Source organism: Massilia sp. Se16.2.3 (assembly GCF_014171595.1).
In the GTDB taxonomy this organism is placed as follows: domain Bacteria; phylum Pseudomonadota; class Gammaproteobacteria; order Burkholderiales; family Burkholderiaceae_D; genus Telluria.
Map to the genome: position 1 here is coordinate 2,108,999 of NZ_CP050451.1, position 230,686 is coordinate 2,339,684.

The window sequence follows — 230,686 nt, forward strand, 5'->3', positions numbered from 1 at the left end:
GCTTCGGCGACCTACGGCTCGGACGCGATCGCCGGCGTGGTCAACATCAAGCTGAAGAAAAACCTGACGGGTACCCGAGTGAGCGCCGAAGTCGGCACCACCCAGCATGGCGGTGGCCAGACCAAGCGTGCCTCGGCCAGCACCGGCATCGGCGACCTCGACACTGACGGCTACAACGCCTTCATCACCGCCGAATGGCGCAAGCAGAACCCGATCATGGTGGCCGATCGCGACCAGTTCGGCTGGGCCAACCGCGACTGGCGTTCGCGCGGCGGCAACAACCTGACCCTGGGCGTGCCGACCAACTTGAACAATGGCCTGGTGGCAGCGAACAGCCCCTTCCTGTTCAATACCCAGGGCGCCGGCGGCGCGACCAACCCGGCGAACTTCCAGTTCCTGGACCCGAAGTGTAACTACACCCTGTACCGCGCCGGCGGCTGCGCCATCCGCGACGAAGTCACCTTCATCCAGCCGCCGACCGAAAACGTCAACGTCATGATCGGCATGACGAAAAAGCTGAGCGACGACTGGCAAATCGCCTTCAAGGGGTCGCTGTTCAAGCGCGACAGCCTGAACAACCGTGGCGTGCCGCTGACCTACTCGCCGAACTCGTTCAACGGCAACACCACCCTGATCAACGGTGTGTTGACCGGCGGCGTCAACGCCATCCCGAACACCCGCTTCGCACCAGGTGCCCCCGTCGGCGCCAACGTAATCAACAGCACCGGTGGCGAAGCCTCGCTGTACGGCTACATTCCGGGCATCGCTACGGAACGTACCTCGGACAACACCAGCACCTCCACCCGCTTCGCCGTCGACCTGAAGGGCCGTGCCCTCGGCTGGGACATCGACGCTGGCATCGGCGCTACCCGCGTCAAGACCGAGGTCGAATACCTTGGCTATGTCAACCGTCCGGCACTGTACAACGCCATCAACAATGGCACCTGGAACGTCCTGGGCAATAACTCGCCGGCCCTGATCGCGCAAGTGTCGCCGAACTTCAGCAACACGCTGACCTCGACCCTCAACTACGCCGACCTGATCGGTACGCGCGAACTGATGCAATTGGGCGCAGGTCCTCTGGCCATCGCGGCAGGTGTCCACTGGCACGAGCGCAAGCAGAACGCGCCGCCGTCGAGCCTGACCGCCAACGGTCTGGTCGCCAGTACCTCGCCGTTCACGATTGGCGACGAGACCAACTCGGCGGTGTTCGCGCAGCTGCAAGCGAACCCGATCAAGAACCTCGAAGTCACCGCCTCGGGCCGCTACGACCATTTCGATACCTACGGCAATTCGTTCACGCCGTCGGCAGGTTTCAAGTGGAGCCCGCTGCAGCAGATCGGTGTGCGCGGCACCTTCGCCCGTGGCTTCCGTGCGCCGAATCCAGCTGAAGTCGGCAATGCCGGTTCGTTCTTCACCTTCAACAATATCGACGATCCGATCCTGTGCGCCGACGGCACTGGCACCCGCCCTGGCGACGTCCCACTGCAGTGCGACATCAACCCGCCTTACGTCCAGACCACCAGCCAGAACCTGGAGCCTGAAAAGTCGAAGTCGTACACCCTGGGCCTGATCCTCGAGCCGGTCCGCGGCCTCAACATGTCGCTGGACTATTACAACATCGAGGTGAAGAACCTGATCGTGACCCGTGCCGGTAACGACCCGACCTTCGTTCCGACCTGGATCCGTGGTGCAGCTGTTCCGACCCAGGTAGCAACCGGCAACGGCGACGAGACCGTGCTTGGCACGCCGGCCGTCGGCCCGATCCTGTATGCAGCGTCGCCATACATCAACGCGGGCAGCACCAAGACCCACGGTATCGAAGCGGACGTGCGCTACAAGTGGCGCCTGGCCAACGACATGGGTACCCTGTCGGCCAACCTGACCGCGGCCCATACCTTCGGCTACGAGAGCGAAGTGGCCGGCACCACCTTCCAGCTGGCGGGCACCCAGGGCCCGTCGGTGGTCGGCGGCGCAACGGGTAATCCGAAGAACCGTGCCCAGTTCACCCTCGGCTGGAACCGCGGCCCACTGGACGTGACCACCACCGTGAACTACACGAGCGGCTTCTCGACCCTGGATCCGTCGGTGGGCGGCACCAGCTGCTCGTCGAGCGCAGGCGACGTCGGTGGCCGTAGCTACTTCGCACGTATTCCAGGCGGCCAGCCGCTGGGCTTCTGCGATGTGGCCTCGTTCACCACGACCAACCTGAACGTGCAGTACAAGCTCAGCGACAACCTGACCTTGCGCGCTGCCGTGCTGAACCTGTTCGACCGCGAGCCACCGTATGACGTCGCCACCTACGGCAACGCCAATGCGCAAACCTCGTACAACGCTTCGCTGCACCAGGCAGGCGCTGTCGGTCGCTTCTTCAGCCTGGGCCTGGCTTACCAGTTCTAAACAGTCGATGCGCACAGCGGCAGCAATGCCGCTGGTTCAAAAAAGCCCCGGGCGGAGCCTTCCGTCCCGGGGCTTTTTACGTCCTTGCGCCGGCTCTGCCTACATCGCCCCCCAGGCGCCACCCAGCACCGCCATCGCCGCCAGCGCCGCCGTTTCCGTGCGCAGCACGCGCGGACCATCGACAAGGCCAGCGCCCCGGCCGCCAGCGCCGCGTCTTCTTCCTCCCGCGTAAAACCGCCTTCGGGGCCGACCAGCAGGGTCAGGTCCCGCGGCGCGTTCGATTGCGCCCATCCCGCCAGCGACTGCGTCGCCCGCGGGCTGAGCAGGATGCGCGGCGAAGTGGAGGCCGTCGCCAGCCAGGGTTTCAGGTCGGCGACCGGCGACAGCTGCGCCAGGCGGTTGCGCCCGCTCTGCTCGGCGGCGGCGACGATCACGCCCTGCCAGTGCAGGTGGCGCTTTTCCGCGCGCTCGCCGGACAGGCGCACCACGCTGCGCTGGGGCCGCCAGCGGCTGCACCGCGGCCACGCCGAGTTCCACCGCTTTTTCGATGATCCAGTCCATCTTGCTTCCCTCCGGCAGGCCCTGGGCCAGGGTGAGGGAATAGGGGAGTTCGACCTCGACCGGTTCGTGTTCCTTGATTAGGGCACTGGCGCGGCGCTTGCCGATCTCGCTGAGACTGGCCACGTACTGGCCGCCGCGGCCGTCGAACAGGGTCAGCGCATCGCCCGGCTGCATCCGCACCACGTGCAAGTGATGGGCAACCGATTCCGGCAGGTCGACGGTGGCGCCGCTGGCGAGCGGCTGGGGACAGTAAAAGCGGGGCATGCGGCTCCTGATAACGAAATGCAAATAAACTGCGAACGCGAAAACTGCATTTTAATTCGGCAGCATGTCACTCTGGTAAAATAACGGGCTACGGCCAGCCGTACCGCCTGTCGCTTTCCAATCCAGACTCCTGCACCCATGAAATCTACGCAAACCACCACCTTGATGGCCAACGCGATCCGCGCGCTGGCGATGGACGCTGTCCAAAAAGCCAACTCGGGTCACCCTGGCATGCCAATGGGCATGGCGGAGATCGGCGTCGCGCTGTGGGACAAGCATTACCGCCACAACCCCGCCAATCCGGGATGGTTCAACCGCGACCGCTTCCTGCTGTCGAACGGCCACGGTTCGATGCTGCACTATGCGATGCTGCACCTGGCCGGTTACGCGCTGACCATGGACGACCTGCGCGACTTCCGCCAGCTGCACTCGAAGACCGCGGGCCACCCGGAAGTGGGCATCACCCCGGGCGTGGAAACGACCACCGGCCCGCTGGGACAGGGCATCGCCAACTCGGTGGGCATGGCGCTGGCCGAATGGCTGCTGGGCTATGAATTCAACCGTCCGGGCTACGACGTGGTGGACCACTACACCTACGCCTTCCTCGGCGACGGCTGCCTGATGGAAGGCATCTCGCACGAAGTGGCCTCGCTGGCCGGTACCCTGCGCCTGAACAAGCTGATCTGGCTGTACGACGACAACGGCATCTCGATCGACGGCCGCGTCGAAGGCTGGTTTACCGACGACACCCAGAAGCGCTTCGAAGCCTATGGCTGGAACGTGATCCCGAAGGTCGACGGCCACAATGTCGCCGCCGTCTCCGCCGCCATCGCGCAGGCGAAAGAGTCGGACCGTCCAACCCTGATCTGCTGCAAGACCATTATCGGCAAGGGCGCCCCGAACCTGGAAGGCGGCGATAAAGTCCACGGCGCGCCGCTGGGCGACAAGGAAATCGCGGCCGTGCGCCAGCACCTGGTGTGGGACGCGATCCCGTTCGACATTCCTGGCGAAATCTACGAAGCCTGGGACGCGAAGGCACGCGGTGCGGAGTATGAAGGCGAATGGAACACGATGTTCGCCGAGTACGCAGCCAAGCATCCGGAACTGGCTTCCGAACTGACGCGCCGCATGAAGGGCGAACTGCCGGGTAACTTCCAGCAGACGCTGGACGCGGCGATTGCCACTTGCATCGACAAAAAGGAAACCATCGCCACCCGCAAGGCCTCGCAGAACGCGATCCAGGCGCTGGCGCCGATCCTGCCGGAATTCCTGGGCGGCTCGGCCGACCTGACCGGCTCGAACTTGACCAACTGGAAAGAGTGCGTGGCCGTGCGTTCGGGCATCCCGGGTAACCACATCAACTATGGCGTGCGCGAATTCGGCATGGCCGCGATCCAGAATGGCGTCGCCCTGCACGGCGGTTTCATCCCGTTCGGCGCGACCTTCCTCACCTTCTCGGACTACAGCCGCAACGCCCTGCGCATGGCCGCCCTGATGAAGATCCGCTCGCTCTTCGTATTCACCCACGACTCGATCGGCCTGGGCGAAGACGGCCCGACCCACCAGTCGGTCGAGCACGTGTCCTCGCTGCGCCTGATCCCGAACCTGGACAACTGGCGTCCATGCGACACGGTCGAATCGCAAGTGGCCTGGGGCGCGGCTGTTGCGCGCAAGGACGGCCCGTCGACCCTGATCTTCTCGCGCCAGAACCTGCCGTTCATGGAACGCGACGCCGCTACCGTGGCCAACGTTGCCAAGGGCGGCTACGTGCTGCGCGATGCCGCTGACGCAAAAGTCATCCTGATCGCCACCGGTTCCGAAGTCGAACTGGCGATGAAGGCGGCCGATGCGCTGGCCGGCGAAGGCGTGGCCGCGCGCGTGGTCTCGATGCCGTCGACCGACGTCTTCGAGCGCCAGGAGGCGAGCTACAAAGCGCAAGTGTTGACCCGCGGCGTACCGCGTGTTGCCATCGAGGCTGGCGTCACCGACTTCTGGTACAAGTACGTCGGCCTGGAAGGCGCCGTCGTCGGCATCGACACCTTCGGCGAGTCGGCACCGGCACCGGTGTTGTTCAAGCACTTCGGCTTCACCGTCGAGAACGTCGTGGCCAAGGCCAAGGCTGTGATCGCGGGCTAAAAATATACGACGTAGGATAGGCGGGTCCCCCGCCTATGCGTCCAACGATCGCATGCACCGTGTCACCGCTTGCCTTTGGATGCACCTACCTGCTAACGGTTTTTTTTAATCAGGAGCAAAAAGTATGACCATCAAGGTTGCCATCAACGGCTACGGCCGCATCGGCCGCAACATCCTGCGTGCTTTCTACGAAGGCGGCAAGAAGCAGGACATCCAGATCGTCGCGATCAACGACCTCGGCAATGCCGAATCGAACGCCCACCTGACCCGTTACGACACCGCCCACGGCAAGTTCCCGGGCACCGTGACCGTCGAAGGCGACAACATGATCGTCAACGGCGACCCGATCCGCGTGTTCGCGCAGCGCAACCCTGCAGAGATCCCATGGGGCGAGCTCGGCGTGGACGTCGTGCTGGAATGCACCGGCTTCTTCACCACCAAGGAAAAGGCCTCGGCCCACCTGAAGGGCGGCGCCAAGAAGGTCATCATCTCGGCACCAGGCGGCAAGGATGTCGACGCAACCATCGTCTACGGCGTCAACCAGGACGTCCTGAAGGCCAGCGACACCGTCATCTCGAACGCTTCCTGCACCACCAACTGCCTGGCCCCGCTGGTCAAGCCGCTGAACGAAGCCATCGGCCTGGAAACCGGCCTGATGACCACGGTGCACGCCTACACCAACGACCAGGTGCTGACCGACGTGATGCACGAAGACCTGCGCCGCGCCCGTTCGGCCACCCAGTCGATGATCCCGACCAAGACCGGCGCCGCTGCAGCCGTCGGCCTGGTGCTGCCTGAGCTGAACGGCAAGCTCGACGGCTTCGCCATCCGCGTCCCGACCATCAACGTCTCGATCGTCGACCTGACCTTCATCGCCAAGCGCGACACCACGGTCGATGAAGTCAACCAGATCATGAAGGCTGCATCGGAAGGCGCACTGAAAGGCGTGCTGACCTATCAAACCGAACCGCTGGTCTCGGTCGACTTCAACCACAACCCGGCGTCGTCGAACTTCGATTCGACCCTGACGAAAGTCTCGGGCCGCCTGGTGAAAGTCTCGTCGTGGTACGACAACGAGTGGGGCTTCTCGAACCGCATGCTCGATACCACTGTGGCGCTGATGAACGCGAAGTAATCACAGCACTTCGTCAAAAAAGCCGTTTAGCGTGAGCTGAACGGCTTTTTTTTACCTGCGCAATGCTGGGGTCAGGTCTGACATTCGGACACGACCTCGGCTTTGGCGTTCAGCTTTGCACCGTACGGAGCAGCAGATCAACTCTAAAGGTTGAAGACAAGTTGCAACGTCGGCCCTTCTGCGTTCGATATCGAAATCACAGCAAAGGCTGAGCCTGTGTCCGAATGTCAGACCTGACCCCATTGTCCCTTGTCCTGACCCCATTGTCCCCTCGAAATACCAAAGCCAAATCATGAATAGTGCACACAACTCTGATGTCACGCGCCGACTAGTTGGACAGCAGCTTACTTCTGTTCTCGTTGCAATTGACTGTATTTCGTTGAAATTCGTTAAATATCCATTATCGGAAAAAGGCGAGTTTTCTGACAGTGCAAATGTTGACATAGAGGAAGGCTATGAGGCCGCAGGGGAGTGGGGAGCCCTTACAATCCGAAAAGATAATGATTTAAATGGATTTCGAATCGGTGCGATACATCTAATCGCGCTCATAGGCCAATGCATTGAGGATGTAAAGCCCGATAAGAATGGCGGGTTGGAGCTATATTTTGACTCCAATACAAGTGTACGCCTGCTAGTTAGTGAGCAGGGCTTTGACTCTTTCGACCTGACCTTCAAGAGGTGATGGTTCAAACATTGAAGGGAAGAAAGTTCAGGAACGGTCAAAAAATATCCAGACAGTCACGTGCGTAGCGGTATCACGGCACGCGACGGTGCCACGACACTTAACGGTGTTGGGTCTGACATTTGTACGCGGGCTCTGCCGCACAGAGCGGTTTCATATCTGATCGACGATCGAATCGGCAACGCACCCGCCAGTAGTCGGTTATACGAAATGGTGGAGCGATAACATTGGGAAGCCACTAAACAGAACGTTCGCTGACGGCCCATTGTCCAAGACTTCGCAAACAATCATTCTTCACGAAAAAATTGGAGGGACGAGGAAATGATGAATATTGCTCGCATGGGGCTATTTATTTGTTCACTTTGTTTCCTTCTCGTCTCATGCGGGAATAGGCCGACTGAAGAAAAGCAGCTATTAGGTAGCTGGAGTATGCAAGGCAGGGAATCGGCGTGCAAAGCGAATACAAGTGTGTCTCTTGCAAAGTTGATTTTGGAAAAAAACGGTCTATTCAAAGCGGTGAACCTCCCCGCTGAGATACTGCCCCCTGTCCATCCAGCTTTGGAAGCAGGTGTCGACGGAACTGGAAACTGGAAGTTGAGCAAGTCGACAAACGGACTCGAGGTTGTCGATTTCGTTTTCGAGAAGAGCGTGCAATTAAAGGGTTCGTTGCCCTACGCAATACGCATGTTCTTGTTGGTCGAAGGAGAATCGAAATCACTTGCCTTCTATTGCGGCGACCCTGACACAGACCCACGTATCGACTTTGTAAAGGATTCGCGTTAGGGTAAGCCGTTGTCAGGTCTGACATTCGGACACAGGCTCTGCCGTTTTTTTGACATCGCGGCAGGTCTGGGGTCCGGACTTAGCGTGTTGTCATGGGTCTGAGGATTCGAAGTCCGTCCATCTTCAACTGTCTCGGCCGCAAACAAAAAATCCGTCCGGGCCAGCCAGCCCGGACGGATTTTTTTCGCCTGGTGAGGACGTGCGAAGAAATTACTTCTTCTTCGCCACCGCCTCCGGCCCGATATGCCGGTCGATAAAACTCATCATCGCCTCACCGAACTTGATGCGGTTGCTTTCCTTGGCCCAGCCGTGGCCTTCGCCCGTCATGACCATCCACTCGACTTCGTTGCCCTTCTTGCGCAGCAGGTCGCGCATGCGTTCGCCGTGGACCAGGGGCACGCGCACGTCTTCGCTGCCGTAGGCCATCAGCACCGGCGCCTTGATCTTGCCGACGTTTTCCAGCGCCGAGCGTTCCTTCATGTAGGCCTGATCAAGCTTCGGATCGCCGTGCATGCGTACGCCCAGGTCGTCCATGACCGGCGAGTTGCTGGTGTCCGAATAGCTGACCGAGAACAGCAGGCTGATGTCGGTCACGCCCACCCAGTTCACGCCGCACTTGTACAGGTCAGGGTCTTTCGCCAGGCCGTACATGGTGGCATAGCCGCCGTAGCTGGCGCCGATGATGCAGACCCGGTTGGGGTCGACGATGCCCTGCTTGACCAGCGCGGCCACGCCATCGGTGATGTCGTCCTGCATCGCCATGCCCCACTGTTTCCAGCCGGCCGTGAAGTGCTTCCAGCCGAAGCCGGTCGACATGCGGAACTGCGGCTGCAGCACGGCATAGCCGCGCGAGGCCAGCATCTGCGTCGTCGGGTCGAAGCCGGCGTGGTCGCGCGCATGCGGGCCGCCGTGGATGTAGGCGACCAGCGGCAACCCCTTGGCTGCCTGGCCCTGCGGCAGGGTCAGGTAGGCCGGGATGTTGAGCCCGTCGCGTGCCGCGTAGTTGATCACGGTCTGCGCCGCCAGTGTCTTGTTATCGAACTGGGGCATCATGCTGAACACCGGCTCGAGTACTTTTTTCGCGGTATCGAAGAAGTAGATCTGGCCGGGCTGGGCGGCGCTGTACGCCACCGCCACCACGTGGTCGCCGCGCCAGGAGAAGCTGACCTGCTGTCCAGGCAGGCTGGCGTCGAGCGTGGCCTGCATCTTCGCGTAGTCCGCGTCGAAATAATACTTCTCCTGGATCATGCTCTCGAAGCCGATGCCGATGATTTTCTTGCGCGGCTCGTCATACAGCAGCTCGCCGGTGATGTCGACGGTCGGATGCTCGGCTACCAGTTCGCCGGGCTTGCCGTTGGCGAAATCCCAGACGTACACCGCCGACTTGTCGCGCCCGTCGAAACGGCCGGCCACCAGCATCGTCTTGTTGTCGAAATCGAAGCCCAGCACGGACATGTCCTTGCCTTCGTTGACGTAGGCAGTATGGATAGGCTTCCAGGCCGACTTGTCGCCATCGCGGTAGAACACGGTCTGGATGAGGCGCTTGGTGCCCGCTTCGACGGTCAGCGCCGTGCCCACGCGTACCACGTTGGCATGGTCGAGCACCCATTCGTTCACATTGCCGGGATTGTCGAAGGTGAGCAGGCTGCGGCGGCCGGTGCCGGTGTCGAGACGGAACAGGTCGGTGGCGCCGACCGCGGCATCGCGGCCGCGCGCATTGTCGACGACGAAGAGGTCGTTGCTGTCGCCGCCCGCGCGCTGGAGCACGCTGACCGGCTTGAACGGCACGTTGGCGGCGCGCGCTTCCTGCAGGCTGGCGCTCAGCTTGCGGAAGTGGCTGCCGTCGCGGTCGACGGCGTAGAGGCCGCCGCCGCCGTCGTTGTTCTCCATCGTTTCGTCGCTGCCCTTGCTGATGCCGAAGACCAGGCGGTTGTTGTTGACCCACATGGGCGAGCTGATGTTCCAGTCCGGGTCGGACGCGACCACCTTCGGCTGGCGCGTCGCCAGGTCGATCACGGCGAGCACGAAGCGGCCGTTACGCGGGGTCAGCACGGCCATGTTCTTGCCGTCCGGCGACAGGATAGGCTGGCCGCCGAACTGGGGTTTCTTGAAGAAATCGGCGATCGGGATCTGGCGCGCGCCGTTGACGTGCACGGTCGGGACTGGCGTGTCGGCATCGGCTGCCAGGACGCCCAGGGCCGGCCCGAACAGGCTTGCGGCCAGCAGCGTGCGGATGAGGTTATTTTTCGAAATCAAAATGCGTTCTCGCAAACGTTCAGCATGGATGAAAAAAGAAGCGTCATCACCCGGGGGTGCGACGCTTCTTGTCCTTCAACTACTTGTCAGCCAGTGCGATTACTTGAAGCTGTAATCCGCGCTGAGCTGGAAGTAACGGCCCATCGGGTTATGCAGGGTCTGGTAGAAGCCCAGGCCGCTCGATGGATTGAACGGTGGCTTGCGGTCGAATGCGTTCTGGATCGCGAAGCCCAGCTTCAGGTCCTTCATGCCGAACAGACCCTTGTAGCTGCCGCCCAGGTTGAACACGGTGAACGAAGGAATCTTGCGTTCGCACAGTTCGCCATAGCCTTCGGTCTCGTACACGCAGTCGACGGTGTAGTCGCCCACCGGTGCCATCTTGCCGACATAGACCGCGTCAGCCGACAGCTGCCATGCGGCTTTCTTCCATGCCAGGCCGAAGGTGCCCTGCACGCGTGGCGTGCCACGGGTGCCGATGTACTCGATTTGCGCGTCTTCCAGCGACGGCGCGTACTTGTACGAGTGCATGTAAGCCAGCTGCAGGCGTGGTTCCAGGCGGCCCCATTCGCCGAAGTTGAACTTGCCGCGCAGGTCGATGTCGACACCCTTGACGTCGGTCACGGCCACGTTGGTCAGCAGCAACTTGATCAGCGAGATCTCACCGGCGGTTGCGCCAGCTGCCTGGTCTTCCGGGGTCAGCGGGTCACGCACGACCACGGCTGCCGGGTCGTTTGCGTAACGGGCCGGATCTTCCAGCACGCGGGTCAGGTCATAGGTACCGATTTCGTTGTCGCGGCGGATGCGGAAGTAGTCGACCGTGGCGACCAGCCACGAGGTCGGCTCCATTGCCAGGCCCAGGGTGTAGCTCTTCGACGTTTCCGGTGCCAGCGACGGGTTGGCGCCGCTATCGTAGGCGCTGTTCCAGCTGCAACCGTCCGTGAACTGGTCGTTGCAACGTGCCGGGTCGCGGAAGCCGTTCAGGAAGGCGTGGCGCACGTCGGTCGAGTTTTCTACCAGCGTCGGCGCACGGAAGCCCTCGGCATAGGTACCACGCAGGATGTAGCGTGGCGTGATGCTCCACTTCAGGCCGACTTTCGGCGTGGTCGAGCTACCGTAGTCCGAGTAGCGGTCGTGACGCACGGCGACCTGACCTTCGAGGCTCTTCAGGAACGGGATCGTCGTCTCGGCGTAGACCGACTTGATGGTGCGGCCATTGCTGAAGCCTGGAGGGCTTTGTGCCTGGTGGTACAGCTCGCCTTCGACCGACAGCGGATCCGGCGAGGTCACCAGTTTTTCGCGGCGTGCCTCGACACCGGCAGCGATGCCGACGGCGCCTGCTGGCAGGTTGAACAGTTCGCCCGACACCTTGGCATCGACCTGGTACAGCGACGACTTGAAGCCGCTGACCGAGTCGGTCATGATCGATTTCAGCAGGTCGGCATTGCCGGCGCTGTTGCCGAAGATGAACTTGCCGCTGTTGTAAGCCTGGGTGAACGGGGTCGTCAGCAGGCCGCTCGTGTTGTGCGACTCGACCTTGCTGGTGCTGCCGAATGCGGCGGTTTCCCAGTCCCAGTTGCCGAACGTGCCCTTGACGCCGGCGAGGTAGCGGGCGAAGTCCGTCGTGTTTTCCTGGCCCTGGCCTGGCAGGTCCTTCAGGCTGGCGCGCACGCGCACGGTGCCGTTGCCGCCGGCAAGGGTCTTGCCATCAGGCCCGATCAGGTCTTGCGGATACTGTGGCGAGGTGATCGGCAGTGCGCCGGTAGGCTGGCCGTTCTGGCCTGCGACCCAGTGGTACAGGCCGGTGACACGTGCCTTGTTCTGGTGCGCGATCACTTCGGCAAACGCCGTCGTGTTGGCGTTGATCTGCCAGGTTGCGCGGCTGGTCAGGCCGAGACGGTCGGTCTTGCCGCCCGAGTTGACGTCGCCGTCGGCGAGATCGTCGAACACGCAGGCGGTGCCGGTCGAGGTGGCGGACAGGACCTGGCTGGCTGGGACCAGGCGGTCGGCCGGGCAGTTGCCGTCCAGGGTACGCGACACGAACACGCCGGTGGCCTTGTCGGTCCAGTAGATGTTGCCCGGGTAGGTGTACAGGCTACGGTTGTCCTTGTAGCCCCACTGGCGCCAGTCCTGGGTACCGATGTAGTCGTCACGCTTGCTCAGGAACATCGGCTTGCGCTGGCGCACGTCGAGGGTTGCATAGACGTTGAAGTGGTTGTCGACCAGGCTGCCGAAACCGGCGGAGACGGTGCTGCGCACCTGGCGTCCGTCGCCGCGCGAGGATTCGCCCAGCGAGCCGCTGATCTCGACGCCTTCGAAGCTGTCGCGCATGATGATGTTCACCACGCCGGCAATCGCTTCCGAGCCGTAGATCGCCGAAGCGCCGTCTTTCAGCACTTCGATGCGCTCGACGGCGCCGATCGGCACCGAGTTCAGGTCGACGAAGGTGGTCTGGAATTCAGGCTGGGCATAGGGCGCCAGGCGGCGGCCGTTGATCAGCATCAGGGTAGCCTGGCTGCCGATGCCGCGCAGGTTCAGGCTCGAGGCGCCGGCGGTGAAGCCGCCGGTGCGGTCTTCGCTGATGCCGCCCACGTTCGACGAAATACCCTTGAGTACTTCGGTCAGCGAGGTTGCGCCGCCGCGGACCATCTCGTCGCGGGTGATGACCTGGACCGGGGAAGCGGTTTCGGCATTGATGCGGCGAATGTTCGAACCGGTCACGAAGACCTTGGTGACGGGCTGGCCATCCGCGCTGGTGGCGGTGGTCGAGCTCGTGGTCGAGGTCGTAGTCGTGGTCGCGGCTGGCGCTTGCTGTGCGTAAGCGCTGGTCGAGACGAAGCTCGAACCGGCAGCGATGGTCATCGCAACCGCGATGACGCTTTGTTTGAGTGCTAAGGGTTGTTTCAAAATATCTCCGTCAATGTTACGGCTAACGTTTCTTGTTTTCCTACCTCCACTATTCAAAGTGGATGAGTTTAGTCTCGCAGAGATTTGTCTTGCGTCAAAGCAAACATAGATGGAAATATGCACAAGTACATATCTTGTTGTTTTTAGGCATCAATGTACATACGAAATGTGAAGGCTTGTTACTTGATGTTACATAGTGGCCCCTGTCGCGCAATAAAGATGTCGTATGACAGGGCGTTGCCATCGTTTGTACGGAAATGACGGCCGTCGGATGTGCCGGACAATAAAAAAGGCGGGCATGGGCGCCCGCCTTGTGTTATTGCAAAACCGGTCAGCCTGGGCGGACCGGCAATCGGTTCGATCAGAAGCGGTATTCCGCCGTCAGGCGCAGGCTGCGGCCCTGCACGTCCTCGTAGTTCTGCGGAATGACGCCGCCGCCACTGCTGGCGAAGGAACGCAGGTCCACCGGTGGCCGGTGGTTGAAGAGGTTGCGCACGAAGGCGGTCAGGGTCCAGCCCTTGAAGCCACGGTAGGCCATCGTGTAGTCCCAGCGCACGTAGGAGCCGACACGGCACTCGTTCTCGGCCCAGCCGCGCTCCGCGCAGCCTTCGCTGGTGAAGCTCTCGTCGAAGAAGTCGCCGCGCAGCTGGGTGTGGCGGTTGAAGTTGACGCGCAGCGCGTTCGAGAAATTGCCGGTTTCGAGCGCGACCGTCGTATTGGCCACCACTTTCGGCGCGCCGTAGCGGCCAGCCAGGTTGTCGCCATAGCCGCCCAGCGTGGTGCTGAAGTAGCGCAGGTCGAGCAGGTAGGTGGCGTTGGCGTCCACGGTCACGCGGCCATACGGCGTGCGGATGCGCGCCGAGCCGGTCAGGTCGATGCCGCTGGTCTTGGTTTTCGCGACGTTCTCGAACATGCCCGAGGTGCCGATCAGCGGACCGGTCGTCACGCCGTATTGCACTTGTTCAGCAGGGGTGAAGGTCTTGTCGCTCGCCAGCGAACCACGCTCGATCACGCCGGCAGGCTGGTCGTTTTCCGCCGCCAGCAGGTCGGACGTACTCTTCAGGCCGATCTCGTCCTTGCGTTCGATGCGCCAGTAGTCGAGCGCGACGTTATAACCCCTGAACGGTTCCACCACGAAGCCGATGGTGGCGCTGCGCGAGGTTTCCGGTTCCAGGTCCGGGTTGTTGCGCACGTTGCTGAACACGCCGGCGGCGCATTCGTTGCCCTCGACGCTGTCGGCGCGGGCGTTGAGGATGGCGCTGTTCGGATCGCTGCTGGGGAGGCCGGCGGCCTGGTTGCGCAGGTTCTGGGCCAGGGCAAGTGCCTGCGGGCAGCGGCGTGGGTCGACCACGCCGTTATCGAAAGCGAACTTGCTCGACTGGGCGCTCTCGGTCAGGTTCGGTGCCCGGAATCCGCCTTCCCAGGTGCCGCGCAGCAGGAAGCTGCTGTTCGGCGCCCAGCGGAAGGCCAGCTTCGGCGAGACGTGGGCATCGAAGTCCTCGTACTTGTCGAGGCGGGCGGCGCCGGTCAGCGTCAGGGTGGAGGTCACCGGGGCTTCTATCTCGGCGAAGGCCGCGCCTGTCATGCGCTTGGCGTTCGCAGTGGCGGAACCGTTGCCGACGATGTCGCCTGCGAGCAGGTTGGCGGTCGGGTTGATCTCGAATTTTTCGTGGCGCACTTCGCCGCCGACGGCCAGGCCGACGCCGCGCCCGCCGATCTTCGCAATTTCACCGCTGATCTTACCGTCGAGGAAGGTCTGGGTGATCTTGCCGTCGTACCCCTGTTCCGGGAACAGGGTATTCAAGACCTCGGCCGAATTCGGCTGGCCGATCTTGTAGCCTTTGTTGAAGAAGGTGGGGTCCGTCGGGGTGAAGTCGGCATCAAATTGCGTGTAGTCACCGATGACCTGTTTGAAGCCGCTGGCACTGAAGGCGCCGCGCCCGCGCATCTTGGTCTTGCCACCCGTGACGCCGGCAGCGGTTTCCCAGTCATAGTCGTTCCAGCTGCCCTTCAGGCCGACCAGCGCCCGGTACTGCGAGCTCGTGACGGTCGTGTTGCCGCCGGCATCGGCGAAGCGGTAGCGCAATGCCGCGGGTTCACCCAGCCCGTTGAGCGGGTGCTCGGCTGGGAGAGACAGGTAGGTGAAGTTCAGGCGCTCGCCCGTGACCGGGTTGCCCCACACGACATCCGACGCGGTCGAGTCGTAGGTCGGGAAGGCGCCCTGGTACTTCGTTTCGGTGCGCGAGTAGATCGCTTCAGCGAAGGCATCGAGCTTCTCGTTGATGCGCAGCTTGCCGGACACCATCCCATTGACGCGGTCCGCTTCGGGAATGGCCTGGAAGCGCGAGAAGCGGTCGTACTGGCACAGGCCGGCCGCCACGGTGGTGCAGCCTTCGATCGGACCGCCGCCGCCGCCGTAGCCGAGGATGTTGCCCGGGTAGCTGAACGAGGAGGGCGTGCCGCGGTTGCCGAACATGCGTCCGCTGCCCGGGGCGACGGTGGTGAACTTCTGGCCATAGGCCGGATTGATGTCCTCGACGATATCGCGCCACATTACCGGGTCGCGCTGGAAGACTTCGACATTGGCCAGGACGTTGTAGCCGTCGCTGGCGATATCGCCGATGCCGCCGGTGATGCTGGCGTTGCGGGTGCCGAATTCGCTGTTCTTGAGCGACTCGTCCATGCTCGCCTTGAGCTGCACGCCCTTGAAGTCGCCGCGGGTGATGATGTTGATGACGCCAGCGACGGCGTCGGAACCGTAGAGGGCCGAGCCGCCGCTACGCAGCACCTCGACACGTTCGATCGCGTCCAGCGGCAGCGAGTCGAGGTTGGTGAAGACCTCGTTGTAGTCGGCCAGCGCATAGGGCGCCACGCGGCGCGAGTTCAGCAGGATCAGGGTCGACTGCTTGCCCAGGTTGCGCAGCGAAGCCGACGAGGCGCCGCCGGCGAACGAGTTGCTGCCGCCGATGTCGGTCAGGCTGCCGGTCGAGGCGGTGAGGGTGTTGAGCAGTTCGGTGACTGAATTGGCACCGGTGCGCACGATGTCTTCGCGGCGCATGACGGTCACGGGCGTGGCCGTTTCGGCGGCGATCTTGGCGATGTTCGAGCCGGTCACGTAGACCTTCTGTACCGGCGCGGCGGTATCGGCAGCGGCGTCGGCGGTGGCATCGCGCTGGGCCCATGCCGTTTGCGAGTACGCCAGCGTCAATGCAATGGCCAGCGCACTCTTCTTGTAAACAGTAACTTGTTTCAAAATTTCCCCCAATGGTTGAACGGCTCATCCTGGTCGCTGGCGATCCAGTTGCCTTGAGAGACAATTTGATTAAATAAATATCTACGGTCAAGTCACACTTCTCCCGAGCGCCGGGAAAAGCCTTAAGTGTATGAAATTAGCAACTTTTCATTTCCAGCCATCATTTATTCGTTGCCATTATCAAGACACCTTTCTTTCATCGGTGTAACACGTCAATACCCATCGCAACGGTTGGGTTTGCTCAAGGGGAGGGCGAATGAAAAAAGGCCGTCCACTGGAAGCGGACGGCCTTTCGAAGCGCTTGCGCGCGATCAGCGCGTCTGGGGCCAGGGCGTCAGGATCTCGAAGCCATTGCTCGTTACCGCGATCATGTGTTCCCACTGGGCCGACAGGGAACCGTCACGCGTGATGACGGTCCAGCCGTCGTCCAGCTGGGCCACTTCGTCGTCGCCGGCATTGATCATCGGCTCGACCGTGAAGGTCATGCCTTCCTTGAGCAGGAGGCCGGTGTCGGGGCGGCCGTAGTGCAGCACCTGCGGGTCTTCGTGGTAGACGCGGCCGATGCCGTGGCCGCAGTAGTCGCGCACCACCGAGTAGCCGGCGCCTTCGGCCAGCTTCTGGATCGCATGGCCGACGTCGCCCAGGCGCGCGCCGGGACGCACCGCGCGGATGCCCGCCATCATGCATTCATAGGTGGTATCGACCAGGCGCTTGGCCTCTGGGCTCGGGGTGCCGGCGTAGTACATGCGGCTGGTGTCGCCGTGCCAGCCGTCCTTGATGACGGTTACGTCGATGTTGACGATGTCGCCGTCCTTGAGGATCTCGGTCTCGCTCGGGATGCCGTGGCAGACCACGCCGTTGACCGACGTGCACAGGGTCTTCGGGAAGCCGTGGTAGCCGACATTGGCCGGCGTTGCCTTCTGCACCTTGCGGATGTATTCGTTGCAGCGCCGGTCGAGCTCCTCGGTGGAGACGCCGGGCACGACGTATTCCTTGATCATCTCCAGCACCTCGGCGGCCAGGCGGCCGGCGACGCGCATCTTGGCGATGTCCTTGTCGTTCTTGAGTTTGATTGCCATGGTCGATTCAGATGGGCGCGGCCGGGCCGCGCGAAACCAGCATGATACCCCGAGCGCGCCCATGCGCGCGAACCGGCTGCCGGAGAACGAAACAAACGGCCCGCGGAGGCGCCTGCGGACCGTTGACTTTCCTGTTTCCAGGAGCCGGGGCATCGCCTACGTACTCGACCGAAAATAAATGGGAATTTTGCCAAACAGAACCGGACGTGCCGGTTCGGATGCGGTGCAAGGCGGCGAGCGCGCCGCAGTGCAAGCGCGACCCGACGCGGCAACACGCTGGCTCCGGCGCCCAAAAACACATGTATTTCTGGGTGAGTACTTAGCCGCGCAGCGCCTGCACGGCCCGATCGAGCTCGCCAGGCGCAAAGTGTTCGATCGCGCTGATCAGCTCGACGACATGCCGCGTCGCGATGCGCTCGGCCGGGGTCAGGTGCGGGTTCCAGCAGTCCATCAGGAGGATGACGCGCGCTTGTCCGGAACGGTTCCAGGCTTCGTGCTCGAAGGTGTCGTCGAACATCATCGGCTCGCGTTCGCGCCACGCGTGTTCGCCGCCGCCACGCACATTCAGTGCGCAGCCGGACGGCACCAGCAGTGGCAGGTGCAGGACCAGCCGGGTATTGGTGGCACCGTAGTGCGGCATGATGTGGGTGCCGGGCTGCAGCACCGAGAAACAGATCTCGGGTGCCTGGCCAGCCACCTCGCACAGTTCGATGCCGTCGAGCAGCTTCGAGGTGGCGGGGCAGCGTGCATGGTTGTCGTCGTAGCGCTGGCCGTGGCGATAGAAGAAGAATGCATCCCAGGACGGCTTGCTGCCGCTGCCGCCGAGATAGCCGTCGCGGCTCTGGCCCGGCGCGAACTCCAGGAATTCCTGGAGGCCGGCCTGGGCGTCGAGCACCGCCAGCGCCTCGGCGCGGATGGTGTCGAAGGCGTCGACCAGGCCCGCCGTCCACGGATGCAGGTAGGGATCGTGGTAGGGGCCTTCGGGCAGGCCCGCGAAGTAGAGGAATTTCGGCCGCTGGTGGGGATTCGGCGGCACTTCCCTGCGCACCCCGGTGTAGCTCGACAGCGCGCGCCCGAGCCGGGCCAGGTCGGCGGCGCCGAACTGCGCGCGCATGCGCTCGAACCCCTCCACGGCCGGTGCATAGAGATGGGCGTTGACGCGGGCGATGATCTGCTGGATATGGGGACGGAAGGCCGGCGGCGTGCTGGCCATGCCCATCAGATGACGTGACGCCTGGCCATGGCGCAAGCCTTGCGACCAGGCGCGCAAGGCCAGTTGCGTCTGGCCCGCCAGGTCGAACACCTGGCCCAGCAGCAACCAGGCGACATACTGTTTCGGCTGGCGCGCGAGCAGGGCCGCCAGGGTGTCGGCGGCGTCGGCCAGTTCGCCGGCGGCCAGCAGCAGCTGCCCGCGCTGCAGGGCGACCGCGGCCACCTCGGGCGCGTGCCGCGCGGCCGCGTCGACGCACTTGCGCGCCCGAGGGAGGTCGCCGCGTGCGCCTGCCAGCTCGGACAGGAGCAGCCAGGCTTCGATACAGTCCGGCGCTTCCTCGACGACGGCGCGCAGGTCCCGCCCGCCGCCGACATATTGTTGCCGGCCAGGTAATGCTGGGCGCGCGCAAGGGCGGCCTGGACGGCAGCCGCGGTCGTTGCCGCGGCGCTTGGAGCGAATGCGTTCACTTGCCGGCCTTGATTGCGGTCTCGTCTTCTTCGCGGAAGCGGCGGTCGCCGCATTCGGAGGCCCACTTGCGGCGCGCGTCGAGCAGCGCCTGTTCCGCCGCCGCGAGCTGCTCGTTGCGCTTGTTCCAGTCGCTGTTGCGGTCGCCACCCTGGGCCGCCTTGTCGTTCGCTTCCTTCACCGCCGCCTCGTAGGCAGCGATTTTCGTCTTGCGCTCGCCCTGGAGCCGCTCCTCGGTGGCCTTCAGTGCCAGCTGCTCCTTCACAAGCGCCTCGTGCGTGCGTTCCGGGTTGCGCATCGTGCTCGAGTTGGCCTGGAACTCGGCCATGCGGGCATTCCAGTCCTGGATGGCCTTGGCGTGGACGGCATAGGTGGCGTCGACTTCCTTCGCCGCCGCCAGCTTGTCCGCCACCGCCGCATGCAAGGCGGCGCCTGAATCGGGCGCATTGGCGAGTTCGGCGCGTTCCTTGTCGAGCGCGGCGCGGCGACGTTCGGTCTCGACCCGGTTGCGATCGTTCCTGTCCTTCAGGCTCATGCAGGCACGCAGCTCGTCCTTGGTCATGATGCGGTCGCCCTTGCCGCGGCGCTTGCCGGCATCGGTCGATGGCAGGGGCCTTGGCGGCCTTCTCCGACGTGCTGGCGCCCGCGGCCTTGCCCGCTTGCGATTGCGCCAGGACCTGGGTAGCGCCCAGCGACAGCGCCGAGGCGACGGCCAGCATTGCGTAACGGTGCAGCTTGGTATTCATGGCTTTCCTTGATCTGGTAAGGGCAGCGGTGCGTATTTACACCGTCGAGTTCGCCAGTGTACTGCAGGTTCCTGTTCTTGCAACGCTCGGCAAGCCCGGCAGTTGCGAGCAGGGCGATCGGGCGCCGCCCGGTCATTTCGATGTTGACCAGTAACAACAGGGAAGGGATACTGAAAGGCGGTGTGGTGTAGGTTTGAAGTTGGTTGTTTCAATTCACTTTTCGTCATGAAGGCAGTAAATGGAAACTCAGGTTGAGGTGCGTAAGGCGGTCTGGAGCCGCTACTGGTCCCACGGCGTTGCGCATTCATGCGGCGGCAGCTACGGAAATCGCTACGACGGTGCGCTCGCGCACTTCTGGCGCAGCCATTTCGACAGCATGTCCCCAGGTGCGCGCATGCTCGACATCGCAACCGGCAACGGCGCGGTGCCTCAGCTGATGCTCGACAGCGCGCCCGCCACGGTCGCCTGCGACGCCATCGACCTGGCCCTGCCCGAGCCCGCATGGCTCGCGGACCTCGCGCCGAACAGGCGCAGGCAAGTCCGTTTCCATGGACAGCAGGCAGCGGAGTCGCTTCCTTTTGCCGATGCCTCCTTCGACCTCGTTACCAGCCAATATGGTCTCGAGTACACCGACCTGGCGCGCAGCGTGCCGGAAGTCCTGCGCGTGTTGCGCCCCGGGGGCAAGGTATGCCTGCTCACCCACCATGCCGATGCCCGGCCCGTGCAGCTCGCGCGGTCCGAGCTGGGGCATCTGGCCTGGCTGCAGGGACCTTCAGGCCTGCTCGAGACGGGATTCGGCATGATCGAGCCGATGGCCCGCGCGCGCACCGAAGCAGGGCGTGCGTCGCTGGACCGGCGATGCGGCAGCGAACGCGTTGCGCGCCCGCTTCAATGCCCTGCAAACGGAAGCCACGCGCCTGGCGGCGGCCAGCGATTGTCCCGATGTGCTGGGCGAGGTGCGCATGGCGCTGGCGGATGTGCTGAACCTGGCGAACGCGCAGGGCGCCACTCCTGCCGCGACGGCTTTTGCGGCACTGGAGCAGCAGCTGGACGATTCGCGCGTGCGCCTGCAGGAGCTGTGCGATTTCGCGCTGGACGAAACGGGCGCGCGCCAGCTCGGGACCATGCTGGGCAAAGGGGCGTCGCCATCCTTGCACCCGGTGGTCGACAATGCGGTGCTGATGGGGTGGGGCATCGAAATCAGCCCGCTCTATTAATAGGCCACAGGAAGCGAGGCGGGCGCCTTGTTGTTCGTTGCGCCGCCATGGGCATCCACACCCTGATTGTGTCTTCCAGAAATTGTCAAGCACAAGGGCCGCTTTTGCCGCGGTCCGGTTCCCGCTATCGCAGCGCACCACACCGGAAAAGCGCGGCCGTGCATCCAATTGCACTTCATGCATGTCATTACATGCGCTCTACGTTTCGCAATCAAAGCCGCTTTCGCCGCTTGGCGACAAAACTTTGTGCGGTGCACAACCGGGTTTATTCGTACTTGCTCAAGTGCATGCCTTGTTGCTTCTTTTGCAGGCGAAGATAAAAGTAGAAAATTGTCAAGGGCCACACTCCTATATCTTTTGTTGGGTTTGGCTGCAAAAACGCAACAGTTGAGCATGGTTTCTTCTTGCGATTTGTCAATATCGCATGCAATACTGCACCGTCGTTTTGTTAGCCTTTTCCAACTTTCCGTAGTTATACAGTACGAATGTGGGGTCTTCGGGCCTTGTAAATGGAATGTATCTGCTGGAGCGAGGAGATTGAGCAGGACGCAAGAAATTACTGGAGCCAAACCCGTCGCGTAGCAATGGCGGGTGAATCCGGGCGAAAGACCCTATCAACAAGGAGATCTATGTTTAAGAAGTCGCAAGTCTGCACGGCAATCGCTCTGGCGTTTGGCGGCAGCGTAGGCCTGATCGCCATGCCAGCAATGGCGCAAGAACAACTGCAAACGACCCCGCAGCCACAGGCGACCACGCCTGCAGCAGCACAGAAGGTCGAGCGCGTTGAAGTCACCGGTACCCGCATCAAGCGTGCGGACGCCGAAGGCGCCCTGCCAGTTACCGTGATTAAGCGCGAAGAACTGGAAGCCTCCGGTTCGACCACCGTCGCTGAATTCATGCGTACCTCGACCTTCTCGTCGGCTGGTAACTTCCGCCCGCAATCCGGTAGCTCGGCCCAGTCCTTCGCCGGCATCGACCTGCGCGGCCTCGGTTCGCAGCGTACCCTGGTCCTGCTGGACGGCCGTCGCCTGCCGAAGGCACCGAACGTCGGCGATTCCGCTGACCTGAACACCGTGCCGATGGCAGCGGTCGAGCGCATCGAGATCCTGACCGACGGCGCGTCGGCAGTCTACGGCTCGGATGCAATCGGCGGCGTGGTCAACATCATCACCCGCAAGGACTTCGAAGGCGTCGCTGGCGTCATCGGCTACACCAAGCCGGAAAACGAAGGCGGCGCACGTAAGGAAGCGTCGGTCCTGGTTGGCGTGAACGGCGAAAAAGGCCGCCTGATCATGGGCGCGTCGAAGACCGGCCGTGGCATGGTGTACACCAAGGACCGTCCATGGGGCCAGACCCGCGGCGTGACCTCGTACGGCAACAACTACGACGACGGCGAGAAGCTGACCTCGATCGGCAACCTGCGCGGTGACCCAAACCTGGGCTGTACCGACCCTAACTTCTACCTGGCAGCAAACGGCGCTTGCTCGTACAACTTCAACGCTGTTGCAGCGGACGAAGCGCAGATCGACAGCCAGGCCTTCTTCGCCCGCGGCGAGAGCCAGATCAGCGACAACTGGAAGTTCTACGCCAACGCGTCGACCACCAACACCACCAGCTTTGGCCGCTACGCGCCGACTCCGGCGGCGTTCACCATCGCTGCCAACACGCCGAACAACCCGACCGATGCGCCGATCGACGTGTACCACCGTACCGCCGCTGCCGGCAACCGCGACACCAACACCGACGCATGGCTGTCGAACGTCGCCGCTGGTTTCCAGGGCAAGCTGGCCAACAACATCGACCTCGATGTCGGCGCCGCCTACACCCGTTCGACCTACAAGGAACTGGGCCGCAACTACATCGTGCGTCCGATCCTGGAACAGTACGCCAACTCGGGCCTCTACGACCTGTACAACCCGAACGCGAACTCGCCGGAAGTGCTGGGCGCGATCAAGGCCACGGTCGGCCGCGACGGCCTGTTCAAGCAGACCGACGTCTATGCGATCGGCACCTTCTATGACCTGTTCCAACTGCCAGGCGGCGGCGTTTCGCTGCTGGCTTCGGTGGAAAGCCGCGAAGAAGTCTTCGCCGATATCTACGATTCGCTGTCGGAAGCCGGCGTGATCGAAGGTTCGGCTGGTAACTCGGCTTCGGGCAAGCGTCGCGTCAGCGGTGCCGCACTCGAAATGGTGTTCCCGATCACCAAGACGCTGGAAGCCAGCGCCGCTGGCCGCTTCGACAAGTACAGCGACTACGGCAACGATTTCTCGCCGAAAATCTCGCTGCGCTGGCAGCCAATGAAGAACCTGACCCTGCGTACCTCGTACGGCGAAGGCTTCCGCGCGCCAAGCCTGCCACAGCTGAACCAGAAGGAAACCTTCTCGGCTGAGTCGGTGTTCGATCCGGCAACCTGCCTCGCATTCGGTGGCGGCACCGGTGGCGGCCTGCCTGACGAAGACGACTGCAACATCGGCAAGACTGTCCAGGTGGACACCTACACCGGCGCCAACTCGGCACTGCAGTCGGAGCAGTCGAAGCAGTTCTCGATCGGTGCTGTCTGGGACGTCATCCCGGCAGTCAGCGTCAAGGTTGACTACGCCCGCATCGAAATCGACAACAAGCTGACCCTGATCGGCGCACAGGACCTGATCGACCGTTCGAACGGCACCGATCCACGTGCGATCCCGGCCGGCCTGGCAGTCGTGCGCAATGCACAAGGCCGCATCACCCGCATCCAGCAGGGCTATGCAAACGAAGGCACGCTGAAGGGCGAATACCTGGACGTGAGCGTCACTGGCCGTTGGAAGAACGCAATGGTCGGCAACTTCGACCACGAACTGCGTTATTCGAACACGCTGAGCTACGACGACGACGGCAGCGAGATGACCGGCACGCTGGGCCTGCCACGCTATCGCGCAACGCTGATGAACAACTGGAGGCGTGGTCCGTTCGGCGCGTCGTACAACATCAACGTGACCGGCAAGAACGCCGACAGCGCAACCCGTGCAGTCCCGACCTACGTGACGCATGACGTGCAGGCGACCTACACGATGCCTTGGAACACCAAGCTGATCGCTGGTGTGGTCAACGCGGGTGGCAAGATGCCAAAGCTGGTGTCGTATGACGGCCGTAACTTCAACTTCTACCTGTACGACGGCTACGGCCGCCAGGCATACGTGCGCCTCGAGCACAAGTTCTAAATCAACGTTTTCTAGTTGATTAGCAAAAGAGGGGGTCTCGTACCCCCTCTTTTTTTTGACTGATCGCAATGTGTGGAGTCGCGGAGCCGCCTAGGCTGCAAGCTATTTCCACTTGTAAAGGTTATTCGAATAAATGAACAAGAATTCTCCCCTGTTGGGTAAATTGGCCGCACTGCTGCTGGCAGCCGGCATTGGCCTGAACGCATCGGCCGCGGGCACTGCCGCTCCGGCGACGACCGGCACACCGCTGCCTGTGCAAGCCTTTTTCAAGAAGCCGGTGCTGGGCTCGCCCACGCTGTCGCCTTCCGGCAAGAAAATCGCGATGCTGGTGTCGAACGCAGAGGGCCGCATCGGCCTGGCCGTTGCCGACATCGCCACGCCGAACAAATTCAAGGGCGTCGCCCAGTTCCCGGACGCCGACATTCGCAGCGTCAGCTGGGTGAACGACGAACGCCTCGTCTTCGACCTGACCGACCGCCAGGCCGCGCTCGGGATGCAGCTCGGCAGCGGCCTGTACGCAGTCAATGCCGACGGCAGCGACTTCCTCTGGCTCATCGAGCGCACCGGCAACTACCGCGTCAGCGGCAATTCGCTGCGCCGCCCTCTGCCTGAGCGCTATGTCTTCATGGGAACGCTCAACGACGGCACGGACGACGTCATGGTCCAGCGCTACATCCCGACCGGCCAGGGCCACCCGGCGACGACCATGATGATGCGCCTGAACACGCGCACGATGGGCACGCGCAGCATTTTCAACGAGGCCGTGCCCGATGGTGTCCAGGCCTGGCTGCTCGACCGCGATAAGCAGCCGCGCGCCGTGGTCACGACCGACGGCAAGCGCAAGGGGGCCGTCCATTGGCGCGACCCGGGCACGCCTGGCTGGACCGAACTGTACCGCTTCGACCCGACCGAGGGCGAGGACGCGATCACCCCGGTGGCCATCGACCGCGACGGCCAGCTCTACGTACGCGCCCTGAACACCGAGGCGAAGGACGGAACGTCCGCGCTGTACCGCTATGACGTCAAGGCGCGCAAGCTGGAAGACAAGCCCATGCTCAGCCTGCCGGGCTTCGATTTCGCCGGCGGCATGCTGTTCGACGCCGGCAGCAAGGCCTTGCTGGGGGTGAGCTACATGCAGGAAGCCGAGGGCGTGACCTGGTTCGATCCGAAAATGCGTAGTCTGCAGGAAGCTGTCGACAAGCTGCTGCCGTCGACCAACAACGAGATTTCGTGCAGCCGCTGCGTAGAGGCACGCCATGTCATCGTGACCGCTTCCTCCGATATCCAGGCGCCTGTACATTTCCTGTTCGACAACCAAACCGGCAAGCTGCAGCTGCTGGGCGCGTCGCGTCCATGGCTGGATTCGGCAGCGATGGCCGGCACCCAGGACTTCCAGCGCGTCAAGACGCGTGACGGCTTCGACATTCCCGTGTACGTCACCAAGCCAAAAGGCAAGGGACCGTTCCCGACGGTCGTGATGGTGCACGGCGGCCCGTATGTGCGCGGTGTCGAGTGGGGCTTCAACCCGGCCAACCAGTTCCTCGCTTCGCGTGGCTACCTGGTGGTCGAGCCGGAATTCCGCGGCAGCACCGGCTATGGCAGCAAGCTGTTCAAGGCCGGCTGGAAGCAGTGGGGTCTGGCAATGCAGGACGACATCACCGATGCGACGCGCTGGGCTATCGCCCAGGGTCTCGCCGATCCGAAACGCGTCGCCATCGTCGGCGGTAGCTATGGCGGCTACGCGACGATGATGGGACTGGTGAAGGAACCGGAGCTGTACAAGGCGGGCGTGAACATCGTCGGTGTCACCGACATCGAACTGATGTACAGCATCGGCTGGAGCGACTTCATGGATGCCGACAATCCATGGGTGCGCTACGGCATGCCGCGCATGATCGGCGACCCGAGCAAGGACGCGGCACAGCTGGCGGCCACGTCCCCGCTGAAGCAGGCCGCACGCATCAAGCAGCCGGTGCTGATGGCCTACGGGGAAGAAGATTATCGCGTACCGCTGCCGCACGGCACCAAGATGCGCGATGCCCTCATCGCCGCCGGCAACAGGAATGTCGAGTGGGTGCAATACGCGGAAGAAGGCCACGGCTTCAACCTGGAGAAGAATAACGTCGACTTCTGGACCCGCGTCGAACGCTTCCTCGACAAGCACGTGAAATAAGGCATCGTACCGTTCCGCCGAGGGCGTGCCCGAGGTCGCGAACGGTCTATCGCCGAGGCAGGGCTCTGGCGGCCCGGTCGACTTGTCGGCCGGGCCGTTGTCCGTTCAGGGAAGCTGCCCGGCTCAGTGCGCGAAACAGGCTTCCCACAGGCGCACCACCTGCTGTGCGTGATGCGTGACCAGCCCGGCATCGACCCGCGCCTCGCGCCCCTGCAGGCGCGACTGGTGCTGCAGCTTGCGCATCGCGCGGTAGGCGTCGGCGCAGGCTGCCGCCAGGCCCGGGTCGATCAGGCCGAGTTCGCCGCTGCGGCGGAGCAGGGCGATGTTGCCGGCGTTGGCAGTCAGTTGCGGATGCTGGGCGGCGTGGCGCAGCACCCGGGTACTGGACGATGAACTCGATGTCGATCATCCCGCCCGTGTCCTGCTTCAGGTCGAACAAAACGGTGCGGTTCGGTGCAGCCTCGTGCATGCGCCGGCGCATCTTGACGACTTCCGCCTTCAGCGTATCGGCCTGCGCGCTCCTGTCGCGCCGCAGCACATCCTCGCGGATCGCCTCGAAGCGCGCGCCGATGGCCGCGTCGCCGGCGCAGAAGCGGGCGCGCGTCAGGGCCTGGTGTTCCCAGACCCAGGCCGACTGGTGCTGGTAGCGCTCGAACGCGGCCACCGAGCTCACCAGCATGCCGCTGGCGCCGTCCGGGCGCAGCGCGGTGTCGATGTCGAACAGGATCCCTGCCGGCGTGTGCGCCGTCATCCGTGATGAAGCGCTGGGCCAGCTTGGCGTAGTTCGAGGGCGCCATGTCGTCCTCGTCGTCGAACAGGAAGATCACGTCGAGGTCGGACACGTAGCCCAGCTCCTTGCCGCCGAGCTTGCCATAGGCGATGACGGCGAAGCGCGGCACTTCGCGGTGGCGCGTGGCCACCGTTTGCCAGGCCCAGCGCAGGGTCGCGGCCACCACCACGTCGGCCAGCGCCGACGGGTGGTCGGCCAGGCGCTCGACCGACAGTTCGCCGGCCAGGTCCAGCGCCAGCAGCCGGAACAGCTGGGCATGATGGGTTTCGCGCAGGATGTCGAGCTGGCGTTCGGTGTCACCCAGCGCCTCGCCGAGGCTGGCGTCGAGCCTGGCTGCCAGCTCGGCCATGTCGTCGATGCCGCCGCGGTCGTCCAGCAGTTCGTCGAGCAGGATCGGGTGCTGGGTCAGGAAGGTGGCCGCCCAGCCGCTCGCGTGCATCATGCGGATCACGCGTTCGAGGGTGTGCGGGTATTCGGTCAGCAGCGACAGGTAGGCCGAACGGCGCGCAATCGCTTCCGGGAAGTCGAGCAGGCGTCCCGGGGTGGCATTGGCGCTGCCGACGCCGGCCTCGCGCACGATGGCCGCCACCTGCGGCAGCGCCAGGTTGACCGGGGCCAGCAGGCGCGTGCGGCTGGCGTCGGGCAGGCCCTGCAGGCGGGGGGCGTTCCGGTGGCCGCCAGGCGCCGGGCCGCGCCCGCCGGGTCGTCGTAGCCTAGCGTGGCCACGTGGGCTTCGATGGCGGCGATCGCCTCGGGGTCGCCGCCGATCGCGTCCAGCTCCGCGCGCTCTTCGCTGGCCGGCGCCGTCTTGTCGGCGAACATCTCGTCGAAGTGCAGGGCAACGAAGGCGCGCTGCTCCTCGATGCGCTCGAGCAGCGCCGGCACATCCGCCAGTCCCATCATCCGCGCCACGACCAGGCGGTCGGCCTCCAGCGCCGGCAGGGTATGGGTCTGGGCATCCTCCGGTATTGCAGGCGGTGCTCCAGGTTGCGCAGGAACGCGTAGGCCTGCAGGAGGCGTTCGACGATGTCGGGGCGATCAAGCCACGCTCGCCCAGGAGGCGCAGCGTCTGGCGCGTGGACCGCTCGCGCAGGGCCGGATCGCGTCCGCCGCGGATCAGCTGGAATACCTGCGCCAAGAATTCGATCTCGCGGATGCCGCCGCGGCCCAGCTTGACGTTGTTGCTGCGCTCCGGGTGCAGCCGCTCCTGGCGTTTCACTTCGGCGCGGATCTGGGCGTGCATGTTGCGCAGCGCGTCGATCACGCCGAAATCAAGGTAGCGCCGGAAGACGAAGGGGCGGACGATGGCGTCGAGCGCGGCGATGTCTTCCTCCATCCCGGTGACGGCGCGCGCCTTGACCCAGGCATAGCGTTCCCACTCGCGGCCCTGGACGATCAGGTATTCCTCGACCATGTTGAGGCTCGCCGCCAGCGGTCCGGAATTGCCGTTCGGGCGCAGTGCCATGTCGACCCGGAAGGTGAAGCCATCTTCGGTGATCTCCGACAGTGCACCGATCAGGCGGCGTCCGAGGCGGACGAAAAACTCGTGGTTCGACAGCTGGCGCTGCCCGGGCCCGGCTGCCGTCTCGCCGTCTTCCGGGTAGACGAAGATCAGGTCGATGTCGGACGAGACATTGAGTTCGCCACCGCCCTGCTTGCCCATCGCCAGCACCATCATTTCCTGCGGACGGCCCGATTCGGCGCCGACCGGCATGCCGTGGGCGCCGACCAGTTCGGCCATCAGGTCGGCCAGGTGGGTGCGGATGGCGAAGTCGGCCAGGCCGGTCATGGCGCTGACGACTTCATCGAGGTCGGCGAGTCCCCCCAGGTCGCGCTCGATAATGGCGGCAAGCAACAGATTGCGCAGGCGCCGCATGGCGCGCGGCAGGGGCAGGCCGCTTGCCAGCTCGTGCTCCAACAACGCGCCGAAATCCGGGCAAGCCAGCGATAATCGGGCCAGGTCGGCGACACGTTCGGCACGTCCGGGTGCGGCGGCGATCCAGCGTTGGTAGAAGCGCGACGCGCCAGGGAGGCAAGGGGGTGTCATCGAGGAGCCATCGGGTCGTTCCAGCACAGGGATAAAAGCGGGTCCGGCCAGGCCGCTTGCGGTAGAATTGCCCGCCGTGCCTCCGGTCAGCACGATGGTAAGGTAGACGCCGCATTCCTAGCAAGCGCTCCTCTTTCAAAGAATTACATTTACGGCGAGCCTTTTTATTAGCACCTTGATGCACAATCCGGAACCGCAGGCGAGCGCAGCGCACGTGCCGCTGGCCGAGCGCTGGCGGCGCCTGCGCGCCGCCTACCGCTACGCAAACCTCGCTTCGCACCACGTACTCGGATTCACCGTCAAGCTGGCGCTGCTCGTGTATTTCGGTTTCGGCCTGCTGTTCCTGGCACTGCGCTACGCCATTCTCCCGAATATCGACCTGTACAAGGACGACATCGAACGCGCCGCCAGCCGTGCGCTGGGCAACCAGGTCGCGATCGCCCGCATCTATGCATCCTGGAGCGGCCTGAATCCTTCGCTGTTCCTGGGCGACGTCACCCTGACCGACAAGGCCGGCCGCAGGCTGCTGGCGCTGCCCTCGGTGTCGGCGACGTTCTCCGGTGGAGCGTGGTCGCGGCCGAACCGCGCTTCGAGACGCTCGAGCTGATCCGCCCCCAGCTGGACGTGCGGCGCGGCCCCGATGGCGCCCTGCACGTGGCCGGCATGCGCATCGACACGAAGGAAGACAAGGGCGGACCGGGCGGCGACTGGGTGTTCCGCCAGCGCGAGATCGTCATTCGCGAAGGGCGCATCGACTGGACCGACGGCCTGCGCGCCGCGCCGCCGCTAGCCCTGCGCGACGTCACCACGGTGCTGCAGAACCGCTGGACCACGCACCGCTTCGCCCTGAAGGCGACGCCCCCAAGCGCGCTGGCGCAGCCGCTGGACGTGCGCGCGCGCTTCGCCCATCCGCGCTTCGGCGGGCGCGTCTCCGACATGTCGCGTTGGAAGGGCGAACTGTATGCCGACCTGCGCGCGGCCGACCTGGCGGCCTGGAAGCAATACCTCGACTATCCCTTCCAGCTGAGCCAGGGACGCGGTTCGCTGCGCACCTGGATCACGCTCGACAACGCGCGCCTGGCCGGCTTTACCGCCGACCTGGCACTGGCCGACGTCGCCGCCCGCGTCAAGCCCGACCTGCCGCCGCTGGCGCTGGCACGCGTGTCGGGCCGCCTGTCGGCCAGCGAAGCCCCGGTGCCGGGCGTGGCCGACGGCAAGCCCACTTTCGGCGCCAACGGCCATACCATCAGCCTGGACAATTTCCGCGTCGTCACAGGCGACGGCCGTGCGCTGCCGCCGGCCACCCTGACCGAAGTCTTCACGCCGGCGCGCGCGGGCAAGCCGCAGCGGGTGCAGGTGCAGGCACGCCAGGTCGACCTGGCCGCGCTGGCGGAACTGGCGGCGCAGTTGCCGCTGTCGGCGCTGCAGCGGCGCGCCCTGGCCGACTTCGCGCCGCGCGGCCAGCTGCTCGATTTTTCCGCTTCACGGGATGGCCAGTACCCGCGCCTGGCGGGCTATCGCGTCAAGGGCCGCGTTGCCGGCCTGAGCCTGCAGCCGCAGGCGGCGCGTCCGGCCGTCGCCGCGACCCCGGGGACGCCGGCACAGGCGGCCTTCCCGGCCTTGCCCGGCTTTAGCAACCTGTCGGGCGCCATCGACGCCACCGACGCCGGCGGCAGCATCACGCTCGATTCAAGCGCGCTGGCCCTGCACCTGCCGGCCTGGTTCGCCGACCCGACCCTGCCGCTCGACCACCTCGGGCTGCAGGCGCGCTGGCGCTACCAGCCCGGCCGCCAGTTGCTGGTCGAGCTCGACAAGCTCGAATTCGTCCGGGGCAAGCTGCACGGCAGCCTGTCGGGTAATCACCAACTGCCGCTCGAGCCCGGGCACGGTCCGGGCGTGGCCGACTTCGAAGGCACGCTCGGCGGCTTCCAGATCGCCCAGGTCGGGCGCTACCTGCCGCTGGCCACGCCGGAAGGCTTGCGCGGCTGGCTGTCGGCGGCGCTGCAGGGGGGCACCCTCGACGACGTGCGCCTGCGCCTGCGCGGCGACCTGTCGCGCTTCCCCTTCCGTGCAGACAACCCGGCCGAACGCGGGCGCGGCGAATTCCGCGTGGCCGGCCGCCTGAACAATGCGGTGCTGGAATACGCGCCGGGGCACCGTACGCCTGAGAACAAGGTGCTGTGGCCGCTGGCCGAAGCGATCAACGGCAGCATCGTGTTCGAGCGCGACCGCATGGAAATCCGCGGCGAGACGCTGCGCACGCTCGGCCTGAACCTGTCGAACGTGCGCGCGACGCTGCCCAGGCTCGGCACGCACGACATGGTGCTCGACATCGACGGCGAGGCAGCCGGCCCGCTGCAGGAATTCCTCGGCTACGTCGCGGCCAGCCCGGTGCTGGGCTGGATCGGCCACTTCACCGAGGATGCGCGCGGCAGCGGCGACGCCCGCCTCGGGCTGAAACTGCAGATGCCGCTGGCGAACCTGCGCGAAACCAAAGTGCAGGGCGGCTTGCAGCTGCAGAACAACGACGTGAGCCTGTTTCCCGACCTGCCGCCGCTGCAAGCGGCCCTCGGCAAGGTCGAGTTCAACGAGCGCGGCGTCAACCTGAACGGGGTCGCTGCCAATTTCCTCGGCGGGCCGCTGGCGCTGTCGGGCGGCACCCAGAAAGACGGTGCGATCGCGATCCGGCTTGCCGGCACCTTCTCGAGCGAAGGCATGCGCCGTACCGCACCGGCACCGGCAATGGCGCGCCTGGCGGGCAAGCTGTCGGGCAGCACCCGTTATGCCGGCCTGATCGGTTATCGCGACCACCAGCTGAACGTCACGCTCGATTCGACCCTGGCCGGACTCGGCCTGGAATTCCCGGCGCCGCTCAACAAGCCGCAGGGCGACAGCTTGCCGCTGCACTTCGTCCTGAACGGCGCGCCGACGGTCGACGGCGTCGGGCGCGACGAATTGCGCTTGACGCTGGGCAATTCGGTCGCGGCGCGCTACCTGCGCAGCCGCCAGCCGCGCGGTGCCTGGACGGTCGAACGCGGCGGCATCGGGGTCAACGTGCCGGCGCCCGAGCCGGACGACGGCATGATGATCAACGTCGACATGAAGTCGGTGAACGTCGATGCCTGGCTGGCGACCGGGCGGGCGATCGCCGGCGACGAGCACGAAGGTGCTGCCGCGGGCTCGAGCCCCGGGCCGAACTTCGCCCAGTACGTGGTGCCGACGACGATCGCGGCGCGCGCGACCGAACTCTTCGTGGGCGAACGCCGCATGGCCGACGTGGTCGTCGGCGCCAGCCACCGCGGCAATACCCGGCAGGCGAACCTGCAATCGCGCCAGGCCTCGGGCCACATCGCCTGGAGCGAAGGGCAGGGACAGGGCGTCGGCAAGGTCACCGCGCGCCTGGCCTCGCTCGTGATTCCGGAATCGCAGGCCGCCGAAGTCAAAGACCTGCTCGAATCGAACAAGGGTGCCAGTGCCTCCATTCCGGCGCTCGACATCGTTGCCGAACGCTTCGAGCTGTTCAACAAGCAGTTCGGCCGCCTCGACCTGCAAGCGAGCAACGTGCAAGCGCTGGCCGGCAAGGAGTGGCGCATCGACCGCCTGTCGCTCACGAATCCCGACGGCCAGCTGAAGGCGACCGGACGCTGGCTGACCAAGGACGGCAAGAGCAATACCGGCATGAACTTTACGCTCGACATCCTTGACGCCGGACGCCTGCTCGACCGCCTGGGCTTTCCCGATACTTTGCGCCGTGGCAAGGGCAAGCTCTCGGGCGATCTGTCCTGGAACGGCCTGCCGTATGCGCTCGACATCCCGACGCTGTCGGGCCAGATCGAACTGAACGTCGGGGGCGGCCAGTTCCTGAAAAAAGACCCGGGCGCGGCCAAGCTGCTCGGCGTGCTCAGCCTGCAGATGCTGCCGCGCCTCCTCAAGCTCGACTTCCATGACGTGTTTTCCGAAGGGCTGGCTTTCGATGGCATCAGCGCCAATGCCATGGTCAACCGCGGCGTGGTCAAGACCGACAACCTCAAGATGCATGGCGTGGCCGCCACGGTACTGATGGCAGGCACGGCCGACATCGCCAACGAATCGACCAACCTGCGCGTGGTGGTGATTCCCGAGTTCAACCTCGGCACCGGGCCGCTGGTCTACGGGCTGGCCGTCAACCCCGTCATCGGCCTCGGCTCTTACCTGGCCCAGCTGTTCCTGCGGGCACCGGTGATGAAGGCGCTGACCTACCAGATGCAGATTACGGGACCGTGGAAATCGCCTACCATTACCAAACTCGACAACCCGCCGGACGCCCCCGTGCCGGCCAAAGCGAACAAGGAGTGACCCGATGACCCGCGTAGCTGCGATCCAGATGGTGTCCACCCCCGAGGTGGACGGAAACCTCGCCACCGCGCGCCGCCTGGTCGGCGAAGCGGCCGCCGCCGGCGCGACGCTGGTGGCCTTGCCGGAATACTGGCCGATCATGGGCATGCAGGATCTTGATAAGGTCGGCCATGCCGAGCAGCTTGGCAGCGGTCCGATCCAGGACTGCATGGCTGCGCTGGCCCGCGAGCACGGCATCTGGCTAATTGGCGGCACGCTGCCCCTGGTGTCCGGCGAGCCGGGCCGCGTGCTCAACACGACACTGGTGTACGACCCGCAAGGCGCGCTCGTCACGCGCTACGACAAGATTCACCTGTTCGGCTTCAACAAGGGCGAGGAATCCTACGACGAGGCGCGCACCATCGTACCGGGTACGTCGGTCGGCGTTGTCGACGCGCCATTCGGCCGCGTCGGCCTGTCGGTGTGCTACGACCTGCGCTTCCCCGAACTCTACCGGGCAATGGGCGAGTGCGCGCTGATCGTGGTGCCCGCCGCCTTTACCCACACCACCGGCCGCGCCCACTGGGAAGTCCTGCTGCGTGCGCGCGCCATCGAGAACCAGTGCTACGTGCTGGCTGCGGCCCGGGCGGCGTGCACGCCAATGGCCGCCGCACTTTCGGGCACAGCATGCTGGTCGACCCCGGGGCGAGGTGCAGGCCGTGCTGCCGGAAGGCGAGGGCGTGGTCACGGGCCAGCTCGACGCGGCTTATCTCGCCGGCGTCCGCGAGAGCCTGCCGGCCTTGCGTCATCGGAAGATGTAAATCGGCAACGAGAGTGCGGCCTGCGGATGGCCGATTTCGCGGGCACTCCCGTGTCCGCCTTCCGGGGGCGATGCGATCCGGACGGATATGGCACAATGCCCGCATCCACACGAGACACGAACGCAAAATGACTCCATTCGAACCCAACCTTTCTTCCCTGGCCGTCGCCCGTGACGTGCTGTTGACGCCGTTCGGCCTTGACGAAGGCAAGTTGCTGCGCACGCTGGGAACGATGTTCACCCACAAGGTCGACTATGCCGACCTGTACTTCCAGTTCACCAAGAGCGAAGGCTGGAGCCTGGAAGAGGGCATCGTCAAGACCGGGAGCTTCTCGATCGACCAGGGTGTGGGCGTGCGCGCCATCTCCGGGGAGAAGACGGCATTTGCGTATTCGGACGAGATTTCCGAGATCGCCCTGCTCGACGCGGCCGCGGCCACGCGCACGATCGCGCGCGCTGGCAGCGGCCGCGTGAAGGTGGCGGCGAGCACCACGCCCACCGGCGGACGTTCGCTCTACCTGCCGAACGATCCGCTTGCCTCGCTCGACGCCACCGCCAAGGTGCGCCTGCTCGAGCGCGTGGAAAAGATAGCACGTGCCAAGGACCCGCGCGTGGTGCAGGTGATGGCGGGCCTGGCCGGCGAATACGACGTGGTGCTCGTGGTGCGCAGCGACGGCGTACTGGCGGCCGACATCCGCCCGCTGGTGCGCGTCTCGGTGACCGTCATTGCCGAACAGAACGGACGCCGCGAGACCGGTTCCTCGGGCGGCGGCGGACGCTACGACTACGGCTACTTCAGCGACGAGCTGCTCGAGCGTTATGCCGAGGAAGCCGTCAAGTCGGCCGTCGTCAATCTGGACGCCCGTCCGGCCCCGGCCGGTCCGATGACCATCGTGCTCGGACCTGGCTGGCCCGGCGTGCTGCTGCATGAAGCCGTCGGCCATGGCCTGGAGGGCGACTTCAACCGCAAGGGCTCGTCGGCCTATGCCGGCATGATCGGCCAGCGCGTCGCTGCCAAGGGCGTCACCGTGGTCGACGATGGCACCCTGCAGGACCGCCGCGGTTCGCTCAACATGGACGACGAGGGCAATCCTACCCAGTGCACGACGCTGATCGAAGACGGCATCCTGAAGGGCTATATCCAGGACACGATGAATGCGCGCCTGATGAAGATGCCGGTGACGGGCAACGCCCGCCGCGAATCGTTCGCCCACCTGCCGATGCCGCGCATGACGAATACCTACATGCTGGCCGGCGACAAGGACCCGGCGGAAATCCTGGCATCGGTGAAGAACGGGCTGTACGCGGTCAATTTCGGCGGCGGCCAGGTCGACATCACCAACGGCAAGTTCGTGTTCTCGGCCAGCGAAGCCTACATGATCGAGGACGGCAAGATCACCTATCCGGTGAAGGGCGCGACCCTGATCGGCAATGGCCCGGAGGTGATGAACCGCATCTCGATGATCGGCAACGACATGGCGCTCGACTCGGGTGTCGGCGTGTGCGGCAAGGAAGGCCAGAGCGTGCCGGTGGGCGTCGGCCAGCCGACCCTGCGTATCGATGGGGTGACGGTGGGCGGGACGGCCTGAGCTTTTGCCCTTGTCGCGTTGATGACATGCCCGGCATTGCCGGGCATTTTTTTTGCCTGTCCTCGGTAGGGTGGGCGCCCCGAGCCCACGCGCAAGCCTGCACCTGTTAACTCGTTTGAACGCGCAGCGTCGATGCAGCCGCTGGCGGTTACCATTGCGTGCCCGCCTACGCATCGTTCCGCGTGGGCAGTTGAGATGGTCGGGGGACGATCTCAACAAAGTGCCCACCCTACGGCGGTGCGCCCGACGATCTTCAGTTCCGCAAGATACCGACAGCCTGTTGAACGCGTGGGCGGGGGACCCGCCCACCCTACGTCTCAGAACTTGTAGGTCAGGCGCGCATACACTGTCCTCCCCAGTGGATCCGTGTAGCGCGGATCGTAGCCGAGCTGGAAATTCGTCACCTGGTTGGTGAACGGCGGCTCCTCGTCGAACAGGTTCTTGATGCCGGCCGTCAGCTCGAACTGCTTGTTGCCCGTGAAAGTCGTCGACAGCGCCCAGGTCGAGTAGTGCCCGACATTGTTGGCGAACTCGGGCGCGACGGCCGTGTTCTGGTCCTGGTAGTGCGACATGTAGCGGTTCGAGAGGTTGAAGGTGTAGTCGCCCCGGACGAGCGTTACGAGCAGGTTGTGGCGCCAGCGGAACACGGGCGTGGCGTCGGCATAGCGTCCGGCGTTCTCGGTGTAAGGACCGCCGCGCTCGTTCTGGTAGTCGTACTTGTTGACGTAGGTGCCGTCGATCGAGAGGCTGAGGTTGCCGATCGGGCTGCGCGGCAGCCGGTACAGCAGCGACAGGTCGAGCCCGCGCGTGCGCACTTCCCCGAGGTTGCTGGTGATATCGAGCACGTAGTTCAGGCGCGTGCCGCTGGCGTCGTAGACGAACAGGTTCTGGTATTTCGGAAAGTTGCCGAAAATGGTCTGTTCCGCCAGCGCGCTGATCTGGTCCTTCAGGCGGATGTTCCAGTAGTCGGCCGATAGCGTCAGCGAGGGAATCGGTTCCAGCACGATCCCGGCACTCCAGGTGCGCGACCGTTCCGGCTGCAGGTTGGGATTGCCGCCGCCGCGGATGTTCTGCTGCTGCTCGCAGACGATGTTCGGATTGGCGCCGGGTATCGGCGTGCCGCCGGGACACAGTACCGGATCGTTGTAGGTGTCCGAACTGTTGGTGGTCGTCTGCGGGCCGAACAGGTCGAACAGGGTGGGGGCCCGGAAGCCCTTGTTGAACGAACTGCGCACCAGCAGTTGGCGGGTCGGCTGGTAACGCAGGGACACTTTCGGATTGAAGCTGCCGCCGACGTCGCTGTAGTGGTCGTAACGTGCGGCGAAGTTCAGTTCCAGGTCGCGGATGACGGGCACGTTCAGTTCGCTGAACAGGGCGCCGATGCTGCGCTGGCCCGACTGGTCCTGGGCATCGGCCGAGCCCGAGCTCGAGGCTTGCGAGGCCAGTGCCCGGTTGACGAAGTACTTGGCGCGGTCGCGGCGGAACTCGGCACCGATGGCGAATCCGAGCGGACCGCCCGGAAGGGTCATCAGGTCGCGGCTGGCGCGGGCGTCGACGGCGCTGCTGTTGATGCGCGCGTGCAGGTATTCGCCCAGCAGCAGCGAGTTTTGCAGGTAGTCCGCGCCCGCAGCGCTTTGCGGCCCGAACGGGTTCAGGATGCCGGCGGCCACACCTTCGATGACGCGCTGGTCGATCACGTAGCCGCCATCGAAAATGCTGCGCGCCCGGCCCAGCGAGTGCGAGATCGAGGCGTTGTAGTCCCAGCCGGCGAGTGTCCCTTCCAGGCTGGCGAGCAGGCGCGCGGTGCTGCTGCTGTCCTTGTTGAGCCGGCCGCCGGTTTCGGTGGGACGCCAGCTGATGTCGAGGTTTTCGCCCGTCAGACCCGGGAAGGCAGGGACAATGCCGTTGCCCGGATAATAGGGACTGGCCGACGTCATGGTGACGCCGATGTTCGACAGCGGTGGTGGCGCCACCCGTGCCTCGTTGGTGCTGCGGCCCCAGACGAATTCCAGGCTGGCAAGGTGGTTCGGCGTGAGCTGCCGGTTGATCCTGCCCATGGCGCTGTACTGGCGCGTTTCCGGGATGTTGTCGACGTACTGGGTGTAGTCGAATTCGCAGACCGGTTCGTCGGTGGCGGGCGCGGTGTCCGAGCGGGTCCGCGATGCCGCACCCGGCGGCTGGCAAGCGCTGGCAAAATATGGGTTGCCGGCAATGCCGAGGTCGGAAAAGAAGTTCGCCGGGAAGGTGGTGCGGCTGATTTCGTTCATGCCACGTTCCGGACGCACGCCGGTCCGCGAAAAGCTGCGGTCGGTCGCGCGCAGGGCGCTTTGCTGGTGGTAGTCGAGCACGCCGAACATGCTGTAGCCATCCCGGTTCAGGTCGCCCCAGCCGCCGGACAGATTGATGCGCTGTTCGTTGCCGCCGCCGCGGCGCAGCGGCTCGTAGCCTTCCACCGTGAGGGCACTCCCCTTGACCGTGCGCTTGGTGATGAAGTTGATCACGCCGCCGATGGCGTCGGTACCGTAGATGGCCGAGGCGCCGTCGCGCAAGACCTCGACGCGCTCGAGCGCGGCGATCGGGATGATGTTCAGGTCGACGGTGTCGGCGAAATACGGGTGGTTCGCGAGGCGCCGGCCATTGAGCAGCACCAGGGTCTTGTCGCCACCCAGAACCGCGCAGGTCGGCCACGGCGCGCCCGCCGGTGCCGGCGCCGACGGATGAGGAGCCGACGGTCGAGGTCTGATTCATCGGGATGGTATTGAGCACGTCCTGTGCGGTCGTCAGGCCCTGCTTGGCGAAGTCCGCCGCACGGATGGTCGTGATGGGCAGCGAGGTTTCGGCCGCGATCCGCTTGATCGAGGAACCCGTCACTTCGACGCGCTGGATCGGCTGGTCGCCAGCCATTTCCTGTGCCATGGCGAACGGGCCCGCAAGCAGGCTCAGGCCAGCCGCCGCGCCGAACAGCCGGCGCAGGGAACGGGACAAGATGGTTTCATTCATTTCCGGCTCCTGGTATCGGTTATGTGTGCTTGCCTTGATCGGTAATGCGTGCTTTCCTTGTGCCCGCTCGCCATGGTCGTGCGCGGAGTGACCAACGACAGAGACGTGCATCGGCGCTGCGGGTGACGAAACGAGTCTTGCATCGCGACCCATGATTCGGGTGACTTCACACAAAAAAGAGCGGGTTTTGTCGAAGCAGTGCGGCGCGACAGGCGATGCATGGGGGAAGACGTCACATGCGCGCCACAAATCCTTGTGGGCCTGAGGCAGGTGGGTGACCGGGAGCGCGGCAGTAGGTCCGGCATTGCCGCTGCCGGCGCTTCGCCCGGCGCAACGATGACGTGGGCGGCAACTGCGTACCGCGGCGGCTGACCGTCGCCCGCAGCGACGGCCGCGACCCGCCGCCCGCCGCAGCAGCCCATTACCGCAGTCGCAGCCACCACAGGGGCCCACCACTGCGGCCCACCACAGAGGTCCACCACTGGGGCTTACCACCGCGGCCCCGACTTCGGCCCGGCTTCTGGCCGGACTTCGGGCCCGACTTCGGCCCGCCACCATGGCCCACCACCGCGACCGATCATCGCGGCCCGAACGACTTGCACGGGCCGCTTGCCGCACTCAGAAGGTGTAGCGGGCGCCCACCATGAAGGTGCGTCCGACCGCGCCCAGGTAGTCGAGCGGGTTATAGGCCTGCGCGCCATAGGTCAGCGGATCGAGCGGCGCTACCTTGTCGAACAGGTTCTCGATCGTGCCGAACACTTCCCAGCCCGGCCGCGGCTTCCAGCGCAGTACCAGGTCGAAGGTGGTAAAGGAGGGCAGTTCGCAGCCGCTCGGCGCATCCTGGCCGTTGGCGAAGTGGCTGGCGCAGCCGTCCGGGTCGCCCTTGAACAGGACGTTGTCGATCGGCCCGCGGTAGTTGGCGTTGAGCGCCACGCGCCAGTCGCCACGGTCCCAGGCTGCCCGCAGGTTGATGCGGTGGTCGGGCGTGCCGATGCAGTTGGTGACGTCGCAATTGCCATGGGTACCGGCGAAGTCGCGCTCGCTGCCGTCCTGTTCGGTGCGCAGCCACTTGTCGAGGAAGGTCCATTTTCCGTCGAGCAGGAGGTTGCCCCAGTCGCCAGGCAGGCGCAACGTGTGGCGGGCGTCGAGGTCGATGCCGCGCACCTTGGTCGAGGCCGAGTTCACGTAGTTCGCCAGCACGGCCGTGATGGCGCCGGGGTCGCCCGGGATGCCTGCCTGGGCCGTGCTGGGATCGCGTGCGACCTGGCCGCGGGCAATGGCGACATCGGTCAGTTCTGGTTGATCTCGTTCTTGCGCTTGATCTGCCAGAAGTCGACCGAAATGCTGGTACGCGGCAGTGGATCCCAGATGATGCCGAAGTTCAGGCTGCGCGAACGCTCCGGTTCCAGTGCCGGGTTGGGCGAGGTGATGACGGCGATCGCCGCCGGATCGCAGGCCGTTTCCACGCCCGGGTTGCAGCGCAGCGGATCCTCGGCGGTGGAAAACGCCGCCAGGCCGCCGACGCCGTTTTCGGCCGCACTCGGCGCACGGAAGCCGCGCGCAAACGTGCTGCGCAGGGCCAGTTGGCGCATCGGCTGCCATTTGACGCCGACTTTCGGCGTCCGGAATTGCCGACATCGGTGAAATGATCCCAGCGCAATGCGCCGGTCACTTCCAGGCCCGGCAGCACGGGCGCCAGCGCCTCGCCGTACAGCGCGAAGACGTTGCGCGAACCGCGATAGGCGGGTAGCCCAGGCCGATCACGTTGCCGCGCTCGGTGCCAGTGGTGGGTTGCAACTCGGTTTCCTCGCGCCGCCATTCGGCGCCCACCGCGACGCCGATGGCGCCGCCGGCCAGCTTGCCGAACTCGCGCGTGGCCTTGACGTCGCCCTGGACGATCTTGGTCTGGGCGTCGTTCGAGATCATCGGCGAGAGCGCCGCGTACAGGGCCGGGCTGTTGAGGCCGGCGTTTTCGCCGATACGCCAGACGCTACCTATCGGCAGCGCGGCGTAGGCCGGACTGGTGGCCAGCGCCGCCGCGATGTTGGCGGCACTGGGGTCGAGCAGGGCGAAAGCGACGTCGCGCTGCAGTTGGCCATAGCGTTCGTTGGAGACGGTGTTGCGCGAGAACAGGAGAGAAGTGTCGTACTCCCAGCCGGCGACGCTTCCCTTGACTCCGGCCAGCGCACGTACGAAGAAGGCGTCGATGTTCGAGACGCGCGGGCCGACGTCGCCGGACCAGGTAGCGCAGCCGCGCGGCCGTGCCGAAGTAGGGGTTGTCGGGATGGTTGGGACCGAGGCGCACGCCGGCGTTGCTGACTGGCCCGCCGGGATAGCCGACGTTGGCGCTGACGGTGCTCGGGGTGGTCGAGGACGAGGACTGGCTGCTGTACAGGTTCAGCTCGGCGTAGCCTTCGATGGCGGGCGTGATGCGCCAGGTGCCGCGCCCGAACAGGCTGTAGTTTTCCTGCTCGGGCTGGATCTGGTTGTAGGCCAGCGTCGAGTCGATCAGGCAGCCGCCGCCGGGGTCGCCCTGCGGGTGGCTGGTGAAGTTCGCGCAGGCGGCGCCGGGGAAGGTGCGGGTGAAGCCGGATGCCGGGTCGAGGCTGCCGCGGTTGAAGTAATCGAGGGTGGCCGGGTTGCGCACGTTGCCGTTGATGGCGCTGCCGGCGGCATTGTTGCCGGTGATCGCCCCGGTGCCGCCGAGCGCTTCCACGGGCCGAGTAGCCCCACTGGCGCAGGTCGATGCGGCCGATGTAGCGGCGGTCCGAGCGGTCGCGCAGCCAGATGTCGTTCAGGCGCTTGAACTCGAAATTGAGCAGCACGTTGTAGCGGTCGGCATCGAGGTCGCCGAAGCCATGGGTGATGGCCAGGTTCTGTTCCTCGCCGTCCCACTCCTGGGTGATGCCGAGGGCGCCGCGCACCGTGGTGCCCTTGAAGTCGCGCCGCAGGATGATATTGACGACGCCGGCAATGGCATCGGAACCGTAGATGGCGGAGGCGCCGTCCTTCAGGATTTCGATGCGGTCGACGGCGTCGGTGGGGATGACGTTCAGGTCGGTGAAGACTTTCTGGCCGTCGTCGGCCAGGCCATACGGCGCCATGCGGCGGCCGTTGAGCAGCACCAGGGTGGACGCGGTACCCAGGCCGCGCAGCGAGATGCCCGAGGCGCCGGCGGCGAAGCCGTTGCCGAAGGTGGTCGGCACCGAGCCCCGGTTGTCCACCGCCGGGGTCTGCAGCAATTCGGAGACGGTGCTCTTGCCCGAGCGCTCGATGTCGGCACGGTTGACGGTCAGCACCGACGAGGCGGTTTCGGCTTCGGCGCGGCGGATATTACTGCCGGTAACGACCACGCGCGCGACCGGCCGCTCGGCCGCTTCCTGGACCTGCGCGCCGGGAGTGGCGATCAGCGCCAGGCCGATCGCGCCGCTGCCGGCGAACAGGCGGCGGACCGATCGGGATAACAGTGTTTCAATCATGTCAGGACTCCAGGTCAAATGAAAATCCCGGTCCTGGGCCGCGGTTGATGCATCTCATGTGCTAGACGAAAAGAAATTGATTGCACACAAGAAGAACGCTTGCCGGACGGGGGCTTGTCCTGACTTTTGCATTACTGATAATGGCCTGTCTGATATCTCTCAATCGTCGGTCAGCCGTCGGGAGGACTGTCGGTTTAACGCAACCGCTTGCCGGCAACAGGGGCGGGGACGGTGAAATCCGCGGTGCAGCCGCCCGGCGGGCCGTGGACAAAAAGCCTTGCCAATGCTCACGACTTGGCGGTATAGTCGTTTTGACCTTTTTCGGATCCGTCCATGCGCCACGCTGCCTTCTTTACCTGCTATTTTTGGTTTCGCCATTCCGGCCCCCAGGCGGTGGAATAGCGGCAGGTTCACGCAACAAAGAGACCCGACCGAACAACCAGAAACCGCCAGCGATGGCGGTTTTTTTATTTCAGACCCATCCACGGAGTGACCGCATGCCCCGCACCGACGACCTACGCATCCGCGAAATGAAGGAACTCACGCCGCCCTCGCACCTCATCCGCGAGTTTCCGGTGACCGCCGCGGCAGAGGAGACCGCGAGCGCGTCGCGCGTGGCCCTGCACCGCATCCTGCACGGCCAGGACGACCGCCTGATGGTCGTGATCGGCCCGTGCTCGATCCACGACCCGCAAGCGGCGCTCGAGTATGCGCGGCGCCTGGCCGAACAGCGCCGGCGCTTTGCAGGCGAACTCGAGATCGTGATGCGGGTCTATTTCGAGAAGCCGCGCACGACGGTGGGCTGGAAGGGCATGATCAACGACCCCTACATGGACAACAGCTTCCGCATCAACGACGGCCTGCGCATGGCACGCGAGCTGCTGCGCGCGGTCAACGAGATGGGCCTGCCCGCCGGCACAGAATTCCTCGACGTGATCAGCCCGCAGTACATCGCCGACCTGATCAGCTGGGGCGCAATCGGCGCGCGCACCACCGAGTCGCAGGTGCACCGCGAGCTGGCGTCCGGCCTGTCCTGTCCGGTCGGCTTCAAGAACGGTACCGACGGCAACATCAAGATCGCGGCCGACGCCATGAAGGCGGCCTCGCAGCCGCACCATTTCCTGTCGGTGACGAAAGGGGGCCATTCGGCCATCGTCTCGACCGCCGGCAACGAGGATTGCCACATCATCCTGCGCGGCGGCAAGACGCCGAACTACGATGCCGCCAGCGTCGAGGAGGCCTGCCGCCAGCTGGCCGCGAACGGGCTGGCCAGCCGCCTGATGATCGACGCCTCGCACGCCAACAGCAGCAAGAATCCGCAGAACCAGGTGCCGGTGTGTGCCGATATCGCGCGCCAGGTTGCCGGCGGCGAGGGGCGCATCGTCGGCGTGATGGTCGAGTCGCACCTGCTGGCGGGACGCCAGGACCTGGTGCCGGGGCAGGAACTGACTTACGGCCAGTCGGTCACCGACGGCTGCATCGACTGGGATACCAGCGTCGGGGTGCTGGAAGGGCTGGCAGCCGCGGTACGCCAGCGCCGCCTGCGCGGGGATGCCGAGTAAGCGAAACGGACAGACATGAAAGACGGCGGATCGCCCGGCCGCAGCCTCGCGTTCGCCTTCCTGCATTTGCGTTATCGTTACGCCTTTTGACCAAAGCCGGGCGGGCAGGGCCCGTGGCACAGGACGGCTTCATGTTGGCTTACATACTAAGGCGGCTGTGGCAGATGCTGCCGACCATGGCGGGCGTGATCGTGCTCGTCTTCGTGCTGTTCAACTGGGTGGGCGGCGACCCGGCCTATCTGCTGGCCGGGAAGATGGCCGATGCCCAGGCGATCGCCAACATCCGCGCCCAGCTCGGCATTGACCAGCCGGCCTGGGTGCAGCTGGGGATTTTCCTGAAGCAGATCGTGACCTTTGATTTCGGCAACGCCTGGAGCACGGGCGAGCCGGTGGCGGACATCATCGCGAGCCGCCTTGGCCCGTCGCTGACGGTGCTGGTGCCGCTGACCGTGCTCGAAACCCTGTTCGGGATCGCGCTGGCCCTGGCCATCGCCTTCGTGCGCGGCTCGCTGACCGACCGCGCGGTGATGGTAGCGTGCACGGTGGGAATGTCGATCTCGATCCTGGTCTACATCATCGTGTTCCAGTATTTCTTCGCCTACAAGCTTGGACTGTTCCCGGTGCAGGGCTGGGGCGCCAGCCTGGGTGAAAACCTGCTGCACTATGCGCTGCTGCCGATCATCATTGGCCTGGCGGTATCGATCGCGCCCACCTTGCGCCTGTACCGCAGCTTCGTGCTCGATGAAGCGAACCAGGATTATGTGCGCACGGCGCGCGCCAAGGGTCTGAGCGAGCGCCGCATCGTCTGGGTGCACGTGCTGCGCAACGCCGCCATTCCCATCATCACGCACGTGATGGCGAATCTGCCGGCGCTCCTGATCGGGGCCTTTCTCCTCGAGCGTTTCTTTGGCATTCCCGGCATCGGCCGCGAAGTGATCCTGGCCGTCGAACGCAGCGATTTTCCGGTGATCAAAGCCATCACCGTGTATGTCGCGGCCGCAACGATGGTATTCAATCTGCTGGCCGACCTGCTCTACGGGGCGGTCGATCCACGGGTGCAGCTGAAATGATGGGCGCCATGCAGCAGCACGCCGTGTCGCCCGGCCTGTGGGCACTTGCCTGGCGCCGCTTGCGCGCCGACAGATTGGCGCTGGCCGCGCTGGCAGTGGTCGTCCTGTTCCTGCTGACGCTGGCGCTGTCTGCTGCCGGCATGGTCGCCGCCGATTGGGAAGAGGAGGTGGCGGTGAACTACGCGCCGCCGACGTTTGTGGGCGCCGATCCCGCCACCGTGGCGCTGGCCCGGCCGCCGGAGCCCGTGCCGCCGAACGCCTTCGACCCGCTGGCGGCCGAACTGGAGGCGCTCAAGGCGCAGGTGCGGCGCACGCACCCGCCGCGCCCGAAAGCCTTGACGCTGACCTTCGGCGCCGACAAATGGGGCCACGATATCCTCAAGAAAACGGTCAAGGGCGGCGAGACCTCGATCGTGGTCGGCCTGGTGGCGGCTTTCCTGGCGGTGGCGCTGGGCACGCTGTTCGGCGCGCTGTCCGGATTCCATGGCGGCCTGGTCGACGATTTCTTCAACTGGTTCTACAGCATTTTTACCTCGATTCCCTCGATCCTGATGATCCTCACGGTGGCGGCCGTGCTGCAGCAGAAGGGCGTGACGACGATCGTGCTGATCCTGGGCCTGACCGGCTGGACCGGACCCTACCGCCTGATGCGCGCCGAATACATCAAGCACAAGGCACGCGAATACGTGCTGGCGGCGGATGCGATCGGCGCTTCGAACTGGCGCAAGATGTTTTCGCACATTTTCCCGAACGTCTCGCACGTGGCCCTGGTGCAGGTGTCGATCCTGGTGGTGGGCTTCATCAAGGCCGAGGTGATCCTGTCCTTCCTCGGCTTCGGCGTGCCGGTCGGTACCGTGTCCTGGGGCAGCATGCTCAACGAGGCGCAGAATGAGTTAATCCTCGGCAAGTGGTGGCAGCTGACGGCCGCCGCCGGTGCGATGGCGCTGCTGGTGACGGCGTTTTCGCTGTTCACCGACGCGCTGCGCGATGCGCTCGATCCCAAACTGAAATGAGCGCGATGACCATGCCAACCCCGCCGCTGCTGCAGGTACGCGACCTGCGCATTGCCTTCCGTGTCGACAAGAAGAATACGGTCGAGGCCATCAAGGGCGTTTCGTTTGATGTGCCGCTTGACGCCACCGTGGCCCTGGTAGGCGAATCGGGCAGCGGCAAATCGGTCAGTTCGCTCGCGGTGATGGGTTTGCTGCCGGCGGAGACGACGATCGTCGACCCCGGTTCGAGCGTGCGTTTCGATGGTCGCGAACTGATCGGGCTGCCGACAGCCGAACGGCGCCGCCTGTGCGGCAAGGACATCGCGATGATTTTCCAGGAGCCGATGTCCTCGCTCAACCCGGTGTTCACGGTCGGCTTCCAGATCGGCGAAGTGCTGCGCCTGCACATGGGCATGGGAAGGCGCCAGGCACGGGCGCGCACCCTTGAACTGCTGGAAGAGGTCGGGATTCCCGATCCGTCCAACAAGATCGGCGCCTACCCGAACCAGATGTCGGGCGGGCAGCAGCAGCGCGTCATGATCGCGATGGCCATTGCCTGCGAGCCCAAGCTCTTGATCGCGGACGAGCCGACCACGGCGCTCGACGTGACGATCCAGAAGCAGATCATGGACTTGATCGCCAGCCTGCAAAAGAAGCACCGCATGGCGGTGCTGTTCATCACCCACGACCTCGGTCTGGTGGCGCAGATCGCCGACCGCGTGATCGTCATGCGCCACGGCGAAGTGCGCGAAGAGGGCACGGCTGCCCAGGTTTTCAGGCAGCCGCGCGACGCCTACACGCGCGCCTTGCTGCATTGCCGCCCGAAGCTGGACGCGCGGCCGCTGCGCCTGCCGACCATCGACGACTTCCTGGGCGGGCATGGCGGGACAGGGATCGCGTTACCGGAGCGCACGCGCGGGTATGCGCCGGACGACGAGAACGTACTGATAGTAAAAAACCTGCAGAAAAGCTTCTGGCTGCGCGAGGGCCTGTTCGGCAAGCGCGAATTCCAGGCGGTGAAGGATGTGTCGTTCACGCTGCCCCGCGGAAAAACGCTGGGCGTGGTCGGCGAGTCGGGCTCGGGCAAGACCACGGTCGGCCTGACCCTGCTGCGGCTGCATCGTGCCACCGGCGGCAGCGCGCTCTTCGATGGGCGCGACCTGGTATCGATGTCGGACCGCGATTTCCAGGCCTATAAACGGCGCATTCAGATCGTGTTCCAGAATCCATATGCCTCGCTCAATCCGCGCTTCACGGTTGGCCAGATCCTGCTGGAACCGATGCGCATCCACGGCATCGGTGCCGACGACGGCGAACGCATGCGGATGGCGCATGCGCTGCTCGAACGCGTCGGCTTGCCCGCCGCGGCCCACGGGCGCTACCCGCACGAGTTTTCCGGCGGCCAGCGCCAGCGCATCGCAATTGCCCGCTGCCTGACGATGAAGCCGGAAATCCTCGTCTGCGACGAGTCCGTCTCGGCGCTGGATGTGTCGGTGCAGGCCCAGGTGCTCAATCTCCTGCAGGACCTGCAGGACGAGTACAAGATGAGCTACATCTTCATTTCCCACGATTTGTCGGTGGTGCGCTACATCGCCGACCGGGTCATGGTGATGCACCACGGCAGCGTGGTGGAAATGGCCGATTCGGACGCGCTATACCGCAATCCGCAGCATCCCTACACCCAGTCCCTGCTGGCGGCCATTCCTCGCAGCGCCTAGTCAGTGCGGGCGAAACCGTTGCGTAAAAGGGGCAGTGCCCAGCCGGGGAAAGGGAATTGGGCTACCATGAACGGATGTCCCAGCTTTCCCTCCTGATCCAGCAATACGGCGTCCTGATCGTCTTCGGCACGGTGCTGCTGGAACAGTTCGGCCTGCCGATCCCGGCCTTTCCCGTCCTGGTCGTGGCCGGCGCGCTGGCGGTCGATGGCGGCGGCAACTGGCAACTGTCGCTGCTGGCGGTGCTGCTGGCCTGCCTGATCTGCGACTATTTCTGGTTCCGCGCCGGGCGCTATTACGGCAAGCGCGTGCTGCGCCTGCTGTGCCGCATCTCGCTCTCGCCCGACTCCTGCGTCAACCAGACCGAGGACCGTTTCAGGCGCTACGGCGCCAAGTCGCTGCTTGTATCGAAATTCGTCCCCGGCTTCAATACGATTGCCGCGCCGATGTCGGGCGCGCTCGGCACGGGCACGCGCAGCTTCCTCGGCTTTTCCGCGACCGGCGCGCTGCTGTGGGGCGGCAGCGGTATTGCCGTCGGCGCCGTGTTCCACGACAGCGTCGACCGCGTGCTGGCCAGCCTGGAAACGATGGGCAGTACCGCGCTGATGGTGCTGGGCGGTTTGCTGGCGCTCTTCGTTGCCTATAAATATGTCGAGCGCCGCCGCCATCACGCGGCGCTGGGCATCGCCCGCATTGGGGTTGCCGAGCTGATGGACCTGATCGCGGCCGGGCACGATCCGCTCATCATCGATGCCCGCAGCGCGACGGCCCAGGCACTCGACGCCGCCATTCCCGGCGCGCTCCTGTACAAAGCCTGCCCGCCGGGGCAATGGATGGCGACGCTCGACCGTGAGCGCCATATCGTCGTCTACTGCAGCTGTCCGGACGACGTCAGCGCCGCCCAGGTCGCGAAGGAATTCCTGGCCAACGGGTTTCACCGGGCGCGGCCGCTGCAGGGTGGGCTGGATGCGTGGAATGCGCATCGCCAGGCTCAGGGCGAGGTGAGGGTGGCGTAGGGTAGGCGCGGCCGGCGAGGCGGCTCGACCCGGCGAGCTGCATCAACGCGGCTTCTTTGCCGCCTACGCGTTCAAACCGCGTACGCGCTCATGCGGCGCAGGGTGCACGCATTTCTCTTTCCTTTCTTGATGTGCGCGGGCCATGCTGGCTTGGATTGAACGCGTGGGCGGCGCTCACTTTGCCGAAGTGCACATGCTCGGGTGGAGCCGCCCACCCTACGCGTAGCTGTACTACTTGCGGTTCCAGCGTGGTTGTCGTGTATGTGCAGCTGGGCTTGTACCTAAACTACAAAATTTCCTTGTAAGTGAGCAAAGAAATCCAGTAAGCTTGGGCATCCCCCGAATTTTTGCCGCAATGACTGCTTCCCTGCCCGTAACCACTGCCCGCGACGCCGGCGTCTTCGATACTCCCCGCCTGCTGGCCGACATCGGCGGCACCAATGCGCGCTTTGCCATCGAGCGCCAGGCTGGGTGTGTCGAAGCGGTACGGGTGCTCGGCTGTGCCGACCATGCGTCGCTGGCGGACGCGATGCGCGCTTACCTGGCCGCTCCCGAGGTGGCGGCCTTGGGGGAGGTGCAGCATGCAGCCGTTGCGATCGCCAATCCGGTCGATGGCGATCAGGTGCGCATGACCAACCATCACTGGCAGTTCTCGATCGATGCGCTGCGCCAGGAGCTCGGCCTGGCAACCCTGCTGGTGGTGAACGATTTCACGGCGCTGGCGCGCTCCTTGCCGCACCTGCGCGATGGCGACAAGGTGCAGGTTGGCGGCGGCGCTCCCCGCGCCAGTGCGCCGCTGGGCCTGCTCGGCGCTGGTACCGGCCTGGGCGTTTCAGGGCTGGTGCCTGCCGGCGCCAGCTGGACCGCCTTGTGCAGCGAAGGCGGCCACGTTACCTTCGCGCCCGCCAATCCCCTTTGAAGTGGCCATCTTGCAATACGCCTGGACCGAATTCGCGCACGTCTCGGCGGAACGCTTCCTGTCCGGTGCCGGTGTCGAACTGATCTACCGCGCGCTGGCCAATGTGCAGGGCCTTCCGGCCGCCTCGTTGGCGGCACCGGAGATCTCGCGCCGCGCCCTGGCCGGCGAATGCGCGCTCTCGGGCCAGGTGCTCGACGTCTTCTGCGGGATGCTCGGCACCGTGGCGGGCAACCTGGCCGTCACGCTCGGCGCCCGGGCGGCGTGTACATCGGCGGCGGCATCGTGCCTCGCCTCGGCGAGCGCTTCGCGCAGTCGCCGTTCCGCGCGCGCTTCGAACAGAAGGGCCGCTTCTCTTCCTGGCTGGCAGCGGTGCCGACCTACGTGATCACGGCAGAATATCCGGCATTTCTTGGGGTATCGGCGATTCTGGCGGAAAAACTGTCGTCTTGACGTCTCGGCCCGAGGCCAATTCCGGCTGCGCCCCTTGCGCAAATGGCCGTTCCCGTGTTTTATCGGTTACAATGGTTTGCAGTTGGAAGAAACGATGTCGATTGCCGCCATGGTGCGCCCACGAGCCACGCCTCGAAGCCGCATGCCCGGCCCGCGTTTCGCTTGACTTTCACAACGGTTGTCCGCCTGGCACGCAGGCAGCCACGTGGCCGGGTCCTGTCCCGCCACGGTATTGTCGCCCGGCGCGTCCAAGCGCGGGCCACGAATTCCTGTTTCAACCAGTCGTGGCGTGAGCCGTACCGCGAATCGCGTTCAGATCGCGAGGCCTGCGCCATTGGCGTAGCCGGCGCCGTCCAGGCGTCCGCCGACCGTCCGCCGGGCGGATAGTTTTATTGAGCTTTTCTTTGGCATCGAGCTGACGACATCGAGAATGAAGACTGATGAGGCCAAGCGCGTCCTCGAGACCGCCTTGCTATGCGCGCGCGAGCCGATGACCCTGCACGGCATGAAAAAGCTGTTTGCCGATGTCGATGCGAATGGCCGCCAGCTCGGCGCCGGTGTCGGCTTCGATACCCTCAAGCTGCTTCTCGAGGAATTGCGGCACGACTGGCAGGACCGCGGCATCGAGATCGTCAGCCTGGCGTCGGGCTGGCGTTTCCAGAGCCGGCCCGAGATGAAACCGTATCTCGACCGTATCTCGCCCGAAAAGCCGCCGAAATATTCGCGGGCCACGCTCGAGACGCTGGCGATCATCGCCTACCGCCAGCCCGTCACGCGCGGTGACATCGAGGAAATCCGCGGCGTCGCAGTGAACTCGCAGACCATCAAGCTGCTCGAAGACCGTGGCTGGATCGATGTCGTCGGCCACCGCGAAGTGGTCGGCAGGCCCGCCCTGCTGGGCACGACGAAGCAATTCCTGGACGACCTCGGTCTTGCGTCGCTCGGGCAATTGCCGCCGCTCGACAGCATTGCCGATGCCCAGGACGGACGCAGCCTGGAGGCGCTGGAAGCGGCGCTGCAACAGAATTTTGAGAAGGCGGATGCCAGCGCGGCCGCCGATGACGAACACCTTACTTCACCCGTTGAAGTTCCGATTCATGACCCTCAACCGGACTCAAGCTCGGTACCCGGTCAGCACAACAACGAAACGAATGATGAATCCAACTGACACCACCGAGACCAACCCTGCCGCTGCGGGCCCGGAGGACGCGGCCAAGCCGAAGCGCCGCACCCGTGCGGCCTCCGCGGTCAAGGACGCCGCACCTGCTGTCGCTGCCGATGCTGCACCGGCCGAGAAGCCGAAGCGCCGCAGCAAGGCCGCCGCTGCCGTGAGCGAAGTCCCTGACGCCGCGCCAGCTGCCGAGCCGGCCGCGCCGGCGCGCAAAGCCGCGCGCGAGCAAAGGCCAGGGCCGTCGCTGCGGTCGATAGCCCGGCCGCAGCGCCGGCCCCGGCCACTGCGCCCGCAGCCGAGGCGGGTGAAGCCGGCGAGGCGCCGCGCCGGGATGCGAGCCAGCGCAAGCCGCGCGGCCCGCGCCAGATGCGCGAGCAGCGTGCCGGGCGCGAAGCGCGCCAGCCGCAGCCTGTGGCCGCAGCCGACGCTGTTGCCGAAGCGGCCCCCGAGTCGATCGAGGCAGCCGGCCAGCCGCAGGACGCGCGCCGCGAGCCGCGTCAGGGCAAGGGCACAGGGAAGAATCAGAAGGGTGGCCAGAAGAATGCTGCGGGTGCGGGCCAGCAGGGCCAGCAGGGCCAGCAGGGTAACCGCGGCCAACAGGGGCAGGCTGGCGGCAAGGCCGGCAAGGGCGGCGACCGGGCACAGAACGGCAAAACGCGGCCAGGCAAGGCGAACGACGCCGATGCCGTGTTCTCCTTTGTCACCTCCGATGCCTTCGATGCCAACGACGGCGGCCGGGGCCAGCAGAAGGCCAGGCCGGCCCGCCGCGACCTGACCGCGGACGACGACGCGCCCAAGCTGCACAAGGTGCTGGCCGAAGCCGGTCTCGGTTCGCGCCGCGACATGGAAGAACTGATAGTCGCCGGCCGCGTGTCGGTGAACGGCGAGCCGGCCCATATCGGCCAGCGCATCCTGCCGACCGATGCCGTGCGCATCAACGGCAAGCTGATCCAGCGCAAGGTGAACAACAACAAGCCGCCGCGCGTGCTGGTGTACCACAAGCCGGCCGGCGAGATCGTCAGCCATGACGATCCGGAAGGCCGCCCGTCGGTGTTCGACCGCCTGCCGACCATGAAGACCGGCAAATGGCTGGCCGTTGGCCGCCTCGACTTCAATACCGAGGGCCTGCTGCTGTTCACCACCTCGGGTGACCTGGCGAACCGCCTGATGCACCCGCGCTACAACATCGACCGCGAATACGCCGTGCGCACGCTGGGCGAGCTGGAAGAGGGCATGCGCCAGAAGCTGCTGGCCGGTGTCGATCTCGACGACGGCAAGGCGGCCTTCACCAAGATCGTCGATGGCGGTGGCGAAGGCATCAACAAGTGGTATCGCGTGGTCATCGGCGAAGGCCGCAACCGCGAAGTGCGCCGCATGTTCGAAGCGGTGGGCCTGACGGTGTCACGCCTGATCCGTACCCGCTATGGCGCGATGACGCTGCCTTCCGGCCTGAAGCGCGGCCGTTGGGAAGAGCTGGAAGAAAACGACGTGCGCAACTTCATGACGGCCTTCGGCATCGAGAAGAAGGGCGGCGACGCGGGCCAGGGCGCAGGCAAGGGCAAGGGCGCCAAGGGGCAGGGCAAGGGGCAGGATGATGCGCGCCGCTCCGACGGCAACCGCATCGACCGCGCCGACGCCAACCGCAACGTCGATCCATACGGCCCGCCGGTGGCACGCGTCGGTGCGCCGCCGCGTGCCGGTGCGGCGCCTGCCGGCCGTCCGACGGGCGGCAAGGGCCGTGGCGCCAATGCCGGCGGCTTCGGCGGCGCTGCATCCGGCCGTCCGGGTAGCGGTGGCAATGGCGGCAGCAGCCGTCCGCGCCAGCCCGATCCGCTGCAGACCACGTTCGGCTTTGCCGGCACCGGTGGCGGTGGACGTCGTGGCGGCCAGGGTCCGCGCGGTTCGGAGCATGGCCTGCCACGTCGCGGACGTCGGGGTTAAGCATCTGCCTTGGCTTCGCGTAGGGTGGGCACCTGTGCCCACGCGGTCACCCGGCGTGCACCGTCGCTGGTGCTCGAATGGATGACAGCGTGGGCATGAATGCCCACCCTACGTTTGTCGCGTTTGCTGCTTGAAGTTCGGAGAAGCAGCCTCATTTGGGATTGCCTGGCCACAGTGCGTGTCCGTGCTGATGACGGTTCCGCAGATCGAAGGGTGATGCCGCGTGGAGTCGGGACTCCACCCTACGGTTTCCGGGCCAGTTCAGTGGGTGTTGCCGGCTCTACCATGCTCCCCGCATACCTGCCACACCGTTGCCGCCATGCCATCGTGCGCGCCTGTTGTTTGCGCGTTTATATAATGGTATGGCGATTGCAGCATGCCCCGGAACAGGATATAATTTGCAGCCTAATCAAAGTTCTTCCCAATGTGTGTCTTGGTGCAAGTGCTTTCATCTGGTTGGGTTGTGAATACAAAAAGATGGGCAGATGCCCATTTTTTTTTTGGTAAAACGTTTTAAAGCCCTGGAGAAGTATCGTGCAGCAGTTTGATTTGATCGCCAGAACAGTCGGTGGCCTTGGCTACGACCTCGTCGATGTCGAACGAGGCGAGCGCGGGATCCTGCGCGTGTTTATCGATTTTCCGGCTGATGTTGCGGACGAAAAGGGGCCGATCACGGTCGAGGACTGCGCAAAGGTGAGTCACCAGTTGTCGCACGTGCTGACGGTGGAAAACGTCGATTACGAACGTTTGGAAATTTCGTCGCCCGGGCTCGACCGCCCGGTGCGTACCCTGGCCGATTTCGAGCGCTTCGCCGGCCACGAATGCACGGTGAAGCTGCGTGTCGCCATGCCTGGCAGCGCGAACCGGAAGACCTATACGGGCATCCTGGTTGCGCCGGAAGGCGACAAGATCGGGCTGGAATTTGAAAGTAAAGATGGGCCGGCGTTGTTGGAATTTACGCTGGCCGAATTGGACAAGGCACGTTTGGTGCCGCAGGTGGATTTTAGGAGTCGCAAAGCATGAGTCGCGAAATTTTGTTACTGGTTGATGCGCTCGCGCGCGAAAAAAACGTCGATAAGGAAGTGGTGTTCGGGGCGCTCGAGTTCGCCCTGGCCCAGGCCACCAAAAAGCGCTATGAAGGCGAGGTCGACATCCGCGTGAGCATTGACCGCGACAACGGCGAATTCGAAACCTTCCGCCGCTGGCACGTGGTGCCGGACGAGGCGGGCCTGCAGCTGCCTGACCAGGAAATCCTGCACTTCGAAGCCAAGGAACAGATTTCCGACATCGAAGTCGATGAGTACATCGAAGAGCCGGTGGAATCGGTCGACTTCGGCCGCCGCTTCGCCCAGGACACGAAACAGGTCGTGCTGCAGCGCGTGCGCGATGCCGAGCGCGAGCAGATCCTGCAGGATTTCCTCGAGCGTGGCGATTCGCTCGTCACCGGCACCATCAAGCGCATGGAACGCGGCGATGCGATCGTCGAGTCGGGCAAGATCGAAGCACGCCTGCCGCGCGACCAGATGATCCCGAAGGAAAACCTGCGTATCGGCGACCGCGTCCGTGCCTTCATCCTGCGCGTCGACCGCAACATGCGCGGCCCGCAGGTGATCCTGTCGCGTACGGCGCCGGAATTCATCATGAAGCTGTTCGAACTGGAAGTGCCGGAAATCGAGCAGGGCCTGCTGGAAATCAAATCGGCTGCCCGTGATGCCGGCGTGCGCGCCAAGATCGCCGTGTACACGGGTGACAAGCGCATCGACCCGATCGGTACCTGCGTCGGCATGCGCGGTTCGCGCGTGCAGGCCGTGACCGGCGAGCTCGGCGGCGAGCGCGTCGACATCGTGCTGTGGTCGGACGATCCGGCCCAGTTCGTCATCGGCGCGCTGGCGCCTGCAAACGTCTCGTCGATCATGGTCGACGAAGAAAAGCATGCGATGGACGTCGTCGTCGACGAAGAGAACCTGGCCATTGCGATCGGCCGTTCGGGCCAGAACGTGCGCCTGGCCTCGGAACTGACGGGCTGGAAGATCAACATCATGACGGCCGAGGAATCGGCCAACAAGGTGGCCCAGGAAACGGCGGCAATCCGTACGCTGTTCATGGAAAAGCTCGATGTCGACCAGGAAGTGGCGGACATCCTCGTCGAGGAAGGTTTCTCGAGCCTTGAAGAAATCGCGTACGTCCCGATTTCCGAAATGCTGGAAATCGAATCGTTCGACGAAGAAACCGTCAACGAACTGCGCACCCGTGCCCGCGACGCCCTGGTAACGGAAGCCATCGCTTCCGAAGAAGGCCTCGAAGGCATGGAAGAGGAACTGGTCACCCTCGAAGGCATGGACCGTACGACGGCCGGCAAGCTTGGCCTGGCCGGCATCAAGACGGTGGAAGCATTCGCGGGTCTCGCTTACGACGAATTCGGCGCCATCCTGGCCCTGTCGTCGGACCGTGCCCGTGAACTGATCAAGAACGAATTTAATGATGTGACCGACGATGAGATGAAGCTGGTCGACAGTAAATATGATGACCGCGCCAAGGCGCTGCAGGCGAAAGCCTGGAGCCTGGTGGAAACGGCAAAGGCATAATTTGCAAATCTTTATCATCTCCGCGACACATAGAAAAGAGGACTGAATGGCGAGTAACAACGTAGCCCAATTTGCCACCGAACTGAAGATGCCTGCAGATTTGCTGCTGACGCAGCTGCGTTCTGCCGGCGTCGAGAAAAGCTCGACGTCAGATCCCTTGTCAAAGGATGATAAGGACAAGCTGCTGAATCACCTGCGCCGTACCCACGGTGCCGGCGAAGGGACCGAGAAAAAGAAAATCACGGTCACCCGCAAGGAAACGAGCGAGATCAAGCAGGCTGACGCAAGCGGCAAATCGCGCACGATCCAGGTCGAAGTGCGCAAGAAGCGTACCTTCGTACAACGTGACGACGTCGTCACCACCCCGGCCGCCCCTGCGGCGCCGGTCGTCGACGCCGCTGAAGTGGCACGCCGCGAGGAAGAGGCACGCCGTCACGCCGAACTCGTCGCGCGCCGGGAAGCGGACCTGCGTGAAAAGCAGGAACGCCTGGCCAAGCTCGAATCCGAGCGTGCCGAGCAGGCCAAGGCTGCGGAAGAGCAGGCCAGGCGCGACGCCGCGGAAGTGGCCAAGCGCGACGCCGCTGCCGCTGCCGCCGCCAGTTCGGCCGCAGGCGAGCAGGCCAAGCAGGCCGCTGCCGACGAAGCCAAGGCGAAAGCCCGGGAAGCTGCCAAGGAAGCCGCCGAACGCGCTGCCGCCACCGAGCGTGCACGCAAGGCCGTGGCCGACGAAGTGGCCCAGATCAAGCTGATGATGGCGCAACCACGCCGCGTGATCAAGGCACCGGAACCGGTGCCTGCGCCCGTGGTCGCAAAGCCGGCCGCACCTGCCGGCACGCTGCACAAGCCTGCCGACAAGAAGCCGGCCGACGGTACCGCCGCCAAGCCGGGCGACAAGAAGCCGGGCGACAAGAAGTCGATCAAGTCGGCGAATGTCTCCTCGACCTGGTCGGACGACGCCAAGAAACGTGGCGCCCCGGGCGGTGCCAAGACCGTGGCGCCCCGAGCGCGCCAAGCGGACGCGACGGCTGGCGTGCCGGTGGCCGCAGCGGTGGCCGCCGTCATTCGAACGACGACCGCGAAACCAACTTCCAGGCGCCGACCGAGGCGATCGTCAAGGACGTCCACGTTCCCGAAACGATCACCGTGGCCGAACTCGCCCACAAGATGTCGGTGAAAGCGTCGGAAGTCATCAAGCAGCTGATGAAGCTGGGCCAGATGTGCACCATCAACCAGGTGCTGGACCAGGAAACGGCGATGATCGTGGTGGAAGAGATGGGCCATAAAGCCTTCGCTGCCGCCGAGGACGATCCGGAAGCGCTGCTGGCTGACCAGGGCGAGCACGCCGAGTTCGAGTCGACCTCGCGCGCACCGGTGGTCACCGTCATGGGTCACGTCGACCACGGCAAGACCTCGCTGCTGGACTACATCCGCCGTGCGAAAGTGGCAGCTGGCGAAGCCGGCGGCATTACCCAGCACATCGGTGCATACCACGTGGATACCCCGCGCGGCATGATCACCTTCCTCGACACCCCGGGTCACGAGGCGTTCACCGCCATGCGTGCACGTGGTGCCAAGGCAACCGACATCGTCATTCTGGTGGTGGCGGCGGACGACGGCGTGATGCCGCAAACGAAAGAGGCAATTGCTCACGCAAAAGCCGCTGGCGTGCCGCTGGTTGTCGCGATCAACAAGATCGACAAGCCGGGTGCGAACACCGACCGCGTGACCCAGGAACTGGTCGCCGAAGGCGTGGTGCCGGAAGAATACGGTGGCGATTCGCCATTCGTGCCGGTGTCGGCCAAGATCGGTACCGGTATCGACGACCTGCTCGAGCAAGTGCTGCTGCAGGCCGAAGTGCTGGAACTGAAAGCACCGGTCGGCGCCCCGGCCCGTGGCCTGGTCGTCGAGTCCCGCCTGGACAAGGGCCGTGGCCCGGTCGCGACGATCCTGGTGCAATCGGGTACCCTGCGCCGCGGCGACGTGGTGCTGGCTGGTTCCGCTTATGGCCGCGTTCGTGCAATGCTCGACGAAAACGGCAAGGCGATTGCCACCGCCGGTCCATCGATCCCGGTCGAGATCCAGGGCCTGACCGAAGTGCCGGCTGCCGGCGAAGAAGTCATGGTCATGGCCGACGAGCGCAAGGCGCGTGAAATCGGTCTGTTCCGTCAAGGTAAGTTCCGCGACGTGAAACTGGCCAAGCAGCAGGCGGCGAAGCTGGAAAACATGTTCGACCAGATGGGCGAGGGCGAGGTGAAGAACCTGCCTTTGATCATCAAGACGGACGTGCAGGGTTCGCAGGAAGCACTGGTCGGTTCGTTGCAGAAGCTGTCGACCTCGGAAGTGCGCGTGCAGGTCGTCCATGCAGCGGTCGGCGGCATCACCGAGTCGGACGTCAACCTGGCAACCGCCTCGAAGGCAGTCATCATCGGCTTCAACGCCCGTGCCGACGCCCAGGCGCGCAAGGTGGCCGAAGCCAATGGCGTGGATATTCGTTACTACAGCATCATTTACGATGCGATCGACGAAATCCGCACGGCACTGTCGGGCATGCTGGCACCGGAGAAGCGCGAGACCATCACCGGTCAGGTCGAGATTCGCCAGGTCATCCTGGTCTCGAAAGTCGGCGCGATTGCCGGCTGCCTGGTCACCGATGGCGTCGTTCGCCGTTCGTCCTCGGTTCGCCTGCTGCGCAACAACATCGTCATCTGGACCGGCGAGATCGACTCGCTCAAGCGCTTCAAGGACGATGCGAAGGAAGTGCGCGCCGGTCTCGAGTGCGGCCTGTCGCTGAAGAACATGAACGAAATCCAGGTCGGCGACGTGCTGGAAGTGTTCGAAGTGACCGAAGTGGCGCGTACGCTGTAATTCGCGTCGCGGCCTAGAAAGCGCCATCTGCCGGGCCCAGCCCAGCCGATGGCGTTTTTTTTGTAGGGTAGGCGGGTTCCCCGCCTATGCGTTCACACAAGGCCTGACATGTCTGCGCGGATGATCTTGGCACCGTTTAAACAACGGTTCACATACCTGTGCCTGTGATCTCGCCCGGATTGAACGCGTGGGCGGGAAACCCGCCCACCCTACGGTCCTCCGCTTTACCGAATGGCTGTTCGTGGCGCCGGCCACCACCCGATAGATGTACCATCGTTAGAAAAAAAGCTTACATATCACCATGGCAAAACACAGCAAAACCATTCCCCAGCGCGGCCTGCGCGTGGCCGACCAGATCCAGAAGGACTTGTCGGAACTGATCGCCTTCGAACTGAAGGATCCGCGCGTCGGCATGGTGACGCTCACCGAAGTGCAGCTCACGCCCGACTACGCGCACGCCAAGATCTACTTCACCCTGCTCAAAGACAGCAAGGAAGAGGTCAAGCAGACCCTCGAAGGTTTGTCGAAAGCGGCGGGCTACCTGCGCAACATGCTGGGCAAGCGCCTGCACATCCACACGCTGCCCCAGCTGCACTTCGTGCACGACACCTCCACTTCGCGCGGCCTGCAGATGTCGGCCCTGATCGACCAGGCGAACGCCGTGCGCGCGGCCGATTTCGAGGCGGATGAAGCGGGCGCAGGCGGAAGCGCGAAGGAGAACGTCGACACGGACGCAGCCGCCAAGGCGAAATCAGAGTGAACGCTCGCCCGCCCAGAAAGCCGCGCGACCTCGTCGACGGCGTGCTCCTGCTCGACAAGCCGGTGGGCCTGTCCTCGAACGATGCGCTCATCAAGGCCAAGCGCGTGATGAACGCGAAGAAGGCAGGGCATACCGGCACGCTGGACCCGTTTGCCACCGGCCTGTTGCCGCTGTGCTTTGGCGAGGCGACCAAGTTCTCGCAAGACCTGCTGGAAGCGGACAAGACCTACGAGGCCACGGTCCACCTCGGCATCATGACGAACACGGGCGACACCGAAGGCGAAGCCATCGAGACGCGCGAGGTCGAGGTGACGGTCGAGCAGATCGAGGCGGCGCTGGCACGCTTTCGCGGTCCCATCCTGCAGGTGCCGCCGATGTACTCGGCCCTGAAGCGCGACGGCAAGGCCTATTACGAATACGCCCGCGAAGGCATCACGCTCGAACGCGAAGCACGGCCGGTCACCATCCACGGCCTCGAGCTGATCGATTACGCGGCGCCGATGCTGAAGATCCGCGTTACCTGCAGCAAGGGGACCTATGTGCGCGTGCTGGGCGAAGACATCGGCGCGGCCCTCGGTTGCGGTGCGCACCTGAACGCGCTGCGCCGCATCCAGGTTGGCGCGCTGACCACGGAGCGCATGATCACGCTGGAAGAGCTGCAGGCGCATGCCGCTCCGCTATCGCTGCTGGCACCGGTGGACGCCTTGCTGTCCACCTTCCCGTCGGTGGAGCTGAGCCCGGAACTGGCGAAGCGCTTCCTGAACGGCCAGCGCCTGGCGCTGGGCAAGGAAGCAGTACAGGTGCCTGCCGAGCTCGGCCGCGTGCGCGTGTACGCCGACGGAAAACTGCTGGGCACGGCGAACTTGCAGGAATATGCCATCCTGGCGCCGGAACGGCTGATCGCCGCTTCGTAGGGTAGGGCCGCCCAGGCCCTACCCTGCGTCCTGCTGCAAACGTTCCGAAGACCCTGGTCAAAAACCGCCGAAACCGGCACAAAACCGTTAGAAGCTCAGCAAGCCATTGAAAATGCGGGCCTTTTCCATAAAAGCGCGCATTAACCTGCTATACTAGTCGGTTTCCGAAATTGGCAGCATCGGACACATCCGCGAGTTCATCCGCACATCACGCAAATCACGCTGAAAATACATGTCAAATACCAAACGCGCAATTCGTAATATTGCAATCATCGCCCACGTTGACCACGGCAAGACCACCCTGGTCGACCAGCTGCTCCGTCAGTCGGGAACCTTCCGTGAAAACCAGGCGGTGGATACCCGCGTGATGGACTCGAACGACCTCGAAAAAGAACGCGGCATTACGATTCTGTCGAAGAATTGCGCGGTCGAGTACGAAGGCACCCACATCAACATCGTCGATACCCCCGGCCACGCCGACTTCGGCGGTGAGGTCGAGCGCGTGCTGTCGATGGTCGACTCGGTGCTGCTGCTGGTCGATGCGCAGGAAGGCCCGATGCCGCAGACCCGTTTCGTGACCCGCAAGGCGCTGGCCCTGGGCCTGAAGCCCATCGTCGTCGTCAACAAGGTCGACCGTCCGGGCGCGCGCGCCGACTGGGCCATCAACCAGACCTTCGAACTGTTCGACAAGCTCGGCGCCAACGACGAGCAGCTGGACTTCCCGATCGTCTACGCCTCGGGCCTGAACGGCTACGCCGGCCTGACCGAAGACGTGCGCGACGGCGACATGAAGCCGCTGTTCGACGCCATCCTGCAACACGTGCCGGTCCGTGACGACAATCCGGAAGGCCCGCTGCAGATGCAGATCACCTCGCTGGACTACTCGTCCTACGTCGGCAAGATCGGCATTGGCCGCGTCAACCGCGGTACCGTCAAGACCGGCCAGGACGTCATCGTCATGAACGGCCCGGACGGCACCCCGATCAAGGGCCGCATCAACCAGGTGCTGAACTTCAAGGGCCTGGAGCGCGTGCTGGTCGACTCGGCCGTCGCCGGCGACATCTGCCTGATCAACGGTATCGAAGAAATCGGCATCGGTTCGACCATCTGCGCACCGGACACCCCGGAAGCGCTGCCGATGCTGACTGTCGACGAACCGACCCTGACCATGAACTTCATGGTCAACAACTCGCCGCTGGCCGGCCGCGAAGGCAAGTTCGTCACCAGCCGCCAGCTGCGCGAACGCCTCGAGCGCGAACTGAAAGCCAACGTCGCGCTGCGTGTCTCGCCGACCGACGACGACACCACCTTCGAAGTCTCGGGCCGCGGCGAGCTGCACCTGACGATTTTGCTGGAAAACATGCGTCGCGAAGGCTTCGAGCTGGCCGTGTCGCGTCCGCGCGTGGTCTACAAGATGGTCGATGGCGTGCGCCATGAGCCGTACGAAAACCTGACCGTCGACGTCGAGGAAGTCAACCAGGGCGGCGTGATGGAAGAACTGGGCCGCCGCCGTGGCGACCTGCAGAACATGGAATCGGACGGCAAGGGCCGCGTGCGCCTCGAATACCTGATCCCGGCCCGTGGCCTGATCGGCTTCCAGGGCGAGTTCATGACCCTGACCCGCGGCACCGGCCTGATGAGCCACGTGTTCCACGAGTACGCACCGGTGGACAACAGCCGTGGCGAAATGGCCGGCCGTCGCAACGGCGTGCTGATCTCGCAGGATGACGGCGCCGCCGTTGCCTACGCGATCTGGAAGCTGCAGGACCGCGGCCGCATGTTCGTGTCGCACAACGACCCGGTGTACGAAGGCATGATCATCGGCATCCACTCGCGCGACAACGACCTGGTCGTCAACCCGATCAAGGGCAAGCAGCTGACCAACGTGCGCTCGTCGGGTACCGACGAAGCCGTGCGCCTGGTGCCGCCGATCCAGATGTCGCTGGAATACGCCGTCGAGTTCATCGAGGACGACGAACTGGTCGAGATCACGCCGAAGTCGATCCGCCTGCGCAAGCGTTACCTGAAAGAGCACGAGCGCAAGAAGGCTTCGCGCGAAGCGTAATGCACTGCGGGATGTTACGTCCCGCGTGTTGAAAAGCCGCTGTCACCGCATGCGAATGCGGGGCAGCGGTTTTTTTATGTTAGCGGCGGTGCACTGTAGGGTGGGCTTCGCATTGAAGCCCTCGGCTTCAATGCCCCACGCGGTAGAGCGTTCATGCACCCCCAGCAGCATTTTGACGTAGCGGTATGCATGAGTACAACCGCGTGGGCACGGAGTGCCCGCCCTACGACGTGTGCGCCGTTCTGGCCGAGCTTGCTAAGATTGGCTCATGCGTATCCTCTGGACTTACCTGAAACCCCACTGGCGCCTTGGCCTGCTGGCCCTGCTGTTTGCCGGCCTGGCCCAGGTGCTGGCCCTGGTCGACCCGATCATCTTCGGCACCATCATCGATCATGTAACGAAGCCGCACGCGGCCCAGGCCGATCTGATGGCGCCGGTGATGCGCCTGCTCGGCCTGGCCGTGCTGGTGGCCGTGCTGTCGCGCCTGGCGAAGGCCTTGCAGGAATACGTGACGCGCCTGGTGGTGCAAAAGCTGGGCGTGGCCATCTTCAACGACGGCCTGCGGCATTTGCTGCGCCTGCGCTTCCAGGAGTTCGAGGACCTGCGCAGCGGCGAGATGTTGTCGCTGCTGCAGAAGGTGAGGGCGGATAGCGAGCGCCTCATCAACACGTTTATTAACACGGCGTTTGCCGCGCTGGTGGGGGTGAGTTTTCTCGCCTGGTATGCGGTGACGAAGCACTGGCTGCTGGTACCGGTATTCCTGGTCGGGGTATTGGTGCTGGGCGGGCTGACGGGGCTGCTCAGCCGCGAGATCAAGACCCAGCAGCGCTCGATCGTGCGCGAAACGAACCGCAATTCCGGCTTCATCAGCGAGTCCTTGCGCAATATCGAGCTCATTAAAAGCCTGGGCCTGACTTTTCCCGAAATCCGCCGCCTGCGCAGCCAGACCGACGCCATCTTCGCGCTCGAGATGGAAAAGGTGAAGCGGGTGCGGCTGCTGTCCTTCCTGCAGGGCTCGACGCTGTCGCTGTTGAAGCTCGCGATCCTGTTTGCGCTCCTGTGGCTGATTTTTCGCGACGTGCTGTCCACCGGAGAGCTGATCGCGATGCAGTTCATCTCCGTGTCGATCTTCGCGCCGCTGCAGGAGCTGGGCAACATCATCCTGGCGCACCGCGAAGCCGAGGCCTCGCTGCTGAACCTCAAGACGCTGATGGACAAGCCGGTCGAGCGGCGCCCGCCCGACCCGGTGGAGATCGGGCCGCTCACCGAACTGCGCTTCGCGGACGTGCGCTTTCGCCACAAGGGGGCGCCTGAGGACGCGCTGCAGGGCGTGTCTTTCGAGGCAAAGCTCGGCCAGACGATTGCCTTTGTCGGGCCCTCGGGCTCAGGCAAGTCGACGCTGGTCAAGCTGCTGGTCGGCCTGTACACGCCAAACGGCGGGCAGGTTTCGTACAACGGCGTACCGACGACTGACCTGCGTTTCAACCGCGTGCGTCGCCAGATCGGCTTTGTTACCCAGGAAACCTATCTGTTTGCGGGCACCATCCGCGACAACATCCGCTTTGTACAGCCCGAGGCCAGCGACGGGGAGATCGTGGCGGCGATGCGCCAGGCTGCCTGCGCTTACCTGCTGGAGCGTTCGCCCGAGGGGCTCGATACCGTGATAGGCGAGCGCGGCATGAAGCTGTCGGGCGGGGAAAAGCAGCGGCTGTCGATCGCACGGGCGCTGGTGCGGCAGCCGGCGCTGCTGATTTTCGACGAAGCGACCTCGGCGCTCGATTCGATTACCGAGGAGCAGATCACGAACACGGTGAGGGAGATATCGCGGCGGGCGGCGCAGGTGACGATCCTGATCGCGCACCGCCTGTCGACGGTGATGCATGCGGACACGATCTACGTTCTGGAGAAGGGGCAGATCGTCGAGAGCGGGTCGCACGCGGCGCTGCTGGAGGGGAGGGGCTTGTATTACGCGATGTGGCGCCAGCAGATCGGGGAGCGGCCGGGAGCTCCCACAGGAACCATGTAAATGTCGGGGGCGACGCCCACCCTACGGTGCGTGGTATTTCCATAGGCGGGACTTCGGTAGCAAAGCGTGCGCCGATGTTCCCGTAGGGTGGGCTCCGCCCACGCGGTCTCACCGCCAGAACAGCGGCGACGGGGTGGGGACCGCTAACGCATCCCCAGCAAGGCCAGCACCCGCTCGCGGCTCACGCCCACCAGGGCCGAGGTAATCGCCAGCAGCGACTCGTAATCGTGGCTGGCGGCCGTCGCGGCGAAATCCTGGGCCGTGATGGCCGGGGCCTCCGGACTGATCTCCGGCTCGACGGCGCGCAGGCTGGCTGCGCTGAGGGCGGCGCTGGCGGCGGCTTGCGAGCGGCGCACCCGTTCGAGCGCCTGCACCACGTCGCGCAGGTTCTGGCGCAGAGCCTCGGCATTGCCCTTGTTCAGATCCTGCAACTGCAGGTCAGGCGCGACGGCTTCCGTGCCGACACGACCGCGTCCGGAAATGGCGATGCTGTCGCGCACGGCCGGCCAGTTTGCTTCGGCGGTGGAAAATTCGATACGGCCATCGCGGCCCAGGCCTGCGCGCACGTTCAGCGGTGCCAGCGTGCGGTCCAGGCGCGCAGCGATCTGTTCGGCGCTCATCTCGGGCTCGAAGCTGGCCGACAGTTGCGGGCCGCCGGCGCCGCCGATCGAGAACGACAGCGACAGGGGGCGCGGCCGCCTGCAGGCTGGCCGCGTCCAGGCCGCCGATGCGGAAACGCTGCTGTGCCGGTGCGCCGATCGAAAAGTCGAGCGCCGCGTCGACCGAGCCGCCGGCCTGGCTGGCGCGGGCGGCGAGCGTCGCGCTGAGCTGGCGTGCGCGTGCTTCGAGGTCGCGCGCGCCGCTCTTCATGCCGGCGATCCTGGCGCTCAGGGCCGCCTTGACCGATTCGAGCTGGCTGGCGACGCGATCGAGGTAGTCGCGGGCTTGCTGGGCACTGGCGACGTCGCCCTGCAGGCGGGTATCGAAATGGGGCTGGCTGCGGCGTGCGGGGGGCATGCGCGACCAGGCGTTCGGCCGCCTGGAGGGCCGCGGTTTCGGTGGCGTCAGGGACCGGCTGGGCAGGAACAGGCGCCGGCGCGGCTTGGGTTCCGATGCGGCTGCCGGTCGTCGTGGCGCTATTGAGCGCCGGGCTGGTGACGGTGGGACGAAGCGAAGTTTCCATCGATTACAGGGCAGAGAACAGGGACAGCGATCCGATCCGGCCATAGGCCTTGTAGGTCGACTGCAGGGCGGTCGAGTAGCCGTTGAGTTCGGTGGCAGCCACGCCCATGTCCAGTTGGCCGATGTCGGTAATCGCCATCTGGTTCGACAGGCTGACGTTGCTGTGGTTGGCCGCCAGGGTGTCGAGGATGTTCTGCTTGCCGCCGAGGACTGCGATTTTACCGGAAACCAGGTCGAGCGCGTCGTCGAAGCCGTCGAGGTTGGCCTGGAGTGTCGCGCGGGTGGCCGGGTCATTGACGTCCAGGTTGCCGCTGCCGAGCGAGGCGATCGTCGCATCCATGCGGTTGAGCAGCTGTTCGATGCCCTTCAGGTTATCGTTGGCCGCCTGGGTCAGGCCGTTGCCGACGACCACGCGCTGTTCGTTCGTATTGCCGCCAAAGGTGTAACGCGCGCCGGGCGCGGCGCTGGCATCGTAGACCATGGCCGGGGTCGAGGTCATCGTGCCCGAAAACACGTAGCGGCCTTCCTGGTCGACGGTATTCGCGCTGTAGTACAGGCTGTCGCGCAGCGCTTCGAGCGGATTGATCATCGCTTTCAGGTCGTCCGGCGTATTGCCGCCGTCGAGCGCCCAGACGATCTGGTCGCGGCCGGAAGTGATGTCGTTGACCATGTTGCCGAGGTAGCCTTCGGTCTTGGTCAGGCGAATCTTGATCGAGGCGATGTTGTCGCGGTACTGGCCGATGGCCGCTTCCTCGCGCTGCAGGCGCGACAGGCGGACGCTGTCGACCGGATCGTCCGAGGGCACGAGGATGCGCTTGCCCGTGGCCATCTGTTCGGTCAGCTTGCTGATGCGCTCCTGGTTCAGCTGGAGCGATTTGTTCATGTTCGACTGGTACTGGGCGGTGGCGATGCGCATGATGCTTCCTTAACCCATCATCGCCAGCGTGGCGTCGAACAGGGCGTTAGCGACCGACATGACTTTCATGTTGGCCTGGTACATGTTCTGGTATTCGACGAGGTTGACGGCCTCTTCGTCCTGGTTGACGCCGCTCGTGGTCTGCCAGTCGTCCACCGCGTGGGTACGCATGGTCTGGGCAGTCACGAGGTCGGCCTGGTTCTGCTGGCTGAGCACGCCCAGCTTGCCGACCAATTGGGTGTCCGCGTCGGAGAGCAGCACGGTGCCGAGGCCCGTCACGTTGATCGTCTGGCTGTTGATCTGCACCAGTTTCTGCAGGTTGCCGGTGTCGCCTTCGGTACCGTCGCTCGAAAACGCGAGGCCTGTGGGCTCGAGGCCGGCGGTCACTTGCAGCATGTTGGTGGTGCCAGGCGTGAACACGAACAGGGGTTTGCCCGGCGTGCCGTCCATGGCAAAGCCGGCCGCCATTTGGGTGTTGACCTTCTCGGCCAGCTGGCGCGCGACGTCGGCCACGCCTTGCTGCATCGGCCGCAGGGTGTCCTTTTCGTAGACGGTCAGGCCGCCCAGCTGGCCGCCCAAGCGGGTGGCGTCGAGCGCGAAGGTGGTCGAGGCGAACTCCAGCGTGAAGCCCCTGGTCGACGATGCCGCCGGTGGCGTGCAGCTTGCCGGCGACGCTGCCGATCACCAGCGCCTGGCCGGTTTTCAGCGAGATGTCGCGCACGCCGCCCGGCTGCTCGGACACTTCCAGCGCCACCTGGCCAGCCAGTTCGTCGATTGCCAGGTCGCGCGCGTCGATCAGGCTCGAGGTCGGCGCGCCGACGGCGTTCGCTTGCGAGATGCGCGTGTTCAGCGCGGCGATCTTGTCGATGTTGGCATTGGCCGAGTCGACGATGGCGCTGCGCTGCTGGCTGACCGATTGCAGCTGGGCGTTGAAGACGTTGTTCAGGCTATTGAAGCGCTGGGCCAGCAGGCTCGAGGAGGTAAGCACCTGCTGGCGCAGCGGGGTCGAGGTGGCGTTGTCGCCGGCAACCGCGTTGAGCGAGGCGAAGAAACCGTCGACCGCCACCGACAGGCTGGCGCTATCGTCGCCCATCACGCGCTCGAGCTGGGTCAGGTAAGGCTGGGTCTGCGAAAACTGGCCGGTCTCGGCATTCGCGCGCCACATCTGCTGGCTTTTATAACCATCGGAAAAACGGATCAGCGAGCTGACCTGCACACCATTGCCCACGGCCTTGCCGCTGGCATCGGCACCCACGGCCGACAGCATCGCCGCCTGGCGGGTGTAGCCCTTGGTCTGCAGGTTGGCGATGTTCTGGCTCGTTGCCGACAGCGCCAGCTGCGAAGCCAGCGCGCCCGACAGCGCGTTGTTCATGATGGTCATGGCGGAGGTCTTTCTGGAGAATCAGGGGTCTACCTGTAAATAGGCGACCGACTGCTTCAGATTATTAAGTGTTGCCGGGGGTATTTGTTTTCGGCACGAGCTGGCGCAGGATGGCATCGGCCACGCCGAAGGCGCGCTGGCCGGCCATCTGCTTCGAGAGGATGCCATCGGCCATGTCCTGCATGTCCTGGTTGACGCGGTCCTTGAAGACGCTGTCCTCGTCGGCCATTTCGCGCGTGGTCGCGCGCATGTCCTTGAGCATCTGCGAAATGAAGAAGCTTTCGAATTCGACCGCGGCCTTGGTGGCTTTCGCCAGGTAGACCGGATCGGGCGCGCCCTCGGCGGCCGGGGCGACGGCCTCGGTGTTGAGCACGCCGGCGCGCGGCAGCTGCGGATTGAGCTTGTTTTCAAACTGCATCAGATCACCACCAGTTCGCCTTCGATGGCGCCGGCCTGGTCGAGTGCCTGCAGGATGGCCATGATGTCGTCCGGCGAAGCGCCGAGGCTGTTGACCACGTCGATGATGGTCTGCAGCTTCGCGCCCGGTGGCCACTTGAACATCTGGCCCGAACCCTGGTCCACCGACACCTGCGACTGCGGCGTGACCGCGGTCTGGCCGCGCGAGAACGGGCCCGGCTGGCTGACCTTCGCGCTTTCGGAAATCACGACTTTCAGCGAACCATGGGTGACGGCGGCCGACTTCACGCGCAGGCCGTCGGCGATGACGACGGTGCCGGTGCGCGAGTTGAACACGACCTTCGGCACTTCCACGCCCGATTCCACCGACAGGTTCGACAGCTTGGCCACGAATGCCACGCGCGCGGTCGGGTCGCTTGGTGCCACGACCTCGACGCTGGTACCGTCGGCGGTGGTGGCGACCTGGCCAAACTTTCGGTTGATCGCTTCGACGACGTTGGTGGCCGTTTCGAAATGCGGGTGGCGCAGGCGCAGCAGCACTTGCGGGCGGGTGGCGAAATCGGTGGCGATTTCGCGTTCGATCATGGCGCCGTTCGGGACGCGGCCGGTGGTCGGGGTGTTCACCGTCACCGAGGAGCCGCTCTTGCCGGAGGCCGACAGGCCGCCGACGACCAGGTTGCCCGGGCCAGCGCATAGACTTCGTTGTCGGCCGCGCGCAGTTGCGTCAGCAGCAGGGTGCCGCCGCGCAGGCTTTTTCGCGTCGCCCAGCGAGGACACCGTGATGTCGATCGCCTGGCCGCGGCGGTAGCCCGGCGGGAACACGGCCGAGACCATGACGGCCGCGACGTTCTTGTTCTTCGCGTCTTGCCCTTCCGGCAGCTTGACGCCGAATTGCTTGAGCATGTTCAGCACCGACTGGCTGGCGAACTTCACCTGGGTCGAGTCGCCCGAGCCATTCAGGCCGACGACGAGGCCATAGCCGACCAGGGGATTCTCGCGCACGCCCTCGATACTGACCAGATTGCGCAGCGCCTGGGCGGCCTGCGCGGGCACGGCCGCGCTCAGGGCGAGCGCGGCGGCGAACATGATACGGCTGAGGAGGGCAAGACGGCGAAACTGAATCATGTCATTCCTGGGTTAAAACGGCATCAAGGGACCCGTGAAGAAGCGGGTCAACCATCCGGCGGAGTTGGCATCGGCCAGCACGCCTTTCGCCGAATACGCGATGCGGGCATTGGCCACGCGCAGCGACGACACCTGGTTCTCGGCATCGACATCGGCGGCGCGCACATAGCCCTTCAGGCGGACGAATTCCTCGCCCTGGTTCAGGGTCATGTTCTTTTCGCCGGCCACGCGCAACAGGCCGTTGGGCAGCACTTCCTGCACGATCACGGTCAGGGCGCCGGACAGGGCGTTCTGCTGGGTGCTGGTCGAGTCGCCCGAGAAGCTGCGATCAGCCGAGATGTCGACCCCGGTCTTGCCGAAGGTCTTGCCCAGCACGCCCAGCGGCGTCACGCCGACCGAGGAGCCCTTGCTGAAGCTGGTCCCGGCGCGCTTGCTGGCCTGGGTGGTCTCCTGCAGGATCACGGTGACGACGTCGCCGACGCGGTAGGCACGCGCATCCGAGGTCAGCGACAGCGCGTCGCTGCTGAACACGCCGCCGGATACGCCACGCGAAGCGGTTGGTGCGACCGGCACCGGTGCTTCGTCGACTGCCGCCACTTTCGGCGCGGTCGACGCACAACCGGCAAGCAGAAGGGCAAGGACGGTTGCCGCGATGCTCGCACCCTTCATCAGCGCGCCGCCTGTGCCAGGTACTGCAGCATGTTGTCGGCGGCGGACAGCACCTTGGTATTCATCTCGTAGGTACGCTGGGCAGCGATCATGTCGACCATTTCTTCGACGACCTGCACGTTCGAGCCTTCGAGCGCACCCTGTTTCAGTTTGCCGAGGGCGCCATCGCCCGGACGGCCTTCGGTTGGCGCGCCGCTGGCGGCCGTTTCCGAGAACAGGTTTTCGCCGAGAGCCAGCAGGCCGGTCGGGTTGACGAAGCCGGTGAGCGTCAGCGCGCCGAGTTCAGTCGGTGCGGCCTGGCCGGGAATCGTGGCCGAGACGGTGCCGTTTTCGGCAATGGTGATCGCGGTGGCGTTGTTCGGGACGGTGATCTGCGGCACCAGCGGCAGGCCCCGGGCATTGACCAGGGTACCGTTGGCGTCGAGCTGCAGCTGGCCGGCGCGGGTGAAGGCGGCATCGCCGTTCGGGCGGCGCACCTGCAGGAAGCCGTTGCCGGAAATGGCGACGTCGAGCTGCTGGCTGGTCGTTTGCAGGCTGCCGTTGGTGAACACCTTCTGGGTGCCGACCAGGCGCGTGCCGTTACCGAGCTGGACGCCGTTCGAGACCGTGTTGTCGGCACTCTGCGCACCCGGTTGCGTATCGACCTGGTAGTGCAGGTCTTCGAAGACGACGCGGTCGCGCTTGAAGCCGACGGTGTTGACGTTGGCCAGGTTGTTGGCGATCGCCTGCAGCTTGGCGTCTTGCGCCTGCACGCCGGTCTTGCTGATCCACATTGCTGGATTCATGAACTTCTCCTTGTATTTCCAAACGCTATGATGCCGCGGAGGGCAGGGCTTTTAAGCGCCGATTAGACGGTTACCTACCTCGTTCATCTTGTCACTGGCCTGGAACAGCTTCATCTGCATTTCGAAACTGCGGTTCAGCGCCATCGTCGCCACCATCTCTTCGATGGCCGAGACGTTGCTGCCTTCCAGGGCGCGCGAGCGCACGGTGATGTTCGGGTCACCCTGCAATTGATCGCCACTCCGCGAGACGATCAGGCCGGCCTCGTTCTTGGTCAGTTCCGGGCCTTCGGCCGTTACCAGGCGCAGCTTGTCGATCACCTGCATCGTGGTTGCGCCTTCGCCCATCACGGAAATCGTACCGTCGGTACCGATCTCCACGGCGGAGTGGGGCGGCAGCACGATCGGGCCGCCGTCGCCGAGCAGCGGGCGGCCCGCCACCGACAGCGCGCCGTTGGCATCGATGTCGATGGTGCCGGCGCGCGTATAGGCTTCCTGGCCGCCGAATTCGACCGCGAAGTAGCCGTTGCCATTGATCGCCACGTCGAGCGGACGGCCGGTTTCACGGATCGTGCCCGGCTTGGCCGAGATGGCGTCGGCCTGCGTTTTCGCCATGTGCACGTCATCGTAGCCGTAGCCGCCGAGCGACTGGGTCGAGACCAGTTCCAGGTTCGCGCGAAAGCCGGCCGTGTCCATATTGGCCAGGTTGTTCGCGTGGACCTGCTGGGCACGCAGCGTGTGTTCGGCGCCGGAGACGGCGGTGAAGATCAGTTTATCCATGCGTGTTCAGTCCTGGTCCGGTCTTACAGTGCCTGCATCAGCGACTGCATCATCTGGTTTTCGGTGGTGATGACTTTCGAGTTCGCCTGGTAGTTGCGCTGCGAGGTCATCAGGCCGACGAGTTCGGAGGTGATGTCGACGTTCGAGCCTTCCAGTGCGCCGGTATTCAACTTGCCCGACAGGCCTGCGCCCGGGGTGCCGTACAGCGCCAGGCCCGAAGCGGCATTCGCCTGCCAGCTCGTTTCGCTGGTGGCGGTCAGGGCGCCTTCGTTGGCGAAGGTGGCCAGGGCGATGGTGCCGACGGTCTGCTTCTGTTCGTTGCTGTAGCGGGCGACGACCGAACCGTCACCAGCCAGCTCGACGCCGACATAGGTGCCCGAGGCATAGCCGTCGGTGCTGTTGGTCGTGGTGGTCGCTTCGCCGGCGAACTGGGTGGTGCCGGTGTAGTCGATCGTGAAGGCGATCGGGTCGGAGCCGTTGGCCGTGTTCAGGGTCAGGGTGCCGCTCTTGGCGGCGCTGGTCAGCTGGCCCTTGCCATCGAAGCTCAGGGTGCCGGCAGTCGCTGGTGCCGCGCCGTCGAAGCCGTAGTGCACGGCCACCTGGTTGCTGCCGGCCTGCTTGACGAAGTACTGCGACACGGTGTGCTGGGTGCCGAGCGAATCGTACAGGACCGATTGCTTGACCATGTTGTAGCTCGACGGGTCGGTGCTGTCGAAGGTGGTGGTGGTCGGTGCTTTCCAGTCGGCCGACAGGTTGCCGACGAAATTCACGCCGGTCGATGCCGAGGCGGCGATCTGGCCGGTCGGGATCTTGATGTCGCCCATGGTACCGAGGGTGCCGTTCACGGTCGGGCCATAACCCTGCACCTTGCGGCCGGCGGCGTCGACCAGGTTGCCGGCATTGTCGGCGGCGAAGATGCCGACGCGGCTGTACGAGACGGCGCCGGTGGTGTCGCGGCTGACGAAGAAGCCGCGGCCGTCGATGGCGGCGTCGAGCGAGCGGCCGGTCGATTCGACCGAGCCGTTCAGTTCGATGTTCTGGGTCAGCGAGCCGACCGAGACGCCCGTTGCCTGCTCGCCCGCATACATGGCGGCGAAGTTGGCGCGGCTGCTCTTGAAGCCGTAGGTGCTCGAGTTGGCGATGTTGTTCGAAACGGCTTCCAGCTGCTCGTTGATGGCCTGGATACCGGAGAGGGCGATATTGAAACTCATGACTGTCTATCCTTGAATTAGTTGGAGGCCAGCTCGGCGGCCTTGCCGTTGAAACCAGTGATGGCGGCCGGGTCGACTGCGCCGACACCTTCCACCTGCAATACGACGGAACCGCTGCCCGACAGGCGCACGCTGCTCACAGTGCCGGCGACTTCCACACCGACAGCCGCGCCCTCGGTGGTCCGGGCCGCGATCGCATAGCTGCCCGGCGCCAGTCCCAGCGCGCCCGGATCGATCGTGAAACCCCGGGTGCCGGCCGCATGGAAGGGCAGCGACACCGAATGATTCTGGCCATCGGCGCCGGTCAGCACGACATTGGTCGCGCCGGCGGACGGCAAATTGATGCTGGCGCTGATCGCCTTGCCGTCGACGCGCACACGGTCGGTGGCGACGGTGACTTGCGATCCGACCTGGCCGCCCATGGCCAGCACCTGCATGCTTTGCAGGACGCTGGCGCTGGCGCTGGTGGTCTTCGACAGGCTTTGCAGGGCCTCGGTCTGGGACAGCTGCGAGAGCTGGTTGACGAACTGGCTCGGGTCGGACGGGGCCAGCGGATCCTGGTTGCGGATCTGGGCGACGAGCAGCTTGGTGAACATGTCCTTGTTGGCGGAGACGTCGGCGCTGGCCGAGACGGGATCAAAGCCGGTGGCGGCGGTGTTGTTCGCGCCTGCGATGGCGTTATTGGTCAGCATTGTCATCCTCTTGAGCTCAGCCTTCGCCCAGTTTCAGCAGCGACTGCTGCATCGATTTGATCCGGCCCAGCACCTCGACATTGGTCTCGAAGGCGCGCGAGGCGGACATCATGTCGGCCATTTCGGCGACCGAGTTCACGTTCGAATAGACGACCATGCCTTCGGTGTCGGCCAGCGGGTTGCCCGGCTCGTAGACCTTGCGCACCGGGTCGGCGCTCTGCACGACGTCGAGCACCTGCACGCGGCCGCCCGCATCGTTTTCCATGACGGCGGCGAAGACGGGTTTGCGGGCGCGGTAGGCTTCGGCCTCGGAAGGCGCGGCGGTGTCGGCGTTGGCCAGGTTCGAGGCGATCGTGTTCAGGCGCACCGACTGGGCGGCCATCGCGGAACCGGCAATGTTGGAGATATCCTTGAAGCTCATATGTCGATGTCCGCTTGTTTAGCCTTGGCCACTGATTGCTTTTTGCAGCCCGCGCAGCTTCATGTTGATGAAGGTAAGGCTGGTCTGGAAGTCGGATGCGTTCTGCGAAAACGCGGCCTGTTCGACGCCGATTTCGACGGTGTTGCCATCGGCGCTGGGGTGGAAGGGCACGCGGTACAGGGCCTCGGCGTCGGTCGACAGCGTCGCTTCGCCGGCTTCCTCGTCGATGCGCTGTTGCAGGGCGGCGCCGAAGTCAAGGTCGCGCGCCGTGTAGCCTGGCGTGTTCTCGTTGGCGATGTTCGCGGCCAGCACGCGGGTCCGTTCGGCGCGCACATGCAGCGCGTCCGCGTGGACTCCGAGGGCTTCCTTAAAATTAATCGTCATGTTCGATCCTCCGTCGCTGTGCTGCGGTGTGTTTCGTTAGAATGGGTAAATCGTCGATTGCCAAGGTTGCTGCAATGATTTTTCGTACTGTCCGCTCAGTCGCGTTGTTGTCGGCCTTGTTGCCGGTGTCCTTGCCTGCGTTCGCTGCGCCGTCCGCCGCGCCGAGCATCGCCAGCCAGGTCGAAGAGGCTGCCCGCGCCGAGCTCGAGAAGCAGACCGCTGCTTCCGGCCTTGCCGACGCCCGTTTCGAGCTGACCGTCGTGCCGCCGCGGGTGGCACCTGCCTGTTCCGGGCCGGTCGAGGTCGATACCATCGATACCCGCCAGGCCATCCGCATGCGCTTCGGTGTGCGCTGCCCCCAGGCCGGCGCCGCGCGCCAGGAATACATCGTCCGGGCCCGCGTTTTCGCGTCGGTCGTCCTGACCGCGGTGCCGGTTGCCGCCAACGAAGTGCTCACTGAAACGCATGTTACCGTAGGGCAACGTGAGATTACCAGCATTCCCGATCCTGTGGTGAACCCAAGTGACGCAGTAGGACAAACCAGCCGCAGAATGTTGCGCGCGGGCGACGTTCTACGTAACAATTCGCTCACGGCACCCGTCCTGGTCAAGCGTGGCGATGCCGTGGTGATGATTGCGCGCATCGAAGGCATCGAGGTCAGCACGGCCGGCGAAGCACTCGATGCGGGTGCGCGCGGGGCGGTCGTGCGGGTACGTAACAATTCGAGCGGGCAGACGCTGCGCATGCGGGTCAGCGCGCCGGGAACGGTGGAACCGGTCGACATGCCGCGCACCAGCCAGTAACGATGCGCTTGTAACGATCAGCCGCCGATCCCCTGCAACTTGTCCGCCAGGCGCGCCAGCTTCGTGGCGTAGGCGGGATCGGTGGCATAGCCGCCCTTGGCCAGGCCCTGGGCAAAGGCGTGGGCATCGTTGCCGGTGCCGATCGCGCCACGATAACGCGGGTTATCGAGCAGCATCTTCGTGTAGTCGCGGAAGGCGCTGGCCGCGTCCGGATAGGCCTTGAAGCGTGCACTTGTCTTGATCGCCGCGCCGCCGACATACTCGGTGGTCGCGGTCTCGCTGACCGCGCCCTCCCACTTGCTGCCGGCCTTGATGCCGAACAGGTTGTGGCTGGTGGCGCCGTCGGCGTTGCGGATCGGGCGCTGGCCCCAGCCCGATTCGAGCGCGGCATGGGCCTGCACCAGTTCCGGTGCAACGCCGAGCTTGCCGGCGGCTTCCCGGCCCAGGGCGCGATGCTGTCGAGGAAAGCCTGCTGGTCGCCGCTGGCGGCGCCGTCGCCCCCGGTTTCCGGCGCGGCCAGCACGGAAGCCTCGCTGCGGGCACGCCAGAGGCTGCCTTCGGCGGTCAAACCCGGCGCAGGGGCGGGTGCCGAGGCGCCGCCGCCGTTCTGGATGAATTCCGCCACCTCGCCCTGCAGGGCACTGAAAGTGCTGGCGAATCCGCTGCCGCCGCCGATGGCCGCCGTCGGGCGGGTGGACGTGGTGGGCAACGTGGCCGACAGCGGCGTTGTCGAAAACTCAGCGTGGCGCATAGGTACCGTCTCCGCCGTGCAGCACGCGCTGCATGGTGGTGAATTGCTCGGCCAGCAGGTTGCCGTTGCGCGTGGTCGCGCCCTTGCAGGCGACCACCAGCCGTTCCAGCTCGCCCCAATTCGCCGCCAGCGTGGCACGGCCGGGTTCGGGCTGGGTGGCGATGAAGGTCGCCATCGTGGCGTCAGGACCGTGCAGGGCGCGCACCAGCGCCACGCGCTGGCGGCGGCGCGCATCCATCGCGTCCAGCGCCGGCGTGAGTTCCTCGGCCAGCTGGGCCAGCTCGGCACCGCGATGGCGCAGGGCGGCCTGGAACTGGCGCTCGAGCAGGGCGTGGATCTCCGCCGCGGCGTGCAGATCCTGTGCGACGCCGGCGACGAGAGCGGCGACCGCTCCCCGGCGCGTCAGGCGCGGCGCTGCCGGGGTTGCAGCCGTCATCAACGGCCTCCGTGGAAGCGCTGGATCATGCCGGCCAGGCGCTTCGCGTCGAAGGGCAGCTCGCCCTTGGCCAGCGCGTCGCGCAGTTCGGCCACGCGGGCGGCGTCGAATTCGGGCATGCTGCGCAGGGCCTCGGTGGCCGGCTGCAGCACGCTCGACTGCAGCGGGGAAGCGCTGCCCGTTGCCGCGCTCGGGGTGCTCGGTGCCGCTTCGGCAGGTGCCGCCACGGGGGCGGTGGCGCCGACTGCGGGCGTCATGATGGATGCGCCGTTTCCAGTGATTTTCATGCGGGTACCTCGGTTTTTCGATTGAATCGTCATGGTTACTTCGCCAATTGGCCGCGCAGCGTGGCCGCGTCGCGTTCGTTCGCGTCCTTGCCAGGCGCGCTGACCGACACGCCGTCGACCAGCTCTTCGGTCGCGCCGGGCGCGCCAAACATGCCTGCCACGGTGCGCGATTGCTTGCGCGTCAGGATCATCAGTTCGATGCGGCGGTTCACGTCCGCGTCGGTGTGTTCGCTGTCGAGCGGCGCCCGGTCGGCCATGCCGACCACCTGCAGCACGCTGTCGGGGCGCATGCCGCCGGTGAGCAGCTGGGCGCGCGCGGCCATCGCGCGGTTGGTGGACAGGGTCCAGTTCGACATGCCCGTCTTCTGGGCGAACATGTACTGCACCGAGTCGGTATGGCCGACGACCAGCATCTGGTTTTCCATCTGTGCGAACAGCGGCCCCATTTGCTGCAGCAGGCGCGCGAAGCGCCCGGTCGGCAGGGCGCTGCCGCGCATGAACATGCCTTGCTTGTCGGTGTCGTGCAGCATCACGCGCAGGCCGAAGGGCGTCACGGTCGTTTCCAGGTTCGAGGCCAGGCCAGCTTCCTCGCTCATCTTTTCCAGCTTCTTCGACAGCGCCTTCAGGTCGCTTGGCGAATCGTAGGATACGCGCGCGGCGCCGTCTGCGCCAGCCTCGCCCGCTTCCTTGCCCGGACCGGAACCGTCATGCATGGTCGGGAAACGCTCGATCAGGCTGCCGCTCGGATTGCTGGAGATTTCCGGGCGCTTGCCCGGGCCTTCGAGCTGGCCGGCAGCGGCGTCGCGCATCATGGCCTGGACCGCTTCCTTCTCGCGCGCGGCCATCAGCCACAGCACCAGGAACAGCGACAGCAGGGCCAGGCAAAAGTCGGCGAAGGCGACTTTCCAGGCGCCGCCGTGCTCGTCGTGGTCGTGCTTGCCGCCGCCGCGCTTGACGATGGTTTCGCCGTGGTGCTTGTCGTTCAGCTTGGACACGCTTTACCCCGTCATCCGGTCGCTGTTGCGGCGGCGCTTGTTCTGCGACTCGTCCTCGCCTCCCATGGCGTTGATCCACTGTTCCAGCTGGGCGAAGCTCGGCTTGGTGTTCAACTGGATCAGGCGGCGGCCGGCGTCGATCGCCAGCAGCGCGGGTTTCCCGGCCACGTGGGTGCACAGCACGACCTTCACGGTCTCCATCGTCGACGCCTCGCCATTGACCAGCTGTTTCATCATGTTCGAGATCGGGTCGAGCAGGCCGTAGCAGAAGAAGATACCGATGAAGGTACCGACCATCGCCGCGCCAACCTTCTCGGCGATCAGGCCCGAATCCGCGCCGCCCGAGACCGAATACATCGCCATCACGATGCCCAGCACGGCCGCCAGGATGCCGAAACCCGGCATGCCTTCGGCGATCTTGTGCAGCGACTTCGACGGCTGGGTGAGTTCCTCGTGGATGGCTTCCAGTTCCTGCTCGAGCACGCCTTCCAGTTCGTGCGCGTTGATCTTGCCCATCGCCATCAGGCGGAAATTGTCGACGATGAAAGCCAGCAGCTTCGGCTCGTCCAGGATGCGCGGGTAGCGCTGGAAGATGGCGCTGTCCCTCGGTGCCTCGACGTGGGCGTCGAGCGCCTTCAGGCCGCCGGCGGCCAGTTGCAGCAGTTCGTACATCAAGAGCAGCAGCTGGCGCTGGAATTCCGAGTCGTGCTTGGTGCGCGAGGCGATCTTCTTGAGCTGGTGCAGCATCTCGGTCAGCACGTGCTTTTCGTTGCCGATCACCAGCGCACCGAAGGCGGCGCCGACGATGATCAGGATCTCGACCGGATGCCAGATCGCAGTGACCGTGCCGCCCATCAGCGCGAAGCCGCCGAACACGCAGCCGAGCACGATGAAAATACCTAGGAGTTGCTGCATGACAGGCCTTTCTGGAGGAGGTACATTTGTTCTCTTTTGTTAGCGCGTCCCGAGGGCCGCCTTCATCTTGGTCAGCGCGCTCTTGTTGAGCTGGCAGACGCGGGCGTCCGACAAGTCGAGCACGGCGGCGATTTCCTTGTAGCTGAGCTCGAACTCATAGATCATCTGGATGACGCGCTGCTCGCGCTCGTTCAGGGCGCCGAGCGCCTGCTCGAGGCTGCGGCGCACCATCAGCGATTCTTCCGGGCCGGGCGCGCTGTGCGCCTGCTCGGTCGCTTCCTGCAGCACTTCGTCGAAGCTCAGCATCTCTTCGGCGCTGTCGTCGAGCAGGTGCTGGTAATAGTCTTCCTGGCTGATCCCGAGTGCATCGGCCGCTTCCTGCGGCGTCGGCTCGCGGCCCAGCGAACGGGTCAGGGCGCGGATGCTGTCGCGCAGGCGGTGCGCATCCTGGCGCACGCCGCGCGGACGCCAGTCCCGGCGGCGCAGCTCGTCGAGGATGGCGCCGCGGATGCGCAGCGAGGCGAAGCTGCCGAAGCCGGTGTCGGGCTCGCCGTAGCGGCGCAGCGCCTCGAGCAAGCCCATCAGCCCGATCTGTTCCATGTCTTCGCGCGACATCGCGCCCGACTGCTGCGAGTTCAGCTGGCGCACGATGCGCTTCACCAGCGGCGCATAGGCCACCAGGTGACGCTGCTCCTCGCGCGGGCTCATGCTGGCGGCGGCCGCAGCCTGCGTGTACTCGCTGGCGCTGGCGCTGTCGGCGTAATCGGCAAAATAGGCCACGTGGTCCCCGGATTTATTCAACGATCAGCTTGCCGATCATGACTTCGTCGAAGGGCTTCTCGCGGTCCTCGGCAGCATAATTGGCATCGAAAGTCTTGTTCAGCTGGGCGGCGTACTGCTCGACCGACATCGACGAGGCTTCCGCCATCGTGTGGTTCGAAAGCGCGCGCACCACAATCGAGCGCAGCAGCGGCAGATGGTCTTTCGCTTCCTTCTCGCGCTCCTCGTCGGTGGACAGCACCAGGTCGGTCGACAGGTAGTGGGTCGTCGCTTCGTTCTGGCCGCGCTTGAGCATCACGATCACCTTGTCGAGGGTGATGTACTTGACCGGCTTGTCCGACTTTTCCTTCTTCTTCGGTTCGGCGTGGGCGGATTTGCCCTCGGCCGGCGCCGCATGGGCTTCCTGGGCATTCATCCACCACATCGCGCCACCGGCGGCACCGGCGCTGACCAGCGCGACGGCAACGACGCCGATGATCATCTTGAGCTTGCTGTTCATTGTTCTGTCAGTTGGTAATTACGCGCGGCCGTTCAGGGAGAACGATGACGCGCCGGTGTTGGCTTCGGCCAGGGCATTGCCCGGCATGTGTTCCTGCTCGCGGCCATCCTGCTGGCGGCCGCGACCGCTGCCGTCGCCCGCGAACTGCGGCGTCGCGTTGGCGCCGCGCGGGGCAGGGGCGACGTTGACGGCAACGTCCGTGAACTGGCGCTGGGCCAGGTCGCTGCGCAGATTTTCGCTGACCGTCTGCAGCTGGCGCAGCACTTCGCCGTGGGTGGCCGAGATGTTCACCTCGAGCGAACCGGCGCTGTGGCGGATCGCGATCTCGACGCGGCCCAGCATCGGTGGTTCGAGACGAATCACGGCTTGCTCCGCGCCCTTGCCGACCTGCAGCTGGAGGCGCTCGCCGAGGGCTTCCTGCAGCGTCTGGCGCCATGCGGTCGGCGGACCGGACAGGGTGACCGTATCGGCGCTGCGCTGGCCGCCAGGCGCCGGCGCAGGTGCCGCCACGCCGAAGCTGCCCGCGGGCGAACGCTCGGCGATCGGTGCCGCCTGCTCCTGCGCGGCATCGCTTGCGGCCAGGGTGTCGCCGCCGGTACCCGTACCGGCAGCTGCCACCGGGGCCGGTGCTGCCGCAGCCGTGGCTGGTACCGCAGCCTGGACCGGTGGCAGCACTGCCAGCGCCGGCGCGGCCGGCAGTGCCGGCTTGCCGGCAACCCCGGCGAAGGCCTTGCGTGCGCCTTCGCCGGTGTCCGCCAGCGACATGCCGGCGTCGGGCGACGGCTTCGATTCTTTCGCTGCCGGTGCGCCCGGCAGGGCGGCCACGACCGCGGCCAGCGTGGCCTGGGCCACGGGCATCAGGGCATTGCCATCGACATCGCGCCCAGCAGGGCGGCGTCGGCGGCCGGTTGCTGCTCGTCAGCCGGCGTTTCGGTAGCGGGCAGCGCGGTGTCCGCGAGCGGAATTTCCGCATCGGCGGCCGGCGCAGCCTGGTCCAGGCCCAGCCATTGCGCAAAGGCGCGCGCCGGCTGGGCGGGGCTTGCTGCGCCGCGTCGCCGGCCTGCGCGGGGACGGCAGCCGCGCGCTCCTGCGCCAGGGCAGGGGCCGCAGCCTCGTTCGCGGGAGCGTTTGCAGCCGGCTTGGCGGCGGTGGCGGCGTTCAGGGAAGTCAAAGTCAGGTTCATTCGTGTTGTCCGGCCGGTTCGTTCTCGCTGGCGAGCGCATACGCGATCCAGCCATCCTTGTTGTTACGCATCTCGGCAAGGCGGGCGCCGAGGCTTGCCAGCGCGTCGCCGCAGCCCGCCGCGGCGCTGTCGTGGGCGATGCGCAGTTGCGCCAGCGCCTTCAGCTCGGCAGCCGTCCACGGACCGCGCGCTTTCCATGCGGCCAGTTGGGGACCGAGCGCCCGGGCCAGCGCGTCCAGGCGCTCCCAGTCGCGCGCGGCGCCGGCCTGGTCGAAGGCCAGGGCCAGCTTGCCGATTGCCGCGCTCCTAGGCATTGCGCGCCTGTACGCCCTGCCAGCCCTGGCGGATCGTGCTCAGGACGCCGACCACTTCGTCGACCATGGCCGGATCCATCTTGATGCCGGCGCCTTGCAGGCGTGCCGAGCAGAAGTCGTAGAGGCTGGCGAGGTTGGCCACGACCTCGCCGCCGCCCTCGAAGTCGAGCGAGCTGGACAGGCCGTTGATGATTTCGCAGCACTTGTCGATGCTGGCGGCTTTTTGCTCGTAGCGCTTGCCGACGATGTGGCCGCGTGCGCGTGCCAGTTCGTCGAGCAGGCCGTCGGTAAGCAGCAGCACCAGCTCGACCGGGGTCGCGCGCGAGGTCTGCGAATCGAGATTGACAGCGTGATAATTGCCGTAGGCTTCTTGATAGGACATGGCTATGAGTTTAGTCTTTGCTGCTGCTGAACAAAGCGTCGAACAGCGAGGTGTTATAGGACATACTGCTTTGAACGGACTGCAGTTGGGTGAACTGCGTCAGGTAGCGCTTGTAGGCGCTGTCATACTGTCTGTCGAGGGCGGTTTGGCGTTCCGTCAAGTCGCCCTGCAGTTTGCCGACCACTTCCTTGCGGCGGCCGATCTGGCCATCCGCGCTGTTGGTCCACAGCTTCAGGTAGGAGTCGAGCTGGCCGGCGATGCCGCTGGTACTGCCGGCGGCGGTGCTGCCGATCAGCGTATCGAGGCCGGTCGGATTGGTTGCCAGGGCCTTCGTCATGCGCGCGCTGTCCAGGCTCAAGCTACCGTCGCGCGCCGCGAGGATGCCGAAACTGGCAAGACTCGTGCTGCCGCTGCCGCGCAACATGCCCACCAGGCGATCGCGCAGGGCCCGCACGCCACTGTCGCCGGAGAATGCACCGGCAGCGTCGCCCGCGGTCGGATCGCCAGGGCTGACCAGGCCGTCGATCGCGGATTTGAGCTTGTTGTAGGCGTCCACAAAAGCTTGCGCGTTCGACGTCGTCTTCGACGGATCGGTGGCCACGGTGAGCGTCACCGGCGCGCTGCCGGTGGTTTGCGCTTTCGACAGCGTCATGGTGACGCCGTCGATCACGTTCAGGGTGTTGCTGGCCTGGCGAATCTCGGTGCCCGCTTCGGAGCCGACGTTCACGATGGCGTCCAGGGGTTTCGCCAGCTCGGCCGGCGCGCCCAGGCGCGTTGCCAGGTTGGCGTCGACACCGCTGGTCGAGAGCGAAATCGCGTTGTCCGCGCCCGTCTGCTTCGAGGTCAGCACCAGTTCCGACGTGGGCACGCCGTTGACGATGCCGGTGCTGACCACCGAGGCCGATACGCTGGTGTTGCCTGGCGCGGCATTGATCGCGGCGGCCAGGTCGCGCACGCTCCAGTTGGGCTTCGTGTTCAGCTGCAGCGTGAACGAATTGCTACCGGCACCCAGGGTCAGCGAGCCCTGGCCGGCGAAGTCGCTCATGCTGGAGTACGACAGCTTCTGCGCGCTCGCGACCTGCTTCACAAAAAACGCGTAGCTGCCCGCGGTCGCGGTCGCGCCCGCCGTGGCGCTGGCCACGCTCGTGTCGCTGAAGGCCGCGCTGTAGGCCGAGATCGTCTTGTTCACACCGGTCATGGCCAGCAGGCTGCTCTGGAAGGTATTCAGGGCCGAACCGAGCGTGCCCAGGGCTTTTTCGGTGGCGCTGGCCGTCTGCGTCTGGCGCGTGAGGATCGTCTGGCGTCCGGACGTGAAGCTTTCCGCCATGGCTTGCGCGGTACTCGTTGGATCGTAGGTATTGCTGATGCCTGCCATTTGGTTCTCCTTGATGAGCGGGTGTTACGCCCGGCCCGCCAGCCACGATTGGGTGGCGATCTCGTCTTCACGCTTCCTGCTCGCGCGGTCCTGCTCGCGCGCCAGGGCGTCCTGCTGTTGCTCGAGCACCTTGCCGAGCAGTTCGCGGCGCGTCCACGCCTGTGCCAGGTTGCGCTGCGATACCGCCATGTTCGCCTCGTGCAGCTGGAGGTCGGTACGGTGGGTATCGGCCAGCGCGAACACGGCCTGTTTGTACTGTCCGCAGTTCAGTGCCAGCGCCGGCGCCAGGCGGCCGGCCGCGCCTTTGCCCGCGCTGCTGCCCGAAGCGCCGCTGCCTTCGGCCAGCGCGGTCAGGCGCTCGAGGTTGGCCTGGTAGCGCGCGCGCGTGGCTTCCTGGCGCGCCAGTTCGGTCTGCAATTTGTCCACTTCCGTGCCGCGCAGGCGGACCAGGGTGTCGATGCTGCGGATGCTGTCGCGGCGGGTCACTGCTTCACCTTCATGTTCGTCATCGTCATGCCATCATTGCTTGCAGTTGCGTCACGCAGGTGTCCATTGGCGCGCCTTCGCGCGTGCCCTGGCACAGGAAATGTTCGATATGCGGATGCAGGCGCACCGCGCGGTCGGTCTCCGGGTCGGCGCCAGGCGTGTACGCGCCCAGCGGAATCAGGTCGCGCACGCGCGCATGGCGTGCCAGCGAAGCCTTGAGCTTCCTCGCCGCGTTCTGGTGTTCGGGCGTGACCACCTGGGCCATGCAGCGGCTGATCGACTGGGCGACGTCGATGGCCGGGTAGTGGCCGCGCTCGGCCAGTTCGCGCGTGAGCACGATGTGGCCGTCCAGGATCGCGCGGGCCGTGTCGACCACCGGATCCTGCTGGTCGTCGCCTTCGGCCAGCACCGTGTAGATGGCGCTCATGCTGCCGTTCGGGTTCTCGCCATTGCCGGCCGATTCCACCAGCTGCGGCAGGTTCGAGAACACCGAGGGCGGATAACCGCGCGTGGCCGGCGGCTCGCCCAGCGACAGCGCCACTTCGCGCAGCGCCATCGCATAGCGGGTCAGCGAATCGCACAGCAGCAGCACGTTCTGGCCGCGGTCGCGGAAGTGCGCGGCGATCGAGTGGCACAGTTCCGTCGCCATCACGCGCATCATCGGCGACTCGTCGGCCGGTGCCACGACCACGACCGCGCGTTTCAGGCCTTCGGGGCCGAGCGACTTCTCGACGAATTCACGCACCTCGCGGTTACGCTCGCCGATCAGCCCGACGACGACCACATCGGCCACGGTCTGGCGCGTGATCAGGCCGAGCAGCACCGATTTACCGACACCGGAACCGGCCATCAAGCCGACGCGCTGGCCCTTGCCGAGCGTGAGCATCGAATTGATCGCCCGCACGCCGACATCGAGCGGCTCGTCCACCGGCGTCTTGCGCAGCGGGTTGACCTTCGGCGGGGTGAAATTCAGCGGCTGGTCGCCGCCGAGTTTGCCGAGCCCATCGATCTCTTCGCCCAGGCCATTGACCATGCGGCCCAGCCAGGACGGGCCGATCATGAGGTTCGCGGCGGTTTTCTCGGGCAGCACGCGCGCACCGGTCGCCAGGCCCTGCGCTTTCTTGAACGGCATCAGGTAGGACACCTTGTCGCGAAAGCCCACGACCTGGGCATCGAGCCAGCCACCATCGACTGTCTCGACGCGGCAGCGCTGGCCGGTGTGCAGCTTGCAGCCGACCGATTCGAGCAGCAGGCCCGGGCGCCGATCAGGCGGCCCGTGGGCGTGGCGACCGGCACCGCGCCGATGTCGAGCGAGCGCAGAGTGTCCAACAGGGCGGTCATGCGTCTTCTCCTTCGGCGGCGGCGAGGGCGTCGCGCACCTGGTCCATGCAGGCGCTCAGGCGGCCCCTGGCAGCCGGCGTCGACTTCATGGTCGCCCGCCTTGACACGGATTTCGCCCGGCTCCAGGGATGGATCGGCCAGCAGATTCCACTTCCCGGCACGCTTCGGATCGAGTTCTGCCACGCGCTTGAGTTCTTCCGGATTCATCAATACCTCGACTTCGTCGCGGGCAGGCGGCATCGCGGCCAGCGCCTCGTCGACCAGGGCGAGCAGCTGGGTCGGCTGCAGCGCCAGTTCGGCACGGATCACCTGGCGCGCGATCTTGCCGACCAGGTCCACGACTTCCTTGCGCTGGGCGGCCTTGAAATCGCTCTTGAGCTTTTTCAGGCCGCGCAGGGCGGCGTCGACCGGCTTGGCAAGCGCCTCGAACTGGGCCAGCGCCAGCGCGCGGCCTTCTTCCAGGCCGCGCTCCACACCTTCGGCATGGCCGGCGTCACAGGCTTCGGCACGGTTCCTGTTCGAGGCCGGCTTCATAGCCATCCTGCTGGCCCTGGCGAAAGCCGGCCGCCAGCGCACCATCCCAGTCGTCCTGGGTGGTGTCGGCAGAGGCAGCGCCTGGCGCAGTACCCGCTGACGCGCGCACTTGCGCCAGCGGTGGGAAGTGATAAGGCCGGAACTGCTTCATTCAGCGGTGGCCTCGGCGAACAGCTGCACGTCGATCTCGCCGGCGTCGGCCAGCGCCTTGACGGCAACCATGATGTCCTTGCGGGTCTGCTCGATGCGCGACATCGGCACCGGGCCCGAACGGCGCATCAGGTCCTCGAAACTCTGGGCCTGGCGCTTCGGCATGGCCGACAGGATCGCGTCGCGCAGGGCAGGCTCGGCCCCCTTGAGCGCGATCGCCCACTGCTCGAGCGGAATGTCGTCGAGCAGGCGCGTGATGACCTGTTCGGTCTGGCGCGACAGGATGAAGAAGTCGTACATCGACATCTCGATCTGCGACACCACGTCCGGGTCGTGCGCACGCAGCAGTTCGACCATGCCGGCGCGGTTGTTCGGCAGGCGGTTCAGGATTTCGGCAACCTGGCGCACGCCTTCGACGCTCGCGCTTTGCGTGTCGAGGGCGGCCAGGCAGCGCGCCACCAGCTCTTCCAGTTCCTGCAGCAGGTCGCGGTCGATCTCGTCCAGGCGCGCCAGGTTCAGCAGCACCAGGTCGCGGCTGCCTTCCGGCAGCGACTCGATGATCTGGCCGGCCAGCGCGGGAGGCAGGAAAGCCAGGAACACGGCCTGCATCTGCACGTGCTCGTGGGCGACGAATTCGGCCAGCCACTTCGGCGAGGCGTACTGCAGGCGCGCCATCATTGGACGGATCGCGTCGCCATAAATCGTGTTCAGGACGCTGTTGGCGATGTCGCTGCCCAGCGCCAGGTCGAGCGAGCGCTTCAGGTAGGTACGCGAGGCGCCGTGCAGGCCGCTTTGCTGGCGGTAGTCGTCGAAGAAATTCCCGACGGCGTACTTCACCGAGTCGACCTTGATGCCGCTCATGCGCGACATGACCTGGGTCAGCTCGATCAGCTCGTCGCGCTCGAGGCAGCGCAGCACGGCCGCGGCCGGTTCTTCGCCAATCGACAGCAGGACGATCGCGGCCTGCTCGACAGGAGTCAGGACAGCGCCTTCTTCAGCGTTATTGTTCATTTCGGCCATGTTTCTTCTGCACCCATTGTTTGACGACTTCGGCGACGCGTTCCGGCTCCTTGCCGGCCAGCACCTTCAGATGATCGACCATCACGTCCACGGCCGATCCGGCTGGCGGCAGGTCGTAGTTTTCCAGCAGCGGCACCACCGGCGAGGCGGCAACGCCACCGGCACCAGGCAAGGCGACAGCCGCACCGGCCAGGGCCGGGGCCGCGCTGCTCAAGGCGGTGGCGCCGTTCGGCAGGGGCCGCCGCGGCGGCGCCAGGTGCCGGCAGGGCGGGGACCATGCGCCCGGTAATCGTGCGCAGCAGCGGACGGAACCAGCAGCAGGTAGCCGAGCAGGGCGCCGACGATCCAGATGCCGTAGCCGGTGGCGTCGACGATGGTGTCGCGCTCCTGCCACCACGGTTCAATCGGCGCCGCCTTCGGGAAGCTCATCGCCGACACTGCCAGCACGTCGCCGCGCGCCGCGTCGATGCCGAGGCCGCCGCGCAGGATCTTGTCGATGGTGCTCAGCTCAGCCGGGGTGAAGCCCGTCCCGGCATTGGCCGCGCTGGCGTTGTTCAGAACGACGGCGACGGACAGCTTGCGCAGGCGGCCACGCGAGCGCTTGATCTGGGTGATCGCACGGTCGTAGGCGTACTGGCGGGTCGTTGCGTTCTTGCGCGAATTGGCGTTGTCCTTCTCGGCGGCGGCGGCCGCTGCCGGGTCGGCGGCACCCGGCGTGCCCGGTGCTGCCGCGGGATCGGCTGCTACCGGCGGACGGTTCGACAGCGTGCCCGGCACGCCCATGGCGAGACGGTTCTTTTCCAGTTCCTCGCGCATCGCTTCGCTGGTGACCTTCGGCGCTTCGCCGTACTTCTCCTGGGTTTCCTCGATCTTGTCGTTGTCGATGTCGGCGGTGACGCTGACCTTGAAGTTGTTACCGCCCAACACCGGGCCGAGCAATTCGTTGACGTTGTTGCGCACTTCGTTCGACACGCGCTGGGCCGCGGCGTCGCCCTGGGCCGCGCCATCGAAGCCTTCGCTCAGGTCGACGCGCGAGGACAGGTAGTTGCCGGCCTGGTCGACCAGCGACACGCGGCTTGGGCTCAGGCTGGCGACGCTGCCCGAGACCATGTTGACGATCGCGGCGATCTGCTCGTTGCCGAGCGTACGGCCCGGTTTGGTCGCGATCACGACCGATGCCGAACTCTGGTCGGAAGCACCGGCGACAAAGGAATTACTCTTGGCAATGGCCAGGTGCACGCGCGCCGACGCGATGGCGTCCAGCGTCAGGATGCTCTGCGCCAGCTCGCCTTCGAGGCCGCGGCGAAAGCGCACGTCCTGCACGAACTGCGACACGCCCAGCGGATCGTTCTTGTCCATCAGCTCCAGGCCGGCGGGCAGCTGGGCGGTCACGCCCTTGGCGGCCAGCAGCATGCGTACCTTGCCCAGCTCGTTGGAGGGCACCATTACCTGGCCGCTGTCCGGATGGATGCGGTAGGGGATCTGCTCGGCCTCGAGCACGCCCATCATGTCGCTGGCGGCGACTTTTTCGCGCGCGCCGAACACCGGCTTGTAGTTGGCCTGGTCTTGCCACATGAACATCATGACCGCGGCGGTGATGACGATGGCCAGCACCAGCAAGGGGGTCAGGTTGTTGCGCAGCGCTGGCGGCAGGCCGGGCAGGGCACCGAGCTTGGCGCCTTGAAGTGCATTCTTGAGTTTCGAGATCACGTTGGTGGGTTCCGCTTGGGTGTTCGCGTCAGACAGGGAGCTTGATCAGTTCGTCGACGGCGCCCATCACTTTGTTACGTACCTGCATCAGCATCGAGAAGGACAGGCTGGCCTGCTGGCTGGCCAGCATGGCGCCCACCAGGTCGTCGCTCTTGCCGCTGTCGACGTCGGCCATCTTGACCGCCGCTGCCTGGTCCTCGGCGTCGACGCTGTGCAGGGCGTTCTTCATGGTGTCGCTGAAGGAGAACTCGGCATGTCCGCTTTGCGCGGTCGATTCGATCGACGGCGCGATCGATGGTGCATTGGCAATTCGCTGCGCTTCGTTTGTCAGTGCTGCAAGATCGGCCTTGATCTGGCCAGCCAATTCAATTCCCATTTGTTAAATCCTGTGGTTGCATTGTTGCGTGTGAGCGACTCAGCCAGTGGCATTTTTGAGACATTTGACGACTGGTGCGGCTGATTGAACGGGTCGAATGTTAAATGCCGGGCAGTGCAAGTCAGAGCAAAAGCACGACCGTAAAACCCCTCTTATTTCACCTTTCTCCTCGTACAGCGCTTGAGGGATACTATGGACTCGCTCGATTCAAGATACGATCTTACCGTACGGCAATGCTGATTTCAAAGAGGAATATCGAGTGATCCGAAACATCCAAGCAGGTATAATTGTTGCCCTAGGGAATGAAATAAAGACACTCCCCTCCAGATATAATCAATTCGCCATAAATGCCGATTAACAATTCAACACCTCAGCCGCGGCCGCACCAGGTGCTCGATCCGACCCTCCTGGGCCGGCCCGTGCATTTGCTGCCGGCCTTCGCGGCCACGTTCGCCGACGACCTGGTGGCGATGCTGGCCGCGCCAAGCTGGCGCCGTTACTGGGGCGGCTTCGTGCTCGACGGCGTCGAGTTCGCCCGTGCGCCGGAAAGCGCGTCGCTGCGCTGGCTCGGCATGGGCGGTCCGCAGGGAACGGCTGCCGTCGCTTTCGAGCGTTCGCTGCTGGTGGGACTGCTCGAAGCACGCTACGGCGGCAGGGGCCGACCGGGCCGCTGCGCGACCCCGCGGCTGAACCCGTAACCGCCACCGAGGCACGCCTGGCGCAGACCCCTGACGCAGCAGCTTGCCGAAGTACTGGCGATGCGCGTGCGGGTGGCGGCGGAAGCGGCAGGCGTGGCAGTGGAGCGCCGTGCGGCGCCCGCTGGCAGCGCGGCCCAGATCGTGCCCGTGACGCCTGCCAGGAATGCCCGGGCGATGGCCATCACGCTGCGCGAGCCGCAGAGCGGCAGCACGGCGCGCTGTTTCGTGGCGCCGGACGCCCGCATGATGGGCCTGATCCTGCAGGCGCTGCAGCCGGAACGTCCGCAGCGCACGACGCGCACGGCCGAGCCGCTTGCCGCCGGCCTGAAGGTCAAGCTCGACGGCCGCCTGGTGAGCCACCAGATCACGCTCGAGGCGCTGTTCGGGCTGAAGGTGGGCGACGTGATTCCGGTGACTGTCGGCCGCGCCGACGTCCTGCTCGACGAAGCCTGCCTGTTCACGGCAGCCGTTGCCGAGCACAAGGGAAAACTGTGTTTAACCTCTTTTGAAGACGCTGAATAAATGGACATGAATCTGAACGAGCAACTGGCTGCCGACGTCCTCCTCGATGACAACGTCGAAGCTGCCGCGCCTGTACGCAACCCGCGCCTGCCGCAAATGATGCGCCGCATCCCCGTGACGCTGACGCTGGAAGTGGGCTCGGCCCGCATCTCGCTGCAGGACCTGATGGACCTGGGCCCGGCCAGCGTGCTGCCGCTCGACTCGGTCGCTGGCGAGCCGCTGGTCCTGAAAGTGAACGGCGCCGCCATCGGCCGCGCCGAAGTGGTGGTGGCGGGCGAGCAGTACGGCCTGAAAGTGATCGACCTCGACGGCCTGAACCTGGACCTGATCGCCCCATGACCCTGAGCCGTCGCATGACCGCAGCGGCCGGCGTCGCGGCTGCACTCCTTCTGATCTCCGTTCCCGCCAGCGCCGCCGACGTACTGGCCGGCGTCATTCCGGGCGCGAAGTCCGGTCTCTCCGTCAAATCGCAGATCCTGGTCCTCATGACCCTGCTCGGGCTCCTGCCCGTGCTCGTCATGATGATGACCAGTTTTACGCGCTTCGTGATCGTGCTGTCCCTGCTGCGCCAGGCCCTCGGCCTGCAACAGGGCCTGCCCAGCCGCGTCATTACCGGCATCGCCCTGATCCTCACCCTGCTGGTGATGCGTCCGATCGGCGTGCAGGTGTGGAACGAAGCCTTCGTGCCCTACGACCGCGACCAGATCGGCCTCGAGCAGGCCCTGGCAACGGCCGAGAAGCCGCTGTCGCGCTTCATGCTGGCCCAGACCAGCAAGAGCGCGCTGGCACAGGTGGCGCACCTGGCCGGCGAAGCCCCGTCGATGAAGCCGGAAGACCGCTCCTTTGTCGTCAAGCTGGCCGCCTTCGTGCTGTCCGAACTGAAGACCGCGTTCCAGATCGGCGCGATGCTGTTCATCCCCTTCCTCATCATCGACCTGGTGGTCTCGTCGGTGCTGATGGCAATGGGCATGATGATGCTCTCGCCCCTGGTGATCTCGCTGCCGTTCAAGCTGCTGCTGTTCGTGCTCGTCGATGGCTGGACGCTGACCGTCAACACGCTCGTGGGCTCGATCCACGGTTACTAGATAAACCTCTTCATGAGTCCTGCTTAATGAGTCCCGATATCGCAGTCGACCTGGTCGCCGAAGCCTTGCGCGTGGTGATGCTGCTGGTGCTGGTGCTGGTGGTGCCGGGCCTGCTCGTCGGCCTGCTGGTCGCACTGGTGCAGGCCGCTACCCAGATCAACGAGCAAACCCTGAGCTTCCTTCCACGCCTGCTCGTGACGCTGGTCGCGCTGATCCTGGCCGGCCACTGGATGACCGGCTACCTGATGGACTACTGCGTGTCGGTGTTCCAGCGCGCCGCCACCATCGCAAGCTAAAGCGTGGAATTAGTCAACTACCTGCTGCCCCTGATCGGCGCGCTGTGGTGGCCGTTCTGCCGCATCATGGCGCTGCTGTCCTCGGCCCCTGCCATCGGTGAGGGCGCGGTACCGATTCCCGTGCGCGCGCTGCTGTCGATGGTGCTGGCCTTCCTGATGCTGCCCCTCACCAAAGGCATGCCGATGCCCGACCCGTTCTCGCTGCACGGCGTGGTCGCCATGTTCGAACAGGCGGTCATCGGCGGCGTGCTGGGCTTCGCCCTGCAGTTCGCCACTTCCGCCGTATCGATGCTGGGCTTCCTGGCCTCGAGCCAGATCGGCTTTTCGATGGCGCAGATGAACGACCCCGTCAACGGCCAGCAGTCCGACGTGATCTCCAGCGTGCTGTCGCTGGTGGCCATCTTTGTCTTCTTCGCCATCGACGGCCACCTGGTGCTGGCCAGCGTGCTGGGGCAGAGCTTCAAGGCCTGGCCGGTGGGGCAGGGCCTGGGGCCGCTGGTGCTGCAGACGGTGGCGCTGAACCTCGGCTGGGTGTTCGCCGCGGCGATGCTCCTCGCCTTGCCGATCGTGTTCTCGACGATGGTCGTGCAGATCGGCATGGGCTTTCTCAACCGCGTGGCACCCTCGCTGAATCTGTTCTCGCTGGGCTTTTCGCTGGTGACCGTATTCGGCCTGATGATGCTGGTGCAGCTGGTGCGCTTCATCCCCGAACACTACATCCAGCTGACCAACGCCGTACTCGAGATGCTGCAACAACAGATGAAGGCACCCCATGGCTGAAGGCGCGGGTGGCGACAAGACAGAAAAAGCCTCGGCCCAGAAGCTCCGGAAGGCACGCGAGGAAGGCCAGGTCGTCCGTTCGAAAGACCTGTCCACCGCGATCGGGGTCCTGGTCAGTCTGAAGCTGTTCGTGCTGATGGTGCCGACCTACCTGGAATCGTTCAGAGCCCTGTTTCGCCTTGTGTTCGTCCCTTTGGGCGAGACCGGCGCGATGGAAAATGCGATGTCGGTGGTCTTCATGGCCGCGACGCTGCTGCTGGTGAAGATGGTGCTGCCGCTGGCGGCGGTCCCGGTGGCGATCGTGATCGGCGGCCTGGTGCCGGGCGGTTGGGTCATGAGCGGCAAGAACCTGATGCCGAAAATGTCGCGCCTGAACCCGATGACGAACCTGGGCAACCTGGTCTCGCAAAAGCATGCGATCGGCTTGGCGACCTCGATCGCGAAAGCCGTGGTGCTCGGCATCGTGCTGGTGCACGTGATGCGGTCAAGCGTGTCGGGCTATGTCGAGCTGCAGCGCCTGCCCCTGGGCGACGCCATCCTGCGCGGCAGTTCCATGATGTTCGATGCGCTCATGGCGCTCGTTGCCGTGTTCGTGATCTTCGCCGTGCTCGACGTGCCGATCCAGGCCTTCCAGTTCGCGAAAAACCAGCGCATGAGCAAGCAGGAACAGAAGGAAGAACACAAGACCAGCGAAGGCCGCCCGGAAGTGAAGCAGCGCATCCGCCAGCTGCAGCACCAGCTGGCGCGGCGCAGCGTGAACAAGACGGTGCCGACGGCCGACGTCGTGATCGTCAACCCGGAACACTATGCGGTGGCGCTGAAGTACGACACCGACCGCGCCGAAGCCCCTTATGTCGTGGCCAAGGGCGTCGACGAGATGGCGCTGTACATCAAGCGCGTCGCGGCCCAGCACAAGGTCGAGACATTGACGCTGCCGCCGCTGGCGCGCGCGATCTATAACACCAGCCAGGTGCAGCAGCAGATTCCCGCCCAGTTGTACCAGGCGGTGTCGCAGGTGCTGAACTATGTGCTGCAATTGAATGCTTTCCGTGATGGCCGGCGCCAGGCGCCCCCGCGGATCCCGACCGATGTGGCCGTGCCACACCATTTGAGCGAGGTAACACCTTCATGAATTCGATGAACGCTTTCATCGCCGAGCTGCGCCGCCAGAAATACGCGGCGCCCGTCTTCATCCTGCTGCTGCTCGGGATGATCATGCTGCCGCTGCCGCCGGTGCTGCTCGACGTCCTGTTCACCTTCAACATCGTGCTCGCGCTGATCGTGATCACCGTCGCCGTGTCGGCCAAGCGGCCGCTCGACTTCTCGGTGTTCCCGACCGTGATCCTCGGTACCACGCTGATGCGCCTGGCGCTGAACGTGGCGTCCACGCGCGTCGTGCTGCTGCACGGGCACGAAGGCACGCACGCTGCCGGTAACGTCATCGAGTCCTTCGGTAACGTCGTCATTGGCGGTAACTTCGTCGTCGGCCTGGTGGTGTTCGTCATCCTGATGATCATCAACTTCGTCGTCGTGACCAAGGGTTCGGAACGTATCTCGGAAGTGTCGGCGCGCTTTACGCTCGACGCGCTGCCGGGCAAGCAGATGGCGATCGACGCCGACCTGAACGCGGGCCTGATCAACCAGGAAAAAGCCACCCAGCGCAGGAAGGACGTCGCTGCAGAAGCAGACTTCTACGGCGCCATGGACGGTGCCTCGAAGTTCGTGCGCGGCGACGCCATCGCTTCGATCCTCATCCTCATCATCAACCTGATCGGCGGTATTGCCATCGGCGCGCTGATGTACGACCTGCCGCTCGGCGATGCCTTCCGCGTCTATGCGCTGCTGACCATCGGCGACGGCCTGGTCGCCCAGATCCCTGCGCTGCTGCTGTCGGCCGCGGCCGCGATTCTCGTCACCCGCATCGGCGAGGCCGGTGACCTCGACAAGCAGGTTGGTAGCCAGCTGCTGGCGCAGCCTGCGGTGCTGTTCTCGGCTGCCGGCGTGATGGTCATCCTGGCCCTGGTGCCAGGCATGCCGAAGCTGGTCTTTTTTGTCTTCGCCGCAGCCCTTGGCTATGCCGGCTGGCGCCTCTCGCAGCGCGTGGCCCCGTCCGACAATGCCGGCGTGGCCGCCATCGAAGCGGCCCTGCGCGACGAGCGCGCGCCCGACCTCGACTGGCAGCAGCTGCCGGTGGTGCAGCCGATCTCGGTGGCCGTCGGCTACAAGCTGGTCGGCATGGTCGACAAGGCGCAGGGCGAGCAGCTCACCAAGCGCATCAAGGGCATCCGCCAGAGCCTGTCCGAATCGATGGGCGTGCTGTTACCAGGCATCGGCGTGCGCGACGACCTGGCCCTGCGACCGGCGCAGTATTCGGTCAGCCTGTCCGGCGTGGTCGTGGCCGAAGGGGAGGTGCATCCCGAGCACCTGATGGCGATTCCGTCGCCGAACGTCTACGGCGAGATCGACGGCATTCCGGGCCTGGAACCTGCCTACGGCATGGCCGTGACCTGGATCGAACCGCAGCAGAAGGGCGAGGCGCTCGGCCTGGGCTACCAGGTGGTGGAAGTGCCGAGCGTGATCGCGACCCACTGCTCGAAAGTGATCCGCGACCACCTGCACGAACTGTTCCGCCACGAAGACGTGCCGGCGCTGATGGAGCGCCTGACCGCCCTGTCGCCGAAGCTGGCCGGTTCGCTGGAAAAGGCATTGAACCATACGCAGCTGCTGCGCGTGTTCCGCGTGCTGCTGGCCGAAGGCGTGTCGCTGAAGGACATCGTCGTCATCGGCACCACGCTGCTCGACGCGTCGGAGACGACCAAGGATCCGATCCTGCTGGCGGCCGAAGTGCGCTGCGCGCTGCGGCGCCAGATCGTCTCGAACATGTTCGGCAAGAAGAAGGACATGCCGGCCTTTAACCTGTCGGCCGAACTCGAGAACATGCTGCTAGGGTCGCTCAACCAGGCACGCCAGAGCGGCGGCGGCAAGGTGGCGCTCGATAACTACCCGATCGACCCGCAGCTGCTGTCGCAACTGCAGATCAACATGCCGGTCGCGCGCGAGCAGATGAAGCAGCAGCATACGCCGCCGCTCCTGCTGGTGCTGCCGCAGGTGCGCCCGCTGCTGGCGCGCTACGCCAAGCTGTTCGCGCCGGGCCTGTCGGTGCTGTCGTATAACGAGATTCCCGAGAACCGGGAAGTGTCGATCGTGGGGACGGTGGGCTAACAGCACCGCGTGGGCACAGGCGCCCACCCTGCGAAGCCGGTCACAAGCAGGGTGGGGGCCCCGAGCCCACGCCGTCACGCAACCCGCGCTACCCCTGCGCCGGCAACACCAGCGCCATCTCCGCCACCGCCCTGAACACGGGCAGCGTCAGCACATCCGCCGCCGCATCGGCTGCCACCACGGCATGCGCCGACCCCGGCGGCAATACGGCGTCGACGAAACTCCAGCGCACCACCACCAGCCCGGCACGCTCGACGGCCGCCTCGAGCGCCGGCTGGATCGCGCGCAGCCGTGCCGGGCGACCGCGCCCGGCGCCGCCATCTCGATCGCCACGCCGCCAGGCACCGGCTCGACCTGCAGCGCCACCTGCGTGCCATCGGCCAGTTCCAGCTCCAGGCGCAATGCCGCGCGCGGACGCTTCCTGCGGCCGGACGAGCCGTCAGCCGGCTGGCGCAGCACCTGCAAATGCTGGTCGCGCGCGCTGCCAGCGTGCACCGTGAAGCGCCACGGATCGGCAGGCAATACATGGCCCTCCAGCGCACGGCCCGGTACGCGTCCGTCCTGTGCCAGCACCAGTGCGGCCGGCGGCAGCGCCGCGCGTGCGCGCAGTTCGCGGTCGACCAAACTGGCGCCGTAGTTGCCGACCATCGAACGCCAGGCCCCGGCCAGCGTACGCCCGTCCTGCGTAAAAACTCAGCTGGCGCGACATGAAAACCTGGTCGGGACGCATTGCCGCGCCATCCGCCTGGAGCGGCACCCCGGCGGCGGGGGGACGGGCACCGACTGCGGCAAGGGCAGCTCGGCCTCGGCAGTCGCGGCGAAGACGGCGGAGCCGACCGGCGACAACGCCGGCACCGCGCCCACCTGCAGCGATGGGGAAGACGGCGGAAGCAGCGGGACAATCGAGGGAATACTGTTCATGAGCGATCCCAAAATGAAAAAGGCCAGCCGAACAAGCGGCTGGCCCTCGAGATTCCCAACTAGAGGCTAGTTGAGGGAAGCCGTGATTACTGCAGGAGCGACATGACCATCGACGACATCTGGTTGGTCTGCTTCAGCATCGCGGTACCGGCTTGCATCAGCATCTGGTTCGAGGTCATCTTCGCGCTTTCCGTTGCGAAGTCGACGTCCATGATACGGCCAGCGGCGTTCTGCGTGTTGGTGCTGATGTTCGACAGGTTGTTGTAGACGTGGTCCAGACGGTTCGAGACAGCACCGATCTTCGAGCGCAGGGCGCTGACGGAGTCGATCGAGTCCGACAGATCCTGGATCGTCAGGTTGGCGGCGGTGGCGCCGGCAGCTGCGTCGGTGCCGCTGATTTCGGTGCCGGTAGCGGATGCGCCGGCGGCGGTGCCACCTGCGAAGCGGCTCGAACCCAGCAGCAGCTTGGCGTGCACGTCGGTCAGTTCGGTGGTGAAGTTACCGCTCATCGTCTCAGCCTTGTCGGCGCCGATCTGGAAGGTGACCGATGCTTTCAGCTTGCCGGTGTCCTTGTTCAGCAGGGTGGTGCCGCCGAACTTGGTGTTCTTCATGATGTTCGACAGTTCGTCAGCCAGCGAGTCGAATTCCGATTGCATGGCGGTCTGGTCGTCCTTCGACGACGAGCCGTCGGCTGCCTGGGTGGCCAGGTCTTTCATGCGCAGCAGGATGTTGCCGGTTTCGTCGAGCGCGCCTTCGGCGGTCTGCAGCATCGAGATCGAATTCTGGGTGTTACGCATTGCGACGGCCATGCCGCTGGTCTGCGACTTCAGGCGGGTGGCGATCTGCAGGCCGGCTGCGTCGTCCATTGCCGAGTTGATGCGGTAGCCGGTCGAGAGGCGGGTCATCGAGGTCGACAGCTTCGACTGGGTGGTCGACAGCGAGTTTTGTGCGGACAGCGAGGCGGCGTTGGTGTGAAGGCTCAGCATGTTGGGCTCCAGTGTTTGGTTGGTGTCAGAAGGAGCAGTTCATCTGCTCTCACAAGTACAAGACGACCGTGCTCAGCAATTCATTAAGTGCCGTACGGAAATTTCTTTAAATTTTTTTTTGTGAACAAAATGAGAAGAGCGCCGGGGATGACGGGATTGACGGGCTGTCAAGGATATCGCTACGGGGCAAGCAGGCGGCAATGCCGGCCATGGCGTTTGTGACATCAAATGCGCGACGAGTGTCGCGTCCCGCCCAAGAATTGTGTCTTCCGCTGCGCTATATATTGCCGCACGTAAATAGCGCCACCTATAATAAAGGGCGCGTAACGACAGCCCCGGTGCTTTCCGCCTCTTGTCCGCCTCCCGCGGTGCGGCGCGCGGCCCGCCCACCCATCTCCCTATAGACCATGTCCAGACACAGCAGAGGCGCAGCAGCGTTCGCGCAACCGAAGGCCGCCCAGTCCAGCGTCCACCAGCTCTTCGCCGAAGGCCTGGCATGCCACCAGCAGGGCAAGCTCGACCGCGCACTGGCCGCCTACGAACAGGTGCTGCGCATCGCTCCCAAGCATTTCGAGGCCCTGCACCACGTCGGCATCCTCTGCTTCCAGGGTGGCAAGCACAATATCGCCGCCAGCTTCATCCGCTCGGCCATCGCCATCAACCCCGGCGTGGCCTCGACCCACAGCAACCTCGGCAACGCGCTGAAGGAGCTGGGCCGCCATGACGAAGCGCTGGCCAGCTATGACCGCGCGCTGGCGCTCGCATCGAACGACGCCGACACCCTGTACAACCGCGGCACTGCGCTGCAGGCGCTCGGCCGCCATGCCGAGGCGCTGGCCAGCTTCGACGCGGCGCTCGCGCTCAATCCAACGGACGTCGACGCCCACAACAACCGCGCGCTGGTGCTGCGCGAACTGGGCCGCCTTGAAGCCGCCCTGGCCGGCTTCGACCGCGCGCTGGCATTGAAGAGCGCCATTCCGGCCGTACACAACAACCGCGGTAATGTATTGAAGGACATGCGCAACTTCGCCGAGGCCCTGCAAAGCTATGAAGCCGCGCTGGCGCTGGCCGGCAACTACGGCGACGCCTGGTACAACCGCGGCATCGCCCTGCATGCGCTGGAGCGCCCGCTCGAGGCGATCGAGAGCTACGACAACGCGCTGCAGCTGTTCGCGGATTCGGCCGACACGGCATAACCGCGCGCGCGCGCTGTTCCAGCTCAAGCGCTTCCCGGAAGCCCTGCGCGACTGCGAACGTGCGCTGGCGCTGCAGCCCGACCATGACGAGGCACTGCGCCAGCGCAGCCGCCTGCTGCTCCAGCTCGACCATTTCGAGGCCGCCCTGGTCAGCATCGACAAGCTGCTCGAAACGAACCCCGAAGACGCCAAGGCGCTGCAGCTGCGCGCGCTGTCGCTGCGCGAAAGCGGCCAGTTCGAAGCGTCCTTGACCACGATCGACCGCGCGCTGGCGCTGGCACCGGACACCTATGACTTCCTGCTGACCCGCGGCCTGCTGTTGAAAGCCATGCTGCGCCTGGACGAAGCGCTTGTCTGTTTCGACAGGACCGTGGAAAAGCGCCCGGAAGAACCGGCCGGCCACTCGAACCGCGGCATGGTGCTGGCCGACCTCGGCCAGTTCGAGGCCGCCCGCGCCGCCTACGACCAGGCATTGACCCTGGCGCCGGATTTTGTGCAGGCGCGCTGGAACCGCGCGTTGATGCATCTTCTGCTGGGGAACTTTACGCAAGGCTGGCAGGACTACGAGTCGCGCTGGGACTTCGAAGCCCTCAACACCTTCCGCGAGAAGCGCGATTTCGACGTCCCTCTGTGGCGAGGGTGCGAATCGCTGGAGGGCAAGACCATCCTGCTGCACGCGGAGCAGGGCCTGGGCGACACGCTGCAGTTTTGCCGCTACGCGCCGCTGGTGGCGGCGCGCGGCGCGCGTGTGATCCTCGAGGTACAGCCGGCGCTGGCCGCTCTGGTGGCCAGCCTCCCCGGCGTGGCGCAGGTCGTGGCCAAGGGCGATCCGCTGCCGCCATTCGACTTCCACTGTCCGTTGCTGAGCCTGCCGCTGGCCTGCGGCACCGATGAGGCCAGCATTCCCGCGCCCGGCGCCTATCTGCGGGCGGACGGCGCCAGGTGCGCCGAATGGGCGGTCCGCCTCGGCGAAAAGGGGCGCCCGCGCGTCGGCCTGGTCTGGAGCGGCAATCCCGGTCACCGCATGGACCGCTACCGCAGCATCGCCTGCAACATGCTCAAGCCGCTGCTGCTGGACGGCTTCGAGTTCGTCTCGCTGCAAAAGGAAGTGCGTCCGCTCGACAGGCTTGCGCTGCAAATGGACGGCGTGCGCCAGTTCGGCGAGTACCTGCGCGACTTCAGCGACACCGCCGCCCCGGTCGAGCAGATGGACGTGGTGGTGACGGTCGATACGAGCGTCGCCCACCTCGCCGGTGCGCTCGGCAAGCCGGTCTGGATCCTGCTGGCCGGCGGCACCCTGGTCGACTGGCGCTGGCAGATGGGGCGCGAGGACAGCCCCCGGTACCCGGGCGCGCGTTTGTACCGCCAGGAGGTACCGGGCGAGTGGGCGCCGGTGCTGGCCGGGTGGCGGCGGACCTCGCCGCACAGTTCGGGTAGGCGAGGAGAGCGCCCGGCGCCGCCTGGGCGTACAGCGATCGGGTAGAATCGGCGCCAATGACATGCCGTGGCGTTCCCGGCCTGTCCGCCCATCCTGAAAGCTGACGCATGACCCCTCTCCAGCCACGCCGCGCGCTTGTCACCGGCGCCAGCGGTTACCTCGGCGCGCACCGGCGCGGCGCCTGCTGGCCGAAGGCTGGAACGTGCACGTGCTGGTGCGGGCGGAATCGTGCCTGGATGCGCTGAAGGGGGCAAGCGATGCCGTCACCGTGCACCGGCACGACGGGTCGACGGCGCAGCTGGTCGACATCCTGGCCCAGGCACGACCCGACACGGTGTTCCACCTCGCCGCCGCTTTCGTGGCCGAGCACGTCCCCGGCGACATCGACCGCCTGGTGCACGCCAACCTGCTGTTCGCCACCCAGCTGCTCGAAGCGATGCGCGTCAATGGCGTGCGCCTGCTGGTCAACACCGGCACCGCCTGGCAACACTACGGCAACCGCGACTACGATCCGGTCAACCTGTACGCCGCCACCAAGCAGGCCTTCGAAGCCATCCTTGCCTACTACGTCAACGCCCACGGCTTCATCGCCGCGACGCTGGCGCTGTTCGATACCTACGGCCCCGGCGACGAGCGGCCCAAGCTGATGCGGGCCCTGTGGCGCGCCGCACGCGAGGGCAGGCCGCTGGCGATGTCGAGCGGCAGGCAGCTGCTCGACCTGGTGTACGTGGATGATGTCGTCGATGCCTACCTGGCGGCCGAATCCGCCTTGCGCGAGGGCGGGGCGGGGCACCGGCACTACGGCGTGTCGTCGGGTGCGCCGCTCCCCCTTGCGCGACGTCGTCGTCGCGGCCTTCGAACAAGCCGCCGGCGTGTCGCTCGACGCGCGCTGGGGCGCACGCGCCGACCGCGAGCGCGAGGTGCTGGTTCCGTGGACGGGATTCGAGGCGCCGCCGGGATGGCGCGCGCAAGTCGGATTAGTGGAGGGAATAAGGCGCAGTAGCCCAGGCGCCATCGGCCACGGCGCTTGAGCGCCGGAGCCGGGCATTCGGGTCATCGCTGGCCCGAGCGGGCCCGCGTCACCTGATCGATGTAGAAGTCGACGATATCCTTGGTCAATTCGACATCGCGCACCGCCGCCTGGTAGAACAGTTCCCTGGCATCGCCGTCCAGCTGGCGGAAGGCGGCCAGGCGGCCGAGCTGGAAGAGGATCGCAGGAATCGGGGTGGCGGCGGTTTTCTTCTCCAGTGCGCCGGTGAGCACCTGGAACGCCTCGTCGTACTCGCCTTTATCGATATGGCGCGTGCCCAGTTCCAGCGGGCTGGCGGCCGGGGCGGCGGCCGCATCCCCATGCGTCAGACCGCTCAGATGCCTGGGGTGTGCCGCTTCACGTTGCTCGGGCGATGCGCCCAGCCATTGTTCGCAAAAGACGCCCAGGTCACGCGCTTCGGACGGCGTCAGCGACTGCCCGGGGATGACGGCCAGCGAGGTCTTGTACATGCGGTCCCTGTCGTTGTTCAGGGTGAGTCCGGCATAGGCGGGACGCAAACCCGCGTTGCTGAGCAGTGCGATCAGTTCAGCGAGATTCCATTCGCGGATATGGGTGGGATTGGCGGGCGGGCCCATGTCCTGGTAGCCCCGTTCCAGGTCGCGTTCCGGTGTCGAGATCAAGGCCACCTTCGCATGGACGAGGTAAGAGCTGATCAGTTGCATCAGCCCGGTCGGATTGACCAGGTGTTCGATGACGTCGGAATTGATGACCACCGCCTGGCGCAGGATTTCGGGCGGAATATCCACGCCCCCGCCATTTTCCAGGTCGACCTCGAACCAATGCCCGAACGGATAGTGATCGCGGCAATATTCAAAATTGCTGCCGAAATCCAGTCCGACGATCTCGAATTCGGGATGGAGCGCGACCAGCTTGCGTCCCCGGCCGCAACCGATATCGATGATGTAGCGGCACTCGTACTGGTAAGCCAGGACGGCTGCCAGCGGATAGACGTCCGGTTGCCAGATGGTGCCGTCGTCATGGATATCCGCGTAGTAGGCAGGCTCGGTACGGGCCTGGTAGCCGGGTTTGACGAAGAAATTCGCTGCAGTCATGATAATTCCTAACGAAATACTTGAAACGACAAGGGATTCAGGCCCTGGTACCTTGCACTACGCGATCCGATATTGCCGGGACACGCTTGCCGGCCGCTTGCACGCTTCCCGGCCTGGACAGGGGAAGAGGCCGCCGCGCGGGTGATTCAATACCCCAGCTTACGGATCTCGTCACGCGTGGCCACTTCCTGGATAATGCTGTCGAAACCGCTGCGCCAGTCTTTCGCCAGCATCCTGAGAAGCAGGCTTTTTCCTGCCCGGGTCAGGCTGGTGCGTATCGAACGATTTGTCAGGACGATCCGGATATTCTCGGCGAGCATATCCACATTGCCCACTGGATGTGTCAGCGCATTGACGCCATGTTTCAGGCCGATACTGCGATACGTGTCCAGGTCGGAAATACAGACCGGAATCTCCAGTTCGAACGACTCCCAGATCGTCAACGGCTGCGATTCGCTCGAACTCGGCAAGACGAAACAGTCGGCCGAAGCGAGGTAGCTCAAGGTGGCTTCGTTGGGTTGCTCGCCCAGGAAGCGGTAACGCTCGGGGTTGGCATTGACGATCTGCGCTTCCCGGTCGGCCAGCTGGAGATATTTACCGATGAAGACGAATTCGACATCGCGCTTCAAATCGTCGCCCAGCAGTTCGATGGCATTGATCGTGTCCTGCACGCGCTTGCGCGGTTCGATGGTACCGATCGAGACGATGCGCAGCTTTTCCTTGGATGCCGGTTCGATGTCTTGCGAATAGACCCCATTGTTCCAGAAAGGCAGGACATGGAACTGGGCAGGTGAATCGGATGTAAAACTGGTGTACACCGTCTTCTGGTAATTCGTCTGGAATACCACCGCGGCAGCGTGCCGGAAACCTTCCGCCAGTTGCGGCATCCTCAGGATCAGGCGGGGGCCAATGTCGGACTCGTGCATCCACCAGATGCAGGGGCAGCTTGCGCCGAATTTCGCGATGAAATCGCCGCCCATGATGGTGTTGGCGATGATGAGGTCGACGCCAGCCACGGTGGAGACGATCGGGATATCGAGCGCCTGGAGCTTGGTCTTGATATCGCCTTCGCCGTTAACACGCGGCATCACAACGACTTCATGTTCTTGACGGAGATGTTCGGCCAGACGCAATAGCGCAATGCTGGCACCGGTGGTGTAGAACTCGTCGTTAAATAAAAGTATTTTCATTAATCAAAGGTGTGATGGTGTTCGGCGTTGGCACAGCACAGGTGTCGACCGTCGACACCTGTGCTGCATTCTCATACTGCTATCCGGTACGGCTTCAGGTGCCGCCGAAACGATGCCGGTGGTCCAGGCTCAGGCCAAACTCGCTGTCCGATTGCAGCTCTACCAGCGGTATGTCTTCGAGCGCCATCAGGTCGCCGACGAATTTGTCCTCATAATATTCGCCTTCCAGCAGCCCGGGGAAGCGCATGGTGGCCAGGACGAACTTTTCCAATGGACCGCTGCCCAGGTAGTAGGCGCCGCCACGCGCCCATGGACGGTAGAAAGGCTTGCCGTAGGCGCGCCGGTTCAGCGCCGGGTCTTCACACTTGTTCCAGTGCCAGCAGCGGTCATGCGTCAAGCTGGTAATGGGGATCCCGGCATAGGCGTCGCGCTCCTTGAGCAGGAAGGTCGACGCCTTGAGCTGCTGCGGATCGACCAGGCTCTGGTCGTCGTCCACCTTCAGGATGCCGACCTGGGAACCGACGTTTTCATATACCCAGTGCAAAGCGGCCGTTACCTTGCGCGGCAAGCCTTCGTAATTGTCGGGGGCATTTACCTGGACTGCGCGCGGATGATCGATCGGAGACGTATCCGCGCCGGTCACGATCAGGTAAGGGAATTGGGCGTCTTCGAATTGTTCGGCCAGGCGCAGCGCCGTTTCCTGGTAGCGGCTGCAACTGATGATCAGCGCAAGCGAGGCTTTCGCCGGGGTTTTCACAATGGCTTCCCGGTAAACCCGCAGCAGGTCGTCCCGGTAGGGAGCAAGTGCGATCGCCGCCTTCAGGTAGACGAGTGCCGCGGCATCCTCACCCCGTATTCGCTCGATCTGGAAACGCTTGAAGTCCAGTATCCATTTGAAATCGGAGGGGATGTACGGATTTTCCTGTTCGATGCGCGCACAGATGTCCATCATGGCGGTCGCATTGTCAGGGGTGACCGCAATCTCGTGCAGCTCCACGATTTGATTGCTAAAGTTCATATGGATGTCGATGAGGTGAGAAAGATGGGGACCGCTGGCAGCGGGGCTGCCTGGCGCTTTTCGCCGCTGGAAAGCGGCTTGGCGAGCGCGGCCGGGAAGCCTGCGTATTTGTGCCAGACAATATCACGAACGCGCAAATGCAAACAAGCTGCCGCAATCGTGTCGGCAGGGGCATCCCGGCGGCCGTCAGGGCAGGATTCGGATTGCACAATCGAGCGCGTGCTTTGCAAGCACCGACCTGGTCCCGGCGGCTTTGCGCTAGAATCGACCCTTTGCCCGCATAGATCTACGTATGGAAGTCCCAAACAAGCTACCCGCTCGCCGCCTTTCGGTCGCCCCGATGATGGACTGGACCGACCGCCATTGCCGCGTCTTCCACCGCCAGATCACCCGCCATACCTGGCTCTACACCGAGATGGTGACGACCGGCGCCCTGGTCTACGGCGACGTCGCGCGCCACCTGCGCTATGACGACATCGAGCACCCGATCGCCCTGCAGCTGGGCGGCAGCGAGCCGGCGGACCTGGCGAAGAGCGCGAAGCTGGGGCAGGAGTGGGGCTATGACGAGATCAACCTGAACTGCGGCTGCCCGTCCGAGCGCGTGCAGCGCGGGGCTTTTGGCGCCTGCCTGATGAACGAGCCGCAACTGGTGGCCGACTGCGTCAAGGCCATGCGCGACGCGGTGACGATCGACGTCACCGTCAAGCACCGCATCGGCATCGATCACAACGAGAGCTACGATTTCGTGCGCGATTTCGTCGGCACCGTGCGCGATGCCGGCTGCAATACCTTCATCGTCCACGCCCGCAACGCCGTCCTGAAAGGACTGTCGCCAAAGGAGAACCGCGAGATCCCGCCGCTGCGCTACGAAGTGGCCTACCAGCTCAAGCGCGACTTCCCGGAGCTGGAAATCATCATCAACGGCGGCGTCAGGAACGACGACGAGATCGCGCAGCACCTGCAGCATCTCGACGGCGTCATGCTCGGGCGCGAGGCCTACCATAACCCCTGGGTAATGGCAGGCTGGGACGCGCGTTTCTATGGCGACGATGCGCCGCACAAGACCCGCGCCGAGGTGCTGGCGGCAATGGTGCCCTACATCGCGGCCCAGTTGCAGGAATACGGTGGGCATGGCTTGAAGCTCAACAGCATCACGCGCCACATGCTCGGGCTTACCGCCGGCCTGGCCGGCGCGCGCGCCTTCCGCCAAATGCTCTCCGATCCGAAAAAACTGGCGAGCGGCGACCCGCGTCTGCTGCTCGAAGCGGCAGCCCACATCCGCGACCTGTAGTGGCGCATGGCGGCGCCGGCCTCTCCGCCGGTGCATCGCTTCACGCCCGCACAGGCAGGCCGTGCCAGTCAGGTACCGGAAGCCATTCCGCGGCGGCCGGCGCTACGCGCATTTTACAAATTCACAACCCGTAATTACAGGCATCGGAACGCCGGCGCACCCGGCGTTTGGATGGCGCCTGCCTGCGCACCATATCGGTGCAACTTGTAGTCACACCGGTATGTTGTCAGGGGAAAGCTTCGTTTCATGTAGGAAATTTACTACACGAGCTCGCCTATTTGTCCAGACAACTCACGACTGAGCTTGCCCTGAGGCAAGTCCCCCTCCATAATTTCGCTCACAGTATTGAGATTTGCCAACCAAGCGTGCTCCCGCACGCGGCATTTCTTGCGGATGCACAATTTTCTGCTTTCGCAGTGGCGTTTTGATTTATCCTAACTAAAATTTCCCAACGGGAAGTTCTGCTGCTGTGGTGCAGGCTGTATGCACCAGTAACACCCGGGCAAATCTGATCAACGGACAGGAAGGCGAAATGAATTTATCGAAGATGAAAGTCGGCATGCGCTTGGGTCTGGGCTTTGCCCTGGTCCTCGTGTTGCTCGTGGTGGTGACGGTGGTCGGCATCGTGCGCATGGCGCAAATCCAGGACCGTCTCGACCACGTCGTGAGCGTGAACAATGTCTCGAGCCGCATGGTCATCGAGATGCGCAACAACGTGCAGGATCGCCTGGCTGCGCTGCGCGTGCTGACTTTGATGTCCGATGCCGGCGACATGGAGCCTGAGCTCAAGCGCTTCAAGGACCTGACCGCCAAGTACGACGAAGCCCAGCGCAAGGTCAGCCAGATCTTCTCTGCCGACGGTTCCGAGGCCGAAAAGGCGCTGCTGAACGACGTCAAGGGCTTCGAAGCCGCCGCGATGCCGGCCATTGCCAAGGCATCCGATCTCTACCTGGCCAACAACGCCATGGACGCCACCCGCGTCATGGTCAAGGAAGTGCGCCCGGTGCAGAAGAAGTGGACCGAAGCGCTGGACAAGCTGGTCGCGCTGGAAGACAAACAGAGCGCCGAGAGCCAGGCCGACGCCCAGAGCGCTTTCGTGAGCGCCCGTAACTTCATGCTGGTGATGCTGGTCATCGCCGTCGGCATGGGTATCGCCGCCGCCTGGATCATCACGCGCGGCCTGATCAAGCAGCTCGGCGGCGAGCCGGACTACACCACGAAGATCGCCGGCAGCATCGCCCACGGCGACCTGGCCATCGCGATCGACACCAGCACCGCCGACAAGGGCAGCCTGCTGGCCGAGATGAACGAAATGCGCAATAGCCTGGTCGGCATCGTCGGCCAGGTGCGCCGCGGCACCGAAACCATCGGCACCGCCTCGCGTGAAATCGCCGCCGGCAACATCGACCTGTCCTCGCGTACCGAACTGCAGGCCAGCTCGCTGGAAAAGACGGCCTCGGCCATGGAAACCCTGACCACCACCGTCAAGCAGAACGCGGAACATGCCCGTGAAGCGAACCACCTCGCGGCCAGCGCTTCGGATGTGGCCCGCAAGGGCGGCGACGTGGTGTCGCAAGTGGTCGGCACGATGGGCGAGATCAACAGCTCGGCCAGCAAGATCGCCGACATCATCGGCGTCATCGACGGCATCGCCTTCCAGACCAATATCCTGGCACTGAACGCGGCGGTCGAGGCAGCCCGTGCCGGCGAGCAGGGCCGCGGTTTCGCGGTCGTCGCTTCCGAAGTGCGCAACCTGGCCCAGCGTTCGGCAGCGGCCGCCAAGGAAATCAAGACCCTGATCGGCGATTCCGTCGAGAAGGTCGAGCGCGGCAGCAAGCTGGTCGGCCAGGCCGGCGTGACGATGGACGAAGTGGTGGCGAGCGTCAAGCGCGTGACCGACATCATGGGCGAGATCGCCAACGCCAGCGCCGAGCAGAGCGCCGGCATCGAGCAGGTCAACATGTCGATCATCGAGATGGACAGCATGACCCAGCAGAATGCCGCACTGGTCGAAGAAGCCGCCGCCGCCGCCCAGAGCCTGCAGGACCAGGCCGGCGAACTGGCGCGCGTCGTCAGCATCTTCAAGCTGGTCGAAGGCGAGCAGCAGCAGGCCGCCGTCGAGCCGGTCCTGGCCGCGCCAGCTGCCACCGTACCCGCTGTGCGCGCACCGCAGCCACGTGCCCAGGCTGCCCGCCCGGCGCTGAAGAAGCCGGCCGCGCAGGCGGCCAAGGCGGCGCCGCGTCCCGGCAAGCCGAAGAAGCCGACCGTTGCCGCCGGCAACGACGAATGGGAAGAATTTTAATTACGGCATTGCCGGACTCACTGAAAGCCCGCAAGCAGTCAGCGGCAGATTGAATCACCTTTTTGGGGAATAACATCATGAAAAAGCCTTACCTGAGCGCCATCGCTACCCTCGCTTTCACCGCCATCGCCGGTTCCGCATTCGCCGGCGAAGTGCCTGCCTCCTTCGACCCGGCCAAGTGCAAGGTCGAGTACCCGAAAGCCTCGCTGATGAACGAAGAGCAGGGCACGACCTCGATGTCTTTCCTGGTCAATCCGGACGGCAGCGTTGCCGATTCGAAGCTGGAAAAATCGAGCGGTTTCAAAGGCCTCGACAAGGCAGCCCAGAAAGGCCTGACCGCATGCAAGTTCAAGCCGGGCACGAAAGACGGTTCGCCAGCCCAGACCTGGGCCAAGGTCGACTACGCCTGGAAGCTCGACTGATCTTCCTGCCGCGTTCGTTGTTCTGAACGTGAAACAGCACAGCCGGCCTCGCGCCGGCTGTGCTGTTTTCGGCGCCGGCCTTCGCACGTGGCTGGCGATCTTGTAGGACAATTCATGTTTTACAAGAAAACATTTGCATGAGCGCCCCCGGAAACACACGCTCCCGTCGCATCGTCGGCATCCTGGCCGTGACCCAGATCCTCGCCTGGGGCAGCCTGTACTACGCTTTCTCGGTGCTCTCGCCCCACATGGGACGCGCGCTCGGCATCGATGCCCAGGGCGCCATGGCCCCGTTCTCGTGGGCCTTGCTGCTCGGTGGCCTGGTGGCGGCCCCGGCCGGGCGCCTGTTCGACCGTATCGGCGGGCGGCGCCTGATGGCCTGCGGCTCGCTGCTGGCTGCCTGCGGGCTGCTGATGCTGGCACGGGTCGACTCGATCGGAATGTACTGGCTGGCCTGGAGCGTGCTCGGCATTGCCATGGCGCTGACGATGTACGAAGCCGCCTTTGCCACCATCAACCGCGCACTGGCCGAGTCCCCGCGCCGCGCGATCACGACGCTGACCCTGTTCGGCGGCTTCGCCAGTACCATCTTCTGGCCGCTCACTTTGGCGCTCGATGCCCGTCTCGGCTGGCGTAGCACCTGGCTGGTGTATGCGGCCCTGCAATTATTCGTGTGCGCACCCCTGCATGCGCTGCTACCCTCGCACACGGCGGCATCCGCGGGACCCGTGGCCGCGTCCACGGGCATGGCGCTGTCCGAAGTGCTGCGCGGGAGCGTGTTCTGGAAGCTGGCCGCAGCCTTCGCCGCGCAAAGCCTGGTGTCCTCGGCCCTGACCGTCGGGCTGATCCGCCTGATGCACGATGCCGGCCACCCCTTGTCGACGGTCGTGATGCTGGCCGCGCTGTTCGGGCCGATGCAGGTTGCAGGGCGCATCGCCGAGATGGCGATCGGGCGCCGGGTGCGTTCGCAGACGATCGGCAGCGTCACTTTCGCCGCACTGCCGCTGGCGCTCGGCCTGCTGTTCGTCTTCATCGACCAGTTGGCGGCCGTCGCCGCCTTCTGCATCGTGTTTGGCCTGAGCAATGGCGTGCTGACCATCCTGCGTGGCACGCTGCCCCAAGAATTGTTCGGCCGTGCGCACTACGGCGCCATCGCCGGCGCCCGGTCTCGCCCGCGCTGGTCGCGCGCGCCGCCGGGCCGCTGGCGGTGGCGGCATTGATGGCCGAGACCGGTTCGCCACGGGCCGTGCTGGCGCTGCTGGCGGCAGTCGCCGCGCTCTCCTTCGCCTGTTACCTGATGGCGATCTGGCGTGCCCGCGCGGGCGCGCCGGCCGCTGAAGGTACGGCCGATGTGTTACGGAAATCTTAACCCGCCATCGCAAAATGTATCGAATGTAAGAACTTGCATCAGTTCTACTGCACGTAGGAAGCGTTGGCTATAGTGATCTCACACCGAACCACAAGGAGCACTACCATGAAACGAATCCTACTCACTGTCGCCGCTGCCCTGATCAGCACCGCCGCCTTCACGCCGGCACAAGCGCAAACCAGGACGGAAGTCATTGTCGTGCACAAGGCGCCACCGGCGCTGCGCCACGAAGCGACCCCGGCAGCACGGCGCGGCTTCGAATGGGTGCCGGGTTACTGGGACTGGAACGGCCGCCGTTACACCTGGGTTGCCGGCCACTACGAAAAAGTCCGTCCAGGCTATGTGTACACCCGCCCGGAATGGCGCCGTGACCGCAACGGCTGGGTCCTGGCACGCGGCGGCTGGCAGCATGGCGACCGCACCGACCGCATGGCGCACGGCGGCGACCGTGACCGCGACGGCGTCCCGAACCGCTTCGACCGCGACCGCGACAACGACGGCGTGCCGAACCGGGCGGATAACCGTCCGAACAACCCGAATCGTTACTGATCGGGCGGGGCCGGTCTTGACCGGCGCATGAAAAAAAGGGCCACCTGCGGGGTGGCCCTTGTTTTGGGCGCTGCGTTCGCGCGCGGGGTTTCAGAGCCGTGCCAGCACCCCGGCCACGATGCGGTCACAGCGCGCGCCGTCGAAGGAGAAGGCCGAGATGGTCGCCGTGTCGAGGTCGCGTGCCAGCGCTTCGCGCAGCAGGCCGCGGGCGCGGAAGAACTGGCTGCGCACCGTGGCTTCCGGAATGCCCGGGGCGTCCGCCGTTTCTGGACCGACAGGTCCTCCACGGCGCGCAGCATGAACACGGTACGCAGCTTGTCGGGCAGGGCGTCGATGCGTGCCTCGATCAGCCTGCGCGCCTGCCCACGTAGCGCGGCTTCGTCGGGACCCTCGGATGGGGCGGGCAGGGCGTCGGCCGCAGCGTCATCGCCGACCACGTCGCTGTCCCCGTTCTGGACGAGTTCGACGATGCCGGCCCGGCGCCGCCCCTTGCGCAGCCTGGCACTCGCTTCATTGACGACGATGCGCGTCAGCCAGGTCGACAGGCTGGCCTCGCCGCGGAAACTGGCCGCCTTGCGATAGGCGAGCAGGTAGGCTTCCTGCACGATATCCTCGGCTTCCGCGTCATCCCTGACGATGCTGCGCGCGGTCCGGTACAGGGCCTGGTTGTGCTTGCGCATGATCACTTCGAATGCCGCCTGGTCGCCGTTCGCCACCAGGGCCATGAGCTCGGTGCCGCTCGCATCCGTCAGCGCGATCTTGCTGCGCAATCCCATCGCTTCCTCCTCATTTGACCACCAGCGTGCCCGTCATCGTACGATGCAGCGTGCACAGGTAAGGATAACGCCCCCGGGCCCTTGCCACGAACTTCCAGCTCGCGCCCGCGGCGATGGCAGGCGAAGCCGGGCCGCCGCCGGGCGCGGTGGCGGTATGCGGAAACGGATCCTTGTTGCGCCAGACCACCGTGTCGCCACGCTTCACTTCCAGTGTCTGCGGAATGAAGCGCATCCCATCGATGAGGACGGTATGGATGCCCGGCGCAGCCTGCGCTGCTCCGCCCAGCAGGAGCAGCGCGAGCGTGCCCGCGACACGGATGTTCGGCCACGAAAACATGATGGCTCACTTGAGGCTGGCATCGAGATGCCTGGCATGCTCGAGGTGGGCGACGAAGGCCGGACGCACCTTCACCAGCGTGTCCTTCAGCTCCGCATTCTTCGCGTTCGGAATCAGGGTCTTGTCGAGCGCATCGATCACGGCCTGGTGGTAGGCGACTTCATGGGCCACGTAGGCCTGGTCGAAGGCCTTGCCCTTGAGTCCTTTCAGTGTCGCGAGATTATCGCTCCCGCCCGCCTTCAGGCTCTTGCTCAGTTCGCTGTCGCGGGGCGTCACGTTCAACTTCGTCACGAGTGCCACGGCCTGCTTGTTCACGCCCGCGTGGTCTGTCACCATCTGCTGGGCAAAAGCCTTGACCTCGGCATTCTCCGTCATGCGTTCGGCCAGCTTGCCGGCATCGATGTCGACGCTGTTGGCCGCCACCACGATGCCGGCAATCTGGGCGTCGTCCGGGGCGGACTGGGCGAGGGCGGGGCCTGCCAGCGAGAGTGCGGCGGCGATAGCGGTCCATGTGTGCAGTTGGATCTTCACGAGTGCTCCTTGTTCTGGTTGGGGTGGGTTCCTACCGAGATTGGATGTCACGTCGTGCGCGGGCGTTGCAAAAATCTTGGCGATGGTCGTTGGACGGGCCTGGAGACGCAGGCGTGGCGCGGCAAGTTATCGACGTGCGCTGCACGGCTTTTCGATCACGGAATAGAAGTACTTCAACACCGCATCGCGCGTGGCGTCGTCGCTACGCTTGAACGCGCCGAGCGCGTCGTCCCAGCGGTGCACGGACTGGTACTGGTAGCAGTCATTGCCCGTGTTGCGTTTCCCTTCATCGCTCCTGCCTGCATACAGCCCCAGCACGAACGGCGGACCGGGCTGCTTCGGGAATACCAGCCGGATATCGGTCAGGTCGACGCGGAAGCTCGGCCAGGTTGCGTTGTCGTCGAGCTGTTCCCTGAGCTGGGACGGGTTCTTGCCGTTGAAAACAGGTTTCCAGCCGCCCGCGTGGCCCAGCACCATGAGCTGGTTCAGGTCGTACATGCCCATGTTCGAGTTCAGCGGATACGGCACACCCAGTGCGAAGTCGCACCAGCCGTCGCCGTTGAAATCGGCCTTGATCTCTGCTGGTGCATCGTTCGCAAAATCCACGTCGAGCTTGGGTAACTTTGCCTTTGGCATCTTGCATCGTGGCGCGTCGGGCCGCAGCTTGATAGCGGCGGGCACGGCGGATGCGTCGGCACGAGCCGATGACAACGGCGACATCACGAGCGAAACGGTAATAACCAGTGCTGGTATATGCTTCATTTGCTTACCTCAAGTCCAAGCAGACTCGACTTTCAGCGGCAGAAGCGCCTGGACTGAAGGCCGAGCTACTATAACCCAGAATATTTGCTTTTGAGCTACTCTTCCGTACGAAAAGTAGTGGTATTTATGCAAAAAAAGGTCGATCAAGAGGTGCGTATCCTGGCTCGGCGCGGCTGGCGGCAGAGCGCTGGACAAAGGCAAGGTCGTTCCTGTCCATCGTTTCATGGCAAGGGCAGTCGTGAACGAAAAAGGCCTCGATTCCATTCGAAATCGAGGCCTTTCGGTATTCTTGGGGTGGCTGATGGGACTCGAACCCACGACAACAGGAATCACAATCCTGGACTCTACCAACTGAGCTACAGCCACCATTGTCTTGCTTTTCTGTCTCAGCACTGCCGAGACAGAACGAGATTATACAAACTCCTAAGCAAACTGGCAAATCTAATTGTTCTGCCGGGTCAACATCCTGCCATCCGGTCCGGATTCGACCTCGTGGACCGGCGGATCGAGCCCCAGCAGGCTGGCAAACGCCGCTGACAGGGCAGTAGCGCTGGCGCTGGTGTAGCCGTCCAGGCGGGCGGGGAGGACGGCCTCAGGCCTGAGGCTGGCATTGGCCGCCAGCAGGCGCGTCAATTGGCGGGCGACGGCGTCGCCGGTATCGATCAGCGTGACGGGCCTGTCCGTCGCGGCGGCGATCACGCGCTCGATCGAGGCCTGTACCAGCGGATAGTGGGTGCAGCCCAGCACCAGGGTGTCGGCGCCCTCGGCCAGCAGCGGCTCGACGTACTTGCGCAACAGTAGCGTGGTCGCTTCCGATTCCAGTTCGCCCAGCTCGATCTGGTCAACCAGGCCGTGGCAGGGCTGCAGCAGGAAGCGCGCACCCGTCGCTTCGCTGATCTGGTCGCGCAGCAGCAGGAACTTCTTGCCGGACAGTGTCACCTCGGTGGCGAGTACGCCGACCGTGCGGCTGCGCGATGCGGCGGCCGCCGGCTTCAGGCCGGGCTCGACGCCGACGATGGGCATGTCGGGATAGCGCTCGCGCAGCAGGGCGATCGCGGCGATCGTGGCCGTATTGCAGGCGACGACGATGGCTTTGGCACCGCGCTCGACGAGGAAGCCGCCGATCGCGAGCACCCGCTCGGCCAGCACCGGTTCGGTCTTGGCGCCGTAGGGTGCGAAGGCCGAGTCGGCGAAATACATCAGGTGTTCGTGCGGCAGCTGCGCGCGGATGTGGCGCAGGACCGACAGGCCGCCGACGCCGGAATCGAAGATGCCGATGGGGGCGTCGGGGGAAGTAGTTGGCGTGGTCATGGTGAGCGCGGGGGCGTGCCGCGGATCGAGACCCGCAGCGCGCACCAATCGTGTCTTAGGCGACGTTGACCGGAATGCCCTTGAGCGATTCGATCCTGGCCGACCATTCCTTCGGACCGGTGTTGTGCACCGATGTACCGTTGGAATCGACCGCCACCGTCACCGGCATGTCGGCCACTTCGAACTCGTAGATCGCTTCCATGCCCAGGTCCTCGAAGCCGACCACTTTCGCCGACTTGATTGCCTTCGAGACCAGGTAGGCCGAGCCGCCGACCGCCATCAGGTAGGCCGACTTGTGCTTCTGGATCGCCTCGATCGCGGTCGGACCGCGCTCGGCCTTGCCGATCATCGAGATCAGGCCGGTCTTTTCCAGCATCATCTCGGTGAACTTGTCCATGCGGGTCGCGGTCGTCGGGCCGGCCGGGCCCACGACTTCATCGCCCACCGGGTCGACCGGGCCGACGTAATAGATCACGCGGTTGGTGAAGTCCACCGGCAGCGATTCGCCTTTGGCCAGCATGTCCTGGATGCGCTTGTGGGCGGCATCGCGGCCGGTCAGCATTTTGCCGTTCAGCAGCAAGGTCTGGCCCGGCGTCCAGGAAGCGACTTCTTCCTTGGTCAGCGTGTTCAGGTCGACGCGCTTCGATTTCTGGGTATCCGGGGTCCACTGCACGTCGGGCCAGGTCGACAGCGCCGGCGGTTCGATGTACGAGGGGCCCGAGCCGTCCAGCACGAAGTGGGCGTGGCGGGTCGCGGCGCAGTTCGGGATCATGGCGACCGGCTTCGACGCGGCGTGGGTCGGGTACATGTTGATCTTCACGTCCAGCACGGTGGTCAGGCCGCCCAGGCCCTGGGCGCCGATGCCGAGTGCATTGATCTTGTCGCACAGTTCGATACGCAGTTCTTCCAGCTTGTTCTGCGGGCCGCGCTGCTTGAGCTCGTACATGTCGATGTCTTCCATCAGCGACTCTTTGGCCATCAGCATCGCCTTTTCGGCCGAGCCGCCGATGCCGATGCCGAGCATGCCCGGCGGGCACCAGCCGGCGCCCATCAGGGGCACGGTCTTCATGACCCAGTCGACCAGGGAGTCGGACGGGTTGAGCATCACGAACTTGGTCTTGTTTTCCGAGCCGCCACCCTTGGCCGCGACTTTCACGTCGACGGTGTTGCCCTCAACCAGTTCCATGTGGACGACGGCCGGGGTGTTGTCTTTCGTATTCTTGCGCTCGAAGTGAGGGTCGGCCACGATCGAGGCGCGCAGCTTGTTGTCGGCGAAATTGTATGCACGGCGCACGCCTTCGTTGACGGCGTCGGTGACGGTGCCGGAAAAACCTTCGAAGCGCACGCCCATGCCGACCTTCAGGAATACGTTGACGATGCCGGTGTCCTGGCAGATCGGACGCTTGCCCTCGGCGCACATGCGCGAGTTGGTCAGGATCTGGGCGATGGCATCCTTGGCCGCCGGGCTTTGCTCGGCCTCGTAGGCACGCGCCAAGTGCTGGATGTAATCGGCCGGGTGGTAGTAGCTGATGTACTGGAGAGCGGCGGCGACCGATTCGATCAGGTCGTCCTGTTTGATGACAGTCATGAAAATTCTCGGAGTAGGTGAACGGTGTTAGTGAGGCTTGGTCTGATTGTGAGTGGAGGTCACGATGCGGTCGGTATAGGCAATGGCCAGGGCCGAGAGCAGGAACACGCTATGGATAACGGTCTGCGCGACCAAAACTTTTGTCTCGTAGGCGCCCGCGTTGATGAAGGTTTTCAGCAAGTGGATCGAGGAAATGCCGACAATCGCCATAGCCAGCTTGGTTTTCAGCACGGAAGCATTCACGTGCGACAGCCACTCGGGCTGGTCCGGATGGCCGTCCAGGTTCATGCGCGACACAAAGGTCTCGTAGCCGCCGACGATCACCATGATGAGCAGGTTGGAAATCATGACCACGTCGATCAGGCCCAGCACGACCAGCATGATGGTGGTTTCGGTCAGTTTCTTTGGACGCTCCGAGCCCGGAACGGTGACGACATCCAGGATGTGATTGAGCGAATCGACGTTGCCCATGGCGGCGCCGATCAAGTCCTTCAGTTCGACCCAGAAATGGAACACGTACACGCACTGCGCCAGGATCAGGCCCAGGTAGAGCGGCAGCTGCAGCCAGCGGCTGGCGAAAATGAAGCGGTTCAGGGGAGTAAGTTGCTGCGGGGTGCGGCCAGGGTGTTGTTGCGACATCGGATACGACTCCAGGATTTCGACAAAAGACAGCCCATCATTTTACACCTCTCGCGCCGCCTTGCAGACCACCTCGTTGGAGAGCCCCGCTCCCTGGCAAGCTTGGTAAAATCGCACGCATAGGGAAGCGCGTGCCACGATGTGCCGTAAGGGCTCAGTAAGGCTCCGCGCCTAAGGTGTCTGGCAAAACTACTACGATGGAGACTAGCATGGCCGAGCAAGAGACCAACCAGGAAAACCATGGCTTGCAGGAGAACCGCGTGTTCCCGCCGCCGGCCGCGTTCGCGGCGAGTGCCGCCATCTCCGGCATGGACGCTTACGACAAGCTGTGCCAGGAAGCGGCCAGCGACTACGAAGGTTTCTGGAGCCGCCTGGCGAAAGAACACCTCGACTGGCACAAGCCCTTCACCCAGACCCTCGACGAATCGAACGTGCCATTCTATAAATGGTTCGCCGACGGCCAGCTGAACGCGTCCTACAACTGCCTCGACCGCAATCTGCAGAACGGCAACGCGGACAAGACCGCGATCATCTTCGAGGCCGACGACGGCACCGTCACCCGCGCCAGCTACCGCGAACTGCACGAGCGTGTCTGCAAGTTCGCCAACGGCCTCAAATCGCGCGGCATCAAGAAGGGCGACCGCGTCATCATCTACATGTCGATGTCGATCGAAGGCGTCGCCGCGATGCAGGCCTGCGCCCGCATCGGCGCTACCCACTCGGTCGTGTTCGGCGGCTTCTCGGCCAAGTCCTTGCAGGAACGCATCATCGACGCCGGCGCCGTCGCCGTCATCACGGCCGACGAGCAGCAGCGTGGCGGCAAGGCACTGCCCCTGAAAGCCATCGTCGACGAAGCGCTCGCCATGGGTGGCTGCGACACCATCCAGAACGTCATCGTCTACCAGCGGACAAAAGGCAACATCGCCTGGACCGAGGGCCGCGACCTCTGGCTGCACGACCTGGTCGAAGGCCAGCCTGCCGAATGCGAACCGGAATGGGTCGACGCCGAGCATCCGCTGTTCATCCTCTACACCTCGGGCTCGACCGGTACGCCGAAGGGCGTCCAGCACTCGACCGGTGGCTACCTGCTGTGGGCCGCGCTGACGATGAAGTGGACCTTCGATCTCAAACCCGACGATGTGTTCTGGTGCACGGCCGACATCGGCTGGGTGACCGGCCACACCTACATCGCCTACGGTCCGCTGGCCGTCGGGGGCACGCAAATCGTGTTCGAGGGCATCCCGACCTACCCGAACGCGGGCCGCTTCTGGGACACCATCGCCAAGCACAAGGTTTCGATCTTCTACACGGCGCCGACCGCGATCCGTTCGCTGATCAAGGCTTCCGACGTCAACCCGGACGTCCACCCGAAGAACTACGACCTGTCCTCGCTGCGCCTGCTGGGCTCGGTGGGCGAGCCGATCAATCCGGAAGCCTGGATGTGGTACTACAAGAACGTCGGCCAGGAGCGTTGCCCGATCGTCGACACCTTCTGGCAGACGGAAACGGGCGGCCACATGATCACGCCGCTGCCGGGTGCCACGCCGATGGTGCCGGGCTCGTGCACGCTGCCGCTGCCGGGCATCATGGCGGCGATCGTCGACGAATCCGGTGCCGACGTGCCGAACGGGCAGGGCGGCATCCTGGTAGTGAAACGTCCGTGGCCGTCGATGATCCGCACGATCTGGAACAACCCGGAACGCTTCCGCACCAGCTACTTCCCAGAAGAACTCGGCGGCAAGTACTACCTGGCCGGCGACGGCGCGATCCGCCACAAGGATACCGGCAACTTCACCATCACCGGCCGCATCGACGACGTGCTGAACGTGTCGGGGCACCGCATGGGCACGATGGAGATCGAGTCGGCCCTGGTGGCGAACCCGAACGTGGCCGAAGCGGCCGTGGTCGGCAAACCCGACGACACCACGGGCGAGGCAATTTGCGCCTTCGTGGTGCTGAAAGGCGCACGCCCGACCGGGGAAGAGGCGAAGAAGCTGGCGCAGGAACTGCGCAACTGGGTCGGCAAGGAGATCGGACCGATCGCCAAGCCGAAGGAAATCCGTTTCGGCGACAACCTGCCGAAGACGCGCTCAGGCAAGATCATGCGCCGCCTGCTGCGCGTGCTGGCCAAGGGCGAAACCATCACCCAGGACGTGTCGACGCTGGAAAATCCGGCCATCCTCGAGCAGCTCAAGGAATCGGCCTAAGGTCTTGACGAAGGGGTGCGGCCCTGCGCACTGCAGGGGCCGCTGCCGGCGCGCCTGCCTTCAGCACCGTGGTCGCCGGCGCTTCAGCTGCCGGTGCATCGCTTGTCCGCGCTGCGGCCCGCCGCTGCCTGCGCTAGCGCCAGGTCGTCGCTTGACGCGCCGAGGTGTCAGCTTGCAGGGCGTCACCTCAGGACAGTTTCTCCGCCACCTCTTTCAAGCCTGCCTCAGGCAGGAATCCATCGGAAATCGTCAGCACCGAGAACAGGTTCTTCCTGAGCTCGTCCAGCTCGACGGGTCCTGGCTTGAGCGCTGTCTGCAGCAAGTGAATCGCCATGTCGGCCAGCAGCAGCCGCTGTTTCTCCGGCCACGCAGCGTCGCCGCGCGTGGCGCCATGGGCCAGGCAGCTCGCTTCGACCTCGCGGTGGATGCCCCATGCCGCGCGTATGAGTTCAGTTCGTTTCGCATCGTCCATGCGTGCAGTGTACCCGAGCGGACAAGCACTCCCGCCCCGTCGGGGAGCAGCATACGAGGCGCGCCATGGCAAGCATGATGTGCCGGACGGGCACTGTGTTGTTTAGCTGCCTCATCTTTTTCGCGGCCCGGATCGATCCCTGTAAAGATGGGCCATCCGCCTGCCGTGCCGTTCAGGCATCACGTCCGTTCCGCGCCTCTGTGGAATTTAGGACGATCGTGTTTTTTTCAGGCCGCGCCATTTCGCATGCTGGAGCGTTTCTTCGCATGCTGAAGTACCCGGAATGCGTGGAACGTGTGCTCCTTGAATGCGTTTGCGCGCCGCCGTAACCTGACTCAGCCGGCAAAAACAAACCCAACAACAACGGAGATACGATGAACAAGCAGATCATGAAATGGATCGGCGCGGCCCTGCTCGCCCTCTCAATCCTGCCAGGTTCGGCGACGGCTGCCGGCTACACCCAGACCAAATACCCCATCGTGCTGGTGCACGGCTTCCTCGGCTGGGATTCCATCGGGCCCTACGACTACTGGTTCGGCATCACCGACGCGCTGCGGCGCGACGGCGCCCAGGTCCATGTAGCGCAGGTCACCGCCGCCAACAGCACCGAGGTGCGCGGGGAGCAGCTGCTCGCCTACATCAAGCAGGTATTGGCCGCGACCGGTGCCAAGCAGGTCAACCTGATCGGCCACAGCCACGGCGGTCCGACCGTGCGCTATGTCGCCTCGGTGGCCCCGCAGCTGGTTGCCTCGGTGACGAGCGTGGGCGGCGTGCATAAAGGCGCGCCGATGGCCGACATCCTGCGCGGCGTGGCGGCGCCCGGCTCGTTCTCGGAGGCGGTGCTCTCGTCGATGGTCAATGGCGTCGCGCAGACGATCGCCTTCCTCTCGGGCGACCGTACAAAGCAGATGTCGGTGGCGGCGCTCAATTCGATGACGACCTCCGGCGCGGCGGCTTTCAACTCCCGCCACCCGGCCGGCGTGCCGCGCAGCGCCTGCGGGGAGGGGGACTACCGGGTCAATAACGTGTATTACTTCTCCTGGAGCGGCGCACGTTCCCTCACCAACGTGCTCGATCCGCTCGACGCTTCGCTCGGCCTGATGTCGCTGGCCTTCCGTGGCGACAAGAACGACGGCCTGGTCGGCAGCTGCTCGAGCCGCCTTGGCCACGTCATCCGCGACGACTACGGCATGAACCACATGGATGAAGTCAACCAGGTGGCCGGCCTCGTCAACCTGTTCGAGACCAATCCGAAGACGGTCTACCGCCAGCACGCCAACCGCCTGCGTGACATGGGGCTGTGAGCATGAGGGGCAAACTCCTGTTTGCCCTGGGCGCGGCGGCCCTGGTGGCCGCCGCCCTGGTGGTCGGGCCTTCGGTGCAGGAGCAGCCGGTTGTCGCCGCGGCCCCTGTGGCGCCGGCATCCGCCGCCAGGCCCTTCGTGCGCTCGCTCGAAGGCACCCAGACCGACGGCGGAGCCCTGGTCGGCCCGGGCGAAACCCTGGTCGCGAACGAGGATCTCGTCGAGCTCTTCGACTATTACCTGAGTGCGCTTGGCGAGAAGAACCTCGAACAGGTGCGCGCCGAGATCGAACGCGAGCTCGACCGGCGACTGCGTCCACCAGCCTCGGATTCGGCCAAGCGCCTGCTGGCGCGCTATCTCGACTACAAGCATGCGCTGGTGGCGCTGGAGGCGGACAAGCGTCTCGTCGGCGGCGACGTCACGGCGATCCGCAAGCGCCTGGTCGCCATGCGCCAGCTGCGCGCACGCTACTTCAGTGCAGAGGAGAGCGGCGCCATGTTCGGCCGCGAGGATGCCGAGCAGGCCGATGCGCTGGCCCGGCTGGAAGTCCGCCAGGACACGCGCCTGACGCCCGAGCAGAAGGGAGAACGGCTGGCCGCGCTCGACGCCGCGCTGCCGCCGGAGGTGCGGGCCGCGCGCGAGGAACCGCTCAAACTTGCGCACCTGCAGGAATCCGTGGACAGGCTGCGTGCGGGCGGTGCGAACGACGACGAGGTCTTCCGGATGCGCGCCGCCGCGCTCAACCCCGAGGCGGCGGCGCGGCTGGCGGCGCTGGACCAGGAAGAGGCGCAGTGGCGCGGCAGGATTGCGGCCTACCTGAACGCACGCCGCGGCGTGCAGGAAGGGCCGGCGCTCGACGCCCTGCGCAATCGCCTGTTCACGCTTGACGAGCAGCGCAGGTTGCCGGCGTACGAGGAGGGATTGCGCTAGCGCAGGTGGCGCTGCGATCGTGGCGGGGGAACGGCGGCCCGCCGTTCTCCCGCGCGAACCTGGAGCAGCGCAAGGTGCCGCGCAAAGCCGCAGCGACGACATCGATCCCTGCCGTGCGTGCGCCGCGCCTGGTTATACTTGAACGCATGAGCCGGATCCGCCGACATCTGCTGACTGCATGGATCGCCTTGCTGGCGATGCTGTTTGGCGCGCTTGCACCAGGCCTGTCGCATGCCGTCGGGCGCGCGGGGCGCCATCGCTGCCGGCACAGTCCGCGTCCGCCCTGCCGCTGCAGCCTGGCGCGCAATCCTTCGGCTTCCCGATTTGCAGTGCTGCCGGGCACGCTGCGCCCGTGCAGGCCGGCGGCGACGATGTCGATCCCGGCAAGGGCGCCTTCACGCACTGTCCGTATTGCGCGGACCACCATCACGCGCCCGCTCTGTTGCCGCAAAGCGCAGGCGGGTTGCTTCCCCTTGGCAGCGCCAGCCACCCACCGCTGTTTTACACGGCGCCCGAGCCGCTGTTTCATTGGGCCGCGCCCCTGTCGCGCGCGCCGCCTTTCTCTTCCTGAGCTCGTCTACCAGCGCCCCATGTCCGGCATGCAAGGGCGCACCCATTGCACAGGCTGATTGTCTACGCGGGCACCGTTTCGCCTGTCCCTGCTGGCCGGCCTGCGCCGTCGGGCACGCGCGTTGCATCGCCGCGCTTTGCGGCACTGCGTCCGTCACCTCGCGGTCCACCGTATCGAACAGGAACAAGAAGAATGAAACACCACCCCATTGCGGCCGCCGTCCTCGCGGCCTTTGCCGCGGCCGCCCATGCGCAGGAAGCGCAAGACGCGCTAGAACCCGCCACGACGTCGCACGAAAAACAGATGGGCACCGTGGTCGTCACCGGCAACCGCCCGAGCTCGCTGCCGACCCAGATCCCGACCACGATCGAGGGCATTACCGCCGCCGAGATCGCGCGCACCGTCAACGCCAGCGATGCCGAGGATGCCCTCAAGTACCTGCCCAGCCTGCTGGTACGCAAGCGCTACATCGGCGACTACAACCATGCGGTACTGTCGACGCGTGCCTCGGGCACCGGCAACAGCGCGCGTTCGGCCGTGTACGCCGACGGCATCCTGCTGTCGAACTACCTCGGCAACGGCGCCACCTTTGCGCCGCGCTGGGGCATGGTCACGCCCGCCGAGATCGAGCGCGTCGACGTGCTCTACGGACCGTTCTCTGCAGCCTATGGCGGCAACTCGGTCGGCGCCGTGGTCGACTACGTGACGCGCATGCCGCGCCGCTTCGAGGCGCACGCGAAGTTCACCCTGGCGCACCAGCCCTTCCATCTGTACAACACGAACGAACGCTTCGACGGGCGCCAGGGCGGCATCTCGCTCGGCAACCGTGGCGGCGGGTGGTCCCGGTATATCGACCTCAGCCGCAACGACAGCGAGGGCCAGCCGCAAACCTTCGTCACCCGCCTGCCGGGCGCGGGCACGCCCACGACCAGCCCCGACAGCGTGGCCGGCGCCGTGCCTGGACAGGACCGGAGTTACCGCGACTGGCTGATCCTCGGCACCGGCACCCAGTACCACACCGTGCAGGACCACCTCAAGGCCAAGCTGGCCTACGACTTGTCGCCGACGCTGCGCGCGAGCTATGTGCTCGGCATCTGGCAGAACGAATCGGAAGGGCGCCCTGAGACCTATCTGCGTAACGCTGCCGGCGCGCCGGTCTACAGCGGACCAGTCGTCATTGGCGGGCGCAGCTATACGCTCGGCCAGACCGACTTCAACGTTTCCAATGAAAACCTGCGCCACCTGATGCACGGCCTGTCGGTCAAGAGCAATACGAAGGGAGGCTTCGACTGGGTGCTCGCCGCCAGCCTCTACGACTATGACGAAGACGAATTGCGCGCCGCCAACGTCGCGCTGCCCGGTGCGCTGGGTGGCGGTGCCGGCAGGATCGTCGATGGCAGCGGCACCGGCTGGAACACGCTGTCGGCGAAAGCTGTCTGGCGCCCGCAGGGGCAGGGCGGTGCCCACATCGTCGAATTCGGCTACCAGCGCGAAGCCTATCAACTGGCCAGCATCGAACGCGCAACGCCGGACTGGGTCGCAGGCGCGCCTGCTGCGCGCAATGCGGCCTTTGGCGGGCGCACCCGCACCCAGGCGCTGTATGCCCGGGACAGCTGGCGTTTCGCCTCTGCACGGAAGGCCGTGCTCGGCCTGCGCCTGGAGCGCTGGCAGGCAAGCGACGGACGCACCGCCAACGCCAGCACCACGGTTGGCCATCCGGAGCGGCGTGCGACCCACGTGTCGCCCAAGGCAGCGCTTGCCTGGCAAACCACGCCCGACTGGGTACTGAAGGCCTCGCTTGGACGCGCGGTGCGCATGCCCACCGTCTCCGAGCTCTACCGGGGCGGTGTGAACGGCGCCGGCGTCCTGATCAACAACGATCCCAACCTGGCGCCGGAGCGCTCCTGGACCGGCGAGTTGACGGCCGAGCGCAAACTCGACGGCGGCTCGCTGCGCCTGACCGCGTTCGGCGAGCGTACTCGCGACGCCCTGTATTCGCAGACGAATGTGCTGGTCACGCCGAACGTCACCAATGTGCAGAATGTCGGGCGCATCGATACCGAAGGCGCGGAGCTGGCCCTGACGAAGGCTGACGCAGGGCTGCAGGGGCTTGACCTGAATGCCAGCCTGACCTGGACCGATTCGACGATCAAGCGCAACGACAAGTTCCCGGCCAGCGTCGCCAAGCGCCAGCCGCGCATTCCCGAGTGGCGTGCCACCGCGGTGGCCAGCTACCGCATCACCGACCGGCTGGCGCTCAGCCTTGCCGGGCGCTACAGCGGCGACCAGTTCTCGACGCTCGACAACAGCGACCCCAACGGCTTTGCCTATCAGGGCAGCAGCCGCTACTTCACGGCCGATGTCCGGGCCACCTACCGCCTGGACGCGCGCTGGAGCCTGGCCGTGGGGGTGGATAACCTGAACAATTACCTGTACTGGAACTTCCATCCCTATCCGCAGCGGACCTACCTTGCGGAGCTGAAGTTCGATTTGTAGGAGGAGGGGAGCGCCGGCGCACGATGCGCCGGCACTTGCCCGGCGCATCGCGGCGGCAAGAAAAACTACAGGCTGCCGAGCACCGCGAACGGTACCGATATCTTCACTTCGGCCGACGAGGCGGCCAGGCCCCAGAAGCCGGAATCGGCATAGAGCTCGATCGCGGACCAGATCCAGCACTGGTACCAGCTGTTGGGCGCCGCGCGGAAAACGGTTTCGTTCGATACACGGCCTTCCTCGCCTTCCGGATCGTTGCCGCTGCTGTCCAGCCAGCCGACGTGGTCGCTCCAGGAGGGTGTCACGTCGCTCTGCGCGACCCAGGCTTTTTCGGATGCGCCGAACACCCACAAGCGGGTGTGCTGCCGGTTGTCGGCCACGTAGAAACTGGCCATGTCGAACCAGACATGGGAATAATCGACCAGGGCGGCGAACCGCTGGCGCGGGTCGCCTTCGCCGGAGAAGAACCAAAAACCCACGCCGGCGGCCACGCTTTGCGTGCCGCGCCCGATCGACTGGGTGCGCAGGTCGTATTTGCCGGTCAGGCGATTGGCATGCTCGATGCCCTGGCCACTGCCCGACACCCAGTCGAAATCGTAGGGAGGCGCTTCCAGGCGCAATACGGCGCTTGGGAAGCTGCCGGCATCCTGCAGCACGGGGGTGTCGCGTTGCCCGAACCGCTCGACTGCCTTCAGGCGCTCGTCGACGAGCTTGCGCCACTCTTCTTCCAGGTGGCGGCGCTCGGCGGTATTGTGCCGGGCGTGTGCGGGGCGAGTTCGCGCGCCCCGTCCTGGTAGCGTGCGACCTCGAGGCGCTGGCGTTGCCGCTTCGCGACCACCTCGGCATGGTGCGCCGACAACAGGCCGCGGGCCAGGTCCGGGGTCTCGAGCGGCGGGCTTTGCCCGTCGGGACAGCGTTGGCGTGAGCGGATGTGGCTTTCGTCGACTGCTTCGTTCATGGTGACCCTCCGTGTGATGCGCCGGCGCAGGCATTGCGGGACGGGCGAGCGAGCCGGCTTGGGCCCCGCCCTCCACGACAATGATGTGCGCCGCATGGGGGGGGGACGCGATGGGCGCCAACGACAGTGCGCAAATCCGCCGCGAAGCCGCCTGCGGACGATCTGGCGCAAGACAGGTCGACCTTCCTGGGCGGGACGTGATAAAACAAAGGCCGCCTCGAGGGCGGCCTGTGCGGGGGGACAATGCCTGTCAGGACCCGGCCAGCGGGCTGCCAACGATGCCGACGGCCAATTCCGCCCACACCAGCAGGAAGGCCAGCAGGATCGCCATGCCGGCAAACACGCGGCTCTTGCCGGTTGCCAGGCGGAGGGTCGCGAATTCCAGACCCAGGCCAGTGCCGCCCAGCAAGACGGCTGCCACGAGGAAGTCGCCAGGGCCCCAGTTCACTTCCTTCGTGAACAGCATGGCGATGGCGGGAATGCAGAGGATCACAGCCGTCGCGAACCCGACCCGAACGTAGTGGATGCCGGAGCGCTTCGGTGGCTGGTGGTGCGGGGCGGTCATCGTGTTCATTGTCGCGTCCTTGCTGTTCGGGTGGAGGGAAGGGCCGGCGCCGGCATGCGGGCCGGGCACCTCTGTACGATAGCGCGCCTTGCCAGGATTCGCAACAGGAATACCGGGCTGGCGCCGCGCTCAGGCGGGCGGTGCGATCTTCGCCGTCCTGTGCACCGACGTCGACGAGATCACGCCGATGACGAGCAGCACCATCGCCGCGCCTTCGGCCGGCGTCGGCCAGCGCCCTTCCCACAGGAAGCCGTACAGCACCGCGAACACGGTCTCGAACACGATCATCTGGCCGACCAGCGTCAGCGGCAGCGCGCGGGTGGCGACGTTCCACAAGGCGTTGCCGATCACCGAGCAGAACAGGGCGACGCCGGTGACGATGCCGGCAAACACCGCCCATTCGCTGGCCGAATGCGCATCCGATGCCAGCAGGAAGGCGGGAGGCGCCAGCAGCAGCGCTTCCAGCCCGGTCACGACGCCGATCAACAGGCTCCATTCGTGGGCGGACACCGCGTGCAGGGTGCCGAGCCAGCGGCGGTTGCCGACGGCATAGGCGGTCCAGGACACCAGCGCGCCGATGGCGCACAACAAGCCGGCAAGCGAACCCGGTGCGCCGCTGGTGAGCGATTCCCAGCTGATGCACAGCAGGCCGGCCAGGCCGAAACCGAGCGAGGGCAGCAGGCGGCGCAGCGGCAGTGCACCGGCGTCGCGGCTGCCGACCAGGGTCACGGTCAGTGGCAGCAGTCCGATGACGAGCGAGGCCAGTGCCACGCCACCCAGTTGCACGGCCGCGGCCAGCAGCACGTAATAGACGATGTTGCCGGCCAGGCTGAGCCAGATCAGCGCCCGCCATTCCCTCCAGCCCAGGCTGGGCGCGAGGCGCTTCCATGCCGGCGCAATCAGCACCGCGGCAATCAGGCCATAGGCCAGGTAGCGCCCGGCCGAGAGCTGCAGCGAGGTGAAGCCGGATGCCAGTTCAGGCGTGAGGAAGACGAAGCCCCACAGGGCGCCCGCGAGGACGGCGGCTGCAATGCCGGTCGAGGTGCTCTTTGTCGCGGTGCGGTTCAAGGTGAGTTTTGCAAGCATGTTCATTCTCCAGTAGCCGGAGATGGTGAACCGGTTGCTCGATCATGGATAGTCACGGACTACTGCGTTCTTGGCGGATGCTCGCGTCCTGCCTGCGATGCGCCGCGTTCGCGCTGGATGCGGCGGTAGGTCGCCGGGGTGGTATCGAGGTGCTGGCGCATGGCGCGCGTCAGGCCGGACCTGGTCGGCGAAACCCGCCTGCAGCGCCACCTCGGCAATCGGCCAGGCGCTCGCGGCCAGGCAGCGGCAGGCAAAGTCCAGCCGCCGCTGCAGCAGCCAGGCATGCGGGCTCATGTCCAGTTCCTCGCGGAACAGGGCGTGCAGGCGGCTGACACTGAGGTGGGCGACGCGGGCCATCGTGGCGGTCGACCAGGGCAAGCCCGGCCGCGCCTCCACACGGGCCAGCAGCGCCGCCAGCCGCGAGCGCGGCTGCGGCGTTTCCAGCGCCAGCGCGTCGAGCAGCAGCGGCACCCATCCCTGCAGCAGCGGGCGCGCAACGGCGCTTGCACTTGCCATCAGTTCCATGAATTCGACCAGCTTGCGCACGGCCGGCCCCAGCGGCGTGAACGGCCGCTCGGCCAGGCGCGCCAGCGCGTCGTGCTCCATCGCTGACCCGTCAATATCGAGGATGAACGAGCGGTTGGCGTCGTGGCTGACCTGCGTATGCCAGGCGCCAGGCGCCACCAGGGCGCCGTGCAGCGGATCGAGCCGGCCCTGCCTGCCTTCAATCTCGAGCTGCACGGTGCCCGACAAGGGCAGCACCAACTGGGCGAAAGCGTGGCGATCCCATTCCGGCTCGGTGCCGTAGCTGCGGATGGCCAGGTCGACGGACGGTGTTTCGAGCGTGGGCACGGCGAATGGGGGAATGGTGGAAGGACGAGTCTAGCATGGTGCCGAACGACTCGCCGGAGCAATAAAGAGCCCACCCGCAGGTGAATGCCGGTCATTCAAGCCATGCTGTAGAGCGCCTGACAAGACCTCCAGTCCAGCGTTGCATCGTCTCGCCGTACGCTCGTACTGTCTTCGACGACACGCTTTGTTCTGAAGCTTTTGTCAGGCGCTCTTGTACGTTCCGACGCAGATGTGACAGCGCTTATTCTTCCAGGAACGATGCACAGGCCCGTAGGGTGGGCGGCTCCACCCTTTCAGCTAGCGAACCGGCCACGTCTGTGCCGCCCACGCGTTCAACCAGCAGGCGATTCGTCGCAAGGTTTCAGCGTGTGGTTGGACGCGTGGGCGGCATCGAAGCAGCGGGCGGACACGCGCCCGGGTAGAGCCGCCCACCCTACAGGTCTGTACGATTCTCCCTGGAAGACTTCGGCTTTACTGATTGGCATTAACCCGCAGGTGGGCTTCCTCTCTTCATGCCGGCGTTTCCGTTGCGCGAGCGGCGCGCTTACCTGGCTGCGGCCACGCAGGTCTTGTACTCGGTCGCGCAAGGCACGAATTCCGACTTCGCCGGCTTCTCGTTCGGGTTGAGCGCGCGGGCCTTGTCGATGACGGTCGCCTTGCAGGCAGCAAACGTGTCCTTGCACTGTCCGATCGGCGTCATGCTGATCATCGGCTTGACGTCGTCGCGCACGCACTGGCTGTATTCCTCCTTGCACAGCTTCTTGGCCGCACCCGGCTCTGCGGCGCCGTCGGTACCGGCCACGCACTGCTTGAAGGTGTTCTTGCAGTTCAGTTGGGCCGCACGGATCTTCGTGTTCGAGTCGATGCCGAGGAAGGCCGGCAGGAAAGGCGCCACTTGGTCGATGCAGGCCTGGGTCGCGACCTTCTGTGCCTCCGCCACGGCCTCGTAGTCGTTCTGCTGCCAGCTGGCCAGCGATTGCGGCTTCGACACGTATTCGCAGCCGCGTTCCACGGAGCGCGCCTTGTGCATGAAGCGGTCTTCTTCGCCTTCGATCACCTTGGTGAAACGGGCGGCAAAGCGCAGCACGTAGTCGTCCTCGTGTTCCTTGTCGGCGTTCAGCTCGTGGTAGACCAGGTTCCAGGCGATTGGGGTGATCGACAGGGTGTTCTTGTAGGATGGCTTGGCGGCATCCTCGCTGTCGTCGTCGAACAGGTCGACGATTTTCTGGTCCAGCAGCGTGGGCAGGCCGACGCGGAAGGGGCTGGCCAGCTTGCGCGTGTCTTGTTCATCCTTGATCTCGTCGCCGTAGAAGTCGTCTTTGGTACGGCCGTTGATCGCGCTTGAGGCGCCGAGCACCGCGAGCGTTACACCGACGGCGACGTTGGTGACGTTGGCGCCGACGACGCTTGCACGCCTGACGATGCGCAGTTCGTCCATTTGCTCGTCCTTCTTGCTGCGGAAGTCGATGCTGAGGGGGAGTGGGCTTTTGGTTGCGAAGCGTGGGATCGACAGGCCGAGGGGTGGTGGCGCGACGATGATGGCGGGAGCGGTGGTATTGCCGGTTTCAGTGGCAAAGCTGGTCGTGCTGGCGAAGGATGCGGTGATGGCCAGGGCCAGGGTGGCCAGGGGGCGGAGGGTGGGGGTCATGGTTCTCTACAGTAGACGGGGGAGGCGTATGCATGGCCTGTCTGTGCAGGCTGGTCCGCAGGACGCGGTGGTTGTGTGTTGAAGTATAGAAGGTGAGATTACACACGGGCATGTAATTGGTGGGGGAGTGTGGTGGAATTGGTAGGGGGCTGGTGCCGAGGCTGGTCGAGTAGGGTTGCTATAGTGTGGGAGGGCGCGCACCTGCGGTGCGCGGAGCTGCGCCTGCGGCGGCAGCATTTAGGTAGAGGATGCGCGCCCTCGGCGCGCGGAGCCTACGCCTGCGGCGGCAGCATATGGGGGGGCGCGCGCCCCGCGCGGCGCTGCCGTCCTTCGGCGGCAGCAAATGGGCGATTCGCCCACGTTCCGCGGGCCCGCCGCGCCCTGCAGGGCGACGGCTTTCGAACCCGGTCGCCTTGGCGCCCGCGCCAAACCCACATGGACACTCGTTTCAGCGACATTGCGTTCTCCACATACCGTCACTGGTACCGTCAAAAAATTCTACGGTACCAATACTGTTGTCGTGTTCAAAGTAAGCAGAACCGCTCATCAAACCTGTCAGCGATTTTTACTACTTTCTGTTGGCGCTTAACAACAGCACTCGAGCGTTGGGGCTAACATCATGCGTTGCCGTTGCCGTTTATGTCAAAATTTGTCGCCAACAGCTTGACGTCGAAGCTTCCTCCAATGAGCAGTAACGAAGCATAGTTAGCTCCAACAAAAGGGTGATCACGCCCATGAACTCATCATTAGGAATGTTCTTCATTAAATAAGCTATTACCCGCTCTAAAACCTGCCAAGCGTTCGCTCATCGTCGCGGCGTTGCTCGACATTGATACGCTCATCAAGTCTCGCCAAAAAGTCTGCTGCCCATCTTCTAACATTCAAACTTTCGTGGTCCACTAATTTTGCAAGTGCATTTTGCTCGCGCTGAAGGGCCGGTACTAGAGAACCACTCCACGTTCGAGTAAACAAGTTTGATTCAATTTCGGAGCCGAGATCTCCGGTAGAGCCGAACTTTGAAAGAAGTTCTACCAAAATAGGGTTCAACCCTAGTTCCCCCTCCTTCTCCACAAGAACCTTAACCGTTTTTGCAACGAAGAACGGGGCAATATCTGGCTTATCATCGCACCACCTCAATAAGACGCGGGACGGTACTAAATCGAAAACCCTATTTCCTCCATCACTACCCCTAGCGCGCCTCGCTTCAAATATCCATAAGAAATAAAGATATGGGAGACCCGTGGCATTAGCAATGGAATTCGTCAAGATTTTCCACGTTGGCTCAATCAAGATTTCAGCGTCTTCCCAATTGACTTCTTGTAGGGCTGACTTTACAACAGATCGAAGCTCATCAATTTCGGAATTTGAAAGTTCGCTTCCCTCAACAGCTTTACAAATCTTCTCTATTAAAGCTGTGCGGAATCCTGCGTCATCAGGGCAAAGCCATTTACAGATTACGTTCCATTGGTAGAGATCTTTTCTAGGTAGCTCAATGCCCAGCGGGCAATGCAGAGATATGTCACGGAACGCATCGCGGCAAGATTGCCTTTTTTCCGCGTCACTATGGCAATACATGAACAAAATGTCGAGGGCTACCCAGGCGTTAGTAGTGCCATTCTTTAAATTAAGCAGTTCGAGAGCAAATGCAGAAACCACATCAGGAGGCAGATGTTGCAGTACCGAACCGTAAGCCAAAATCCCCAACGATTGAACCTTAATATCTTCTCGTTCAACGAGTGTTTTCAACAAGGACAAATCTTGATCTTTTATTTGACCAGTCGTTAAAACATCTGGAAATAAGCGGCTTATGAATGACGAATCTTTTCCAAGCTCATCTATTAAGTTTCGCCAATCCGCACCATTTTTCGATGATAGACCAGCCATAGCACCGTTAAACAAACGCATCGAGGGATCTGCCGACTTTTTGGTTTCCTCCCATATCTCGCGGATTAAGCCTTGCGGGTCATCAACCGCCAAAGCTAATGCTCGACCAAAAATGAAAGTTTGACGATGCGCATGTTGTTGGGTCAGCATACTGATTGCCAACTCTATCGCCGCATGGTCTTGCGAAATTTGACGCGCGAACGTAATAGCATTCTCAGCTGCGACATCTATGAACTCGCCTTCACGATCACGATGTTCGAACGGAGGCTCAATGACTAAGATCTTTAATTTATCCTCTAGAGAAGCATCCTGTCCACCTAATAGCCGCAACCATGTCTCAAGATTCGTTATGGCTTCCGGCTTGAGCTGTTCTTTATCATATTCCAAAGCAGAGTTAATTGAGTCGAGCGCCTGCGGCCAAAATGGTCCATCGCGCGAAGCCACATCCGTAATAACCTTATCGAGAAGCGGACCCTGATCAAATTGAACCAGCTCTCGAATCTTAGGCCCAACAGTATTTTTAATCGCGCGGAGATCGCAGCTCGGCAAGCTAATGATTTCGCGCATCATATTTAAGCACTTTGCAAGATAGTCGGCGATTTCGCCCCAGTTTGCTGGCTCCCACTCTTCGATTTTACTATTTATCCCCTGATACTCCGCTCCAATAGTGCGAAATCCACCATTTAGCTCGAGTCCCGCCGAAAGTGCCTCGATTACCATTAGAGTGACCGGCTTCTCGTTTGTCGCAAGAATCGAATTTAGAAAGGCAAAGCGCTTATTTGGAGGGGCTTGAGTTCCGGATAATTGAATGCGAAACAGTTGGCGGAACTGACCGGTGGCGTTATTGCTCCAGGTCTCATTCTCCGCCATCGCTAACCGTAACAGACAGTACGCTGCCGGCTCAAAAGTTTCAGCTCGTACACTGAGTTTTTCAAGTCCCCATACCAAGTTACGCCGTGTATCTCCTATGATCACAGCTAACTCATCGCCAGTGGACGCCTCAATAATGCGTCGAATCATTCCTGCTGTAGCCCCAGGGTTCACCTCAACAAGCGCGCGGAAGAGCATTGAACCCTTCCTGGAGAAGAGCACTTCCGCGCGTCCAAAAGGGCCTTGAGCACCGCATAGTTGGGCAGTTAGTTCTTTGACTTCAGGTAGCGTGTCCATACGAGCTATCTGTGCACAGAAGCTGCCTTCCATTACTTCTGGAAGGTCTTCTATAAGTTTCAACTGCCGAGCACGCTGAGACTGCTTCCACCATTTCGCCGCAAGTCTTACGGCCAATGGCTTAGGTACCAACTGCGCAAATCTGCCTCGACGATCAATTAGTCCGCGCTCTGTGAATTCCTGCAAACATCGATAAACTAGGCCTTCATCAAGACAGACTACCTTGTCTGCAATAAACTTAAATTGGTCACTAACGTTTTCGTCAACTCCAAAGGTTTCGAAAAGAGCGCAAGCTTGTAAAATTCTTTCATGTTCCGACGAAGGGAGTGCGTTACCCCAAAGTAATTTGGTTGCAATGAGGTCGTCTGTAAGAATTCCGAGATCTGGATCGTCATTTAATCGAGCATTCGCTAACAATACTGCCATTTGCGGGAAGCCTTGAGCGAATGTGATGATCTTTCGCATCTCCACATCGTCAATCTGCTCTCTGTAAATTGGCGCAAGCATTGCCGAAATATCGTCGTCTGCAAATCTCTCTAGACGAATCATTGGCACCCCCTGAATCCGTTCAGGGGAATAATCGATGGAAACTAAGCAGATGCAGCTATCTTCTCGCTCAACTTCACACTGTAATCTAAAGTGCAGATCAACTGAACAGTTGTCTACAATGATAGTTCCCTCTGCGCCCTTTCTTATCGCGTCCCTAATCCATCCTGGGATGTTGATTGATTCTGGTGCGGCGTCGATGTAAACTATTTGATGAGCGAGGCTCTTTTCGATCTTAAGAGCAGCTTCGTAAACAAGTCGGGTTTTGCCAAGTCCAGACAGCCCAGTTACACGAAGTATTTTACGACGTTGACCGAAGTGCTTTTGAATTTCAATAATTTGGGCGCTTCGCGCGCTGTCTAGGTGGAAGGGCAGGGTATTATTGTGAGCATACCTTCCCCATTCGCCGATCGGCAAACCACCTAACGCTTTAAGCTGGGTCAGGCGCAACTTTTTTTTTAAAGCGTTTTTCAGGAAGATATAGCGGTCATCGTCCACCGAAGTCGGCTTCGCAATATCTAAATGGCCAGCCTCGAGGATCATTAACGGCTCTCGTTCTTGTGTCCGAAAACTAGCCTCCACACTTTCGCGGGATACGATTCTATCGTTGCCGCCAACAATAATTGTTATTTCAAGATCGGCTTCAATTCCTGAACTAGCCCAATTCCTGTTCAAGAGATTAAGAAAGTCGCTCTTTTTGCACAATTGACGTGTATGCCCGTTTTCCCCCCAAAATGAAAACAGCTTTCCGATTTCAGAAAGGGACGCACCTGTACTAGGGGTAGCATAAAGGATAATTTTGTTTACTTTTGTTGGGCGGCTCGCAATCTTCTCATTCATTAAGTACTGCCGGATGACAAGCCCGCCCAGACTATGACCGACTAGCGCAATTTCCTCATATTGCTCGAATCGATTATCGATTTGATTCTTTAACGCCTGAGCCAGGACCTCGATTGGCTGATAGTGGCTTTGGGTAGGAAGAAGACGGAGACCAAACTTGCCTGACGGGTACGTGAAGTGGAAGCTTTCCCAGTCAACGCTTGGGTCGCTGGCCAGAAGGTCGTCGAAACGACCCCAAGTTTCGTCAGATCCCCCTAAACCATGTACAAAAATGATTGCCTTCTCAGCCACTCTAAGCTCCGCAGTTCATGTCGAAACCAGAGCTTAACATCATTTGTTGTCGGGGCTGTCATGCAGCGATTTTCAAAAATGGCATCCCGTTATCAATGAAGGCCATCAGATAGAGCTTTTTTATGGCTAAGATACCCTACCCTCTGCGACTGCTCGATTTTTCATCAGATGATGGACAGGATCGGGCCAGGATGTGGCCCCAATTAGAGAGATGGTCAGGCCACCATCTGCGATTCGTAATCTTCAGCGGTTTGGCATTCCCCCATCGTCACGGACACCTCCGTTAGGCGCATTTTAGATTTTCAAACTGTACTGGACTGATATAGCCGATAGTGGAATGTCGCCGGCGTGGATTGTAGAACCTTTCGATATAGTCGAACACGTCAGCACGTAAATCATCCCTGGTCCGGTAGTGCTTTTTGCTCAGGCGCTCGGTCTTGAGCGTCGAGAAGAAGCTTTCCATCGCAGCGTTATCCCAGCAATTGCCACGACGGCTCATGCTGCACACGATGCCGTGCGACTCAAGTAAGCGCTGGAAGTCTTCGCTGGTGTATTGCGAGCCTTGGTCCGAGTGATGTAATACTGCGCGAGGCCGGCCACGGCGGAAGATAGCCATCAGCAGTGCATCCATTACTAGCTGAGCTGTCATCGTCGGCTGCATCGACCAGCCCACCACACGCCGCGAGTACAGGTCGAGGACGACAGCGACAAACAGCCAGCCTTCGCCAGTCCATACGTAGGTAAAGTCGGCTGCCCATTTCTGGTTCGGGCCGGTCGCTTCAAACTGCCTGTCCAGCAGGTTCGGCGCAATAGCGTGGACTGGCGAATCGAGCTGCCCTGGCGCGCGGCGACGCTTGTGACGGGCCTTGATGCCGGCTGCTTTCATCAGCCGCGCAACGCGGTTTTCGCTGCACGAAAAGCCTGCATCGATAAGGTCTCGAACTACGCGTGGTGAGCCGTAAGTGCCATCGCTGGCTTCGTCGCTGTGCTTGATTGCGTTGAAAGCCAGGCGTTTTCACGTTCATGCTCGCTCAGTGGTCGACCGAGCCAGTCGTAAAAACCGCTACTCGATACGCCGAGCAAACGGCACATCGTTCGTGTGGGCCAGATAGTTCGATATTTGGCGATGAAGCCGTACTTCACTTGAGGTCGGCTGCGAAGTAGCCGAGCGCTTTTTTAAGATGTCGCGCTCCGTCTTGACCTTCGCCAGCTCGCGCCGCATGCGCTCATACTCCTGGCTAGAAATCTTCTCGCCACCACTGACGACCTGTGCATCCACGTTGGCGTCTCTGCACCAGCGTCCCAGCAAATTGGCACCGATCCCAAGCTCTCGGGCGATAGCCGCCTTGCTCGCGCCTGGCTGGCCTACCAGCTTGACCGCCTCGCGCTTGAACTCTTCTGAAAACAACCGTCTTTCACGTGCCATGTAATACCTCCGATAGGGACATCATACCTATCGAAAGTGTCCGTCATGCTGGGGGAATGCCAGTCTTAGCCATCCAGTCCCTAGTTGCCCTCAACGTGAATCCCTTGCCGTACTTCTCTGCTGCGCTGCCGTTGGTGTGGTCTCGAATGGTATTACGCACGTCCTCAGGACACCCTGCCTCACGCAAGCGGTCTTCCATCGTGTGCCTGAACGAGTGACTCGTCATCCCCAGGATTTGAGGTGCTTGTTGACTGCTGCCGATGCCGAATCGTTCCCTCGCTCTTGGGCGTACTGCCGGAACAGTCCCTTGCCTTGGTCTTCGCCGGTAGCATCGCGGGGCAGGGCGCGCTCCTCAGGAAGCCTTGGGGGCGTCAAAAAGCCTCAGGTAGTCAAGCGTTTAATCTGAGTCAATTTAACTACCGGACCGTTTGTCGGTTCTAGTAGTTCCTGTGAAGTACACGCTCAAAAAGGTCGCGTACTTCCTTCGTGACCCGGTGGGCGGTTTCTAGGCGGCGACTCTGCTTAACGATTGGGTCGTATGCGTCTCGCAGTTCCTTAACGGTTGCAGAGAAGCCGTCCCTGTCGTCTTCAAACAGATACAAGCGGACAAGGTTTTCCTGAGACTCAAAGTTGACCTTCAATTCACTCAGGCGTATCCCACGATCCAGTTCGGTTCCTTCCTTTGACAGAACTACATCTAAAGCATGTTGCTGAAAACCGTTCATCTTTTGTAAGAAGTCAGCGAAGGCACTATTGCGCTCTTGTCGAAGCCACTTTTCATATTCAGTTCTACGAGCGAGCCATGCCCCTGCGAACCCGCCTAACATCCCGCAGAGTCCCGCTGCCAAGGAAACGATAACCGGGTCAGTGACTTGGGCATCCATACAGTAAGCTCGATTTGATCATATACGCCGTTTCAGGCAATGGGAATTGCGGTGTGGTTAGACGCTATCCTGAGTTTTCTACGCTTGCCGTTCCGAGCGACGTTGTCTCTGTTCGGCAAGCCTGTTGATCAGCTCCGTATGTTCTTCAGCCCGATCTTCGGAAGAGTGGACGTTTACAGCTAAACGTTTGTTCCCTGACACGACAGCGCTTAACTGCTCTCGGATCGCCTTTACCTCATCAGCAAGTCGATGCAAAGAATTACCTCCTATTTCGCTGAATCCCTCATATTGGGCAAAGTCGATAACAAACGAATTTACGTACTCGTTCCCTTCGGTATCTTCGAATCGTATGCGGATGTTGACGAACGGTGTGAAGGCCCCTACCCCAATTTCCCGTTCCAGATCTAAGAAGCTGAAAATAAAACTTTTTAACTCCTGATTGATCCCGAGTGACTCGATACCCAACCTGAACATCGTCAACTTATGAAACACTTTTACGACTGGCTCGTTTTGGGCTGTAACTGGCTGGTCGAGACGATCAAGAAACTCAAACGAAATTTTCTTCGCGATCCCCTTACCGGAGTTGGTAACTCTTACGTTCATAAAATTCATGCCCACATGGCTACCGCTGAGCTCAACACTGACGTTTGGCCGGATGCCTTCTAGAATGAATTCTTCAATTTGGCGTGCCTGGGCGGCGCGAAGCCTCCACGTTTCAACAGCTAAAACGATCGTCAGAACACAAATCACCACGGTTGCGACAGTAGTGATCCATCCCGACAGGGAATCAGGCGCGGCAGTCGCTGTGCCCGGCAGTAGCGCACCGATCATCACTCCAATAACTAATGCAATACAGATAGCAATCAGTGCACATACAACCAGTAGAGGCGTTTTTAAACCGTTTGAGTGATTGGCGGCCATCGATATTGGATTTCAAGAAGGGTGCCATTGCGCGGGATTGTGCAAGTGCAATACCCAATGTAGCGTGAAGCGTTTGTTTAGGTCAAGACCGCAGCACGGCCTCGAAAATCGATGTTCGGATGAGTGTCTAGCCGGGCTGTACGTTCTCTGAGGGGGCATGTCGAAAGACCCCGTAGCCCGGAGTATCAACAACGAACCGGCGATGAACTTTGAAGAAAAAGACGAGCAGATGATTGATGACTCGTGCTACTCCAAATGCCTACTCCAACATGGCAGCGTGGCTGAGCCAAATCTTCTTTATAATCAACACCTTGCATGTTGATCGAAAAACTGGCGGAGAGAGGGGGATTCGAACCCCCGGTAGGCTATGAACCTACACACGCTTTCCAGGCGTGCGACTTAAACCACTCATCCATCTCTCCTGCATGCATCGCTCTCGCGAAGCCGCCTATTATAGCAACAATTCTCGGCAGTTCAAGCACAAATCCCGCCGGCCTTCCCACATGGGTGTCCACCGCACCCGCAGGGCAGCCCACTCCACCGTGTCGAAAACATAAGCTTGTCATCTTGCTGTCATCGCGCCGACATCTTTGTTTGGTGTAATCGACGCCATCCGCTCGGCAGCAGGAGCGCGACAGGCCGGGGAAGGTAGCCGGCCGCCCAGCTTCGCCGGCTGCCCGGCGTGATGACTTCTCGGAGAATGCCCAGCATGACAAACAAGGACGTTTCAAACGCACGGCGCAATCTGCTCAAGGGCGTGGCCGGTGCCGGCGCCCTGCCTTTCGTCGGCGCCTTCATGGCGCTGAAATCGCGGCAGGCGCGGGCCGCCAATGGCGCGACCACGCTGATCGACAGTCCCTATGGGCCGCTCAAGCCCGTGGACGACCTGACCACCGGCCTGCCGCTGCTGCAGTTGCCGGCAGGCTTCACCTACAAAAGCTTCGGCTGGCGCGGCGACACCATGGCCAATGGCATGCCTTGCCCGGCAGGGCACGATGGCATGGGTGTGATCGTCGCGCGCAAGGTCGGGCGCAGCAGCGAGCTGGTGCTGGTGCGTAACCACGAGGTGGGCGCCACCGCGGCCGCGAATTTCATCGACGCACCAAGCGTGTACGACGCCGGCAACAACGCTGCCGGCTCGGTCAACCGGTTCGGCGGCGGTACCACCAACCTGCTGTTCCGCGACGGGAACTGGGTCAGCATGACGCCAAGCCTCGGCGGCACGCAGACCAACTGCGCCGGCGGCATCACGCCCTGGGGTACCTGGCTCAGCTGCGAAGAGGTGGGGTCGGATGCGATGAGCGCCACTGGCCGCAAGCATGGTTATGTGTTCGAAGTCGGTGCCGATCCGGCCCAGACCACCGGTTTGCCGATCGTCGGCATGGGCCGGTTCGCGCACGAGGCCGCCGCGGTCGATCCAGCCAGTGGCAACGTCTACCAGACCGAGGACTCGTCCGGGAAGTCGGGCTTCTATCGCTATGTGCCGGACGTGAAGCACGGTGCGCCCGGCTCGCTGGCCCTGGGCGGCGTGCTGCAGATGGCGCGGGTGAAAGGGCTGGTGAACGTCAACCTCGCCACCGCGCCAATCGACGCGCGCTACCAGCTCGAATGGGTGAACATCACCAATCCGGACCAGAACCGCGGCGATGCGCTTGGCCCCGGCGGCATCGCGGTCACCAATGCGGCCGGTCCCTTTGTCCAGGGCTGGATCCAGGGCGCGCTGCGCATGAACCGCGGCGAAGGCATCTGGTATGCCCAGGGCAAGATGTACGTGATGGACACGGCCGGTGGCGCGGTCGCGCGCGGCGCCATCTGGGAACTCGATCTCGCCACCCAGGTGCTGACCTGCATCTATTCGAGCCCGAGCCCGCTCGTGGGCAACATGGGCGACAACCTGACGGTGAGCCCGCGCAACGCCATCCTCGTCTGCGAAGACGCTTCCACCGCCGCCACCGACTCCTTCGGCTTCGGCCAGCGCCTGATGGGCATCACGGGCGGGGGCGACGCCTACATCTTCGCCAAGAACAATGTGCAGTTGAGTACCGCGCAACTGCAGGGCGCCGGCAAACTGGCCACGCTTGCGGGCGACCACCGCGCCAACGAATTCGCCGGTGCCTGCTTCGACCCGACCGGGCGCTACCTGTTCGTGAACATCCAGACGCCCGGCATCACCTTCGCGATCGCCGGACCATGGGCCAAGGGCCCGCTTTGATCCCTTACGAGAGAGAACAACGCATGAACTTCACCAAACTCGCCGCGGCGCTGGCCGCATCCCTGTTGCTGGCCGGCTCCGCCCAGGCTGCCGTCCTGCTCACCACGGGCGGCGCGTCCGCCAACGGCGTCACCGACTACAGCAGCGCCGGCAGCGTGTCCTTCGACCTCGACCTGGAAAACTTCAGCGCCACCACGCTGCGCTTCGTGCTGGAAGACAGCGACCTGGCCGGCCCTCTCGGCCTGAACGCGCTGGTGCGCAACCTGAGCGGCACCGGGCTGCACAACTTCAACCTCCAATTGAAAGGCATTGGCTTCCGCGCGGCCGGGAGCGTCACGCCTATCTTCGGCGCCGTCGGCGAGGTGCGCCATACCGGGCAGCTGGCCAGCATCGCCTTCGCCCGGCCGGAATGGGCGGAGTTCCACTTCGGCAATCCGCTGGGCCAACCCGGCAAGGCAGACTGGCTGCTCGACACCCGCGGCTTGCGCGCGGGCGATACCTTCGTCATCACGGCCGACATCCCCGAGCCCTCGTCGCTGGCGCTGATGTTGTCGGCGCTGTGCATGGCTGGCCTGATGGCCGCGCGCCGGCGCGGCTGATCCCCGGGGCACTTCCGCCCGTCGCGGGTGCGGGCGGACCTTTTAGCGGGCAATCTATGCGGGATGGTTAAGCACCGCACCGGCGCAGCGCCCCCCGTGGGTTAGCCTGACAGGCTGGTTCGCCCACGTACACCCCATGCTCGATTCCCCACTTTATCAGTCGATCTTCGCCCATTCGCCCATCGCCACGGTCATCCTCTCGCCCAGTGCCGACCCGGTCATCCTCGACGTCAACAAGGCCTTCCTGCGCCACGTCGGCCTGCCGCGCGAACAGCTGCTGAACCAGCGACTGTTCGACATCTTCCCCGAGGCGCCCGACGACCCTTCCGACACCGGCGTCGCCGCGCTGCATGCCTCGCTGGCGCGCGTGATCGAGACCGGTGCGGAGCAGTCGATGCCGACCCAGCGCTATCCGGTGCGCAGCGTCGCCGCGGACGGTAGCGAAGTGTTCGTCGAGCGTTTCTGGAACGCGGTCAACATGCCGGTCTTCGAGGACGGCGGCCAGCTGCTATGCATCCAGCACATGACGATCGAGGTGACCGAGCAAAAGCGCGCCGAGGAAGCCCCTGCTCCTGAGCCGGCGCGAAGCGCTCGATGCGGCGCGCCAGGCCGAAGCCGAGCATGCGCGCCTGCATGCCGTGCTCGAGGCGGCGCCGGTCGGCATCATGATGGCCGATGCCGACGGCACCGCGCTCGAATCGAATGCCGCGCACGATGCGCTGTGGTCGCGCCGTGCCCTGCGCAAGACGGTGCCGCTCGACTTCTCCGAGTGGAAAGGCTGGTGGGCCGATGGTTCGGCGCGCCACGGGCAGCCGCTCGCGCCCGGCGAATGGCCGCTGGCCCAGGCCCTGCGCGGCGAGTCGCGCGCGAACGCCCTGATCGAAATCGAAACCTTCGACCTGCCACACCTGCGGCGCGTGGTCGTCTGTTCGGCGGCGCCCATCCGCGACCGCCGGGGAAAGTGCTGGCCGCGGTCGTGACCCTGCTCGACCTCAGCGAACGCCTGCGCGCCGAGGAAGCCCTGCGCGACGCCGACCGCCGCAAGGACGAATTTCGGCCATGCTGGCGCACGAGCTGCGCATCCCCCCGGCGCCGATCATGGTGGCGGCGGAACTGCTCGGCACGGGTGTGCACGACGCCGAGTGGGTACAGCGCACCGGCGCCGTCATCCTGCGCCAGGTGAGGCACCTGACCGGCATGGTCGACGACCTGCTCGACGTATCGCGCGTGACCCGCGGGCTGGTGCTGATCGAGCACGAGATGATCGACTTGCGCACGATCCTGGCGCAGGCCGTCGAGCAGGTGAACCCCTTGATCGAAACGCGCCGCCACCGCCTGGAGTACACGGCGCACGACGCTCCGCTGATCGTCAGCGGCGACACCAAGCGCCTGGTGCAGGTGGTGGCCAACCTGCTCAACAACGCGGCGAAATACACGCCGCCGGGCGGCCTGCTGCGCCTGGAGATCCGGCGCGTGGGCAGCTGCGCCGAGGTGGCGGTGAGCGACAACGGCATCGGCATGAGCCGCGAGCTGATCGCGCGTGCCTTCGAACTCTTCGCCCAGGCCGAGCGCACCGCCGACCGCGCCCGGGGCGGCCTCGGTATCGGCCTGGCCGTGGTCAAGCGCCTGGTCGACCTGCATGGCGGCTCGATCGCCGCGCACAGCGGGGCCGGGGCAGGGCAGCCGCTTCACGGTCCGGCTGCCCCTGGTCGCCGGCATGGATGATGCACCGCCCGAAGACGCGCCGGCCAAGGCACCCGCCGACGGCCCGGTACTCGATGTGATGGTCGTCGACGACAACCACGACGCCGCCGAGATGCTGTCGATGATGGTCGAATCCTTCGGCTACCGGGTGCGCACCGAGTTCGACTCGAACGCGGCCTTGGGCGCGGCGCTTGCCAGCCCGGCGGACGTCTACCTGCTCGATATCGGCTTGCCCGAGCTCGATGGCTATGAACTGGCGCGGCGCCTGCGCGCGGCGCCGGAAACGGCGCATGCGACGCTGATGGCCGTCACCGGCTATGGCCGCGAACAGGACCGGCGCACGGCGCGCGAGGCTGGATTCGACTTCCATTTCGTCAAACCCGTCGCGCCTGCCGCGCTGGCGGCATTGCTGTGCGACCTTGCGCAGGCACCCCGGCAGCCAGGATCGCGGGGCTGACCAAGACTCACCCCCTGACGCGCGCATAAGGGTTTTTGCTGTTCGGACAAGCTTGCAAATGCGTAAGAAGTTACTCCAGAAATGGCGGCACTGACCGACAAACCAGTGGGGCGGTGTCCTACAAGTCCACGGGCGGCTTTTGGTGGTCAGAGGCCCTCTGGCTGACTACGATGTACCTGCCTCAGCCGAAAACGGCTGGCACCATCAACCAACTACAGGAGGTTCATCATGGCATCGAACAACCAAGGCGGTAACAAGGGTAACCAGGGCAACCAGCAGAGCGGCGATACCAGCAACCGTGGTTTCGCATCGATGGATCCGGAGCGTCAACGCGAGATCGCCAGCGAAGGCGGCCGCGCAGCGCACGCATCGGGCAATGCCCATGAATTCGACTCGGAAGAGGCACGCCGTGCAGGCTCGATGAGCCACAAGAATGACGGCAACAGCCAGAGCCAGGGCGGCGGCAACCAGCAAAGCGGCAAGGGCGGCGGCAACCAGGGCGGTAATCAGGGTGGCAACCAGAGCACCCGTGGCGGCACGCCGGAACAGCATGCCGAAGCCGGACGCCAGAGCCACAAGAACGACAAGTAAGCAACGCATGGCGGTGGATCTTGCCGTCGCCACAAGCTATTTACTTTAGTCAATGATGTAGGAGCAGTACTACATCAGTTCCACCCGCCCGTAGCCGGTTTTTGGCCTCCAGGCGGGAGCAGTACGCGGGAGGCACAAGGCCGATTCCCGTGCCACGGCGCCGCCGCACCGATCCCTCGTATCGGTGCCCGCGGCGCCGGAATTGTTTACGCTACCCGACGGCAAGGCCATCCCCTGCCGCTGCGGTCCTGCGCCGAGCACACAGCTTCCCTTGCACCGATTCATGCCCGTCGCCATGCGTTGCCCACATCGCCTGGCTTCCTCCCGGTATTTAGTGACCCGATGATGTATAGACAAACGTCGCGGTATTGATACATCCGTTGTAGCGTGCTGACACAATCTTGCTGAATTGCATTGCAGATCGCTGTCCAACCGTACGCATAAAGATTGCTGCGTACAATCGGATGTTTCGATGTGGAAATAATTTCGCCATGGACCGACATCCGCAGGCCGCCGAGCCGGCGCCTACCAATGCGCTCAAGCTGTCCGAACTGATCGGATCGCTCAGTTACGCACTCGACCTGACGGAAGGCCAGCCGGCCGGCCACTGCGTGCGCTCATGCTGGATTGGCATGCACATCGGGCGCGAGGCGGGCTTGTCCTCCCAGCAGCTCTGGGAACTGTATTACGTGTTGCTGCTCAAGGATGTTGGCTGCAGCAGCAATGCCGCGCGCATCTGCGAGCTGTACATGACCGACGACCGCCTGTTCAAGCACGACATCAAGACCGTCGGCGACAGCCTGCCGCAAATGCTGTCTTTCGTGTTCAAGCACGCGGGCATGAAAGCCGGCCTGGCCGGACGCCTGCGCACGGTCCTGGCGGCCCTGCGCGACGGTGGCAAGGCCGGTACCGAACTGATTGCCACGCGCTGCCAGCGCGGCGCCGACATCGCCCGCCTGCTGCGACTGCCCGAAGGCGTTGCCGCCGGCATCTATAGTCTCGACGAACATTTCAACGGCAAGGGCAATCCGGCGGGCCTCGCCGGCAGCGCGATTCCTGTCTTCGCCCGCATTGCCCTGCTGGCGCAAGTGGTGGACGTCTTCCACACGGCCGACGGCCGCGCTGCCGCGCTGGCCGAGGTGCGCGCGCGTGCGGGCAGCTGGTTCGACCCTGCGCTGCTGGCCGCCTTCGAACGCGTGGCCGAGGCCGACCTGTTCTGGTCGACCCTGGCCGCGCCGGGCATGGAGAAACTGGTGTTCGCGATGGAGCCTGCCGAGCACACCATGGTGCTCGACGACGACTACCTGGACGACATCGCCACCGCCTTTGGCCAGGTAGTGGACTCGAAAAGCCCTTATACGAGCGGCCACAGCAGCCGGGTCGCCCTCTACACCGACCTGATCGCCGAGGAGATGGGCATCGCACCGGAACGGCGGCGCTGGCTGCGCCGCGGCGCGATGCTGCACGACGTCGGCAAGCTCGGGGTCAGCAACAGCGTCCTGGACAAGGCCGGCGCGCTCGACCGCGAGGAATGGGCCGAGGTACGGCGCCATGCCGAGTACACCGAAGCGATCCTGTCGCGCATCGATGCCTTCGCCGAACTGGCGCGCATCGCCGGTGCCCACCATGAACGGCTCGATGGCACCGGCTACCCGCGCGGCCTGCACGCCGATGCGATCGCGCTCGAGACGCGCATCATCACCACGGCCGATATTTTCGACGCCATCACCGCCGAGCGCCCCTACCGGGGAGCGATCCCCGTGCCGCAGGCGCTGGCGATGATGGAAAAGACGGTCGGCAGCGCCCTCGATCCGCGCTGCTTCGAGGCGCTTCAACGAGCGCTCGAGCGCACGATCGATGACGCAGCCGCATGAGGCCGGCTAGCTGGCCTTGAATACCAGCGCCGCCGCGCGCCGCAGCTTCGGGTACACCACCGGCACCGTCAGCATGGTGCTGCCGATCGCCATCAGCAAGAGCGCCGTGAAGGTTTCGCTCGTGATGATGCCCTTGTCGAGCAGGATGTTCACAAAGATGATCATGATCAGGGCCTTGGTCTGCAGCAGCCAGCCGATGATGGTCGCTTCGCCGCGGCCCCAGCCGAGGATGCGGCCGGCCAGGTGGGTGCCGGCCAGCTTGCCCGCCACCGATGCGACCAGCAGCACTGCCGCCGCCACGAACACGGCCGAGCCGCCCAGCGCCCAGTTTGTGCGCAGGCCTGTGCTCAGGAAGTAGACCGGCATCATCGTCATCAACACGTGCTGGCGCAGCAGGTCGAGTTTTTTCTGGTCGAACCAGTGCGCATCCATGATGGCACCGGCAAGGAAGGCGCCGACCATGTAGTGCAAGCCGGACCAGTCGGCGGCAAAGGCGCAGGCGGCCAGCCAGACCAGGGCGGCGAACCAGCGGTCGCGCTCTTCGAGTTTGACCATCAGCGCGCGGAATCCATACGCGGCCACGCCGAACAGCAGCATGAAGCCTAGCTGGCGGCCGACGCGGGTCCAGTCGAGCAGGATCAGCGCCAGCACGCCCCAGATCGCGATATCGTCCAGGCTGGCGTAGCGCAGCACGCGCTGGCCGATCGGCTCGCGCAGGATCTCCAGTTTTTCCATCAAGAGGATCAGGATCGGCAACGCCGTCACGGCGCAGGCCATGCCCACGCCCAGCACGAACTGCCAGCTCTCTGCGTTCGCACCTTTCCATCCCGCGTAGCCCAGCATGCCGACGGCCGCGACGCAGCCGAATACCAGCGGCACGCCCAGCGAGAGCGAAGCGGTGATGCTGCTTTCGCGCCGGTGTTCCCAAGCCTTTTTCAGATCGAGCTCGATCCCGGCGATCATCACGAAGATCATTACCGCCCACCAGGCGATACCGTTCAGTGCAGCCATCACCTGCGGGTTGAACACAAAAGCGTAATAGTCGGGATAGGCGCGTCCCAGGATGCCCGGGCCGAGCAGCACGCCGGTAATGATCTGCACCACCACCAGCGGCGCCCAGTAGTCCGTATTCCCGAGCCGCCAGATCAGGTAGGGCAGCGTAAAAATCACCAGCATCGCGATCAAAAAGATCTCGGTCGTTCCCATGGCTGTGTGCATAATGTCTCTCTTGTCATTGTTATCGAAGGCCGTCGCCTTTTTCGCCCCCGGGCGACACCGGGCAGCGCATCCCGGTCAAGCATGACACAAAAAAAGTAATGGTTTGACACCGAAATTGGCCTGGTGCTATAGTCGGGTCAAACCAATGGTAACGTTTCCAAAAACGTACCGCAAGAGGCAAGGCGAGGGATCGGAGACACGATGTACAACGCACCAAGGTTCGAGACGCGGTTCACGGCAGGCGTGAGCGCAGGGATCAAATCACGTCGCAAGGCGCGCGCCGCCGCCTGGCTCACCGCCGGGTTAGCGGCCGCCGCCCTTGCGGGACCGGCCGGCGCCGCCGCCCCGGCCGCCCCCGGGGCCGAAGTCATCCACTGGTGGACTTCCGGCGGCGAATCGGCCGCCGTCAAGCAGGTGGCGCAGGCCTACCGCGCCGCCGGCGGCGTCTGGGTCGACACGGCGATCGCCGGCGGCGACCAGTCGCGCGCCGTCACCATCAACCGCATCGTCGGCGGCAACCCGCCGACCGCCGCCCAGTTCAACACCTCGAAGCAGTTCGTCGACGTGATCGAAGAGGGCATGCTGAACAACGTCGACGACATCGCGCGCGCCCAGAACTGGGACAAGCTGCTGCCCGAGCCGATCGTCAACGTCATCAAGGTCAACGGCCACTATTACGCGGTCCCGCTCAACATCCACATGCAGGCCTGGATCTGGTACTCGAAGGCGGCCTTCCAGAAAGCCGGCATCGCGAAGGAGCCGGCCACGGTCGACGAATTCTTCGCCGCCCTCGACAAGCTGAAAGCGGCCGGCATCGTGCCGCTCGCGCACGGCGGACAGTCCTGGCAGGAGACCGTGCTGTTCACCGCCATGCTGTCCAATCTTGGCGGGCGCGACCTGTACCTGAAGGTGCTGCGCGACCGCGACCCGAAGGCGCTCGCTTCGCCCGCCTTCCGCAACGTGCTGGCGGCCTATAAACGCCTGCAGTCATATGTCGATCCGCGTTCGCCGGGCCGCAACTGGAACGACGCTACCGCCATGGTCATCTCCGGCAAGGCCGGCATGCAGATCATGGGCGACTGGGCCAAGGGCGAATTCATCGCCGCGAAACAGGTGCCGGGCCAGCAATTCGGCTGCATCGCCGGCCTCGCGCCGAATTCGCCCTACCTGATGCAGGGCGACGTGTTCGTCTTCCCGAAAACCGATAATGCCGACGCCGTACGCGCCCAGAAGCTGCTGGCGAACGTGGTGGTGGCACCGAACACCCAGCTCGCTTTCAGCAAACTGAAAGGCTCGGTGCCGGTACGGCAGGACGTCGATGCCGCCCAGCTGGACGTCTGCGCGCAGAAGGGCCTGGCGATCCTGAAGGACCGCACGCGCCACCTCGGCATCTCCGAGGTCTACCTGACGCCCGACCAGAACGGCGCCATGCAGGACGTGCTGACCGCCTTCTGGAACACCAGCATGACGGTCGACAAGGCGCAGAAGAACATCGCCGCGGCGCTGCGCAACTGAGATGCTGGCGTTTCCGCTGCGCGCGAACGCGCCCCGTCGCGGCCCCCGGCCCACTCCGCACTTCGCAGCGTACTTTGCGCTGCTGCCGATGGCGGTCACGGTGCTGGTCGCCTACCTCGGCACGGTGCTGTGGACCTTCCGCGTCTCGCTCACCAGTTCGCGCACCTTCGCCTCGGATAAATTCATCGGCGCGGCCCAGTACACCCGCCTGTTCGACAACGAGCGCTGGATGCTGTCGCTGCACAACCTGGCCATCTATGGGCTACTGTTCATCCTCGCCTGCATCGTCATCGGCTTTTTGCTCGCCGTGTTCATCGACCAGAACGTGGTGGGCGAGGGCATGCTGCGCACCGTGTTCCTGTATCCGTACGCGATGAGCTTTGTCGCCACGGGCCTGGTCTGGCAGTGGCTGCTCACGCCGGGCACCGGCATCGACAGCGTGGTGCAAAAACTTGGCTTCCCCGATTTTTCGTTCGACTGGATCGTCGACCAGGACATGGCGATCTATACCGTGGTGATCGCCACCGTCTGGCAATTCTCGGGCCTGGTGATGGCGCTGATGCTGGCTGGCCTGCGCGGCATCGACGGCGACATCTGGAAGGCCGCGCGCCTGGATGGCATTCCGGTCTGGCGCGTCTACCTGGCGATCGTGCTGCCGATGATGAAGGCGACGGTTGCCACCGTCTTCCTGCTGCTGGCAACCACGGTGGCCAAGCTGTTCGACGTGGTCGTCGCCATGACGGGCGGCGGGCCGGGCACGGCCAGCGAAGTGCCGGCGAAATTCATCATGGATCACCTGTTCCTGCGCTCGAACATCGGCCTGGCCTCGGCGGGCGCCGTGATGCTGCTCATTCCCGTGATCGCGCTGCTGGCACCCTATGCCTATGCGCGCAGCCGCCGGAGCCGCGCATGAAACGCGAGACCATCATCGCGCCGCCTCTCGCCCTGGCCGGCGCACCTGTGCGTGCCCGCCGGCGTGGCCTGAGCCCCGCGCGTATCGGCATCTACCTGTTCCTGCTGTCCGCCGCGCTGTTCTTCCTGCTGCCGCTGTACGTGATGCTGGTGACCTCGCTGAAAAGCATGGAGGAAATCCGCCTCGGGAACATCCTGGCGCTGCCGTTCGACCTGACTTTCGAACCCTGGCGCCAGGCCTGGAGCGAAGTGTGCACGGGCGCCGCCTGCGAAGGCATACGCGGCGGCTTCTGGAACTCGGTCGCGATCACCGTGCCGAGCACGATCCTGCCGATCCTGATCGGTGCCATCAACGGCTATGCCTTGAGCTTCTGGCGCCCGCGCGGCGCGAACGCCCTGTTCGGCATCCTGCTGGCCGGCGCCTTCATCCCGGTGCAGGTGATGATCTACCCTTTGGTGCGCCTGCTGGCCGGCGCCGGCATCTTCGGCTCGCTCCCCGCCATCGTGCTGGTGCACCTGGTGTTCGGCATGCCGGTGATGACGCTGCTGTTCCGGAATTACTATGCCGGCCTGCCGCAGGAGCTGTTCCACGCGGCGCGCATCGACGGCGGCGGCTTCTGGCGCATTTTCCTGCACGTGGTGCTGCCGCTGTCGACGCCGATTGCGATCGTGGCCGCGATCATGCAGGTGACTGGCGTGTGGAACGACTACATCCTCGGCCTGGTCTTCGCCGGGCGCGACAACCTGCCGATGACGGTCCAGTTGAACAACGTGATCAACACCACCACCGGCACGCGCCTCTACAACGTCAACATGGCCGCGACCATCCTCACCGCCGCGGTGCCGCTGGCGATTTACTTCTTCTCCGGACGCTGGTTCGTGCGCGGTATCGCCGCCGGCGCCGTCAAAGGCTGATGCATGTCGAACGTCCATCTACGCAAACTGTCCATCACGCTCGGCGGCAAACCGATCATCCGCGAGCTCGACCTGCAGGTCGAGCCGGGCGAATTCCTGGTGCTGCTCGGTCCTTCCGGCTGCGGCAAGTCGACCCTGCTGCACAGCATCGCCGGCCTGATCGAGGCCAGCGGCGGCAGCATCGAGATTGGCGGGCGCGACATGACCCTGTGCGACCCCAGCGAGCGCGGCATCGGCATGGTGTTCCAGTCGTACGCGCTGTATCCGACCATGACGGTCGAGGGCAACATGTCCTTCGGCCTCAAGATGGCAGGTACGCCGAAGGCCGAGATCAAGCGCCGCGTGGCCCACGCCGCCGGTATGCTGCAGCTGGACAGCCTGCTGTCGCGCAAACCCGCGCAGCTCTCGGGCGGGCAGCGCCAGCGGGTGGCGATCGGGCGAGCCCTGGTCCGCGAAGCGGGCGTGTTCCTGTTTGACGAGCCGCTGTCGAACCTCGATGCCAAGCTGCGCGCCGAGCTGCGCCGCGAACTGAAACTGCTGCACGCGCGTTTGAAATCGACGATGATCTACGTGACCCACGACCAGGTGGAGGCGATGACGCTGGCCTCGCGCATCGTCGTGATGCAGGGCGGGATGGTGCAGCAGATCGGTACGCCACTTGATGTCTACGAGCGTCCGGCCAACCGCTTCGTGGCGGGCTTCCTCGGTTCGCCAGCGATGAATTTCATCGAAGGCGAGGTCGACCTGCATGGCCGCTTCCTGGCGGGGCCGCTGGCGGTGGTATTGCAGGAGGCACCGGCGCCCTGCAGCGCAACGCTGGGCGTGCGCCCGGAACACGTGCGCATCGGCGCGAACGGGCCGCTCGACGGAGAGGTCACGCTGGTCGAGCCGATGGGCAACCACCAAATCGTCTGGATCGCCTGCGGCAGCCACCTGCTGTCGGCCCTCGTGCACGAGGGCGGCAGCTTCGCGCCCGGACAGCCGGTCCGCTTCGGGATCGATGCAACGCGGGTATCGCTGTTCGATACTGCGCACGGCATGCGCTTCAAGGCCGCCGGCATGCAGTATGCTTCTGTTTAATCGATAATGTCGACGGCTTCATGTCGACCAAATAGGGACTGTTCGTGGCAACTATCAAAGATGTGGCGCGCCTTGCCGGCGTCGGACTCGGAACCGCCTCGCGTGTCGTGAGCGGCAAGGGTTCGGTCTCGCCCGCGACGCTCGAGCGCGTGAAAAAGGCCATCGACGAGCTGGGCTTCCGGCCCTCGCACGCGGCGCGCGCGCTGCTGTCGGGTTCTAGCCAGATGATCGGCGTCTACATCCCGGTCCTGTCCGGCACCTTCTACACGCCCATCCTGCAGATCATCGATACCGAGCTGCGCGCCGCCGGCCTGCACATGGTGGTCGCGTTCGGCGTCGGCCTGGGCGACGCCCGCCGCCAGGCGATCGAGGGCATCGAATTCCTGATGGAGCGCGGCTGCGACGGCCTGATCGTGATGACGAGCGCGCTGCTGGACGAAGACCTGGAAGCCCTGGGCGCCAAGCGCAAGCTGCTGGTGGCGCTGAACCACAGCCTGGCCAGCATCGCCGACCAGTGCTTCATGGTCGACCACCGCCTCGGCGGCCGCCTGGCCGCGCGCGCACTGCTCGAACACAAGCACCGCGACATCGCCGTCGTGGCCGGCCCGTCCAGCCTCGTCGACAACGTCGAGCGCATCGAAGGCTTCATGGGCGAGTTGCAGGAAGCCGGCATCGATCCGCGCAAGCTCTGGGTTGCCGAGAGCGACTTTTCTCCTGCCGGCGGCTGGAACGCGGCCAAGGAACTGGTCGAGTCCGGGCATCCGTGCACCGCCCTGTTCTGCGCCAACGACGAGATGGCCGTCGGTGCGCTGTCCTATTTCCAGGAAGCCGGCATCCGGGTGCCGCACGACCTGTCGGTGATCGGCTACGACGACACGCCGAGCGCCGAATTCTCCGCACCACGCCTGACTTCCGTGCGCATGCCCTGGCGCGAGATGACCCTGAACGGCCTGAATGCCCTGCTGAACCGCTGCTACGACCTGCGCCGCCCGGTCGAGCGCAGCTTCCCGGTATCGGTGACGCTGCGTGCCTCGCTGGCCAGGGCCGGCAAGAGGGTTGGCAGCGGCGCAGGCAGCAGCGCCAGTGCCGCCGACACCGCCAAGCCCGGGAACCGCTCTGCCGCCGGGGCCAAGACCGGTAGCGCCGGCGATCAGCGCGGGGCGGCATGAGCGCCTCGGCGCGCGCCGGCCCGGCGCGCTTTTTTTAGCGCATGGGTGGAAAGCTTTCCAATCGCATCGTATCCTATTCCGAACAATCCAAAGACCGACATCCTGAACCGAGACCATGACGACACCGAACAGCACTGAGCCGCATCCGCCCGCGCGCCGCGAATTCGCCGACGACTTCCTGTGGGGCTGCGCCACCTCGTCCTACCAGATCGAAGGCGCCAGCCAGGAGGATGGCCGCGTCGAGTCGATCTGGGACCGCTTCGCCGCCACCCCCGGCAAGGTACGCGACGGCTCAAGCGGCGCGGTCGCCTGCGACCATTACCACCGCTGGCCGGAAGACTTCGACATCGGCCGCGACATGGGCCTGAACGCCTACCGCTTTTCGATCGCCTGGCCGCGCATCTTCTCGGAAGTGGGCGGCAAACCCAATGAGAAGGGCCTGGACTTTTATTCGCGCCTGGTCGACGGTATGCTCGAGCGCGGCCTGCAGCCCTGGGCCACGCTGTACCACTGGGACCTGCCGCAATTCCTGCAGGACCGCGGCGGCTGGGCCGACCGCGCCACCGTCGATGCCTACCTCGCCTTTGTCGATGCCATGACGCGCCGCCTGGGCGACCGCGTGCAGCACTGGATCACCCACAACGAACCCTGGTGCACGGCGATGATCGGCAACTACGAGGGCCTGCACGCTCCCGACCTGACCGACTTCAAGACGGCGCTGCAGGTCTGCCACCACGTGCTGCTCTCGCACGGCAAGGCGGTGCCACTGATCCGCGCCAACGTCCCCGACGCGCAGGTAGGCATTGCGCTCAGCCTGCACCCGCTGCGCGCCGCCAGCGACAGCGCTGAGGACCGCGCCGCCATGCTGCGCCACGACGGCCTGCGCTACCGCTGGTTCCTCGATCCGCTGTTCGGCCGCGGCTATCCGGCCGCCACGCTGGACGTGATCAAGGATGCCGCGCCAGTCGTCCACCCGGGCGACATGGAGGCGATTGCCGTGCCGCTCGACTTCCTCGGCGTGAACTACTACTTCCCGGAGACGATCCAGGACGCGCCGGGCGAAGGGCCCCTGGCTGCACGCGTGCTGCCGCCGCAGGACGTCGAGACCACGGCCCCGGGCTGGGAAGTCGCGCCGCAGGGCCTGGCCGACCTGCTGGCACGGATCGAGAACGACTACCATCCAGGCCCGATGTACATCACCGAGAACGGCGCCTGCTACGACGACGAGGTGGATGCCGATGGTGCCGTGCACGACGAACCGCGCCGGCGCTACCTGGCGCGCCGCCCTGGCCGCGCTGCGCGCGACGTGGTCAGGGAGGGCGTGCCGGTGAAGGGCTATTTCGCCTGGAGCCTGGTCGACAATTTCGAGTGGGCCGAAGGCTACCTGCGCCGCTTCGGCCTGGTGCACATCGATTACGCCACCCAGCAGCGGCGCCTGAAGGACAGCGGCAAGTGGTATCGCAGCTTCCTGCGCCAGGAATGACGGACCCGGACACAACGCAGAACACAAGGGAGACAACACAATGAGAAGATTTACGCCCCCGCTGCTGGCGCTGGCGATCGCGCTGGCGCTGCCGGCCGTCGCCGCGCCCGGCACGAATCGCCTGACCGACTGGCCCAAGCCGCAGAGCGCCTTCAAGCGCGATGCGGCCCTCGAGGCGCGCATTGCCGCCATCGTCAAGGGCATGAGCCTGGCGCAGAAGATCGGCCAGATGACCCAGCCGGAAATCAAGACCGCCAGTCCGGCCGACGTGAAGCAGTACTACCTCGGTTCGGTCCTGAATGGCGGCGGCAGCTGGCCGAACAATAACAAGCATGCGACGGCCGCCGACTGGCTGGCGCTGGCGAATGCCTATTACGACGCCTCGATGGCGACCGACATGGCGGTCAAGGTTCCTGTCATCTGGGGGATCGATGCCGTCCACGGCAACAACAACGTCCATGGCGCCACCATCTTCCCGCACAATATTGGCCTGGGCGCCGCGCACAATCCGAAACTGGCACAGGACATCGGCGCCGCGACCGGACGCGCCGTACGTGCCACCGGTATCGCCTGGGTGTTCGGCCCGACGCTGGCGGTGGTGCGCGACGACCGCTGGGGCCGCACCTACGAGAGCTTCTCGGAAGACCCGCTGCTGGTGAAAAGCTATGCCGGACCGTATGTGACCGGCCTGCAGGGCAGATTCAAGTCCGATGCCAACGTGGTGGCCTCGATCAAGCACTTCATGGGCGATGGCGGCACCGACCAGGGCAAGGACCGCGGCGTCACCAAGGCCAGCGCCGAGGACATGATGAATATCCATGCCCAGGGCTATTACGCAGGCCTGGCGGCGGGCGCGCAGACGGTGATGGTGTCCTTCAACAGCTGGAACGATGTCGCCGCCGGCCAGGACCACGGCAAGCTGCACGGCAGCAAACACGCCCTGACCGACATCCTGAAGGGCAAGCTTGGCTTCGACGGCTTCGTCATCAGCGACTGGAACGGCATCGCCGAGATTCCCGGCTGCCGCAACGACAGCTGTCCGCAGGCGGTCAATGCCGGCATCGACATGTTCATGGTGCCGGACGACTGGAAGGCATTCATCGCCAACACGACGAAACAGGTGGAGTCGGGCGAGATCCCGATGGCGCGCATCGACGACGCCGTTACCCGCATCCTGCGCGTCAAGCTGCGCGCAGGCCTGTTCGGCAAGCGGCCATCAAACAACGCCTATGCCGGCAAGGACGCAGCAACGCAGGACCGCGCGCTGGCGCGCCGTGCCGTGCGCGAGTCGCTCGTGCTGCTGAAGAACGAAGGACCGGTACTGCCACTGGCACGCGGCAAGAAGCTTCTCGTTGTGGGCAAGAGTGCCGACAACCTGTCGAACCAGACCGCCGGCTGGTCGCTGACCTGGCAGGGGACGGCCAATACCAATGCCGACTTCCCCCACGCCGACTCCATCCTTGCCGGCATCAAGGCGGCCGCGGGCGAGGCGAACGTTCGCTACAGCCAGGACGGACGCGACGTCAACGTGGCCGACTACGACGCGGTGATTGCCGTGATCGGCGAAACCCCGTATGCCGAAGGCGACGGCGACATCGGCCCATCGGGCACGCTGCGCCACAGCGGCCGCCACCCGGAAGACCTGGCCGTGCTGGAAGCCGTCGCCGGCAAGGGCAAACCGGTGATTACCGTGTTCGTTGCCGGCCGTCCGCTCTGGGTCAACGACCTGCTGAATCTGTCGGACACCTTTGTCGCCGCCTGGCTGCCGGGCAGCGAGGGCAAGGGCGTGTCCGACCTGCTGGTTGCCGGTCCCAAGCGGTATGACTTCCGCGGCACGCTGTCGTTCTCGTGGCCAAAGTCGGTCTGCCAGACGGATTTGAACCTTGGAAGCGCCAACTATGCGCCGCTCTTCAAGCTCGGGTATGGCCTGCGCGCGGGACAACGCTCGCAGCTGGGCAAGTTAGACTCCAGCTATCCGCCCGGCGGCTGCGGCGTCAGCAACAGCTTCCCGGTATTCGGCCAGGCCGACCGCGCCAGCTTCCCGCTGGCGATCCGCAGCGGGAGCGAGGTCAAGCCGCTCGGCGCCGACCTGAACGCGACGATCGCGCTGCCTGGCGTCTCCGTGCAGACATCGCAGATCAACACCCAGCAGGATGCGAAGCAAATCACGTGGACCGGGCCGGCGACGGTCGAAGCACGCGGCGGCAAGGCCATGGTGCTGCCGCCGGCGGCCAGCCAGGATGGCGCGTTGCGCTTCGATACCATCGTCACGCAAGCCCCCGCCGGCAAGCTGACGCTGGCGATGGCCTGCGTTGCCAACTGCGGCACGCCGCTCGACGCCACCGCGCTCTTCAAGCGCCTGGCCGGCAAGGGCAAGCAGACCGTCAAGGTGCCGCTGGCCTGCTTCGCGGCGAAAGGCGTCGACCTGGCGCGGGTCGAGGCGCCCTTCGTCGTCGGCAGCAGCGGCGCGTTCACCGCCGCCTTTGCCAACATCGAGATTCTGGGTGGCGCCGCGAAAGAGCCGGACGCCGTTCGCTGCGAGGAGCTGCAATGAGCCCGGCCCGACTCGTCGCCGACATCGGCGGCACCAATGCCCGCTTCGCGCTGCACGATGGCGGCAAGTTCGACTGCATCGAGGTCTTGTCCTGCGCCCAGCACGAGACGCTGGCGGACGCCATGCACACCACCTGCACACGGCCGCCGGACGCGGCTTCCAGGTCGACGGCATCGCCCACGCCGCGATCGCGATCGCCAACCCGGTCGAGGACGACCACGTCAAGATGACGAACCACCACTGGAGCTTTTCGATCTCCAGCCTGCGCGACGAGCGCGCGCTGTCGACGCTGCTGGTGGTGAACGATTTCGCGGCCCTGGCCATGTCGCTGCCGTACCTGGAGCCCTGGGCAGCGCGAGCGGGTCGGCGGCGGCGTCGAGCAAGCCGGGCGTCCGCTCGGCCTGATCGGCCCGGGCACGGGCCTGGGCGTGTCGGGCGTGGTCCCGGCCGGGGAGCGCTGGATTGCGCTGACCGGGGAGGGCGGCCATGCCAGCTTCGCGCCTTGCACGCGCGACGAGTTCCTGATACTGGAGCGCCTGCAGGAACAGTACGGGCACGTGTCGGCCGAGCGCCTGCTGTCAGGGGCGGGGCTGGAGGCGATCCACCGCGTCCTCGCCGGGAACGAGCTGGGTGCGGCCGCCATCACGGGCGGGGCGCTGTCCGGCGACGCCGCCTGCCTGCGGACCGTGGAGACCTTTTGCGGTATCCTCGGCAGCGTAGCCGGCAACGTTGCCCTGACCCTCGGCGCGACCGGCGGCATGTACATCGGCGGCGGCATCGTGCCGAGATTGGGCACGCTGTTCGCCAGCTCGCCGTTCCGCCGCCGCTTCGAGGACAAGGGACGGCTCTCGACTTACCTTGCGCGCATTCCGACCTGGGTCATTACCGAACCCTATCCGGCACTGCAGGGCGTGGCGGCGCTGCTGTCGGCCCACATCGGTGGCCCGCACTCCGGTAGCCCGCACTCCGGTAGCACACAATAAGGAAACCATCATGGAAAACATCGCACGCCCCGCCGCGCTCGCCGAAGCGCAGCCGGAACAGAGCCAGTCGCAGACCGGCCCGCTCGTCATCCTCACCATCCTGTTCTTCATGTGGGGACTCCTGACCTCGCTGAACGACATCCTGATCCCGCACCTGAAATCGATCTATACGCTCACTTACCTGCAGGCGATGCTGGTCCAGTTCTGCTTCTTCGGCGCCTACTTCCTGGTGTCGATGCCGGCGGGCGCGCTGATTCGCCGCATTGGCTACCAGAAGGGGGCGGTCACTGGTCTCCTGATTGCCGCCGCCGGCTGCGCGCTGTTCTACCCGGCCGCGCAAAGCGGCTACGGGTTGTTCCTGTTCGCATTTTTTGTCCTGGCAAGCGGCATCACCATCCTGCAGGTGGCGGCCAACCCGTATGTCACGGTGCTGGGGCCGGCGCGCACGGCATCGAGCCGCCTGACGCTCACCCAGGCCTTCAACTCGCTCGGCACGACGGTCGGCCCGTATGTCGGCGGGATGCTGATCCTGTCTGCTGCCGCGGTCGGCGCCGACAAGATCGCGGCCATGTCCGCGACCGAACAGGCGGCGCACCGGGCGCAGGAAGCGGCCACCGTCCAGGGCCCCTACCTGGCGCTGGCGGCGACGCTCGCGATTCTGGCGCTGTTGTTTGCGGTCGTGCGGCTGCCGAAAGTCGACCATGCTGCAGGCCCGGCCGCGGCGCAGGCGGGCGAGGGTTCGGCCTGGTCCTACCGCCACCTGGTGCTGGGCGCGGTGGCGATCTTCGTCTATGTCGGCGGCGAAGTCAGTATCGGCAGCTTCCTGGTGAACTTCCTGGGCGAACCGCAGATCGCGGGCATGAGCCACGATGCGGCCTACAAGTATGTCAGCCTGTACTGGGGCGGGGCACTGGTGGGCCGCTTCATCGGCTTCGCCGTGATGCGCTACGTCAGCCCGGGCAAGACGCTCGCCTTCAATGCCTTTGCCGTGATCGCCCTGGTGCTGCTCGCCACCCTGGGGCAGGGACACCTGGCGATGTGGGCACTCATCGCGGTTGGACTGTTCAATTCGATCATGTTCCCGACCATCTTCAGCATGGCGCTGCACGGCCTGGGACGCCACACGGGGCAGGGTTCGGGCATTCTCTGCATGGCGATTGTCGGCGGCGCCATCGTGCCCTTCATCCAGGGCGGCCTGGCCGACCGCATCGGCCTGCAGCCTTCCTTCCTGGTACCGGCGGCCTGCTACCTGTTCATCCTGTTCTACGGCGTGAAGTACGCGGGACTGCATCGCCAGGGGGATCCGGCTTGAGGGATCGTCCCGCCCGGCAGACGCGGCCGGGCGGGACGGCGCAGGAACCGGCTTACTGCTGCCGCTTCTTCTCTTCCTGCTTGACCTTCTTCGCTTCCTTCTTTTCCTTCGGCGTTTTGGCGGGTTCTTTCTTCGTGGACTTTTTCGCGTCCTGGCTTTTGCTCATGGTCTAGCTCCCTTCTGTCAGTCGAATGTGGATCTTCCAACGACACTATAACGCGAAAGGGGCTGCGGCCACCTGCGGACGCCGGCTCGACGAATCACACCCGCACCAACTCCACGCGACGGTTCCTTGCCTTGCCTTCTTCGGTCGTGTTGTCGGCCAGCGGCTGGTCCGGGCCCTTGCCGACGGCGGTAAGGCGGTCCGCCGCAACCTGTTTGGCGGTGATCGCCTTGACGACCGACTCGGCACGCGCCAGCGACAGCTTGCGGTTGTGCGCGGCGTCGCCGCTGGCATCGGTATGGCCTTCGACGCGCAGCTTCAGGCTCGGTTCGCCCTGCATCAGCTTGACGACCTCGTCGACCGCCGGCAGGCTGTCCTGGCGGATGACCTGGCTGTCGGTATCGAAGTTCAGGTACAGGGCGACGTGGCCGTCCTTCTTCAGGGCGGAAGACAGCTCTGCGGCAGGCAAGGCGCTCACCTGCTGCTGCATTGCCTTTTCTTCGACGGCCAAGACACCGATCTCGCCGCCGTCAACCCAGAACGAGATCCAGATGTTGGTCTGGGGCGTCCGGATCAGCCATTGCTCGAAATTGGGCGTATCCGCATCCTCGCCCGCATCGATATAGGGAAGGTCCATCTTGTTGTACACGGCCTGGTAACTTCCGCCATTGCGCTCGATGAATTTCTCGTTCCTCGGGTGGACGGTGTCGACCCGCGTCGCACCGAGGGCCTTCAGGGCCGTTTCATAGTTGCGGTGCGCTGCCAGACTCGACCACTTCAGGTCGCTCAACGTGAACTCCCGGCGGATGACCTTGCCTTCGACCTTGCGCAGTTCTTCGCCGGCGATGACGTAGGCGCGATCGAAATCGTGTTCCCGGTCCGTGCGCACGTCGCTGGGTTTCAGCTCAGCAGGCATGGCGACATACGGGAAAGGCGGCAAGGCCTTGGTCGTTACCGGGACCGAATTCAGGTCGAAGGGCTTCACCGCGTCCGCAGCCGGGGTGGCGGCAGGGGCCTCAGGGGTGGCAGCGGGGGCGGGCGTGGTTGCGGGCTGTGCAGCGGCCGCCGGCGCTTCCTTGGCCGGCTCCTGCGATTCGGTCTGGTTGCGTTTGCAGGCCGTCAGGCTGGCGGCAATGAACAGGGGCAGGACAAGTGTCGAGAGACGCATCATGGCAGTTCGTTTCATGATCAAAAAATAACGGAACGCCAGAATAGCAGAGTTCTATTTACATTTGGACAGTGACCTCCGTTGAATACAATAGTTTTCCGCATCCGCACCGCGATCATCAGCACCAGTTTTTATCGGGCTGCATATTCAGCCGGTGCGCCGCATCGATCACGTCCTGCAGTTCGACCGGGTCGCTGTAGGGATCCTGGTCGAGCGTGGTGACCCGGTTCAGCTCTTTCTGCCAGCGGCGCAATTCGGCGACATAGTCCGGGTCCGGCACCCGCTTGAGGACACCGTTTTCCCGCACCAGGTCGCAGATGCCGTTGTGTACCCACTCGCCACTGTGCCAGTCCGGCATGTCGACCGCGGGGAAGAGGCACACGCCCTGCAGGTCCATCCCGCGCCGCACGGCCGCCAGCGATTCGCCCATGACGTCGCGCAGCCAACTGTCGCGGCCCTGGCCCAGGCCACTGGTTTCGCCGATGATCATCGGCCTGCGATAGCGCTGCCAGACGGTGTCCAACATCTCGCACAGCGGCACGATGCGCTCGTCGCCGGGCGGCAGCGCCGCATGCGGCCCGTGCTCGCGGTATTCCATCTGGCCGAAGGAATAATTGTTGGCGCCGACGATGTCCAGGATCTCGGGCGATCCGCCGAACTCCGGGTGCGCGCGGCCGCCGATGATGTCCCAGGCGAGGAAGGTATCGACCATGGTCTCGTGGCGCGCCGCCTCGACCAGGTCGGGCCGACCGCGCGGCGCCACCACCTGCACCAGCGGGTCGATGTGGACCATGCGCGCGCCCGGGTCGACTTCGCGGATCGCCTTGACGCCGGCAATCGCCGCCCGGCACAGGGCCAGGCGCAGGCGCATCCGGTCTTCGCGGCTGCGGCGATAGGGCGCGGCCCAGCCCCATTCGCCGGCACAGAAGGAAAAGAAGGTGATCTCGTTGATCGGCGTGAAGAAGTGCGGGCCGCGCAGTTTCGGGACCACGTATTCGGCGCAAGCGCGGCAATAGCGCGCGAAGCGATCGACGAAGGCATCGGAAAAAGGATCGAGGTCGTCCGGGTAGCCGTAGTGGCAGAGGTCCCAGATCGGCGTGATCTTCGAGGCGTTCATGGCCTCGATGGGGGGATCGATACGCGAAAAATCGTAGCCCTCGCCGCGATCGACCAGCGGCCAGGGAATGCCTTCGCGGGCCACGCCGATGCCCAGGCTGTTCAGTATCCGGTAATCCTCGGCCGTGTGGCGGTCGTGTTCCGTTTCCGCGACCAGGTCGCGCCGGACACGCTCCTCGCTCCACAGGAAGCTGGAGCACTCGAAGCCCGAGAGAAAGAATGTCGGGAAAATGCCGGGACGGCTGGCCATGCGATCCTCCTCTTTTTCATTGCGCGAGGCCGCAGCCGGCCTGGGCGGGGAAGCGTGTGCAGGATCGCATTGCTACCGAAAGTTGTCCAGAGGCGCACGACTGGGGCGCAAAGGCATCGAAGGGCGAATTTGTTGCCATGCGACAACAAATAGCACGAATGTGCGAATATTCCTCAGTGGAACCGTAATCTGGACTGTTTCCGTATGGAATCTTTTGACCGGCTACCTTATGATCACCGCTCTTTGCGCACAGCAGCCATCGCGCGCCGCTTTCGAATTACCCCTATTGCTCCACCAGACACCATGACATCCGGCGCCGTCGTCAACGAACACTACCTGAACAAGGTACTCGCACTGTCCCAGGAAGTCGGCGTCACCGCCACCGAGGACATCTACGACGCGCGTGGCATGAAGCTGCTGGCCAAGGGCGCCATGGTGTCGCCCCAGCTGCAGGAACGGCTGATCGTGCATCGCCTGCGCAAGCCGCTGGAAGCCTGCATCACGGTCGAGGGTGGCGTCGACGGCAGCGGGCTGGCCGCCAGCGCCTACCGCGCCTGCGAAGCATCGCCCGCGCTGGCGGCAATCCTGGGGGCCTGCGGCATCACGGACCGCGACGGTGCGGCGCGAACTCGAAGCGCTGCGCTTTGCGCCGGCGATGACGGTGATGCTGACCATGATCGGCCGCGGCAACGGCGACCTGCGCCACGTCGCCGAGGTGGCGGCGCTGTCGCTCGCCTTTGCGACGCACGCGCGCCTGGCGCCCGACGGGGTACGGGTGGCGGCGATGGCGGGTGTGCTGCACGATATCGGCGAGCTCTATATCGATCCCGACCTGATCAATGCGAGCCGGGTGCTGAGCTCTGAAGAATGGTCGCACGTGATCGTGCATCCCCATATCGGACGGCTGCTCATCCAGGACCTGGAATCCTGCCCGGCGGCGGTCGGCATTGCCGTCTCCGAACACCATGAACGCCTGAATGGCACGGGCTACCCGCGCGCCATGATCGCAGGGCAGAGCAGCGTCGCCGGGCAGCTCGTCGCCAGCGCCGAGCTCATCTCCGGGCTGCTGCACAAGCCGAACGCGCTGCAGCGCGCCGAACTGGCAATGAAGATCGTCAGCGGCGAGCATCCGCGCATGGTCTCGGCCATCATCTCCCAGGCCAGCCGTACGCCCGGTGCGCAAGCCTTCGAGCTCGCCTCGGCCACGATCGACGACGACGAGGTCATCCGGCTGTCGCAGCGCATGGCCGACGCGGCGGAACTGGCGGCGCAACTGGCGCGCGGCGCCGGGCTCGCGCCCAGGCACCTCGACCTGATGCTGCGCACCCGCGAACGCCTGCACATGGTCCAGCGCGCCTTCATGTCCACGGGGCTCGACATGCACGTCGCCGCGCTCGCGGGCGCACCCCTCGATCACCACGAAGTATTCGAAAGCGAGCTGGCCCTGCGCGAGATCAGCTGGCGGGTCCGCGACATCGGCCGCGATCTCGTACTCCAGCTGGGCGCCGCCCGGACCTCGATTCCCCAGGCCGGGCAACTGGTCGCGCTGCTCTGCGGGTGAACGCCATGCGCTTCCCTACGCGGCGCAGTACTGGCGGACGTAGGCTTCGTGCGGCGGCAGCTGCGCCACGGTGCGTTCGATGCCCTGGCTGATCCCGTTCAGGAAATGCGCCAGCTCCTCGTCGCCCATCAGGTCGGCCGTTTGATGGTGCTGCTGCGGCATGATGCCCTGGCCCAGCATGACCTGGATCCACGAGTTCTCCGCGAACAGCTCGTTCGCGATGCGGAATACGCGCCCTGTTTCGCGGAACAGGTCGATGCGGTGCTGCAGCGAGGCCGGTACCGCCATCTCGGCGGCAGCACGCCAGTAGGGCGTGTCGCGGCGGTTCGTCACCTTGTAGTGCAGGATGATGAAGTCGCGGATGGACGCGATATCGGTCTCGGTCTGGCGGTTGAATTCCTCGACGTCGGAAGGCTGGATGCCCTGCGTCGGGAAGCACTGCATCAGGCGGATGATGCTGCGCTGGATCAGGTGGATGCTGGTCGATTCGATCGGCTCGAGGAAGCCGCTCGCCAGGCCGACGGCGATGCAGTTGCGGTGCCAGACCTTCTTGCGCTGGCCCGGCTGGAAGCGGATCACGCGCGGAGCCATCAGGGGCTCGCCTTCGATGTTGGCCAGAAGTGTCTTGACTGCCGCCTCGTCGTCGGTGAAGCGGCGCGAAAACACGATGCCGTTGCCGACACGGTGCTGCAGCGGGATGCGCCATTGCCAGCCCGCGTCGCGCGCGATCGCCCGCGTCATGGGCACGGCCGGTCCCTGGCGCGGCGTCTGCAGTGCCGCCGCGCTGTCGTTGAACAGCCAGTGCGACCAGTCCTCGTATTCGATGCCCAAGGCCTGGCCGATGAGCAGGCCCCGGAAACCGGTGCAGTCGATGAACAGGTCGCCTTCGAGCACGGTGCCCGAGTCGAGCCGGATCGAGCCGATGTCGCCGCCGGGGCCATCGAGCGCCACGTCGACGATCTTGCCTTCGATGCGCTGCACGCCGAAGCGCTCCGAAAATTTGCGCAGGTAGCGGGCATAGGCGCTGGCGTCCAGGTGGTAGGCATAGTTCATGCCGTCCTTCGGCAGGTGCGCGAAGCGGTTTTCCTGGGCCGCGCGCAGCTCCAGGCAGTAGTTGCCGAAGTCGCCGGCCAGGCCGCGCTCGCGGCCCTTGTGCCAGAAATGCTGGAAGCCCGCGGTCCAGTGGTCGATGCCGGTGGAGCCGAAGGAGTGGATGTAGTCTTCGCCCACGTTGCGCCAGTTCTCGAAACTGATGCCGAGCTTGAAGGTGGCGCCGGTGGCGGCCATGAACTCCTGCTCGTTGATTTCGAGGAGGTGGTGGAAATTCATCAGCGTCGGAATGGTCGCTTCGCCCACGCCCACCGTGCCGATCTCGTCGGACTCGACCAGTTTGATGTCGAGCAGCTTGCCGAGCGATTTCGACAGGCCGGCCGCCATCATCCAGCCTGCCGTGCCGCCCCCGGCAATCACGACGCGCCGGATTGGCCGGCCCCCTGCATGTTCATGCTTCGTCTCTTGCATCTCGGTCTCCCTCAGCGGTTCATCCGCTTTAATAATTGCGCCCGCAGCAGGCGCGTGGTGTCGTCGTCCAGCGGCGCGAGGATGCGCCGGGCCGGTGCCGGTATGTGCGCCGCCGTGTCCTCATCGGCTTCGAACACGTAATGGCGGAACAGGCCGTGCCAGGCGCGGCGCTGTTCGAGCGGCATGTCGCGGATGCTCATCAAGGCGTGCATCAGGGCGTTGATCGGCGTGTCCATGTATTCCGGCGACTGGCGCCACCAGTAATTGACCAGCACGTTGAAGGCGTCCAGCGCTTCGATGTGGTGCCACCACATGCTGGGAATGAAGAGGGCGTCGCCAGCGTCGAGTTCCGCGACCTGGGCGTGCTCCATGGCCTGCGCGAAGCGGGGGAAGCGCGCCAGGTCGGGTGCATGGAAATCGACCAGGCTGATGGACTGGCCTGCCGGCGTGAAATCCAGCGGCCCGATGTACAGGTTGGGCAGCTGCTCGGGTGGGAAGAGCGTGAAGCGCCGGCGTCCCGCGGCCACGCAGGCCAGGTTGTCGGGCAGGTCGTAATGGGCGGCGATGCGGGTGCGGTTGCCGATCCAGATGCTGGCAAGCGCGTCGCGGCCGCCCAGGCCGACGTCGTTTTCAAACCGAAAACCCGGCAGGCAGGTGTCGACGGTGGTCGAGCCGACATAGATGGCCGGCGGCGCCGGATTGTCGTAATGGCCGTGCAGCTCGCCCAGCACCGCGTCGAGTTTCACCTTGAGCGGCGCGAAATTGAAGCCGCTCAAATCCTCGTTGTAGAAGAAGCGGCCCCCGATGTCCGGCCCGCCCAGCATTGCGATCACGCTCGCATCGCGGTAATGGCGGCGCAGGTAGCTGCTGGCGGCATGGAAGGACGTGCGCGCGGCGGCAACAAATGGCCAGTGCGCCACCAGCCCGCGCAGCACGACGGGTTCGAGCGATGTCAGCAGCGCGTCGGTGAGGACCCCGGGCGCGCTGCCGTCGATCTCGCGTATCGGCTTAGCCTGCGGCAGCATAGGCCAGGGTCTGGTTGCGCTGATGGCTTTCGCGGTTCCTGCGGTTCTTGCGCTCGACCAGGTTGCGCAGGTTCGACAGCGAGGCGATCGCCATGTAGATCGGCTGCAGGTAGCCGTCCCGGTGCAGGCGTTCCAGGGCAGCGCCGTCGAGCGCCGCCAGGCGCTCCTCGTTGATGGTGTAGAAGCCCCACAGGCGGTTTTGCGAACCGTCGTCGAGCTCGATGTCGAAGACAAAGGACTCGAGCAGCTCGTGCTCCAGCAGGGCGGCCATGAAGCCCTTGGCGCGCTGCAGGCCGAGGTGGATCGCCAGCAGCGTCGAATTCATGCGTTCCAGGTAGTCGCTGTTGCCGCCGTGCGGCATGAAGACGGCCTCGGCCTTGGCCTCGCCCTCGGGCTCGCCTGCGGCCGCGCTGATGCGCGGGCTGGCCATGTCGACGTGGACCATCAGCTCTTCGCCATCGACGCCGATCAGGAAGGGCTGGCGCTCGAGCGTCAGGGGCAGGTCGATCGCGTCCCAGCGTTCGCCTTCCAGGAACAGGTTTTCGCCCTCCTGGAAACCGAACAGCGCCAGCGCCTGGAAGCTCGTGCCATCCTGCGTCTTCTGGAAGACGACCGGGTAGTGGGCCTGCAGCGTACGGAATTCGTCCGGGAAGGTGAGGGCGGACATGACCGCGTCGCCATAGGCCGCGCCGCGGTCAAGGATCACCCGCAGGTCCTTGTGGTCGATATTGTTCAGCAAGACTGGTTTGGACATGGCGTTGTTGTTTTCAAGGGTGGTGGGTCAGATGCGCGGCAGACCGTGGCGCCGGACATGGTCGATCAGTTCGCGGTTCGTTGGCAGGGCTTTCAACATGCGCCGGGTCAGTTCGGCCGCTTCGCGGAAGTAGCCGTCGGCGGCAGCGCTGTCGCGGCGCCGCGTGCCGGTCGGTGGAACGGCGGCGCCCATCCCGTACAGGATGTACTGGTAGCTCGCCGCCGGGAACACTTCCTCGATGCGGGGGAAGTCGCCGCGCATTGGCGCCCGGTGCTGCCACAGGGCCAGCAGCTCGCTCAGGCTGGCCGGAATCGATTCGCGTTGACGGTTGTCGTGCCAGTAGCTCGAGTCCGTACGGCGGCTCAGTACATAGTGCAGTTTCAGGAAATCGATGACGCGCTCCCAGCGATAGCGGAAGACCTCGTTGAAGCGGCGCGCGACGATGTCCATGGTGTCGCGGGTAGCCGGCATCTCGTCGCTCAGCATCGCGGCGGACAATTCGACCAGGGCCAGCGCCGAGGCTTCGAGCGGCTCGATGAAGCCGGCCGACAGGCCGATGGCGACGCAGTTGCGCTGCCAGAAGCGCGCGCGGTAGCCGGGCTGGAAGCCGATCCTGCGCGGCGGGGCGCAGTCAGCCGGGCCACCTGTGGCGGCCACGTAGCTGCGCAGCGCGCGCTCGGCATCCTCATCGCTCGTGTGCGCGCTCGAATATACATGGCCGACGCCGCGCCGGCCGGGCAGGCCGATGTCCCAGATCCAGCCGGCCTGCTGGGCGGTGGACGTGGTTTGCGAAGCGATCGGGCTGTCCTCAAACGTGTAGGGAACCTGCACGGCCAGAGCGCTGTCGTTGAACAGCACGTGGCGCTGCGAAAGGAAAGGCGTGTCGTAATGCTGGCCCAGCAGCAGCGAGCGCATGCCGGTGCAGTCGACGAACAAATCGCCCGCGAGGAGGCCATGATGCGCCGTGCGCAGCGCGGCGATGTCGCCGTTCTCGTGCGATGCGATCGCCAGCACGTGGTCCGGCACGTAGTGCACGCCGAGCCGCTCGAGGCAGTGTTTTTTCAGGAACTGGCCGAACTTGCCGGCGTCCAGGTGGTAGCCGTAGTTGGCCACGGCCGCGAATTCCGGCGTCGCCGCCTGTTTCGGCGCGCGCCCGGCGGTGCACAGGTGCGGCTGGAAGCTGGCCAGGTCGGCGAAGGGCACGGCCGCATGGGCTTCCTGCCAGCGCGCGGCCAGGTCGGCCTCGCCATAGCCCGGGGGCAGCGTAAAGGGGTGGAAGTAATAATCGACGGCCGCGCCCGTGGCCCAGCCGTCGAAGCGCGAGCCCTGCTTGAAGGCGGCGTCGCACTCGCGGAAGAAATCCGATTCCGATACGCCGATGCGGCGCAGCGTATCGCGCATCGAGGGCCAGGTGCCTTCGCCGACGCCGATCGGGGCCACGTCGGGCGACTCGATCAGGGTGACGCGCAGGCCATCGGCATCGCTGGCGCGGTGGTCGGCCGCGATGACGGCAGCCGTCAGCCAGCCGGCCGAACCGCCGCCGACGATGACCACGTGCTTGATCGGACTACTCGTCATGGACATGCTTCCAACAATGGTGTTTCCAGCAAGACTTTATTGCAATGAGTCTACCTGAAACGTTTCCAATTGACGAGGGTAGGAAACGCGTGTGGTAACGGAAATCCGCGGCAACGACGTAGGGTGGGCAGTTGAGATGACCGGGGGCCATCTCAGCACACTGCCCACCCTACGGTACCGGCATCCACACGAGCGACCGCCGCCGCCCGTGTGACCGCGATCCCATCAGAACTTGTAGCGGGCGCCCAGCATGTAACGAGGACCGGTCTGGGTAATCGACAGCACCTGGTTCCTGGTGCGGCCGTGGATCCGGATGCTCTCGTCGGTCACGTTGATCGCCTCGAACTGCACGCTCAGGCGGCTGTCGAAGTTGTAGCCGATGCTGATGTCCAGCTGCCCGTATGGCTCGACATACTGCGGGTTCGGCCCCGTGTCGTCCCGGGTACCGGCCAGGAACTCGTCGCGCCAGTTGTAGGCCGCGCGCACGGCCCACTTGTCGTTCTCGAAGATACCGACCAGGTTGGCGGAGTCGGACAGGCCCGTCATCGCGAACTGCTCCTGCCCGCTGGTGCTGGCATTGTCGAATTTCAGGTCCGAACGCACCAGGGTGTAGTTCGCCGACACGCCGAAGCCGCTGTTGCCGAACATGTGCTGGACGTTGAATTCCCAGCCATTGAGCTTGGCGCGCTTCTCGTTCGAATAGGTCGTGATGTCGAAGTTGGCGATCGGGTCGGTCGGCAGGCTGCTGATGGTGCCCTTTGGATTGCCGTTGTCGTCATTGACGAAATTGCCGGCGGCGTCCCTTTCGCGCACGACGCCCGGCTGGCCGTTCTTGTTGCGGAAAATGTAGTTGCGAATGCAGAGCATCTGCGTCGTGGCGCAACCGCTGGCAATCGCCTCGTTCCAGTAAGCGCCACCGATCGGCGTGCGCACGCCAAACGGCTGGGCTACAAAACTCGAGCTGCCGGCATAATTCTCCAGGTCCTTGCGGAAGTGGCCGATCGAGACGAAGTTCTGCTTGCCGTAATACCATTCCCACGACAGATCGAGGTTCTTCGACTTGACCGGCAGCAGGCCCGGATTGCCCTGCGAACCGACGCCGCCATTCACGCGTGCACCGGCGTCGAGCACCTGGCCACCGGCGATCTGGTCGTAGCGTGGCCGGCCGATGGTCTGGCCGTAGGAGGCGCGCAGCTTCATGTCCCTGCGCACGTCGAGGTCCGCATCGAAGGTCGGCAGCAGGTAGTCGTACTTGCCGGTGAGGGTGGTGAACTGGTTGCCGGAGAAATTCACGGCCAGTTCGTTTTCCGAGTTCCAGGTCATGCCCGTCGGGGTCTGCACCTTCGCGCTGGAGGTGACATCGGTCTTCTCGTAGCGCACGCCGATGCCGGTATGCAGCGGCATCGCAGTGTCCCAGTCGGTGTTGAACTGCAGGTACAGGCTCTTCGATTTTTCCGTGGAGCGCTGGTCGGTATCGTAGGTGGTCTTCGGCAGGTACAGTTCCGGCTGGCCCGACGCGCGCGCTGCGATGTCGCGTACCTGTTCGAAATCGAAGGTATAGAAGGTATTGAACAGGTTCGGGTTGTCGCTGCCGGCCAGCTTGCTGAAGTACTGGCGCACCGATTCCTGGTGCCAGACGCTGCTCGGGTAATCGGCCGCGCTGGTGGCGCCGGTCCAGGTCTCACGCTGCTGGTTCGAGAAGGCCGAGCGGTTGTCCGCCTTGGTCAGGGCCAGGCCGAAATTCAGTTCGGACGCCGCGAACAGCTTCTGGCTGCCCTTCAACTGGGCCTGCTCGATGTCGCCGCGCATGTAGCCGTTCTGGAAGGTCGAGCCGGTGACCTGCTGGCGTGCACGGTTGAAGTCGGCGTCCTCAATGCTCAGCACCGGGAAGTCGTTCCTGAAGTCGCCAGTGGTATTGCCGCGCGAGAAGCTGGCCGTGCCCAGCGTGTTGGACGAGCCGTAGGGGCTGTCCGGCGTCGACTCGGCGCTCGACTTGTGGGCATCGAATTCCACGCGCAGGTCGCTGTTCGGTTTCCACACGGCGTTAAAGCCGAGCGACTTGTTCCGGGTACGGGTAGCGAAGTCGGCGCCGCCCATCGCGATGTCCCTGGACGAGGGGATGGGCACGCCATTCGCATCGGTCTTCGGGAATACCTCGGTGTAGATCATTGGCTCGGCGATGCCGCCCACCGGATTGCCCCAGGTGCTGGTCGATTCGCCGAAGTTGAACCAGGCCGACAGGTCCTGGCGGCGGGTCTGGATCTTGTTTTCGGAATAGGTGTAGTCGAGCGTGGTCGTGAGCGCCTTGCTCGGCGCGTATTGCAGGGTCAGCTGGCCGTTCGCGCGCTGGCGCTGCACGCCGCTCATCGCGTAGTTCAGGTTCTGCGGCACTTCGTACAGGGTGGCGCCCGTCGGACGGTTGACGATGTCGCCGCCCGAAGGCTCGTTCGGCTGCGGGATGCGGCCCCAGCTGTTCGTGTCGTCGCCACGGAACGGACCACGCCAGCCGCTCACCGACGCCCTGTTGTAGCCCAGGTTGCGCTCCTGGTAGCTGCCGCTAATCGCCACGCCAAAGGTGCCGTCGGCCATGGTGGTGCTGTAGATGCCCGCCACTTCCGGGGTCACCTTGTTGCCGCGCTTGACGTCTTCCGGCAGGTTCGTGGACGACTCGTCGTAGACGCCCTTGATGCCGATGCTGGCCTGCTTGCCGTTGCGCTCGAGCGGACGCGCGGTCATCACGTTGAGCGTCGCGCCGATGCCGCCGGTCGGGGTGTCGGCACGGGCCGACTTGTAGACCTGGATCTGCGAGATGCCTTCGGAGGCGATGTTGGCGAAGTCGAAGGCACGGCCGTTGCGGTCGCCCAGGTTCGAAGTCGGCATCTGGCGGCCGTTGAGCAGCACCATGTTGAAGTCGGGGCCGACGCCGCGCACGGTGACCTTCGAGCCTTCGCCGATCTCGCGGTCGATCGACACGCCGGAAATGCGCTGCAGCGATTCGGCCAAGTTGGTATCCGGGAACTTGCCGATGTCTTCGGCGACGATGCCGTCGACAAAACCCTGGGCATTGCGCTTCATGTTCAGCGACGAGGCCATACTCTGGCGGATGCCCTTGACGACGACGGTCGCCGGCGTAGCGGAGGCCGCCGATGCGGCGGAAGCGTCATCGACGACGGCCGAATTGGTGCTGGCGCCCGGGGCCGCGGCCGCTGGTGGAGGTGCTGTCGGCGGGCGTCGTCGTCGCCTGCGTGGCCGCTTCCTGCGCATGGCCTGGTGCCATGAATGCCGCGCAGGCGGCAGCCACGGCCAGGCTGATCATTTTCTGCTTTGCCAAAGGGTAGTGCATGTCTTCTCCTCGTTCTTATAGATTTGGTCGGCAGCCCCTCCAATCCCGGGTAGTGTCTCACCCATTGGCAGCGCTGCCGCAATACGCAATCCGACTCAGTCCATCCACGCTGATCAAACACGAAAGGCCGATTGCGTCCGATGAGGGGAGCAAACGGCAATTCGTCCAGTTTTACTTTGCCGGGTAGCGCAACCTGCCTGGCATTTTTGGAAACGATGGAAACGTTTCCATACAATCTGGCTGAATATTAGGGTCAGGAAAATAAATTGTCAACGGAATATTGTTAGTGCTGGAAAGTGCGTGCTGGACGCAACAATACGGCGCGCCGGCGAACAGCGTTGACACCCGAAATCGAAGGGTGCTACATTCGGCGGCACGATTTTGGTAACGTTTCCATCTACAGGCGGAGCATGACCGGAAAAAGCATGACCAGAAGCATGGCGCGTGCCGCATTGGCAGTCGCCATGTTGTCGGGTGCCGTCATGGCGGGCGCGTTTTCCGCGCCTGCACCAGTTGCCCCGGCCGCGCCTGCCGACTGGGTCCTGGACTGGCAGGACGAGTTCGACGGCGCTACGCTCGATCGCGCGAAGTGGCGCGTCGACGTCGGGCCCGGCACGCCCAGCAACAACGAACAGCAGTACTACACCGACCGCGCCGGCAATCTGCGCCTGGAAGAGGGCATGCTCGTCATCGAGGCGCGCCGCGAGCCCGAACACGGCATGGCCTACACCTCGGCGCGCATCAAGACCGCGGGACTGGTGGAACGCACCCACGGCCGCTACGAGGCGCGCATCAGGATTCCGCGCGGGCAGGGCATCTGGCCGGCATTCTGGCTGCTCGGCGCCGATATCGGGACGACCGGCTGGCCGCGCTGCGGCGAGATCGACATCATGGAAAACATCGGCAAGGAGCCTGGCATCGTGCACGGCACCCTGCACGGACCCGGCTACTCGGGCGAGCACGGCTTCGGCGGCCCGTCGGCGCTTTCGATGGGCGCCTATGCCGACGACTTCCACGTCTTTGCCGTCGAATGGGAGCCGCACGAAATCCGTTGGTACCGCGACGGCATCCTCTACCACACCGCCACGCCAAAGCTGGTGAAGGGCGAGTGGGTGTTCGAGCATCCGTTCTTCGTGATCCTGAACCTGGCCGTGGGCGGCTACTGGCCGGGCTATCCGGATGCGACGACACCGCTGCCGCAGCGCATGCTGGTGGACTACGTCCGCGTCTATCGCCGGCCGCCGGGCGCGTGAAACGCTCATGGCGGCGTTGCATCGTCTCGCCGTACCAGTCATGTAGGGTGGGCACTTGTGCCCACGCGGACTATTACGGATGAGTAATCGAAACGCCGATCATATCGCCATGGAGCGCTGTCCGCTCATATAAACATCGCCGCAATGCTCGTCGGCCCTATACCGCGTGGGCACGGAGTGCCCACCCTACGAAGCGCGATTGCTCGTCGCTGCGCTTGCGAGGCGCATCCGGCGCATGCGGTAAGATGCCCCATCGTCCACCGCCCGAGAAAACCCCGATGCGCCTTCGTCCCCTTGTCGCGGCCACCTGCGCCGCCCTCAGCCTGTGTTCCGCCGTCCAGGCCCAGCAAGCTCCCGCCGTGCAGGAAGCGGCCCTGCGCGCCCACCTGTCCTACCTCGCCGACGACCTGCTGGAGGGCCGCGGCACCGGCCAGCGCGGCGGGCTGCTGACGGTGCGCTACCTCGAGACCCAGGCCGCGGCCATCGGTTTGAAACCCATCCCCGGCGGCGGCTACCGCCAGCCGGTGCGGATCGAGGGCAGCAAGCTGCAAGCAGGCAGCAGCGTCAGCTTCGACGCCGGCGGCAAGCGCATCGCGCCCGCCATTGGCCAGGGCATCGTGTTCGGCACGGGCAGCGGCAAGACGCAGCTGGCCTTCGACGCGCCGCTCGTCTTCGTCGGGTACGGCGTCAGCGCGCCGGAGGAAAACTGGGACGACTACAAGGGCCAGGACCTCAAGGGCAAGATCCTCGTCATGATGGTCAACGATCCGCAGCCCACAAGCGAAGAGCCGAACCGTTTCGCCGGCAAGGCCTATACCTGGTACGGGCGCTGGCTCTACAAGTATGAAGAAGCGGTACGGCGCGGCGCCGCCGGTGCGCTGCTGATCCACACCACACCGTCCTCGTCCTACCCGTGGAGCGTGCCGGCCAATGGCTTCGCCCACGAGCGCTTCCACCTGGCCGGCCCCGGCAACCCGATCGAAGGCTGGCTGCACGAGGACGCCGCGCGCGAATTGTTCGCAGCCGCCGGCTTCGACCTCGACCGCCTGCGTCTTGAGGCCGAGAAGCGCGACTTCCGTCCGGTCGACCTCAAGACGCGTGCCCACGTCGAGATCAAGTCCGTGATCCGCCAGGTCGAGGACTTCAACGTGGTCGGCATCGTTCCCGGCCTTGACCCCAAACTGAAAGACCAGGCGGTCGTGTATTCGGCGCACTGGGACCATTTCGGCGTCGACCCGAACAGCGCCGGCAAGGACGGCCACGACCACGTATTCAACGGCGCCGTCGACAACGCCACCGGCACTGCCGCGCTCCTGGCAATGGCCGCCGAAGCGGTGAAGAAGCCGACCCGCCGCACCCAGGTCTTCCTGTGGCCGGCGGCGGAAGAGCAGGGCCTGCTGGGCAGCGCGGCCTATGTCGCCAATCCGGTGGTGCCACTGGCAAAAACCGCGGCCGACCTCAACCTCGACAGCCTGAATTTCGTCGGACGCACGCGCGATATCGGCGTGCCTGGCGCGGAGCGCAGCAGCCTGTACGACACGGCCGGCGCGGTGGCGAAGAAAATGGGTTTGAAGCTGGCCCCGACCATTCCAGACCTGTCCGGCGCCTACTTCCGCGCCGACCATTTCAATTTCGCGAAGGCCGGCGTGCCCGCCTTTAACGTCGGCTCGGCCGTGTTTTCGGGCGATGGCCACTTCGAGTTCGAGCACGACCAGGCCCAGGCCAGCGCGAAGATGGTCGGCTTCAAGGGCGACTACCACCAGGTGACGGACGAGTACCACCCGGAGTGGGACCTGTCGGGCATGGTGCAGCAGGCCCAGTTTACGCTCAACCTCGGCTATGCGGTGGCGAACGCACCCGCCATGCCGAGCTGGAAGAAGGGCGATCCGTTCGGGCGCGTCAAGCGTTAAGAGGGAGTCGGCCCCGCCTGGGCGCCCGCGCGATCGCGGACGCGACATGCCGCGATCCTGCGTACCGTTGCCCCTCTGCTCCTAACTCCGTTGCGGGAACACCTGGCCCTTGCCCGCGCGCTTGGCCTGGTACATGCGCTGGTCGGCCTCGCGCAGCAGGTCGGCGGCCGTGGCGCGGCTGCCGGGCGTGAAGACGGCCAGGCCGATGCTGGCGCCGACGGTCGCGCTGCCGTCTTCCACCGCCACCGGGCGCGCCAGGTCGTCGACGATCTTGTGTGCCACCGTGTGGGCGTCGGCCTCGGAATCGGCCAGGCATTCCAGCAGCACCGTGAATTCGTCGCCGGCCAGCCGGAAGACGCTGTCGGTCTTGCGTAGCGCCGTGCGCAGGCGGGCAGCCGTCTCGCACAGCAGGCGGTCGCCCGCCTCGTGGCCGAAGCTGTCGTTGACGGCCTTGAAGCCGTCGAGGTCGATGAACAGCAGCGCCAGGCTGCGCCCGCTACGGGTGGCGCGCGATTGCGCCACCGGCAGCGTCTCCTGCAGCGCGCGCCGGTTCGGCAGGCCGGTGAGCAGGTCGTGGCGGGTTTCGTATTCGCGTGCGGCTTCAAGCTGCTTGCGTTCCGAAATATCGTGCAGGAAGGCGCTGAACATGCGCTGTCCGCGCACTTCCAGTGCATTGATGCGAACCTCCACCATCAGGCGCGAACCGTCCTTGCGTACCGCCGGCAACTCGAGCCGCTTGCCCAGCACCGTCGACGGCTGGCCGGACAGGTTGCGCAGCATGCCGCCCTGGTGGGCGCCAGCCAGCTCCGGCGGAATGATCAGGCGCTCGAGGGGCAGGCCGATCGTCTCGCTGGCGGCAAAGCCGAAGGTCTGCTCGGCCGCCCGGTTCCAGACCGTGACCCGGCCTTCCTGGTCGAGGCCGATGTAGGCGTCGTTGGCATTCTCGATCACGCTGCGCAGTTCGGTCTCGCGCTCGCGCAGTTCGGCCGTGCGCTGCGCCACCCGCGCTTCCAGGTCGGCATGCAGCGCCGCCAGGGCCGCTTCCGCTTCCTTCTGGGCGCCAATCTCCTTGATCACCGCGATGTAGTACTCGATCTGCCCGGCCCCATTGGTCTTCTTGCTCACGTTCAGGTTGATCCAGACGATGCGTCCGTCCTTGTGGATGTAGCGCTTCTCGAGCTGGTACTGCTCGATTTCGCCGTCGCGCAGCTGCCCCAGCAGACCGATGTCGAGTTCGAGGTCGTCGGGATGGGTGATGTCCTGGAAAGTCAGGCGCTGCATCTCGTCCGGCGCATAGCCGACGATGCGGCACAGCGCATTGTTCACGCTGAGCCAGCCGCCGGTGGGCGAGACGAGGGCGATGCCGATGCTGGCCAGGTCGAAGATCGAGCGAAAGCGCGCTTCGCTGGCGCCCATCAGGTGGCGTCCGACCGCGGCCACGCGTTCGCGGTGCTGGACCTCCTTTTGCACCACGTCGGCCAGGTCGATCATGATGCACAGCTCGTCGGCGGTCAGCACGCGCGCGTCGCGGTCGATCGCGCACAGGGTACCGACCGCCAGCCCGCCGCTGGAGCGGATCGGCACGCCGGCATAGAAACGGATGTGCGGATCGCCCGTCACCAAAGGGTTATCGGCAAAGCGCGCGTCGAGGCTGGCATCGTGCACGATGAGAGGCTGGTCCTGCAGGATCGCATGGGCACAGAAGGCGTGCTCGCGCGGCGTTTCGCTCACATCCATGCCGACGCGCGACTTGAACCACTGCCGTTCGGTGTCGACCAGGGTGAACAGCGCAATCGGCACCTTCAGCAGCCGGCTGACCAGGCGCGTGATGCGGTCGAACACTTCCTCGGCGTCGGTATCGAGCAGGTCGAGCGAGGCGAGCAGGGCACGCCGTTCGTCTTCGTCAGGGGGAAAGCTGGGTGGCATGGGCTCCGTAGGCACAGGTAGTCATCATAAGAACCACTGTAGCAGATTGCGAAACGGCGCAAGATTCCAGGCTTGCAACGAGGCGATGCCTTCGCTCCCGGAGCGTTGCGGGGGCGCGATAGACTACTGGTTGTGGCGCACTTTTTTCGGTGGAATTAACATTTGTCCATCGAGTTCAGCGGACGGATACCGTAAGCTTCCTTTTCCTTGGGGCAATGTCGGCACCGCCGCGTGCCCCGCTTTACCTTGGGAGCAAAGCGGCGATCGAGCAAGTGGTCCACACCGGCTCGGGCGGCGACATCGACGCCGGCAGCCTGCCCGGCCTGGGCACGGTCGGCGGACGCATGCTGATCCTCCTCGACATCGAGCACCTGATGGGCACGCCCGAGATGGGCCTGGCCAATCCGCTGGCGCAAGCCGCCTGATGTCCCTTATGACTATCCGAATTCGCACATGAAACTCGCAAACCTGAAAATCGCACAACGCCTGTCCCTGGGCTTCGGCACCTTGTGCTTCCTCCTCGTCGGTACCCAGATCCTCAGCCAGGACGCGCTCGACCGGGTCAACGCAGGCACGGCCGAACTGGCCGGCCGCCGCATTCCGAACGTCATCGCCACCACCGCTGTCCAGTCGGAAATCAACGACGTTGCCATTGCCCTGCGCAACATGATGCTCGATGCCGATCCGGCCGACCGCCAGAAACAGCTCGCCGAAATCAGCGCCTCGCGCCAGGCGGCCGAAGAGCAGCTGGCCAAACTGAGCCACATGCTGGTCAACCCCAGCGCACAGGCGCTGCTCGCGCGCATGACGGAAGCGCACGAAAAATATGCCAGGTGCCAGGGCGAACTGATCAAACGGATCGAGGCCGGCGACGAAGCCGAAATGCGCCGCTACCTGAAGCAGGAAATCCGTCCGGTGCTGGCTGAACTGAAGATGGCCGTGGCCCAGCAGATCGCGCTGCAGGCCAGGATCAGCAACGAGACCGCCGAGGCGGCCCACGCCACCTTCGAGACCACCCGTTTCATGATGATCCTTCTCGGCGCGGTCTCGCTCGCGCTGGCCGCGCTCATCGCCTGGTGGAACACCCGTTCGATCACCCGCCCGATGGCCCGGGCGCTGGAAGTGGCGAACACGGTGGCCGCGGGCGACCTCACCAGCCGCATCGAGATCACCAGCCAGGACGAAACCGGCATGCTGCTGCAGGCTTTGAAGACCATGAACGAGAACCTGGTGCGCACGGTCGTCACGGTACGCACCGGGACCGAAACCATCGGTACCGCCTCGGCGGAAGTGGCCGCGGGCAGCCTCGACTTGTCCGCCCGTACCGAGCAGCAGGCCTCCTCGCTGGAAGAAACCGCCTCGTCGATGGAAGAACTGACTTCGACCGTGAAGCAGAACGCCGATAACGCCCGCCAGGCCAACATGCTGGCCGACGCCGCCTCGCAGGTGGCCCAGCGCGGTGGCCGCGTGATCGGTGACGTGGTCGGCACCATGGACCAGATCAATGCGTCGGCCGGCAAGATCGCCGACATCATCGGCGTCATCGACGGCATCGCTTTCCAGACCAACATCCTGGCCTTGAACGCCGCCGTGGAAGCGGCCAGGGCCGGCGAGCAGGGCCGCGGTTTCGCGGTCGTCGCTTCCGAGGTGCGCAACCTTGCCCAGCGGTCGGCCGCCGCCGCCGTGGAAATCAAGGGCCTGATCGGCGACTCGGCCCAGGCCGTCGAGGCTGGCAGCAAGCTGGTGGGTGAAGCCGGCGCGACGATGGACGAGATCGTCGACAGCGTGCGCCGCGTCACCGACATCATGGGCGAGATCACCTCCGCCAGCGTCGAGCAGACCGCCGGCATCGAGCAGATCAACGAAGCCGTCGCCCAGATGGACCAGGTGACCCAGCAGAACGCCGCGCTGGTCGAAGAGGCTGCTGCCGCGTCCGCTTCGATGCAGGAGCAGGCCGCCCACCTGTCGCGCGCCGTGAGCGTGTTCCGCATCGACGGGGCCGAACTTGCGCGTGCCCAGGCTGCGCCGGCGGCACCGGCGGCACCGGCGGCAAAGCAACAGGCTGCGCGTCCGGCACTGGCGCAGCCGGCACGCTCGGCCAGGGCCGCCACGCCCGTGCGCAAGCCGGCCGCCCGGAAGGCGACCGTTGGCGCCGATGGCGGCGACTGGGAAGAGTTCTGATCGCCGTCACGGTAACCGGCGTCGCTTGATGACGCCGCTGCTGGAAGGGAGCCTGCGCTTGCGCAGGCTTTTTTCATTTGTGCGGCGCGCGGCGGCTGCGCCAACGTCGCGCTGGGCCGCGGGCGAGCATGCTAGCATCGGTGCCATCCCTGGTGGCCGTCCCGCGGCCGCCATTCGCCCATCACCAGGAGAATCGACAACGTGCAAACCGGTATCGTGCAAGCGCCCTTCGGCCAACTGCCAGGCGGCGAGGAAGTCACCGTGTTCACGCTTGCCAACGGCAGCGGCATGCGGGTCAATATCCTCGATTTCGGCGGCATCATCACCGAGATCCACGTACCCGATCGCGCAGGCCGCCTGGCCGACGTCGCCCTCGGCTTCGACACGCTCGCTCCCTACCTGAACGACAGCCCGTATTTCGGCGCCCTGATCGGCCGCTACGGCAACCGCATCGCGGGCGGACGCTTCACGCTCGATGGCCGGCAGTACCTGCTACCGGTCAACAACGGCAAGAACCACCTGCACGGCGGCGTGCCCGGTTTCGACCGGGTCAAGTGGCAGGCCCGCGTCGAGGGCGAGGAGCTGGTGCTGTCCTACCGCAGCCCTGACGGCGAGCAGGGCTACCCGGGCACGCTCGAGGCGACGGTGCGCTATCGCCTGAGCGAAGACAATGCCATCGTGGTGCGTTTCCATGCCGTGACCGACCGTGCCACGCCGGTGAACCTGACCCAGCACAGCTATTTCAACCTCGCAGGCGGTGGAAGCATCCTCGACCACGAGATCGAGATCGCCGCCGGCGCCATCGTGCCGGTCGACGCCGACCTGGTGCCGACGGGGACGCTGATGGACGCGACTGGTACCCCTTTCGATTTCCGCACGGCGCGTCCGATCGGCGCGCGCATCGACGAGGCGCACGAGCAGCTGCGCCACGGCGGCGGCTACGACCATTGCTTCGTCCTCGACAAGCAGCCCGGTGCGATGAGCCTGGCCGCGCGCGTGCGCGACCCCGGTTCGGGACGCGTGCTGGAGCTGTTCACGCAGGAGCCCGGCGTGCAGTTCTACAGCGGTAACTTCCTCGACGGCTCCCTGCGCGGCAAAGGACAAAGCTATCCGTATCGCGGCGGCTTCTGCCTCGAGCCCCAGCACTTCCCCGATTCGCCCAACCAGCCGGGATTCCCGAACACGATCCTGCGTCCGGGCGAGGTCTACGAGACCGAATCGCGTTTCCGTTTTTCGGTCGAAAAATAGGGCGCCGGCGCCCCGTTTGCGCCCTTTTCATGCGCGGCGCATGCGCTTCTACCCGGGGCGCATGACCCGGTTACGCTAGGAGGAATGCGCCTTCTTGCGGGGGCGTTCGACCGCTATAATCGTTCGAACGACCATCGTGTCAGCCGCTCACGCCCGCATGAAAACAGCCGCATGAACACAGCGATCAGCGCTTCCTCTCTTGCCGCCGGCGGTGACCGTGTCCGCTCGCTGCTGGGCACCGCACATGCGCCTGGCACCGGGCGTTCGTGGCCGGACCCCTTGCGCGCCGTCGTCGACCTGATGCTCGACTCGCGCGTCCCGATGTTCGTCGCCTGGGGGCCGCAGCTGCGGCTGCTCTACAACGAAGCCTGCGTCGACCTGCTGGGCGGGCGCCATCCGGATGCGCTGAACCAGCCGCTGGCAGAGGCCTGCACCGGATCCTGGACCGAGGTGCTGCCCATCGTCGAAGGCGTCCTGGCGGGCGATGCCGTCCTGTGCGAGGACTTGCCCCCGGGCGTGGAGCGGCAGGGACGCGAGCTGCGGCGCTATGTCTCGCTGTCGGTCTCGCCGGTGCGCGAGCGCGGCCAGGTGATCGGCGCATATTGCGTGCTGACCGATACCACGGCGCGCGTGCTGGCCGAGCAGCAGCATGCCTTCCACCTCAAGCTGGCGGCGACGCTGCGCGAACTGCTCGACCCGATCGCGATCATGGGGGCAGCAAGCGCGCTGATCGGCAAGTACCTGGCGGTGGGACGGGCCGGTTACGGCGAGATCGACGCCAGCGGCCAGGTCGTCAGCGTGGAGCGCGACTGGACCGACGGCAGGGTGGCCAGCCTGACCGGCGCGAGCCGTCCGCTCGACAGCTTCGGCCCGGCGCTCGTCAATCAGCTGCGCCAGGGGCGGGTGCTGCGGCTCGACGACGTCGGCAGCGACCCCCAGGCCGCGCCCTACGCGGCCGGCTATGCCAGCATCGATGCGCGCGCGATGATCGTCGTTCCGATCCACGAGGCGGGCCGCCTGGCGGCCATCTTCTACCTGCACGAGCCAATGCCGCGCGACTGGAACGAGCGCGAGGTGACGCTGGCCGAGGATGTGGCACGCCACACGCGCGAGGCGGTGCGCCGCGCCCGCATCGAGGAAACCCTGCGCGACGAAACGCGCATCCTCGAGGTGCTGAACCGCTCCGGCCAGGCGCTGGCCTCCACGCTCGACCTCGACACGCTGCTGCAGGCGGTCACCGAAGCCGGCACCCAATTGTCCGGCGCGCGCTTCGGCGCTTTTTTCTACAACGGCCACGAGGAACGCGGCGACGTCATGCGGCTCATTACGCTGGCCGGCGCTGCGCGCGAGGCCTTTGCGGGAGAAGAGGGCGCGCGCATCGCGCAGTTGCTGGCGCCGGCCTTCGAGCACCACGGGCCGGTGCGCAGCGACGACCTGGCGGCCGGGCTGCAGGAGCCGCGCGTGCCGCCGCTGGCGGACCTGCCGCCGGGGCTGCCGCCTGATCTTCAACCTGTGCGCAGCTACCTGGCGGTGCCGGTGGTCTCGCAAGCGGGCACGGTGCTGGGCGGCCTGGTGTTCGGCCATCCCGAGCCAGGTGTCTTCACCGAGCGCACCGAACGGATCGTCGCCGGCGTCGCCGCCCAGGCCGCGGTGGCGATGGACAATGCGCGCCTGTACGAGGTGGCCCGCAAGTCGGCCCTGGAGCGCGACGCCCTGCTGCAAAGCGAGCGCGCCGCGCGCGTCGAGGCCGAGCGCCTCTCCCGCATGAAAGACGAATTTCGGCCATGCTGGCGCACGAGCTGCGCAACCCGCTGGCGCCGATCAGCAGCTCGGCCGGCATGCTCGGCATCCTCTACCGCGAAGAGCCGCGCATTCGCCAGGCCAGCGCCATCATCAGCCGCCAGGTCAAGCACATGAGCCGCCTGATCGACGACCTGCTCGATGTCTCGCGCGTCACCCGCGGCCTGGTCACGCTGCAGGTGAGCGAGGTCGACCTGTGCGAAGTGGTGCGCAGCGCCCTCGACCAGACCCGGCCGCTGTTCGAGGAAAAAGCCCATCGCGTGGAAGTCGCCCTGCCGGATTGCCCGGTCCATGTGCAGGGCGACGGCACGCGCCTGATCCAGGCCATCGCGAATATCCTCAACAATGCGGCCAAGTACACGCCGCCGGCCGGCACCATCTGGGTCACGCTGGCGAGCGATGGCGCCAGCGCGCGCGCCTGGAAGTGCGCGACAACGGCTCGGGCATGCCGTCCGACCTGCTGCCGAGCGTGTTCGACCTGTTCACGCAGGGGCGCGCACGCTGGCGCGCTCGCAGGGCGGGCTGGGACTCGGGCTGGCGCTGGTCAAGAAGCTGATCGACCTGCACGGCGGCGAAGTCCATGCCCACAGCGAAGGCGTCGGGCTGGGCAGCACCTTCGCCATCGTGCTGCCGTGCACGCTGACGGAGCAGGCAGCCATGGACACGACGTCCGGCGCGCGGCGCCAGGGCGGGCTGGACGCGGCAGCCTACCGGCCGCTGCGCCTCATTATCGTCGACGACAACGAGGACGCCGCCGACAGCCTGGCGACGCTGCTGCGCGCGCAGGGACACGCGGTGATGGTCGAGTACAGCGCGCGCGCCGCGCTGGACCGGGCGACGCGCGAGCGGCCCGATGCGATGGTGGTCGACATCGGCCTGCCCGACATGGACGGCTACCAGCTCGCCTCGCTGCTGCGCGGCCAGGCCGAGACGCAGGGCGCCTGCCTGATCGCCGCCACCGGCTACGGGCAGGAGCGCGACCGCGAGCGTGCACGCGCAGCCGGCTTCGCGCACCATCTGGTCAAGCCGCTCGACATGGCGGCGCTGGTGAAGATACTGCAGTCGGTGGCAAGGGCCTGACGCGGCCTGCGTCAGGTGCCCAGCACGCGCAGGGCCAGGCGCACGGCGATCGTCCACAGCACGCCAAGGCTGCCCGGGTAGAGGAGGGCGCGCCAAGGCTGCAGGGCGGCCAGCAAGGCGCCCGTATGCAGGTAGCGCAGGCCGACGTAGGCGCTGAAGAGCAGCGCGGCCTCACGAGCCTGCGCGCCGGCCAGCACCCAGCACAGGGCCAGCGCCGGGAACAGCGGCAGGTTTTCCACATCGTTGCGCCACACGGCCGCGCAGCGGCGCACGATCGGCGCTTCCTCGGCGGCGGTAGCCACGCGCAGCAACGCGGCGTCTTCCGGTAGCAGGAAGGTGCGCGCGCGCAAGCGGCTGACGACCTGCAGGACGCTGGTGGCGGTGGTCTTGGCAAACAGGGCGATCAGCGCGCAGACAAAGGCCTGCCAGGCGGGATAGGTACTCATCGGCTTTCTCCATTTTCTTCATGCCGCGGATGCGGTGAGAGGATTATCGGAGGAGGCGGCCCGGGGCGACAGTGGCGAAAGCGACAATGTTATGGTCTAATCCGCCAGATGAGCTCACTCGTTACCTCTACCGAAGCGGCGGGCGTCAAGACCATCCGTATCGGCGTGCTGGCCTATCCCGGCTGCCTGCGCAGCGGCGTCGTCGTGCCGCTCGACGTGCTGCGCATTGCGAACACGCTGTCCGGCTACCGTCCGGCTGGCGCGCGCGTCCGTTTCGAAGCCAGTTGGCTGGGTGCGCGCGGCGAACCCGCCATCAGCGTCGACGGCCTGGGCTTCGCGCTGGCGCCGCTGCTTGACGCCCGGCTCGACGCCCTGATCCTGCCCGGCATTGCGCACGACTCGGCGCGCGACGTGGCGCGGGTGCTGGAGACACTGGCGCCGGAAATGGCGGCGCTGCGCTCCTGGCTGGGCGGTGGCGGCCTGCTGGCCTCGAGCTGCTCGAGTACCTGCCTGGTCGCGGGCGCGGGCCTGCTCGACGGGCGCAAGGCCACCACCAGCTGGTGGCTGTCGGCCTGGTTCCGCCAGCAGTTCCCGCAGGTCGCGCTCGACGCCGACGCACTGGTCGTGCACGACGGGCCCTTCGTTTCTTCGGGCGGCTTCGGCTCGACCATGGACCTGACCCTCTGGCTGATCGGGCATTTCGGCGGCGAGGAACTACGCCAGATCACCGCCAAGGTGCTGGTGATGGACGCCCACCGCGCCAGCCAGGCGCCGTACATCGCCGATGCCATGGTCGCCCGGGGCGCCTCGCCGACGATCGCGCGCGCGCGCCGCTGGCTCAATGCGCGCCTGGACCGGCCCTGGTCGATGGCGCAGCTGGCCGCGCACTGCCACACCAGCGAACGGACGCTGCTGCGGCGCTTCCGGGGAGGCGCTCGGGCATAGTCCGATCCAGTATGCGCAGCAGCTGCGCGTGGAGCGGGCCAAGGCCTTGCTCGAGACGACGGCCTTGCCGCTCGACGAGATCACGGCGCGCTGCGGCTACGAGGATGTCGCCAGCTTCAGCAAGGTGTTCAAGCGCTGGGCGGCGCTGACGCCGAGGGAGTATCGGCAGCGGTTTTCGCTGGCCAGGTAGCAGATCGCTGCGCGGCCCGGGTCAGGATTGGAGCGCCGCCATCTGCGCCAGCAGCGTGGCGCGGGCGGCGTCGATCTGGCGCGGGTTGGTCTTGGACCGACAGCGCGGCGCGGTCCTTGCGGCCGAGGAAGTAGGCGACGCGTTCGGCGTTGGCGCCGGAAGGGTGGGGCAGGCCGTGCAGGATGCGGTCGCGCTTGATCACGCCTTCGCGCGCCAGCCAGTCCAGCCCTTCGGCCACGCTGGCGCCCATCGGAATGTAGAGGGCGTCCGGCATCTGCCGGGCTTCGTGGGCAAAGTAGCGCAGCACCTGTTCGCGCAGGAAGGGCTGCTTCACGATGCCGGGCGTGCCGCTGTAGTTCTTGCCGTCGACGAAAATCGGGTGGCGCAGGATGGCGCCGATCTGCACCAGGTGGGCGTCGGCATCGAACAGCGAAGCGCAGCTGGCGATGCCGAGCCAGCGCTGCATGCCGATGGCGTCGAGCAGGGCGACGAAGTTCGGCCGGATCGCGCCGCTGAACGCGCCCGCCAGGCGCGCCGCGCGCAATACGTCTTCCGGGCGCTGCCGGCCGCCAGCTGGCGCTGGGTCTCGGCCAGCGCGTTCTTCCATTGCACAAAGCCCGGCGCGATGCCGACCACGACCAGGCGGGCGCGTGGGTTGACGTATTCGAAGGGGATGTAGTGGGCGCTGACGCGGCCTTCGCGCCCCAGCAGGAAGCGCTCCGGTATCGCCGCCGGTGCCGTCACCGAACGCAGGTCGAGCGCGCGGATCGCATCGACGTAGTCGGGAAACAGGAGCGGCGTCATGGTGGAGGCTGGCGTTAATCTTGAGAAAATTATAGTTCCCGCGAAAAATTAGGTAAAGGGGCAGGAGGGGCGTGCGTCGCGGGTGCCGCGCGCGGGCCAGCGGGACCGGCGGTGGCGGGCGGGAGGTGGTAAGCTGGCGTGAAACAAGGGCTTCGCCGGCGAAGAACTTGCCGGCATCGAGGGGAGGCCAGCATGCCCCAAGTCGCATTGATCACGGTTCACGGAATGGGCGAGACCCCGCGCGACTACGCGGCGGGCGTGTTCGGCGAGATGCGCGCCAGGCTCGGTCCGCAGCTGCGCGAGCGCGCCGCCTTCTTCTCCGTCTACTACCAGCACATCCTGCAAAAGAACGAGCAGATCGTCTGGAAGCGCGTCGATACCCAGAGCAAGGTGCATTACGACCAGCTACGCAAATTCCTGCTGTTCGGCTTTGCCGACGCCGCCGGGCTGGAAAACCGCAAGGAGATGCATGGGTCGGTGTACGAGCTGGCCCAGGGCGAGATCGCGCGCGCCCTGCTCGGTGCCTGCACCCTGAATCCGGACATGCCGGTGGTGTTCCTGGCGCACTCCCTCGGCTGCCAGGTGCTGTCGAGCTACATCTACGATGCGCAGAAGGCGCGCGCCGGCGAACCGGTGGCGGCCGGCATCTGGCGCGACATCGACGCCTGGGCGCGCCCGGCGGTGGGGCGCGCACTGACCGAGCACGAAAAGTGGTACCTGGCCGCCGGCACCTGCAGCGGCCTGGTGACGACCGGCTGCAACATCCCGATTTTCGTCGCCGCCCACAAGGAGATGCACGTCAAGCCGATCGCGCCGCCGACGCCCCATTTCCACTGGCTGAACCTGTACGACCCCGACGACGTGCTGGGCTGGCCCCTGCGCCCGCTATCGCCCGGCTACGCCGCCCTGGTCGAGGACCGCGCCATCAATGCCGGGCAGGGCGCGGTGACCTGGATGCTCAAGAGCTGGAATCCCTTGTCGCACAGCGCCTACTGGCAGGATGTGCAGGTGCTCGAGGCGCTGGCGGCGATGTTGCGGCGGATGGCGGAGTGAGGAAGTGGACCGCGGAAACATTGTTGGCTGGACCCCACCCTACGGCCCCGCCTTGCGTGCCGCATCCTCGCGCTCCATGCGTGCCCGCACGCCGCCGTCGACTCCGGTTCCGCCGGGCGTCGGCTGGTGGATGGCGTTGCTGCTGCTTGGGACCGGGCTGCCCAGTTCGAACTGCTCCCTTGCGGGCGACGCCGGCCGAAATACGCTCGGTGATGTCCGGTGCGATGCGGTGGCCCCAGTAGGCGCTGCGTGCCTTCCAGCCGGCCGGGACTTCCTCGCGCGGATAGACCGAGGCGCGCACGATGATGTCGACCACCTTGGCCGGATCGTCCATCAATGGCATGCGCGGCGCGTGGCCGCTGTAGTTGGAAGCGTGTTCGAAAAAGGGCGTATCGGCCGCCCGGGGCAGCACGGTCGTGACGGCGATGCGGTCCTGGCCGGCCAGGCGCAGTTCCTCGCGCAGCGCCCGTCCCGGGGCCAGCACCGCGGCCTTGGTCGAGGAGTAGGACGCGTGATAGGCCTGCGGTACCTCGCTTTCCACCGAGCCGATGTTCATCAGGACGCCGTGACCCTGCTGGCGGAACTGGCGCAGCGCGACGTGGCTGCCGTAGATGACGCCCTTGAGGTTGACGTCGACGACGCGCGCGTGGTCTTCCATCGGAATCTTGTCGAATTCGCCGATCGCGCCGACGCCCGCGTTGTTGATCCAGACGTCGATGCGGCCGAAGCGGCGCACCGTTTCCTCGGCCAGGCGGCGTAGGTCCTCGGGACGGGCGACGTCGACCGTGACGACGAGCGCCGTGCCGCCGGCGGCCGTGACCTGGCCCGCGACTTCGTTCAACACCTCGGTGCGGCGCGCGGCCAGCACCACGTTGGCGTGCATCGCGCCCAGGCGCAGGGCGACGCCGCCGCGCCGAAACCGCTCGAGGCGCCCGTCACGACATAGGTCTTGCCGGCCACGGTGGCCGCTTCGTCGGCCGACAGCGTGCTGGCGCAGCCACCAAATAGAAGCGCCGGCAACAGGGCAAGGATGTACAGCAGCCGCCGCATGGCGGACTGGTCAGACACAGGCATAGGGACTCCACGGGGGACAACGATGAGTCCATCTTAAGACGAATCTACCGACCGCCGCTGTCCGATACCGCCTGGCACGAAAGCGTTTGCCTCAGGCCCGTTGCAAGGTGAACAGCGGCCGGATATCGCCTGCCACCGTACCGCGCGCGTTGCGGATCTGCGGCTGGCGGAAGCGCTCCAGCGCCGCGCGGCGCGTGTCGTCGAGCAGGCCAAGCTGGTCGAGCACCTTGTAGGTGATGGTGTGCAGGCCGCGGTTGTTGCCGTCCATGACCTTGATGGCGATGCCGATCCCGGCCGAGCGGACGCCGATCGCCTGCACGGCGTCGGCGCCGATCTTGGCCACCCAGTCGCCGCCGCCCGCGCTCATCAGGATGAGGTCGCTGCGCTCGGTGCCGGAGACCATGTCGGGCCGCCCCGTCATGGCGTCGAACAGCGGTCCGAGTGCCGCACCCAGGCGCGGATCGCGGGCGCCCTGGCCGAGACGGGCATACAGGTGCGCCAGGCTCGCCAGCGGCAGCGCGTAGTTCGGCGCCGAGCAGCCGTCGATCCCCAGCGGCAGGCTGGCTTCGGGCTGGCCGACCGCGTCGGCCAGCGCGGCGCGGATGGCCCGCTGCAGGGGGTGCTGCGGGTCGACATAGCCTTCGAGCGGCGCGCCGTGCTGGCGGCACCAGCCGAGAAAGCCGCTGTGCTTGCCCGAGCAGTTGTGGTGCAGTGGGGTGAAGCGGGTGGCCGGTACGGGCAGCCCCATCGCGTCGTAGTAGAGCGGCGTGCCGCAGCCGCATTCGAGGTGGGCTTCGTCCACGCCGATCTTGTCGAGGATGGCGCGCACGCCCGCCAGGTGCTTTTCCTCGCCCGAGTGGCTGGCGCACAGCAGCGCCAGTTCGCCCTGTTCGAGGCCGAACTTCGCGGGGCCCTCGCCGGCCAGGAAGGGCAGGGCCTGGAAGGGCTTCAGGGCCGAACGGGTGAAAGTGGGGTAGTGCGGGTCGCCGGCCCAGGCCAGCAGCTTGCCGCTTGTATCGACGACGGCGATCGAGCCGGCATGGACGTTCTCGACGACATAGCCGGAGGAGGGGTAGCCACGGGTGGTGGCGACAAGGGGGACAGCCTGCATGCTCGGTTCTCGCAAAAATGAATCGGTCATCAATGTAAACCAGGGCCGCGCCGCGCAGCGCACGCGCAGCCGGGCACTGGTGGAGATTACATCGGCGGCCCGAAGCGACCAGCCTGATAGTCGCGGATCGCCTCTTCGATCTCGGCGCGCGAGTTCATCACGAATGGCCCATGCGAGACGAGCGGCGCGCCGATCGGGTCGGCGTGGCCGAGCAGGACGAAGGTGTCGCTTGGCGCGTCCTCGGGCGCGGCGATGTCGAGCTCGTCGCCTTCGATGGCCATGTCGACCAGGTGGAAGGCACCGATGCGGTCGGCCGCCACGCCCACTTCGAGCGCGCCGCGCACCACGTACAGGAAGACGTTGCGGCGGGCCAGGATCGGCATGCGCAGGCGCCCGCCGGGGCGCAGGCTGACAGTGCTCATGAAGACCCCGGTGAGCGACTCTACCGGTCCCGTGCTGCCGGCGAACTCGCCGGCGACGAGATGTAGCGTGACGCGTCCGCCGTCGAGCGCCAGCGCGGGGATGTCGCTTTGCTGCAGCCCCGTGTACTTCGGCGCCGTCATTTTGAGGTGCGGCGGCAGGTTGACCCACAGTTGCAGGATCTCGAGGCGGCCGCCGCGCTCGAGGAATTCCGGCGGCGACACTTCCGCGTGCACCAGGCCGCTGCCAGCCGTCATCCACTGCACCCCGCCGGCGCGGATGATGCTTTCGTGACCGGCGCTGTCCTTGTGCATCAGCATGCCGGCGAGGATGAAGGTGACGGTCTCGAAGCCGCGGTGCGGATGCGGGCCGAAAGGCAGGCCGCGGTTGTGCGGCGGATAGGTCTGGGGACCGTGGTGGTTCAGGAACAGGAAGGGATCGACCTGGTCCAGGTGCGCGCTGGGCAGCGGCCGCTGGGTGACCAGGTCGCCGATGTCGTCACGGTAGGCCGGGTGGACCCGGCGCACGCTCTTGATGCTCATCTCATGCCTCTTTATACGATGCGTTGTGACTACGATACCGGATTTTGCTGTACCGATCCGGGGTGCACGCGCGTGCCCGTGCGGCCGATGTCCCTGTGCTAGACTCGTTGCAAAATTGCAATGGAGACAGACATGAAGACACGCATTCTCGCCGGCCTGCTGCTGGCCGCCAGTGCGCAGGCTTGCGCCAATGCCGCCCCCGCACAGGACAAACCCGCGCCCGCCGCGCACACGGGCAAGCACACGGGCGGGCAAACGGCGGTGCCCAGCGCCGCCGCGGTCAAGGCGGCCAAGTACGCCGTCACGACCTACCGCAACCGCGTCGTCGAGACCCTGGCCCGGCTGGTCAGCCACAACACGGTGGCCGACCCCAACCTGCCCTCGGACCGCAATCCCGTGCACATCGCCTTCAAGAACACCCTGAAAAGCGAGGCAGAGCGTCTCGGTTTCGACTTCGCCGACCATGGCTGGGTGGTGATCGTCGGCATGGGGCAGGGCAGCGAGCGCGTCGGCATCGTCACCCATGGCGACGTACAGCCGGTCGACCCAAGCAAGTGGAAGAAGTCGCCGTTTGTCCTGGACCAGGCCAGCGAACCGGGCAAGCTGCTCGCGCGCGGCGCCGAGGACGACAAGGGGCCGATCGCCACCGCCCTGTATGCGATGAAGGCGCTGAAGGACCAGCAGCTGCCCCTGTCGAAGCGCATCGAGCTGTATGTGTACATGGGCGAGGAATCGAACTGGGAGCCGCTGGTCGAGTTCCTCAAGACCCACGAGCCGCCGCAGATGAACATCACGCTCGACGCCGAATACCCGGCGGTGGTGGCCGAGAAGGCGTCCGGCACCATCGCCGTGACGATTCCGAAGACCGGGGCGCAGGCCGCGCCCGCGGGCGAGCCGAGCATCGCCGCCTTCGCGGGCGGTTTCTTCGGCTCGCAGATCCCGGAAGACGCCAGCGCGACGATCGCCAACGCCACGCCGGCATTGGAAGCGCAGATCCGTGCGCGCGGCGCGAAGCAGGACGGCATGCGCTATGCATTCGTCTGGCGAGGCAGCGAGCTGCAGGTGACGGCGCACGGCGTGTGTCCGCCCATTCGTCGAAACCCGAGGACGGCGTGAACGCGGTGGCGATGCTGGCCGATGCGCTGGCCGTGCGGCCATGGGCGAACACCACGGCCGGCGGCGTCGTCAACTTCCTCAACGAGCTGCTGGGAACAGGCCTGTACGGCGAGAAGTTCGGCAGCATCGCCTACCGCGACGGCTTCATGGGACCGATGACCGTGGCACCGACCGTGATCCGCCAGAAGGACGACGGCATCGAGGTCTCCGTCAACCTGCGTCGCCCGCAGGGCAAGAGCGCCCAGCAGCTGACGAACGAAGTCAATGCGGCGCTGGCGGGGTGGCAGGAGCGTAACCTGCCGCTGGCGAACATCTCGGTGCGTACCGGCGAGCCCTGGCTGCGCCGCGATGCGCCGCAGGTGCCGGTGCTGATGAACGTGTTTTCCTACTTCACGGGCGTGAAGGATCCGAAGCCGGTGGCGATTGGCGGCGGCACCAATTCGCGCCTGTTCCCGAATGCGGTGAGCTTCGGTCCCGGCATGCCGGGGGAGGTGTACACGGGCCACTCCGAACACGAGTTCATCACCCTCAAGCAGCTGCTGCTGAACCTGCAGATGTACACGGCGGTGCTGGCCGAACTGGCGAAATAGGCGCTGGCGCGGGCGTGCAAGGCACGCTCCTGCCCATCGTGTCGCGGCATCATGCCGCCGCGCTCAATGCCCTTGTTGAGCGCCGAGCGCGTTGCGCAGACTCTCCGTGTTCGACTTGATGGTCTCGATGCCGCGCCGTTCGGCGGCGGCGCCTGCGGCCGGGTCCCGGCTTTCCTGCGCCAGCGCCAGTGCGCCCATGGCGATTTGGCTGTCGATAAGCGCTGCCATGTTCGCGCATATGAATTTGGCGGCGTCGGGCTTGAGCGTGGCCCAGGTGCCGGTGGTGCGCTTTCGAACCTGCGCGGGAACCCGGCCGGCTTCGACCTCCTGAATGGCGGCCAGAAGCGGCGCGGCGCCGGTAGCATCCAGGTTCGCGGTCTGCGCCTGGTAGTAGCCGAGGACCTGAAGCTTGAGCTGTTCCAGCTTCGGCGCGGTGGCCGCCTTGCTGCTCGGGCAGCGCTCGGCCATCGCGACATGGTGGAAATACTGTTCGGCTGAAGGCAGAGTGGACGTCGATGCGGCGCTGGCCTGGGCACTGCAGGCGACCGCGAGCGCGGCGACGGAAATGAATTTGCTGGGAGACATGAGGCTTCCATGAGAGGTGAGTTTCGTAATGGAAATTATATGTCAAGCTGAGTGACGTGAGGTGCCAGGCCAGGCCGCGGGGAACGCGAGAATGGCCGGTGCAACACTGTTTTGCTACCGCAGAGTTTGTCAGGGTTTTTCTCGCCAAAATGTGTCAATAATTCTATTCGTTTTGTAGGCTTAGGACTACAAAACTCATCCGCGTAGCAAAAGTCAGCAGCGGAAGTGACCAGTTCTCATAGGAGAGACGCTACCACCCCCCTTGCTTGCTGAGATCAGCCCGGCATGGGTCATTAACTGTTGGAAAAAACATACGTTCTAGTCGGAAAATGTGGTGGAAACGCCATGTTAGGATCGGTTCCTAGTCGCGATCGCCGGGCATTTTTTGCCTGCGCTCGTTTGTTACCTGCCGACATTTAGCGATGCCATGCACAGCAAAGAACTGAAGAAGCCGGACGGACGAAACCTCACTCTCTACAGCAATCGGCCGATCCCGGACGGGCTCATTGCGCCCAGCCCCTTTCCCGACCCGATGCACGCCAACCCGCACCTGCGCTGGCATCCGCTGCGCGGCGAGTGGGTCACCTATGCCGGGTTCCGACAGAACCGCACCTTCCAGCCGCCACCCCAGTACAACCCGCTGGCGGTGACGACCGACCCGAGTAATCCCACCGAACTGCCGCAGGGCGATTACGAAATCGCGGTGTTCGACAACCGCTTTCCTTCGCTCGCGCTCGAATCGCACGACCCGCCGGCGCTGACGGTGCCGACGGCGCCCGCCAACGGCCATTGCGAGGTGGTGGTGTTTACCCAGGACCCGAACGCGGCGCTGGTGCACCTGCCGCTGTCGCGCATCGAACTCCTGTTCCAGGTCTGGGGCGACCGCACCCAGCGTATCGGCGCCCAGCCGCACATCCAGTACGTGCTGCCTTTCGAAAACCGCGGCAGCGAGGTCGGCGTGACGCTGCACCATCCGCACGGCCAGATCTATTCCTATCCCTTCGTGCCGCAGGTGCCGGCGCGCATGCTGGAACAGGAGCGCCTGCACTACGCCGAGCACGGCAGCAACCTGCTGTGCGACATGGCGAAGCGCGAAGCCGAGGACGGACGCCGCGTGCTCTACCAGGACGAGCATGCGATTGCCTTCGTGCCCGCCTGCGCACGCTATCCCTACGAGGTGTGGGTGATGCCCACCAGCCCATGCAAGGACTTTGCCGCGCTCACGCCGCCAGTGCGCACCAGCCTGGCCCGCGCATTGAAGACCGTGCTGCTCAAGTACGAGACCATGTGGAACCGGCCTTTCCCCTACCTGATGGCCTGGTACCAGGCGCCCACCGACGGTGCCGACCATCCGGAAACCCAGCTGCACGCCCAGTTCTATCCGCCTTACCGTTCGCGCGATCGCCTGAAATACCTGGCCGGCACCGAGCTCGGCGCCGGCATGTTCGCGATGGACGTGCTGCCCGAGAACACCGCGGCCGAGCTGCAGGCAGTCGCCGTGTCGCTGGAGGAGGGCGCATGAGCAGAGTCGAGCGCGCCGCCGAGGTCGAAGCCAAGCTTGCGCTGGTACGCGCCTGCCTGGACAAGGCCGGGGCCGCCGCCATCCGCCTGCGCGGGATCGACTGGTTTGCCTGGATCACCGCCGGCGGCTCCAGCGCCGTGCTGCAGACGGCGGAAAGCGGCGTGGCCGAGGTGCTGGTCACGCGCGACGAAGCCGTGGTGCTGACCGACGAGATCGAAGCCGCGCGCCTGCGCGAAGAGGGAGATTCCGGCCGGCTTCACCTTCCACATCGCGCCCCGGGCCCAGACCGAGTTGCATGCGCGCTATGTGCTGGGCCTGGCGGGTGATGGCACCGTGCTGTCGGACCGTCCCCAGAACGGCGAGCAGCCGCTGCCGAACCCGCTGCGCCAGCGCCGCATGGTGCTGGGCGAGGCCGAGCAGGCGCGCTACCGTTTGCTCGGGCGCGAGGCGGCCGAGGCGATGACGGAAACCCTGCGTGCGGCCAGGCCCGAGTGGACCGAATGGCAGCTGGCCGGGGCGGGTGCGGCGGCGCTGTGGCGGCGCGGCATCCATCCGGCCCCGGTGATGGCGGCCGGGGCGCGGCGCCTGCCTTTGTTCCGTCATCCGACGCCGTCGCACGAGCCGCTCGGCGCGCGCGCCATGCTGGTGTTCTGCGCGCGCCGCCACGGCCTGTACGCGAACCTGACGCGCTTCGTCAGTTTCGGCGGCGAGGGCAGTGCGCCGCAGGAGCAGTCCATGTTGATGGAAATCGAGGCCACCGGCCTGGCCGCGGTCACACCGGGCAAGTCGCTTTCGGCGGTGTACCACGCGTTCGACGCCGCCTACCGCCATGCCGACCGCGAGAAGGCGATCGACGAGCACCACCAGGGCGGCATCACCGGCTACCTGGCGCGCGAGATCGTCGCCACGCCCAGCACGGCCGCCAGCCTGGAACCCGGCATGGCATTCGCATTCAACCCCAGCCTTGCGGGACTGAAGATCGAGGACACCTTCCTCCTCGGCCCGCAGGGACTGGACAACCTGACCCTGGATCCGCAGTGGCCTGCCGTGAACGTGCATGGCCGCCAGCGGCCGCTTTGGCTGGAGACAAGCTGATGGTGACGACCGATTCCTTCTTCGGCGGGCCGCCCGAGGTCCATGCATCCGCCCCCGGGCGCGTGAACCTGCTGGGCGAGCACACGGACTACAACGACGGCTTCATGCTGCCGGTGGCCACGCCCCAGCGCACGACGGTGGCGCTGGCCCGGAGCAACGACGATCATTTCTATTTCTATTCGAGCACGCTCGACGCGAACGTCACCTTCGCGCCGAACGGCAGCGCCCCCGCCGGTTTCGGCAGCTATATCGAGGGCTGCATCCGCCTGGTCGAGGCCGAGGGCGTGCAGGTGCCGCCGCTGCGGGTCTGGGTGTCGACCGACGTGCCGGTCGGTTCGGGCCTGTCCTCGAGCGCGGCGCTGGAGGTGGCAATGCTGCGCGGCCTGCGCCAGCTGCTCGGCTTCGAACTCGACGACGTCAAGCTCGCGCGCCTGGCCCAGCGTGCCGAGATCGAATACGCGCGGGTCAACTGCGGCATCATGGACCAGATGGCCTCGAGCCTGGCCGACGAGTCGAACATGCTGTTCATCGACGCCCGCACGCTCGAGCACCGGCTGGCGCCGCTGCCGGAAGGCACCGAGATCATCGTCATCGACTCGGGCGTGGCGCGCAAGCTGGCCGGCAGCAAGTACAACGAACGGCGCGCCGAGTGCGGGAAGCCTCGCGCAAGCTCGGTGAAGGCGCTGCGCGACGTGCAGGACCCGGAGGCCGTGGAAGCGCTGCCCGAGCCGCAGCGCCGTCGCGCACGCCACGTGGTACGCGAAAACCTGCGCGTGCTGGAAGCGGCCGAAGGCGTGTCGGCCGAGCGCTTCGGCGAGCTGATGAACGCATCGCACTACAGCCTGCGCGACGATTACGAAGTCTCGATCCCCGAGCTCGACGTGCTGTGCGAGCTGTTGCGGGCGCAGGAAGGCGTGCTCGGTGCGCGCCTGACCGGTGCCGGCTTCGGCGGCGCCTGCGTTGCACTGTGCCGCGCAGGCCATGCGCAGCAGGCCGCAGCGGCCGCCCTTGCCGCTTACAACCGGGACGGCCGCCAGGGCCGCATCCTGATTCCCGTTCCGACTGAATGAAAGGATAATAATGAGTCAGTTTGAATATCCACGTCCCCAACTGGTGCGCGACAACTGGATCAGCCTGAACGGCAAATGGCGCTTCTGTTTCGACGACGCGATGCGCTTCAAGCTGCCCGACGACGTGACCGAGTGGACGCACGAGATCGAAGTGCCGTTCGCACCCGAAACCAGAATGTCGGGTATCGGCGATACGGGCTTTCACAGGGTCTGCTGGTACGAACGCGAGTTCACCCTCACGCCCACCGACGGAAGGACGATCCTGCACTTCGGCGCGGTCGACTATGCCGCGCGGGTCTGGGTCAACGGCCGCCAGGTAGCCGAACACGAGGGCGGCCATACGCCGTTCTCGGCCGACATCACCTCCGCCATGAGCGCGGACGGCAAGCAGGTCGTGACGGTGTACGTCGAGGATGATCCGGCCGACCTGGCCAAGCCGCGCGGCAAGCAGGACTGGCTGCTGGAAGCCCACTCGATCTGGTATCCACGCACCACCGGCATCTGGCAGACCGTCTGGGTCGAGCAGATCGGCAACACCCATATCGCCAAGCTGAAGTGGACGCCGATTTTTGAGACCTTCGAAATCGGCTGCGAGGTCTTCGCCGGCGGCGACATCCGCGACGACATGTTCGTCGAGGTCAAGATCTGGCATGGCGAACAGTTGCTGGCCGACGATTATTACAAACTGCTGGCGGGCGAGGCGAACCGCAAGATTGCGCTGTCCGACCCGGGCATCGACGACTCGCGCAATGAATTGCTGTGGAGCCCGGAGCGCCCGACGCTGCTCGACGCCGAGGTCACGCTGCGCTGCAACGGCCAGGTGCTCGACCGCATCCGCTCGTACACGGCGCTGCGTTCGGTGGCGATCAACCGCGACCGCTTCATGTTGAATGGAAGGCCATACCAGCTGCGCCTGGTGCTCGACCAGGGCTACTGGCCCGAATCCTTCCTCACCGGCCCGTCGGACGAGCATTTGAGGCGCGACGTCGAGCTGGCCAAGCTGATGGGCTTCAATGGCGTGCGCAAGCACCAGAAGATCGAGGATCCGCGCTACCTGTACTGGGCCGACAGGCTGGGCCTGCTGGTGTGGGAAGAGATGCCCTCGGCCTACCGCTTCAGCCCGAAAGCGATCTCGCGCATGGTGCGCGAGTGGACCGAGGCCATCGACCGCGACTACAGCCATCCCTGCATCATCGTCTGGGTGGCCTTCAACGAGTCGTGGGGCGTGCCGAACCTGACGCTGACCCAGGCCCATCGCAATGCCGTGGAGGCCCTGTACCACCTGACGCGCACGCTCGACTCGACGCGGCCGGTGATCGGCAACGACGGCTGGGAAGCTTCGGCCACCGACATCCTCGGCATCCACGACTACGACTGCGATCCGGAAAAGCTGGGCGCGCGCTATGCGGTGACCGACCCGGTGCGCACGCTGTTCGACCAGCGCCGTCCGGGCGGGCGCATCCTGACGCTGGACGGCTTCCCCCACCGCGGCCAGCCGATCGTGCTGACCGAGTTCGGCGGCATCGCCTTCGATACCAAGGGAACGCCGGAAGAGGGCACCTGGGGCTATTCGCGCTCGACCACGGCGGAAGGCTTCCATAACCTCTACCGCGGCCTGCTGAAGGTCGTCAACGAAACCTTCATGTTCAGCGGCTTCTGCTACACGCAGTTCGCCGACACCTTCCAGGAAGCGAACGGCCTGCTCAACGCGGACCGGACGCCCAAGCTGCCGTTCGAAGACATCTATGCGGCGACGCGCAACCTGGCGTCGGTGCACCAGACAACCAAAGAGGAAATCCGGCCAGGCGCCGTCTGATCCTCCGCAAGGAGGAAACGGGCGGTCGGGCCAGTAGCGCAAGAAACCGTCATCAACCGACCGCCCGGCCGTGGGCGACAAGGAGAATCAACATGAGTACCATCGTCGTCTTCAGCCACCTGCGCTGGGATTTTGTTTTCCAGCGTCCCCAGCACCTGCTGACCCGCCTGGCCCGCCAGCACCGCGTCCTGTTCATCGAGGAACCTGTCCTCGATGAAGGGGGACCGGTCCGGATGGAATGCCTGGAGCGCGGCCCGAACCTCACGGTGTGCAAGCCGCATACGCCGCTGCATGCGACGGGCTACCACGACGACCAGATCGCACTCGTGCTGCCGCTCCTGTCCGAGCTGGTACCGCCAGGCGAGCGGCCCGTCGCCTGGTTCTACACGCCGATGGCGCTGCCGCTGCTGCAGGCGCTGCGCCCGCGCCTGGTGGTGTATGACTGCATGGACGAGCTGGCCTCGTTCGCGAATGCGCCCAAGCAACTGCTGCAGCGCGAGACGGCGCTCCTGAAACTGGCCGACCTGGTCTTTGCCGGCGGCCCCAGCCTGTACGAGGCGAAGCGCCAGCGCCACCCGAATGCCCATTGTTTCCCCAGCAGCGTCGACGTCGCCCATTTCAGCAGTGCGCTCGACCGGTCGAGCAGCCATCCGGCGCAGGAAGCCATTCCCGGTCCGCGCCTGGGTTTCTATGGCGTCATCGACGAGCGCATCGACCTGGCCCTGGTCGACGCCGTGGCCGCCGCCCGCCCGGAGTGGCAGCTGGTGCTGGCCGGTCCGGTCGTGAAGATCAGCGAAGACAGCCTGCCGCGCCGGCCGAACATCCATTACCTGGGCCAGCAGCCCTATGACGCGCTGCCGCGCCTGCTGGCTGGCTGGGACGTCTGCCTGATGCCCTTCGCGCTGAACGAGGCGACCCGCTTCATCAGCCCGACCAAGGTGCTCGAGTACATGGCGGCCGAGCTGCCGGTGGTGAGCACGGCGATCGCCGACGTCGTCAATCCGTACGGGCATGTGGTGTCGATCGCCGACGGCGCGGACGCCTTCGTGGCCGCCTGCGAAGCGGCGCTGACCCCTGCATCCCGAGGCACGCGACAGCATGCGCGCCACCATGCGCGACACGGTCGCGCGCACGTCCCGGGAACGCACAGCCGAGGCCATGTCGGCGCTGATCTGGGCAGTCCCGATCGCGCCATGGACGAGGCGCAGGAAGAGGTGCCGTCGCTGCCGCGTACCGCGCGCCATGCCTGAAGCGCAGCGCCCGGGCAGCGCGTGCATGCCCCGGGTGCCTGCGTTATCCGATCAGCTTGCTTTGCCGGGCATGCGTGCCCGGCCTGCGCTGCCCCGTTTATCCCCCTTCCTGCGCCGTGCCCGTTTGGCCGCATGCATCCGCTCCGCTTGCCGCGCTGTCCGCGCGGGCAAGGGAGCCGGCGCGCATCGTGGCATCCGCCGTGGCGCTGATCTTGTTGCTTGTTCTCGCCCCGGCAGCGGCACTGCTGCCCGCACGCCTGGCCCGCGCCGAAACGCTCGCCTCGAGCGGGCATCGTGGCGCCAGTCCCGTCGGTCCGGAACCGGTAGCGGAACGCCACCACGGCGGCTTGTACCGGATCAGCGGCCGGGGACGGGTTGCCTACCTGTTTGGCACCGTGCACGTCGGCGCGCCTTCCTTCTACCCGATGGCGCCGGAAGTGGAGCGGGCGCTGGCCGGGGCCGACCAAGTCGTGGTCGAGCTCGATACGGGCGCCAAGGGCGCTTTCCTTCACGCCCTCGACAGGCATGCCCGTTACGCCGGGCGACGACATCGGCCGCCACCCGGCGCCGGCGACGATGGCGCGCCTGCGCACGGCCTTGCACACGGAAGGCATCAGCGTCGCCAGCATGTCCCACCTGAAACCCCTGGCTGGTGGCCAATCTCTTGATCAGCATGCAGCTCGAACGCCGGGGATACCGGCGTAACGACGGCGTCGAGCAGGTCATGCTGGCCCAGGCGCGCCGGCGCGGTACACGCATCCGCACGCTCGAAAGCGCCGACCTGCAGCTGGGCCTGTTCGACAGCATGAGCGACATCGAGGCCGAGCGCTACCTGCTCGATACGCTCGACGGCCTGGCCGACGGCAGCGCGGCACGGCGCGCCGGCCGGGTGATCGAAGCCTGGCGCTCGGGCAAGGCCGCAGAGCGCGATGCCGCACTGAGCGAGGCCACCAGCGGCGGCTCGGAAACCGCCGATTTCACGCGCCGCAAATTGCTCGGCCAGCGCAACCCCGACATGGCAAGCCGGATCGACACCCTGATGGGCAAGGGCGACGTGCTGTTCGTTGGCGTCGGTTACCTGCACCTGATGGGTGAGAACGGCCTGCCGCAGTTGCTGGCGCAGCGCGGATACCTGGTCGAACGCGTGTATTGACGATTTCCAGCGCCTTGCTGCCTGCCACAACCAGCGCAGACCGGCATGTCGCCTCGTTCGACGACAAGCCAGGTTGAACGCCTGGCTTGGCCTGCCTGCTGCCCTGTCAGCGCCGGATGGCGCCGCCGCTTACGTTCACACGGTCGTTGCTGCGGAAGTCCGGCGTGGTTTCCTGGGTGAGGACTTGGGTGCTGCCATCGTCCATGCGCAGGGTGATGCGGTAGACGCGGTCGGACGACATCGAGCTGCCTGCCGAGCTGCCGCCGACTGCCGCCCCGGCGGCCGTGCCGGCACCGCTCGTGCTGCTGGCACTGCGTGGCACGGTTTCGATCGAGATGACGGTGCTGTTCGGGCTGGTGCTGGACCGCGGTGGCGCTGCCGCCGCTCGAGCTGCCGCTGGCGGTATCGGCCGTGGCGCCGGCGGAGCCGCCTTCGCTCATGCTGCTTACGCCGCCGGAAGTGCCCGAGGTGCCCGAGGTGCCGGAGCTACCGGAAGTGCCCGAGGTGCCGGAGCTACCGGAAGTGCCTGAGGTCCCTGAGGTGCCGGAACTACCGGAAGTACCCGAGGACCCCGAGGTCCCCGAGCTGCCGGAGGTCCCCGAGCTGCCCGACTGGTCGTAGCCGCTGCTGCCCGAGGTGCCCGAGGTTCCCGAGGTGCCCGAGGTGCCCGAGGTTCCCGAGGTGCCCGACGAGCCCGACGAGGAGCCGCCGCCCCAACCACCCGATCCGCTGGTGCTGGTCCCGGCTCCGGTGCCGGACATGCCGCCGCTGCCGGTCGAACCGCCCGAGGAACTGCCGCTGGCGCTGCTGCCGCCGCTGTCACCGCCGCCGCGCATGCCGGCGCAGCCCGACAGGCCGATCGCGACGGCCAGCAAACCCGCCAGGAGCACGCTCTGGTGTTGTTGTTTCATATCGATCCTCCGTTGATTTTGTCGATGGGATGCGTGACGATGCCGTCTGCCACTCCGGTAAGAGGGCTGAACGGGAACGACGTTCCAGCTGACTCGGGTTGAATATGAGCCAGATCAAGCGAGGGTGAAGACGGGAAACGGGTTTCCCTGCAGACTCAGCTGCGCTGCAGGGCGGTTTTCGGCAACAGCATCCAGAGGATCGCGCAGGTGAGGAGCGCGGCGCTGCAGTCGACCATCCAGTCGCGCACGTCGGCGCCGCGGTAGGGGAACATGCTTTGCACCAGCTCGTCGATGGCACCCATGAGCGCGATGGCAATAATCGTTGCGCGGCTGCGGCTGGCCGCGTTCCCGCTGCTGGCGGTAAACCACAGCAGCGCCAGCGTCGCGTAAGCCAGCGAATGCAGCACGACACCGGGCGCGTACTGGCCGATGTCGGCGCGCGCGCCAGGGATCGAGCCGGCGATCACGATGGTCAGGAACATGACGAGCGCGGCAGCATAGCGCAAGCGGTTCAGGCGCGGGTCGAGCAGCAGGAAGGTCAGGAAGGACGGCATGGTTGACGAAATGGCAAAGCGACAACCATACCATGTCCGGGCGGCGGGCGCCGCCACGGCACTAGCCGCACATCAGATGGTCAAGGCCGGGGCGCCGTCCGCGTAGCGGGCGTCGAAACAGCTCTCGCACTCGGCGCAGAACAGGTGTGCCACGCGTACCGAGGTCTGGCGCAGCACGAGCTTGAGCTTGCCTTGCTGGCACTTGGGACAGATTTCGCGGACGTTGCCGAAGGTCAGGAGCGTGAGGGTGGAATGCTCGCCGTCGACATGGTCGACGACGACCAGAGGATTGAGCTCGCTGAGAACCAGATAGTCGAAGCCGTCGCACTGGCGGCGGCTGTCGGAGGAGGATGCGTGGGTAGTCTGTTCAGGAAAATGATGATTCATCGGTCGAACTCCCTTGTGTTTTGACATGCCGTGCAACTGCGCTTTGTCCTCTTGGATATTCCTTGCAGGCAACCCATGGCGGGGCCGGCGGGGAAGGCAGGTTTCGGCGCGCGAACTTCATCATAGTCAAAAGCGGATGCGCTGCAAGGTCTGCCCGTCCTTTTATTCCTTGCACATAATTTGGAACAAAAAAATGCCCACCAGGAGAGAGTGGTGGGCACAACCCAAGACCGGGCCAAGAGACGGTGTTCGGTGGGTGTGCGGCGCGAAGCACCGCACACCTGTCTGCAATCACGCATATCGGTTGCGTGTACTGCAGATGAATTCAGTATAGGCAGGCATTGTGACCGGGGTATGACGTAGCGCAACCTCTGCAGCTCTTCCAGGAACGAACTCGGCGGCTGACGATCTATGGAAGGGGTAGTTTTCGCTGGATGGGCAAAAAAAAGCCCGCTTCGTGAGCGGGCTGAAGACTATTTTCTTGGAGGAGAATAGTGGAGACAGGTGCCATTATGTTGCGTCGCGACATACGTGTCTAATTGTCTATTCAGATACCAGACATGCGAACGGTGAATATGTTTCGGCAACTGTCATACATATGCTTTGGTGCGAATCACTTCCGGAGATATCCGCCCAGCAGCTCCACTGGGAAAAACCTTGTCGCACGGGCTTGAGCGAGGGGCGGTCACGGGATGAATGGTCTCCAAAAACAGTCCTTGCGCCGAAATCGACGCGCAAACGGTCACGCAGACGGATGTAAAACAGCTATTCGCGCACCGGCACCGTGTAGTTCAGCGGCATGCGCCCGCCGTCGGCGTACAGGGTTTGCCCGGTAATATAGGACGCGTCGTCGCTGGCAAGGAAGGCGGCGATGGCGGCGATTTCTTCGGGTTCGCCGCAACGCCCGAGCGGCGTGCGCGACAGGATGGTGTGGCGCGCTTCCGGGCTGGACAGGACGGCCTGCTTCGCCAGTTCCGTCAGGATGGTTCCGGGGCCGATCGCGTTCACGCGGATGCCGTGCTGCGCCAGGCCGATGGCGGCTACACGCGTGAGCTGGTTGACGCCGCCCTTGGACACCACGTACGGAATCTGGTTCGGTATCACGAGTTCGGCGTTCACGCTCGACATGTTGATGATGCAGCCGCTCTGGCGCTTGACCATGTCGCGCGCCGCCGCCTGGCTGCACAGGAACATCGATTTCAGGTTGATGCGCAACACGCGGTCGAAATCCTCCTCGGAGAGATCGAGGAAGTCGGCGGCATGGGTGACGCCCGCGTTGTTGATGAGTATGTCCAGCTGTCCGAAGGCGTCGACGGTGGCGCGGAAGAGGGCGTCCACGTCGGACTTCTGGCTGACGTCGGCGCAAAAGAAGCGGGCATTGTCGCCCAGGGCTGCGGCGGCGTCGGCGCCCTCGGGGCGCACGTCGGCAAGCATCACGCGTGCGCCCTCGCGCACGAGGCGCTGGGCGCAGGCCAGGCCGATGCCCCTGGCTGGCACCGGTGACGAGGGCGGTCTTGTTGGCGAGTTTCATGTGCGGGCTTTCACGGGTTCGGGAAGGGCATTGTAGCGGCAGCCCGGCCCCGCATGCACGGGAGCTGCGGCGAGTCTGCCCCGTCAGCCGGTGACTGCGGGCGCATACCTTTCCGCAGCGGTGGGCCGGCCGAAGTCAGCTGCCGATGCCGGCGCTGCCGGCGTCCCGGCAGTCGACCCGCAATGGTTTACAGCATGATCGGCTTGTCCGGCAGCTCGTTCGGGCGCGTCCCGTTGGCCGGGAAATGTTCGCGCAACAAGGAGTTGACCTGCTCGATCGCCGCCAGCGTGGCCTCATGATAATTGCCGCGCTTGAAGCCTTCGGTCATCGTGCGGCACACGGCTTGCCAGGTGCTGCTGTCGATCTTGCGGTCGATGCCGCGGTCGGCCACGATGTCGACCTTGTGCTCGGCCAGGTTCACATACAGCAGCACGCCGCAATTGTCCTCGGTGTCCCAGACACCGTAGTCGGCGAACAGGGCCAGGGCGCGCTGGCGGTTGCTGATGCCGTCCCAGGCCTCGTCGGTGGGCAGGGCCGCCTCGACGATGAAGCGCACCTCCCCCGGTGCGTTTGCTCGCCGGCGGTAATGGCCTGCGCGGCGGCCGCGAGGGTTGCTTCCGGAAAGGCGCGCTGGGCGTCGGCCTTGCTGCTGCGCCAGTGGCGGATGACCCGGCCCAGGCGCTGTCCAAACGATGCGTGTTCCATTACCAGTCTCCCGAAGCGCCGCCGCCGTCGAAGGTGCCGCCGCCGCCGGAGAAACCGCCTCCGCCAAAGCCGCCGCCACCGCCGGAGAAGCCGCCGAAGCCGCCACCGCCGCGGCCCATGTTGCCGATCACGTTACCGAGGATGAAACCGGTGGCGCCGCTGCCCCAGCCGCCACGCGACAGGCGTGGACGGCGCGGACGGAAAATCGAACGCACCAGCATGAAACCAAAGACCAACATCAAGATACCGAACATACCGATCCCGCCTCCTTCCGTGTTACCGCCGTTGGGGGCTAGCTGCTGCCCCTGTTGTTGCTGCGCCGCGGGAAATCGCTCCCGGTTCAGCAGCGTGGCGATCGCGCCCACGCCTGCGACCAGGCCCTCGTAATAATGGTTTTGCCGAAAGTGCGGGGCGATCACGTCCTGCAGGATGCGCTTCGATTGCGCGTCCGTCAGCACCCCCTGCACGCCGCGTCCCGCCTCGATGCGCAGGCGGCGCAGCGCACCCGGGTTGTCGCGCGCAACCAGCAGGATCACGCCGTCGTCGACGCCCTTGCGCCCGATCTTCCAGGCTTCCGCCACGCGGATGCCGTATTGCTCGATCGCTTCCGGCTCGGTCGACTTCACCAGCAGCACCGCGATCTGGTTGCCAGTCTGGGCCTCGTGCTGGGCCAGTACCGCTTCCAGGCGCTGGCGCTGGGTGGCGTCGAGCATGCCAGCCATGTCGGTGACGTGGCTCGTCAGCGGCGGCACCGCTTTCAGCTGGGCCTGCGCAGGCGCGGCCAGCATGCAGGCCAGCAGGAGTAACCAGCACTGTCGCAGCAAGTTCATCGCGTCACTTGCCGAAGTTGACCGTCGGCGCGGTCGAGATTGCTTTTTCGTTCTCGACCGTGAACGATGGCCGCGCTTCATAGCCGAACATCATTGCCGTCAGGTTGGTCGGGAACTTGCGCACGGTAACGTTATAGTCCTGCACCGAGGCGATGTAGCGCTGGCGCGCCACGGTGATGCGGTTTTCAGTGCCCTCGAGCTGCGATTGCAGGTCGCGGAAGCTGGTGTCGGCCTTGAGCTCAGGATATTTTTCGGAGACGACCATCAGGCGCGACAGCGCGCTCGACAGTTCACCCTGCACCTGCTGGAATTTCTGGAATGCCTGAGGATTGTTCAGCACTTCGGGCGTGATCTGGAAACTGGTGGCGGCTGCGCGCGCACGGGTGACCGCTTCCAGGGTCTCCCGTTCGTGCGAGGCATAGCCCTTGACGGTGTTCACCAGGTTCGGAATCAGGTCGGCGCGGCGCTGGTACTGGTTGACCACTTCGCCCCAGGCGGCCTTGGTGGCTTCGTCCTTGACCTGGAAGTCGTTGTAGCCGCAGCCCGAGAGCAGCGAGCCGGCGAGGGTGGCAAGCGCCAGCAGGCGGGTCCAGCGCGCAATAATGGAAGACGTCATCATGTTCTTGTCCATGCGAGTTGTCGAATGGTCAAAAATATACCCGTTTGCCGCGACGCCGGTCGCACGGTCGTGCTGGACGCGGGGCGAGCGCCCCGTCGACAGGTACAATATCGGGTTTGCAATGACATCTGGGAGGCCTGACGTGAATTTCATCAACAAGCTTGCCGCGGCATGGACCCGCAACGACTCGCTCCTGTGTGTCGGCCTCGATCCCGACCTGGCGCGCCTGCCGGCGCACCTGAAGGATGAACCGGACGGCATCGTTCGCTTCTGCAAGGCGATCATCGATGCCACCGCCGACCTGGCCTGCGCCTTCAAGCCGCAGATCGCCTATTTCGCCGCCCTCGGCGCCGAAGCGCAGCTGGAAACGATCTGCCGTTATTTGCGCGAGGCCTATCCGCACATCCCGCTCATCCTCGACGCCAAGCGCGGCGACATCGGCGCCACCGCCCACCAGTACGCGCGCGAAGCCTTCGACCGCTACGGCGCGGATGCCGTCACGGTCAATCCCTACATGGGCTTCGATTCGGTCGAGCCCTACCTGGAGTGGGCGGATCGCGGCGTGATCGTGCTGTGCCGTACCTCGAACGCGGGCGGCTCGGATCTGCAGTTCCTGAACGTGGAGGGCAAGCCGCTGTACCAGCACGTGGCACGCCTGGTCGCCGAGAAATGGAACCGGAATGGCCAGTGCGCCCTTGTGGTGGGCGCTACCTTCCCTGAAGAGCTGGCGCAGGTGAGGGCGATCGTCGGCGAGATGCCGCTGCTGGTGCCCGGTGTCGGTGCCCAGGGTGGGGACGTGGCCGCCACGGTGGGCGCAGGACGCACGGCAGCGGGGACGGGGATGATGATTAATTCCTCGCGGGCGATTTTGTATGCGGCGCTGGCCGAGGGGGAAGATTTCGCGGCGGCAGCACGGCGGGTGGCGCAAGAGACGCGGGATGAAATCAATCGGTATCGGGGGTAAGACAACGACGAAAGCGGTGTGCCGGCCGGGTGGGGCTGTTGCCTGCGGCGCAGGTGGTTCGCATCATTCGCATGGGCACGGGGTGCCTCGGCGGCCCCGCCCACCCTACAGGAAACGTTAGTGGCCAGATCGTGCAAACCCCATGCTTTTGCATGAACCTGCCGATAGCGCCTCCCGTAGGGTGGGCACTTCGTCATGATGGCCCCCGGCCATCATGACTGCCCACGCGGATCGTAGAAACCGTTAGCAGCGCAGGCAACAGCCCCACAAGCGTCAATATACCGTCAGGGCGAGCATCGCCCCACGTCAATACCTGCTCGGCGCAATCATCTCCACATACTCGTACAGCTGCCCCAGGATTTCCTCGGCGCGCTCGTCCGCCGTCTCCGACAGCGCATCGATCTCCCCAAACAACTGATCCACCGTTCGCGCACCGCCGGCGCCGTCGAACAGGCGCGCCGCCCGATGCGCTTCCCACTCCTCGGCTTCGGCTTCGCTCAGGGTATGCGGGAAGTTGCGGGCGCGGTAGCGGCGCAGGAGTTCGGCCAGGCGTTCGTCGTCGAAAGAGGGGCGCACGGTTGCAAACTGCTCGGGCGTCTGCATGCGCAGCGACTCGAGCTTGCGGCGGTCGTCCTTGCTGACGAAACCGCCGTACAGGTCTTCGTCGACATCGGTCTCGCTGGCCGCCGCCGGCTTCTGGAAGACCTGGGTCCAGGTGGCAGCCATGTCCGGTCCGCGTGCAGCCAGCGCGGCATGCGCGCGGCCCTGCTCGAGGTCGATGTTCCAGCGCGCGGCCATGGCAGGGCTCAGCGTCTTGAGGTTCCCCACCAGCATCGGCGACTTGTTCAGGTGCACGCTCTTGATCGGCAGCCGGGTCACACCCTCGGGCAGGTCGGCGCTGCGCGTGAACATGCGCTGGCGGATGGTGTCGACGTCGAGCCCGAATAGCTCGGACGGATCGTGGCGGCAATCCCAGACCAGCACTTCGTTCTTGTTGCTCGGATGCTGGGCCAGCGGATAGACCAGGCCCAGGCAGCCGTGCTCGACCGGAAACATGCCGGACACGTGCAGGAACGGCTGGCGCTGCTCGCGCTCGAAATGCAGGCCCATCTCGGCGGCAACCTTGTCCTTGCGCCGTAGTTCGAGGCAGAAGTCGAACAGGCGCGGCTGCGCCTTGCGGAGCAGGCGGGCGAGGGCGATGGTGGCGCGCACGTCCGACAGCGCGTCGTGGGCCGCCTCGTGTGCCAGGCCATTCGCGCGCGCCAGGTCTTCCAGCCGGAAGCTCGGCCGTCCGTCCGGGTGGCGCGGCCATTCGATGCCTTCCGGACGCAGCGCGTAAGTCATGCGCACGACGTCGAGCAGGTCCCAGCGGCCGCAATTGTTTTGCCACTCGCGCGCATACGGGTCGAGCAGGTTGCGCCAGAACAGGAAGCGGGTCACTTCGTCGTCGAAGCGGATGGTGTTGTAGCCGACGCCGATCGTGCCAGGCTCGGCAAAGGCCGCCTCGATCTGGCGCGCGAACTCGTGCTCGGGCACGCCTTGCGCCAGGCACTGCTGCGGCGTGATGCCGGTGATCAGGCAGGACTGCGGGTCGGGCAGGTAATCGTTCGCCGGCTGGCAGAACAGCATCAGGGGCGTGCCGATTTCGTTCAGCTCGGCATCGGTACGGATGGCCGCGAACTGCGCCGGACGGTCACGGCGCGGCTGCGCCCCGAAGGTTTCGTAGTCGTGCCAGAGGAAGGTGTGAGTGCTCATCGATTCTTGGAGTGGTGGTGCCCCGCTTGGGTGCCCGGATTGTCGGGCTACCCATGCGATACGTCAATGGCCAGAATCGGCAGCACCGTGTGTCACAGGCTCACGCAGTTGCGTCCGGCTTCCTTGGCGCGGTACAGGGCGGCATCGGCCGCGTCGATCAGGCTCGTTTCGTCGCCGTTCGGGTCAAGCACGGCCACGCCGAAGCAGGCCGTCAGGTGCGGCATCGGCACGCGCATGTCGGGGAAGAGCACGGCTTCGCGCATCTGCTTGCACAGGCGCTCGGCCACCATCTGCGCCAGCTCGGCTGTCGTTTCCGGCAAGACCGCCATCAATTCCTCGCCACCATAGCGCACGGCGAAGTCCGAGGGGCGCAGGCCGTCGCGGATCACGTTCGCGGCCGCGCACAGGGCGGCGTCGCCGATCAGGTGGCCGTGGGTATCGTTGAACTTCTTGAAATTGTCGAGGTCAACCATGAGCAGGGCCAGCGGACTGCCCTGGTTGCGCGCCCGCGCCACCAGCTTCGGCAGCATGTCGGCCAGCCAGGTGCGGTTGTACAGGCCCGTCAGCGTGTCGTTCAGCGACAATTGCCGGTAGAACTCGCCCAGCTTCTGGCGCCGGCGCAGCAGCGCGTTGGCGGCGCGAATCCGGAACGACAGCAGGCGCAGCAGGTTGCGCGCGACGGCGTTCGAATGGTCGATGAGTTGCCAGGCCAGCTTCGATTCGATTACCAGCAGGCGCGTGTCTTCCACCGCGCGCACGGCGTCGAGGTTGGCGGCATCGTCCAGCACCGACTGTTCGCCCACGCTCTCGCCATGCAGGATGCGGGTGATGTGGCCGTCGGAGGTGCCGGCATGGCCGTCGGTCTCGACTTCGAGCATGCCCGACAGCACGATATACAGCCGCGCCCGCACCGTGTCCTCGATGGCCTCGCCCGCGTTCAGCTGCACCACCTCGCAGTCGGCCAGCGCCGCGGCGGCTGCGGCCATGTCCGCTCCGCGAAACAGTTCGAGCTCGTCGACCGGGAAACCTGCATCCCGAAAAGTACCGATATGTTTCAAAACGCATTCCTCCGCTGAGTAGAGCCGATGCTTCATTCGCCCCCTTGATGGCCTGTCCGGCTGGCGCAGTGCCATCGAGATTGCATGATAAACCATCGCGCCGCTTCGGCTCCGCTGGTATTTCAGAAACAACAATGTTCCAATGTCGGGATGAATCCGACAAACTTCCCGGCCCCAGGGCCGCAATCACCCCACCTGGTCGACGCCCTCGGCCAGGTCCACGTGCCGGCGCCTGGTGCGCGCATCGTCTCGCTGGTGCCCTCGATCACCGAACTGCTGTGCGACCTGGGCCTGGCGCCGCAGCTGGCCGGGCGCACCGGCTTCTGCATCCATCCGCAGGAGGTCGTGGCCGCGATCCCGAAAGTGGGCGGCACCAAGGACGTTAACATCGAGAAGATCCGCAAGCTCGCGCCGACCCACCTGGTGGTCAACATCGACGAGAACGAAAAGCCCACCGTGGACGCGCTGGCCGCTTTTGTTCCGCACATCGTCGTCACCCACCCGCTGGCGCCGCGCGACAACCTGGCGCTGGCACGGTTGATGGGAGCGGTATTCGGTGTCGAGGCGGCTGCGGAAACCTGGTGCGCGGCGTTCGAGGCCGAGTACGCGGCACTGCGCGCACGCCCTCCAGGACCCGCACGCACGGTGCTCTACTGTATCTGGCAAGACCCGTGGATGAGCGTATCCGGCGACACCTATATCGCGCGCATGCTGGCCGAGCTCGGCTGGCAGGTGCCGCAACTGGGGAACGATGCACGCTACCCGCGCTTTTCCTGGTCCGACGAACTCGTGGCCGGGCTGGATGCGGTGCTGCTCTCGACCGAACCCTACCGCTTCACGCAGGCCCATGCCGATGCGCTGGAAAAGCAGATCGGTATCCCGGTCTTCCTCGTCGATGGAGAAATGATGTCCTGGTACGGCAGCCGGGCGCTGGCCGGGCTGCGCTACCTGCGCGAGGTGCGCGCGATGGTCGAGGGGGAGCGGGGGGACTGAAGCGGCAAGGCCGATTCCGTCCCGCCGGCTTTCCCGGTGCTTACATCCCGCTGGTCAGGTTCTTGTCCGCGGCGGCATCGATGTCCATCGGTGGCGCTTCGCGGCGGCTCTTGTCGGCCAGGCGGCCGAGGGCGCTGTCGAGGGCACGCTTGAGTTTGCTGCCGGCCTGGGTGATGGCCTGGTGCAGGTTGACGGCGTGCTCATGCACGACGACCGGGGCATAGCCGGTGACGTGGGCTTCCATCATGCAATAGTTGCCGCCGTCGAGCTGCTTCTGGCTGTTTTCGTTGGAAAGGTGGACGTCGACGCGGTGGACGTTGTCTTCGAAACGGCCGATCGAGCTTTTCACCACGGTTTCGACGTGCTCGTCCAGGCCCTGGTGTTTATCGATGGTGCGGTCGGTGTTGACAGTGATTTGCATAGATAGCTCCGTAGTCAGAAATCTTGTAGCCGATCTTACACTTTTTGCCATTTTCAAAGAATACCGCACGGTTACAACGAGGCCTGCTCCGACAAGCGCGCGGGCATTTTTTACCGTCAGGCCTGCTGGCGGGCTGCCTGCTCTTCTTTCTCGTGGTGCGGAAAACGGTCCATTTTCGACAGCACCGGGAACAGCACTGCCCACAGCCCGGTCACGGCCAGCGTCGCCGCGCCGCCCAGCAGGATGGCGCGCACCAGGCCGAACCAGCCGGCCGTCACGCCCGACTCGAATTCGCCGAGCTCGTTCGACGCGCCAATGAAGACCGCGTTCACCGCGCTGACGCGGCCGCGGATCTCGTCCGGTGTTTCGTATTGCACCAGCAGGTGGCGTACGTAGACGCTGACCATGTCGCCGGCGCCCAGCAGGAACAGGGCGCCGAGGGCCACCGGGAACTGGCCGGTCCAGCCCAGCACCATGGTGGCCACGCCGAACACGGCGACGCCGCCGAACATCCAGGCGCCGACATGGCGGCGGATGGGCGCAAACGCCAGCAGCACCGAACAGACGGCCGCGCCCGCGCCCGGCGCCGTGCGCAGCCAGCCGAGCGCGGTAGGGCCGGCATGCAGCACGTCGTGGGCATAGGCGGGCAGCAGGGCGGTGGCGCCGCCGAACAGCACCGCGAACAGGTCGAGCGAGATCGCGCCCAGCACGATCGGGCGCGAACGCACGAAGCGCAGGCCTTCGAGCAGCGTGTGCCAGCTGGCCGGCGCGGTGGCTTTTACCTGAGGCGCGCTCGTGGTCGAGGCCATGAGCAAGGCGGACACCGCCAGCAGCACTGCCGACAGCGCATACACGACGGTCGGGCCGAACACGTAGAGCAGGCCGCCGAGCACGGGGCCGGCGATCACGGCGACGTGGAAGGTCGACGAAGCGAGGGCCACGGCCTGGCCGAAATCACGGTCCGGCACCGGGTTGCGCAGCACCGCCTGCGAGGCCGGCATCATGAAGGCACGCGCGCTGCCGAACAGCACCAGCACCGCGAACACGGGCCAGACCACGTGGCTGCCGCTGGCGGTAAAGGCCAGCAGCAGGGCGCTGACCAGCAACTGGACCCCCATGCAGGCAACGATGATGCGGCGCCGGTCGTAGCGGTCGGCCACGTGGCCGGCCCACAGGATCAGCACCAGGAAGGGCGCGAACTGGGCCAGGCCGATCAGGCCGAGGTCGAACAGGCTGCCGGTGATCTGGTATACCTGCCAGCCGACGGCGACGCTCTGCATCTGGACGGCGAGGGTGCCGAGAAAGCGCGCCGACAGGTAAAAGGAGAGGTTACGGTTGCGCAGGACGCCGAGGCCGCGCGAGGGGGAAGACAGGGACATGAAGGAAGTGCGTTGCTGGCTGGGACCGTCCATTGTGCCTGAATCGGCGAAACACCGCAGGTCGCAGGGTAGGCGGCTCTACCCGCGCTGCTTGAGCCGACACGGCAGCGGCGCCGTCTGCGCGTTCAACGCGCGGGCGAACAGCCGTAGGGTGGGCGCCCCGTGCCCACGCGGACGCGTGCATTGCGTTTAAGCTATTTGACTCGTATTTCCGATCACAACCGCCGTGTCAACGCAATCATCTGTTCGACTACGGCGTGGGCACGGGGCGCCCACCCTACGAGACCGAGGCGGCACCTGCGCCGCCCACGCGTTCAGCGCACGGACGCGTCGAGACGCCGGATTTATTCCGCCGCCAGGTCCGCCTCGGTCGTGAACGCATCGGCATAAAACTCCTCCGCCGGCAGGCCGCATTGCGCCGTGTATTGGCTGCGCGCGGCGTCGACCATCACCGGCGCGCCGCAGGCATACACCTGCCAGCCCGAGAGGTCCGGAATGTCCTGCATCACGGCGGCGTGTACGTAGCCCGTGCGTCCGCTCCAGCCATCTTCCGGCAGCGCGTCCGAAATTACCGGGATATAGGTGAAGTCGGGCAGGGTGGTGGTCCAGGCTTCGCACAGCTCGTGCATGTACAAATCCTGCGGACGGCGTCCGCCCCAGTACAGGCGCACCGGGCGGGTGGACTTCAAATGCATCAGGTGCTCGACCAGCGCCTTCACGGGCGCGAAACCCGTGCCCGACGCGAGCAGCACGATCGGCTTGCTTGATTCCTCGCGCAGGAAGAAGGTGCCGAGCGGGCCTTCGAAACGCAGGATGTCGCGCTCCTTCATGGCGCCGAACACATGGTCGGTGAACAGGCCACCCGGCAGGTGGCGGATGTGCAGCTCGAGCGGGCGCTCCAGGCTCGGCGCGCAGGCCAGGCTGTAGGCGCGGCGCTTGCCGTCTTTCAGCAGGAATTCGACGTACTGGCCGGCGCGGTAGGCCAGCGCTTCGCTGGCCGGCAGCTGCAGCGTGACGATGGCGACATCCGGCGCCGCGCGCGTGATCGACTGCACCCGGGTCGGCATCTTGCGGATCGGGTAGTCGCTGCTGCCGCCGACCTCGCGCGCTTCGATGGTCACGTCGCCCTCGGGCACCGCGCAGCAGAACAGCGACATGCCCTGCAATTTTTCCTGTTCCGACAGCGCGCGCGCCTGGTGCGGCTTGTGCGCGACCACGCCGTCGACCACCTTGCCCTTGCAGGAACCGCAGGCGCCGTTCTTGCAGCCGTAGGGCAGGCCGACGCCTGCGCGAATGGCGGCTGCCAGCACGGTTTCGTCGTCCTCGCAGGCGAATTGGGTGCCGCTGGGCTGGACAGTGATCTGGAACGTCATACAATCCTCAAAATGAACAACAACAATAAATTGGGGCGCCCGCGCCTCTTGCTGGTGGGTTGCGGCGACGTCGGCATGCGTTTGCTGCCGCTCCTGTGTCCGCGTTTCCGTGTCTTTGCCCTCACGCGCGAGCAGGCACGGGCGCCGGCGCTGCGTGCCGCCGGGGCGGTGCCGGTCGTGGCCGACCTCGACCAGCCGGCGACGCTGGCGCGCCTGCGCGGACTGGCACACTACGTCGTCCATCTGGCGCCGCCCCGGCCTGAGGGCGCGCGCGACCTGCGCACGCGCAGCCTGGCCGCCATTCTACCCGAGGGGGCGCGGCTCGTTTATGTCAGTACCAGCGGTGTCTATGGCGATTGCGGCGGGGCGCTGGTCGACGAAACGCGCCCCGTGGCGCCCCGCAATGCGCGTGCGGCGCGGCGGGTCGACGCCGAGCGCGTGCTGCGCGACTGGGCCAGGCGCAGCAAAGGCAGCGTGGCGATCCTGCGCGTGCCGGGCATTTATGCGCAGGAGCGCCTGCCCTTGAAACGCCTGCGCGAAGGCACGCCGGCGCTACGCGCGGAAGACGACGACGTACACGAATCATATCCATGCCGACGACCTGGCGCGCATCGTCGCGCTGGCACTGGCGCGCGCGCGTCCTGGGCGGGTGTACCACGCCACCGACGACACGCGCTTGAAGATGGGCGATTATTTCGACGCAGTGGCCGATGCCTTCGGGCTGCCGCATCCGCCACGCCTGCCGCGCGCGGAACTGCGCGCGGTCGTCTCGCCCATGCAGCTGTCGTTCATGTCGGAATCGCGCCGCCTCGACAACACGCGCATGCGCCGCGAACTCGGCGTGCGCCTGCGCTATTCGCACGTCGGGCACGCCCTGGCGCAATGGGCACTGATAGAATAGCGCCCCTCCCAAAATCATTCACGACGAGTGCACACCATGACGACCATGACCTACGAAGCCTTCCTCGACGAAATCACCACGCTGCTCACCGAAATGTACGACCTGGACGACGAGGCGGCGATCAAGCTGGTGGTCGATGCGCAGGCCAACGATTATTTCGTGGCACACGACGACCATGACGCCATGCGTACCGTCGAGCAGGCGAAGAAGGAAGCCGTCGCCCTGTTCGAAAGCAAGCAGAACAAGACGCAAACCCAGGTGCGGCAGCAACTGCGCGCGCGCCACAAGAAACCATGATGTTGCAAGCGAGCATCGGTAGCGAAAAAACCATGCTTGTTGCTTGAGTAAAAACTATCTTTCCTATTATCATTGCCACCCCGCGAATATCGCCATATAAATGGCGCATTTTCCAGCCCGCAGGCCAATTTTTCACGACGAATCGACAACTGTGAAAAATTTATGCAGGTTTGTGACATTTGGAAAGAATTTAGATGCCGATCAGAAGGTTGCCGGAAGGCGCACAATATGACCCCAACCGTGTGCTGGATGCCATCATCCTGAAAACGGGTTTGAAGAACGACGCGGCGCTGTCGCGCGCACTCGACGTGGCACCGCCGGTGATCAGCAAGATCCGCCACAGTACCCTGCCGATCGGGGCGACGATCCTGTTGCGCATGCACGAGATCAGCGACTACAGCATCCGCGAACTGCGTTCCCTGATGATTGCGCCGGAAACGCTGGGCCAGTCGGCCTGAGGGGAGGGCCGGCGCATTGCCGCCGGCTGCGATCTGGACAGGATGCGGCAGGGCGGGGCCCTGCCGACAGCGACGCTCAGGCTGCCTGCGCGATGGCGCTCTGCGCCGCCGCAGCCGAGCCAATCGGCGCGCCGCACCACGCGGTCTGCACATCGGCTGCCTTGGCCACGGGCGCACCGCACCATGCCGTCTGCGCATGCGCCGCCTTGCTCACGGGCGCACCGCACCATGCCGTTTGCCCATTGGCTGCCTTGCTCACGGGGCACCGCACCATGCGGTCTGCGCATTCGCCGCCGCCTTGCCCGCCTGACTCACCGGCGCACCGCACCACGCCGTCTGCGCATTGGCTGCCTTGCTCACCGGCGCCCCGCACCAGGCCGTTTGTGCATTCGCCGCCGGCTTGCCCGCCTGGCTCACCGGCGCACCGCACCAGGCCGTCGCCATGTTCGCCGCCTTGCCCGCCGGGGCACCGCACCATGCGGCCTGCACAGTGCCCGCCGTGCCTGCCGGGGCACCGCACCATGCCGTCTGCGCGCCGGCGGCACTGATGGCCGGTGCGCCGCACCAGGCGGTCTGCACGTCCGCGGCCTCGACTCCCGTTGCTGCGCCGTACCAGGGGTTGTTTGCCGCTGCCGTCCCTGCGGCGCCGTAGTCCAGGTCGTTCGCCGGCTGAGCATGCAGGTAGTCTTCGCCGAAGGTCGACTCGTACAGGTCGCGCATGCGCTGCCCGGCTTCCTGCTGGACTTCGGCGCCGTCCTCGCCTTCCATGCCGACATACGGATAGTGGTGCAGGAAGTAGCCGAAAGCCTGGTCGCAATCGCGGGCATATTTCATCGTGTCCAGGATGTGGTAATGCCAGAAGGTATCGACGTCGACCAGGGGCGCAGTCTGTTCGTTCGGAAAAGCCTTCATCAGGTAAAGGAAGCGGCGGTATTCGATTTCCATCGCATTCGCCTTTTCCAGCGACCAGCCTTCGCCGGATTGTTTGTGCATCAGTTTGACCTTGATTGGGCTCAAGTCCAGGGCGGCGATCAGGTTGAAGTCTTTGTTCGAGATCATGATTTATCCTTTAGTTTTGGTGACTACATCGTTATTTGTATTGGTGGTATGCGCTGTGGGAAAAGTCATGCTGGCAGATGATCCGGCCCTCCTCCTCAGTTGCCGTCGTCGTTATTGACGAGAAGCATTGATATGGATTCTCTACCCCAAGCTTCCGGATTTCCTTGACTAAACTCAACTTGAGTGACGTCAACTAATTTCCTGTGGTAAAGCTGCCTAAAGGCTGTTGAGGGCGGGGTTGGGCGCGAGGGAGGAGGGAGCGGGCGCGTAGGCCACGGAGATGAGGTTGTCGGCCGCGGGGATGGAGACGTGGACCGTGGTGCCGGCGCCCGGCCGGCTGGTGATGACGCACTTGCCGCCGAGGATGCGTACGCGCTCTTCGATGCCGACCAGGCCGAAGGAGCCGGGCTTCTGGCCGCCGCCCGTTTTCAGGCCAATGCCGTTGTCGCTGACCGACATCGAGATCGCATCCGGGTCGAGCGCCAGCTCCACCCGCACCGCCGTTGCACGCGCGTGGCGCGACACGTTGGTGAGCGACTCCTGCAGGATGCGAAACAGCGTGGTGGCGCAGCGGTCGCTCACGTGCAGGTCGTGATTGTCAGACACCAGTTCGCAGGGAATGCCGGTGCGGCGCTGGAATTCGGTAATCTGCCAGTCGACCGCCGCCGTCAGGCCCAGGTCGAGCACGTTCGGGCGCAGGTCGTTGATGATCTGGCGCACGCTCTTGATGGTGGCGTCGATCTGCTCGAGCATCCACTGCGCCCGCGCGTGCAGCAGCGGATGGCGCTCATTGGTGCGCGAGGCCAGCAAGTCGACTTCGATGCGCAGCGCCAGCAGGTTCTGGCCGAGGTCGTCGTGGATCTCGCGCGCGATGCGCTTGCGTTCGCTTTCCTTGATGGTCTCGGCATGCGCTGCCAGGCGCCGCAGGTTGTCGTTGGTCTTCTGCAGTTTCGCTTCACTGCCGCGCAGTTCGCCGGTCATCTCCTCGGCCAGTTCGATGGCACGCCGGCGCGAGGAACTCAAGGTCTGGAACAGCGCATACAGCAGGGCAGTCCCGGTCACGCCGGCCAGCATGGCCACCCAGGGAAGCAGGCTGTCGATCTCGGAATACAGGCTGCGCTTTTTCACGCTGAAATCGATGTCCCAGCCGCGCCCGCTCACGCCCACCGGCAGCAGGGCGTGAAACACCCGCCGTTCGTCGGTCTCCATGCCGGGATGGTTGTCGAAGAACACGCGGCGCCGGTACACGCCCGGCGGCCCGCCGGGTTCCTCGACCGGGCTCATGCCTGAAATCATCAGCCTGGTGGCGTCTTTCGGCATGTTGTCGAGCACGCCCTGGGCCAGGCGCTGGACGGAAAAGCCGATGCCCACCGAGCCGATGTAGGCGGCGCGCCGCTGGGCGACATCGGTGAGCGGCGTGTTGGCGCGGTACACAGGCATGCGCATGCCCAGGCCGCTCGCGGTCGACTGGATGCGGACCGCCGTGCCCGAGGTCGAGGGATCGCCGGTATCGCGCGAATAGGCCAGCGCCAGCGCGACGGCCGGCCGCGCGTGCAGGTCCATGCCGATGCGGCCGTTCCAGTACTGGCCAGGCTCGATGAAGGTGAGTACCGTGTATTCGGCACGGTGGCCCGGAGGCATGATCCTGAAGCCGGGCAGGTCCTGGCGCATCTCGGCCTCGAAGGCGGCGCGTTCGCTTTCCCGCAGATGACGGGCGAAATTCACGGTTTCGATGCCCGGGAAATGCCTGGCGAGATCGAGCCCGTTCACGTACTGGCGGAACTGCTCGCGCGTCACGTGCTCGGTGGTGAGGAAGAGGCTGGAGGTGCCGCGCAGCAAATCGGCATAGGTCTTGATGCGGCTGTCGAGGATCGACTGGACACCGCGTGCCATGTGCCCGAAACGCTCGCGCGCATCGTTTTCGATGGCCTGGCTGGTGGTGACGTGCAAGGCCACGCCCACGCCGAGCGAGAGGATCGCGCCCAGCCATGAGCCCAGCTTGATCGCGCCGATCCTGGAAATCCAGTTGTCCGCCGATTTCATCGTCATCAGAATACGCTTCGTTCTTGATTTTAGTCAGAATCGCGCAGACGGCGGGGACTGGAACCTGGCAGGACTGCTAGTTGTTTTTTTTGCGTGAAAAGACGGGAAAAATCCCGCCGCGGAAGGAGCCTCCGGGGCGGGATGTGTTCGCTACAAAGCATGGGCGAGGCGCCACGCCGGCAATTACTTGCCCCAGCTATCCTTCAGCGTGGTCACCCGGTTGAACACCGGCTTGCCTGGTTGCGAATCGACCTGGTCTGCCACGAAATAGCCGTGGCGCTCGAACTGGAAGCGCTGCTCGGCAACGGCTGCGGCCATGCCGGGTTCGAGGTAGGCAGTCACGGTTTCCAGTGCGTTCGGATTGAGCAGGGCCTTGAAATCCTTGCCGCCCGCGTCCGGGTTGGCGTCGAGGAAGAGCCGGTCGTAGAGGCGCACTTCGGCTTCGATGCTTGATGCCGCGCTGACCCACGTAATGTTGCCCTTGACCTTGTAGTTGTCCGCGCCCGGCGTGCCCGACTTCGAATCGGCGAAGTAGTTCACGTGCACGGCTGTGACTTTGCCGTTCTCGTCCTTGTCGTAGCCGGTGCACTCGACCACGTAGCCGTACTTCAGGCGCACGCGCGAACCAGGCTGGTCGCCCACGGGCGGCGTGAAGCGGAAGTAACCCTTGGTCGGGGTTTCCATGAAATCTTCCTGCTCGATCCACAGTTCGCGCGTGAACGGGAAGGTGCGCACGCCCCATTCCGGATGGTGCGGGTGGACCGGCGAGCTGCACTCGTGCGCTTCGCCTTCGGGGAAGTTATCCACGATCAGTTTCAAAGGACGCAGCACGGCGATCGCGCGCGGCGCTTTCGGATCGAGGTCGTCGCGCAGCGCGCCTTCCAGCGTGCTCATGTCGATCCAGCCGTCCGCCTTCGACACGCCGATGCGCTCGCAGAACAATTGGATGGATTCCGGCGTGTAGCCGCGGCGGCGCAGGCCGACGATGGTCGGCATGCGCGGGTCGTCCCAGCCGGAAACGATGCCCTCGTCCACCAACTGACGGAGTTTACGCTTGGACATGACGACATAGGTCAGGTTCAGGCGCGACATCTCGTACTGGCGCGGTACCGGCGGCTCGAAGAAACCGCCTTCGGTCGCGGTGGCGACGAGCCAGTCGTAGAAGGGACGGTGGTCCTGGAATTCCAGCGTGCAGATCGAATGGGTGATCGACTCCATCGCATCCGACAGCGGGTGGGTGAAGTCGTACATCGGGTAGATGCACCAGTCGTCGCCCGTGCGGTGGTGGTGCGCATGGCGGATGCGGTACAGGGCCGGGTCGCGGTTGGTCATGTTCGGGGACGACATCGCGTCCTCGCTCATCTTCGCGCGCAGGATGTGCTCGCCGTCCTTGTACTTGCCGGCCTTCATGTCGCGGAAGATCTGCAGCGACTCCTCGACCGGGCGATTCCGGAAAGGCGAATTCGTGCCGGGCGTGCCGAAGTTGCCGCGGTTCTTCGCCATGTCTTCGGCGCTCTGGCTGTCGACGTAGGCGACACCCTTCTGGATCATGTACTCGGCGATCGCGTACAGCTTGTCGAAGTAGTCGCTGGCGTAATGCAGGTATTCCTGGCCGCCTTGCTCCCACGAAAAGCCGAGCCACTTGACGCTGTCCATGATGGTGTCGACGTATTCCTGGTCTTCCTTTTCAGGATTGGTGTCGTCGAAACGCAGGTGGCAGCGGCCGTTGTAGTCGCGCGCCAGGCCGAAGTTCAGGCAGATCGATTTCGCGTGGCCGATGTGCAGGTAGCCGTTCGGCTCCGGCGGGAAGCGGGTAATGACCGGAGGCATGCCTTCGCGCGCGTGGATGCCGGCCGCCAGGTCGTTGTCGATAATGGCGCGCAGGAAATTTGACGAGGGCGCATTCGCCGACGCCGCCTTGTTTTTCTCGTTGCTCATGGAAAGAGGAGTGTGTATGAAAGTTGCAGGCATTTTACCGCAGGCAGTGCGCCAGTGCCCCGCCTATGTGGTGGAGCGCACGGTTCGCTCAGTATGCAGTGCCCATACTGGCCGGATAGGCGGACGCCAACTGCGCCTTGCAAGCCGTCAACACCAGTGCATGCCGCCCGGCGCCGCTGTCATGTTGGCGTTTTATATAGGATAATGGCCGTTTTGCCGTTTTCCGGGCCTGACGCCAGGCCCTCTGCCGGAGAGTTCCAAAAGTGGAAAATTTATACGCGATCCTCGGCGTCGCGCCCAATGCCAGCGACGAAGAGATCAAGAAGGTTTACCGTTCGCTGGCGATGCGCTACCACCCCGACCGCAACCAGGCGCCGGGAGCGGAAGCACGCTTCAAGGCCGTCAGCAAGGCCTACGAGGTCCTGTCGGACCCGGCCAGGCGCGAGGAATACAACCAGAGCGTGAACCACCGCATCGTGCTCGATGCCGAGGCCGAGGCCTTCGAGCTGTGGCGCTCGCTGTTCGCGCTCAATGGCGTCACGCTGCAGGCCTGAACCAGGCGGCCCGACTTACGCAATCACAGGAATAACAATGAAACGAGTACATCCCGAATTCGCTTACCAGTCGCGTGAACTGGAAGGCCAGATCGACGGCACGCTGGGCGATCCGCCGAACCGCAAGAACTACGACATGATGGTCGAGGCCCTGGTGTCGGAATACGCCGGCGGTTCCGGCATCGACGACGTCAACCTGATGGCCTTCGCCCTCGTTGACAAGATCAAGTTCCTCGACCCGAAAGGCCTGATGCGCGAGGCGGCCGATTACGCCGGCGGCGACCCCGCACGCGTGTTCGCCATGGCCGAGTGCCAGGGCGAGGACGGCGCCGCCATGTACGCGGCCATGACCGACAACCACCCCGAGCTGGCGCGCCAGGCCATCATCACGGCCTTCCTCTACAAGCACCAGCAGCGCTGGGAAGACGACGACCAGTCGCTCGATCAGCTGGCCGAAGGCGACGAGGGCGACGAGGATGACGACGACATGGACGGCACCGCGGCATCGGACGACTTCACGCAGATCTTCGACGGCGAAGGAGAACGCGAATGAGTGACAACGACAAGGCCAACCTGCCGGCCTTGACCCGGCAGATCAATGAACTGGTGCTGGCCGGTTCGCTGCAGCACGCCGAAGAGGCGTTCTCGAAAGCCGCCGACGAGCACGGCGACTATGCCGTGGCCGAGGTCCTGTCGACCTTGCCGCCGCAGGTCACCGCGCTGCACCTGGCCGGCTTCGACGGCGCCAAGACTTCGCTGGCGACCATGCTGGTGCCGCCCAAGGCCTGGGCCGAGAGCCTGGCCTACCTGGCCGCCACCTGGCCCGACAACATGATCGAGGACGACCCCGAGCGCATCGCCGAGGGCCTGTTCAACCACGTGCATGGCATCGTCTACGCGAACGACGACGAAGACCGCCGCCACGAACTGCTGCAGGAAGCCTCGAGCACCGACCATGGCGCCACCGTGTTCGCCATCCTGTGGTCGCTGGCGCCAAAAGAGATCATGGAAGTGGCCGGCGAGATCAACACCAAGGGCCGCTACGTGACGGGCCAGACTTCGTCCGACAGCGACATCGTGCCCCTCGCCATCGACCTGGCGAAAGCCAGCGAAGACGGCTGGGAGCGTTCGCTGATCGAGCTGTTCCCGGACTTCCGCCACAGCGCCGAGATGGCCGACGCCGAGTTCCCGGACGACCCGGACGAAGACCCGGACTTCCATCAGCGCTCCACGCGCGACCTGCTGTACCGCCTGCGCAAGCAGGTGCCCTCGGTACGCACCCTGCCGCGCCGCAGTACGCGCAAGAGCATGGGCACGGACATCTTTTCGTGAGCGGGGATCGCCAGAGCATGCTCCCTGCCATCGTCATCGAAAGGTTGCCGCGCCTGGTGCGGGCGATCAAGCTGTTGCCGGAGCAGGCCAACGCCGACGAGGCGATCGGCCTGGCCGACGAGCTCTCCGGCGTCACCGCGATGGTCTCCGAGAAGTTCACCAACGACCGCACCGCCGAAGGCATCCAGCGCGCGCTGATGCTGACCGTCGGCGGCATCTCGCTGGGCCTGGAACACTTGCTGGCCGAGGAGGGCGACGACAGCGATGCCGGCGCGCTCGACATCCTGATCGACGAGGGCGCCGAGTACGTGTTCCAGGCGGGCTTCCGACTCGTGCGCGAACTGTCCGCGCTGCCCGAGGACAGCCTGGTCGGCGAGTACGACCTGGACCCGGTGTATTCGCAGCGGCGCCTGAAGGAGCTGTTCGTCGACCTGTGCACGGCTGACCCTGGCGAGAGCTGGACCGGCTACGAGCGCTACCAGGGCCAGCTGCGCCAGCGCCTGGACGTGCAGGCGATCGTGAACGCCGCCAAGTGGCTGCGCAAGCACCACTACGAGGGCCCGGTGAAGGACCCGGACATCAATGCCGAAGGCGTGATTGCGATGGCGATCATCTTCGCGGTCGACGGCGGCGGCGTGATCGTCGCGCGCGCCGGCCAGAAGGCCTTCGAGAACTTCGTCAAGTCCGTCCGCAAGAACCAGCCCGACTTCGAAGCCGGCTGGGCCGCGCTGCTGGAAAAGGTACCGGCCCCGCACCGCGCCATCATCGCCGAACGCATCGCCAGCTACCGCGACACCTGCAGCGTGCTGAAGAACATCCACACCAAGGCACCGATGAAGCAGCTGGTCGCCGAGATGGAAAACTACGCGGGCTCGGAGCTCGACACCGAGTACCCGTAGGGTAGGTGGGGCATTTCGGGCCGATGGCCCGGAATGCAAACGCCTACGCGTTCAACGCAAGCAGGCATTGCCGATAGGCCGCCGTTGTAGGGTGGACGGGTCCCCCGTCCACGCGTTCAACCTCAAGCTCGCACCATCTATACCGTAGGGTAGGCGGGTCCCCCGCCTACGCGTTCAATTCGCGCTCGCATTATCGATCCCCGTAGGTCGACGCCGTTGTCGAGTCCCCTGTTCTCGATAACCCCACGCGAACGCGCGCATCCGGCAACTGCATCCAACCGATCATCACGCCCCGTCAATACGCTCACAAGCGACGAGGTGTCCGCCGATACCCACGCCAGTTCTCCGTTATCATGGCCTGTCCCGCACCCGGATTCACCCATGTCTTCTCCCGCCATCGCCGCCGGCAGCCCTGCATTCAAACGCGTCAACCGCGCCATGGCCTTCGGCGGCTTCTCCACTTTCGCACTGCTCTACAGCGTCCAGCCCCTGATGCCGCTGCTGGCACGCGACTTCGCCCTGACCCCGGCGCAAAGCAGCCTGGCACTGTCGATCTCCACCGGCGCACTGGCCGTCTCCTTGCTCGTATCGAGCGTGCTGTCCGAGCGCTTCGGCCGCAAGCCCCTGATGGCCGCCTCCATGCTCAGCGGCGGCCTGCTCACGCTGCTGGCCGCCTTCACCCACGACTATTCTCAACTGCTGGTCCTGCGCGCCCTGATGGGTTTCATGCTGGGCGGGATGCCCGCCGTGGCGATGGCTTACCTCAGCGAAGAGATCGAAGGCGGCTCGCTCGGCCTGTCGATGGGGATGTACATCAGCGGCAGCGCCTTTGGCGGCATGACGGGACGCGTGCTGGCCTCGGTCATCAGCGATTTCTGGTCCTGGCGCTCGGCATTGGCGGTGATGGGCGCGGCCGGCCTGTACGCGGCCTGGGAGTTCTGGCGCAGCCTTCCCCCCTCGAAGCGCTTCCGTCGCGGGCAGGGCGGCTTCGGCGGCCTGTTGGATGGCCTGCGCCGCCACCTGCGCGACCCCGGCCTGCCCTGGCTGTTCGCCTTGTCTTTCCTGCTGATGGGGTCCTTCGTCAGCCTCTACAACTACATCGGCTACCGCCTGCTCGGACCTGAATTCAACTTGCGCCAGAGCGCCGTCGGCGCGCTGTCGATCCTCTACCTGCTCGGCATCTTCAGCTCCGTCTGGGCCGGGCGCCTGGCCGACCGCCTGGGCCGGCGCAATGTGCTGTGGCTGGTGATGTCGGTGATGTTCGCGGGCCTCTTGCTGACCCTGTTCAGGAACCTGGTCGCCGTCGTCGTCGGCGTCGGCCTCTACACCTTCGGCTTCTTCGCCTCGCACTCGGTGGCCAGCAGCTGGGTCGGCCGGCGCGCGCGGGCGCCACAGGCGCTGGCGTCGGCCTTGTACCTGTTCTTCTACTACCTCGGCTCGAGCGTGGTCGGCTGGGGTTCGGGCTACCTGTGGGAGCACGGCGGCTGGCTGGGCGTGGTGGGGCTGCTGGGGGCGATTCTGGTGATGGCCATGCTCATCGCATTGCGCTTACGTGTGTTGGCGCCGCTGGAACCGGTCGGGCCCGCGGCGCCGTGATCCTGCGAGTCAAAATTTAGCTTAAGCATTGATGCAGATCATGTCTGCAGGTGGCTTTCCCTTCTTGACCTTCGGTAACATCGTCGGCTGGCAAGTTTGCAGCTCGTGTCGGCGCCGTGGGTGCCGCGCGAGCTCTCTGCCTTCCGATTCGTCCGAACCGAAGGAGCTCTCCAGATGGCAACGATGGCATTGCCGGGCCGCGCATGAACGCGTCCGATTTTTCACTTTCGGCCCTGTTCGGTACGGGCCTCGGCCAGCACGCACGGCTCATTACCCTCACCACCCCGCAGGAAAGCGAGCTCCCTGAATCGTTGGCCGCCGAGCGGATCACGGGCCGCGAAGCGATCAACGAACTGTTCTGTTTCGAAGTCGATGCGCTGAGCACCTCGGCCGACCTCGACCTTGCGCTGTTTCTTGGCGAAGAGCTGCGCCTGGGCCTGCTGCAGCCCGACGGCAGCCGGCGCTTCTGGCATGGCCTGTGCACGGGCGCGGCGTGGATGGGCGCCGACGGCGGCGTTGCCCGCTACCGCTTGCGCCTGGAGCCGGCGCTGGCGCTGCTGGGCCTGCGTCGCGACAGCTACATTTTCCAGGACAAGAACGCGCGCGATATCGTCACCGAACTGCTGGCCGATTATCCGCAGGTGCGCTTCGATTTCGACATCACCCAGGCGCTGCCAGTGCGCCCCATCTGCACCCAGTACCGCGAAAGCGATCTCGATTTCTTCACCCGGCTGCTCGCACTAGAGGGCCTGAGCTGGCGCTTCGAGCACGCGCAGGAAGAGGATCAGGGCGGGCACCGCCTCGTCGTCTTCGACAGCGCTGCGCAGGCCCCAGCCACCCCAGGTGGGGCAGCACTGCGTTTCCACGGCGTGCGCGCCACCGAGGAAGACGACGCCATCGACGGGTTCGGTGCGCGCCGCAGCGTCGCGGCGAACGCGGTCGCCAGCAGCAGCTGGCACCCGGCGCAACTGCTCGCGCCCGCCGCCGAACAGCAGTCGATGCTCGATGCCGGCGAGCTGCCGGGTATGCAGGTGCATGACGGCAGTGGCGAGCGGCGCTTCGCCGACCGGGGCGCGGCTGACGCGCACAGCCGGTTGATGCTGCAAGCGCTGGAGCGGGACAACAAGGTGTTCAGCGGCGCCGGCGCGGTACGGCGCCTGGCCGCCGGTCACGGCTTCGCGCTCACCCAGCACGAGCGCTATCCCGAGGGCGAGAATGTCTTCACGGTGCTGTGGGTGGAGCACGAAGCACGCAATAATTTCGAGACCGGCATCGCCGGCGGCGAGCGTGGCGTGGAGAAGGGCAGCTATCGCAACCGCTTCGCCTGCGTGCGCGATACCGTTGCGATCGTGCCGGCAGCGACCGCGGCGCTGCGCCGCACGACGGCTCTTGGCGCGCAGGCAGCGCTGGTGGTCGGCCTGACCGACGCGGTTTCGACCACCACGCGCGACCATCAGGTGCGCATCCAGTTTGCCTGGCAGCGTGGCGCGTCCCCCAACTCCGGCGGAATGGCCCACGACACCGACGACGCCGGCTGCGCGCCAGGGAACGAGACATCCGGCACCTGGGTGCGCGTGGCCGAAGCACTGGCCGGGCCGAACTGGGGCACGCTCTTCACGCCACGTGTCGGCACCGAAGTACTGGTCGATTTCGTCGAGGGCGACATCGACCGTCCCCTCATCGTCGCCCAGCTCCACAACGGCGTCGACACGCCGCCGTTTCCTGCCGGCGTGGAGTCCGGCGCCGACCACGCTGGAACGCTGTCGGGCATCCACAGCCGCAACTTCGACGGCAGCGGTTTCAACCAATGGCAGCTGGACGACACGGCGGGACAGGTGCGCACGCGCCTTGCCACCAGCACCGCAGCTACCCAACTGAACCTGGGCTACCTGATCCAGCAAGCGCCGGGTTCAAGCACACGCGGTGCCTACCGCGGCAGCGGCTTCGAGCTGCGCACCGACGCCTGGGGTGTCGTGCGCGGCGGGGAGGGCGTGCTGCTGTCGACCAGCGCACGTGCGTGCCAGGGCTGCGGCGTGCCCTCGACGCAGATGGATACGCTTGAAGCGGTGTCGATGCTGAAGGGTGCGCAGGCACTCGGCAAGACCCTGTTCGACGCGGCCACACAGCAGGGCGCCCTGTCCAGCAAGGACGCGGAGAAGGCACAGCGCGCGTTCATCGAGCAGATCGATCCGAAGGCGAAGGGCAAGTATGCGGGCGCAGTCGGCGGCCAGCAGGCGCTCAAGTCGCGGGCGGGCAGCCGCGAGCTCGATGGCGCGGGGCCGGTCGAGAAGTTCGGTTCCGCGCTCGTGCTGATGGATTCGGCGGCCGGGATCAACTGGGCGACGCCGGCATCGACCGTGCTCTACGCCGGCCAACAATTAGCGTGGACCACGCAGTCGGATCTGCACCTGAGCGCGGCACATACGGTGTCCTCGGTTGCCGGCAGTGCCGCCAGCTTGTTCACGCATGCGGGGGGCATCCAGGCGATTGCGGCGAATGGGCCAGTGTCGCTGCAGGCGCATACGGATGGGCTGGAGATCCTGGCGGACAAGGAAATTACGGTGATTTCGGTGAATGACTGCATTGAAATCAAGGCCAAGGAAAAGATCGTGCTGCAGGCGGGGCAGTCGGCGATCACGCTGGAGGGTGGGGATATTACGTTTGCTTGTCCGGGGAAGTTTTCGGTGAAGGGGGGGAAGCATTTGTTTGACCAAGGTGCCAAGCAATCGGCTGAATTCCCTCATTTCCCGGAAGCGGGAGCTAAGCTGAATAACTTCATCGCGCTTAACTACCGGGATGCCAGCGGTGAACCGATGGCAGGCGTGGGTTACAAGATCAAGTTCGCAGAGGGCGTCGTCATCAGCGGAACGCTCGATCAGGCTGGAAATGCTCGTCACGACAATGTGCCCGAGAAGCCGATCTCTGCGGAGTACGAAGAGCGAACGCCGCTGCCTGATCCGCCCTGGGATCCCTTGACAGCGATGTTATCCAGAGCGGACAAGATGTTCGCCGGCTGAAAATCTCCCTGGAGTGCGATACATGAACGACGAGTTCGAAAACGCATTAGCGTGGTTTTGTTCTGCCCCTGCCCAATGGATCAAGGAGGGCAGGAACAGCTTGGCCGCCGGTGCCGAGTGGATCTGGGAAGTGCTGCAGGGGGACTTTAACGATAGCGCCAGCACCGCGCAGGTCGTAACCGGGACGATCATTTCCATGATTCCGTTTGTCGATCAGCTGTGTGACGTGCGTGATCTGGTCGCGAACTGCAAGAAGCTCGATGAAGAACCTTCGCAAAAGTGGCACTGGTTCACGCTCGCCTTGACCTTGATCGGGCTGATCCCTGGGCTTGGCTCGCTACTGAAAGGCTCCCTCAAGGTCATGTTTGCCGGAATGCGAAAGGCGGGTGCGGTCAGCGGCGTGACGCCACGCCTATCCTTACATCTCGACGAGGCTATCGTTCAGCTAAACAGATTTCTCGCCCGCCCAGAAATCGTGGCCGCACTGAAGGCCATGAAGTGGGACAACCCTCATCGGCTTCTTGCGATAGAGGTCAAAAAGCTCGCTGCGAAGGTCAACACCACCGCCTTGATCGGCGCATTCGACCACGTTGCCGGAGCAGGAAAGCATTTGCTGGGTCTGGTGACGAAATGGGGTGGCAGTACCGTAGCCTCGCACGCGACAGACCTTATCCGGAAGATCGATCAGGTACGGCAGGGAGCGCATTGCCATTTGACGGGGGCTGTCGGTCCCATTCGGAATGCGATGGAAGCGCTAGCGCGGCGTTTGGAGATACAAGCCGATATGGCGCACCGCGCTTACTTGAACTCGGTGAATCCGCATGCCTTTGCGAAGGTGTCTGAAGCCGAGGAATTAGCTGCTTTTAACAAAGGAAAGCCAGCTTGGGTCGATAGGACTCCAAGCGCGGCATACCCCCAGGTCGCTGTGCCGCCAAATGCCCCGCCGGGGTGGACAAGTACAGTGTCTGGTCCAAAACGTGGGCGGCATCCACTCAACAATGCGCACGAGACGTTTAACACCATTCAAGCGTTGACAATTCCGCCTGGGACAAAGCTGTACCGTATCGTCGATCCGACCTCTTTCGATAACAGCATTTGCTGGATGAGCGAGTCCGAGTTTAAGAAGCTGAAGTCGAAAGATGATTGGAGGCGACGCTTCGCTGTATGGGCAAACTGGAACAGCAATGGAGAGTTCGTTGTCTATACCGTTCCACCAGGATCAGGCCTGAAAGTCTGGGAAGGGGTAACCGCATCGCAACGGATGGAGAAGACCGATTTTGTCCTTGAAGGGGGCGCACGCCAGATAGTCGTCGACCCGTCGCATATGGATAAGTCCCATCTGAGTCCACGGCAAAAAACCGGGTGGGGATACGACGACTTAGGGACAAGCAATAGCCTAGTCGGGGTTCCCGTTCAACGCAACCACGTTCGCTAAGGAAAAAATGAAACCAGTCCTAAATTCTCAAGAGGTATTCCTTCTCGAGCGCTACATATCAGCGGAATATTTTTGCGAACTCCGCGACACTTGGGCTGAGATGGTCAAACATTTGGAAGCTTGCCTTGACAATTGTATGCGGAATTTACCCAAGAACTATCGTTCGCGTCCTTTGCCGGAGCAGCCCGATGTCGTCTGGGGGCATCGTGTTATCCCGAACTTCCGCAAAACCCTAGAGAGTTTACACTCAGGTTACATTCTATTGACCCATGGTGATTTTCTTGGTCTGACTTGCTCATGGGGAGTGCAGAGCGATTTCAAAGGCCAAATGGACTACTGGTCCGGATGGATGCCCCGGTCGGACGAGAATATCTACGGAGAGCTTCTAGACAAGGCAATTATGCTAGCTCGCAATATTTCTCGTACTGAGCGGGCTGGGTGGGGGCCATTCGATTTGGCTGAATACAACGATTACTTCGGGCCACTAAATCCTCCTGCCCAATGGCCCATGTACCAAGTCCAAGCAAACGTATCGGTCGCAACGGGACAGAAACTCGAGCGCAGCGGTATTTATGTGCCCGATGTGGAAGGAAGTTGCGCCCAATTCTTGTTCGTCAGATATGAGACAGCGCCTACGACGAAGGTACGCACCGGAATGCGCCCGATCTTGCACCCAACAACAGGTGAGCAATATGACGAAGAGCCAATCCTGGAGGAGCGAAACTGTACGTGGTATCTCGTCGAACGCGCTTCCGGTGCGCAGGGCATCGTTCGGAACGACGCGACGACTGCTGCGCAACATATCCGTGTTCCTGGCGGCCAGGCTTGCCCAGAGACCGGGTTTTACTTTACACCCGCAAAAACGGAATCTCGGCGTTTATTTCGGAAGGGTGAAGCGATGCCGACCGTGGATTCAGGGTATGGTCGCACTATCTGGCAATGGGACAGTAATCAATCTTAGGCCGCTCAAGCGCGAATGGATCGGTCCTGCCCCGGGGCCGGAACCAATGATCATAGAATTCTAAGTTTCCAAATGTCAGCAGAACTAGAGATGGGGTGGGATGAAGACTTCGCAGGTAATGAGAGACTTTAAATGAGCTCCGCCAACTCGCTATAGGTCGCTACCATCTGAGATGTCGACCGCGAATGCTGGAAGGGCGAGCATTCGAGCCCTTTAAATTATCCAACAATCCATGCTTGAAACTAATTCGCAATGGAATTACGTGGAGCATGACATGAGCACTGAGCCGTTACGGGCAATTTTCGTTTGCAGTGTATTGGTCGCAACGATGCTCGTTGGCGTTGATTGTTTGGCCATTTCTCGCCTTGAGCAGGCTGAAGTAAAGAGCACCAAAGGAAGTGTGTGCTTCTCGATACCCTCGAATAAAGAAACCCGTGATGGAGTCTCACTTTATTCAATTCTTGTATCCGATGCGAAAGCGATCCGTCCAGGAGTGCTTCCTGAAGAGCAGTGGTATACGGCCGTCACCTCAGATGAGAAGCCGCTCTTGCTTAAGCCCAAGGACTGCATTTCGTACGGGTAGGCGCTGCCTTTAACTGAACAGCGGACCTTGCAAACACTTCGTTTAGATCATGCTTACGCTGTCTACCTTGCCGCGAAACTCAAAGAATCAAATGCCATGGGATATTACGGCACGTTTTGCCTCGTGCCGGGCGACAAAGGGGAATTGGTGGTGAAGCTGTTGCCTGCGGACTTGGATCAATGAGATGAGTGGTATCGATCCTGTGGACAACGGTAAGCGTCAAGCTGCCGTTTGCGCATTCAAACGGGGCCATTCGCCCGCTCCACGGTGAGTGGCGCGAATTTCAATGACGCACAGGCACGACGGTCAAGGCCGCTGGGTGCAAGAGGACATCGCGACGTCCAAAGCTCGGATAGCGATACTTGAGAGAAAAGCACTGGAGCGCGGCAACCACTTGATTCCTCGTCAATAAGCAGCTCGGCAGGAGGTTGAAGGTTTCGGACTGCTTGGCCTACGCAGTACTACAGCCCTTCAGCAAGCTAGGCCATTTCCTTTTTTCGTCCCGGTCCGACCAACCTTGACTCCTAGCTCGTGGGACCAGTGGCGGATAATGACGCGCTACTCTATCTTTGCTGCCGGAATCATCCGGTCCTCCTATGTCCAAGGCCTTGATGGGTACGAAAACAACCCCATCTAATCGAGCGAAACAGCTGATGAATTAGCGCCGGCGGCGTGACGGCATTTCGAACAATCTCTCTCACGGGGCGTCATTTGTGAGCCCGCACGCGAATCAGTATTTGACCGAATTTTCGTCCCCGGATTCTGAATTGGTCCGCCATTCTCGTTTCCCAACGCTAATGTGCGCCCGCTCGCGCGCATTTATCCGCAGCGTTAAAATTATTCGCTCTCTTTTCGAAGGAGGTCATCATGCTCCAAGCAAACGAAATCCAGCAACGCTACAGCCACCTGCAGCAGACCATCGGCGAAGCCGAGCAGGCTTGCCGCGCGTCGCAGGATACGCCGCCGCAGATGCGTGATTGTATCGAACGCATTTCGCGTGAATTGCAGCAGGCACGTGATGTGATGCAGTCGAACGACGAGGCGCGCATCGTGCAGTGCGTCGACAGCCTGGAAGACATGGGCGACGAGGCCAAGCGCATGAGCCGCACTATGCCGCAGATGCCGGCGCATCTGGAAGCGGTTGTCACCCGCGTGCATGCCGAGCTGTCGGAGTTCAAGCACAAGCTGCACTGAGTCTGCACTGAGTCGTCTGGCCGGCGCAAAGCCGGCCAATCGACGGAGGCGGCTGTCTCGCATGACGCGGGCAGCCGCTTTTTCATTCAATCGACAGCGCAAGCGATCAGACGATCCCGCGTGCCTGCAGCGCTGCGACTTCGTCCTCGCTCTTTCCCAGTACCTCGCGCAGCACGTCGACCGTGTGCTGGCCCAGCAGCGGCGGAGCTGCGTCGCTGGTCGCCGGCGTCGCCGACATCTTCATCGGATTGCGCACCAGCTTGACGGTGCCCGCTTCCGGGTGCGGCAGCTCGATCGCCATGCCGCGCGCCTGTACCTGTTCATTCGCGAAGACTTCGCCGACGTCGTTGATCGGCCCGCAGGGCACGCCCACCGCCTCCAGCATCGCGATCCATTCGTCGCGGGTGCGCGTGGCCGCCATCTCGGCCAGCAGCGGCACCAGCACGTCGCGGTTCTGCACGCGCAGCGGGTT

General features: G+C 64.8%; 196 protein-coding genes, 2 tRNA genes and 19 pseudogenes (2 of these 217 cut by a window edge). 112 read left to right on the plus strand and 105 right to left on the minus strand.

Translation table 11 applies throughout. The annotated features are described in order from the left end of the window. A protein-coding gene (locus G4G31_RS09765) for a TonB-dependent receptor (protein ID WP_182991259.1) crosses the window boundary here: on the plus strand, positions 1-2,400 show its 3' portion. Its footprint begins 468 nt before the window's first position; the window shows 2,400 of its 2,868 coding nt (coding positions 469-2,868); its start codon lies off the left edge, out of view; its stop codon occupies positions 2,398-2,400. Positions 2,401-2,499: 99 nt separating this feature from the next. On the opposite strand, the pseudogene G4G31_RS09770 reads toward G4G31_RS09765, so the two are convergent. After that, positions 2,500-3,225: pseudogene (locus G4G31_RS09770) on the minus strand (16S rRNA (uracil(1498)-N(3))-methyltransferase). A gap of 138 nt (positions 3,226-3,363) precedes the next feature. Here G4G31_RS09770 and tkt point away from each other — a divergent pair. The 4 genes from tkt to G4G31_RS09790 all read left to right on the plus strand — a co-directional run bounded on the left by tkt (position 3,364) and on the right by G4G31_RS09790 (position 7,961). After that, positions 3,364-5,361, plus strand: coding sequence for a transketolase (gene tkt, locus G4G31_RS09775; protein WP_182991260.1), 1,998 nt, complete (start codon positions 3,364-3,366; stop codon positions 5,359-5,361). Between the two features lie 124 nt (positions 5,362-5,485). Then, positions 5,486-6,496 carry a type I glyceraldehyde-3-phosphate dehydrogenase gene (gene gap, locus G4G31_RS09780; protein WP_182991261.1) on the plus strand — a complete coding sequence of 337 codons (1,011 nt, stop codon included), beginning with the start codon at positions 5,486-5,488 and terminating at the stop codon, positions 6,494-6,496. A 292-nt stretch (positions 6,497-6,788) separates the two neighbouring features. Next, complete coding sequence (locus G4G31_RS09785; RefSeq protein WP_182991262.1) at positions 6,789-7,178, plus strand: hypothetical protein; 390 nt, start codon at positions 6,789-6,791, stop codon at positions 7,176-7,178. Positions 7,179-7,502: 324 nt separating this feature from the next. Further along, positions 7,503-7,961, plus strand: a complete 459-nt coding sequence (locus G4G31_RS09790; protein WP_182991263.1) for a hypothetical protein — start codon at positions 7,503-7,505, stop codon at positions 7,959-7,961. A 210-nt stretch (positions 7,962-8,171) separates the two neighbouring features. Here the strand turns inward: G4G31_RS09790 and G4G31_RS09795 are convergent, their stop codons facing one another. The 6 genes from G4G31_RS09795 to G4G31_RS09820 form a co-directional block, all read right to left on the minus strand. Then, the gene (locus G4G31_RS09795; RefSeq protein ID WP_182991264.1) at positions 8,172-10,217 is read right to left on the minus strand and encodes a S9 family peptidase; all 2,046 of its coding nucleotides are present in this window, start codon (positions 10,215-10,217) and stop codon (positions 8,172-8,174) included. A gap of 99 nt (positions 10,218-10,316) precedes the next feature. After that, on the minus strand, positions 10,317-13,121 hold the full coding sequence (locus tag G4G31_RS09800) for a TonB-dependent receptor (RefSeq protein ID WP_182991265.1): 2,805 nt from the start codon (positions 13,119-13,121) through the stop codon (positions 10,317-10,319). A 361-nt stretch (positions 13,122-13,482) separates the two neighbouring features. After that, positions 13,483-16,374 carry a TonB-dependent receptor domain-containing protein gene (locus G4G31_RS09805; protein ID WP_182991266.1) on the minus strand — a complete coding sequence of 964 codons (2,892 nt, stop codon included), beginning with the start codon at positions 16,372-16,374 and terminating at the stop codon, positions 13,483-13,485. A gap of 311 nt (positions 16,375-16,685) precedes the next feature. After that, complete coding sequence (gene map, locus G4G31_RS09810; RefSeq protein ID WP_182991267.1) at positions 16,686-17,453, minus strand: type I methionyl aminopeptidase; 768 nt, start codon at positions 17,451-17,453, stop codon at positions 16,686-16,688. A gap of 319 nt (positions 17,454-17,772) precedes the next feature. Beyond that, entirely contained in the window at positions 17,773-19,125 is a 1,353-nt protein-coding gene (locus G4G31_RS09815) for an aspartyl/asparaginyl beta-hydroxylase domain-containing protein (RefSeq protein WP_374011303.1), read from the minus strand. Between the two features lie 4 nt (positions 19,126-19,129). Next, entirely contained in the window at positions 19,130-19,693 is a 564-nt protein-coding gene (locus tag G4G31_RS09820) for a hypothetical protein (protein ID WP_182991269.1), read from the minus strand. A gap of 182 nt (positions 19,694-19,875) precedes the next feature. Here G4G31_RS09820 and G4G31_RS09825 point away from each other — a divergent pair, with 182 nt between their 5' ends. The 5 genes and pseudogenes from G4G31_RS09825 to G4G31_RS09840 all read left to right on the plus strand — a co-directional run bounded on the left by G4G31_RS09825 (position 19,876) and on the right by G4G31_RS09840 (position 26,467). Next, positions 19,876-20,031, plus strand: coding sequence for a hypothetical protein (locus G4G31_RS09825; protein WP_182991270.1), 156 nt, complete (start codon positions 19,876-19,878; stop codon positions 20,029-20,031). 240 nt (positions 20,032-20,271) lie between these two features. Continuing rightward, positions 20,272-20,517, plus strand: a pseudogene (locus tag G4G31_RS29025) (class I SAM-dependent methyltransferase); the annotation flags it as partial. Positions 20,518-20,716: 199 nt separating this feature from the next. Further along, positions 20,717-21,094: a hypothetical protein gene (locus tag G4G31_RS25610; RefSeq protein ID WP_229425479.1), complete on the plus strand. Its 378-nt coding sequence runs from the start codon at positions 20,717-20,719 to the stop codon at positions 21,092-21,094. Positions 21,095-21,801: 707 nt separating this feature from the next. Next, complete coding sequence (locus G4G31_RS09835; protein ID WP_182991272.1) at positions 21,802-24,294, plus strand: TonB-dependent siderophore receptor; 2,493 nt, start codon at positions 21,802-21,804, stop codon at positions 24,292-24,294. A gap of 133 nt (positions 24,295-24,427) precedes the next feature. Then, a complete protein-coding gene (locus G4G31_RS09840) occupies positions 24,428-26,467 on the plus strand; it encodes a S9 family peptidase (RefSeq protein WP_182991273.1) in 2,040 nt (679 codons plus the stop codon). 123 nt (positions 26,468-26,590) lie between these two features. On the opposite strand, the pseudogene glnE reads toward G4G31_RS09840, so the two are convergent. Continuing rightward, a pseudogene (glnE, locus tag G4G31_RS09845) lies at positions 26,591-29,304 on the minus strand (bifunctional [glutamate--ammonia ligase]-adenylyl-L-tyrosine phosphorylase/[glutamate--ammonia-ligase] adenylyltransferase). A 178-nt stretch (positions 29,305-29,482) separates the two neighbouring features. On the opposite strand from glnE, the gene G4G31_RS25615 reads away from it, so the two are divergent. The 4 genes and pseudogenes from G4G31_RS25615 (at position 29,483) to tldD (ending at position 36,027) form a co-directional block, all read left to right on the plus strand. After that, on the plus strand, positions 29,483-29,911 hold the full coding sequence (locus G4G31_RS25615; protein WP_229425480.1) for a hypothetical protein: 429 nt from the start codon (positions 29,483-29,485) through the stop codon (positions 29,909-29,911). Continuing rightward, on the plus strand, positions 29,872-33,639 hold the full coding sequence (locus tag G4G31_RS09850) for a YhdP family protein (RefSeq protein WP_229425481.1): 3,768 nt from the start codon (positions 29,872-29,874) through the stop codon (positions 33,637-33,639). The genes G4G31_RS25615 and G4G31_RS09850 overlap by 40 nt, the downstream gene beginning before the upstream one ends. A gap of 28 nt (positions 33,640-33,667) precedes the next feature. Further along, positions 33,668-34,439 (plus strand): annotated as a pseudogene (locus G4G31_RS09855) (carbon-nitrogen hydrolase family protein). Positions 34,440-34,566: 127 nt separating this feature from the next. Then, positions 34,567-36,027, plus strand: coding sequence for a metalloprotease TldD (gene tldD / locus G4G31_RS09860; RefSeq protein WP_182991274.1), 1,461 nt, complete (start codon positions 34,567-34,569; stop codon positions 36,025-36,027). Positions 36,028-36,344: 317 nt separating this feature from the next. Here tldD and G4G31_RS09865 read toward each other — a convergent pair whose 3' ends face one another. The 6 genes and pseudogenes from G4G31_RS09865 to G4G31_RS25635 form a co-directional block, all read right to left on the minus strand. Then, positions 36,345-38,675 carry a TonB-dependent receptor domain-containing protein gene (locus tag G4G31_RS09865; RefSeq protein WP_229425482.1) on the minus strand — a complete coding sequence of 777 codons (2,331 nt, stop codon included), beginning with the start codon at positions 38,673-38,675 and terminating at the stop codon, positions 36,345-36,347. A 970-nt stretch (positions 38,676-39,645) separates the two neighbouring features. Then, on the minus strand, positions 39,646-40,227 hold the full coding sequence (locus tag G4G31_RS27515) for a TonB-dependent receptor domain-containing protein (RefSeq protein WP_267873664.1): 582 nt from the start codon (positions 40,225-40,227) through the stop codon (positions 39,646-39,648). Positions 40,228-40,316: 89 nt separating this feature from the next. After that, positions 40,317-40,619 (minus strand): TonB-dependent receptor domain-containing protein, encoded by a 303-nt coding sequence (locus G4G31_RS27520; protein ID WP_267873665.1) that lies wholly within the window; start codon positions 40,617-40,619, stop codon positions 40,317-40,319. Positions 40,620-40,695: 76 nt separating this feature from the next. Beyond that, positions 40,696-40,953 (minus strand): hypothetical protein, encoded by a 258-nt coding sequence (locus G4G31_RS25625; RefSeq protein WP_229425483.1) that lies wholly within the window; start codon positions 40,951-40,953, stop codon positions 40,696-40,698. A gap of 64 nt (positions 40,954-41,017) precedes the next feature. After that, the gene (locus tag G4G31_RS25630) at positions 41,018-41,743 is read right to left on the minus strand and encodes a hypothetical protein (protein ID WP_229425714.1); all 726 of its coding nucleotides are present in this window, start codon (positions 41,741-41,743) and stop codon (positions 41,018-41,020) included. A 307-nt stretch (positions 41,744-42,050) separates the two neighbouring features. Continuing rightward, positions 42,051-42,506: pseudogene (locus G4G31_RS25635) on the minus strand (TonB-dependent receptor plug domain-containing protein); the annotation flags it as partial. Positions 42,507-43,003: 497 nt separating this feature from the next. On the opposite strand from G4G31_RS25635, the gene aroG reads away from it, so the two are divergent. From aroG to G4G31_RS09945, 15 genes and pseudogenes are all read left to right on the plus strand, one after another. Further along, the gene (gene aroG, locus G4G31_RS09875) at positions 43,004-44,068 is read left to right on the plus strand and encodes a 3-deoxy-7-phosphoheptulonate synthase AroG (RefSeq protein WP_182991275.1); all 1,065 of its coding nucleotides are present in this window, start codon (positions 43,004-43,006) and stop codon (positions 44,066-44,068) included. Between the two features lie 131 nt (positions 44,069-44,199). Next, on the plus strand, positions 44,200-45,138 hold the full coding sequence (locus tag G4G31_RS09880; RefSeq protein ID WP_182991276.1) for an ABC transporter permease: 939 nt from the start codon (positions 44,200-44,202) through the stop codon (positions 45,136-45,138). Further along, positions 45,135-46,151: an ABC transporter permease gene (locus tag G4G31_RS09885; RefSeq protein ID WP_374011290.1), complete on the plus strand. Its 1,017-nt coding sequence runs from the start codon at positions 45,135-45,137 to the stop codon at positions 46,149-46,151. Before G4G31_RS09880 ends, G4G31_RS09885 begins: the two co-directional genes overlap by 4 nt. Then, positions 46,148-47,848, plus strand: a complete 1,701-nt coding sequence (locus G4G31_RS09890; RefSeq protein ID WP_182991277.1) for an ABC transporter ATP-binding protein — start codon at positions 46,148-46,150, stop codon at positions 47,846-47,848. Before G4G31_RS09885 ends, G4G31_RS09890 begins: the two co-directional genes overlap by 4 nt. A 74-nt stretch (positions 47,849-47,922) precedes the next feature. Then, positions 47,923-48,861: a DedA family protein/thiosulfate sulfurtransferase GlpE gene (locus G4G31_RS09895; RefSeq protein WP_182991278.1), complete on the plus strand. Its 939-nt coding sequence runs from the start codon at positions 47,923-47,925 to the stop codon at positions 48,859-48,861. Between the two features lie 355 nt (positions 48,862-49,216). Then, positions 49,217-50,227, plus strand: a pseudogene (locus tag G4G31_RS09900) (glucokinase); the annotation flags it as partial. A 433-nt stretch (positions 50,228-50,660) separates the two neighbouring features. After that, a complete protein-coding gene (gene scpB, locus G4G31_RS09905) occupies positions 50,661-51,398 on the plus strand; it encodes an SMC-Scp complex subunit ScpB (protein WP_182991279.1) in 738 nt (245 codons plus the stop codon). Positions 51,399-51,767: 369 nt separating this feature from the next. Beyond that, entirely contained in the window at positions 51,768-53,342 is a 1,575-nt protein-coding gene (rluB, locus tag G4G31_RS09910) for a 23S rRNA pseudouridine(2605) synthase RluB (RefSeq protein WP_308622148.1), read from the plus strand. 534 nt (positions 53,343-53,876) lie between these two features. Continuing rightward, positions 53,877-54,365, plus strand: coding sequence for a ribosome maturation factor RimP (gene rimP, locus G4G31_RS09915; RefSeq protein ID WP_182991280.1), 489 nt, complete (start codon positions 53,877-53,879; stop codon positions 54,363-54,365). Beyond that, on the plus strand, positions 54,362-55,927 hold the full coding sequence (nusA, locus tag G4G31_RS09920; RefSeq protein ID WP_182991281.1) for a transcription termination factor NusA: 1,566 nt from the start codon (positions 54,362-54,364) through the stop codon (positions 55,925-55,927). Before rimP ends, nusA begins: the two co-directional genes overlap by 4 nt. 46 nt (positions 55,928-55,973) lie before the next feature. Beyond that, positions 55,974-58,792 (plus strand): annotated as a pseudogene (gene infB, locus G4G31_RS09925) (translation initiation factor IF-2). A gap of 301 nt (positions 58,793-59,093) precedes the next feature. After that, positions 59,094-59,552, plus strand: a complete 459-nt coding sequence (gene rbfA / locus G4G31_RS09930) for a 30S ribosome-binding factor RbfA (protein WP_182991282.1) — start codon at positions 59,094-59,096, stop codon at positions 59,550-59,552. After that, complete coding sequence (truB, locus tag G4G31_RS09935) at positions 59,549-60,466, plus strand: tRNA pseudouridine(55) synthase TruB (protein WP_182991283.1); 918 nt, start codon at positions 59,549-59,551, stop codon at positions 60,464-60,466. The genes rbfA and truB overlap by 4 nt, the downstream gene beginning before the upstream one ends. Positions 60,467-60,698: 232 nt before the next feature. After that, entirely contained in the window at positions 60,699-62,531 is a 1,833-nt protein-coding gene (typA, locus tag G4G31_RS09940; RefSeq protein WP_182991284.1) for a translational GTPase TypA, read from the plus strand. A 268-nt stretch (positions 62,532-62,799) separates the two neighbouring features. Further along, positions 62,800-64,557: an ABC transporter ATP-binding protein gene (locus G4G31_RS09945; protein WP_182991285.1), complete on the plus strand. Its 1,758-nt coding sequence runs from the start codon at positions 62,800-62,802 to the stop codon at positions 64,555-64,557. Between the two features lie 143 nt (positions 64,558-64,700). Here G4G31_RS09945 and G4G31_RS09950 read toward each other — a convergent pair whose 3' ends face one another. Continuing rightward, positions 64,701-65,177 carry a hypothetical protein gene (locus tag G4G31_RS09950; RefSeq protein ID WP_182991286.1) on the minus strand — a complete coding sequence of 159 codons (477 nt, stop codon included), beginning with the start codon at positions 65,175-65,177 and terminating at the stop codon, positions 64,701-64,703. A 107-nt stretch (positions 65,178-65,284) separates the two neighbouring features. Between G4G31_RS09950 and G4G31_RS09955 the strand changes: the two genes are divergently transcribed. Beyond that, positions 65,285-65,494 (plus strand): hypothetical protein, encoded by a 210-nt coding sequence (locus G4G31_RS09955; RefSeq protein WP_182991287.1) that lies wholly within the window; start codon positions 65,285-65,287, stop codon positions 65,492-65,494. Positions 65,495-65,743: 249 nt separating this feature from the next. On the opposite strand, the gene flgL is transcribed toward G4G31_RS09955, so the two are convergent. From flgL to flgB, 12 genes and pseudogenes are all read right to left on the minus strand, one after another. Continuing rightward, positions 65,744-66,655, minus strand: a complete 912-nt coding sequence (gene flgL / locus G4G31_RS09960; RefSeq protein WP_182991288.1) for a flagellar hook-associated protein FlgL — start codon at positions 66,653-66,655, stop codon at positions 65,744-65,746. Between the two features lie 9 nt (positions 66,656-66,664). Further along, entirely contained in the window at positions 66,665-67,234 is a 570-nt protein-coding gene (locus G4G31_RS25640) for a flagellar basal body rod C-terminal domain-containing protein (RefSeq protein WP_229425484.1), read from the minus strand. 124 nt (positions 67,235-67,358) lie between these two features. Beyond that, positions 67,359-68,036 (minus strand): annotated as a pseudogene (locus tag G4G31_RS29030) (flagellar hook-associated protein FlgK); the annotation flags it as partial. A 64-nt stretch (positions 68,037-68,100) separates the two neighbouring features. After that, positions 68,101-68,454: a rod-binding protein gene (locus G4G31_RS09970; RefSeq protein WP_182991289.1), complete on the minus strand. Its 354-nt coding sequence runs from the start codon at positions 68,452-68,454 to the stop codon at positions 68,101-68,103. After that, on the minus strand, positions 68,454-69,578 hold the full coding sequence (locus G4G31_RS09975; RefSeq protein ID WP_229425486.1) for a flagellar basal body P-ring protein FlgI: 1,125 nt from the start codon (positions 69,576-69,578) through the stop codon (positions 68,454-68,456). Before G4G31_RS09975 ends, G4G31_RS09970 begins: the two co-directional genes overlap by 1 nt. Before the next feature lie 12 nt (positions 69,579-69,590). Next, positions 69,591-70,247, minus strand: a complete 657-nt coding sequence (gene flgH, locus G4G31_RS09980) for a flagellar basal body L-ring protein FlgH (RefSeq protein ID WP_182991290.1) — start codon at positions 70,245-70,247, stop codon at positions 69,591-69,593. Further along, the gene (flgG, locus tag G4G31_RS09985; RefSeq protein WP_182991291.1) at positions 70,247-71,032 is read right to left on the minus strand and encodes a flagellar basal-body rod protein FlgG; all 786 of its coding nucleotides are present in this window, start codon (positions 71,030-71,032) and stop codon (positions 70,247-70,249) included. The genes flgH and flgG overlap by 1 nt, the downstream gene beginning before the upstream one ends. Before the next feature lie 51 nt (positions 71,033-71,083). Then, the gene (locus tag G4G31_RS09990; RefSeq protein WP_182991292.1) at positions 71,084-71,809 is read right to left on the minus strand and encodes a flagellar basal body rod protein FlgF; all 726 of its coding nucleotides are present in this window, start codon (positions 71,807-71,809) and stop codon (positions 71,084-71,086) included. A gap of 23 nt (positions 71,810-71,832) precedes the next feature. Further along, entirely contained in the window at positions 71,833-73,020 is a 1,188-nt protein-coding gene (locus tag G4G31_RS09995) for a flagellar hook protein FlgE (RefSeq protein WP_182991293.1), read from the minus strand. Positions 73,021-73,037: 17 nt separating this feature from the next. Next, the gene (locus G4G31_RS10000) at positions 73,038-73,712 is read right to left on the minus strand and encodes a flagellar hook capping FlgD N-terminal domain-containing protein (RefSeq protein WP_182991294.1); all 675 of its coding nucleotides are present in this window, start codon (positions 73,710-73,712) and stop codon (positions 73,038-73,040) included. Positions 73,713-73,728: 16 nt separating this feature from the next. Further along, positions 73,729-74,133: a flagellar basal body rod protein FlgC gene (gene flgC, locus G4G31_RS10005; RefSeq protein ID WP_182991295.1), complete on the minus strand. Its 405-nt coding sequence runs from the start codon at positions 74,131-74,133 to the stop codon at positions 73,729-73,731. 18 nt (positions 74,134-74,151) lie between these two features. Then, positions 74,152-74,517: a flagellar basal body rod protein FlgB gene (gene flgB / locus G4G31_RS10010; protein ID WP_182991296.1), complete on the minus strand. Its 366-nt coding sequence runs from the start codon at positions 74,515-74,517 to the stop codon at positions 74,152-74,154. Positions 74,518-74,648: 131 nt separating this feature from the next. On the opposite strand from flgB, the gene flgA reads away from it, so the two are divergent. Beyond that, positions 74,649-75,320 carry a flagellar basal body P-ring formation chaperone FlgA gene (flgA, locus tag G4G31_RS10015; RefSeq protein ID WP_374011291.1) on the plus strand — a complete coding sequence of 224 codons (672 nt, stop codon included), beginning with the start codon at positions 74,649-74,651 and terminating at the stop codon, positions 75,318-75,320. Positions 75,321-75,337: 17 nt separating this feature from the next. Here the strand turns inward: flgA and G4G31_RS28205 are convergent, their stop codons facing one another. The 19 genes and pseudogenes from G4G31_RS28205 to G4G31_RS10100 all read right to left on the minus strand — a co-directional run bounded on the left by G4G31_RS28205 (position 75,338) and on the right by G4G31_RS10100 (position 88,854). Continuing rightward, positions 75,338-75,721 (minus strand): glucosaminidase domain-containing protein, encoded by a 384-nt coding sequence (locus G4G31_RS28205; RefSeq protein WP_308601860.1) that lies wholly within the window; start codon positions 75,719-75,721, stop codon positions 75,338-75,340. A 336-nt stretch (positions 75,722-76,057) separates the two neighbouring features. Next, positions 76,058-76,507 carry a flagellar export chaperone FlgN gene (gene flgN, locus G4G31_RS10025; protein WP_182991297.1) on the minus strand — a complete coding sequence of 150 codons (450 nt, stop codon included), beginning with the start codon at positions 76,505-76,507 and terminating at the stop codon, positions 76,058-76,060. Then, positions 76,507-76,794, minus strand: a complete 288-nt coding sequence (gene flgM, locus G4G31_RS10030) for a flagellar biosynthesis anti-sigma factor FlgM (RefSeq protein WP_182991298.1) — start codon at positions 76,792-76,794, stop codon at positions 76,507-76,509. Before flgM ends, flgN begins: the two co-directional genes overlap by 1 nt. 35 nt (positions 76,795-76,829) lie before the next feature. Beyond that, the gene (locus tag G4G31_RS10035; protein WP_182991299.1) at positions 76,830-77,789 is read right to left on the minus strand and encodes a flagellar motor protein MotB; all 960 of its coding nucleotides are present in this window, start codon (positions 77,787-77,789) and stop codon (positions 76,830-76,832) included. Positions 77,790-77,792: 3 nt separating this feature from the next. Continuing rightward, entirely contained in the window at positions 77,793-78,704 is a 912-nt protein-coding gene (gene motA, locus G4G31_RS10040; protein WP_182991300.1) for a flagellar motor stator protein MotA, read from the minus strand. Between the two features lie 39 nt (positions 78,705-78,743). Further along, on the minus strand, positions 78,744-79,484 hold the full coding sequence (locus G4G31_RS10045; RefSeq protein ID WP_202033751.1) for a FliA/WhiG family RNA polymerase sigma factor: 741 nt from the start codon (positions 79,482-79,484) through the stop codon (positions 78,744-78,746). Positions 79,485-79,497: 13 nt separating this feature from the next. Next, positions 79,498-79,983 carry a flagellar basal body-associated protein FliL gene (gene fliL / locus G4G31_RS10050; RefSeq protein WP_182991301.1) on the minus strand — a complete coding sequence of 162 codons (486 nt, stop codon included), beginning with the start codon at positions 79,981-79,983 and terminating at the stop codon, positions 79,498-79,500. A gap of 18 nt (positions 79,984-80,001) precedes the next feature. Then, on the minus strand, positions 80,002-80,841 hold the full coding sequence (locus tag G4G31_RS10055) for a flagellar hook-length control protein FliK (protein WP_182991302.1): 840 nt from the start codon (positions 80,839-80,841) through the stop codon (positions 80,002-80,004). 321 nt (positions 80,842-81,162) lie between these two features. Further along, on the minus strand, positions 81,163-81,480 hold the full coding sequence (locus tag G4G31_RS10060; protein WP_182991303.1) for a hypothetical protein: 318 nt from the start codon (positions 81,478-81,480) through the stop codon (positions 81,163-81,165). After that, positions 81,473-81,862 (minus strand): flagellar export chaperone FliS, encoded by a 390-nt coding sequence (gene fliS / locus G4G31_RS10065; protein WP_182991304.1) that lies wholly within the window; start codon positions 81,860-81,862, stop codon positions 81,473-81,475. Before fliS ends, G4G31_RS10060 begins: the two co-directional genes overlap by 8 nt. Positions 81,863-81,872: 10 nt before the next feature. Then, entirely contained in the window at positions 81,873-83,237 is a 1,365-nt protein-coding gene (fliD, locus tag G4G31_RS10070) for a flagellar filament capping protein FliD (protein ID WP_182991305.1), read from the minus strand. Between the two features lie 24 nt (positions 83,238-83,261). Next, a complete protein-coding gene (fliJ, locus tag G4G31_RS10075; RefSeq protein WP_182991306.1) occupies positions 83,262-83,723 on the minus strand; it encodes a flagellar export protein FliJ in 462 nt (153 codons plus the stop codon). A 25-nt stretch (positions 83,724-83,748) separates the two neighbouring features. Continuing rightward, a pseudogene (fliI, locus tag G4G31_RS10080) lies at positions 83,749-85,064 on the minus strand (flagellar protein export ATPase FliI). Positions 85,065-85,190: 126 nt separating this feature from the next. Beyond that, positions 85,191-85,643 (minus strand): annotated as a pseudogene (locus tag G4G31_RS10085) (FliH/SctL family protein); the annotation flags it as partial. Next, positions 85,558-85,749 (minus strand): hypothetical protein, encoded by a 192-nt coding sequence (locus tag G4G31_RS28210; RefSeq protein WP_308622149.1) that lies wholly within the window; start codon positions 85,747-85,749, stop codon positions 85,558-85,560. The pseudogene G4G31_RS10085 and the gene G4G31_RS28210, both read right to left, overlap by 86 nt. Next, positions 85,746-86,768 carry a flagellar motor switch protein FliG gene (locus G4G31_RS10090; protein WP_182991307.1) on the minus strand — a complete coding sequence of 341 codons (1,023 nt, stop codon included), beginning with the start codon at positions 86,766-86,768 and terminating at the stop codon, positions 85,746-85,748. The genes G4G31_RS28210 and G4G31_RS10090 overlap by 4 nt, the downstream gene beginning before the upstream one ends. Continuing rightward, a complete protein-coding gene (locus G4G31_RS28215; RefSeq protein WP_308622150.1) occupies positions 86,749-86,982 on the minus strand; it encodes a hypothetical protein in 234 nt (77 codons plus the stop codon). Before G4G31_RS28215 ends, G4G31_RS10090 begins: the two co-directional genes overlap by 20 nt. Next, the gene (gene fliF, locus G4G31_RS10095) at positions 86,979-88,478 is read right to left on the minus strand and encodes a flagellar basal-body MS-ring/collar protein FliF (protein WP_308622151.1); all 1,500 of its coding nucleotides are present in this window, start codon (positions 88,476-88,478) and stop codon (positions 86,979-86,981) included. The genes G4G31_RS28215 and fliF overlap by 4 nt, the downstream gene beginning before the upstream one ends. Positions 88,479-88,506: 28 nt before the next feature. Next, positions 88,507-88,854, minus strand: coding sequence for a flagellar hook-basal body complex protein FliE (locus G4G31_RS10100; protein ID WP_182991308.1), 348 nt, complete (start codon positions 88,852-88,854; stop codon positions 88,507-88,509). Positions 88,855-89,201: 347 nt separating this feature from the next. Here G4G31_RS10100 and G4G31_RS25650 point away from each other — a divergent pair, with 347 nt between their 5' ends. Genes G4G31_RS25650 through G4G31_RS10135 form a run of 8 tightly spaced genes read left to right on the plus strand, consistent with a single transcriptional unit; the run spans position 89,202 to position 95,457 of the window. Continuing rightward, positions 89,202-89,552 carry a hypothetical protein gene (locus G4G31_RS25650; protein WP_229425488.1) on the plus strand — a complete coding sequence of 117 codons (351 nt, stop codon included), beginning with the start codon at positions 89,202-89,204 and terminating at the stop codon, positions 89,550-89,552. 60 nt (positions 89,553-89,612) lie between these two features. Next, complete coding sequence (locus G4G31_RS25655) at positions 89,613-90,074, plus strand: FliM/FliN family flagellar motor switch protein (protein ID WP_229425489.1); 462 nt, start codon at positions 89,613-89,615, stop codon at positions 90,072-90,074. Next, the gene (locus tag G4G31_RS10110; RefSeq protein ID WP_182991309.1) at positions 90,075-90,413 is read left to right on the plus strand and encodes a FliM/FliN family flagellar motor switch protein; all 339 of its coding nucleotides are present in this window, start codon (positions 90,075-90,077) and stop codon (positions 90,411-90,413) included. Continuing rightward, a complete protein-coding gene (fliP, locus tag G4G31_RS10115) occupies positions 90,410-91,159 on the plus strand; it encodes a flagellar type III secretion system pore protein FliP (RefSeq protein ID WP_182991310.1) in 750 nt (249 codons plus the stop codon). The genes G4G31_RS10110 and fliP overlap by 4 nt, the downstream gene beginning before the upstream one ends. A 26-nt stretch (positions 91,160-91,185) precedes the next feature. Beyond that, positions 91,186-91,455, plus strand: coding sequence for a flagellar biosynthesis protein FliQ (gene fliQ / locus G4G31_RS10120; protein ID WP_182991311.1), 270 nt, complete (start codon positions 91,186-91,188; stop codon positions 91,453-91,455). Positions 91,456-91,458: 3 nt separating this feature from the next. Next, a complete protein-coding gene (fliR, locus tag G4G31_RS10125; RefSeq protein WP_182991312.1) occupies positions 91,459-92,235 on the plus strand; it encodes a flagellar biosynthetic protein FliR in 777 nt (258 codons plus the stop codon). Continuing rightward, positions 92,228-93,367: a flagellar type III secretion system protein FlhB gene (gene flhB, locus G4G31_RS10130; protein ID WP_182991313.1), complete on the plus strand. Its 1,140-nt coding sequence runs from the start codon at positions 92,228-92,230 to the stop codon at positions 93,365-93,367. The genes fliR and flhB overlap by 8 nt, the downstream gene beginning before the upstream one ends. Further along, positions 93,364-95,457 (plus strand): flagellar biosynthesis protein FlhA, encoded by a 2,094-nt coding sequence (locus G4G31_RS10135; protein ID WP_182991314.1) that lies wholly within the window; start codon positions 93,364-93,366, stop codon positions 95,455-95,457. The genes flhB and G4G31_RS10135 overlap by 4 nt, the downstream gene beginning before the upstream one ends. Before the next feature lie 147 nt (positions 95,458-95,604). Here the strand turns inward: G4G31_RS10135 and G4G31_RS10140 are convergent, their stop codons facing one another. Further along, positions 95,605-96,105: a hypothetical protein gene (locus tag G4G31_RS10140; protein WP_182991315.1), complete on the minus strand. Its 501-nt coding sequence runs from the start codon at positions 96,103-96,105 to the stop codon at positions 95,605-95,607. A gap of 359 nt (positions 96,106-96,464) precedes the next feature. After that, positions 96,465-97,364, minus strand: a complete 900-nt coding sequence (locus G4G31_RS10145) for a flagellin (RefSeq protein ID WP_182991316.1) — start codon at positions 97,362-97,364, stop codon at positions 96,465-96,467. Between the two features lie 407 nt (positions 97,365-97,771). Between G4G31_RS10145 and G4G31_RS10150 the strand changes: the two genes are divergently transcribed. The 3 genes from G4G31_RS10150 to G4G31_RS10160 all read left to right on the plus strand — a co-directional run bounded on the left by G4G31_RS10150 (position 97,772) and on the right by G4G31_RS10160 (position 101,001). After that, positions 97,772-98,560, plus strand: a complete 789-nt coding sequence (locus G4G31_RS10150) for a tetratricopeptide repeat protein (RefSeq protein WP_182991317.1) — start codon at positions 97,772-97,774, stop codon at positions 98,558-98,560. Next, complete coding sequence (locus G4G31_RS10155; RefSeq protein ID WP_182991318.1) at positions 98,478-100,043, plus strand: tetratricopeptide repeat protein; 1,566 nt, start codon at positions 98,478-98,480, stop codon at positions 100,041-100,043. Before G4G31_RS10150 ends, G4G31_RS10155 begins: the two co-directional genes overlap by 83 nt. A 163-nt stretch (positions 100,044-100,206) precedes the next feature. Next, positions 100,207-101,001, plus strand: a complete 795-nt coding sequence (locus tag G4G31_RS10160) for an NAD-dependent epimerase/dehydratase family protein (RefSeq protein WP_182991319.1) — start codon at positions 100,207-100,209, stop codon at positions 100,999-101,001. A gap of 50 nt (positions 101,002-101,051) precedes the next feature. Here G4G31_RS10160 and G4G31_RS10165 read toward each other — a convergent pair whose 3' ends face one another. From G4G31_RS10165 to G4G31_RS10175, 3 genes are all read right to left on the minus strand, one after another. Next, positions 101,052-102,101: a methyltransferase domain-containing protein gene (locus G4G31_RS10165; protein ID WP_182991320.1), complete on the minus strand. Its 1,050-nt coding sequence runs from the start codon at positions 102,099-102,101 to the stop codon at positions 101,052-101,054. 146 nt (positions 102,102-102,247) lie between these two features. After that, positions 102,248-103,291 carry a glycosyltransferase family 4 protein gene (locus tag G4G31_RS10170; protein ID WP_182991321.1) on the minus strand — a complete coding sequence of 348 codons (1,044 nt, stop codon included), beginning with the start codon at positions 103,289-103,291 and terminating at the stop codon, positions 102,248-102,250. Positions 103,292-103,385: 94 nt separating this feature from the next. Next, positions 103,386-104,309, minus strand: coding sequence for a hypothetical protein (locus G4G31_RS10175; protein ID WP_182991322.1), 924 nt, complete (start codon positions 104,307-104,309; stop codon positions 103,386-103,388). Positions 104,310-104,649: 340 nt separating this feature from the next. Between G4G31_RS10175 and dusA the strand changes: the two genes are divergently transcribed. The 6 genes from dusA (at position 104,650) to G4G31_RS10205 (ending at position 110,242) form a co-directional block, all read left to right on the plus strand. Then, positions 104,650-105,600, plus strand: coding sequence for a tRNA dihydrouridine(20/20a) synthase DusA (gene dusA / locus G4G31_RS10180; RefSeq protein WP_229425490.1), 951 nt, complete (start codon positions 104,650-104,652; stop codon positions 105,598-105,600). A gap of 532 nt (positions 105,601-106,132) precedes the next feature. After that, positions 106,133-107,902 carry a methyl-accepting chemotaxis protein gene (locus G4G31_RS10185; protein ID WP_229425491.1) on the plus strand — a complete coding sequence of 590 codons (1,770 nt, stop codon included), beginning with the start codon at positions 106,133-106,135 and terminating at the stop codon, positions 107,900-107,902. 77 nt (positions 107,903-107,979) lie between these two features. Further along, positions 107,980-108,324 carry an energy transducer TonB gene (locus G4G31_RS10190; RefSeq protein ID WP_182991324.1) on the plus strand — a complete coding sequence of 115 codons (345 nt, stop codon included), beginning with the start codon at positions 107,980-107,982 and terminating at the stop codon, positions 108,322-108,324. Between the two features lie 137 nt (positions 108,325-108,461). Beyond that, the gene (locus tag G4G31_RS10195; RefSeq protein ID WP_182991325.1) at positions 108,462-109,544 is read left to right on the plus strand and encodes an MFS transporter; all 1,083 of its coding nucleotides are present in this window, start codon (positions 108,462-108,464) and stop codon (positions 109,542-109,544) included. Continuing rightward, on the plus strand, positions 109,544-109,693 hold the full coding sequence (locus G4G31_RS10200) for a hypothetical protein (protein WP_182991326.1): 150 nt from the start codon (positions 109,544-109,546) through the stop codon (positions 109,691-109,693). The genes G4G31_RS10195 and G4G31_RS10200 overlap by 1 nt, the downstream gene beginning before the upstream one ends. Before the next feature lie 105 nt (positions 109,694-109,798). Continuing rightward, the gene (locus tag G4G31_RS10205) at positions 109,799-110,242 is read left to right on the plus strand and encodes a YXWGXW repeat-containing protein (RefSeq protein WP_182991327.1); all 444 of its coding nucleotides are present in this window, start codon (positions 109,799-109,801) and stop codon (positions 110,240-110,242) included. Positions 110,243-110,332: 90 nt separating this feature from the next. On the opposite strand, the pseudogene G4G31_RS10210 reads toward G4G31_RS10205, so the two are convergent. The 8 genes and pseudogenes from G4G31_RS10210 to G4G31_RS10245 all read right to left on the minus strand — a co-directional run bounded on the left by G4G31_RS10210 (position 110,333) and on the right by G4G31_RS10245 (position 116,186). Further along, positions 110,333-111,018 (minus strand): annotated as a pseudogene (locus G4G31_RS10210) (RNA polymerase sigma factor). A gap of 10 nt (positions 111,019-111,028) precedes the next feature. Beyond that, complete coding sequence (locus G4G31_RS10215) at positions 111,029-111,355, minus strand: cupredoxin family copper-binding protein (RefSeq protein WP_182991328.1); 327 nt, start codon at positions 111,353-111,355, stop codon at positions 111,029-111,031. Between the two features lie 6 nt (positions 111,356-111,361). Beyond that, positions 111,362-111,886 (minus strand): DUF4142 domain-containing protein, encoded by a 525-nt coding sequence (locus G4G31_RS10220; RefSeq protein WP_182991329.1) that lies wholly within the window; start codon positions 111,884-111,886, stop codon positions 111,362-111,364. Positions 111,887-112,012: 126 nt separating this feature from the next. Beyond that, positions 112,013-112,522, minus strand: a complete 510-nt coding sequence (locus tag G4G31_RS10225) for a hypothetical protein (protein WP_182991330.1) — start codon at positions 112,520-112,522, stop codon at positions 112,013-112,015. A gap of 416 nt (positions 112,523-112,938) precedes the next feature. Further along, positions 112,939-113,014: transfer RNA gene (locus tag G4G31_RS10230), tRNA-His, on the minus strand. 75 nt (positions 113,015-113,089) lie between these two features. Continuing rightward, positions 113,090-113,959, minus strand: coding sequence for a glutamate racemase (gene murI / locus G4G31_RS10235; RefSeq protein ID WP_182991331.1), 870 nt, complete (start codon positions 113,957-113,959; stop codon positions 113,090-113,092). A gap of 55 nt (positions 113,960-114,014) precedes the next feature. After that, positions 114,015-115,547: a fumarate hydratase gene (locus G4G31_RS10240; protein ID WP_182991332.1), complete on the minus strand. Its 1,533-nt coding sequence runs from the start codon at positions 115,545-115,547 to the stop codon at positions 114,015-114,017. Between the two features lie 27 nt (positions 115,548-115,574). Beyond that, positions 115,575-116,186: a TIGR00645 family protein gene (locus G4G31_RS10245; protein WP_182991333.1), complete on the minus strand. Its 612-nt coding sequence runs from the start codon at positions 116,184-116,186 to the stop codon at positions 115,575-115,577. A 209-nt stretch (positions 116,187-116,395) separates the two neighbouring features. Between G4G31_RS10245 and acs the strand changes: the two genes are divergently transcribed. Next, positions 116,396-118,393, plus strand: coding sequence for an acetate--CoA ligase (gene acs, locus G4G31_RS10250; protein ID WP_182991334.1), 1,998 nt, complete (start codon positions 116,396-116,398; stop codon positions 118,391-118,393). 187 nt (positions 118,394-118,580) lie between these two features. On the opposite strand, the gene G4G31_RS10255 is transcribed toward acs, so the two are convergent. Continuing rightward, positions 118,581-118,865, minus strand: a complete 285-nt coding sequence (locus G4G31_RS10255; RefSeq protein WP_182991335.1) for a hypothetical protein — start codon at positions 118,863-118,865, stop codon at positions 118,581-118,583. 374 nt (positions 118,866-119,239) lie between these two features. On the opposite strand from G4G31_RS10255, the gene G4G31_RS10260 reads away from it, so the two are divergent. The 4 genes from G4G31_RS10260 to G4G31_RS10275 all read left to right on the plus strand — a co-directional run bounded on the left by G4G31_RS10260 (position 119,240) and on the right by G4G31_RS10275 (position 124,165). Further along, entirely contained in the window at positions 119,240-120,169 is a 930-nt protein-coding gene (locus G4G31_RS10260; protein WP_182991336.1) for a triacylglycerol lipase, read from the plus strand. A gap of 2 nt (positions 120,170-120,171) precedes the next feature. Next, positions 120,172-121,098, plus strand: coding sequence for a lipase secretion chaperone (locus G4G31_RS10265; RefSeq protein ID WP_182991337.1), 927 nt, complete (start codon positions 120,172-120,174; stop codon positions 121,096-121,098). A 178-nt stretch (positions 121,099-121,276) separates the two neighbouring features. Then, the gene (locus G4G31_RS29035) at positions 121,277-121,669 is read left to right on the plus strand and encodes a DUF2946 family protein (RefSeq protein WP_182991338.1); all 393 of its coding nucleotides are present in this window, start codon (positions 121,277-121,279) and stop codon (positions 121,667-121,669) included. A gap of 192 nt (positions 121,670-121,861) precedes the next feature. Continuing rightward, positions 121,862-124,165: a TonB-dependent receptor gene (locus G4G31_RS10275; RefSeq protein WP_182991339.1), complete on the plus strand. Its 2,304-nt coding sequence runs from the start codon at positions 121,862-121,864 to the stop codon at positions 124,163-124,165. A gap of 65 nt (positions 124,166-124,230) precedes the next feature. Here the strand turns inward: G4G31_RS10275 and G4G31_RS10280 are convergent, their stop codons facing one another. The 11 genes and pseudogenes from G4G31_RS10280 to G4G31_RS10330 all read right to left on the minus strand — a co-directional run bounded on the left by G4G31_RS10280 (position 124,231) and on the right by G4G31_RS10330 (position 137,652). Next, positions 124,231-124,818, minus strand: a complete 588-nt coding sequence (locus tag G4G31_RS10280; RefSeq protein ID WP_182991340.1) for a hypothetical protein — start codon at positions 124,816-124,818, stop codon at positions 124,231-124,233. Positions 124,819-124,853: 35 nt separating this feature from the next. Then, positions 124,854-125,120 (minus strand): hypothetical protein, encoded by a 267-nt coding sequence (locus tag G4G31_RS10285; protein WP_182991341.1) that lies wholly within the window; start codon positions 125,118-125,120, stop codon positions 124,854-124,856. A 250-nt stretch (positions 125,121-125,370) separates the two neighbouring features. Beyond that, positions 125,371-125,694, minus strand: a complete 324-nt coding sequence (locus G4G31_RS10290; protein WP_202033732.1) for a hypothetical protein — start codon at positions 125,692-125,694, stop codon at positions 125,371-125,373. Between the two features lie 120 nt (positions 125,695-125,814). Further along, positions 125,815-126,771 carry a DMT family transporter gene (locus tag G4G31_RS10295; RefSeq protein ID WP_182991342.1) on the minus strand — a complete coding sequence of 319 codons (957 nt, stop codon included), beginning with the start codon at positions 126,769-126,771 and terminating at the stop codon, positions 125,815-125,817. Between the two features lie 42 nt (positions 126,772-126,813). Then, complete coding sequence (locus tag G4G31_RS10300; protein ID WP_229425492.1) at positions 126,814-127,623, minus strand: AraC family transcriptional regulator; 810 nt, start codon at positions 127,621-127,623, stop codon at positions 126,814-126,816. A gap of 544 nt (positions 127,624-128,167) precedes the next feature. Then, positions 128,168-129,271, minus strand: a complete 1,104-nt coding sequence (locus G4G31_RS10305; protein ID WP_182991343.1) for a hypothetical protein — start codon at positions 129,269-129,271, stop codon at positions 128,168-128,170. Positions 129,272-130,054: 783 nt separating this feature from the next. Continuing rightward, positions 130,055-133,999, minus strand: coding sequence for a triacylglycerol lipase (locus G4G31_RS10310; protein WP_182991344.1), 3,945 nt, complete (start codon positions 133,997-133,999; stop codon positions 130,055-130,057). 283 nt (positions 134,000-134,282) lie between these two features. Beyond that, positions 134,283-135,425, minus strand: a pseudogene (locus G4G31_RS10315) (IS3 family transposase). A gap of 437 nt (positions 135,426-135,862) precedes the next feature. Next, positions 135,863-136,309 (minus strand): hypothetical protein, encoded by a 447-nt coding sequence (locus tag G4G31_RS10320; RefSeq protein ID WP_182991345.1) that lies wholly within the window; start codon positions 136,307-136,309, stop codon positions 135,863-135,865. 78 nt (positions 136,310-136,387) lie between these two features. Then, positions 136,388-137,230 carry a hypothetical protein gene (locus G4G31_RS10325; protein ID WP_182991346.1) on the minus strand — a complete coding sequence of 281 codons (843 nt, stop codon included), beginning with the start codon at positions 137,228-137,230 and terminating at the stop codon, positions 136,388-136,390. 331 nt (positions 137,231-137,561) lie between these two features. Then, positions 137,562-137,652, minus strand: a tRNA-Ser gene (locus G4G31_RS10330). 287 nt (positions 137,653-137,939) lie between these two features. On the opposite strand from G4G31_RS10330, the gene G4G31_RS10335 reads away from it, so the two are divergent. The 8 genes and pseudogenes from G4G31_RS10335 to G4G31_RS10365 all read left to right on the plus strand — a co-directional run bounded on the left by G4G31_RS10335 (position 137,940) and on the right by G4G31_RS10365 (position 144,667). Then, positions 137,940-139,442 carry a PhoX family phosphatase gene (locus tag G4G31_RS10335; RefSeq protein ID WP_182991347.1) on the plus strand — a complete coding sequence of 501 codons (1,503 nt, stop codon included), beginning with the start codon at positions 137,940-137,942 and terminating at the stop codon, positions 139,440-139,442. A gap of 23 nt (positions 139,443-139,465) precedes the next feature. Beyond that, complete coding sequence (locus G4G31_RS10340) at positions 139,466-140,041, plus strand: PEP-CTERM sorting domain-containing protein (protein WP_182991348.1); 576 nt, start codon at positions 139,466-139,468, stop codon at positions 140,039-140,041. A 136-nt stretch (positions 140,042-140,177) separates the two neighbouring features. Next, a pseudogene (locus G4G31_RS29040) lies at positions 140,178-140,546 on the plus strand (PAS domain-containing protein); the annotation flags it as partial. A 133-nt stretch (positions 140,547-140,679) separates the two neighbouring features. After that, positions 140,680-141,021, plus strand: coding sequence for a hypothetical protein (locus G4G31_RS10345; RefSeq protein ID WP_182991928.1), 342 nt, complete (start codon positions 140,680-140,682; stop codon positions 141,019-141,021). A 79-nt stretch (positions 141,022-141,100) separates the two neighbouring features. Next, on the plus strand, positions 141,101-141,766 hold the full coding sequence (locus tag G4G31_RS10350) for a sensor histidine kinase KdpD (RefSeq protein WP_182991349.1): 666 nt from the start codon (positions 141,101-141,103) through the stop codon (positions 141,764-141,766). Then, positions 141,759-142,202, plus strand: a complete 444-nt coding sequence (locus G4G31_RS10355) for a response regulator (RefSeq protein ID WP_182991350.1) — start codon at positions 141,759-141,761, stop codon at positions 142,200-142,202. Before G4G31_RS10350 ends, G4G31_RS10355 begins: the two co-directional genes overlap by 8 nt. A gap of 228 nt (positions 142,203-142,430) precedes the next feature. Then, positions 142,431-142,793 carry a KGG domain-containing protein gene (locus G4G31_RS10360; RefSeq protein WP_182991351.1) on the plus strand — a complete coding sequence of 121 codons (363 nt, stop codon included), beginning with the start codon at positions 142,431-142,433 and terminating at the stop codon, positions 142,791-142,793. A 491-nt stretch (positions 142,794-143,284) separates the two neighbouring features. Then, the gene (locus G4G31_RS10365) at positions 143,285-144,667 is read left to right on the plus strand and encodes an HD-GYP domain-containing protein (RefSeq protein ID WP_182991352.1); all 1,383 of its coding nucleotides are present in this window, start codon (positions 143,285-143,287) and stop codon (positions 144,665-144,667) included. 6 nt (positions 144,668-144,673) lie between these two features. Here G4G31_RS10365 and G4G31_RS10370 read toward each other — a convergent pair whose 3' ends face one another. Then, a complete protein-coding gene (locus tag G4G31_RS10370) occupies positions 144,674-145,885 on the minus strand; it encodes a cation:proton antiporter (RefSeq protein ID WP_182991353.1) in 1,212 nt (403 codons plus the stop codon). Between the two features lie 201 nt (positions 145,886-146,086). On the opposite strand from G4G31_RS10370, the gene G4G31_RS10375 reads away from it, so the two are divergent. From G4G31_RS10375 to G4G31_RS10415, 11 genes and pseudogenes are all read left to right on the plus strand, one after another. Then, on the plus strand, positions 146,087-147,400 hold the full coding sequence (locus G4G31_RS10375; RefSeq protein ID WP_182991354.1) for an ABC transporter substrate-binding protein: 1,314 nt from the start codon (positions 146,087-146,089) through the stop codon (positions 147,398-147,400). Between the two features lie 88 nt (positions 147,401-147,488). Next, entirely contained in the window at positions 147,489-148,313 is an 825-nt protein-coding gene (locus G4G31_RS10380; RefSeq protein ID WP_229425587.1) for a carbohydrate ABC transporter permease, read from the plus strand. Further along, the gene (locus G4G31_RS10385; RefSeq protein WP_182991356.1) at positions 148,310-149,227 is read left to right on the plus strand and encodes a carbohydrate ABC transporter permease; all 918 of its coding nucleotides are present in this window, start codon (positions 148,310-148,312) and stop codon (positions 149,225-149,227) included. Before G4G31_RS10380 ends, G4G31_RS10385 begins: the two co-directional genes overlap by 4 nt. Positions 149,228-149,230: 3 nt before the next feature. Beyond that, positions 149,231-150,307 (plus strand): ABC transporter ATP-binding protein, encoded by a 1,077-nt coding sequence (locus G4G31_RS10390; RefSeq protein WP_182991357.1) that lies wholly within the window; start codon positions 149,231-149,233, stop codon positions 150,305-150,307. A 44-nt stretch (positions 150,308-150,351) separates the two neighbouring features. Further along, positions 150,352-151,476 (plus strand): LacI family DNA-binding transcriptional regulator, encoded by a 1,125-nt coding sequence (locus tag G4G31_RS10395; RefSeq protein WP_182991358.1) that lies wholly within the window; start codon positions 150,352-150,354, stop codon positions 151,474-151,476. 115 nt (positions 151,477-151,591) lie between these two features. Next, positions 151,592-152,959: a GH1 family beta-glucosidase gene (locus G4G31_RS10400; protein ID WP_182991359.1), complete on the plus strand. Its 1,368-nt coding sequence runs from the start codon at positions 151,592-151,594 to the stop codon at positions 152,957-152,959. 40 nt (positions 152,960-152,999) lie between these two features. After that, positions 153,000-155,513, plus strand: coding sequence for an exo 1,3/1,4-beta-D-glucan glucohydrolase (locus tag G4G31_RS10405; RefSeq protein WP_182991360.1), 2,514 nt, complete (start codon positions 153,000-153,002; stop codon positions 155,511-155,513). Then, complete coding sequence (locus G4G31_RS25660) at positions 155,510-155,743, plus strand: glucokinase (RefSeq protein ID WP_229425715.1); 234 nt, start codon at positions 155,510-155,512, stop codon at positions 155,741-155,743. Before G4G31_RS10405 ends, G4G31_RS25660 begins: the two co-directional genes overlap by 4 nt. After that, positions 155,707-155,799: pseudogene (locus tag G4G31_RS27525) on the plus strand (glucokinase); the annotation flags it as partial. The gene G4G31_RS25660 and the pseudogene G4G31_RS27525, both read left to right, overlap by 37 nt. A gap of 118 nt (positions 155,800-155,917) precedes the next feature. Continuing rightward, positions 155,918-156,496 carry a glucokinase gene (locus G4G31_RS10410; RefSeq protein ID WP_267873672.1) on the plus strand — a complete coding sequence of 193 codons (579 nt, stop codon included), beginning with the start codon at positions 155,918-155,920 and terminating at the stop codon, positions 156,494-156,496. Between the two features lie 10 nt (positions 156,497-156,506). Continuing rightward, positions 156,507-157,808: a sugar MFS transporter gene (locus G4G31_RS10415; RefSeq protein ID WP_182991361.1), complete on the plus strand. Its 1,302-nt coding sequence runs from the start codon at positions 156,507-156,509 to the stop codon at positions 157,806-157,808. 260 nt (positions 157,809-158,068) lie between these two features. On the opposite strand, the gene G4G31_RS10420 is transcribed toward G4G31_RS10415, so the two are convergent. Both G4G31_RS10420 and G4G31_RS10425 read right to left on the minus strand, forming a co-directional pair. Further along, positions 158,069-159,157: an OmpA family protein gene (locus tag G4G31_RS10420; protein WP_182991362.1), complete on the minus strand. Its 1,089-nt coding sequence runs from the start codon at positions 159,155-159,157 to the stop codon at positions 158,069-158,071. A gap of 100 nt (positions 159,158-159,257) precedes the next feature. Next, the gene (locus G4G31_RS10425) at positions 159,258-160,505 is read right to left on the minus strand and encodes a b-glycosidase (protein WP_182991363.1); all 1,248 of its coding nucleotides are present in this window, start codon (positions 160,503-160,505) and stop codon (positions 159,258-159,260) included. A 616-nt stretch (positions 160,506-161,121) separates the two neighbouring features. Between G4G31_RS10425 and G4G31_RS10430 the strand changes: the two genes are divergently transcribed. Continuing rightward, positions 161,122-162,066, plus strand: a complete 945-nt coding sequence (locus G4G31_RS10430; protein ID WP_182991364.1) for an HD-GYP domain-containing protein — start codon at positions 161,122-161,124, stop codon at positions 162,064-162,066. A gap of 15 nt (positions 162,067-162,081) precedes the next feature. On the opposite strand, the gene G4G31_RS10435 is transcribed toward G4G31_RS10430, so the two are convergent. The 6 genes from G4G31_RS10435 to G4G31_RS25665 form a co-directional block, all read right to left on the minus strand. Beyond that, the gene (locus G4G31_RS10435; RefSeq protein WP_182991365.1) at positions 162,082-163,587 is read right to left on the minus strand and encodes a tryptophan halogenase family protein; all 1,506 of its coding nucleotides are present in this window, start codon (positions 163,585-163,587) and stop codon (positions 162,082-162,084) included. A gap of 11 nt (positions 163,588-163,598) precedes the next feature. Further along, positions 163,599-164,612: a cupin-like domain-containing protein gene (locus G4G31_RS10440; protein ID WP_182991366.1), complete on the minus strand. Its 1,014-nt coding sequence runs from the start codon at positions 164,610-164,612 to the stop codon at positions 163,599-163,601. Next, the gene (locus tag G4G31_RS10445; protein ID WP_182991367.1) at positions 164,596-165,366 is read right to left on the minus strand and encodes a SapC family protein; all 771 of its coding nucleotides are present in this window, start codon (positions 165,364-165,366) and stop codon (positions 164,596-164,598) included. Before G4G31_RS10445 ends, G4G31_RS10440 begins: the two co-directional genes overlap by 17 nt. A gap of 27 nt (positions 165,367-165,393) precedes the next feature. Then, positions 165,394-166,944 (minus strand): tryptophan halogenase family protein, encoded by a 1,551-nt coding sequence (locus tag G4G31_RS10450; protein ID WP_182991368.1) that lies wholly within the window; start codon positions 166,942-166,944, stop codon positions 165,394-165,396. A 225-nt stretch (positions 166,945-167,169) separates the two neighbouring features. Beyond that, positions 167,170-170,037 carry a TonB-dependent receptor gene (locus G4G31_RS10455; protein WP_229425493.1) on the minus strand — a complete coding sequence of 956 codons (2,868 nt, stop codon included), beginning with the start codon at positions 170,035-170,037 and terminating at the stop codon, positions 167,170-167,172. 67 nt (positions 170,038-170,104) lie between these two features. Then, a complete protein-coding gene (locus G4G31_RS25665) occupies positions 170,105-170,287 on the minus strand; it encodes a hypothetical protein (RefSeq protein WP_229425494.1) in 183 nt (60 codons plus the stop codon). A gap of 425 nt (positions 170,288-170,712) precedes the next feature. On the opposite strand from G4G31_RS25665, the gene G4G31_RS10460 reads away from it, so the two are divergent. Further along, positions 170,713-171,540, plus strand: a complete 828-nt coding sequence (locus G4G31_RS10460; protein ID WP_229425495.1) for a family 16 glycosylhydrolase — start codon at positions 170,713-170,715, stop codon at positions 171,538-171,540. A 278-nt stretch (positions 171,541-171,818) separates the two neighbouring features. Next, complete coding sequence (locus G4G31_RS10465) at positions 171,819-173,450, plus strand: M28 family peptidase (RefSeq protein WP_182991369.1); 1,632 nt, start codon at positions 171,819-171,821, stop codon at positions 173,448-173,450. A gap of 81 nt (positions 173,451-173,531) precedes the next feature. On the opposite strand, the gene G4G31_RS10470 is transcribed toward G4G31_RS10465, so the two are convergent. After that, a complete protein-coding gene (locus G4G31_RS10470) occupies positions 173,532-175,376 on the minus strand; it encodes a PAS domain S-box protein (protein ID WP_182991370.1) in 1,845 nt (614 codons plus the stop codon). A 299-nt stretch (positions 175,377-175,675) separates the two neighbouring features. On the opposite strand from G4G31_RS10470, the pseudogene G4G31_RS25670 reads away from it, so the two are divergent. The 6 genes and pseudogenes from G4G31_RS25670 to G4G31_RS25685 form a co-directional block, all read left to right on the plus strand. Further along, a pseudogene (locus tag G4G31_RS25670) lies at positions 175,676-175,801 on the plus strand (chemotaxis protein CheW); the annotation flags it as partial. A gap of 28 nt (positions 175,802-175,829) precedes the next feature. Further along, complete coding sequence (locus tag G4G31_RS10480; RefSeq protein ID WP_182991372.1) at positions 175,830-177,557, plus strand: methyl-accepting chemotaxis protein; 1,728 nt, start codon at positions 175,830-175,832, stop codon at positions 177,555-177,557. A gap of 201 nt (positions 177,558-177,758) precedes the next feature. Next, complete coding sequence (locus G4G31_RS10485; protein WP_182991373.1) at positions 177,759-178,805, plus strand: aldose epimerase family protein; 1,047 nt, start codon at positions 177,759-177,761, stop codon at positions 178,803-178,805. A gap of 708 nt (positions 178,806-179,513) precedes the next feature. Continuing rightward, positions 179,514-180,410, plus strand: a pseudogene (locus G4G31_RS25675) (GAF domain-containing protein); the annotation flags it as partial. A gap of 179 nt (positions 180,411-180,589) precedes the next feature. After that, positions 180,590-180,706, plus strand: a pseudogene (locus G4G31_RS25680) (hypothetical protein); the annotation flags it as partial. A 298-nt stretch (positions 180,707-181,004) separates the two neighbouring features. Next, positions 181,005-181,685 carry a response regulator gene (locus tag G4G31_RS25685; protein ID WP_229425496.1) on the plus strand — a complete coding sequence of 227 codons (681 nt, stop codon included), beginning with the start codon at positions 181,005-181,007 and terminating at the stop codon, positions 181,683-181,685. Between the two features lie 11 nt (positions 181,686-181,696). Here the strand turns inward: G4G31_RS25685 and G4G31_RS10495 are convergent, their stop codons facing one another. Continuing rightward, positions 181,697-182,131 (minus strand): MAPEG family protein, encoded by a 435-nt coding sequence (locus G4G31_RS10495; RefSeq protein WP_182991374.1) that lies wholly within the window; start codon positions 182,129-182,131, stop codon positions 181,697-181,699. A 108-nt stretch (positions 182,132-182,239) separates the two neighbouring features. Here G4G31_RS10495 and G4G31_RS10500 point away from each other — a divergent pair, with 108 nt between their 5' ends. Both G4G31_RS10500 and G4G31_RS25690 read left to right on the plus strand, forming a co-directional pair. After that, complete coding sequence (locus G4G31_RS10500; RefSeq protein ID WP_182991375.1) at positions 182,240-183,076, plus strand: GlxA family transcriptional regulator; 837 nt, start codon at positions 182,240-182,242, stop codon at positions 183,074-183,076. Between the two features lie 28 nt (positions 183,077-183,104). Continuing rightward, positions 183,105-183,266: a helix-turn-helix domain-containing protein gene (locus tag G4G31_RS25690; protein ID WP_229425497.1), complete on the plus strand. Its 162-nt coding sequence runs from the start codon at positions 183,105-183,107 to the stop codon at positions 183,264-183,266. Here the strand turns inward: G4G31_RS25690 and G4G31_RS10510 are convergent. Beyond that, positions 183,205-183,810 (minus strand): hypothetical protein, encoded by a 606-nt coding sequence (locus G4G31_RS10510; RefSeq protein WP_229425498.1) that lies wholly within the window; start codon positions 183,808-183,810, stop codon positions 183,205-183,207. The two genes, G4G31_RS25690 and G4G31_RS10510, sit on opposite strands and share 62 nt — an antisense overlap. Positions 183,811-184,262: 452 nt before the next feature. On the opposite strand from G4G31_RS10510, the gene G4G31_RS10515 reads away from it, so the two are divergent. After that, a complete protein-coding gene (locus G4G31_RS10515) occupies positions 184,263-185,123 on the plus strand; it encodes a hypothetical protein (protein ID WP_182991377.1) in 861 nt (286 codons plus the stop codon). Here G4G31_RS10515 and G4G31_RS10520 read toward each other — a convergent pair. From G4G31_RS10520 to G4G31_RS10530, 4 genes are all read right to left on the minus strand, one after another. After that, a complete protein-coding gene (locus tag G4G31_RS10520; RefSeq protein WP_202033733.1) occupies positions 185,029-186,006 on the minus strand; it encodes an SDR family oxidoreductase in 978 nt (325 codons plus the stop codon). The two genes, G4G31_RS10515 and G4G31_RS10520, sit on opposite strands and share 95 nt — an antisense overlap. After that, positions 185,961-186,197, minus strand: a complete 237-nt coding sequence (locus tag G4G31_RS24555; RefSeq protein WP_202033734.1) for a hypothetical protein — start codon at positions 186,195-186,197, stop codon at positions 185,961-185,963. The genes G4G31_RS10520 and G4G31_RS24555 overlap by 46 nt, the downstream gene beginning before the upstream one ends. Positions 186,198-186,288: 91 nt before the next feature. Further along, on the minus strand, positions 186,289-187,308 hold the full coding sequence (locus tag G4G31_RS10525; protein WP_182991378.1) for an asparaginase: 1,020 nt from the start codon (positions 187,306-187,308) through the stop codon (positions 186,289-186,291). Positions 187,309-187,394: 86 nt separating this feature from the next. After that, positions 187,395-188,270, minus strand: a complete 876-nt coding sequence (locus G4G31_RS10530) for a pirin family protein (RefSeq protein ID WP_182991379.1) — start codon at positions 188,268-188,270, stop codon at positions 187,395-187,397. 132 nt (positions 188,271-188,402) lie between these two features. Here G4G31_RS10530 and G4G31_RS25695 point away from each other — a divergent pair, with 132 nt between their 5' ends. Continuing rightward, positions 188,403-189,386, plus strand: coding sequence for a M20/M25/M40 family metallo-hydrolase (locus G4G31_RS25695; protein ID WP_229425499.1), 984 nt, complete (start codon positions 188,403-188,405; stop codon positions 189,384-189,386). Further along, positions 189,350-189,976, plus strand: coding sequence for a M20/M25/M40 family metallo-hydrolase (locus tag G4G31_RS25700; RefSeq protein WP_229425500.1), 627 nt, complete (start codon positions 189,350-189,352; stop codon positions 189,974-189,976). Before G4G31_RS25695 ends, G4G31_RS25700 begins: the two co-directional genes overlap by 37 nt. 63 nt (positions 189,977-190,039) lie before the next feature. Here the strand turns inward: G4G31_RS25700 and G4G31_RS10540 are convergent, their stop codons facing one another. Further along, positions 190,040-190,561 (minus strand): hypothetical protein, encoded by a 522-nt coding sequence (locus G4G31_RS10540; protein ID WP_182991380.1) that lies wholly within the window; start codon positions 190,559-190,561, stop codon positions 190,040-190,042. Positions 190,562-190,988: 427 nt separating this feature from the next. On the opposite strand from G4G31_RS10540, the gene galT reads away from it, so the two are divergent. The 8 genes from galT (at position 190,989) to G4G31_RS10575 (ending at position 198,467) form a co-directional block, all read left to right on the plus strand. Then, positions 190,989-192,083, plus strand: a complete 1,095-nt coding sequence (gene galT / locus G4G31_RS10545; RefSeq protein ID WP_182991381.1) for a galactose-1-phosphate uridylyltransferase — start codon at positions 190,989-190,991, stop codon at positions 192,081-192,083. Continuing rightward, positions 192,080-192,409, plus strand: coding sequence for a hypothetical protein (locus G4G31_RS25705; RefSeq protein WP_229425501.1), 330 nt, complete (start codon positions 192,080-192,082; stop codon positions 192,407-192,409). The genes galT and G4G31_RS25705 overlap by 4 nt, the downstream gene beginning before the upstream one ends. Further along, complete coding sequence (locus G4G31_RS10550; RefSeq protein ID WP_229425502.1) at positions 192,375-193,178, plus strand: Xaa-Pro peptidase family protein; 804 nt, start codon at positions 192,375-192,377, stop codon at positions 193,176-193,178. The genes G4G31_RS25705 and G4G31_RS10550 overlap by 35 nt, the downstream gene beginning before the upstream one ends. Continuing rightward, complete coding sequence (gene galK, locus G4G31_RS10555) at positions 193,178-194,248, plus strand: galactokinase (protein ID WP_182991382.1); 1,071 nt, start codon at positions 193,178-193,180, stop codon at positions 194,246-194,248. Before G4G31_RS10550 ends, galK begins: the two co-directional genes overlap by 1 nt. A 10-nt stretch (positions 194,249-194,258) precedes the next feature. After that, a complete protein-coding gene (locus G4G31_RS10560) occupies positions 194,259-196,064 on the plus strand; it encodes a glycoside hydrolase family 2 protein (RefSeq protein ID WP_182991383.1) in 1,806 nt (601 codons plus the stop codon). Positions 196,065-196,156: 92 nt separating this feature from the next. Next, complete coding sequence (locus G4G31_RS10565) at positions 196,157-197,314, plus strand: glycosyltransferase (RefSeq protein WP_182991384.1); 1,158 nt, start codon at positions 196,157-196,159, stop codon at positions 197,312-197,314. Between the two features lie 188 nt (positions 197,315-197,502). Beyond that, on the plus strand, positions 197,503-197,982 hold the full coding sequence (locus tag G4G31_RS10570) for a TraB/GumN family protein (RefSeq protein WP_182991385.1): 480 nt from the start codon (positions 197,503-197,505) through the stop codon (positions 197,980-197,982). Further along, the gene (locus G4G31_RS10575; RefSeq protein ID WP_182991386.1) at positions 197,967-198,467 is read left to right on the plus strand and encodes a TraB/GumN family protein; all 501 of its coding nucleotides are present in this window, start codon (positions 197,967-197,969) and stop codon (positions 198,465-198,467) included. Before G4G31_RS10570 ends, G4G31_RS10575 begins: the two co-directional genes overlap by 16 nt. A 106-nt stretch (positions 198,468-198,573) precedes the next feature. On the opposite strand, the gene G4G31_RS25710 is transcribed toward G4G31_RS10575, so the two are convergent. Further along, complete coding sequence (locus G4G31_RS25710; protein ID WP_229425503.1) at positions 198,574-198,789, minus strand: hypothetical protein; 216 nt, start codon at positions 198,787-198,789, stop codon at positions 198,574-198,576. A gap of 47 nt (positions 198,790-198,836) precedes the next feature. On the opposite strand from G4G31_RS25710, the gene G4G31_RS25715 reads away from it, so the two are divergent. Together G4G31_RS25715 and G4G31_RS25720 are read left to right on the plus strand one after the other, a co-directional pair. Further along, the gene (locus G4G31_RS25715; protein WP_229425504.1) at positions 198,837-199,088 is read left to right on the plus strand and encodes a hypothetical protein; all 252 of its coding nucleotides are present in this window, start codon (positions 198,837-198,839) and stop codon (positions 199,086-199,088) included. Positions 199,089-199,103: 15 nt separating this feature from the next. Beyond that, a complete protein-coding gene (locus tag G4G31_RS25720; protein ID WP_229425505.1) occupies positions 199,104-199,394 on the plus strand; it encodes a hypothetical protein in 291 nt (96 codons plus the stop codon). A 139-nt stretch (positions 199,395-199,533) separates the two neighbouring features. Here G4G31_RS25720 and G4G31_RS10585 read toward each other — a convergent pair whose 3' ends face one another. The 6 genes and pseudogenes from G4G31_RS10585 to G4G31_RS10610 all read right to left on the minus strand — a co-directional run bounded on the left by G4G31_RS10585 (position 199,534) and on the right by G4G31_RS10610 (position 204,001). After that, positions 199,534-199,932, minus strand: coding sequence for a VanZ family protein (locus tag G4G31_RS10585; protein ID WP_182991388.1), 399 nt, complete (start codon positions 199,930-199,932; stop codon positions 199,534-199,536). A gap of 72 nt (positions 199,933-200,004) precedes the next feature. Further along, on the minus strand, positions 200,005-200,319 hold the full coding sequence (locus G4G31_RS10590; protein ID WP_182991389.1) for a hypothetical protein: 315 nt from the start codon (positions 200,317-200,319) through the stop codon (positions 200,005-200,007). Positions 200,320-201,084: 765 nt separating this feature from the next. Then, positions 201,085-201,850: pseudogene (locus tag G4G31_RS10595) on the minus strand (SDR family NAD(P)-dependent oxidoreductase). Between the two features lie 187 nt (positions 201,851-202,037). Next, a complete protein-coding gene (locus tag G4G31_RS10600) occupies positions 202,038-202,406 on the minus strand; it encodes a TPM domain-containing protein (protein WP_308622152.1) in 369 nt (122 codons plus the stop codon). Between the two features lie 148 nt (positions 202,407-202,554). Continuing rightward, a complete protein-coding gene (locus tag G4G31_RS10605) occupies positions 202,555-203,385 on the minus strand; it encodes a YgcG family protein (protein ID WP_182991390.1) in 831 nt (276 codons plus the stop codon). A gap of 4 nt (positions 203,386-203,389) precedes the next feature. Continuing rightward, a complete protein-coding gene (locus tag G4G31_RS10610; protein ID WP_182991743.1) occupies positions 203,390-204,001 on the minus strand; it encodes a LemA family protein in 612 nt (203 codons plus the stop codon). Between the two features lie 145 nt (positions 204,002-204,146). Here G4G31_RS10610 and pyrF point away from each other — a divergent pair, with 145 nt between their 5' ends. Continuing rightward, a complete protein-coding gene (pyrF, locus tag G4G31_RS10615; RefSeq protein ID WP_182991391.1) occupies positions 204,147-204,968 on the plus strand; it encodes an orotidine-5'-phosphate decarboxylase in 822 nt (273 codons plus the stop codon). A gap of 306 nt (positions 204,969-205,274) precedes the next feature. Here pyrF and sbcB read toward each other — a convergent pair whose 3' ends face one another. Together sbcB and G4G31_RS10625 are read right to left on the minus strand one after the other, a co-directional pair. Next, positions 205,275-206,723, minus strand: a complete 1,449-nt coding sequence (sbcB, locus tag G4G31_RS10620; RefSeq protein ID WP_182991392.1) for an exodeoxyribonuclease I — start codon at positions 206,721-206,723, stop codon at positions 205,275-205,277. A 92-nt stretch (positions 206,724-206,815) separates the two neighbouring features. After that, complete coding sequence (locus G4G31_RS10625) at positions 206,816-207,781, minus strand: GGDEF domain-containing protein (protein WP_182991393.1); 966 nt, start codon at positions 207,779-207,781, stop codon at positions 206,816-206,818. A 150-nt stretch (positions 207,782-207,931) separates the two neighbouring features. Here G4G31_RS10625 and G4G31_RS10630 point away from each other — a divergent pair, with 150 nt between their 5' ends. Further along, complete coding sequence (locus G4G31_RS10630) at positions 207,932-208,774, plus strand: helical backbone metal receptor (RefSeq protein ID WP_182991394.1); 843 nt, start codon at positions 207,932-207,934, stop codon at positions 208,772-208,774. Positions 208,775-208,814: 40 nt separating this feature from the next. On the opposite strand, the gene G4G31_RS10635 is transcribed toward G4G31_RS10630, so the two are convergent. The 3 genes from G4G31_RS10635 to G4G31_RS10645 all read right to left on the minus strand — a co-directional run bounded on the left by G4G31_RS10635 (position 208,815) and on the right by G4G31_RS10645 (position 211,947). Beyond that, positions 208,815-209,195, minus strand: a complete 381-nt coding sequence (locus tag G4G31_RS10635; RefSeq protein WP_182991395.1) for an HPF/RaiA family ribosome-associated protein — start codon at positions 209,193-209,195, stop codon at positions 208,815-208,817. Between the two features lie 116 nt (positions 209,196-209,311). Next, entirely contained in the window at positions 209,312-210,574 is a 1,263-nt protein-coding gene (locus G4G31_RS10640; protein WP_182991396.1) for an MFS transporter, read from the minus strand. A 344-nt stretch (positions 210,575-210,918) separates the two neighbouring features. Then, entirely contained in the window at positions 210,919-211,947 is a 1,029-nt protein-coding gene (locus tag G4G31_RS10645; RefSeq protein WP_182991397.1) for a CDP-6-deoxy-delta-3,4-glucoseen reductase, read from the minus strand. Positions 211,948-211,959: 12 nt separating this feature from the next. Between G4G31_RS10645 and G4G31_RS10650 the strand changes: the two are divergent. The 3 genes and pseudogenes from G4G31_RS10650 to G4G31_RS10660 all read left to right on the plus strand — a co-directional run bounded on the left by G4G31_RS10650 (position 211,960) and on the right by G4G31_RS10660 (position 213,603). After that, positions 211,960-212,848 (plus strand): annotated as a pseudogene (locus tag G4G31_RS10650) (NAD-dependent epimerase/dehydratase family protein). A 45-nt stretch (positions 212,849-212,893) separates the two neighbouring features. After that, positions 212,894-213,145 (plus strand): hypothetical protein, encoded by a 252-nt coding sequence (locus G4G31_RS10655; protein ID WP_182991744.1) that lies wholly within the window; start codon positions 212,894-212,896, stop codon positions 213,143-213,145. A gap of 194 nt (positions 213,146-213,339) precedes the next feature. Then, entirely contained in the window at positions 213,340-213,603 is a 264-nt protein-coding gene (locus G4G31_RS10660; protein ID WP_182991398.1) for a hypothetical protein, read from the plus strand. A gap of 76 nt (positions 213,604-213,679) precedes the next feature. On the opposite strand, the gene G4G31_RS10665 is transcribed toward G4G31_RS10660, so the two are convergent. The 4 genes from G4G31_RS10665 to G4G31_RS10680 form a co-directional block, all read right to left on the minus strand. Next, entirely contained in the window at positions 213,680-213,862 is a 183-nt protein-coding gene (locus tag G4G31_RS10665) for a hypothetical protein (protein WP_182991399.1), read from the minus strand. Beyond that, complete coding sequence (locus G4G31_RS10670; RefSeq protein WP_182991400.1) at positions 213,859-214,662, minus strand: glycine-rich domain-containing protein-like; 804 nt, start codon at positions 214,660-214,662, stop codon at positions 213,859-213,861. Before G4G31_RS10670 ends, G4G31_RS10665 begins: the two co-directional genes overlap by 4 nt. A 216-nt stretch (positions 214,663-214,878) precedes the next feature. Then, complete coding sequence (locus G4G31_RS10675) at positions 214,879-216,711, minus strand: CHASE domain-containing protein (RefSeq protein ID WP_229425506.1); 1,833 nt, start codon at positions 216,709-216,711, stop codon at positions 214,879-214,881. Between the two features lie 177 nt (positions 216,712-216,888). Beyond that, positions 216,889-218,643, minus strand: coding sequence for a glutamine--tRNA ligase/YqeY domain fusion protein (locus G4G31_RS10680; protein WP_182991401.1), 1,755 nt, complete (start codon positions 218,641-218,643; stop codon positions 216,889-216,891). 263 nt (positions 218,644-218,906) lie between these two features. On the opposite strand from G4G31_RS10680, the gene G4G31_RS10685 reads away from it, so the two are divergent. The 11 genes from G4G31_RS10685 (at position 218,907) to G4G31_RS10730 (ending at position 230,214) form a co-directional block, all read left to right on the plus strand. After that, entirely contained in the window at positions 218,907-219,197 is a 291-nt protein-coding gene (locus G4G31_RS10685) for a DnaJ domain-containing protein (protein WP_182991402.1), read from the plus strand. Positions 219,198-219,234: 37 nt separating this feature from the next. Then, positions 219,235-219,750 carry a hypothetical protein gene (locus G4G31_RS10690; protein WP_182991403.1) on the plus strand — a complete coding sequence of 172 codons (516 nt, stop codon included), beginning with the start codon at positions 219,235-219,237 and terminating at the stop codon, positions 219,748-219,750. Next, complete coding sequence (locus G4G31_RS10695; RefSeq protein ID WP_182991404.1) at positions 219,747-220,529, plus strand: hypothetical protein; 783 nt, start codon at positions 219,747-219,749, stop codon at positions 220,527-220,529. Before G4G31_RS10690 ends, G4G31_RS10695 begins: the two co-directional genes overlap by 4 nt. A gap of 17 nt (positions 220,530-220,546) precedes the next feature. Then, entirely contained in the window at positions 220,547-221,428 is an 882-nt protein-coding gene (locus tag G4G31_RS10700) for a hypothetical protein (RefSeq protein WP_182991746.1), read from the plus strand. A gap of 381 nt (positions 221,429-221,809) precedes the next feature. Next, positions 221,810-223,024, plus strand: coding sequence for an MFS transporter (locus G4G31_RS10705; RefSeq protein WP_182991405.1), 1,215 nt, complete (start codon positions 221,810-221,812; stop codon positions 223,022-223,024). 203 nt (positions 223,025-223,227) lie between these two features. Then, complete coding sequence (locus G4G31_RS10710) at positions 223,228-226,041, plus strand: type VI secretion system Vgr family protein (RefSeq protein WP_182991406.1); 2,814 nt, start codon at positions 223,228-223,230, stop codon at positions 226,039-226,041. Between the two features lie 22 nt (positions 226,042-226,063). After that, entirely contained in the window at positions 226,064-227,476 is a 1,413-nt protein-coding gene (locus G4G31_RS10715) for a hypothetical protein (RefSeq protein ID WP_182991407.1), read from the plus strand. A gap of 7 nt (positions 227,477-227,483) precedes the next feature. Next, positions 227,484-228,437, plus strand: a complete 954-nt coding sequence (locus G4G31_RS10720; RefSeq protein WP_182991408.1) for a hypothetical protein — start codon at positions 227,484-227,486, stop codon at positions 228,435-228,437. Positions 228,438-228,711: 274 nt separating this feature from the next. Continuing rightward, positions 228,712-229,020, plus strand: coding sequence for a hypothetical protein (locus G4G31_RS10725; RefSeq protein ID WP_182991409.1), 309 nt, complete (start codon positions 228,712-228,714; stop codon positions 229,018-229,020). A 27-nt stretch (positions 229,021-229,047) separates the two neighbouring features. Further along, on the plus strand, positions 229,048-229,203 hold the full coding sequence (locus G4G31_RS24705) for a hypothetical protein (protein ID WP_183108179.1): 156 nt from the start codon (positions 229,048-229,050) through the stop codon (positions 229,201-229,203). A gap of 684 nt (positions 229,204-229,887) precedes the next feature. After that, positions 229,888-230,214 carry a hypothetical protein gene (locus G4G31_RS10730; RefSeq protein ID WP_182991410.1) on the plus strand — a complete coding sequence of 109 codons (327 nt, stop codon included), beginning with the start codon at positions 229,888-229,890 and terminating at the stop codon, positions 230,212-230,214. A gap of 106 nt (positions 230,215-230,320) precedes the next feature. Here the strand turns inward: G4G31_RS10730 and G4G31_RS10735 are convergent, their stop codons facing one another. Continuing rightward, positions 230,321-230,686 carry the final stretch of a CaiB/BaiF CoA-transferase family protein gene (locus tag G4G31_RS10735; RefSeq protein WP_182991411.1) on the minus strand. Its footprint extends 885 nt past the window's final position, so the window shows 366 of its 1,251 coding nt (coding positions 886-1,251); the start codon falls outside the window, past its right edge; the stop codon is at positions 230,321-230,323.

Coding starts and splice junctions, on each gene's coding strand:
- tkt (WP_182991260.1), top strand. CDS start 3,364: ATGAAATCTACGCAAACCACCACCTTGATGGCCAACGCGATCCGCGCG.
- gap (WP_182991261.1), top strand. CDS start 5,486: ATGACCATCAAGGTTGCCATCAACGGCTACGGCCGCATCGGCCGCAAC.
- G4G31_RS09785 (WP_182991262.1), top strand. CDS start 6,789: ATGAATAGTGCACACAACTCTGATGTCACGCGCCGACTAGTTGGACAG.
- G4G31_RS09790 (WP_182991263.1), top strand. CDS start 7,503: ATGAATATTGCTCGCATGGGGCTATTTATTTGTTCACTTTGTTTCCTT.
- map (WP_182991267.1), bottom strand. CDS start 17,453: ATGGCAATCAAACTCAAGAACGACAAGGACATCGCCAAGATGCGCGTC.
- G4G31_RS09820 (WP_182991269.1), bottom strand. CDS start 19,693: ATGACCAAGGACGAGCTGCGTGCCTGCATGAGCCTGAAGGACAGGAAC.
- G4G31_RS09825 (WP_182991270.1), top strand. CDS start 19,876: ATGGCTTTCCTTGATCTGGTAAGGGCAGCGGTGCGTATTTACACCGTC.
- G4G31_RS09835 (WP_182991272.1), top strand. CDS start 21,802: ATGGCGCAAGAACAACTGCAAACGACCCCGCAGCCACAGGCGACCACG.
- G4G31_RS09840 (WP_182991273.1), top strand. CDS start 24,428: ATGAACAAGAATTCTCCCCTGTTGGGTAAATTGGCCGCACTGCTGCTG.
- G4G31_RS25615 (WP_229425480.1), top strand. CDS start 29,483: ATGCACAATCCGGAACCGCAGGCGAGCGCAGCGCACGTGCCGCTGGCC.
- tldD (WP_182991274.1), top strand. CDS start 34,567: ATGACTCCATTCGAACCCAACCTTTCTTCCCTGGCCGTCGCCCGTGAC.
- G4G31_RS27520 (WP_267873665.1), bottom strand. CDS start 40,619: ATGCGCCAACTGGCCCTGCGCAGCACGTTTGCGCGCGGCTTCCGTGCG.
- G4G31_RS25625 (WP_229425483.1), bottom strand. CDS start 40,953: ATGATCTCGAACGACGCCCAGACCAAGATCGTCCAGGGCGACGTCAAG.
- aroG (WP_182991275.1), top strand. CDS start 43,004: ATGCCCCGCACCGACGACCTACGCATCCGCGAAATGAAGGAACTCACG.
- G4G31_RS09880 (WP_182991276.1), top strand. CDS start 44,200: ATGTTGGCTTACATACTAAGGCGGCTGTGGCAGATGCTGCCGACCATG.
- G4G31_RS09885 (WP_374011290.1), top strand. CDS start 45,135: ATGATGGGCGCCATGCAGCAGCACGCCGTGTCGCCCGGCCTGTGGGCA.
- G4G31_RS09890 (WP_182991277.1), top strand. CDS start 46,148: ATGAGCGCGATGACCATGCCAACCCCGCCGCTGCTGCAGGTACGCGAC.
- G4G31_RS09895 (WP_182991278.1), top strand. CDS start 47,923: ATGTCCCAGCTTTCCCTCCTGATCCAGCAATACGGCGTCCTGATCGTC.
- scpB (WP_182991279.1), top strand. CDS start 50,661: ATGAAGACTGATGAGGCCAAGCGCGTCCTCGAGACCGCCTTGCTATGC.
- rluB (WP_308622148.1), top strand. CDS start 51,768: ATGCGCGAGCAGCGTGCCGGGCGCGAAGCGCGCCAGCCGCAGCCTGTG.
- nusA (WP_182991281.1), top strand. CDS start 54,362: ATGAGTCGCGAAATTTTGTTACTGGTTGATGCGCTCGCGCGCGAAAAA.
- rbfA (WP_182991282.1), top strand. CDS start 59,094: ATGGCAAAACACAGCAAAACCATTCCCCAGCGCGGCCTGCGCGTGGCC.
- typA (WP_182991284.1), top strand. CDS start 60,699: ATGTCAAATACCAAACGCGCAATTCGTAATATTGCAATCATCGCCCAC.
- G4G31_RS09945 (WP_182991285.1), top strand. CDS start 62,800: ATGCGTATCCTCTGGACTTACCTGAAACCCCACTGGCGCCTTGGCCTG.
- G4G31_RS09950 (WP_182991286.1), bottom strand. CDS start 65,177: ATGAGCGCCGAACAGATCGCTGCGCGCCTGGACCGCACGCTGGCACCG.
- G4G31_RS09955 (WP_182991287.1), top strand. CDS start 65,285: ATGCGGAAACGCTGCTGTGCCGGTGCGCCGATCGAAAAGTCGAGCGCC.
- flgL (WP_182991288.1), bottom strand. CDS start 66,655: ATGCGCATCGCCACCGCCCAGTACCAGTCGAACATGAACAAATCGCTC.
- G4G31_RS09970 (WP_182991289.1), bottom strand. CDS start 68,454: ATGCAGTTTGAAAACAAGCTCAATCCGCAGCTGCCGCGCGCCGGCGTG.
- G4G31_RS09975 (WP_229425486.1), bottom strand. CDS start 69,578: ATGATTCAGTTTCGCCGTCTTGCCCTCCTCAGCCGTATCATGTTCGCC.
- flgH (WP_182991290.1), bottom strand. CDS start 70,247: ATGAAGGGTGCGAGCATCGCGGCAACCGTCCTTGCCCTTCTGCTTGCC.
- flgG (WP_182991291.1), bottom strand. CDS start 71,032: ATGAATCCAGCAATGTGGATCAGCAAGACCGGCGTGCAGGCGCAAGAC.
- G4G31_RS09990 (WP_182991292.1), bottom strand. CDS start 71,809: ATGGATAAACTGATCTTCACCGCCGTCTCCGGCGCCGAACACACGCTG.
- G4G31_RS09995 (WP_182991293.1), bottom strand. CDS start 73,020: ATGAGTTTCAATATCGCCCTCTCCGGTATCCAGGCCATCAACGAGCAG.
- G4G31_RS10000 (WP_182991294.1), bottom strand. CDS start 73,712: ATGCTGACCAATAACGCCATCGCAGGCGCGAACAACACCGCCGCCACC.
- flgC (WP_182991295.1), bottom strand. CDS start 74,133: ATGAGCTTCAAGGATATCTCCAACATTGCCGGTTCCGCGATGGCCGCC.
- flgB (WP_182991296.1), bottom strand. CDS start 74,517: ATGACGATTAATTTTAAGGAAGCCCTCGGAGTCCACGCGGACGCGCTG.
- flgN (WP_182991297.1), bottom strand. CDS start 76,507: ATGACGGCTGCAACCCCGGCAGCGCCGCGCCTGACGCGCCGGGGAGCG.
- flgM (WP_182991298.1), bottom strand. CDS start 76,794: ATGAAAATCACTGGAAACGGCGCATCCATCATGACGCCCGCAGTCGGC.
- motA (WP_182991300.1), bottom strand. CDS start 78,704: ATGCAGCAACTCCTAGGTATTTTCATCGTGCTCGGCTGCGTGTTCGGC.
- fliL (WP_182991301.1), bottom strand. CDS start 79,983: ATGAACAGCAAGCTCAAGATGATCATCGGCGTCGTTGCCGTCGCGCTG.
- G4G31_RS10055 (WP_182991302.1), bottom strand. CDS start 80,841: ATGCCCGTGGCCCAGGCCACGCTGGCCGCGGTCGTGGCCGCCCTGCCG.
- G4G31_RS10060 (WP_182991303.1), bottom strand. CDS start 81,480: ATGCCTAGGAGCGCGGCAATCGGCAAGCTGGCCCTGGCCTTCGACCAG.
- fliS (WP_182991304.1), bottom strand. CDS start 81,862: ATGTCCTATCAAGAAGCCTACGGCAATTATCACGCTGTCAATCTCGAT.
- fliD (WP_182991305.1), bottom strand. CDS start 83,237: ATGGCAGGCATCAGCAATACCTACGATCCAACGAGTACCGCGCAAGCC.
- G4G31_RS28210 (WP_308622149.1), bottom strand. CDS start 85,749: ATGAAGCAGTTCCGGCCTTATCACTTCCCACCGCTGGCGCAAGTGCGC.
- G4G31_RS10090 (WP_182991307.1), bottom strand. CDS start 86,768: ATGGCCGAAATGAACAATAACGCTGAAGAAGGCGCTGTCCTGACTCCT.
- G4G31_RS10100 (WP_182991308.1), bottom strand. CDS start 88,854: ATGGGAATTGAATTGGCTGGCCAGATCAAGGCCGATCTTGCAGCACTG.
- G4G31_RS25650 (WP_229425488.1), top strand. CDS start 89,202: ATGCCGATTAACAATTCAACACCTCAGCCGCGGCCGCACCAGGTGCTC.
- G4G31_RS25655 (WP_229425489.1), top strand. CDS start 89,613: ATGCGCGTGCGGGTGGCGGCGGAAGCGGCAGGCGTGGCAGTGGAGCGC.
- G4G31_RS10110 (WP_182991309.1), top strand. CDS start 90,075: ATGGACATGAATCTGAACGAGCAACTGGCTGCCGACGTCCTCCTCGAT.
- fliP (WP_182991310.1), top strand. CDS start 90,410: ATGACCCTGAGCCGTCGCATGACCGCAGCGGCCGGCGTCGCGGCTGCA.
- fliQ (WP_182991311.1), top strand. CDS start 91,186: ATGAGTCCCGATATCGCAGTCGACCTGGTCGCCGAAGCCTTGCGCGTG.
- flhB (WP_182991313.1), top strand. CDS start 92,228: ATGGCTGAAGGCGCGGGTGGCGACAAGACAGAAAAAGCCTCGGCCCAG.
- G4G31_RS10135 (WP_182991314.1), top strand. CDS start 93,364: ATGAATTCGATGAACGCTTTCATCGCCGAGCTGCGCCGCCAGAAATAC.
- G4G31_RS10140 (WP_182991315.1), bottom strand. CDS start 96,105: ATGGTCGGCAACTACGGCGCCAGTTTGGTCGACCGCGAACTGCGCGCA.
- G4G31_RS10145 (WP_182991316.1), bottom strand. CDS start 97,364: ATGCTGAGCCTTCACACCAACGCCGCCTCGCTGTCCGCACAAAACTCG.
- G4G31_RS10150 (WP_182991317.1), top strand. CDS start 97,772: ATGTCCAGACACAGCAGAGGCGCAGCAGCGTTCGCGCAACCGAAGGCC.
- G4G31_RS10155 (WP_182991318.1), top strand. CDS start 98,478: ATGCGCTGGAGCGCCCGCTCGAGGCGATCGAGAGCTACGACAACGCGC.
- G4G31_RS10165 (WP_182991320.1), bottom strand. CDS start 102,101: ATGACTGCAGCGAATTTCTTCGTCAAACCCGGCTACCAGGCCCGTACC.
- G4G31_RS10170 (WP_182991321.1), bottom strand. CDS start 103,291: ATGAAAATACTTTTATTTAACGACGAGTTCTACACCACCGGTGCCAGC.
- G4G31_RS10175 (WP_182991322.1), bottom strand. CDS start 104,309: ATGAACTTTAGCAATCAAATCGTGGAGCTGCACGAGATTGCGGTCACC.
- dusA (WP_229425490.1), top strand. CDS start 104,650: ATGATGGACTGGACCGACCGCCATTGCCGCGTCTTCCACCGCCAGATC.
- G4G31_RS10185 (WP_229425491.1), top strand. CDS start 106,133: ATGAATTTATCGAAGATGAAAGTCGGCATGCGCTTGGGTCTGGGCTTT.
- G4G31_RS10190 (WP_182991324.1), top strand. CDS start 107,980: ATGAAAAAGCCTTACCTGAGCGCCATCGCTACCCTCGCTTTCACCGCC.
- G4G31_RS10195 (WP_182991325.1), top strand. CDS start 108,462: ATGAGCGCCCCCGGAAACACACGCTCCCGTCGCATCGTCGGCATCCTG.
- G4G31_RS10200 (WP_182991326.1), top strand. CDS start 109,544: ATGGCCGAGACCGGTTCGCCACGGGCCGTGCTGGCGCTGCTGGCGGCA.
- G4G31_RS10205 (WP_182991327.1), top strand. CDS start 109,799: ATGAAACGAATCCTACTCACTGTCGCCGCTGCCCTGATCAGCACCGCC.
- G4G31_RS10215 (WP_182991328.1), bottom strand. CDS start 111,355: ATGTTTTCGTGGCCGAACATCCGTGTCGCGGGCACGCTCGCGCTGCTC.
- G4G31_RS10225 (WP_182991330.1), bottom strand. CDS start 112,522: ATGCCAAAGGCAAAGTTACCCAAGCTCGACGTGGATTTTGCGAACGAT.
- murI (WP_182991331.1), bottom strand. CDS start 113,959: ATGACCACGCCAACTACTTCCCCCGACGCCCCCATCGGCATCTTCGAT.
- G4G31_RS10240 (WP_182991332.1), bottom strand. CDS start 115,547: ATGACTGTCATCAAACAGGACGACCTGATCGAATCGGTCGCCGCCGCT.
- G4G31_RS10245 (WP_182991333.1), bottom strand. CDS start 116,186: ATGTCGCAACAACACCCTGGCCGCACCCCGCAGCAACTTACTCCCCTG.
- acs (WP_182991334.1), top strand. CDS start 116,396: ATGGCCGAGCAAGAGACCAACCAGGAAAACCATGGCTTGCAGGAGAAC.
- G4G31_RS10255 (WP_182991335.1), bottom strand. CDS start 118,865: ATGGACGATGCGAAACGAACTGAACTCATACGCGCGGCATGGGGCATC.
- G4G31_RS10260 (WP_182991336.1), top strand. CDS start 119,240: ATGAACAAGCAGATCATGAAATGGATCGGCGCGGCCCTGCTCGCCCTC.
- G4G31_RS10265 (WP_182991337.1), top strand. CDS start 120,172: ATGAGGGGCAAACTCCTGTTTGCCCTGGGCGCGGCGGCCCTGGTGGCC.
- G4G31_RS29035 (WP_182991338.1), top strand. CDS start 121,277: ATGGATCGCCTTGCTGGCGATGCTGTTTGGCGCGCTTGCACCAGGCCT.
- G4G31_RS10275 (WP_182991339.1), top strand. CDS start 121,862: ATGAAACACCACCCCATTGCGGCCGCCGTCCTCGCGGCCTTTGCCGCG.
- G4G31_RS10285 (WP_182991341.1), bottom strand. CDS start 125,120: ATGAACGAAGCAGTCGACGAAAGCCACATCCGCTCACGCCAACGCTGT.
- G4G31_RS10290 (WP_202033732.1), bottom strand. CDS start 125,694: ATGAACACGATGACCGCCCCGCACCACCAGCCACCGAAGCGCTCCGGC.
- G4G31_RS10295 (WP_182991342.1), bottom strand. CDS start 126,771: ATGCTTGCAAAACTCACCTTGAACCGCACCGCGACAAAGAGCACCTCG.
- G4G31_RS10305 (WP_182991343.1), bottom strand. CDS start 129,271: ATGACCCCCACCCTCCGCCCCCTGGCCACCCTGGCCCTGGCCATCACC.
- G4G31_RS10320 (WP_182991345.1), bottom strand. CDS start 136,309: ATGGATGCCCAAGTCACTGACCCGGTTATCGTTTCCTTGGCAGCGGGA.
- G4G31_RS10325 (WP_182991346.1), bottom strand. CDS start 137,230: ATGGCCGCCAATCACTCAAACGGTTTAAAAACGCCTCTACTGGTTGTA.
- G4G31_RS10335 (WP_182991347.1), top strand. CDS start 137,940: ATGACAAACAAGGACGTTTCAAACGCACGGCGCAATCTGCTCAAGGGC.
- G4G31_RS10340 (WP_182991348.1), top strand. CDS start 139,466: ATGAACTTCACCAAACTCGCCGCGGCGCTGGCCGCATCCCTGTTGCTG.
- G4G31_RS10350 (WP_182991349.1), top strand. CDS start 141,101: ATGCTGGCGCACGAGCTGCGCATCCCCCCGGCGCCGATCATGGTGGCG.
- G4G31_RS10355 (WP_182991350.1), top strand. CDS start 141,759: ATGGATGATGCACCGCCCGAAGACGCGCCGGCCAAGGCACCCGCCGAC.
- G4G31_RS10360 (WP_182991351.1), top strand. CDS start 142,431: ATGGCATCGAACAACCAAGGCGGTAACAAGGGTAACCAGGGCAACCAG.
- G4G31_RS10365 (WP_182991352.1), top strand. CDS start 143,285: ATGGACCGACATCCGCAGGCCGCCGAGCCGGCGCCTACCAATGCGCTC.
- G4G31_RS10370 (WP_182991353.1), bottom strand. CDS start 145,885: ATGCACACAGCCATGGGAACGACCGAGATCTTTTTGATCGCGATGCTG.
- G4G31_RS10375 (WP_182991354.1), top strand. CDS start 146,087: ATGTACAACGCACCAAGGTTCGAGACGCGGTTCACGGCAGGCGTGAGC.
- G4G31_RS10380 (WP_229425587.1), top strand. CDS start 147,489: ATGGCGGTCACGGTGCTGGTCGCCTACCTCGGCACGGTGCTGTGGACC.
- G4G31_RS10385 (WP_182991356.1), top strand. CDS start 148,310: ATGAAACGCGAGACCATCATCGCGCCGCCTCTCGCCCTGGCCGGCGCA.
- G4G31_RS10390 (WP_182991357.1), top strand. CDS start 149,231: ATGTCGAACGTCCATCTACGCAAACTGTCCATCACGCTCGGCGGCAAA.
- G4G31_RS10400 (WP_182991359.1), top strand. CDS start 151,592: ATGACGACACCGAACAGCACTGAGCCGCATCCGCCCGCGCGCCGCGAA.
- G4G31_RS10405 (WP_182991360.1), top strand. CDS start 153,000: ATGAGAAGATTTACGCCCCCGCTGCTGGCGCTGGCGATCGCGCTGGCG.
- G4G31_RS25660 (WP_229425715.1), top strand. CDS start 155,510: ATGAGCCCGGCCCGACTCGTCGCCGACATCGGCGGCACCAATGCCCGC.
- G4G31_RS10415 (WP_182991361.1), top strand. CDS start 156,507: ATGGAAAACATCGCACGCCCCGCCGCGCTCGCCGAAGCGCAGCCGGAA.
- G4G31_RS10420 (WP_182991362.1), bottom strand. CDS start 159,157: ATGAAACGAACTGCCATGATGCGTCTCTCGACACTTGTCCTGCCCCTG.
- G4G31_RS10425 (WP_182991363.1), bottom strand. CDS start 160,505: ATGGCCAGCCGTCCCGGCATTTTCCCGACATTCTTTCTCTCGGGCTTC.
- G4G31_RS10435 (WP_182991365.1), bottom strand. CDS start 163,587: ATGCAAGAGACGAAGCATGAACATGCAGGGGGCCGGCCAATCCGGCGC.
- G4G31_RS10440 (WP_182991366.1), bottom strand. CDS start 164,612: ATGCTGCCGCAGGCTAAGCCGATACGCGAGATCGACGGCAGCGCGCCC.
- G4G31_RS10445 (WP_182991367.1), bottom strand. CDS start 165,366: ATGTCCAAACCAGTCTTGCTGAACAATATCGACCACAAGGACCTGCGG.
- G4G31_RS10450 (WP_182991368.1), bottom strand. CDS start 166,944: ATGACGAGTAGTCCGATCAAGCACGTGGTCATCGTCGGCGGCGGTTCG.
- G4G31_RS10455 (WP_229425493.1), bottom strand. CDS start 170,037: ATGGCCTCGTCGCTGAACATGAAGCGCAATGCCCAGGGTTTTGTCGAC.
- G4G31_RS25665 (WP_229425494.1), bottom strand. CDS start 170,287: ATGCACTACCCTTTGGCAAAGCAGAAAATGATCAGCCTGGCCGTGGCT.
- G4G31_RS10460 (WP_229425495.1), top strand. CDS start 170,713: ATGACCAGAAGCATGGCGCGTGCCGCATTGGCAGTCGCCATGTTGTCG.
- G4G31_RS10465 (WP_182991369.1), top strand. CDS start 171,819: ATGCGCCTTCGTCCCCTTGTCGCGGCCACCTGCGCCGCCCTCAGCCTG.
- G4G31_RS10470 (WP_182991370.1), bottom strand. CDS start 175,376: ATGCCACCCAGCTTTCCCCCTGACGAAGACGAACGGCGTGCCCTGCTC.
- G4G31_RS10480 (WP_182991372.1), top strand. CDS start 175,830: ATGAAACTCGCAAACCTGAAAATCGCACAACGCCTGTCCCTGGGCTTC.
- G4G31_RS25685 (WP_229425496.1), top strand. CDS start 181,005: ATGGCGCCAGCGCGCGCGCCTGGAAGTGCGCGACAACGGCTCGGGCAT.
- G4G31_RS10495 (WP_182991374.1), bottom strand. CDS start 182,131: ATGAGTACCTATCCCGCCTGGCAGGCCTTTGTCTGCGCGCTGATCGCC.
- G4G31_RS10500 (WP_182991375.1), top strand. CDS start 182,240: ATGAGCTCACTCGTTACCTCTACCGAAGCGGCGGGCGTCAAGACCATC.
- G4G31_RS10515 (WP_182991377.1), top strand. CDS start 184,263: ATGCCCCAAGTCGCATTGATCACGGTTCACGGAATGGGCGAGACCCCG.
- G4G31_RS10520 (WP_202033733.1), bottom strand. CDS start 186,006: ATGCACGCCAACGTGGTGCTGGCCGCGCGCCGCACCGAGGTGTTGAAC.
- G4G31_RS24555 (WP_202033734.1), bottom strand. CDS start 186,197: ATGCCTGTGTCTGACCAGTCCGCCATGCGGCGGCTGCTGTACATCCTT.
- G4G31_RS10525 (WP_182991378.1), bottom strand. CDS start 187,308: ATGCAGGCTGTCCCCCTTGTCGCCACCACCCGTGGCTACCCCTCCTCC.
- G4G31_RS10530 (WP_182991379.1), bottom strand. CDS start 188,270: ATGAGCATCAAGAGCGTGCGCCGGGTCCACCCGGCCTACCGTGACGAC.
- G4G31_RS25695 (WP_229425499.1), top strand. CDS start 188,403: ATGAAGACACGCATTCTCGCCGGCCTGCTGCTGGCCGCCAGTGCGCAG.
- G4G31_RS10540 (WP_182991380.1), bottom strand. CDS start 190,561: ATGTCTCCCAGCAAATTCATTTCCGTCGCCGCGCTCGCGGTCGCCTGC.
- galT (WP_182991381.1), top strand. CDS start 190,989: ATGCACAGCAAAGAACTGAAGAAGCCGGACGGACGAAACCTCACTCTC.
- G4G31_RS25705 (WP_229425501.1), top strand. CDS start 192,080: ATGAGCAGAGTCGAGCGCGCCGCCGAGGTCGAAGCCAAGCTTGCGCTG.
- galK (WP_182991382.1), top strand. CDS start 193,178: ATGGTGACGACCGATTCCTTCTTCGGCGGGCCGCCCGAGGTCCATGCA.
- G4G31_RS10560 (WP_182991383.1), top strand. CDS start 194,259: ATGAGTCAGTTTGAATATCCACGTCCCCAACTGGTGCGCGACAACTGG.
- G4G31_RS10565 (WP_182991384.1), top strand. CDS start 196,157: ATGAGTACCATCGTCGTCTTCAGCCACCTGCGCTGGGATTTTGTTTTC.
- G4G31_RS10585 (WP_182991388.1), bottom strand. CDS start 199,932: ATGCCGTCCTTCCTGACCTTCCTGCTGCTCGACCCGCGCCTGAACCGC.
- G4G31_RS10590 (WP_182991389.1), bottom strand. CDS start 200,319: ATGAATCATCATTTTCCTGAACAGACTACCCACGCATCCTCCTCCGAC.
- G4G31_RS10605 (WP_182991390.1), bottom strand. CDS start 203,385: ATGAACTTGCTGCGACAGTGCTGGTTACTCCTGCTGGCCTGCATGCTG.
- G4G31_RS10610 (WP_182991743.1), bottom strand. CDS start 204,001: ATGACGTCTTCCATTATTGCGCGCTGGACCCGCCTGCTGGCGCTTGCC.
- sbcB (WP_182991392.1), bottom strand. CDS start 206,723: ATGAGCACTCACACCTTCCTCTGGCACGACTACGAAACCTTCGGGGCG.
- G4G31_RS10630 (WP_182991394.1), top strand. CDS start 207,932: ATGAATCCGACAAACTTCCCGGCCCCAGGGCCGCAATCACCCCACCTG.
- G4G31_RS10635 (WP_182991395.1), bottom strand. CDS start 209,195: ATGCAAATCACTGTCAACACCGACCGCACCATCGATAAACACCAGGGC.
- G4G31_RS10640 (WP_182991396.1), bottom strand. CDS start 210,574: ATGTCCCTGTCTTCCCCCTCGCGCGGCCTCGGCGTCCTGCGCAACCGT.
- G4G31_RS10645 (WP_182991397.1), bottom strand. CDS start 211,947: ATGACGTTCCAGATCACTGTCCAGCCCAGCGGCACCCAATTCGCCTGC.
- G4G31_RS10655 (WP_182991744.1), top strand. CDS start 212,894: ATGACCTACGAAGCCTTCCTCGACGAAATCACCACGCTGCTCACCGAA.
- G4G31_RS10660 (WP_182991398.1), top strand. CDS start 213,340: ATGCCGATCAGAAGGTTGCCGGAAGGCGCACAATATGACCCCAACCGT.
- G4G31_RS10670 (WP_182991400.1), bottom strand. CDS start 214,662: ATGATCTCGAACAAAGACTTCAACCTGATCGCCGCCCTGGACTTGAGC.
- G4G31_RS10675 (WP_229425506.1), bottom strand. CDS start 216,711: ATGACGATGAAATCGGCGGACAACTGGATTTCCAGGATCGGCGCGATC.
- G4G31_RS10680 (WP_182991401.1), bottom strand. CDS start 218,643: ATGAGCAACGAGAAAAACAAGGCGGCGTCGGCGAATGCGCCCTCGTCA.
- G4G31_RS10690 (WP_182991403.1), top strand. CDS start 219,235: ATGAAACGAGTACATCCCGAATTCGCTTACCAGTCGCGTGAACTGGAA.
- G4G31_RS10695 (WP_182991404.1), top strand. CDS start 219,747: ATGAGTGACAACGACAAGGCCAACCTGCCGGCCTTGACCCGGCAGATC.
- G4G31_RS10700 (WP_182991746.1), top strand. CDS start 220,547: ATGCTCCCTGCCATCGTCATCGAAAGGTTGCCGCGCCTGGTGCGGGCG.
- G4G31_RS10705 (WP_182991405.1), top strand. CDS start 221,810: ATGTCTTCTCCCGCCATCGCCGCCGGCAGCCCTGCATTCAAACGCGTC.
- G4G31_RS10710 (WP_182991406.1), top strand. CDS start 223,228: ATGAACGCGTCCGATTTTTCACTTTCGGCCCTGTTCGGTACGGGCCTC.
- G4G31_RS10715 (WP_182991407.1), top strand. CDS start 226,064: ATGAACGACGAGTTCGAAAACGCATTAGCGTGGTTTTGTTCTGCCCCT.
- G4G31_RS10720 (WP_182991408.1), top strand. CDS start 227,484: ATGAAACCAGTCCTAAATTCTCAAGAGGTATTCCTTCTCGAGCGCTAC.
- G4G31_RS10725 (WP_182991409.1), top strand. CDS start 228,712: ATGAGCACTGAGCCGTTACGGGCAATTTTCGTTTGCAGTGTATTGGTC.
- G4G31_RS10730 (WP_182991410.1), top strand. CDS start 229,888: ATGCTCCAAGCAAACGAAATCCAGCAACGCTACAGCCACCTGCAGCAG.